The following is a 230,686-nucleotide window of genomic DNA, read 5'->3' as shown; positions in this document are numbered from 1 at the left end:
TGCAGGCAAGGAAAGCCGTAAAGGCCAGTCCGGTGGATGCGCTAAAGTATGAGTAGCCCCAAAAAAAAAAACGCCCCCTGCATATCACAGAGGGCGCATCATCTAACCAAAGTATATTATTTGATATCTTTTTTGATTGCTTTCGCAGAATCCAAATGCATTTTTAACACTGGAAGAGTCTTCGCTGCATAAGCTTTGAAAGACTCATCGGTAGAATTCCTAGCTGCTTTTTCAAACTCTTTGATATCCGCCTGATGATCATCCACCATCATACCGATATAATGTTTATCAAATTCGGCACCGCCCAGTTTTTTCATCTCATCAATATGTTGCTGGATATCTTGCGGTAATTTTGCCGGAATCATAATGTTTTTTGTAGTCGCCAAAGCCTTCAGCTCATCATTCGCTTTGGTATGATCCTTAACTAGCATTGCACCAAACTGCTTGATACGTGGATTTTGTCCTTTTTGCTGCGCCATATAACCCAGCTCAACTTCCATCGTACCACCAGCAGCCGCTTTGAGGGCAAAAGCCGTAACGTTATTACCTGCAGTATCTGCCGGGTTGCTCAGTGAAGTATCAGACATGGTTGTCGGCATACTGTCCGTCGCTGTAGTATTGGTATCAGTTTCAGCAGATTTATTTTCACTGCTGCAAGAATACAATGCGAGGATAAGTGCCGCTCCGGCAAGAGTTAGATTGATCTTGTTCATCTTTTTAAATTTTGTTGTTCATAGGTTACCAGGGGTTTGTCGCCCTTAGCTTTGTGTTGTAACAAGCTATAACATAATTTGTTTCGATTTACAAGGACTAAGCCCTTACAGCCGCTTCAGGTAATCCGTTGGAGACATCCCGAACTGCTTCACAAAATTCCTTCCGAACTGCGTTTGTGAACGGTATCCTACCATCTCTGCAACCTCATAGATCTTCAGCAAACCTTCGTTCAGCAATTCCGCCCCGCGTTTGAGTCGCGCGATATTAATCAGCTCATGGGGACTCATATCGGATATCGATTTGATCTTGCGGTACAAAGTCGGCCTGCTCATGTTCAGCTGCTCTGCCAGGGTATCCACATCCAGGTCCGGGTTATCAAGATTTAAATGAATCGTATCCTGCAGTTTGCCGAGGAAAAGCTCATCCGCTTTGGTATATCCGATACTTTTGATATGTATCAAAGGAGAGTCTGCAAAGTATGCTTTGATCTTATTTCTGTTTTTAATCAGCGAAGCGATCTGCACCTGCAGAAATTCCGGTGAAAAAGGTTTCTCCACATAGACATCGGCACCCAGTTCCAGCCCCCTGATCTTGGATTGCAGCGTATCCTTTGCGGTGAGCAGCACCACCGGGATGTGACTAAATTCAATACCCGATTTGATACGTTCACACAACTCGTAGCCATCCATACCCGGCATCATCAGGTCGCTCACCACCAGCTGTACGATCTCACGGCTCAGGATTTCCAGTGCTTCCGTACCATTCCTGGCTGTCAGCACCACATACTTTTCCTGCAGGTCGTCCGCAATGAAGTCAAGAATTTCCTCACTATCATCCACCAATAACACCACCGGGCGCTGCTCTTCGAGCTGACTTTCTGTTATGGCTACATCTATATTTTTCTCCATTTTCCGTCGAGATTAAATTCTACCTGCTGATGCACCGGAAGCGTCAGCGTAAATATGTTCAGGGTACTATCCTCATGATCCAGTCGCAATTGACCGTTATGCAACTCTGCCAGCGAGCGCGAGATGGAAAGACCTATTCCTGTTCCTGGTTTCATGTCCGTTTCCTTCATTCTGTAAAAGGGTTCAAAAATTTTATCTGCCAGTTCGGGTACAATATGTTTACCATCACTGATCACCTGTACGCGAAACATATCTTCATCGGAAGCTGCCGAAAGCACCACATTGAGAACCTTTCTTCCGTATTTTAAGCCATTGTCGATCAGGTTGCTGAGGATTTTATGTAAAGCCTCTCTGTCGATATAAGCATATAGCGGTTCTGCTGGTACAGTAAGCCCAATTGTGATTTCCTTCCGCTCTGCAGCTTCCTGAAAATCAAGGATAATTTCCGAGACCATCTCAGAAATATTCGCCCGTACAAAGCTGAGGGAGAAGCCACTCGTTTCCGTTTTCCTGAAGTCCAGCAGCTGGTTGGTCAGGTTAAACAGGCGGTCGGTACTCCGCTCCATGAGCTTCAGGTTTTTCTCAATTGCCGGGATAGACTCCGACTGTTTCACCAGTTTTTCCATTGGCCCTTTGATCAGCGTCAGGGGAGTCCTGATCTCATGGGCTACATTTGTGAAGAACTCAATTTTTGCATGATAGATTTCCTTCTCCTTTTCATTTTCGAAGACCTCCATCCGTCGCTGGTTCTTCTTCTCAATCTTTCTGTGGTAACGTTTCAAAAGATAATATCCGGCACAGCCGATCAACGTCGCATATAAAAGGCAGGCCAGCGGACTTTGCCAATAGGGAGGCAGCACCCGGATCAGGATCTTCACATTTTTGCTGCTCCAGTTATCACTGCCATTGATCAGTGCCTTGGCCTGAAAGATATAATCTCCTGCCGCCAGTTTAGTAAAGTATACTTTTCTGTTTCGCTTGAGGTATTCCCAGTCCTTATACAAACCTTTCATTTTATAAGCATATTCTGTCATTTCCGGTGAGAAATAACTGATCGCCGCGAAGTCGATACTAAAGGACGACTGACTATTGTCCAAAATGATCGTATCTGTAAAAAGGGTAGAGCGCGTCAGGAGCGAAAGGTTCTCCTTTTGGTGGTGCTGGTTATTGTCGATCTGGAATGCCGTCATATATACCGGCGCAGCATTGGCCATCGTATATAACTGTGCCGGCTGAAAGCTGATGAGCCCTTTGACACTGCCGAAATACATCCTGCCGTCGCTGTCTTTAAAAGAAGAATGATAGTTAAACTGATCAGTGAGGAGTCCGTTGGCCCGGGAATAAGTCTTGATGGCCTCAGTCTGCGGGTTGAAACGTATCAGTCCGCGGCTGCTGCTGATCCATAGCTGCTGATGGGCGTCTTCTTCGATCCTGAAGAGGATATTGCTGGGCAACCCGTTTTTGCTGGTATAATGCCGCAGTCGCTTCTGCTTCGCCTCGTATTTGCAGAGACCACCACCATCGGTCGTCATCCATATGTTGTGTCGACTATCTTCAAATATCGAAGTAATGGTGTTGTGGTTGATCCCGTCATTGCTCCTGAAGTTCTTCATTCCCGGTCTGTCCAGCCGGAAAGTATAGACCCCCTCGTTGATGGTACCTGCCCAGATCAGGCCCTTGCTATCCTCCATTATACAGTTATAAAACATGAAAGGCATGCCCGGAACAGGCTCGAAATCGTCTTTGTCGCGGTTATAAACAAATATCCCCCGCACGGTAGCCAGCAGGATATCGCCCGACCTGGTTTTGCGGAAGCAGATTGTAAAGTTGGAGCGCAGCGCATTGCCATCGCCACCGGTATAGTGTTTAATGATCTTGCCGCTCCGGATGTCCATGATATCTATGCCATGTTCAAATGTGGCAATCCAGAGTTTGTTGCCATCCACCAGTAAGCCGTGGATATTGGAATAGGCGATACTTTGAGGACCTCCGTCGGGTCTGTAATGGCGGAACAAACCCGTTTCAGGATCAAACTTATTGAGACCTGCATCTTCGGTTCCGATCCAGATATTGCCATCGTTGTCCTTGCAGATCTCGCGGACATCGCTGCCACTGATGGAATTTGTACCTGTCTGCGGTACATATTTGCTGAAAATGGCATTATGGGCAGAGTAATAATTGATCCCGCCAAAAAACGTTCCGGCCCACATGCCACCTTCTTTGTCGCGCGTAACAGAGTACACCGCATTGTCTGAGAGGGAGTAAACATTGCCGCCTTCTTTTTCCAGATGACTCACCTTACCGGTTGAATCGTTATAGATATAAATGCCCGATTCGGTTCCAATCCAGAAGTCACTGCTGCCGGCACGTTCGATATCGCGAACAAAAATCGGAGTTTTATCCTTGTTTAAGCTGACCAGGTTGCGCAGCACACGTGTCTCGGGGTTATACAATTTGATGCCCTCATTGGTGGTGCCAATGAGCAGTTCTCCGTTTCCGGTCTCCGCAATTTTTGAAATACAGCGATCGTTGTTGCTGCCGCGGCGGATGATAGTGTGCGACTCAAAGCGCTCTGTGGCGGGATTGTACTTTTCTATCGTTCCCTCCAGCGTGGTTAGCCAGACAGAGCCGTCTTTGAGACTGCTGACACTCCTGATACTGAAATTCAGTTTGTTCTGATACGAATAAAACCTTTTAGCTTTTTGATCAAAGCGATACAGCGTGAAGCTTGAAATCATCCAGATGTTGCCTTGCTGATCACTGCAGAAATCATCAATGCCGATGTGAGCGGTAGGTGGCAGGAGCAGAAAGTCTTCATGAACGGGGTCGTAGCGGTAAAGACCGGTGCCGGTGCCTACCCAGAGCTGCTGCTGCTGGTCGTTCAGCAACTTATGGATCTGGTCGCTCCGCAAGCTTTTCGGGTTTGCGGGATCATGGCGGTAGGTTTTGAAGGAATAGCCATCAAAGCGGTTGAGGCCATCCTTGGTGCCAAACCACATAAAACCCCGGCTATCCTGGATGCTGGCGTACACAGTATTATGTGACAGCCCATTCTCCACCTGATAGTGTTTAAAGTAATATGGCTGTGCGAAAGCAACTTTTGCCACGAACAGGAAAATCAGGAATGTCAGGTTCTTCAATTTGGTTAGTTGCTTTAACCAAATATACAATTTTCTATCAAATCGAGACAAACCGGCGAAATATTGATACGATATGTAAATATGAGCGAGGTCGAAATCCTTCATATTTGAATAATCCAAATATAAATATATGAAAAGACGTTTACCCGCCAGCAACAGGGGTAGAGGCTTCATCCGGCAATCGCTGAAAGTCTTTATGTCCTGTCTCTTCATGCTCCTGTTATCAATAGATAACCATGCACAGGAGAAGAATACGATTACCGGTACAGTGTCTGACGAAAAAGGAGGTCCTCTTCCTGGCGTCAGCGTAAAGGTTAAAAACAGCGCCGCAGGTGCTACCACCGATGCCAGTGGTAAGTTTAGCCTCAATGTGCCTTCAAAAAATGTGATCCTCCAGTTTATCTACGTAGGTTTCATCGGTCAGGATGTGGCCCTGAATGGCCGCAGTAGTGTCTCCGTACAGCTGAAGGAAGGAAATGAGAACCTGCAGGAAGTAGTTGTAACAGGCTACGGATCGCAGAAAAAGGAATCTATCACGGGTTCCATTGCTTCAGTGACCAGTAAAGATATTGGTCGCGTGCATGGTGGTGCTACAGTAAGTACCGCACTCGCGGGAAAAATCCCGGGCGTAACCTTCAAGATGGCGGATGGTCGTCCCGGAGCAACGGCAAACATCCAGATCCGTAATATGGGAAGTCCGTTGTACGTGATTGATGGTATCCAGCAGGATGCCGGGCAGTTTAACAACCTTTCATCAAATGATATCGAAAGTATCAGTGTGCTGAAAGATGCCTCTGCCGCAATCTATGGTGTACGTGCTGCGAATGGTGTTGTGGTAGTGACAACCAAAAAAGGTAACAAGGGGGAGAGTGTGATCAATGTAGATGCGTACCTGGGTTATCAAAACTGGACGCGCTTTCCGAAAGTGCTCAATAATTCCTATGATTATATGTTGTACAAAGCCGATGCTGAAATCAATGGCAATGGTAGCACGAGTATTACCGCTGCAGAGCTGGAAAAGTACAAAGCAGGTACTGAGCGTGGTTATCAGAGTTTCGACTGGCGCGAGTATGTGCTGAAAGCAAATAATAACGCACCACAGAATAACGTGAATGTGAACTTTACGGGTGGTAGTGATAAAATGACGTATTATGTTTCTGCGACTAATCTGTATCAAAACTCAGTACTGGGTAAGGAATATGAATTTAAGAGAAGTAATATCCAGTCGAACATCAATGCGCAGGTAGCGAACGGACTTAAAGTAGGTCTGAACATCAACGGACGTATCGAGAGTCGCGAAAACCCAGGTGTTCCCGGAACGGATGATTATTTCCTCGCGCGTTATGCGGTATTGAGGAACACGCCGCTGGAAAGACCTTATGCAAATGATAATCCGCAGTACCTGAATGATATCGGCCACAGTGAGTCGAACTATGCCTTTCTGAACAAAAGATTATCAGGAGTTTACCGTAGCGACTGGCGTGTGATACAAACTAATTTCAACGCGGAGTACCAGATTCCTGGTGTAAAAGGGCTGACGGCACGCGCGGTATATTCATATTATTATGCCGACTATGTTTTGAATAACAACGAGTATACTTATAATACTTTCACTTATCGACCGGCTTCTGATACTTATGATATCACAGGTGGTAGTAATAACCCTTACCGTGAGCGTGAACAGCGCAAGGAGTTTAGCACAACACAACAGGCGCAGCTGAATTATAACAATACTTTTGGCAAACATAACCTGGCAGCAACCCTGGTTGCAGAGCGCATAGAGCTGATCCACCAGCGCAACTATGTACATGGATCGCCAATCTCGAACAACCTGCCGCTGATCTATTTCCCTACGCTTGATACATATAATGATACTGATGATACAGAACGCCGTATCGGTTATATAGGAAGGATTAATTATAACTTTAATAGCAAATATTATCTGGAAGTTTCTGCCAGAAGGGATGCCTCTTATCTTTTCGATCCGGCAAACCGTGTGGGATACTTTCCCAGTGTATCCGCCGGATGGCGTATCACAGAAGAGGGATGGATGAAAAACCTGCTTGGCGATTCCAAGATCCTGGATGAATTTAAGCTGAGGGCATCCTACGGTGTACTCGGGGATGACAGGAGGATCGATGATGCTACACAGCCGATTGTTCCGGCCTATGCTTACCTGCCGGGATATAACTATAACCAGGGAACGGCAATTCTGGACGGAAATCCGGTGATTGTTTCCCGCGATAAAGGGATCCCGATCAACAGGATCTCCTGGCTGAAGAGTAAAACTTTTGACGTAGGGGCAGACTTCAGTCTCTTCAATGGTAAACTTTCAGGTACCGCAGATTACTTCTACAGAAAACGTACGGGGCTGCTGGGCATCAGATCGGATATCATCGTGCCTATAGAGATTGGGTATAAACTGCCGGAGGAGAATGTGAACTCGGATGCGCAGTACGGACAGGAGATCGCGTTGAACTACAACAGTAAGATCGGCCAGGTGGGTTTCAGTGTGGGAGGTAATATCTCATATACACGTTCTAAAAACCTGGATTCGTACAACCCGCTGTTCTTTAACTCCTGGGACCAGTACCGTTTTTCTACGGTAAACAGGTTCTCGCGGATCGACTGGGGTTATGAGGTGATAGGGCAATTTACTTCGCAGGAGCAAATCAACAACTACACGATTAATAATGATGGCAAGGGTAACCGATCGCAGATTCCGGGCGACCTGATGTACAAGGATCAGAATGGTGACGGCAAGATCGATCAGTATGACGAGCGACCAGTGGGTTTTGGTATGGGGGCACAGCCGAATATCAACTTCGGGTTTAACATTGCGCTGAACTACAAGGCTTTCGACTTCCATGCGGATTTCTCGGGTGGTGCTGGATATACGTATAACCAGAACTGGGAGGGCAGATGGGCTTTCCAGAATGGAGGAAACCTGAATGAGATTTTCCTGGACAGGTGGCACCGTGCAGATCCGCTGGATATCAACAGTGCCTGGATTCCTGGAAAATACCCTGCAAACAGGTTTAATCCGGGAACGGGACACAGCAATTACTCGCTGAACGGTCAGGGTAACTCTGATTACTGGCTGCACAATGTGAAGTACCTGCGTGCAAGGACGATCGAACTGGGCTACTCACTGCCGGAATCGTTGCTGAGCAAGGTGAAGGTTCGTAAGCTGCGTGTATTTGCAAATGCGTACAACTTGTTCTCAATTGATAACATGAATCAGTATAACCTGGATCCTGAGGTCAATGATGATAACGGACTGCAGTTCCCGCAGAGTAAAATCGTGAATTTCGGTCTCAACCTAACTTTTTAACATGAATCACATGAATAAGATATATATACTTTCGCTTGTAGCTGTCCTGCTGATGACGGGCGCCTGCAAAAAAGACAGCGACTTTTTAGATGTTCCGCCAAAGCAGGTGATACCGGAAGAAACAGCATTCTCAGACCCTGCACTGGTACTGTCGGTCCTGGGGGATCTGTATAACCGCCAGCGCGACTTCTCTACCCTTGACGGACAGCCTGAAGAGTTGCCTTACATTGTGGGTGACCAGCCCGGATGGCGCAGCTTTGCGGATTTCAGTGAGGCTTTTCCTTCAGAAAATGGGAGTAACTTCCTGGTGCAACGTACGGGATGGGATTTTTTGGAATGGGGAATATGGAACTACGCATATATCCGCGACCTGAACCTGTTTATCCAGCGTGCTACTGCAGCAACAAAACTGCAGGAAGCGGATAAAACGAGGTTTATTGCGGAAGCGCGTTTCCTGCGTGCGAACTTCTACTTCGAGATGGTGAAAAGGATGGGTGGGGTGCCGCTGATCACGGAACCGCTGACGTACGATTACAGTGGGGTGGTGACGAACCTGCAGACGCCGCGTGCTAAAGAATCTGAAGTTTATGATTTTGTGATCAGTGAAGCTGAAGCGATCAAAACAAAACTGCCAACGGATGCGAGCCAGAAATCGCGCGCCACAAAAGCTGCTGCGCTGGCTATGGAATCGCGTGCAGCGCTATATGCAGGGTCGATTGCTAAATATGGTGCCACTACGCCGCAGGTGTCAACCCCGGGAAATGAAGTGGGTATCCCATCGGCCATGGCTACGGCTTACTATACAAAATCGCTCACTGCCGCTGAAGAAATTATCAATGGTAGTGCCGGGGCTTATCAATTGTATAAAGTGTTGCCCGACTTATCGGATAATTTCGCGGCTATATTTTTAGATAAGAGTAGTGTAAACCAGGAATCGATATGGATTGAAGATTTTAAAGTGAACAGTGGTAAGGTACATGGCTTTACGGTAAACAATCAGCCGTTCTCCAGCTCAGATGAAGGACTTGATGCAGGTCGCTTGAATCCATCGCTGAACATTGTAGAGGCTTTTGAGAAACTGGACAATACATATGCACCTATAGCAACGAAAGATGCCAATGGCGATCCGATGTATTACACCAATCAGCTGGATGCTTTTGCGGGCAGGGATGCTCGTCTTGCAGGAACGGTATTGTTGCCAAACGCGACTTTCAAAGGTAAAAACGTGGATATCTGGGCAGGCTACCAGCTTGCTGATGGCAGTATCCTGACGAGTGATGATGCCGGCAGGCTGAAACCGCTGCCGGGAACAAACGTAAATATACAGGTGGTTGGTAAGGACGGAACGGTTAACGGGCAGGAGTTCAGATCACAAAGTGGCTTTTATATCCGCAAATATTTAGACCCGCAGGTTGGGTCGGGTCGCCGCGGACGCCAGAGTGATGTGGCTTTTATCCGTTACCGTTACTCCGAAGTACTGCTGAACGCTGCTGAAGCTGCTTTTGAGCTGGGCAGAACGAGTGTTGCTGATGGGTACATCAACCAGGTACGTGCTCGTGCCGGCTTGACTACTCCTTTATCTGGTGTGACATTCGACAGGATCGTTCATGAGAGAAGGGTAGAGCTGGTTTTCGAAGGTCATACTTTATTTGATATGAAAAGATGGCGACTGGCACACCGTGTATGGGATGGTGGTTCTATGTCGGTAAATGAGCTGGTGTCAAATATTGGTTCCTCAACAAAAAGGAATACGCAGCCTTATGCATTGTGGTCGTACAAATATTATAACCCTGCAAGTCCGAATAATGGGAAATGGATCTTTAAGGAGGTGCTGCCGTCGGCCGTAACGGGTGCGAACAGGTTCCAGTTTGGTAATTACTATTCATTGATTACTAATGATATCTTATCAGCGAATCCTAAAATTGTTAAACAACCAAACCAATAAGTATCAGATTATGCAATTCAAATATCAACATATCATATTGCTGCTGGCGGTAGTTCTGGGGACTGCCTCCTGCAAAAAAGACAATTACGAAGCTCCATCATCGACGCTGAAGGGGAGGATCATGTACAATGGAGAGGAGATCGGCCTGGAATATAACCAGGTTCCGATTGAGTTGTACCAGCCGGGTTTTGGGAAGGTGGGGGCAATTACGGCTCCGCTGGCACAGGACGGGACATATTCTTCGCTGCTGTTTGATGGCGATTATAAAATGATCATCCCTGCGAGTCAGGGTCCCTTCCAGTGGCGGGAGACTACACCAGGTGTGAGGGATACGCTTGCGGTGAAAATGAGTGGCAACCAGACGCTGGACCTGCAGGCGACGCCTTATTTTTTGATCAGGGCCGCGACCTACCGGGTGAATAGTGGTGCGATTACGGCGACGTTCCGTGCCGATCAGATTATCACGGGTACTTCAGCGAAAACAATAGAAAGAATCAACTTGTATATCAATAAGACGCAATTTGTATCGGGTGCTGATAACATCTCAAATGCAGAGATTGCGGGCACTGCGATTCTAAATCCTGCGGCGATTACGCTTACGGCTACGGTTCCAACGATTTCTCCGGCACAGAATTATGTTTTTGTACGGGTAGGGTTGAAGATCAGTGGTGTCGAGGATATGATATTCTCGCCTTTGCAAAAGATAACGACTAACTAATCATTTGATAACGCTCTCATCATTTGATAACAATTAATTATATATAGATGAACCCGACATGATAGCAATCAATCTTAACATCTCTTTTCAAGATTGATTGCAATCATCAAAGGCTCCATCTAACAGCTGAAAACAATTAAATAACTATAGATGAAACGACTATTCCTATCACTTAGCCTGGCTGCTCTTTTACTCGATGTCACAGCCCAGGAGCGTAAAGCACCCGCTTATCCTTTACTCACCCATGATCCGTATTTTAGCGTATGGTCTTTCAGCGACAAAGTAAACAGCGCCCCAACGAAACACTGGACGGGCTCTAACCAGTCATTGTCTGGCCTCCTCAAAGTTGACGGCAAGGTATACCGCTTTCTCGGCGGTCAGGAGGAAAACTTCCTCACGGTACTTCCAGCCTCTGATGAAAAGGCCTATACCGTGAAATACAGCGAAGCTACGCCGGCTTCGGGCTGGGAAAAAGAAGGTTTTGCTGACGCCGCCTGGAAAACTGGCACCGCACCATTTGGCGATGGACAGGCAACTACACAGTGGAAAACTAAGGACCTGTGGGTTCGCAGAACTTTCAACCTGACAAAAACTGACTTCAATAACCTGAAGCTGAAGATCATGCATGATGATGACGTGGAGGTTTATCTGAATGGTAAGAGTATTTACAGCTGTGAATGTTTCAATGGTAAATTTATCAATGTGTCGGTAGACAATAAGCTGCTGAAAAAAGGTCAGAACACGCTGGCCATTCATGTGCGTAACAATACGGGCGGTCAGTGGCTGGATGCTGGTCTGATCTATGAAAAACCTGTTGTGGCGATGCAGAATGTGTTAGTTGCAAAACAGAAAGATGTGAAGATCAGTGCTACACAGACGACTTACAGTTTTGACTGTGGCAATGTAGATCTGGATCTGAACTTCTTGTCGCCATTGTTAATGGATGATCTGGATTTACTTGCTCGTCCGGTTTCTTACGTGACTTTCAAGCTGAAAGCGAAAGATGGCAAAAGCCATAAGGCTGAAGTTTTCTTTGGTGCATCAACAGACCTGGCGGTAAATACTTCTGCACAGGAAGTAGCAGCAAAAGCTTCCAAAAGTAACGGATTGTCGATCCTGCAGGCCGGTACTACGGCACAGCCGATGCTGAAGAAATCTGGTGATGATGTGAAGATCGACTGGGGTTATGTGTATGTGGCTGCGCCGGATAATCTGGGAGCGCGTCAATATATCACTGGTGCTGAAAACGCACAGCAGGGTTTTGTAACTGGTATTGCAGGTGCCCTGGCTGCAGGTCGCGCAGGCCTGAGTTCAGCAAAAGCCAAAGCGGCAACATCAGCTGCTGCAAAAAATACAGGTGCACGCACGACTAAGGACTTGCAGGATGCTGTTTTTACTGCGGCTGCCGCTGGAAAAGCATCACAAACTGGAAAAAAACTGGTGCTATCTACAATTATCCCTGTGACCTTAAACGGAGATGCAGTTGCTGAAAAAACCTTGTTGATTGGATATGATGATTTATATTCGATTCAATATTTTGGACAAAATCTGCGTCCTTGGTGGAACAATAAAGGCGATCAGACTATTGAAGGCCAACTGAAACTTGCTGACGATCAATTTACTTCAGTACTCGCAAAAGCTACTGCATTTGACGAATCTTATCACGCAGCAAACCTCAAAGCTGGCGGTGAGCATTACGCAGAACTTTCAGATTTATCTTATCGTCAGGCTATTGCCGCACACAAACTGCTGAAATCACCTGATGGGGAAATCCTGTTTATGTCGAAAGAAAACTTTAGTAATGGTTCAATCAATACGGTTGACATCACTTATCCTTCGGCTCCGATGTTCCTGGTTTATAATCCGGACCTGCTGAAGGGGATGATGAACGGTATCTTCTATTACAGTGAAAGTGGTAAATGGAAAAAACCTTTTGCTGCACACGATCTTGGTACGTATCCTCTGGCGAACGGACAAACGTATGGCGAAGATATGCCGGTAGAGGAAGCTGGAAACATGGTGATCCTTGCGGCAGCAATCGCGAAAGCGGAGGGGAATGCCGACTACGCAAAGAAACACTGGGCAACTCTCACTACCTGGGCGGAGTACCTGAGCAAAGAGGGTCTGGATCCTGCCAATCAGCTATGTACTGATGATTTTGCGGGTCACCTTGCGAGGAATGCGAATTTATCTGTAAAGGCGATCGTTGCGCTTGGCGGTTATGGTATGCTGGCGGAAAAGCTGGGGCATCAGGATATCGCGACGAAGTATAAAGCGATGTCTAAAGAGATGGCGCAAAAATGGATGGGCCTGGCAGATGCTGGTGATCATTATGCGCTGACTTTTGATAACAAAAATACCTGGAGCCAGAAGTATAACCTGGTATGGGATAAGGTGCTTCAGCTGGGTATTTTCCCTAAAGAAGTATATAAAAAGGAGATCGATTTTTATCTGAAAAAACAGAATAAATATGGATTGCCATTGGATAGCCGTAAAACGTATACGAAATCAGACTGGATTATGTGGACAGCAACGCTGGCGGATAACGAAGCTGATTTCCAAAAGTTTATCGATCCTATCTACAAGTATGCTTTAGAAACTCCTACGCGTGTTCCGCTGAGCGACTGGCATGAGACTACCGATGGAAAGCAGGTAGGTTTCCAGGCGAGAAGTGTTGTGGCAGGTTACGCGATTAAGTTGCTGGATACCAAACTGAATTCTAAATAAGGCCTGGCCCTGCATAATACCTATACAATTTACTACCTATCATTACCTTTCTGATTACGTTTGTGCCTTGTGCACAAACGTTTTTTTGGTTTTAGGCGTAGGTTAGATAAAAGATACAGCCTCCTAAATCTTGCTTCCTTTGCTCAACAAAAAGGCCCTGCTTATTACGAGCAGGGCCTTTTTGATTTAGCCTTTAACATCGGCCAGTGAAGCACCGAAGTTGATGTGAAGTACATTTCCATTAGGTGTGACCAGTGCGGGTACAGATTGGATTCCCGCATTTTCTGCTTCTGCAATGCGGCTTCTGTCTTCACCAATATTTACGACTTCTACATTGGTTTCACCGATCAGGCTGATGATGTCTTGTTCTGCGCTTACACATACCGGACAACCGGCGTGATAGAAAATTGATTTTGCCATGTTTGTAAATTTTAATTGTTATACAAACATAGTGAGTGGCCTGACAGCTATCCTGATCCAGTTTCAAGGTTTATCAATGCAAACTGGAGGAGATGTTCAGCTTTGTGACACATCAGTTTAATTTAGATCCTGTTTCCTTTGATCAAAATCTCTTTCCCTTTTTCGAAGCTGTTCGACTGACGAATGGTAACGCCTTTATCATCAAATACACAAATGAAATTCTCTGTATGCGGACTTTCAATATACCTCAAACTAAGCTGCAGGCTATGATCATCTTTCCAGGTGTAGCTACCGGTCACTTTAGCGGGGTAAAGCATGCTGCGGTTTTCCCTAGCCCGTGCCGTCAGTGAAGGTCCGGGTTTGTTTGTGGAACCTGCAAGCCAAACGCCTGCACCGAAGTTAAGATCATAGTTTGCTGTATCACTTTTCATAATGACCTGATAAGTTCCGTTATCATTTGATTTGAATGTTATTGCATTGAGCTTCATATCATTTGCCTGCAATTGATATGTTCCATTATGCTGAGGGCTTTCTGCTGTTTTGGATTTTTCCAGGGGGGCCAGAGATAGTGCAGTAAGCTCTTTCTTCAGCTCTGCATAGTTAGTTGTGTCGCCAGAGGAAGCTTTTTGGCTCATCGCCGGTAGCAGGTGTTTCCATACGAGATTGATTTCTTCCTGCATGTTTCCTGATTCGGCAGTGATGGCCAATGCTGCATCCTGATCTGGCATGACAATCATATACTGACCGAAAGCACCATCCCCACGGTAAGCATTGTAACGGCATCGCCACATCTGATACCCATATCCTTGTTCCCAATCGCTGGAATCTCTCTTCGCTTTTGGCAGTTCTGGGTGCTGAATGATTTTTGCAGTGCTGGCCTTTTTAACCCAGCTTTTTGGAAGGATCTGCTTACCGTTCCATTTGCCTTTTTGCAAAAATAGCTGGGCAAACTTGGCCATATCTTCGGTTTTTAAACGTAGTCCCCAGCCGCCCGTATTGATTCCTTTCAGATCTGTTTCCCAGTCCATTCCTGTAATTCCCAGTGGCTCAAACAGTCTTGGTTTCAGATATTGCAGTACAGATTCTCCGGTAACTTTCTGAACAATTGCTGAAAGCATGTATGTTCCGATGGAATTATATAAGAACTTTGTGCCCGGTTCATGAACGATCGGTGCTGCGAGAAAGCTTTTTACCCAGTTGGTATCTGCTGCTGCATAACTTGGCTCGGGATCCTGCCCGTCGGACATCATCAGGGCATCTTCCACGGTCAGTTTTGCGAGGTTAGCACTCACCGTTGGCGGAAGCTGGTCGGGGAAGAAGCTGATTACTTTATCACTGAGCTTGAGTTTACCTTCATTCACAGCGAATCCTACAGCAGTTGCGGTGAAGGTTTTACTGCAGGAGTACAGGGAGTGCCGCAGGTCTGGAGCGTAGGGACTGGCCCAGCCTTCGGCTACAACTTTCCCATGGCGCAGCAACATGAAGCTATGGAGTTCTGTTTTGCTGGTGCGGGTAGCTCTTACGAAGTCGAGTATCCCTTTGGAACTGACGCCTTCGGCTTCCGGATTGCTTCTTGGAAGATCCTGAGCTTCGGTATTTAGTGTAAGAATAAGTGCTACAAACGCAGTTGAAATGCTACGCAATGCTGGTATCATATGATGATTTGGTTAGAGTATTTCTAATTCAATTTAGCAAAAAAAGTAATATCAAATTAGAAAATCTGACCGCATCACTATTAAGATTTTTTCAGTCAAGTACATTTAGGATCTGCTCTGCAAGCCAGGCCGGATCTTCCAAAGGAATCAGATGTCCGCTCGTTGGGTGCTTAGAAATGATCATATCTTTTGATAAGTTGGGTAAAGTATCATTTGATGTCATAGCAGTGGTAATGGCAGGATCTTTTTCTGCGAGCAGCAGATGGATGGGGATCTTTAAATCTTTAGTTTGATCAGCAATCGAATGTTTTGTCCCTTCATCAATCCACCATTTTCTGGCACCCGGATCTACTTGCTGGGGTGTCGCAACAGCAACTGACCATTTTTCAGCATCAAGCCTGATGCAGACGGCTTTCCTTACTGCTTCTTCAGCACCTGCCAGATCGGGATCTTTCTTCATTTCTTTCTGATCCTCCGCCGGTATCCGTTCTACGCTGGGCGGCGAGGGTGCAACGAGAATCAGTTGTTCAATTCGGTTTTCAGCATCATCCACCGTGCATTGCAGGGCAATCTTTCCACCCATGGAATGCCCGATAATCACACAGTTCCCGATCTGAGCTTCGCGGAACTTTTTGAAAACGTAATCTGCGTATGCTTTGAGTGAAGGATTTGGAAGTCCTGATAATCCTCCAAATCCCGGAAGGTTCAGCGCCAGGCAGTTATACTCACTCTCCAACTCCCTGATGATCCAATTCCAGCTTGATGCTGCTCCTCCAAAATAATGCAGGAAAACGAGTGTAGGTCTAGATTGGCGGGTATCTACCTGGCGCTGTTCCATATTAAAATGCGGATTCTACTGCGCCACCATCCACCCGGTAATTGCTGCCATTGACAAAACTTGCGAGGTCTGAAGACAGAAACGCAATCACATTGGCTACTTCCTCTGGTTTACCACGTCTGCCCACTGCGAGGTTCGGACGTTTATTTTTCAGGAACCACTCGATTGCTTGTTCGCGGCTTTCACCACGTTCTTCTGCGAGCTCATCCATCATGGCATCAGTCATAGGTGTAGCGATAAATGCTGGCGAGACAGTGTTAAACAGCAATCCATCTTTGGAGTAAGATCTGGACAGACATTTGGAAAGATTGATAATACCCGCTTTACAAGCATTATAAGGCGATTCTTCTTCATACGGCTGATAAGCATTTTCAGAAGAAATCAGTACGACACGTCCCCAGCCGTTTTCCTGTAATTGAGGGATGAACGCACGGCATAAGCGAACCGCACCCAAGAGATCGATATTGATAGTTTCCTGCCAGTCGTCATCTGTGAGGGTAAGGAAATCTCCTGCGGCACCCCGTGCTCCTGCACAGTTGATCACAATATGTACGGGGCCGTGCTTATCTTTTGTCTGCTGAGCAAAATCAACAACACTATCATTTGATGAAAGATCTACGACAGCTGTTGTAACTTCTGCCTCGGGTACAGTACGTCTGACTTCCTGTTCTGCTTTTTCCAGTTCTTCTTTTTTCACGTCGGCCAGCACAATTTTTGCACCTGCCTGCGCCAGTAATTTAGCGGTCTCGAGACCTATACCTGAATCGCCACCTGTGATGACGGCTACTTTTCCTTTGATATTTAAATCCATCTGTTTTTCATTTTATAGGTAAGATTAGGGTGCAGGTGATTTACCTGCGGTTTTTATGGTTTGATGTTTCTGTAACACCCATTTGATATGTTTGTTCTATGCTTTGATCATACACTTAAACCTTTTATCTCTATCTCAGTAGGGGGATTTTTTTATCTTTACCTTAAAGAGCAATGCATGTATAACCTTAACCAAATGAAAAAACCTTTTTTGAACCTCCTGATCTTTTGCCTGTTTCCATTTGCTATTTTCGCGCAGCGTAACCCCGGAGCTGTCATCGCTGGTGATTTTGCAGATCCATCGGTAATCAAAGTTGATGATACTTATTTCGCGGTAGGTACATCTTCGGAGTGGGCTCCTCATTTCCCTGTATTCAAATCCCCGGATCTTAAAAACTGGCAGCAGACGGGTTATGTATTTGATAAGGCCCCTGAATGGACATCAGGCTCTTTCTGGGCACCGGAATATTATAAAATAAAAGATACTTATTACCTCTATTATACGGCCCGCCGCAAATCTGATAACACTTCTTACATCGGCGTTGCCACTTCAAAGTATCCGGACAGGGGTTTTGTGGATCATGGTACACTCATCACCTTTGGTAAAGAGGCAATTGATGCGTTTATCTTTGACGATGGGGGTCAGTTGTATATCAGCTTTAAAGCATATGGCCTGGATAACCGCCCTATAGAATTGTTATCAAGTAAGTTATCTGCAGACGGGCTTCATCTGGAGGGCGAGCTTACTTCGATCTTAAAGGATGATCAAAAGATAGGCATGGAAGGACAGAGTATTCTGAAGAAGAATGGGTACTACTATCTTTTTTATTCAGCTGGTAACTGCTGTGGTATCGACTGCAGTTATAATGTAAGGGTAGCGCGTTCAAAAAGTATCAATGGCCCCTATGAAAAGTATAGTGGCAACCCGATTTTAACTGAAAATGATCAGTGGAAGTGTATGGGGCATGGTACTTTTGTGAAGGGAACTGATGGTCGTGAGTTTTACCTCCATCACGCCTACAACAAAAAAAGCACCATCCTGACTGGCAGGGAAGCGCTGATATCGGAACTGGTCTGGTCGGGACCAGATGGCTGGCCGGCATTTAAAGCTCAGGAAATTGTTGGTGGCAAGGCGCAGGATATTCATGATAACTTCAAAACAGCAGAGCTGGGTAAATACTGGCAATGGGATTTCCGAAACTCGACACCGCTGATTAAACAGCAAAACGGGGGGCTGAGCTTGTCCGGCACTGTGAAATCAGGAAATGAAACGGGCATTGTGCTTACTACCAGACCAGTGTCAAATCACTTTGTGGCTGAAACTACTGTCCTCAATCATAATGCAGCGCTGAAAGGCCTGGCTTTTTATGGGGATGCAAATGCGGCTCTGGGTGTAGGCGTTCAGGATGGCCAGGTTGTACTATGGCAGGTGCAGGGAAAGGGTTTTTCTCCGTTGTCCAAGGCTCCAATTTCAAAATCACAACCTGTAGAATTGCGCTTGTCGCTGGATGCCGAAGGTTCCTGTCAATTTTACTACCGACAAGGGAAAGCTGAATGGAAACAGTTGACTGCAGCTGCCGGAACCAAAGCGGATAAACTGATGCAGTGGGACAGGTCGCCGAGGGTAGGTTTACATTTCAAAGGTGCTCAATCATTGAATGCTCAGTTTGCTGGGTTTAGTATGGTCAATTAACAGATATTGAAGCATCATCTGTTGTTTCAAGGATGACACTGAGCTTGCAATCAAATTGATCAACCATTTGTTATCAATGCATATTTATCAAATCAAAGACAATTATGCACGCAGCAATTTACGATCAACCCGGAAAACCCGAAGTTTTATACTATACTGAAGTTCCTGATCCCGTTCCGGGAGAGGGTGAAATCTTAATCAAAGTGGAAGCCATCAGCATTGAAGGTGGTGATATTGGCGGTCGCCGTTCTTCGCCCCCGGCATTTGCTGGTCAGGTAGGCGGTTACGCTTCATCAGGAGAAGTTATCGAACTGGGGCCAGGTGTGACCTCATTTAAAGTTGGGGATAAAGTATCAGTATTTTCATGGAAAGGATCTCACGCTTCCTTGCGCGTAGTTCCGGCATCACAATCATGGCTGGTTCCTGAAGGTATGGATATGAAACTGGCAACAGCAGCGCTGATCGGTACTGGAACTGCAGCACAGGCATTATTTCAGGGAGATCTGAAAGCTGGCGAAACTGTACTGGTATTGGGTGCAGCAGGCGGAGTGGGTGTACCTACATTGCAGCTGGCTTCAAAAATCGGAGCAAGAGTATTAGGAACTGGTAGTAGTGCCGCAACATTGGAAGAACTTCGTAATTACGGTTTGTCTGATCCAATTGTATTAAATGATACTCCTATTGCAGAGCAAGTAAAATCATTATTGAATGGCGGAGGGGTCGATGTATTGATCGATACCGTAGGACTGGCAAATCTGCAGGAAGTACTTCCGGCTGTGAAAGATGGCGGTAGGGTAGTGATCCTTGGTGCTTTTGAATCTTCACAAGCGACTTTGAGCACGATGTATATCCTCGCGCACCGCCTGGTTATCCATGGATGTCTATTAGGACAAGCCCTGGTTGATGACGGAGTATACGAACGTATGGATACTGCTTTGGGCCAGGCTGCAACAGGGGAGTTAAAAGTACCTATTGACAAAGTGTTTCCCTTATCCGAGGCCGCTGCTGCACATGCACGGGCTGAAGAGCGGGGCAGGATTGGCCGTGTGATTATGGTTCCTTAATCTATTCAAATCTTGTCGCTCGAAATTCTCTGTTTCATTCATTTCTGATTCTCTTGTTATAATTATATGGAAGCTATTGTATTAAAAGATTTTGGTGGTACGGAGAATTTCGAGCTTCAGACTGCGCTTAAAATTAATGAGCCGGGACAGCAGCAGGTCTTGGTGAAAATTTATGCCAGTGGCTTTAATCCCATAGATTATCAAATGAGAAAAGGCGGGCCGGAACGTGCCAGGTTACACTCCAGAATTCTTGGCAGGGAGTTGTCAGGTATCGTTGAGAAGACCGGAACCGGTGTTACGAACTTTAAGATTGGCGATGAGGTTTTTGCTGCCTCCGGAAGTATGGGATCAAACGGTACTTATGCCCAATACATATTGGTGCCTGAAAGCATTCTTGCGGTCAAACCGGACCGCCTTAGTTTTCATGAAGCGGCGGCTATTCCTGTTGCCTACCTAACTGCGCTGCAGGTTTACGACAGGCTGCAGATCAATAAAACTGAAAGTATACTGATCGCCGGTGGTGCAGGTGGTGTGGGTCTGGCACTCATCAAATTACTGATTGCCGCAGGTCATGCCCGTCTGATTGCAACCGCGGGAAGCCCTGAAAGTCATGATATCCTTATTGATAGTGGGCTGCTTCCACAACAAATAGTTAATTATAAGCAGGATGATCTTATTGATAAATTACGGACTGCTAATGCTGGAGAAGATTTTGACTACTGCGTTGATCTTGTAGGAGCAGCGATCTCAGAAGTTGGTGCTGAGGCCTTAAAACTTAATGGAACTTTTGCCGATGTGACTGCTTTGAGTACTGAAAAGGCGAGGTCTTCACTTTTTAATAAGGGTGCGACTGTGATTAATATTTCGAATTATGCCTATTCATTATATCACCAATATGACTGGTATGGTAAAAACCTGAAACGGATAGCAAATATGATTGATGTTGGGGTAATCAAGGCTCCGCCTGTTCGGGTTTTCAAAGGTCTGAGTATTGAATCCGTGACGGAGGCTCACCGTATATTGGAAGAAAATGGTACGCTCGGCCACAAGTTAGTGATGAGCGTTATTGATAAATTATAGCTATTCTATTCCAGGCCAGGTATCCGCTGAGTTTTAGTCAGATGCCCGGGATCCGAGGATCCTCTGAGTTTTCTGATCGCTTTCTCCACCAAAAAATTGATCTATTACTTTCTGGAAGACTGGATCGGCATTTGGCACCGCGGCAAATAAGGTCATGCTTGAACGCAGTTTCATGTCGTCAGGATTGCCAAATATTTCAGAAGCAGTACGGTTTTCGTGCTGGAGTAAAGCCTGCGAGATCTTGATCAGTCTGGGGCCAAGCACAGGATGACCATGATATGCTGTAGCTTCTTTCAAATCTTTGATTTCGTAATGCTTCGCAGCTTCAGAAAAGCCGAGTCCCTGGATTTGCGGAAAGATATACCACATCCAGTGCGATCGCTTTTTTCCATAACTGATTTCAGCTAATGCTGTTTCGTAATCTCTTTCCTGTGCGGAAATATATCTGTTGAGGTTGTGTGGATCTGTTGAGTTCATTGAATTACCTTTTTCAGAACTAAACAACGATTGGGATACGATTTGGTTTTACAAGGTTGATCGGTTTAATCACTCTTATTTTTTGAACCGCTGCATTTTTTACTGCAATAACGAACTTCGTCCCAGTTTTTCTCCCATTTCTTGCGCCAGGTAAAAGGCCGGTTGCAAACCGGGCAAATTTTTGAAGGAAGGTTTTGTTTTTTGACGTCTTTCATTATTACGTTTTGTCATTCACAATATACTCGAAAAATCATTATAATGACGCTAAAGAGTATTGTCTGGAACGGATTACTCGCATGCTCAATATTTACGCTCTATGCTATAGGTAGTAAAATTGGAGTTTGCTAAGTGGGATTTGTTGTAAATGTCTAGTATCAGGCCGGCCATTTTTTCTCTTTCCTAGGAAGGAAGAATCCTTTTATGCAGTTAGAATTACGTATACAAATCTGTATATGACTTTTCTCGAATATCCCTGCACCAGTATATATAGGGCCGCCCTCAGTAAATACACCACGTACCGAATCGTAAACTTTGTAGTTACTATATCCGCTCGCAGCAATTTCATAATCATATTGGCTATGAATTTTAGCGTGCATATATTCTAATACTGTACAGTCTAATTCTCTCAATAACATGTCTTGGTAAGTATCTGTTTTTAGATCACGATTTTTAGGAAGACTAAAGCCCAATTTTCCATAATCTTCTTCGAGAGATTTATGATAGGATTTTACAAGGCCAATCGATTCTTGATCAGTCAGATCACAACAGTTTCCCAGGTGTAAAATAGCACCAATGACTGCAGGATAATTTAGTGATCCACGCTTTTTCTTATCATAAGCCCACTGTAATGCGCGGTCATGATTATTTTCCCAAAAATAGATACCATGACCAAGCCAATCATGACTTTCTTTACTAGATTTATAAGTGTCAGGATGATTTAGTAGCGTCTCGCAAACACTCTTATCACACCCATGAAAACCTAGGATGAAATTAGGCCTCTCTTGATACATTTTGTTTTTTTGCAAATGCAGCAAGTGCAGGGTAGTGCTTTGTGAACTCACCATTCTTCTTGAGAATCCCTGCCCTTACGAGGCGCTCCAGCGCTTCCTCTTTGGTACAAGGAGTTTTCCTTGTTTTCTCAGCTAGTTCCATCAATAGCTTTATATCTTTCTTTGTCATGAATCAATTACCTCCTAAAGCAAATTTAGAAACAATTAATTTAAATGTCAATAAAATATGTTTTGTCATAAGTAAAGTGGTATCCCTTTCAGATTAGATCATCTTAACATCCATGTGCTTCAACAGATCATTCTCTACGACATAAATATGCTTCACTATTCCGTCAAAAAGTACATTACCTTCCAGATCTTTTACCAGCTGAGCTACTTCAACTTCGATCTTGCCATTTGGTAGTTCCTTAATAGCAACCGGCTGAACGATCGGATTGATTTCAGTCCATTGTCTGCTCCAGTATTCGCGTACGGCTTCATGCCCAACTACGTATCCTCCTTCAAATGCTTTGGGCCAGTGTACATCAGGATGCATCAAAGTAAGTGCAGCATCAATGTTTCTGCTGTTAAATGCTGAATATGCGGCTTGTATTAAGATTTCGTGTTTTGAATGTGATGTAGAATCTGCCATGTGCTAATTTTAAATGTTAACCTGAGCAAGATGTAAGATTTATCGGTTATTAGCAAATCATATGAATAATTTGATGTATGCCAAAGACCTTCTCAAAATCGAAAGTCACTAATGTGCCGGCAAACAAACGAAAGCCGATTGACCAGTAAAATAAATTTAGTCAATCGACTTCGTAGTTGTACAATTACCTTTATTTGATCAGCCCATTCATTTTAGCAAACGGATCGCGATTTGGATCGTCATTCCATACATATTCAGCTCCGTTAGCTATTCTAACAGCAGTTTCTTTACCAAACATCTTTGCTATGAGCCCAAGCGCCATATCAATACCCGCAGATACTCCTGATGATGTAAAGAATTTTCCATCTTCTACCCATCTTGCTTCTGGTACCCAGGTTACCTTATCACTCTGGCTGGTTGCCCAGGTATATGCACGTTTGTTAGTAGTAGCTTTATGTCCATCCAGTAGCCCTGTTTTTGCAAGAACGGCTGAACCTGTACAGATGGTGGCAACATGAGGTGCAGATTCTGCGAGAACAGCAAAAGCTTTTAGAAAAGCCTCATTTTTTACTTCACGGCGAGTGCCACCACCACCTGGAATCATCAAGATGTCTATTTTCGGAGCATTTGAAAAGGTATAATCTAATTTCAACACTGGTCCTGCGCTACTTTTAGCCGATTCTCCTTTTTCACCTATTATGATAATAGATACTTTGTCTCTTAAGGAACCAAATACATCCAATGGCCCGAAAACATCCAACAACTGGAATCCGTCGAAAACTACCATTCCTAGGATCAGTTTTCCCTCAGCTAATATATTAGATTTCACATCTAGCGAAGTCTCCGCAAAAGATATTATTGGATATAACGATGCGGCTCCCAGCAACGTCGCGGTTTTTAAGAAAGATCTTCTATTATTTGTTATTTCTTTAGTGCTCATTGTTTTTGAATTATATAAATGTCATTTAAAATTTGTTGCATAGCAAAGTCCATCCTTCAGCATTTTGCTAAGAAGAGTGGGAATCGGAATACTAAATATTAAATGATAGCACTGGGCGGATGAAAAATCTCATTTAGATAGGAGGATACAAGAATGAAGTCATTGAGAGGGTGATCCTGCACCTGATCTGTGATATGAGGAGTATTTAAAGAGCTGGAAATCACTAGTACCGCCTCATATTGAGGTGCCTTATACATTTCCTTCGCTTCTTTCTCTTCAGCCTCTCTGATTTTTTTTACTAAAACACATCTGCCTTTACATTGCATCCAGGGGCGCGTACGATTTTCGCATAGTTTTTCAGCAATGTATTTCTTATTCATCTCAAAACCAGTACGAACCAGAATCATTGAAAAGCTGGAACACATGATTGAGAAAATAAGGAAAAAGCAGGTTAACCGTCTTAGCATGAACACTAAATATCAATTTACATCCAAAAGTAGTTGATTTTTTCCCTAATCAGATCGTCCAGTTAATTAAAATCTACAGGTACCAGTTGAATAAGGACTGTAGTGTTCAATAAGACTTCTTCATGATGTCAAATCAAGAATTATGCTGGACTACCAACTTATCTTTACCTGGTACCTCAAATGCTTTTTCATGCAGAATACTTTTGTCGGGTCAATAAAAATGACTGTGATAAGGAACTAATAATTGTAGTCGACTAACAAGATTTAATACCTATCAAACATTTTCAAATACCATCATTATGACAAAAAGATTAATCATTAAAGACCTCATTCCAGAACTCTATCAAACCATGTTACAATTATCAGAATTTGTGGCAGAGTCCGGAATAAATAAATTACATCAGGAACTTATCAAAATTCGGGCTTCTCAAATTAACGGTTGTGCATTCTGCATGAGTAAACACACGGTGGAAGCTTTAAAATATGGTGAAGATCCTAAAAGACTATACATATTAAGTGCCTGGAAAGAGGCTACAGATTATTTCAGTGCCGAGGAGCAGGTAATTTTAAAGCTGACGGAAGAAATCACACTGATCGCAGATTATGGCCTGAGCAACCGAACATATGATGAGGCGGTTAGACTATTCGGGGAGGAAATGACAGCTAAATTAATAGTTGCAATAGTCAATATCAACGCGTTGAACCGTTTCAGTGTATCTCAGCGATTACACCCATTAACTTAAATTTTAAAAAAGATAACATGAAAAAGGTATTAATCATCAATGCAAGTGCTCGTAACGAGCGGTCAGTAAGCCGGTATATGACTAATGTATTTGTTGAAATCTGGGAGCAAAGAAACCCCGGTGATACAATTATTTATCGCGAGGTTGGACAGGATAATATTCCTCATGTTACTGAGAATTGGATAAAAGGCGCTTTTACACCTGCAGAGTTGAGGACTGATGATGATCGTGAGGCGCTGAAAGTAAGCGACCAGTTGGTTGCCGAACTGAAGGAGGTGGACGTCATTGTTGTAGGAACACCGATGTATAACTGGTCTGTGCCAAGCGTGCTGAAAGCTTACATAGACCAAATTATACGGGTCAATGAAACTGTTTTGGTTAGCAAGGATGACCTAAAAAATCCATACACCGGACTGTTAAAGGACAAAAATGTATTCCTGTTAATGGTCCGTGGAAATATGGGTTATGATCCGGGGGATTTTTACGAGCACATGGATTTCCAGACTGAATATCTGAAAACTGTATTTAATATTTTGGGAATAGATGATGTTAAACATGTTTCGCTAAACGGCTCGGCCTTAGGACATGATTTCCTGATACAAGCAAAAGAAAAGGTTGAACAGCTTTTGAGTTAAGATATGACTACGATATTCAGCCAGCTTCAAGAAGAAGAGTATAAGTCTTGGATGGGTTTAAATCTGAATCATTAAAAAGCCAGGATATATCTCCTGGCTTTTTTTATATCTAAAGAAGGAGCATCTTATTAACCTCCAAGTTCACCAAGTATCCGCTTAGTGATGGCTACGTGCTCTTTAAACACGGCAAGAGATAAGGTAGCCAGATGCCTGCCCTGATTTTCTGCAGCTCCGGCCAACTTGCCCTTGCTAATATAACTGGCAGCAAGATCGCGCAGGAATTCATGGTTTTCCAGCTGTGCGGCAATATATGCTTTATCAAATTCCGGTCCTGCCGGTGTATTCTTAATTTTTGCAAGCGTAGCTTTTGCTTTTGCATCCATCGGTGGAACGGGAGTACCCAAGTCTTTTAAGACACCTGTCACTGCGATTGCCTCTGCAAGTTCGAAGCCGGCAAATTCTTTCGTGTTTTTATTGCTTGCCTTGGAGGCTGCAATCTGACTTGTCACCAGGGAAAGTTCAGCGGGGCCGATAACACCCATTCTAAAGGCTTTTTCATTTGCTGCGGTTGGCTCACCGTTATATTCAGTTTCCGCAGCTTGTGCTTCGGAAAGACTCATTAGTGATGCTGCAAGAGAAAATCCTGTTCCTAAAGCAAGGGTTCCGGTAATCGACTTTTTTACAAAGTCTCTGCGGCCTGATTGTTCGTTTTCCATAGTATGGTTGTTTTAATGGTGTAACACGCAGTATATGTACTTGTTTTGAGCGATTTCAACTACCACACTTCAAATAGCTCTTATTCAGAAAATGAACGTATAAAATGTTCAAAATCAATCCGAAGGACCCTTTCTTAAAGCACTCCCTTACTCAACGATAGTCAATAACTTTTCTTTGCCATATTCCTCAATCCATTGGTTGAGAGATAGTCTTGAAGGATGCAGATCTCGGAATTCGTTCACATCGATTTTTGGATATCCGTGTATGTGCAATGCCTCCATAAATAATCCCAGCAATTCATTCTGCTGTTTGATTGCCTCAACAGGAATCTCTATAGGTGTGATCTCAACACCAAGTGCTTTAGAGAAAGCTGCTGCCAAATCTGCTGAAGTAAGAAGTTCACCTGCAATATTCAACACTTTTCCATTGTAAGCTTCTGGTTGTTGAAAAGCAAGTCTGGCAAATACGCCAATATCCTCAACAGAGATGAAAGGCAATTGCATGTCTGCGGGAAGCGGATTGTAAATTAGCTTTTGATCTAAACCATAGTTTGGCAAATAGAAATTTTCATAAAATACTGCAGGCTTTAAAATGGTATACTTTATCCCTGAGTGTATCAGGTATGATTCAATGGTATGTTTGAATAATGGCCTGAAAGATTCTTGCAGCTCTGATCCCATAACCGAAGAATATACAATTTGCTGAACGTTGGCTTGCTTAGCACAGTCTATGATCAGCTTACCTGTCAGCCATTCTGCTTCATCCGTTTTCTGAGTAGGTGCCCATTGAGGAGGCAAAACCAAGAATATACCATAAATGTCATCCATTGCATTTACAATATCAATTTCATTTTCCAAACTTCCTTCGAAGATTTCGGCACCAAGTGACTGTAGCTGCTTTGCCTTCGCTGATTGATGATCTCTGGTAAAAGCTTTTACCTTGAATCCATTATCCAACAGTTGTTTTACTGCAGCTGAACCCTGCTGTCCGGTTGCACCGAATACTAATATTTTCTTGTCCATTTTTATATTTTTAACAAATCTATAGGTTAGTAATTATACATTTGTTATGGATTACCTTTAGGAAAGTGAGTATCTATGGCACAAGAAAATTGTCTTCAGGACATTGAATTATATAAAAAAAGATCGCTCTCATTGAAGGATGCGCTGGAATTGTTAAGCGGAAAATGGAAGCTGGTGGTCCTTCTGCATCTTTATCATCATGGTACTAGCAGATTTAAGGATCTTCAAGAGGGATGTGTTAGTATTAGCCCAAAAGTGCTATCTAAAGAATTGCAGAACCTGGAGATTAATCAATTAATTACCCGGACTGTAAACAACACGAAACCTGTAACAGTTTCTTATGCAATTACAGAACATGCTTTGGAAATTGAACCAGTAATAATGGCTCTTGTAGAGTTTGGTATGAAACATCGAGTGAAAATTACAGCTGCATAATAAGAAGCTGATTTCAAAGCTTTTAAATTTCTATGAGCCGATTAAGGTGTTTATTCGGCTCAAAAAGTGAGCATATTTGAGCCGAATAAACACCTTAATCGGCTCAATATGTATAATTGGTAAATACCACCGTGGCATCGCCAATGGTCTGCAAACGTAAGAACCAGTAACAATACCAAAGGTAAAAAGGTCTATTGCGAGGAGATCAATCCTTATTCTGTCTGGAGAAAGAAAAATTGTATGTTAAGCGTAGACCAATAATAGTTGTATGTCCTTTTGCGTCAACTTTAATGATATCTCCATGAAGATCTATATCTATAAAATGACGTTTGGAAGCTAAAAGTTGATATCCCACAGCAAGAGAAGGTCCAACACCAGTATATAAATCACGTCCGATATAGGCTATCCCACCTGCCATCAGGTGAAATCTATCTGCTGGATAATACTTGCCTGAAATACCAAAATATCCAGAATATGGTCCTTCTAAGCCAATGGCTGGTATCACAGAAATTTTATTTAAAAGTTTTATTTCACCCTGCAATCTACCACCAAAGCCAGTTGGATTATTATAGGAGCCTCTTTTAGAAGAATTCAGGGCAGGACCGATTCCTAAAGCATTTTTAGCCTGGCCTTTAACTGTATTTGTGAAAAAAAGAATGCAATAAAAGAGGAGCGGAAATAATACTTTAGACATTTCTTTATTTTTTCGACTTGGAGCCCTAACATGAGATTCAGTATAATTAACATATACTGAATCTCTATAAACATATTTGATAAATGTAAATATATTAATTGTACTATCAGCTGTTTCCTACGGCTTATTCGATCAGGAAATTATAAAGTTAGATTTAATAATAAGGATTTGCTTGACTAGGCCATTTACCGCGCAGCGTATCTTGCTTCTTAACTTCTGTAGTTGTACCGGTTCCTGTTGCTATAAATCTGTCTGCACTGCTCATAGTTGTATCTGCAGCTTTACTTTCTCCAGGGTGTGTATCTCCAGCTTCTGCTGTATTTTCTCCACTTAAGCTGCCCGTGCCAGTACCAGGTCCGGTACCTGTACGAGTTTCCCCGTGTGCATTTGCGCTTTCGCTGGTTGCAGAGTCGTTGTGAGAATTCGCATCACTGGATTGTTCGGAAGAACATGCGATAGCGAAAATGCCAATAAATACAGGGAGGATAATTGGTTTCAATTTCATAGTATGTAGTTTATATTGTGTTCATAAAAAACGAGAGCATATGACCCAGATCTTAGTTTATAACTAATTTATCATCAAATTGTTCCTGTTTTTTTTATGACGCTAGTATTCCTATCTGCGATGTGGCCAATTCATTGTAACATGCTGATTCATGTATTCCCTTCCTGACCTGAGATTTTAACACGCCAATAGTCAGCACCAAAAATATGTTCAGATAGATTCCGTTTGATTTTCTTAATTTTGCCGAATGCCTGAAAAGATAATAAGATCAGTCTCTGATTTCAATTCCGAACTAAAGCTCAAAGGATTTAACGTATTTCGTATACATGAGGATGAAGCTGCAACACGCACCTATAGCAGGAAGGACTTCTACAAAATATGTCTCACTACAGGAAGTAGCGCCATACATTATGCGGATCGGAGCTTTGATGCTGAGGGTACTGTCTTGTTTTTTGGGAATCCTCATGTGCCATATTCATGGGAAACCTTATCAAGTACCTACGTTGGATATACCTGCCTGTTCTCAGAGGAATTTTTTAAGGTATCTGATCGGGGTGACATGTTGCAACAATCACCCTTCTTCAGAATTGGAGGTACACCCATTTTAAAAATCACTGAGGATCAGCGCATCTTTCTGAATTCTCTTTTCGAAAAATTGATAGAAGAGCAAAAGAGTGAATATCCATTTAAGGATGATCTCATTAGAAATTATATCAATCTGATCTTGCATGAAGCCATGAAACTTCAACCTTCAGAAAATTTCGATCAGCAAAAAAATGCTGCTTCAAGAATTGGCGCTGTATTCCTTGAACTGCTTGAAAGACAATTTCCTGTAGAGAGTCCAGATAAACCTTTAAGCTTGAAAACCCCGCAGGACTACGCGCAAAACATGTCCATACATGTCAATTATTTGAATCGTATGGTTAAAGAAGCTACAGGAAAACCAACAAGCCATCATATTGCGGAGCGAGTCATAGCAGAAGCTAAGGCACTTCTACAACATACCGACTGGAACATAGCAGACATAGCCTATTCCCTCGGCTTTGAATACCCCAGCTACTTCAACAACTACTTTAAAAGAATGACAGGTACCAATCCAAAGGCCCTTCGTTCTATCGAAGTTTGAAACTCTTAAGCATTGGTTTGATTTTCATAAACTGCAAAAGGTCGGGTAACCGACCTTTGTTGCATGAAGGATATTTTCGAAAGACTGCGGTCTGCTGAACTTGTCGAGCTCAGTGATCCAGAGTTCGCCAAAGTCAATGAATTGGTTGAACGTACACTCCGTCTAACCCCCGAGCTGAATACTGCAACAACTATTGAAGCAGTTCGTGAGAAGTTAGGGGATATCATCGGTACACCTGTAGACGAGACTACTACCATTTTTGCCCCTTTTCATACCAATCTCGGCCGTTTTATCACACTGGGTAAACACGTCTTTATCAATCATGCATGTTCTTTTCTTGATATGGGCGGAATCACTCTGGAAGATCATGTCTTACTCGGTCCCAGAGTAAATCTGGTTACCGAAAATCATCCGCTCAACCCGGCCACACGCCGCGGGATGCTCTGTAAACCTATTTTAATCAAGCGGAATGCCTGGATAGGTGCTGGTGCAACAATTTTGCCGGGAGTAACAGTTGGTGAAAATTCTGTAGTTGCAGCAGGTGCTGTGGTTAGTAAAGATGTTCCAGACAATACCGTGGTGGGCGGAGTTCCGGCCAAATTCATCAAGAATATTTAACAATAAATAGATTATTAAAATAAGAAATATAATGGCTAAACATGAAGAAGTACGGGAAGGTAAACTTTTCCCAATTGGAGATAAAAATGATGCATTTGCGCAGTATTTTATTGGACAAAGTTATTTGAAAACACTTGTTGCAGATCCCGCCATCAATGTGGGCGTTGGAAAAGTTACTTTCGAACCAGGCTGCCGTAATAAGTGGCACATCCACCGCGGGGGTTATCAAATATTATTAGTAACCGGCGGTGAAGGTTGGTACCAGGAAGAGGGAAAACCTGCTCAATTTCTGAAGACCGGCGACGTAATTGTAACGCATGACGGCGTAAAACACTGGCATGGAGCCACAAATGATAGTTGGTTCGAGCATATTGCCATAACGGCTGGCAAACCAGAGTGGTTAGAACCAGTTAGTGATGACCAATATCCAAAGATTTAATTGTATAAATTAATATAGCTTATTGGCTGACCGAAAGCCTGGTGCTCCCTGACAGTCTAGTCCTAGTATTGTTTTAAAACCATACTAGGACTGGACAATTATCTTTTTTAAAATAACTATGACAAAATCTCTCATTATTTTTTTAGTTGTACTGTTAGTATAATTGCTAATGCTATTTTTCTATGGACTAAAGTAGCGGGCATGAATTTATATTTAATAAGAATGAGATACTTGTGATTAAAAGAGGTCAGAACAAACAACGGATTGTCGTTCTGACCATAAATAAGATTATTCAATATTTAGTATCCAACACCTCTAACGCCACCTGAAGCCCTGATTGATTCACCCGTTATCCAATGCGCATCATCTGAAGCAAGGAAGACAGCAAGAGGGGCTATATCTTCTGGTTCACCAAACCTACCAAGCGGTGTTCCTGCAATTAATTTATCACCAAGGTCGCCATCAAAATTTCCTGCTGTAGCTGGAGTATTTGTATGTCCAGGAAGTATTGAATTAACCCGTATTTTATTAGGACCAAGCTCTCTTGCCAATGCGAGTGTGATCGTGTCAACCGCTCCTTTAGTAGCAGAGTAAACGCTTGACGCAAGGTATGGATCGGTACTAAGGATAGAACTGATATTGATGATACTGCCGCCTTTCTTGTCCATGTGCTTAAGAGCCTGCTGTGCTGCCAACATATAGCCTAAAACATTCAAATTAAATTGTTTGTGGAAGGCCTCTTCCGTTAAGTCTCCAATCATCTCAAATATTGCAAGTCCGGCATTATTGACAAGGATATCAATTGAACCAAACTCTGTTTTTGCTGTATCAAACAATCGTCTGACATCTGCAGATTTGCTCATGTCAGCCTGAACAGCCAACGCTTTACCGCCCTTTGATTGTATTTCGCTGACCACCTGATCAGCATCATTTTTACCTGAAGCGTAATTGATTACGACAGTAGCTCCCGATAAGCCTAGCGCTTTTGCGATGCCTGCACCAATACCTTTCGAGGCTCCAGTTACTATCGCTACTTTATTTTTGAGTTTTGTATCCATTTTAATTTTATTGATGAATAATTTATGAGGCAAAACTAAATTAAAGTAACTTTACTTTTGATATGGGTTTCCTTGAGTAAAGCGGGTATCCTTTAAAGATATGTTAAGAATGGAAAAAGTAAAATCGTTAGCTGAAGAAAAAGGGGATTGCTCCCGGATACTTTTTGCGATACAGGATGCTCTGGATATGATAAGTGGTAAATGGAAGATCAAAGTGATCAGCGTTCTGCTTTATGGCAAAAAAAACTTCAGCGACTTACAAAGACAGATTGATGGTCTTGGGGCCAAAATGCTTTCTAAAGAGCTACAGGATCTGGAGGTCAATGGAATCATTACACGTACGGTCAACACCACAAAACCTATTACCGTGAGTTATGAGCTAACAATATATGGCCACACGCTTGAGCCAATTATCAGGGCACTTGCTGATTGGGGAACTGAACACAGGCACAAGATCACAGGGCGCTGATCGCATTCGGTGTATATGCTACCTCTATCACCTGTCCGTCTGGATCATAGAAATCGATGGTGTAGTAATCTTTTGAATACGGCATTGTTAGTGGACCGCGAATAATTCTTGTCCCTGCAGTCACTAGCACATCATTTACCTGATCAACCTCCTTTTTTTTCATGGCTTGAAAGCAAAGATGCCTCATCCCAAGAGATTTTGTTTTCTCAATTCCTTTCATCTCCATGAAATAAATCACTATAGTGCCGTTTGAAAATGAAACGTTACTGATCTGTTTCCAGCCAATGAAAGTAAGGAAACTATTGTAAAATGTTATACTTGTTTCCAGATCTGAAACCCAAAATTCGATGTGATTTATGCCGTATTGTAATTTATTCATGATTGCTGGGCTTTTGTTATCATTTTGCTTCTTGCCTCTAGTATTGCTGGCTGGCTATCTGCCGCCCACTTCTTTAACATATTGATAGAAGGCAGCAAACTTTCTCCTAAAACTGTTAGTGAATATTCTACCCTGGGAGGCACCTGTGGGTAAACTTTTCTATCAATAAGCCCATCGGTTTCTAAACTTTTTAATGTTACCGTCAGCATCTTTTGCGATATGCTCGCTATTTTGTGGTCCAGCTCGCTGTAACGCAAAGTTCCTTCACTCAAAATATCTACGATCATCAAAGACCATTTATCACCTACACGGTCCAGCAAATTGCGTATACCGCAATCTGCCATATCAAAGTCCTTTTTAATTTCTTTTCTAATCATATCTTATTGATAATCAACATTACAAACATCCAAGTTCGTGACGGATTTTTGAGTACGTTCTTGTCCGGAGGTCGTCTGCGAAATACATTTGACTATCCAAAAGTAGGTTTAAACAATTTAAGATCACTGATAAAGAAAAAATATTAAGGTCAATTCTCGAAGAGACAGTGAAAGATAGTACCTCGACATATAAATTTTAAACTTCGCTTTTGGTGCACAGAAAATTTGAAAATAATCGAATAAAAAAATGGATTTAAGAATTAAAGGAAAAAGAGCATTGATTACCGGATCTAGTTCGGGCTTGGGAGAGGCAATCGCCATTATGTTAGCGGCCGAAGGTGCTGAAGTTATTGTACACGGTCGTGATAAAGAGCGAACTAAAGCAGTTATGGATAAGATCAATCAGACGGGTGGTACAGCGTTTTATGGGATAGGTGATCTCACTACCGAAGAAGGAGCTGATAGGGTGGCAGCGGCAGCGCTTGCAGATGGACAAGTAGATATATTGATTAATAATGCCGGGATTTATCATGGACAACAGTGGATGGATGTAACATCTGCAGAATGGCTTGAAACTTACAATACGAATGTCGTATCAGGCATAAGGATGGTTCAACGTCTATTGCCTCAAATGCGCGGGCTTGGCTGGGGAAGGATTGTACAGATTGGTGGAATTACTGCTATTCAGCCGATGGCCATTCAGCCGGATTATAATGCTTCGATGGCAGCAAGACATAACTTAACGGTATCATTGGCGAGGGACCTTAAAGGGTCGGAAATTACCTCAAATACCGTAGCACCAGGAGCTATGATGGTAGAATCTGTGAAAAATCTGATTCTGGAAATGGCAGCGCAAAATAATTGGGGTGATCTATGGGATGAAATCGAAAAAAATGCAGCTGCCCAGTTCATACAAAATGATACAGGAAGGTTCGGTAAGCCAGAAGAAGTAGCAGGGGCTGTAGCTTACCTCATGAGCACATTCGCTGATAACATTACTGGATCAATGATTCGGGTAGATGGCGGTCAAACATTTTCTGTTTAGATTCATATCATAGTTTGATTAACAGTGTACATTCATTTACGGTAAACTTTGTCAAGTTTACTTCTCAAAAGGAGGGAATTTTCTCTCCTTTTAATCTCAACCTGCTATAAATAAATTACTGATTATTTAATTCGCCTTAAAGCATTTAAATTCGCTGAAAAAACATATTGATGAAAACAATTGGTATCATTGGCGGCTTAAGCCCAGAGTCTACCGTCGTGTATTACAAGGGGCTAAATGACGGTATAAGAGAAAGAACAGGCCGTCAACATCAAGCTAAAATAACCATTAATTCAGTTGATGGAGGCGAGATCTGGAAATTTCGTCAACAGAATGACTGGAATGCGCAGGGTAAGATCGTTGCTGAAGCAGCACTTTCCTTAGAAAAAGCAGGTGCTGATTTCATCCTGTTAGCCGGAAACACAATGCACAGGGTTTCGGATGCTATCGAATCAGTCATTAATCTTCCTTTCCTGCATCTGATAGATGTTACTGCGAAAAGGATAAAGGCAGAGGGGATAACAATAGTTGGCTTAACCGGCACCAGTGTGACTATGACCGATAAGTTTTACATTGAGAGGTTGGCTAAATTTGGTATTACTACCATTATTCCGAATCCAGAGGACGTTGAAAGTATGGATCGGATAATCTATAATGAACTTATTTGGGGAATTATATCGCCCGAATCTAGAATAATATTTACTGATATTATCAGGCGGCTTACTGACTCAGGTGCGGAAGGAGTTATATTAGGCTGCACGGAACTCACACTGTTTATGCCATTAAATTACGATACAAAAATCTTTGATACAACTCAAATTCATATTGAAGAAGCATTAAATTTAGCGATTACTTAGATAGACTATGTCATCAATAAATGATATCACATGGCGATCACTATCTATATTCTAAATCGGTTTGATCCATCAGCAGTTTAAACTATCTTTGCCGCCATGTACAAGAATTGTATCATTTGGATCTTTCTATTCTCTGTCATCTCAAGCAATTTTTCAGGATTGTTTGTTTATGCAGGGTATGAAATGAACCGTGATTACATTACTTCAACTTTCTGTGTTAATAAGGCAAAGCCCTGGATGAACTGTAATGGTAAATGTTACCTTATGCGAAAGGTCAGGGAGGCAGAAAAGAATGAAAATAATCAGGCAGCTAAACTAGCGCTTTCATCATTGTCTGTTACATTCTGTCAAAAGGCTTCAGTTATTTTGTTCAGTGATAGTCAGACTTTAATTGACTCTGAGACTGGTTATATGCCGTACAGCTATTCCTACACCAGTCAGTACATTACGCAGATATTCCGACCGCCAAAATCGGAGGCTTAAATAAGAATCGAGCCAAGGCTCTATATCATCAATTATTTTTCATCGAATACTTATAGTTATCAAGCTTTCCAAGGCATGTAGCTAACCTGTGTGGCTATTTTTGTGTGCCCGCAGATTATTCGATATACGACAATATATCCAGCGTTTATATTTTTTAAGCAGTCATGTACAAATATATTATTGCTGCATTCCTCCTGAGCCTCACTATAGGTTCTCATGCGCAGCAGCAAAAAGACCAAAGAAAAGATACTTCAGCAAATAATTTAAATGAAGTACAAGTTAGTTCGAGATATTACCGCCACTATAAGCCCAGTCACTCTTCAAATACATTAAAATTAAACACGCCACTATTGGCACTTCCACAAAACATACAGGTCATTGATAAAAGTGTAATTCTTGATCAGCAATCTATCAATGTCACAGAAGGCGTTACGCGCAATGTAAGCGGGGCCTTGAGGAATAATAGCGCCGATTTCTACGGCCCCTTAATCTTTATGCGGGGCGCCGCAATTAACACCTTAAGAAACGGTATCGATTTATCCATGATCTACTATGGACCCATGCCAGAAGATGCCGCAATTATTGACAGGATGGAGTTTATTAAAGGGCCAGCAGGTTTTATGAATGCTATTGGCGATCCTGCAGGTTCTTTTAATATCGTGACAAAAAGCCCAACAGGTACCAACAACAATACCCTCAGTTTGACTACAGGAAGTTTTAACCTGTATCGCCTGACGGGTGACTTCGACGGTAATCTTGATAGGAATAAGAAATGGCAGTACCGCCTGAATGTAGTGGGACAAAAAGCTAAATCCTTTCAGAAGTTTGCTTTTAATGATAAGCTACTGATTAATCCTGTACTGAGATACAATATCAACTCTCATTCCTCCATTACTGCAGAGTATATTTATCAAAAACAGGAATTTTTGCAGTACCTGCTTACAGTTTTTACGCCAAACGGATTCGGAACACTTCCCCGAGATTTTAGCATTGCTGATCCTGGTAAGGACCCCATAAAGGCAAGCGAGAATAATGGCTTTGTAACGTATAACAATGTGCTTAATGATAACTGGCAGTTCACAGCCAGGGCCACCTTCGCTCAAAGTCGTTTGGACGGAAATTACTTTTTTGTATCCGCTTACAATCAGGCCAACCCGTCGCTATTACAGCGCAGGGTAACTTATGAGAAATTTAAAACTGGAGTATATGCGTTCCAGGCTTACCTGAACGGTCAATTTAATACAGGTTTCGTTGCTCATAAGTTAGTAACGGGGATAGATGCAAACAGGAAAAAACTATTAGCATATTCTGGTTATAATGACAAAACGGCTAATCAAACATTGTATCCCCTTGATGTAAATAACCCTATCTTTAATATTGATTTCGATGACAACAGGAAGGTAGGGGACTTGGAAAGCATTGCTACAAATAAACAAGCCGTAGCATATTATGCGGGATATGTGCAAGATGAGCTAAGCATGTTTCACAATAAATTGCGGCTTACGCTTGCCGCAAGATTTACATCGTCTGAAAGCAGTATTAAAAAGCCAACGCAAACTAGTGTATCAGATGCTGTCTTCACTCCAAGAGCAGGATTGAGTTATTCTATCTTAAAGGATTTCTCTATCTATGGTTTGTATGATCAGACGTTTACGCCGCAGAGCGGTATCAGCGTTGATGGCGGTGTTTTTGATCCCCTAAAGGGTAAAAACATTGAGGCTGGTTTAAAGAAGGATTGGGCTGAAGGCAAGTGGAATACAACGCTCTCCCTGTATCATATTACCCGCGATAATATCATTGTGACAGATCCTCAAACCAATCTGCAATCACAAATCGGACAAACAAAATCCAAAGGAATTGAATTTGATGCAAAAGGAGAAATCGTAAAGGGACTGAATGTTATCATCAATTATGCATATACGGATTCTTATATCAGCAAAGATGCCAATCCAATATATATTGGCCGGACTTCTCCTTATCGCGTAAAACACATCCAGAACACATGGGTAAATTACCGCTTACCTTTTCAAGCTTTAAGAGGTGTGACGGTCTCTGGTGGTTATCAGTTTCAGGCAGGTAGATCAGGCAGATATTACCAGGATTCGAACGTGGTTATAGGCAACATTTTTCGGGTAGATGCAGGTTTAGGATGGTCTAATCAAAGGTTTTCTGTAAATGGGATAGTAAACAATGTTTTCAACCGTCTTAATTATGGCAGTGCCTGGACACGACCAACCGGATTGTTTGCGTATGTTCCTTTTCCCCCAACAGAAGCAAGGCTGACTTTGGGATATTCATTCTGACGTAATTAAATATGGTGGGGACGGTTTTACAGCAACAGATTGATTTAACTGCTCATAACCGCTCCACCGTTCATATCAATCACTTGTCCTGTCATGGCAGCCTGACTAAGCAAATAAGCAACAAGTCCGGCAATTTCTTCAGGTCTGCTCATTCTCCTGAGCGGAACGCTTTGCATAGCGATGTCATAAAATTCTTCTTTTGTGATTCCTATGCCATCGGCTATTCCCTGCATACCGGTTTGCGATAGTTCTGTATCAACCCAGCCCGGACAAATAGCATTCACTAAAATTTTTTCCTGAGCATATTGCACAGCCCATGAGCGCATCAGACCTAATAACCCTGCCTTAGAAGCACAATATGCTGAATAATTAGCCACTCCTAGGCGGGCCAAAACAGAGGAAGTTATTAAGATATGACGATCACCCTCCGCAGATCGAAGGTTCGGCAAAAAAGTATTTACAAAATTATAAGTGCCAGTAAGATTGGTTGCGATAATATCTCCCCAACGATCAGTTTTGCCCCACTGGTTCTCACCGCCAATGCCGGCATTGGCTATCAGGCCATGAATTGAAATATCCTTTAATTGTAATGAAGCATTTTCCAGACTTTCTTGATCACGTATATCAGCTGTGATGGCCAAACAGCGATCTTTCGGTAATTGCATTAGTGTTTGATTCAGTCTGAGCTCGTCTCGGCCCAAAAGGATGCAGTTGTGTCCATTTTTTACTAATTCAAGAGTTATAGCCTGGCCGATTCCGCTACCAGCACCACTAATCAAATATGTTTTACTCATGTGTCAAACATACGATGTAACTACTCATTTTCCGCTAGCTATGATTATTTCTTTTAATATTGTTATACCGAATGGCGTTTATCACTTCCTCGTATAGGCTGCACTCATCCGCTAAAAGTCTGCACTTTTCCATTCGTGTAATGGTCGTATATTGTTCGTATATTGGTTTGTATTAACTGTATGATATACTCTTGTTGGGAGCATGTTGGAAAGAGGTTGGCAGGACCTAAGTCTAACCAACCCCTTTCCAATATGCTTCCAACAAGCTCTCAACCTTGAGGAAATACTGAGCAATACACGAACAATACATAATCTGTATACATATTATAGCAGAAGATATTTATTCGGAGCTTGCTCGCAGTATAATTTAATTATGATCAAGGGTATTCCAGAAAACTGGTTAACCTGCAACACAGAATAATATTAATGTATTTTCTCTATTGTTTAATTAAATCTTTATAGTTACATTTGTGGTATTAAAATAAATGTATTATGAGTAATTGTTAAACAACATATTAATTTTACAACATCTCAAAATATTTGAGGTGCTCTATTTAAGAACCTCGTCCGCGCGAATGTGGAAATTTAAGCAGACACGAGTGATAAGTAGAGCGCCGGATTTCTATATTTACAAAATATAGGTCCGGGGCAGCTTATTGTAGTGTCTGAATAGTTTACTATTCCCCGATTTCCACCGGGTCGCGCGGACTACAAGAACTGTTGCCGGACCTATTTTTTTATGATCCTCATTTCATTTCTTGTACAATGGTTCTATTGAAAACTTAAATCAATAGCATCCAGATGAAAAAGAAATTCAGTACCGCCAATAGTGACCGCTTAGCATCTTTTAAAAGTCAAGTCTTCCTTGTTCCACTTTCCTCTGCGTTTCTTAATGCAAAACCTCCTGATTGATCTTTTCTGACCAGATTTACTGGCGTTCGCCGGTTAGTCATTAATCATTTCCTGCTTTCTTAACCTTCAAATCTTTATGATGAAATTAACGATGAAACTACTCGTTGTGGCCGCGCTTTGTCTTTTTTCTAAAGCGCATGCACAGCAAAAACAACTTAAAGTAGGGCAGTGGATGCCTAATATGGTCCTGCATAATGTCCATAACTACTCGTCCAACACGTACGACCTGGGCGAAATGAATTTCAAGATGACTATCATTCAGCTCTTATCTGTCAGGAAGCCTTCTTGTTTGAGTAATTACGCTCAGTTGGAGGAGCTACAGTGTACATACAAGCGAGATGTACAGTTCCTAAGAATTACATCAGAAACTAAAGCTGAAGTGCTGTCATTTCTGCTACGTCATCCAGCTACCGGACCATCCTGCATACCACTTGTCACTGATGAAAAGCTGTTTAGCAAAGTTTTAGTTAAGGGACAATGTCAATACATCTGGATCGATATGCAAGGTAAGATCATTGCCTTTACAAATGCTGCAGCAGTTACTGAAGAAAATATCAACAGGGCTTTATACAACCAGCCAATCATACTATCCACAATGCAAGCAATTAATCAAAAATCAACCATAAACTAAAATCAAAATGACAACCATCAAAGAAATCCCCGCATTAGAATTAGACACTATTTACCGCATCATGCTGAAAAGAATTGGTAAAGGTTACACAGCTGAGCAGCTATCTTTCCTGATTGGCGCTCCCGAGGGTTACATACAGGAGATCGAAACACTGCAAAGACCGTTTTATACTCCACAAGATCTTGAGAGAATTACAATCTCCCTGGAAGAAAGTAACCCAGAAAGCTTATTCCCACGTACGGAAAACGAAACTATTTACAAGATCATTGTGAGCAGCAGTTTTGAGCAGGGTAAGTTTGTGCATGCTTATTACCGTGTCTATGACGACGATCAACAGGAAGAACTTTTCAGGCTATATGAAGAAGGCTCACCTGAATTTGATGACATGATGAAAAGCGAAGAGACCTTGGATTTGGTAGGTGATACGATCGATGTAATGATCCGCACAGGATATTTCTATGAACCCAAATCCCCCTACGAGATCTTTAAAATAATCAACAACCTGCGGCCCGAGCCGATCAATTCTTACTTTATCCAGTTTGCACTGGAGAGATTCCAGTCTGATGGCAATGGTAAACTACGAATAGTTGGCTCATCTAAAGAAACTTATTGTTATGAGCAGTGTTAAAAGACCAGTCCGTATTCCTCAGGATCTGAGGGATACGGTCACTGCTTTGCAGATAAATCTTACAGGATTGGTGCAGCGCTACATTGACAGCTTTCGTTTTTACCCTTACTTCAGCACGCGTACTGAGCAGGAAAAATTGGTTATACTCTCCAGGATCAGACATGGGTTTGTTGAGTTTCAGCGTGGGGGTAATATTTATTTTGATCCTGTGCTTACGGAAATCAATCAGCGATATGGTAAGCTTCTGATTGAACTGAGCAACAATAAAAAGTTGACGGCAAAAGCGCATGATGATAAAAGCGCATTATTGATAGCAAACTGGGAGAAAGAGGTACGGCCTCTTATCAATTATCCTGAAAAACTGACGCTTAGCGAAGGGGGGAGGATTCGCCTACATTTCAATTTTGTGCTCTGCCATATAAATTCTAACCATAACCTCAGAAGACTGCTTTATCTGAACATGCAACGTATTTCTTTGGCTTATCTCTATGCCTACGATTATCCTGGTAATCCTTTTAATAATGATGTGGTGAAGGATTTTTTTGTGGCTATGAGAAAGGATAGCGATGTTTTGCTGCCCAGAACAGCTGCTCAGGCAGCAGTGATTGAAGAATATCAGAAGAAGATTGGTGATCTGTATAGAGAGCTTGCTCCTGTAAAGAATTACGCTAAGCGGTTAAAGGCTTTTAAAATGTTGGTTAGAGAATGGGCTGGGAAGGTGGAAGGAGTAGATCAGAAATGTGAGTTATATCCTAATAATAATGATATGGACTGGTTTGATGGCTTAGATAAAAATCAACAGAATGATGTCACTGAGGGTCTCAATGATCTTGATAGCGGACATTTCTTTAGTCACGAGGAGGCGAAAAAAAGTTGGTTTTAGTTTTTCAATTACATTAGTTTCGTTTCTATTCTTGGTAACAATTCTTTTTTATAATTACCTCTTGCGCACAAAACGACCATGTCAATAACGATTAATTTTGATGATATTTATGAGCCGGCAAGCCTCAGTGATGATTTTTCTCAGATGAGTTTTAATGCACCACAATTTGATGGTTCAGACTTAGAACTGTTGGTTACAATAACACAGCATCATGACGAACAGCTTCTTGGAGTTTACAATCTAGCCTTCGGCCCTAAAGACGAAAACGGCGAGCCTGATGATCAGATACGTTTGAAACATCAGAACATTGATAAAGTGTTTTCTACAATCATTCTTAATGCATTAAGTTTTTTACAGCTTAATCCTGAACTAAAGATCGGTATTGATGGGTCAGATGATCTTCGCGCCCGACTTTACCACGGAATGTTCAAATCAAACCGGGAATATCTGCAAGAATCCGTTCTTGCAATAGGGGTAGATTGGTACGTCCGCATTTTCAGAGATTATACGTATGAGCAAGATGAAATAGGTAATTTTATTGCCAGGCCTCGTCCGGAGCCATTTAATTATGAACGGGAGAACCGAGATCTCTATCGTTATTACATGTTACGTTTAAAATGATTGGAATTGTTTTTGCAGATAATTTTAAATATATTTGAATATGAATCAACGACTTCAGCAAAAAATCGAACAATACAAACAAGTAGCTTCCAGTAAAGCCGTTGTGGTTCGTAGTGTCGCCGATATGCATTCCCGCAGATCGGACAGCCTTGGTTCCGTGATAAGGTCTAAAAAAGATGCAGATGTTTTTATGTCTGAATTGGAGAGTATTATTAAAAGAAATAAATAAGCTCAAGTATACGACCAGAATCGTTCTAGGATTCCCGACTTTTTGCGTCAAAAATTCGTTAAGTATAACTTTCTAAATCGACATACTTTTCTAGCGAGATTAGTCACACCACCAAAAAATACAGGCTTCAACTTGGTGTTTTTTTTTATTCAGATAAGGGTTGGTTAGTATGTATTATATTTTACTCATTTGCTAAAACGTAGAAAGGTATGTATATGATAACGATTTGACACCATCAAACAAACGTGGTTGCTTATGTGCTCCTTTGTATTTTTAAGCTCTGTAACAATTTGATCGGTGGTGTAAAATCTTTCAAGTTTTGAGATGTCATTGTAAAAAGATTCTGAAGTCGTTGCATACAAAGCCCTTGGGATGATAATATCTTTATCCTTTTTAAGGTCAAGCTTACTATAATCCATATCCCAAAACAAGTGTTTAGGGAAGATGTCTGCTATATTTTCTGTATGATTCACTTAGACAAATATACAATATCTACCACAATAACAATAAGGGATTAGCTCGTTACAATCCCTGATCCCTCAAAGGGGGTAGGCTTCAAACCTAGTCCACATTTCCTATTTATCTTTGTTTACTATTTACACATTTCATTATGTTTAACACTCGGGAAATTGCTTATCTTATTTGGGGATCGCTACTATTGATAGTTCTTTTATTTTCCGGCAAGAACCGGTCATCCTTATTTGATCTGTTAAAAGCATTCTTTTACAAGCAGTTCCTGTATGCCTATCTTATCGCTTTCAGCTATATTTCACTTTGTGTCTGGATATTATATAAAGTCAGGATTTGGGATGCTTTACTGGTTAAGGACACAGTAATGTGGTTTTTATTTGTCGCTTTGCCATTAATGTATAACGCTGCAAAAATTAACAGCTTTCAAAAGTTCGTAAAGCAGGTAGTAAAACCTCTGATAGCGTTTTCGATCATATTTGAGTATATATTCGACCTATATACATTTGACTGGTGGATTGAAATTTTGATGGTGCCGGTTGCGGTTTTTATTGGCGGGATGCTTGCATTCAGTGATAAGAAACCAGAACATCGAAACGTGCATAAACTAATGAACGGCATATTCATTTTATTCGGGCTGCTATCTCTAACCGTCGTTGTCTTTCATCTTTTCTATCATTATTCGGACTATCTTAATAGGTTGACGCTAATGCAGTTTGTTATGCCGCTTTCCTTGTCATTGCTTTTTCTTCCAGTTTTGTATGGTATTGCCATGTACACGCATTACGAAACAGCCTTTGAGGTTATGAAAAGACAGTTTAAACTGCCAGGTGTTTACAATTATGCGATGTTGCAGGCATTAGTTCGCTTTAACGGTGACATCGACGGCATGGAGCGTTTGAAAAGAATGGTTTTTACCAAGAACCTACAAACCCGTGAAGAAATCGATCAGGCGATAAGTTTGGTTAAAACCCTGAAAGATGCAGAGCAAAACCCGCATACTGTCAACGAGGGGCTTGGCTGGTCTCCTTATCACGTAAAGGATTTGTTGGTTGCGAAGGGCATTGAAACGCCCGACTACCGAAATACCATTGATGAAGAATTTTGTGCGATTTCATTTCCTTTTAAGTTGACTGACGATGCTATATTTTCGGATACTATCACTTATATGGTGCTTGGTGAACAATTAATTGCAACTGAACTTCATATCGGACTGAAAGTTTTCAACGGAACTATCGATAATGCAGCATCCCTAATGCAACTACTAGAATGTTCGGAATTAGTCCACCAAGGCGTATTTGGCGATCCTTTACCGGATAAAATCAAAATTGCAATAGTTAAGGCAAAGTATGCCCTCAGTGAAAATGACCTTGGTAAACTATCTGTCAAAAAAGAGTTTTGGACAAACCAAACAAAAGGTTATAGTGTAGATTTTAAGATTACCCACATCAGGCATCGTTTGTAGCGGCTATCAAGATTAAGAGGATTAAGCGTTTAACCGCGCAAAAATCATCGTTTCCAATTGCATCAGTTCAGCCAGTTGTTTTTCCAGGCTATCAGTCATTGATTTAAGTATTGCTTTCGAGGGATTCACGCCCAATACGTTCGACAGCAGTTCATCGGATAGGTTTTTATCGTAGGTTTCTTTCATCAACCTGATATAAGTGTTGAAAGTAATTCCCTGGAATATTTCATTCTCGCCAACTCCCTGAGTTTTTACCATTGCGATCAACTGGTTTCTGACTTTGATGGATGTAGATTGTGTCGCTTTAAACTGAACCAAAAAATGCTCTAGTTCTTCCTTCGGTTTATCAAGATATGTTTTCTGATAGGTAAACCATGCAATCAGCAAACCGAGTACGCCAATAGTGATTTCAATCATAATAATATTTACCGTTTGCCAATTCCAATACCTAAAAATAAGAAGTATTACTTACATTCATATAGGATATTAAAATATGGATAGCATCATCGACCATACTAAACTTATTGATTCAAGAAATAAGGATCTTTTTGAGAAAGTACAGTCAAAATTTGAACTGAATTTTGAACCCTCCTACAATGGTGAACATTCTGTCTACACCATAGGAAATTCGATTACCTTCTTTATACCCGTAGGTATTTATTCAGCAGATGCCTTTACTCATGAATTGTTGCATGCCTATATCGATTATCATGAGGCATACATTGGTGGCAATTTTAAGAACACAATGTGGCAGAGCAATATTTTGAAGCAACTATTTGATCTTCCTTTAGCAGAACATATCACCAACAGTATTGCACATACATTGATGCTGCCCATATACCTTGAAAGGGGCTTTGAGAGAAGTATGTTTCTACTAGATTATTATGAATTTAAAACGGAATCTGGTTTCATCGGCCAGATTGCACGATATTATAAACAAGGTGCCGTATATAATCTTTCGGCAATAAGAAACTTCATCGGTAATTTTTTTGCGTTCAAATGTGATCCTAACCCGACGTTTATTTACGACATAGAATTGCAGCAGCTCAAAAAATCGATCCTCAATTGTACCAGATACTACAAAACTATTTCCTGAGATGGGCCGATTATGATTTTACTGAAGATCCGTTAAGTGAGTATCGGGAAATCAATTCGGACTTTTATGCCGCCTTAAAGCCTTGGATGAGTGGCAAAAGATTTAGTTAATGAATCGAAATTAGCTTTTTGAGAAAGTCAAGTGAAAGAATTAAGACTAGTCTTTTCTGGTGTGGCAGGAGTAATCCCTTCATCAAACATAAACGATTTAAGGCTTGCAGAGGTAATAAGTAGGTTTTTGTCAGCCATTTCTCCATACGCCTTGTAAACCTTCATCTCCATCGCTTTTAAAGCAGAATTGATACTGCGTACTTCATCGCTGTAAATCGTTGCCATCTGACTTTGGTTGTTCCAATCTAAAGCATAAATAAAACGTTTAGAGGAAAATCTAGGATGAGCTCGCTACACTCCCTGATCCCTTGAGGGGGAGGCTTCAAACAAAATGCTGTCGCTGCGCTCCTGGCATTTTTTGTTCTCTCGCAAGCCTTTCGCTGAAGGGCGCAGAACTTGCTATATAACAAAAAATGCCACCCGAAAAGGGTAGCATTTTTGTTTGGCGGAGAGTGGGGGATTCGAACCCGCGGACCCTTTGACAAGTCAACAGTTTTCAAGACTGCCGCAATCGACCACTCTGCCAACTCTCCGCGACAAAAGTACAAATACCACTTGATTCTGCAAATTATGATGCAGATATTTTAACATAAAATTGATAACACCTTAACGCTGAGATAGAAAAACTTTTATTTTCCCAATTTATTGCCCTCTGAAGGCGGTTTTTTGAACATATTGAAGGGCTGTTTGATGATTTTTATGCTCCGTTTTGAAAGGTCAACACTCGCATTCAGCTCAAAACCCAGCAAAAGTATAAGAGAATTTAGATACAACCAGATCATCACCACGATTAAAGTACCGATAGAACCGTAAACTTTATTGTACGATCCAAAGTGGTTGATGTAAAAAGAGAAACCCCAGATCGTAAGAAATGCCAGGATTGTTGCAAGCCATGAACCCGCACTAAAAAACTTCCACTTCTTCGTGTTCGCGGGACCGTAGCGGTATAGAATGGAGATCGTCACAAAATACAGAATCCCCAGTAAGGCCCATCTCGACACTTCGATCAGGAACACGATAAAATTACCATTGATATGCAGCCCCCTGTTGATGTAGTTTAATAAGATTTCACCAACCGTCATTGCTGCAATCGTCACAATCAGTGAAAACGCAATTACGCAGGTCAGGATTAACGCAATAAAACGCTGTTTAAGCCAGCTTCGCGTTTCGCGGGTAAGAGATGACTTGTTGAAGGCCCTCATGAGGTTATGCAAGCCGTTAGTGGCAAAGAACACGGCCAGGATGATACCGAAGGAGAGTAACTTTCCGTTCTGGATCTTAATGATTTCGTTTAGCGTAGTCTCAAAGGCCTTAAAAGCCTGCTTTGGAAGAATCAGCTGCAGCAAAACCATCAGCTGGTCCTGGAAACCGATACGCTTGGGGATATAGGGGATCAGGGTGAATAGAAAGATGATCCCCGGGAAGATCGCCAGCATAAAGTTATACGCCAGCGACGATGCCTTGTTCACCAGCGACTCTTTACCAATCTCCTTAAAGAAAAAGACGGCAATGGTGTAGAGTGGGAGCGGACTAAACCCTGGAAGTACACACTCCTTAGTCCATTCAATAAATGAAGCGTAAGGCTTTAACCGTAAGAGGTACCAGTGTATCCAATTCATTCATTAAAATTAAGCAAAATAGAAAAAAGCTTATTTATAGATATTCCTTTTGTTTAACGCTGCACGGTATTTATTGGCATTGATCTCATGTTCTGCTTTGGTAACCGCAAAAGCGTGGTAGCCCGAGAAATCCTCTTTAGCACACATGTAGATATAGTTATTATGATCATAATTTAAAACGGCATCTATCGCGTTGATGCTCGGCATCATGATCGGGCCCGGAGGCAATCCAGCATATTTATAAGTATTGTATTTAGACTCTACTCGCAGCAAAGCATTGGTCACACGTTTCACTGTGAAATCATTGTTTGCAAAGATCACTGTTGGATCTGCCTGCAATAAAATTCCTTTGTTTAAGCGGTTGAGGTACAATCCTGCAATGATCGGCATCTCTTTGTCGTACAGGGCCTCAGCATCCACGATAGAAGCCAACACGGTTACCTGTTGCGTACTCAGCTTCAGCGCTGCTGCTTTATCTTTGCGGTCTGTAGTCCAGAATTTATCATATTCCTTTTGCATCCTCTCAAAAAATTCAATTGGTGATGTATTCCAGTACATTTCATACGTGTTCGGAATAAACATAGTGTAACTGTTATCCTTGGTAAAACCGTATTTCTCTACCAGGGCTGCAGAATCCAATACTTTAATAAAAGCTGTAGAATCTGACTCCAGGTTTTTTGCCAGATATCCTGCAAAATCTTCTTTCCTGCGGATATTATGGAACTTTAGCTTTACAGCATCCTGATTACCCGCTTTGATCTTATTGATCAGCGCACGGTTGGTCATTTTCTTATCCAGTTTATACCGTCCCGGTTTAAGGCGTGATGCCAGCTCCATCTTCGCGGCAGCCTGACTGAAGGTACCTACATCGGAAAGGATATTTTTGCTTTTAATCTCTGCATATACATCATCTATAGTAGCACCTGTTTTGATATACAGATAAGCTTCTTTGCCTGTCACATTCGGTTTGAAATAGATAGAAAACTGCTGGTATCCGTAATAGCCTACACCAATACCAAGTATCAGAACGGCAGCAGCAATAATAATAAGGGTGTTACTTTTTACTTTTTTAGGTTCAGTAGTCATAAAAGATCTTAAATCTAATTCGAAGGCTTATTGTTTGATAAGGTGATATTTACAGGTGTGCCTAATTTCACTTTGGTTAAGGTATCTGACAATACCGGGCTTTGTGACACAATTACAGCGTTCGCCGTATCGGTGATGTTTCCTTCATACGTAACTACGCCCAGCTTCAGGTTTGATCCTCTCAGTGAGAAAGCGGCCTCATCACGGGTAAATCCGATCAGTGTAGGGATCTCAACATCCTCATTTCCACGTCCGTCGCCCAGCAACATATCAATTTTTGATCCCTTAGGAATAATATCTCCCGGCTTGATCGCCTGTCCTCCAAATGAAACTTCCAGTACAACATCTCTGCTCACATCTGCCTTATACACAGTATCACCAACTTTTAAGCCAAAACTGCCGATGACAGACTGTGCTTCTATAAATGATTTAAACTGGATATCCGGGAATTTCACATTAGGTGCCTGCGCCGTATTGATGGTCAGGTATATCGTTCTGTTGTCTTTTACAAAGGTATTCGCTTCCGGATCCTGGTCGATCACCGTTCCTGGCGGCATATCCATAATATATACAGAATCTACTTCATAGCGAAGCCCCAGGTCTTCCAGTTTGGTAACCGCCTGATTAAAGTTTAATCCCTTCACGGCAGGTACGTTTAGTCCCTGTCCATGTTTGGTATAATAGCGCAAACTGAAGAAAGCCACCAGCAGGAGCACTACTACGGTTGTTATTGCTGCAATGAGGTTATTTCTGAAAGATTTGGTTTGTAAATAGGAGATGAATTTTGCCATTTATTTTATATGGGTGCCTTATATCGGGTCAAATTTAGACTAAAATTATATTTTATCGGAATTTAAATGAGATCAGAATAAACTATTTTAATATTTTTGGGCACATGTCCTATAGTTGAATTAATTCGTTAAGCAGATATACGACTGCCTAAATATAGAAAAAACGATGAAGAAAATAATTGCATTGCTGACCGGAGGCACCACAGGAGAGTGGGTGATATCTGTAAAAAGCGCCGCTACCATTGCCCATAACCTTGATCCTGATAAGTTTGAGGTCTACAAAATTATGGTTACACAGCAGGGCTGGTTTTATGAGCCTGCGGATTCCGTAAAAATTGAGGTAGACAGGAACGATTTTTCCCTGACCATCAAAGGACGTAAGGTTACTTTCGACGGTGTATTTATCGCTATCCATGGCGCACCTGGCGAGGATGGAAAGCTGCAGGGTTACCTGGATATGCTGAATATCCCATATACCTCATGTGATGCGCTGACCTCTGCAATTACCATGAATAAAGGATATACCAAAGCAGTGGTACAGGATCTTCCGGGTTTGCATGTAGCGAAATCTGTGCAGATCTTTAGTAATGTACCTTACGACCTGAATGAGATCAAGCAAACGCTGCGTCTGCCATATTTTGTGAAGCCCAACAACGGTGGAAGCAGCATTGGTATGAGTAAGGTTAAAAATCAGTATGATCTGCAGTCAGCCATAGATAAGGCTTTTAAAGAAGATACGCAGATCCTGATCGAGGAATTTATTGAAGGCCGTGAGTTTACCGTTGGTGTGGTTAAGCTGGATGGAAAAGTTACGGTACTGCCGGCAACAGAGGTTGAAACAGCAAAGGAGTTTTTTGATTTTGAAGCGAAGTATACTCCTGGTGTGGCGACGGAAACTACTCCGGCAGTTTTACGTCCTGAAACGCGGACTAGAGTGGAGCAGGTTGCTGCTTCAGTTTATCAGCGGCTGAACTGCAGGGGAGTGGTGAGGATGGATTTTATCCTGCTGGGTGATGAAGGTGATTTTTATTTTATTGAGATCAATACGATTCCGGGACAAACGGCTACAAGTTTTATCCCACAGCAGATTGCTGCATTTGGACTTAAGTTGAACGATTTCTATACAAAGGTGATCAAAGAGACAATCGGCTAATCATAAATGGCCTGATAAAAAAAATAGCGGCAACCCTGAAAAGATTGCCGCTATTTTTTTTGGCTATAAATTTCTTAAAACCTGAAGCCTACGTTAAGACCGCCTCTTACGCCAGCCCATGGTCCTTTGATTCTGATATTGGCACCATTGGCATCAACAGTACTGCTTGCCTTGATCAGAGGCAGGTCGTCGATCAGGTCGTCAATTTCCTGTTTAATAACTTGCTGTTCCAGTGCATTGGAATTTCTCTGTGCATACAGATCCCCTTTGGCAGAGCCGTAGTTAGGACCGATAATCCACCAGTCGAGATAAATCAGTTTGCTCAGCTGAAACTGTGCGCCAAGTTTTAAGCCGGCAGTATAAGTATTGATATCTCCTTTAAAAAACATCGTTTCTGTACGGTTCAGCTGGGGGATGTCAAACTGGAATGGTCCTTCCCCACTGTACTTTGCATAGCTTACATAAGGTGCAAGGTAAAACCCATGAAACACGCCCTTTTTGCCGAGATAAAACTTTACTTCTGGAGTGATCGCAAAGTTGGAGGTTTTAAAGTTGTCGATTGTTCTTTCCGTTTGCAGATCATCTACAGCATCATTGATCGTTCCTTTAAAGGGAATGCTCGACTTAGGCATGTTTCTGTAACCGAGTGCTACCGCGATGTTGTTGCTTACAGCCCGTTCGTACTGAAAAGAATAACTTTTGGTGATGAGGGCTGCCACGTTCCATTTGACAATGTTCTTTGGTTCGTCAGACAAGTTGTCTGAATCAGATGTTTGTGCGTACAATTGCTGACTGCAGAAAGTTAGACTTGCTGCTGCCAGAACGAGGAGGTTTTTAGTAAAGATTTTTGTCATAATGAAGCTTGTTTGTAATGCTAAAAGGTATTGCGCTTTTTTTTCACGAATTGAGTACTTTTGAGGATGTTAAGTAGTTATCTGTTAGCACATCAATTCAAAACGCTGTCGTACAAAAAAGGTGCCGTTGTTTATGAACCTGGGCAAAATCCACGTTATGTTTATTTTATCAAATCAGGCGAAATCCGGATGGTGACAGTAAACAAAGAAGGAAAGGAATTTTTGCAGGGGATTTTTAAAGCTAAACAGTACTTTGGAGAACCTGCACTGCTGCTGCAGCGGCCATACCTGGCTTACACGATCGCATCAGCGGATACAGAGCTGATTTTGGTAGATCACGCGCAGTTTCTTCAGATTTTAGAGGAGGACAGGGCCTTTAGTATGAACCTGATCGAGACGCTGAGCAACAGGCTGTTTTATAAATCGATGATGCTGGAAGAACTCGGCAACGAGCAGGCGGAACACAGGTTAAAGACGCTGGTCAACTATCTGGGTCGTGATCTGGAGAAAGGGGCAGAACTGGGGGTAACACGGCAGGCTCTGGCAGACATGAGTGGTCTGCGGGTAGAGACGGTGATCAGAACAATCAAAAAGATGTCGGCGGCAGGAGAGGTTAATCTGAGCAGGGGTAAACTCATTAAATAATAGCATTTATGACCTAGATCATAAATTTCGTGCTTTTAAAAAGCTTACCTTTGAAGCATAAACATTACCCATATGGAACCGATCACCAAACTCCAGGCCGTTATACATTGCAAGTGTCCAAGATGCCGCCAGGGGGATATTTTTTCTGGTAAAATGTACGCGCTTTCGCTTAAAGGACAGATTACCAATGAATATTGCCCGCATTGCAACCTCCGCTTTGAAAGGGAGCCGGGATTTTTCTATGTATCCATGTTTGTGAGTTACGCAATGAATGTTGCAGAAATGATCAGCGCCAGTGTAGCTGCCTATGTATTGGGGCTGCCGCTGGAATACGACAGCCTTTGGTATTATGTAGGTATCTTATTACTGACAGTATTTCTTTGCTCTCCATTCAACTACCGCTATTCAAGGGTAATTCTTTTACATTGGTTAACGCCCGGACTGGGATATATTCCGGGTAGCGGAGATGAAAAGGTAAATAAAATGAAAACCGCCTAAGTGTACCTTATATACTATAGGTAGCAATCATCTCATCAGTAACGCTGGTTCCTCTGCCTGTCACGGTATTGATCATGACATAGTCGAACCAGCCATCAGCAGCGATTTTCTTTGTCGCAGCATTCTCAATCTCAAATTGTACACGGCAACCCTTATCGTTTATGGTGAGTATACCCGTGCGGATCTTGATGACGTTACCCATTTTAAGAGGCCTCTTAAAATCTACATAGGCTGTGCGTACCACCCAGCCATAGCCGTTTTCAAGGAAATGCTCCATGGGCATATGGTAGAATTTTTCCATCTGCTCATAGCGGGCAGCAAGTACATAATCGAAGTATTTACTGTTGTGTACATGGTTAAACATGTCGATATCATCAGGTCTTACGGTAAGTTCGGTTTCAAAAATGCTGTACTTTGTCTGTTCCATAGCGCAAAAATAGGGCTTAAGGCTTGTTTAAGGAAATCTCAATCAACATCTGTATGTATTTTTTAAATCATTTGGGATATTTGCTAATCATTAAAACTTACACTATCTTTGCGCTCAATTAATTAATCCATATACACTTTAGTATAATTCAAGCAATGTATTTAAGTAAAGAAGTAAAAGCCGACATTTTCAAAAAACACGGCGAAGTAGAAACTAACACAGGTTCAGCAGAAGGTCAGGTAGCGTTATTCACTTACCGTATCGCACACTTAACTGAACACTTAAAGAAAAATCGTAAAGATTTCTCTACTCAGTTATCTCTTCAAAAATTAGTAGGTAAACGCCGTGGTATCCTGGCTTACCTTTATCACAAAGATATCAACCGCTACCGTGCAATTATCAAAGCTTTAGGGCTGAGAGATATCATCAAACCTATCGGTACGAGAGATAGCAAATAAGCGTATTAATGTCAAGAAAAGCCATTCTTCAGGATGGCTTTTTTAATTGAAAAGTAAAAAAACGTATATATAAATCAGGTGTGGAGAAAGAGGAAAACACACCGCAACAAATTGTAAATGAATGTAATAAAAAAATCGTTCGACCTGGGAGATGGTAGGATCATTGAAATCGAAACAGGTAAACTAGCTAAACAGGCTGATGGTTCTGTAGTTGTAAGAATGGGTGATACCATGCTTTTGGCAACTGTAGTATCTACAGTAGGTGCAAAATCTGGTGTTGACTTTTTACCATTATCTGTAGATTACCAGGAGAAATATGCTGCCGCAGGCCGTATTCCAGGTGGTTTCCTGCGTCGTGAAGCAAGATTATCAGACTATGAGGTGTTAATCTCACGTTTGGTTGACCGTGCTTTGCGTCCGATGTTCCCTGAAGACTATCACTCTGATACTCAAGTGATGATCACTCTGATCTCATCTGATAAAAATATTATGCCGGATTCACTGGCAGGTCTTGCAGCTTCTGCTGCGATTGCTGTTTCTGATATCCCTTTCAACGGACCAATCTCTGAAGTACGTGTAGCTAAAATTGATGGCCAGCTGGTAATCAATCCTTATGTGAGCGACTTAGAGCGTGCTACAATGGAATTCCTTGTGGCTGGTACTGAGCGTGACATCGTAATGGTGGAAGGTGAAGCTGATGAGATCTCTGAAGAAGAAATGGTTGAAGCTATCGAATTTGCACACAAAGCGATTATCATCCAGGTTCAGGCACAGAAAGAACTGGCTGAAGCGGTAGGTAAAACTGTTAAACGTGTATATTCACATGAAGACAGCAACCCTGAGCTGAAAGAACAAGTTTATGCAGCTACTTATGATAAAGTATATGCTGTAGCAAAAAGCCAGACTGGTAAAGCTGAGCGTGGCGATAAATTTGGAGAGATCCTGATGGACTTCATCGCAACTTTAGGTGAAGATATCGATGACGTAACAGGCTTCCTGTCAAAAAAATATTTCCATGATGTACAATATGATGCTATCCGTAACCTGGTATTAGACGAAGGTATGCGTTTAGACGGTCGTGATGTACGTACAGTACGACCAATCTGGTCTGAAGTTAGTTACCTTCCTTCTGCTCACGGTTCTGCAGTATTTACACGTGGAGAAACTCAATCTTTAACAACTGTTACTTTAGGTTCTAAAGATGATGAGCAAATGATTGATGGTGCTTTCATCAATGGATACAACAAATTCCTTTTACACTATAACTTCCCTGGTTTCTCTACTGGTGAGGTTCGCCCGAACAGGGGAGCAGGCCGTCGCGAGATTGGTCATGGTAACCTGGCAATGCGTTCACTGAGAAAAGTTTTACCAGGACTGGAAGAAAACCCATACACGATCCGTATCGTTTCTGATATCCTGGAATCAAACGGTTCTTCTTCAATGGCTACTGTTTGTGCGGGTACGCTTGCACTGATGGATGCCGGTATCAAAATCAAAGCTCCGGTATCGGGTATTGCAATGGGATTGATCACTGATGAGAAAACTGGAAAATATGCAATCCTTACAGATATCCTTGGTGATGAAGATCACTTGGGTGATATGGACTTCAAGGTTACTGGTACTGAAAAAGGTATCGTAGCTTGTCAGATGGACTTAAAAATCAATGGTTTGAAATGGGAAGTATTAACTGCTGCCCTTAAACAAGCTAACGAAGCTCGTTTACACATCTTAAACGAGATGAAGAAAACGATTGCTGCTCCACGTGAAGATTACAAAGACCACGCTCCGCGTATCGTTTCTCTGAGCATTGACAAAGAATTTATTGGTGCTGTAATTGGCCCAGGCGGTAAAATCATCCAGGAGATGCAACGCGAAACTGGTGCTTCTATCTCTATCGAAGAGGTTGGTAACAAAGGTATCGTTGAGATCTTCGCTGATAACAAAGCTGCAATTGATGCTGCTGTAAAACGTATCAACGCAATTGCTGCTAAACCGGATATAGGTGCAACTTACGATGGTAAAGTGAAATCAATCATGCCGTTTGGTGCATTTGTTGAAATCATGCCAGGTAAAGACGGACTGCTGCACATCTCTGAGATTGCATGGGAACGTTTGGAAACTATGGATGGCGTACTCAAAGAAGGCGACAAAATCCAGGTTAAACTACTAGATATCGATAAGCAAGGAAAAATGAAGCTTTCAAGAAAAGCTTTACTGCCACGCCCCGCTAAACCGGAAGGCACGCAGGACAACAAACCTGCTTAATGAATTGTCATAAACCCCGCATTTTGCGGGGTTTTTTGTTTTAAAATAGGTTATTTTTTTATATTTACTTCATGAAACACCTGGTTGCCCCTTCAGTTCTTTCTGCTGATTTTGCCAATTTACAACGCGATGTGGAAATGATTAATAACAGTGAAGCCGACTGGTTTCATGTGGATATTATGGATGGCGTTTTCGTACCGAATATCTCCTTCGGTTTTCCGGTAATGGAAGCGATTGCAAAGCATGCAAAGAAACCGCTGGATGTACACCTGATGATCGTTAACCCTGATCAGTATATCGAACGCTTTGCCAAAGCCGGTGCTGCAATGATTACTGTACACTATGAGGCTTGTCCGCATTTGCACAGAACAGTGCAATCTATTCACGAAGCCGGGGCAAAGGCTTGTGTAGCTCTCAATCCGCATACACCCGTAGAGTTACTGACCGACATCCTCTCAGATCTGGATATGGTACTGGTGATGTCTGTAAACCCTGGTTTCGGTGGTCAGCAGTTTATTCCGAATACGCTGGATAAAATCCGCAGGCTCCGGAGTCTGGCAAATGTGCTTAAACCTGATCTGCTCATCGAAGTGGACGGAGGAGTAGGCATACACAATACGCCTGATCTGGTACATGCCGGTGCTAATGTGCTGGTTGCCGGGAATGCTATTTTCGGAGCCCCATCACCACAGGATATGATTTCCTCCATGAAGCATCTGCCTTCAGCTCAAAGCAATACTATATAAGCTCTATGCTTTCAGTAGTTAATTTCAAAAATGCGGCGTTAATTTCGATAAAACAATTACATTTACAATCAATATAAATAGCATATAAAATGAGACATAATTTTGGAGCAGGTCCCTGCATTCTACCCCAGGAAGTATTTAAACAGGCATCACAAGCCGTTTTAGATTTTAAAGACGGGTTATCGATTCTGGAAATCTCCCACCGTACGCCTGAGTTTGAGGCGGTAGTAGCAGAAGCTGTTAAACTAGTGAAAGAGTTGTTAAATGTACCTGAAGGTTACTCTGTGTTGTTTTTACAGGGTGGTGCAAGTCTGCAGTTTGCAATGGTTCCGATGAACCTGCTGAGCGAAGGACAAACTGCAAGTTACCTGGAGACTGGTGTGTGGGCTAATAAGGCTATTAAAGAAGTAAAACACTTCGGTAAAGCCAACGTAGTAGCAACTTCTAAAGAGGCTAACTTTACTTATATCCCTAAGGATTTTTCTATTCCTGAGGACAGTGCTTATTTCCATTTTACATCCAACAATACGATCTACGGAACAGAATTGCTGACTGTACCTGTAACAAAGGTTCCGGTAGTGTGCGATATGTCTTCTGATATCATGAGCAGGGTGATCGACGTATCTCAGTACGACCTGATTTATGCGGGCGCACAAAAAAATATCGGCCCTGCCGGTGCTACTGTTGTGATCATTAAAGATGAGATCTTAGGTAAAACTACCAACAAGATTCCTTCGATGCTGGATTATAAACAACATATCGATGGCGGATCAATGTACAATACGCCTCCTGTATTCGCTATTTATGTGGCTATGCTAAACCTGAGATGGTTAAAATCTAAAGGTGGGGTAGCTGAGATTGAAAAAGAAAACATCGCGAAAGCAAAAGCTTTATATACTGAAATTGACAGAAACCCATTCTTCAAAGGTACTTGTGCTGTTGAAGACCGTTCCAGAATGAACGTATGTTTCGTAATGGAAAATCCTGAACTGGAAAAACCATTCCTGAAATTTGCTGAAGAAAATGGAATGGAAGGAATTAAAGGACACAGAAGTGTAGGTGGTTTCAGAGCATCGATCTACAATGCGCTGCCAATTACAAGTGTACATGCATTAGTAGAATTAATGCAGGAATTTGCCGAAAAAAACCAAAAATAAAATTTAATGACTAGGATACTTGCAAACGATGGGATAGACCCTATCGGAAAACGATTATTAGAAGAAGCCGGTTTTATTGTTGATACTGAAACTGTTGCACAGGATAAATTGATTGAAGCACTGCAGAACTACGATGGGATCACCGTAAGAAGTGCAACTAAAGTACGTAAGGATGTGATTGACGCTTGCCCGAACCTGAAACTGATTGGCAGGGGTGGCGTAGGTATGGATAATATCGACGTTGAATATGCGCGTGAAAAAGGTATTGCAGTGGTGAACACTCCTGCAGCATCTTCATTATCTGTAGCTGAACTTGTATTTGCTCACTTGTTTACAGGTGTACGCTTTTTACAGGATGCTAACCGTAAGATGCCGGTAGAAGGTGCTACGGCATTTAATAAATTGAAGAAAGATTACGCTAAAGGTATTGAGCTGAAAGGCAAAACTTTAGGTATCATCGGTTTTGGAAGAATCGGAAGGGCTACAGCTTCTGTAGCTTTAGGCTTGGGAATGAATGTCCTGGCTTATGACCTTTTTCCATTTGAAGGTGCAATTACGCTTAAATTTCAGGGCGACTTAACGCTGGATATCCCGGTGAAAACTGTGGGACTTGACGAGGTGATCAGAAACAGTGATTTCCTGACTTTACATACACCATTTGCAGACCGTCCGATCTTAGGCGCAGCTGAATTTGATCAGGTTAAACCTGGAGTGGGTATCGTAAACTGTTCAAGAGGTGGTACAATTGATGAGCAGGCGCTGATCAATGCATTGGATAGCGGTAAGGTTTCTTTCGCAGGACTTGACGTATTTGACAATGAGCCTACACCTTTACAGGCTATTTTATCGCATCCTAAAATTTCATTAACTCCACACATTGGTGCGGCTACAAATGAAGCTCAGGAACGTATTGGTGAAGAATTAGCTTCACTGATCATTGCACATTTCAATAAGTAAGAATTGAGGTTTAGGGACTTAAGCTATTGAGTCCCTAAACTTTATTGTTTCCGCCTTGTGGCGCTGTAGCTGTAGATTCCCCATCCGGCAATGACCACCACGAGGACGATGATCAGATACAGGTTGGTATCTTTTTTCTCTGTTACCTGCTCAGCCTGAGCCTTGAGTTCATCATTCTGCTGCTGCAATTTTTTGATGGTGAGCATGTACGCCTCAATCCGTTTGTTGCTACTGCTGGCATTGTTTTGCACCTGCTGCACTTCCTGGTCTTTATAATTCATCAGGATCTTAAGCTCCCTGAAAATATTGTTGTCGCTCAAAATAATTCCTCTCAGTATCTCATTGGAATTTCGCAAATCGTTTTTGGTCTGCAAGCCAAAGATGCCGGTTCTGGCATTTAGACTGAGGTCGTACTGACCAAATTTGGCACTCCTCTCGGCAAGTAAGCTATTGATTTTTAATCGTTGAAACTGGTAGGCTGAAGTATCCGCTGGCAGGGCCATGGCATTAAGGCCTCCGCTGAAAATAAGGAATAGCAATAAAAATCTGATCATTCTATATGTTTAGGATATCCCTGCAAACTTTATGCCTTATCAAAAGGCTGAGTGTAACAAATGAGGGGAGACTACCCGTGAAACTGTATACGGACGATATCGCTGAGGTGCAGGCCCAGTAAACCACTGGCTTTTCCTTTGTTGATGGCGATCTCCAGATGGTTGCTGATGCCAAAGAGGCACAACTTTTCCCCTTCGGGCACTTCATTGTAGTGCCAGCTAAGCTGGGTAATGGTTTCGCTCTTCCTGAAATAAAGGGTGAAATCTCGGTTACGCTGGATTTTGGTAAATAGCTCTTTAGTGATGTTGGTAATGACGTTGCAGAATGTATCGATATAGATTACGCTTCCCCTAATCATATCTTTCTCGATCACGGGGTTTAACAGTGTCCTTTCTTCAACTCCGTCTGTATGAAGCCCGATATCTTTCAGCTTTCCGCCTTTGGCCAGGTGTATGGCTGCCTTTACAAAAATATCTACGAGAGGGAAGTGCAGATATTTCAGGTCCTGCATAATGTTGAGCTCCACAATCTCGTCGGGCTGCCCCTCAAAAAGCAGGGAAAAAATGCCGTTGTCTGCACCCACAAAATAATGGTCGCGGAATTTGACTCCGACATATTTGGTGTTCTCGCTGAACACAGAATCTATACCTATCAGGTGCACAGTACCTTTAGGAAAATAGTGATAAACGTTCTTTAAAACGAAGGCTGCATACGAGATATTGAACGACGGTACTTCATGGGTGATATCAACGATAGTAGCTGTAGGCAAGATCGTCAGGATACTGCCTTTGAGGGCAGCCTGATAAAAATCTTTGGAACCTAAATCTGTCGTTAAAGTGATAATGGCCATTAAATATTGAATATTTATTCTTATTCTTGCGTATGCGGTAACTCGCCTGCAAATATTCAAATTTAAATCAAAATATACACCCCTATCCAAAAAACAATATTTTGAACGAACACAAACTAACGTTAGACACAGTAGATCCGGCACAATTCTGGGGTTCAAACAATGAGCACTATGAGTTGATCAAACGCGCATTTCCGAAGCTTAAAATTGTTGCCAGGGGCAACGAAGTGAAGGTGCTGGGCGATGAAGAGGAACAAAAATTATTTGATAAGAAGTTCGGCAAGTTAGTTGGTCATCTTGAACAGTATGGTTCGTTGAATACGAATGAGATAGAATCTATTCTGGCTGTAAAACACCTTGCTGAAAGTGATGATGCTGCTGCACCTGCCAAAGTGAATGGCGGAGGTGGTGAGGTGATTGTGTTTGGCAACAATGGTCTGATGATCAAAGCGCGCACAGCCAACCAGCGTCGCATGGTAGACAGCATGGTAAAGAATGATGTCTTGTTTGCCATCGGCCCTGCCGGTACAGGTAAAACTTACACTGCTGTGGCACTCGCTGTCCGTGCACTAAAAAATAAAGAGATCAAAAGGATCATCCTGACGAGACCAGCGGTTGAAGCAGGGGAGAACCTGGGCTTCCTGCCGGGAGATCTCAAAGAAAAGGTGGATCCATACCTGCGCCCCTTATATGACGCGCTGGATGACATGATCCCGGCCGAGAAACTAAAACTATATCTGGAGAACAGGACTATCGAGATCGCTCCACTGGCATTTATGCGTGGAAGGACGCTCGACAATTGTTTCGTGATCCTGGATGAGGCGCAGAACTCAACTGATCTGCAGCTGAAAATGTTCCTGACACGTATGGGGCCTTCGGCTAAATTCATCGTAACAGGGGACGTCACCCAGATCGATTTACCAAAAAAAGGGATGTCGGGCCTCCACAATGCATTACGCATCCTGGATGATATTCCGGGCATCGAGATCATCTACCTGACCGGTGAAGATGTGGTAAGACACAAACTCGTGAAGAGGATTTTGAAAGCCTACGGAGATATCCAGTAGTGCTGATTTGAAGAGTAATTTTTAACAATAATTGATGTGAACCATCAACAACATGAGAGCAATAAAAGAAACCAATTTTAATTTTCCAAAACAGAGCAATTTCTACAAGGGTAAGGTACGTGATGTATATACGATTGATCACCGTCTAATGACGATGGTGGTAACAGACAGGATTTCTGCATTTGATGTGGTACTGCCTGAAGCTATTCCTTTTAAAGGCCAGGTGTTAAACCAGATTGCCGCAAAATTCTTAAAGGCAACAGCCGATATCGTTCCAAACTGGGTGATTGCTGTGCCGGATGAAATGGTAACAATTGGAAGGATCTGTGAGCCTTTTAAAGTGGAAATGGTGATCCGCGGATATCTGGCGGGACATGCCTGGAGAGAATACAGTGCTGGCAAACGCAGTGTTTGCGGCGTAGCGCTACCTGAAGGATTAAAGGAAAACGATCAATTACCGGAGCCGATTATTACGCCAACGACAAAGGCGCATGTGGGTCATGATGAAGATATTTCAAGGGAGGATATTCTTGCCAAGGGTATCGTTTCCATTCAGGACTACGACCGTCTGGAAGAATATACGCAGGCACTCTACAAAAGAGGAACTGAAATGGCTGCAGAACGTGGACTGATCCTGGTAGATACAAAATATGAGTTCGGTAAAGTTGGGGATGAGATTTTCCTGATTGATGAAATCCATACGCCTGATTCTTCACGTTATTTCTATGCTGAAGGTTATGCTGAGCGTCAGGATAACAATGAGCCACAGAAACAACTGTCCAAAGAGTTTGTAAGAAAATGGCTGATAGAAAACGGTTTCCAGGGCAAAGACGGACAAACTGTACCGGAAATGACTCCTGAGATTGTGGATTCTATCTCTGACCGCTATATTGAGCTTTACGAGCAGATTACAGGTGATAAATTCATTAAGAACGAACAGGACAATATCCTGAACAGGGTAGAGCAAAATGTTTTAACGAGTCTTACTGCACTTTTATCAAATTAAATTCTTAATTTGTTTGCATCAAATCGCACTAATATGAAATTTTCAGTCGATAAACACGAAAAGTATGTTGTCCTCAGATTAGATGAAGCCTGTTTAACCACGGAAAATGCACCCAGGTTAAAATCTGAGTTTATCTTATTGAATGCTGAGGGCTACTGTAATATAGTATTGGATCTTTCTGTGGTGTCTTCATGTGATGATTCACAGGATCTGAGCTGTCTGCTGGTAGGAGACAGGTTGTGCAAAAAAGCCAATGGGTTATTTATTGTGACGGGAATTACGAAGTGCATCCGTGCGTTACTGGAGATGTCGTCTATAGATCAGTCGCTGAATATTGTAAATAAACTGGATGAAGCTGAAGATTTGATCTTCATGGAAGAGATTGAGAAGGAATTACTGGGGAGCTTTGATCAGGAGATTTAATGAGATTTGAGGTTACCATTTTAGGGAGTAGTTCCGCTACTCCTGTTTTTAATAGAAATCCAACAGCACAACTTTTAAATTGTAATGAAAAGATCTACCTGATAGATTGCGGCGAAGGTACGCAGCATCAGATGATCCGGTACGGCATGAAGGCCAGCAAAATTGATGCTGCCTTTATCAGCCACCTTCATGGCGACCATTACTTCGGCCTAATCGGCTTGCTTTCTACAATGCACCTGAACGGTCGTATTAAGCCCTTCCAGATCTTTGGACCGGAACCGCTTAAGGAGATCCTGGATCTGCAGTTTAAGTATTCTGACACGATCCTGCGTTACGAGATTGAGTTTATTGTCACTACAGCTGATGTTCCAAAGAAGATCTTTGAAAACCAGGACATGACCGTAGAAACGATTGTGCTGAACCATCGTATTCCTACCACAGGTTTTAAATTCACGGAGAAAAAACGTCAGCGTAAACTGCTTTCTGAAAAACTGGAGGCGGATAACGTACCGGTTGAATATTATCCCTTACTGAAACGGGGATTAAACCTTGAACTGCCAGGGGGGAGGTTGATCCTCAACGAGGACTATACGCGTGATTCTGACGAACCGAAATGTTACTGCTACTGCTCTGATACGCTTGCTGACGGATCATACCTGGAGAGTATTAGAAATTGTACGATGCTTTATCATGAGGCAACCTTTCAGCATGAATTGCTGGACAGGGCCAACCTTACGCATCACACTACTGCCTTACAGGCCGGACAGATTGCGAAAACCGTTGGAGCCACTAAACTGCTGATCGGGCACTTTTCTTCGCGTTACAAAACACTCACGCCTCTTTTAGAAGAAGCCCTTACAGCTTTTGAGCACACTGAGCTTGCTCTTGAGGGAAACACTTACATTATCTAAAAAAAAGCATCATACCTGATGACGACCTAGCGTTCTTTTGCGTAGCAAATTAATGCAGTCGTCAGCAGGTATGATGCTTTTTTTGTGCTAAATCCCCTTTATACACAAATTCTGTAAAAGTTTAATGCATTTGGTGAATCTTATGGGTTCAATCTGGAGGAAATAAAAAGGTATGGCCTCATCTCGACTGCATTAATTTGCTGCGCAAAAGAACGCTAGGTCGGGATGAGGCCATGCCTTTTTATTTGTCTTTGGAACCTCCTCCAAAAACGGAGAAGTGAACGTATCTTTTAGGGTTTTCTTTTAGATCGATGATCAGGTTATCCAGGTTTTTGGAAGCGTTATTCAGGTTATCGTACATTTTAGTGTCGTTAACCAGTAATCCCAATGTTCCTTTACCATCATTTACCTTCGTCACAATACCTTGCAGGTCTGCCACAGCTTTGTTTGCATTGTCGATAGTCTGCTTAAAGTTCGCAGCGGCTACCTGATCGGTAACGGTATTGATATTTGTTAAGATCGCATTGATCTTTTCATTATTGTTTTTCAGGTTTGCAGAGATGGATTCAGCATTAGCTAAAATCGCTGAAATTCTTTTGCCCTCGGTACCAACCAGTCCATCAACCTTTTTAGAAGTACCTTCAAGCGAAGCTAAGGTTGCAGAGATACTGTTAAAGCTTTTATTAACGTTTTTCTGGAAGTCGGGGTTGAGAATGGTATTTACACTGGTAAGGATCGAGTCCATCTTTCCGATGATCAGCTCAGCCTTTTTCTGAACCGGCTCTACAGCTTCCATCAGGCCCTGCGCCACATTAGCATTCAGCGTATCGCCATCAAGTGCAAAATCAGTACCCGTACCCAAAGCCATAACGATAGCCTTGCTACCCAGCAGGTCGGTACCTTCAAGGCGGGCGATACTGTTTTTAGGAATATCATATTTGCCTTTGATCTTCAGCGTAGCTACAATTTCGCCGTTAGGCTGTAAAACCAGCTTATCTACACGGCCAATCTGAAATCCGTTAATCAGTACCGGCTTGGAAACAGCCAGACCATCCACACGGGCGTACCTGGCATATAATACGGTCTCGCTTGAAAAAATGGAATTTCCTTTTAAAAAGTTATATCCGATAATCAATACGGCGATGGAAAAGGCTGCTAATATGCCTACTTTGGTTTCGTTTGCTATTTTCACTTATGCTTGGTTTACTTAATTAACTTCAGTTTCTTTTTTATAGGTCTTCACAGCTTTAAAAATTGCATTCACAATCTCCGATTGTCCGCTGGCAGAATTCATGTATTTCTCTTCAGCAGGATTTGAAATAAACCCTATTTCGGTGAGTACAGAAGGCATGCCACATCTTTGCAGGACTAATATTCCCTGTTCTTTTACGCCTCTGTCCAACCTGTTGTTATCTCTGGTATAATTGTTCTGGATCAGTTTCGCTAATCTAAGGCTTTTGTCTCTGTATACATTCTTAAACAAAGATAATATAATAAATGTTTCGGGGTCTTTGGGATCGTAGCCGTCATAATGCTTTTTATAGTCCTTTTCCAGACTGGCATCGGCATTTTCCCTGATGGCACCATCCTGCTCATGGAGGCGGTGGCTTCCTGCAACAAAGGTTTCTACACCACGCGTCACTTTGTTCTTTACATAGCTGTATTTGGGAACTTTCCTGCCTTTCCGCTTGGTATAACCCGTTACCACTCGTTTATCAGGCATGGAGTTGCAGTGTATAGCGATAAATAAATCAGCCCTGGCGTCGTTTGCCTTTTCGGCTCTCTTATAAAGGGATACATCAATATCCGTTTTACGGGTGTAGAGGATTTTCACTCCTGGCATATCCTCTTCAAACTTACGACCCAGCTTAAGTGCCACCTGAAGGGCAACGTTCTTTTCCAGTGAATAGCTTCCGGCAGCACCAGGTTTATCACCTCCGTGACCTGCATCAATAACAATAGTCTTTACTTTATATCCCTGGGAAAAAACACCTTTTGAGCTAATGAACAATAAAAGTGTGAGCAGGAATACATTTCTTTTTAATACCATTTAAATATTCTGATTTCAATTTGCTGGTATGATACATACAGCATTTTAGCCAGCTTGTTTGCGGACAAAGATAGTATAATTAAATTTTTACTTTCCAATATGTTAAATGTGTTCTGATCTAAAAATATTTCTATCCTACAATCAATTGATTGTCTTATATTTATCTGTCGTTGGCTAAATATATTCAGGCAATTTCTGATTTGCTCCCGGCAATGCTATATTTTTCATTAATTTTGAGCGTTTTGGGATAAACACTGCTACAATTGTTACATTCATTTACGAATTTGAGATTCTTACAGACTGTTATTTTATTGAGTTCATTCGTAATGATGGCTTTGGCCAGTCCATCTGCGTTTGCATCCTCAGCTTTTTCTACAATGCAAGTGATGCAGCAACAGGATACTACAAAAAAAACTGTGCAGCTTTCAGCAGATACCTCAAAAAAAGGAAAAACCGAGATAGACAAAATTGAATATTCTGCAGTTGACTCCACGAAATTCAGTAAGGATAAAAGTATAATTTATCTGTATGGGAAGGCCCGGGTAATCTACCAGTCTTTTGAGCTGGATGCCGACTATATCACGTACGACTCCAAAACCAATACCGTATTTGCCAGCGGACGTAAAGATCCTAAAAGCAATAAATACCTGGGCAAGCCCATCTTTAAGATGGAGCAGCAGGGCTCCTCAGTAGCAGATTCACTCTTCTACAATACAAAATCTGGAAAGGGAAGGGTGTTTAACACTTTTACCGAGCAGGAAGGTGGTTTCTTTTCAGGAGGACAAAGTAAGCGTCAGCCGGATAATGAGATCAATGTGAAGGGCATGACATACAGTACCTGTGATCTGCCACATCCACACTACGGATTATTTATCACCAAAGGGATCGTGACCGACAAACAGATTATCACAGGTCCTGTATATCTCAAAATTGAAGATATTCCTCTGCCATTAGGGCTTCCTTTTGCGTTTTTCCCTAAACCCAACAAGAAAAACAGCGGGGTGATTCTGCCGAGTTTCGGTGATGATGCTACCCGTGGATTTAACTTTCAGAATTTTGGATATTACATGATTTTGAATGATTACTGGGATGCCAAGTTCCTCGGAACATTATATACCAGGGGATCTTACAGTGCTGCAGTGACATCGAGTTATAAGAAGAGATATAAGTATACAGGTAATCTTAAGCTGGAATATGCAAGCAACCGTTATGGAGTAGAGGGAACACCAGAATATGAACCGCGAAAAGATTACAGTATTCAGTGGGTACATACGCAGGATGCCAATGCTAAACCGGGAACTACTTTTAGTGGGAATGTAAACATCAAGACCAGTCAGTATAATCTAAATACTGCTGGAGGAAACTCATATAACTATAATGCAATTGCAGAAAACATCCTGTCATCCGGTATCAGCTATTCCAAAAACTTCTCCAACGGGATTAACTATTCCATCGCAGCAACTCATAGCCAGAATACACAGTCCGCAGATGTAAACATTGTACTCCCTCAGTTTAGTATGAACGTTCCGACTTTTAGTCCTTTTGATTCTAAGGACAGGGTGGGTGATCAGAAATGGTATCAGAAGTTATCTGTTGGTTATAGCGTTACTGCAAGCAACTCTATCTCCACCAAAGACAGCCTACTATTCAGAAGAGAAACCCTGGATAAACTGAGCAACGGTATCCAGCATACAGTGCCGGTATCCATCAATTTCACGGCCCTGAAATATTTTAACTTCACAGCTGGCGCGAGTTACCTCGAAAAATGGCAGTTCCAGACCACAAGGCAGACAGCGATCAAAGGGATTGTTCAAAATGGTATTTTGCAACAATATAGCACGGTACTGGATACTGTGAATGGCTTTAACCGTTCCGGAGAATACACTATCAACACATCTGTTAATACAAAGATTTACAATACTGCACAATTTAAAAACCTGGGGAAACTGAAGGCATTACGCTGGGTGATGACACCTAATGTGGGTGTGAACTACCGTCCGGATTTCTCTGCTCCATCATTCGGTAATTACAAAGATCTGTACTATCAGGATGGAACACCAGTATATGACCCTGTATACAACAGGACCAAGCGTTATTCAATCCACCAGGGAACTACTCTTGGCGGACCAGCTGAGGGTGAAAGCGGAAGTATCAGCTTTGGTATCGACAACACGGTAGAAGCAAAGGTGTTGTCTGCAAAAGATACCACAGGCACGGGTATGAAAAAAATCCCGATTATACAGGGTCTGAGTATCAACGGTTCCTACAACTTCCTGGCGCCTGCTTATAAATTGTCTGATTTGAACTTTAGTGGTCGTTCACAATTCACCGATAAGTTAGGTTTTACCTATGATGGTGTGTTCAGTCCGTACGCTACCAGGGATTCAATTATCAGCACTACTGCAAAGGTCCGTAACAGGATAGATAAATATACCATTCCGGTGTTAACGAGATTTGGTTTCTCATTTGGGTACAGTTTGAATGCTGAGGCCTTTAAAGCCCGCAACCAGGCAATTGACAATGCGACCAACCAGGCTCAGAAAACTGGTATGACACCTGAACAGGCTGCGCAGCTGCAGGAGGTAAGTAGTGATCCCAATGCTTTTGTGGATTTTAAAATTCCATGGAACTTTACATTTTCTTACCGCTTTGACTATAGTAAAGAACGTACGGCATTTAATTCTACGACTACCAATACGCTCAATTTTAACGGAGACTTTAACGTGACCCCAAAGTGGAAGGTGCAGTTTACTTCAGGATACGATTTCAAAACCAATGGTCTTTCGCCTACTTCGTTCTCGATCTACAGGGATATGCACTGCTGGGATATGAGTATACACTGGATTCCGATCGGAACATACAGAAGTTATAACCTGACCATCAAGGTTAAGGCATCAATCTTGCAGGATTTAAAACTGAGCAAGCAACAGGCTTATTATACACGTTTTTAAAGAAATTTATGTTAGCTGAGATCATTACCATAGGCGACGAAATATTGATCGGCCAGATTGTAGATACCAATTCTGCCTGGATGGCCAAAGAGTTAAACGCAATCGGCATCAGGGTAAAACAAATCAGCTCTGTCTCAGATGATGCTGAACATATTATAGAAGCGCTTACGCTGGCGCAAAAAAGGGCAAAGGTGATCATCATCACCGGCGGCCTTGGTCCCACAAAGGATGACATCACAAAAATTACCCTGGCGAAGTTCTTCAACATGGGAATGAGACGTGATGCAGGCGTACTCGAAGATGTAGAGGCGATCTTTAAACGCAATAACCGCCCGATGATTGATCTGAATATCAGACAGGCAGATGTACCTGACGGTTGCACGGTGATCAGGAATAAAAATGGTACAGCACCTGGAATGTGGTTTGAGCAGGGGGAGCATATTATTGTCTCTATGCCAGGAGTTCCTTTTGAAATGATGTACATGATGGGGGATGAAGTACTCCCTAAACTGACGCGTTCATTTTCATTACCTTATATTTATCACAAAACTATTCTGACCGCTAATCTCGGAGAATCTTTCCTCGCGCAGCAGATTGCGGATATCGAAGACAGCTTACCCCCGGCGATCAAACTGGCTTACCTGCCAAAGCTGGGTCAGGTGAGGTTAAGACTCAGTACCAGCGGTCCTGATGAGCAGCAACTGAAGGATGACGTTGAAGTTTATGCACGGCGTATCGTGGAGCGACTGAAGCCTTACGTAGTTGCTGAAGATGATATTGCATTGGAGCAGGCCATTCTGAATATCATGAAAGAAAAGGGTCTGACACTCTCCACTGCGGAAAGCTGCACAGGTGGTTATATTTCACATTTGATTACCAAACATCCGGGATGTTCTGCCGTATTTGCCGGCGGGGCGGTCACATATTCCTATGAGCTGAAGGAATCTTTGCTGGGAGTTTTGCCTGAAACGCTGTACTCTTATGGTGCGGTGAGTGAGCAAACGGTGACAGAGATGGCCAAAGGTGCTATTTTACGATTTAATACGGATTACAGTGTGGCGGTAAGTGGCATAGCCGGACCTGATGGTGGTAAAGAGGATAAACCTGTTGGAACCGTCTGGATAGCAGTTGCTAACCGTGGCAGAGTGGTTGCAAGGGTCTTTAACTTTGGTAATAAAAGAATCCAGAATATTGAACGTTCTGCAAGCTCTGCCTTGTCGATGGTTCTGAATTTACTCAAAGAAGATGTAATTTAGGTCTAAATAGCTTACTTTTGTAGGCAATAGGAAATTCCAAATTTACTGTAAACTAAATGGCACAATACGAATTATTATTACCTAAAATGGGCGAAAGTGTTGCGGAAGCAACTGTCATCAAGTGGTTAAAGCAACCTGGTGACATGATCATTTTAGATGATACATTGTTAGAAATAGCTACAGATAAGGTGGATTCAGAAGTTCCCTCGCCTGTATCAGGGAAATTGATCAGTCAACTTTTTAAGGAAGACGAGGTCGTTTCGGTAGGGGCGGTTATTGCAGTTATTGAAACCGAAGATGAAGGTGTTCAACCTGCCGCTACGGAGAGTGAGCCAGCACCGGCAGAAGCCTATAAGCCTACGGTAACCTTTGCAGATACACAGAATCAGGTAACTCAGGAAGCTTCGGCAACGGAAATAGCTGCAGAGGTAGCGCCGGCCGCAGAAATCCCTGGTCTGAATCAGCTTCAGGAAACAGCTCCTATCACCTCAGAATCAAAACCGTATACAGCTTCGGATCGTTTCTATTCGCCATTGGTGAAAAATATAGCCAGCCAGGAACATATCAGTACTGCTGAACTCGATCAGATCAGCGGCACTGGTGCAGAAGGAAGGTTAACCAAAGATGATTTACTGAATTACATACAGGAGCGTGGAACTGCAAAAACAGTTAACGCAACGGTAACTGCTCCGCCACCTCCAAATTATTCTGCTGGTGCTCAAAAATTGAGTTCGGCACAGCAGCCAGAAACTGCAAACGGAACGCAGGCTTCTGCTCCAAAATCAAGTCCTGTGGCGACAACAAGTATGAGCGGCAGTGATGAGATTATTGAGATGGACCGTATGGGCAAACTCATCTCTGACCATATGGTGATGAGCAAGCAGACTTCTGCCCACGTGACTTCATTTGTAGAAGCCGACGTGACCAATATGGTCATGTGGAGAGAGCGTGTTAAAAAGAATTTTGAAAGCAGAGAGAATGAAAAAATAACCTTTACACCGATATTTATTGAAGCGGTTTCAAAGGCGATTAAAGATTTTCCAATGATTAATGTCTCCGTTCAGGGAAACACCATCATTAAGAAAAAAGATATCAATATTGGTATGGCGGCGGCTTTACCGAGTGGAAATCTTATTGTGCCGGTAATCAAAAATGCCGACCAGCTGAATCTGCTTGGCCTGACCAAAGCGGTAAATGACCTCGCTGTTCGTGCCAGAGGTTCCAAACTGAAGCCCGATGAAACGCAGGGTGGTACTTTTACCCTCACCAACGTCGGTTCTTTTGGCAATGTAATGGGTACGCCAATCATCAATCAACCACAGGTGGCAATACTTGCTGTGGGGACCATTAAAAAGAAGCCTGCAGTATTGGAAACTGAAACCGGGGATGTGATCGCCATCCGTCATATGATGTTCCTGTCGCTTTCCTATGATCACAGGGTAGTGAATGGTGCGCTTGGTGGCACATTTGTAAGAAAAGTAGCTGATTACCTTGAAAACTGGGACGTCAACCGCGAGATCTGATTAAATAGCATAAGTCCGCAAGCCGGTCTTCATCACGTTTACTGCCTGCTCATGAAGAAAGGAATCACCTTTTGTCATGGCCGCCAGTAAACGTTTTTTTTTACGCAAATATTTTTGTGCGTGTTTGCTGTCGTATTTGATGATCCATTCTGCATTATAAATTAAATCAGCGTACTTGACCGTTTGGGCCACAGGGCTGATGGTAAGCAATCGTAAAGACTCCACCTTCTTTCGCAGTTTCTTCTTCATCTTCGGATAGGCAGCTTTGGTAAATACATCAGTCAGTTCTACCACACAGGTACTGATCAGGCTGGCTGAAAACTGGCTATAGCCAAAGCTTAATAATGCGGCGATTAATTCTCTGGCCGTAGTTTCGGTATCTTCCAGGAGATCGTGACACAAGCCAATTTCATAGCCATGTTCAGTGGATTGCTTTGCCATGCTGGCTACGGCGTTGAGATGATTCATGTAAGGTTCCAAAGTACGTTTGATAAATTGTCCCCTGAACTTATCTGCTACCCAGTTTTGTAATTGATCTTCCGACGTAATCATACTTTTGAGTTTTGAGATAAGAAATGAGTCTTTGTAGCATTTAATTGAACAATTCTAACAAATCATGCTCCAAATAATTTACAACTCTTAAAAACTTTTGTTGAACGACTGATCCTGCCCTTTGGACGATTGGGAAAATTTAATTGATCGCCGGGATTTAAATTTATGTCAGTAGAAGATTAACCAATCTCGATACGTCATGATTTCAATCAAAGAAGCAAAATTAATCATACTGGAGCATTCAAGGAAAGTTCCGTTTGAACCCATTCCGCTAGCGATGGCATTAGGATCTACGCTCGCCACAGATGTTTATCAGCATCAGCACCTGACATGTTATACCCGGGGATCGGAGCTTACAGATGATTCTATCGGATTTCTGGCAGCCCTGGGCCTGACTGAGGTGCCGGTTTTCAGGCAGCCTACAGTGGGAATCATTGTAGCGGCGAAAGATCTGCGTCCGCAGGGAAAGGCCGAAGTTTTTGGTAGGGTACTTGAATCAAACTCCTATGCACTTACTGCTGCGCTGAAACAAAACAATATTACGAGAATAAACTTTTACAATGCGCAGGATACCGTAGAAGGAATGACGACAGTCTTGCAGGAAGCCCTGCGCGCCAACGATGTTCTGATATTGACCTGCGGGATGAGCGTTGGCTGTTATGATTTTGTGATCAGAGCGGCAGAGCATGCCGGCATCAGACAGATTTTTAATAAAGTACGGCAGAAACCAGGCAGGCCATTATATTTTGGTGAGACCGACAAGCAGGTTGTATTTGGCCTGCCCGGTAACTACTCAACAGTTTTGGATAACTTTTATGCATACGTGTTGCCCGCCATCAAAAAGCTAAGCAATTTCAAAGCTCTTGTAAAGAAAAACAGACAGTTTTAATATTCACAGGACAGGCTAATTTTAGTTATTCCTGATATCTGTCTGCTCAGATTCGTCATTCACATAGGCGACGATGGTTTCAGGTAAATAGGGCTGGCTGATTTTTATAAAGCCCTTTTCTGCAGGAACGCTGTACTTTTTGTCGAAAGTTCCTGCCAGTGATATATCGCGGACCACATAGGTTTGTTCCATACTGTTACTGTCAAGATATTTGAATGCAAAACAGGTATAGATATTTTTCAAGCCGCTGCATTTTGATTGAATGCGGTAATGGATACTGTCGCCGGGATTGGTACAATAGCTTACATAAATTTTCCCTCCGTTCATTTCTGTCACCAGAACAGGTGCTGTCCACTTTTTCTGAGCTTGTGAGGACAGACATAATGTGAATATAAATATAGGCACGAAGAGGAGAGTGGACACAATTTTATTTACCATGATACGATTTTTTTAATCATGATAAAATTACGCTGAGCGGGGAGCGCAGGCAATCCCCGATAGTGGTGAAAGCTATTTAAAATAAAAAAAGGGAGCATCACATGGATACTCCCCTTAGTTTTTCATAGATAGGTACCCAGCATATACAGGAAACGTGCCAATATTTGACAAAGAGATTTTATTTCTTGTTTTTACACTAATAGGTGTGAGACAGAGGCAGACTGAAATGGAAAACAGCACCCTGGTTGAGCTCACTATCTACCCAGATCTTACCATTGTGCCGATGGATAATCTCGGCGCAGAGGTATAAACCAATACCAAAACCTGATATGTTTTGAGCGCTGGCACTATTCACCCTATAAAACCTGTCGAACAGTCTGGCAGCGTCTCCGGCACTGATACCCATACCTTCGTCCTTCACACTTACCTGTACCCATCCATCCACTTCCTTGCTGGTGATTTCTATCGTCTTACCCTGAGGAGAGTATTTTACAGCGTTTGTCAGGAAATTATTAAGTACCTGACCAATCTTTTCCTGGTCTGCGTGAATCGTGATTTCTTCACCCGGAAAGAATTTAAATTCATGATCGCTGCTGATGAGATCTATTTCCTCGATGGTTTCTTTCAGCAACTGGTTCAATTTGAAATCCTGCTTCTGCAGCAGTATTTTTCCGGATTCCAGCCGCGATACATTCAGAAAACCGTTGATCATGGCAGTCATTTTAGTAATTTGTATATTTCCTTTGCTGATGGCCGTGGTGGTGAAACCGTCTTCATTGTTTCTGTTCTTTACACCCAACAGTTGCATGTATCCTTTTAAGGACGTCAGTGGTGTTTTTAGTTCATGGCTCACCATTGCAATAAAATCATTCTTCCGGATCTCGTCCTGCTTCTGCTCAGTAATTTCAAGGATGACTCCTGAGAAGTGGAACAATTCTCCCTCATGATCCTGATCAAGTTTTCCGATAGCCCGCAACCAGCGGCTTTTCTGATCGTTTAAACCTGTGACTTTAAATTCTACATTGAGGGGGTCTCCCTTATGGACAGTTTTGTCAACGGCCTCAATTACGGCATCTTTGCTTTCGTCATCAATCCTATCCAATATCGCGGCGTAGTTCATCGGCTGATCGGCCTTATATCCGAATAGCTGTTTCATAGTAGCTGAAGGATTAAATTCAGCTTTTTTCAGATCGATAAACCAGGTGCCAATTTGTGCAGACTCAACTGAAAAACGCAGCATTTCTTCTGCACGCTGTAGTTCCTGCCTGCTTCTGATTTGTTCTGTTACTTCAGTAGCTACCTGCAGAATGCCCGTGATAATTCCGTTTTCGAGTAATGGCGTATAGGTGACGTTAAAGAACCCTGTGAGCTCTTTCCCTTCACGCCGGATTTTAACCGGTACTTCAAAGCCATAATAAGGTTTGCCTGTGTGATATACTTCGTAAATGGTGTCAAAAATAGGTTGTCCTGCAATCTCAGGCATGCCGCTCAGTAATGGCATTCCAATAATATCCTTATCACGGTCAATCAGCTGAAGCATATTGGCGTTCACCACATCAAATATAAGAGCATCTCCCCGTAAGACCAGCATGGCAACGGGCGACTGCTCAATCATATTTCTGAAGCGCTGTTCGCTGAGTTCCATTTCAAGGGAGATCAGCTGCAGGTTCTGATAGGTTTCTGTAAGTTCTTCGTTAGTGGTCACCATCTCCTCATTTGCCGCTGCCAGTTCCTCAACGGTTGCGTGGAGCTCTTCATTGAGTGTCTGAAGTTCCTCTTCACTCTCTTCCAGCAGTTTGCGCGCAATGACGCGGTCAGTGATGTCTGCTACGGTGGCCATGACTGAGTCGACCTCATTTGCAGCATTGAAAAGAGGAGCATACTGGAAAGCTACATAGATATTTCTGTGTCCTGCAGCAGAGGCAATGGCAACTTCAATTTCAGGCATTGAGATTGTTTTTCCGGTATCAAAAATCTCTGTAAGCATTTCCGGAAAGGGCTGATCCAGTAATTCGGGAAAAACGTCCAGAATACCTTTTCCCAGCACCTGTTCTTCCGTACGGTTCCATATCTCAAACATCCGGGCATTCGCAATCTCCACGATAAAGTCGCGACCTTTCATGATCGTCATTCCAATAGGTGCAGACATGACCATATCACGCAGGCGCTGTTCATTAAAAGAAGATAGGGCAGCCAGGTGCTGTTGCTTTTCCATTTCTTCGATCGCAGATAAACGCAGTTCCATCTCGTCTATAACGATACTGGCCAGATTGGCGAGAATTGCGCGGTCCTGTGTACTGAATGTCCTCGGCTTTTTATCAACGACACATAACGTACCGATGAGCATTCCATCAGGTGTAGTGATAGGTGCACCGGCATAAAACTGGAGTCCAAATTCTCCGGCAACCAAAGGATTTGCCAGCAGACATGGTTCGATCCTGGCATCTTCAAATACGGTAACTTCGGGATCAAGCACAGCCAGTGAACAGAGACTGATTCCTCGTGGCGTGGTTCTTACTTTACCCATCCCCACATTGGCTTTAAAAAACACTTCTTCAGTATCAACCATTGAAACGAGTGCAATAGGTACAGCAAAGATCTTCGCGGCAAGCTTTGCTACGTGGTCAAACGCATTCTCAGCGGGACTTCCAAGAATCTTATATCGTTTTAGTGCGGCTATTCTTTCATGTTCATTCTCTGGAATGATATTCTTTCCAAAAGTATTGTCCATATTTCTAATTTAATACTGGGTGTGTGATCGCAATTAGGTACTAATATAAACCCATAATTATTAAATCTATAGGTGTTATTCTAAATGTTTTATATTGGTTTAATGTGTTATTTATATTTAACTTTAGCGTCTGTTGTTCAAACACCAGATAAATAATTTTCTAAAATATGAGCTTAAAACTTTTAGTTGTTGAGGATGATGAAGGGATCAGAGAGATGCTAAATGTAGTTTTGCAATATGAAGGTTATGAAGTGATCATAGCACAGGATGGCTCAATCCTAAAAGATCTGGAAACGATTCAGCCTGACCTGATATTCCTTGATGAATGGCTTAGTCATGAAAAGGGGAGCGACCTCTGTAAAATGCTGAAAGCCGATCCCCGTACCTCTACAATTCCTGTTATTCTATTATCTGCGTTGATGTCTGTAGAGCAATTCTCTATTGAGGCAGGTGCAGACGGCTTTATCAGAAAGCCTTTTGATATTGAAGAGTTGAATGAAGTGATTAACAGGTACGCCTGATCAGTCTTATTTAGCGGTTAACTTCGCAACTTTCTCCAGCAGGTCATCCATATCAAATGGCTTTGCCAGAAAATCATCAGCTCCACTTTCCAGTGCCGATTCCATAATCTCACGGCCGGCAGAAATCATCAGCACCGGAATATCCAATGTCTCCGGATCTGCCTTTAAACTGCGGCAGACATCTCTTCCATCGATGCCAGACATCCATATATCCAGCAATACCAGATCCGGTCTTACCTGTATGTCCTGACGGACAGTTGCACCATTTAATGTGTGGCGTACTTCGTAACCTGCCATTTCAAGCATCATTGAAGTTGCATCTACGATTGCTTCATCATCATCTGCGATGAATATTTTTTTCATTTCCATGTTTATTGTTGATTGAGCAGGGGCAGACTAAAGCAGAAGGTAGAGCCTTTTCCTTCAGCGGAGTCAACCCAGATCTTTCCGTTTAAATGTTTAATAATTTCTGCTGATATATAGAGACCAAGGCCTAAACCCGGGAAAGTATGTTCCCTGGAACCACTTACACGGTAGAATTGTTCAAATACCCTGGGCTGCTGGTCTGCCCTGATTCCGATTCCGAAATCCTGTACACTGAGTTGCAACTGATGCTCATTACCGGAGGTAGACAGAATGATATGGTCGCTGTCAGGAGAATATTTAATGGCATTGGTGAGCAGGTTGATGATCACCTGACAGATCCGTTCCTTATCGCCCGTAATTTCGCGGTCGAAGTCCAGTTGTTTATGGATAGCATGATTGAGCGCAGTACGCTGTACTTCTTCGATCACTTCCTCAACCATCTGGTTAAAGCTGAACTTTGTCAATGTGAGCTGAAGGCGTCCTGTATTGATTTTGGTGACCTCCAGCAGGTCGCCAATCAGATTGCTCAGTCTGTTTACCTGATTGTCCATCTTTGCCAGCAGTTCAGCATTCTTTGTGTCACCAGCCCGTCTGAACATCATTTCCATCACCTGAGCATAAGCTTTGATGCTCGTTACCGGTGTCTTTAGTTCATGACTGGCGACGCCCAGAAAGTTATCTTTTTGCTTTTCCAGTTCTTTCTGTTCGGTAATGTCAATGTTTGAACCATACCATTTGATAATATGCTGATTGTCGTCCTTGAGTGCAATGGCACGTACCATCCACCAGCGGTATTCTCCAAATTTATCGAGCAGGCGAAATTCAATCTGGTAGGGGATCCCTGTTTTGAGGCATTCACGCCAGGCGGCCCAGGCGCGCTTTTCATCTTCAGGATGTATGGTATCTGCCCATCCGTTGCCCAGGGCCCTCTTCACTGGTAATGGACTTTTCTCGTACCAGCGTTGATTGATGTAGTCAAGTTGTCCCTGAGGGTCGCTGGTCCACACCACTACAGGTACAGAGTTGGCCAGAAATTCCAGTTCGCGGATGGCGATCTGAAGCTGCGTATTTTTATAATCCAGAGCCTTACCGGCTTTTACTTCAGGCCGGAGGTCGCGCGCAATGCCTGCTATTGCAATGGGCCTGTCTGTAATATCCTCGCGGATGATGAAGAATTGTTTATGAATAGGAATGACTTCTCCTGTTTGCTGATGCGTGAGTTCCAATTTACCTGACCATTTCCCTGTGCGCAGCAGTTGTGGCATGATAATATCCCTGATTGTCTGTACGGAGGTAGCAGAATGATATTGAAATAAATTACTTGACTTCATCCGCTTTTTATCCATGCCAATGAGCTTTAGTCCGGCAGCATTCAGATAAATAGTATTGCCCTCCAGATCACAGTAATTACAGAAATCCTCGCTGATATCAACCATCCTGCCCAGGCGTTGTAATTCAGTTTTAATTTTCATTTCTTCTGTGCGGGCGGAAGACAAATCGGCTTCTGCATCGGCAATTTTCTGACGGGCCAGAACCAGTTCAGTAGTATCAGTCAGGGTTTGTATCATACCTGTCTGGTTACCTGCAGCATCCTTCAGGATATTGATCGTGTGACTGAAGTGGAGCCCCTCAGGAGAACCGGCAATCATAAAGGCGACTGTCTCGTTTTCCTGGTGATAATTGATACCGGAATGAGAGACCTGTTCCAGTTTGGCGGTAAGATTTTGTAAAGATGCAGCCGGAAAGGCTTCCCTTACTGGCAAACCAATAAGGGAAGCGTCTTTGTCCCATAGTTTAAGCATGCCTTGGTTGGCAGCTACAATGGTGATATCTTTTCCTATATAAACTGCGGTAGGTATAGGCGATGCCTCTACCAGCGACTTAAAAAGTTCCTGCTCCGAATTAAAGCTTGTCATAGATATCTTATGGAGCCACTAAGATATAATTTTTGTCAAGGTTTAGAAAATTTCTGGCTTAACATGTTTTTTTTATACTGTCTCTAGTGCCTGTTTAAAATCTTGCAGTATATCCTGCTGATCTTCAATGCCAACCGACAACCTTACCATTGAGTCCGGGATACCCATTTCTGAACGTCTTTCTGCCCCAAGCTCAAAAAATATAGTATGAGCAACAGGAATAGCCAGCGTTCTGGTATCTCCAAGGTTGCTGGATTTAATGACCAGTTTCAATTTATTCAGAAAGGCAAAACAATCAACATCGTCATTCAGTGCGAAACTCATCAGTCCACCATATCCTTTAAACAAACTGGTAGCCAGTTCATGTTGCGGATGACTTTTCAATCCGGGATAGTAAACCTTGCTTACCAGCGGATGTGCTTCCAGGTATTCTGCAAGCGCCAAAGCATTGGAGCTGGCTCTGTCGAGTCTGAGGGCGATAGTTTCTGAACCTACAGAAATCGTATGTGCAGCCTCGGGAGCTATAGTTCCTCCTCCGTCGCGCAATCCTCTCTTTCTGATCTGTGTGATGCCCAGCATTTCCGGACGAATCTGCTGACGCAGTACTTCGGCAATATTCGGGAAGTTCACCCAGTTGTATAAACCTGTATCTGTAACACTACCACCCAGTGCATCGGCATGACCACCAATATATTTGGTGAGGGAGTTGATCACCAGACTTGCTTTTACCGTCACAGGACGGAATATATATGGTGACGTCATGGTATTATCTACCATGTATATAATTTCTTTTTCTTCACAGAAGTCGCCAATAGGCCCCAAAGCTGCCACTTGCGTAGCCGGATTGGCAATAGTCTCTAAAAATACCATCCTGGTATTTTCCTGGTATGCATTCTTTACTTCTTCAACTGAGGTAGCATCCACAAAAGTAATGGACAGGCCCATATCCATATAGGTCTGCATTACGCTGCGTGTATTGCCAAAAAGATATGAACTGGCAATGATGTGGTCTCCTGCTTTGAGCAGGGCAAGAATCGTAGCGGAAATTGCCGCCATCCCCGTAGAGAACGCTACAGTAGCCATTCCATCTTCCATTTGTGTAACTTTATGCTCCAGGGCAGTTACTGTCGGATTTCCCTGGCGGGAGTAGGCATAACCTTTCGCTTTATTCTGGAATACATTCACTAATCCCTGAACATCTTCAAATCCCCAAGTTACAGCAGTGTGTATTGGCTGGTGCAAAGCACCGAACTCTGGTTTTAACAGGCGGTCTGAGTGTAGTATCGTGGTCGTAAATCCTTTTTTATGGTTCATTTCGTTTTATTTTAACATTACGCGCAAACTTGCAGCTTTTATTTCGAATATAAAATGGTAAATCTAGCATTTTTTGTCTTTTCATTTGAAAATTCATCAGTACTTTCGCTTTCCGAACTCAAATTATGAAGCCAAACCTTTTTCTAATGACGCTGTGTAGCGCCATGCTTTCTACAGCTTACGCACAAGTGAAACCTGCAGCAGGAAATTACCAGCCTGCAGGCACTTTTTCTCCGAACTTTTATACCCACAGGGGTGACGAATACAGAACTGCTGAAGGCAGACCCGGACCTAAGTACTGGCAGAACCATGCCGATTACCAGATCAGCGCCACAATTGATACTCTTGCGAACACCCTCACAGCTACTGAGAACATCACCTATACCAACAATAGTCCGAATGTGCTGAGCTCCCTCTGGTTACAGATCGATCAGCAGATCTATAAAAAAGATGCCCGTTCCAAATTTACAGGCGCTGGTTACAGCTTTGAAGAAAGTACGGAAGGCAATCAGTTTAAATCTGTACAGCTGGTGATCAACGGAAAAAAACAGGCGGCAGATTACATCATCACTGATACCAGAATGCAGATCCGCTTGCCTGAAGCACTGGCAGCGGGAGGCGCGAAGATCAATGTACTGATTGAATACGCCTATACCGTCCCCGGCGCTTTTGGAAACCGTACAGATTTTGCCTCTACAAAAAACGGGAAGATCTTTGAAATTGCACAATGGTACCCAAGGATGTGCGTGTATGATGATTCACGTGGCTGGGACACGCTTCCATTTTTAGGCAGCGGCGAATTCTATCTTGAATATGGTGATTTTGATTATAAGATCACCGTTCCATGGGATATGATTGTCGCTGGTTCCGGCGAACTGCAGAATCCTAAGGAAGTACTTACAGCCCAGCAGAACAAGCGGATGGAAGCCGCAAAAAACAGTGACAAGACCATCATGATCAGGACGGCTGAAGAATTGAAGGATCCGGCATCCAGACCTGTTCAGAAAGGAAATCTCACCTGGCATTTCATCATGAAGAACACCCGTGATGTAGCTTTTGGGGCATCTAAAGCCTTTATCTGGGATGCAGCAAGAATAAACCTTCCGGATGGCAAAAAATCCCTGGCAATGTCAGTTTACCCCATAGAAAGTGCGGGCAATGACAGATGGGGCCGCTCTACAGAATACCTGAAAGGATCTATCGAGCACTTTTCTGAAAAGTGGTATCCTTACCCATATCCGGTAGCAGTAAATGAGGCCGGAGTAGCAGGAGGGATGGAGTACCCGGGAATACTTTTCGACGGGATCAATGATAAAGGAAAAGAACTCTTCTGGGTGACGGCACATGAGATTGGACATAACTGGTTTCCGATGATTGTTGGATCCGATGAACGCCGCTATCCATGGATGGATGAAGGCTTTAATACTTTTATAGATGTATATGCCTCTGACGCCTTTAACAAGGGAGAATATGCACCAAAACGAGACAGTGAGTATGCAGAAAACCAGGGAAATCCTGCCGATGAGGTGATTCCCTTTATTACAGACCCCGAGGCACCCGTGATCATGACTGCTGCAGATGCTATACCTGAAAAGTACAGACATGCTTATGCCTATTTTAAACCTGCATTTGGTATGATCCTGTTAAGAGAGCAGATTCTGGGGCCTGAGAGGTTTGACTATGCTTTTAAACAATATATTGCCGACTGGGCATACAAGCATCCCACACCTTACGATTTTTTCCATGCCATGGAGAACGGTGCCGGCGAGGATTTATCCTGGTTCTGGAAAGGTTGGTTTTACAACAACTGGAAGCTGGATCAGTCGGTACTTGGTGTAACGTACAGTGCCAAGAACGACAAGAAATATGTACATGTAAAACTGGCCAACCTGGAAAAGATGGTGATGCCGGTAAAGCTGGTGGTTACGTATACTGACGGATCTGTATACCAACAGGTGCTGCCTGTAGAAACCTGGCTGATCAATAAAACATATGAGCTGAAAATTGCCAGCACTAAAAAAGTGAGATCTGTTGAACTGGATCCCGAGCATAAACTGCCGGACGTAAACCGTAAAAATAACGTCCTTAAGCTCAATTAGTTGAAATGCCTTCTGCCTATCCAAATGGCAGAAGGCATTTTTTTAGATCTGTATAGCCTCTTTTTTCCCGGAAGCGATGCTTCTGTAGATCGCATCAATAATCTTCATATCTTTCAACCCTTCTTCTCCCGGCACGCGCGTCGCTTTTTTGTCGAGTATACACCGTGCAAAATCATCCATCTGCGCTGCCTGCTGGTTGATGTTAGGGATTTTCATCAGTCCCTCAGAAGTTTTCCCATTGATACCGCCATACCCATAGGATGGCGATAGTTCAAACTGCCCCTTTTCGGCTTCCACCTGGAGTGTACTCCAGTTATTACTGTAACTCGATTTTCCTGTACTGACCAGGCCTCCCGGAAACTCCAGCTCCCATTGGATCGTATCATCCACCTCAGCAAAAAGTTCGGGATTTGATTTTTGATTTTCTTTTGCGGTTACGAATAAGGGTTCCAGTCCCGTTGTGTATCTTGAAGCCTGAATTGCATAAATTCCCATATCCATTAACGCACCGCCACCTGAGAGCGCTTTCTTTAAGCGCCATGTGGGTTTATTATTTCCCCAGGTAAAACCATTGGTGGCATCGAGGCTTTTCAGCTTTCCATAAATCTGCTTTTGGCCGAGGCGCATGACCTCGATGTGATGCGGTTCAAAATGCAGTCGGTAGCCAATAGAGAGCATACGGTTTGCCTGTTTGCAGGCGGCGATCATTTCCCGGCATTCGGCGGCATTGAGTGCCATGGGTTTTTCACAGATCACATGTTTACCTGCTTTGGCAGCACGAATGGTAAATTCCTTATGCATGGAAACAGGCAGTACAATGTAGACAATATCTATATCCGAGTTATGGATGATCTGGTCAAAGTTTTCATAGTTATAGATATTTTTTTGAGGTATTTTGTATTGTGCCGACCAGCTGCTGGCTTTTGCAGGTGTACCCGTAACAATGCCTGCGAGGTAACAGTTTTTGGTAGATTGTAAAGCTGGAGCAAGTTGTCCGGAGCTATAACCTCCAAGTCCGACAAGCGCAATGCCCAGTTTGCGGTCGGCCGCAAAAGCAAATGTGTCAATTGCCGGAGCAAGAGTTATCGCACCAAGGCCATAAGAAAATGTGCGGAGAAAGGCTCTTCTGTTATAAGGATTGCTATTTTTCATATAAATGAATTTGCGTTAAAGGGAGATGTATTTGGTCTGAGATGTAACAAACTGAATTTCAGATTGGTTTCAGATAATATGAAATAATGATTAGCTGATAACATAATGATCCGGGTTTAATCCTATTCGTATTAACTAAAAGAGCTGTGGATAATATGTTGATTATTTATTTGATTAGAAATTAGGTTGTCGTAGTTAAATTGTTAAATTTGATTATACCAAATATTTACCGATGTCTACACCTCTGCCAGACCTGGCTAAATTGATCAGCCATATCACTTTGTACAGTAGCGAGAATGCCTACAGACAACTGTTCGGGATATTATATCCTTCACTTTACAGGTTTTGCTATTGTTTACTGAAGTCAAGAGAACTGGCAGAAGAGACGGCAAATGATGTGATGATCACCCTCTGGCGAAACCGCGGCAAACTGACGGAGATACAAAATATCAGGGTGTATACTTTTGTCATTGCCAAAAACTTATCACTAAATCTTTTGAATAAAGGCTCCAGACAGCAATTGCTGTCGCTGGACGATGTGAAGCTGGACATCGTTCTGGACACGCTGAATCCGGAACAATTACTGATCAATGGAGAACTCAGGCAGAAACTGGAGAACGCCACCCAGTCGCTGCCCAACCGCTGTAAACTGGTGTTTAAACTGATTAAGGAAGATGGGCTCAGTTACAGGGAAACGGCGGAGATCCTGAACATATCTGTGAAAACCGTAGATGCCCATCTGGTGATCGCCGTAAAAAAACTGACATCAATTCTCAAAAAAGAGTTTAAGCTGATGTGAACCTCCTCAGGTTTTTGATAAACCTTTCTGTTTAAAGTGTTTTTTTTAAAATAGTTCTAGGGAATTTTCCGGAACATCTTGTCCTATACATAAAACCAATATAAACTTTTATTGCTGCATGTAATGGACACCAATAGAATCATAGAATTATTAGCCCGTAAAATGGCTGGTGAAGCTACGCCCGAGGAACTGGAGCAGTTGCAAGAACTGATTTCAAAGTATCCGGATGGGGTTTACTATGAGGAAATCCTGAAGGAGATCTGGGAGACGGCAGGGGGCAGTTCGGAGGATCTACCCAATGTGGATCAGGCCTGGTTATTACACCAGCTCAAGTATCAGCATGATTTCGACCGGGAAGAGGAAGAGCCTTTTACAGGTTCTAAACGGCGAAGTATCAATTCCATTACTCTTGTTGCAGGTCTTGTGGTGATCATTCTGCTCAGCTTTGCCTGGTGGAATATCAGCAGGAAGGAAGATACCCTTATTCAGATTGCTGCCGGCAAGGGGATACGCAAACAGTTTATGCTGCCTGACAGCACTTTGGTCTGGCTGAATGCCGGGAGCCAGCTCTCTTACAAATCCAATTTCAACCATCACCGCAACCGCAAGGTATATTTGTCAGGCGAAGCTTTTTTCGATGTAAAACACCGTGAGGGCAAGCCCTTTATTGTGCGTACAGAGAAGATCTCTGTGAAAGTGCTCGGAACCGCTTTTAATGTGCAGGCTTATCCCGAAGAGCGGACATCTAAAACTACACTGCTGCGTGGCTCGATCGAAATGTATGTGAACGGGAATGCAGATCAGAAGGTGATTTTAAGTCCTTCAGAGAAATTTGAATTTTCTGAAGATCCCCAGCACCATAGTAAAGGCTTAAGAAGAGCAAAAAAAAACCTGATACTGATCAACCATGTCAGGCCGGTAACCATCGGCCATGCCGAATACATTGAAGAAACATCCTGGAAAGATAACAGGCTGGTATTTAAAAATGAGTCCTTTCATGAGTTGAAACCCAGGATGGAACGCTGGTTTAACATCAAAATTAATATGGAATCCGCTGTCACCAGTTCCTACAGATTTACTGGTGTGTTTACCAAAGAAAATATTACTGAAGCCTTAACGGCGATGCAGTTGATTAAACCATTCACCTTTAAACTTACCGCCCATGACTTGACCATTTACTAAAAAAGGGGAGAATGCGACCAACATTCTTCCCCTTTCAACCTTCAAAAGATAGTTAAAACTATCATTATCAGATTTCTAAACTTTGAAAAGACCAAATCTATGAAAAAAAAGGGATTGTTCAATGCTAGCCTATGCATCCGATTTTCCACAAAAAAGCTATTATTGATGTTAAACTGGATCTTCGCTTTGTCGTTTGTAGGCTGTCTGCAGGTTTCTGCGGCAGGCTATTCTCAATTCAAAAAAGTAAATGTAGAGTTCCGGCAGGTTAAACTCCGTGAGGCATTGACCAGCCTCGAGAGTAAAGGGGCCTTTCGCCTGCTTTATAGTGAGGAGGACCTGCCAGATCATAAGATGATCACACTGGTTAACCGGGAGATACTGGTATCAGATGCGCTTGAATTTCTGCTTAAAGATACTGAGCTGAAATTTCAGGTACTGGAAGATGGCCTTGTAGTCATCCGCCCGAAAACTGCTATGGCTGCCGATGTAGTGGTACGCGGAACCGTTACCGATGCCAAAGGGCAGGGACTACCAGGAGTGAGTGTAAAGGTGAAAAATGCTCCAATGGCCATCAGCACCGATGCCAATGGTAAATTCAGCCTCAAAGTACCTGACAACAGCACACTCGTTTTTTCATTCATGGGCTATGTTACACAGGAGATTCCTGTGAACGGACAGACGGCTATCAATGTGAAACTCGTTGAAAACAGTCAGGCACTCTCGGAAATTGTTGTGGTGGGATATGGAACACAGAAAAAAGCTGTAGTATCCGGAGCAGTTACTGCTGTAAAAGGTACGGAACTGGCAAAAACGCCTACAGCTAACTTATCCAATTCCCTGGCGGGTCGTCTACCAGGTGTAACGGCGATGCAGAGCAGCGGAGAGCCCGGTTATGATGGATCTACCATCCGTATCCGTGGGGTGAACTCTCTGGGAAATAACAATGCACTGATCGTGATTGACGGAGTACCCAACCGTGCCGGGGGACTTGACCGGATTAATCCCAATGATGTGGAGAGCGTTTCAGTGTTAAAAGATGCATCAGCGGCAATCTATGGATCGCGGGCTGCCAATGGGGTCATACTCATCACTACGAAACAGGGGAAATCCGGCAAACCCATGTTATCCTATGAGTTTAGCTATGGGCTGCAGCAGCCAACGAGAACGCCCAAGATGTCGAGCTCTTCACAATATGCGGAGATCCTGAATGAGCTAAAAATCTTTGGGGCCGACTTACCCACTGACCAATGGAACAGCGCCTGGCAAACTTTCAAAAATACCGGTGCTTATACCCGCCCAGACAATGGTAATGTCATCAGCCCGGCCTATCGCCCTGATGAACTGCAGAAACTGCGGGATGGATCTGATCCTTTGCGCTATCCCAATACCGACTGGTTTGGTACGACCCTAAAAACCTGGTCGCCACAACAGCGGCATAATCTGCAGATAAACGGAGGTGCAGAAAATATCAAATACCTGATTTCCATGGGATACCTTGATCAGGATGGATATTATGAGAAATCTGCCACCGGTTACAAACAGTATGATCTGCGTGTAAACCTGGAGACTAACCTGAGCAAGTATGTGACTGCCAGCCTTGGGATTACTGCCCGTGAAGAGGTAAGGAACTACCCGACAGTTGCGGCAGCAGATATCTTCAGGATGCTCATGCGTGGAAAACCGACAGAACCGGAGGTTTGGCCCAATGGATTACCGGGACCGGATATTGAGTATGGATTTAACCCCTACGTGATTACTACTGACCTTACGGGATACAACAGGGACAGGAGAGACTACTTTCAGTCGACCGGTAAAATAGAGATCAGAGTGCCGGGAGTGGATGGCCTGAAGGTTACCGGAACTGCTGCTATCGATAAATTCGCAGGCAGGCAGAAAAACTGGCAAACACCCTGGACTTTATATTACTGGGATAAAAAGTCGTTCGAGGCCGATGGCGTAACACCGGTGCTTACCGGCTCTGTGCGCTCACAGCGTACTGATGCCAGCTTATCTGAGACTGCCGGTGACCAGCTGGCAGTGAACCTGATGGGAATGATCAACTACGACAAAAAGATTGGCGAGCATAACCTGGCCTTAATGGCAGGCGTAACACGGGAAACAGTGGATAATGATGCTTTTGCCGCCTCTCGCAGATATTTTCTTTCTACAGCTCTGCAGGAATTACTTGCAGGAAGTGATAAGGAGCAAACCATCACAAATCCTTCAAATGACACGTATAATCTCTACAAGAGAGCACGCTTAAGTTATTTTGGCAGAGTGGGTTATAACTACAAAGAAAAGTACCTTGCAGAATTTCTGTGGCGGGCTGACGGCTCCTATATTTTCCCGGAGGATAAACGCTTTGGATTCTTCCCGGGTGTATCTGCGGGATGGCGTATCTCTGAAGAGAGCTTCTTCAAAGACAATGTGAAGTTTGTAGATAACCTGAAGATCCGTGCATCATGGGGGCAAATGGGGGCAGAGGCCTATTTTGGAGATGCCCTGGCAGAGTATCAGTACCTGAGCACTATCGGGTTTGGCAACTATGTAACCAACAATCAGCAGACACCAACCCTGCGTGAGAGCCGGGTGCCCAATCTTGCGTTTGGATGGGAGGTTGCAAACAATGCGAACATCGGTTTAGATGCCTCTTTCCTGGGCAGCAAACTGAACCTGGAGTTTGATTATTTTGAAAACAAAAGGACAAAAATCCTCATCAGCCGCGCCAATTCTGTTCCGGGCAGCTCCGGAATAACAGATAAACTGCCGCCGGTAAACCTGGGAAAGGTGAACAATAAGGGTTTTGAGTTTAAACTGGGATACAGTGACAAAGTAGGAGAAATGACCTACAGCGTGAGTGTAAACGGTGGTTATGCCAAAAACAAGATTATTTTCTGGGATGAAACCCCGGGTGCCCCGGAATGGCAGCGCTCTACAGGTATGCCAACCGGTACCGGACTCGTATATAAGTATGCAGGGGTATTTAAGGATCAGGCAGAAATTAATGCTAATACGATTAATTACAGCGCCTTTACAGGAAAGCTTTTGCCGGGAGACATGAAGTTTGAGGATATCAACGGGGATGGACAGATCAATGGTGATGACCAGGTGAGACTGGACAGAACCAACACTCCAACGTTTACCGGTGGCTTTAACCTGAGCCTGCAGTACAAGAACTTCGACTTGTCTGCCCTGATCCAGGTTGCTACAGGTGGTGTACAAAGCGTAGGACTTACAGAATCCGGTGATATCGGGAACTTCCTCGAGTGGTCGTACCGCAACAGGTGGACCATCGACAACCCAAGTAGTGAATATCCGCGGCTCTCTAATCGTGGACAGACGTATTTTACCGATTTGAATATCGCAGGAAACAACACTTACTGGATCCGTAACAATAACTATATCCGGGTGAAGAATGTGGAACTTGGCTATACATTGCCAGTAGATATCTGTAAAAAGATAGGTCTTTCCGCCCTGAGAATCTACGCCAACGGGCTCAACCTGTTTACGTTCGATAAAATCAAGATCTGGGATCCTGAATCTACCAATTCAAGTGCCCAGTACTATCCACAGGCACGTGTGATCAATTCAGGAATTAAAGCAACTTTCTAATGTATAAAGAGATGAACAAGAAATATAACTACCTCTGCCTCATCATTGTCATACTGACTGTGCTGAGTTGTAAAAAGGATTTCCTTGCCGTTACGCCGCCCGATCAGATTGAGTCTGAACTCGTATGGAATGATCCGGCACTCGCTCAGGCTTTTGTAACAGATATTTACAATGGCTTTAGCCTGGGAGGCTTCTCAGAAGAGATGCTGTCTTCAGTTTCAGACGAATCGTTATTTACGCATCCCAACAGGGGGATCGACCTGGTGAATGCGGGTACCATTAATCCCACTACATTGGGCTGGGTAAATGATTCCTGGAGTTACAATCTCATGTATAACAGGATCCGCGCCTGCAATATCACTATTGAAAAACTTTCGGGAACAGAAAACGGGATCAGCAATGAGCAGCTCAGGGATCAGCTATTGGGCGAGGCCTATTTTCTCAGGGCTTATTATTACCAGCAGCTGGTGCGTTTTATGGGCAGCGTACCACTGATTCTAAAAAGTTATGCGCTGGATGATAACTTCTCAGTGAAACGATCAACTTATGAAGAATGTATTACCCAGATCGTGAAAGATTGCGATGAAGCTATTACCAAACTACAGGGCAAGACGCTCCCTTCAGGTCGCACCTCCTCACTGGCTGCAATGGCTCTCAAATCGCGTGTGCTGCTCTATGCAGCGAGTGATCTGCATGATGTACCGACAGCAAAATCGAAGTCGGCGGTGATTTCCGGTTTTGCCAATCCGGAATATCTGGGTTACCTGAGTGGCGACCGTACTGCACGCTGGAGAGCCGCCCTTGATGCATCCAAAGCGGTGATTGATGCCGGATTAGGCTACAAGCTGAACCTGGGTGCCCCGGCATCCGCAGCAGATGGACGTGCAAACTATAAAAGTATTGCGATGGGGGGAGGCAGCAAAGCGCCGGGAGTGGATGCCGCAGCAGCTTCAGAATTGATTCTGGGCAGGTACTTTATTGACCTCAGCGATATGCGTTATGGACGAGCGAACGGGCCTAATGGCTATCACAACTGGGCAGGAAATACGCCGATCGGCCTGCTGGTGGACGACTATGAAATGACTGATGGTTCAGCTTTTAGCTGGACTAATGCAGCACAAAAGGCTGCACCGTATCAGAACCGTGATCCCCGTTTTTACGCGACGATTCTATATGATGGTGCAGGCTGGAAACCGCGTGATAAGGTGTCTGGCAATGTGGATCCGGCCAATCAAATACAAACCGGTGCTTACGACCTGCAGGAAGGCAGCAACGTGATTACTGTTCAGGGGCTGGATACCCGTGGAAGCTCCATTGAAAACTGGAACGGTAGCTGGACAGGTTATTACACGCAGAAATTTATTGATCCGGACCCGAATATTGCTGATGCCAATCAGCCTCAGTTTGTGCCATGGCCATTTTTCAGATATACCGAAGCAGTGCTGAACTACGTGGAGGCGAGTATAGAGCTCAACCAGCTTTCTAATGCCATACTCTGGCTCAACCGTATCCGTTTCAGAGCCGGAATGCCTGCTGTGACTGCCGCTTCTCAGTCGGCCCTAAGGGATGTGTATCGTCATGAAAGACGCATAGAGATGGCCTATGAAGAACAACGTTATCATGACACGCGCCGCTGGATGATTGCACCCGAAACGCTGGGCAGAAAGACTACCTATATCAAAATCACGGGTAAATTTAAACCCGGAAAAACTATGTCGGCACCGTATAAATATGATCCGACGGTATATGATTATACCTATACACCAACTACAGAAACGGCACAGGAAAACCGCAGGTGGGATGATAAGGTTTATTTCCGTCCTTTCAGCCGTGATGAGATCAACAGAAATAAAGAGCTGAAGCAAAATCCCGGATATTAACCGTAACTTTTAGGCATAAATATGAAGATGAAAGAAATATTAACGTTCGCATTGCTGATAAACTCCTTTTTCTGTACTGGACAGCAGAAATTGGAGTCTTATCGGCAGGAAATCAAAGGCACTTCCCTGAGTTTTACGATGCAGGCTGTTCCTGCAGGCGAATTCCAGATGGGCAGTACCAAAGGAAAAGCTGATGAAAAGCCGGTACATCCGGTAAAGCTTGATGCTTTCTGGATGGCGACGTTTGAACTGACATGGGATTTGTATGAGCCTTTTCTGTACAAAGATTTTGAGCTGAGCCATAGTACAGAAAAGATTCCGGCAGAGGTTGATGCAGTAACAAGACCTACAAAACCCTATCTGGATATGACCTTTGGCATGGGCAAAGAAAACCATCCCGCACTGGCGATGACGCATTACAATGCCATTCAGTATTGCAAGTGGTTATATGCCAGAACAGGAGTATTTTATCGTCTTCCAACTGAAGCGGAATGGGAGTATGCCTGCCGTGCCGGATCTACAGATGAATTTGCTTTTGGTGATGCCGCAAAACTGGGCGATTATGCCTGGTATAAGGCAAACAGTGAAGGCAAAACTCATGAAACAGGAAAAAAGAAACCTAACCAATGGGGAATTTTTGATTTGTATGGAAATGTTGCCGAATGGACGTATGATCAATACTCGGCTGAATTTTACGCGCAGTCGAAGGCTGCTGTCCTCAATCCTGTAGCTCCTTCAGAGAAACTATATGCTCATGTGATCCGCGGTGGCAGTTACGATGACGAAGCGAAAGATCTCCGTTCTGCAGCACGTCTGGCATCAGACCCTGCCTGGAAACAGCTGGATCCGCAAATCCCGAAAAGCAACTGGTGGTTCCCTGAAGCACCGTTCATCGGAATGCGTCTGGTAAGGCCGGCAAAGACGCCTGCGAAAGCGGAAATAGATGTCTACTATGACCAGCCGGTCATCCCAGATTATTAACCTTATAAACTCAATGATATGAATACTGAAAATCTTAACGACAAGCGACGTGAATTTATCAAGACCTCTGCCTTACTTGCAGGGGGGATGCTTTTAAACCAATTTGCTTTTGCCGGAGGACATTCCTCTGCCGACGATACGATCAGAATAGCTTTGATTGGCTGTGGTGACCGTGGTACCGGGGCGGCTTTTCAGGCGCTGAGCACTACTGCAAATGTGAAACTTGTGGCCATGGCCGATGCTTTTCAAGACCGTCTTGACGGCAGTTACAAAGCGCTTTCGGAAAAATTTAAAAATAAGGTAGATGTACCAAAAGACCGCCAGTTCACAGGTTTTGACGCTTATCAGAAAGCGATTGCGCTGGCAGATGTGGTACTGCTGACTACACCTCCGGGTTTCAGGCCGATGCATTTTGAGGAAGCTGTGAAACAGGGTAAGCATATTTTTATGGAGAAACCTGTAGCAGTGGATGCGCCAGGGATCAGGAGGGTGCTTGCTGCCGCAGAAATTGCAAAGCAGAAAAAGCTGAATGTGGTGGTGGGACTGCAGCGCCGTTACCAGACAAATTACAGGGAGGCCTTAAAACGTATTGAAGACGGAGCGATCGGGGAAGTCTTTGCCGGACAGGTCTACTGGAACAGTGGTGGTGTATGGGTAAAGAAACGCCAGGCGAGTCAGACGGAAATGGAATACCAGATGCGCAACTGGTACTATTTTAACTGGCTTTGTGGTGACCATATAGTAGAACAGCATGTTCATAACATAGATATTGCCAACTGGGTAAAAGGCTCATACCCTGTATCTGTGCAGGGAACCGGCAGCAGGGCTTGGAGAACTGGAAAAGATTATGGTGAGATCTATGATAACCATTCGGTAGAATTAACTTATGCTGATGGATCTGTGATACACAGCCAGTGCAGGCATTTTGAAGGCACCGCCAACAGGGTGGATGAGAGCTTCCAGGGAACAAAAGGTAAAGTGTTCTTATCGGGTGGCAACCAGGGTGTTTTGTGGGACCATGCAGGTAAGGAACTGTACCGTCATCCTTCCAAAGGAAATGCGAACCCTTACCAGACGGAGCATGATGAACTGTTTGCGGCAATCAGCAAAGGACAGTATAAGTTCTGGGATGCGGAACGCGCTGCCAAGAGTTGTTTTACCGCGATAATTGGCCGCTATGCGACTTATTCCGGACAGACAATTAAGTGGGATGAGGCATTGAAGGCCGACAACAGTCTGATGCCGGATCAGTTGAGCTGGACGGCGCAGCCAAAGTTGTTACCGGATGAAAATGGTTTGTATCCCGTTCCGATGCCAGGGAAAACTAAGGTAATTTAATGTAAATTAGCCTGCACCAGATATTAACAATATGAACAGAACAGACTTTATAAAAAATAGTTTACTGGCTACAGGGACGCTGCTTGCCGGCTCATCGTTAAATGTTATGGCTTCCAATGCCGGCATTAACAGGGAGCCGGCATCTGCACCGGGAAAGACCTTTAACCTCGATTATGCCCCGCATGAAGGGATGTTTGCCAGCCATGCCGGTAAAAGCTTCACAGACCAGATCCAGTTTATGTATGATCAGGGTTTCCGCTCTATAGAGGACAATGGATTTCTGGCAAGACCTCTGGATGAGCAGAACAGGATTGGCAAGCTGCTGGAAAAACTGGCTATGAGAATGGGGGTGTTTGTGGTGGATGGAGGCGACAACTGGAAGACTTCTCTCACAACGGGAAAAAAGGAGTTTAAGGATCATTTTGTAGACACTTGTAAACGTTCGGTTGAAGCGGCAAAACGCTGTAATGCCAAATGGCTGACGGTAGTGCCTGGATTTTATGAACGGAAGCTGCCTTATGGAGTGCAGATGGCTAATGTGATGGATGCGATGCGTGCCGGGGCGGAGGTTTTTGAACCTCATGGACTGATAATGGTACTGGAAACGCTAAGTGATACACCTGACCTATTTCTTCAGCATACACATGAAACCTATAGCCTCTGTAAGGCAGTGAACAGTCCATCCTGCAAGATCCTCTACGACATTTATCATATGCAGCGGACAGAAGGTGACCTGCTGGTGAATATCGACAGATGCTGGGAAGAGATTGCCTATATACAGATTGGGGATAACCCCGGCAGAAAGGAACCTACAACGGGCGAAATTAATTACAGAAATATTTTTAAACACCTGCATCAAAAAGGCTATAAAGGGGTAATGGGAATGGAACATGGCAACTCCCTGAAAGGTAAGGAAGGCGAACTCAGGGTAATCAAAGCATACCGTGAAACTGATGATTTTTTATAGTGGTAATAGGTTTTAGCTGAATAATTTTATAAAAATCTAATTTTAGATTCTATATTAGCATTCTCAGCCCTATATCATTTGAAAACCAAATATCTGGCAGCAATATCTGCCGCTCTCCTAAACTTTAGCGCCTATGCGCAGGATGTTGTTCAATATGTACAGCCTTTAGCAGGCACAGCTGCCAGTACAACTGCGGCTTCTCTCAAACATGGAGGCGGTACAGAACTGAATGCCAATACCATCCCGGCGGTGGGTTTACCTTTTGGTATGACTCAGTTTACGCCACAGACACGTCTGTCGGAAACGAAATGCCAACCGCCATATTTTTATCAGGATAACGTAATCAATGGTTTCAGGGCCACTCACTGGTTGAGTGGCTCCTGCACGCAGGACTATGGGAGTTTTACCGTAATGCCTATCACCGGAAGCCTGAAAACTACGGCAGAGCAATACGGGACCAAGTTCTCGCATCAGGATGAGGTAACAGCCCCACATTATTATAAAGTCAGTTTACCGGCATATCAGCTGAATGCAGAATTTACTTCGACACTGAGGTCTGGTATGATGCAGTTTACTGCCGCTAAGGCCGACAGCATGTATCTGCTGATTATGCCCAACAGTGATCAGGCCAAAGGATATATCAAAGTTGATCTTAAAAAAGGAGAGGTTTGGGGCTACAACCCCGCACACCGCATCTACCAGGGCTGGGGAAAACCTGCAGGATTCAGCGGGTATTTTTATATCAAGGTAGACAAGCCTGCCGGAACCAGCGGAACTTTTAGCGGAGATACAATTTTGTCTGCATCCACAGTTAAAAACCGTAAAGACATTGGCGCCTATCTGGGGTTTAAACTGAGCAAGGGTGAGCAGCTCCGGATAAGGATTGGCACGTCGTTCAGCAGCCTTGAAGGTGCGCGCGCCAACCTGGAGGCTGAAATCAGCAACTGGGACTTTGAAGCACTGGTAGCGAAGAATAAGCAGGTATGGCAAAAAGCACTCGGACAGATCCAGGTGGAGACTCCGGTGTTGAAAGACAAACGTATATTTTACACTTCGCTGTACCATACCATGCAGCATCCACGTCTGTTCAATGATATTGATGGTACTTATCCGCAATTTGCAGGAGATTACCAGCTGAAAAAGATTAACAAAGGCAATTACTATGATGATTTCTCCATGTGGGACATCTACCGTGCCCAGCTACCGCTTTTTGAACTGCTGCAGCCAGGATTAATTAACGACTGTGTGCAATCGATGATCCTGAAGGGAAAACAGGGTGGATGGCTGCCCATATTTCCCTGCTGGAATAGTTACACGGCTGCAATGGTGGGAGATCATGGTACCTCTTTTATCGCTTCAGCATACACCAAGGGTATCCGCGATTATGATGTGAAGGAAGCCTATCGCCTGATGCGTCAAAATGCATTTGATACCCCAGGTATGGAAGACTATGTGAACGGAAAGGGCAGAAGGGCGCTTACTTCTTATCTGAAATACGGTTATATCCCCATGGAAGATAGTGTACCGGAAGCTTTTCATAAGAAGGAACAGGTAAGTCGCACGCTAGAATACGCCTATAACGATTATGCGCTGGCAATGGTGGCAAAAGGCATGGGTAAAACCGCTGATTACCAGACCTTACTGGCACGCAGCAAAAACTACAAAAACGTTTTTGATCCGGAAGTGAATATGATGCGTGGCAGGTATACGGATAAAAGCTGGTATAATCCTTTTAAAGGCAATACCAAGGAACCTTATATAACCGAAGGTACCCCACAGCAATATACTTTTTATGTACCGCAGGATGTTGCTGGTTTGAGTAATCTAATGGGTGGAAAAGCGGAACTGGAGCGAGCTCTGGACCAGCTCTTTGATAAACATGAGTACTGGCATGGCAATGAACCTGGTCACCAGATCCCGTTTATGTATAATTTTACGGCTTCGCCATGGAAAACTCACCTGCGTGTGAAAGAGATCCTGGCAGATGAATACAGCGATGGTCCGGGAGGTTTGAGCGGCAACGATGACGCCGGCCAGATGTCTGCCTGGTATGTATTTGCCTCGCTTGGTTTTTACCCTGTAGATCCGGTATCTAACGATTATACATTCACAGCGCCTTTATTTGACAGGATTACGATCACCTTACCCGGTGGCAGAACGCTCCAGCTGATTACGCGTAAAGAATCTAAAAACTCCGGATATATATCCGGGATGAAATGGAATGGCAAGGAGTACAAGCTAAATTATCTGACTTATGAAAGGCTGATGCAGGGCGGCAGGATTGAGGTGGAACTACAGGACAAGCCGGACAAAAGCTGGGGACATTAGTATTGTGGCTTCAAATTTGTCAGGTTAGCAATTCATACATTTTCAATTATTTATGTTAACAAGAGACGAAATTTTTGGTTATACGCCCGATACAAAATATACTACTTCCGTTGCTTACTTCTCGATGGAGTTCGCTATTGACCAGGCACTGAAAATATATAGTGGAGGTCTTGGTTTCCTTGCAGGATCACATTTCAGAAGCGCCTATGAGCTCAAACAGAATATCCTCGGCATTGGGATGCTCTGGAAATACGGTTATTACGATCAGACCAGAGACAGGGATGGCCTGATGGTGCCATCGTTTGTAGAAAAGGAATATTCCTTTTTGCAGGACACTGGTATCACTTTTAGCGTTCCCATTCACGATACCCCGGTAATGGTGAAAGCATATTTGCTGAAGCCGGAGACCTTTGGATCTGCGCCGCTGTTTTTACTCAGTACGGATCTTCCGGAAAATGATGAAATATCACGTACGATTACGCACCGGCTATATGATCCCAACGAAGCTACCCGGATTGCCCAGAGTATTATCCTGGGTATAGGCGGGGCGATGCTGCTTGATCAGCTGAATATGGAACCGGATGTATATCACATGAATGAAGGACATTCGGTATCTCTTAACTTTTACCTGTATGCGAAATATAAAAACCTGGACGAGATCAGAAAACGTGTAGTATTTACCACTCACACTCCCGAGATGGCAGGAAATGAAGAACATGAATATACTCTGCTCAAAAAGATGTCTTTCTTTTACCATTTGCAGGACCATGAAGTAAAACATATCCTGAACATGGAAGGCGAAATGTTTAGCTATACCCTGGGTGCGCTGAAATTCTCAGGAAAAGCAAACGGTGTTTCCAAATTGCATGGAGAGGTGGCAAGAGAGATGTGGGGTGAGAATGAGGGGATACCAGAAATTACTTCCATCACAAATGCGCAGAACGCGGCCTACTGGAAAGACCAGGAAATTGCACAGGCGATACGCGAAGGCAATGATCAGGTGATTGTACAACGGAAGAAAGAGTTAAAGAAGGAATTATTTAAAGTGGTGGCCGACCAGTGCGGGAAGGTCTTTGACGAGGATGTACTGACTATCGTATGGGCAAGACGTTTTGCAGGATACAAAAGGGCAGATCTGGTGATGTACGACTGGGATCGCTTTTTATCGCTCGTCAGCAACAAGGAACTGCCTGTACAATTTATCTGGGCTGGAAAACCCTATCCTGAAGACACTGGTGCCAACAAACTTTTTAATGATATCATTACACGCGCCAAACCTTTTGCCAATTGTGCTGTGCTCACGGGTTATGAACTTGGGCTTTCAGCGCTGCTGAAAAAAGGTTCTGACCTGTGGTTAAACAATCCTAAAATGTACCGTGAAGCTTCAGGCACCAGCGGAATGACTGCTGCGATGAACGGAAGTATAAATTTATCCCTGCCTGACGGTTGGGTGCCGGAGTTTGCCAGGGACACCAAGAATTGTTTCCTGATCAGCGCAGCGACGGAAAGGGATGACGAGAGGGCCATAGATGTTGCTGAAAACAAAAACCTGATGGATCTGATCAGCAATACTATTTTGCCGATGTATACGCAGGATCAGGCGCAGTGGCTATCCATCCTCAAAAATTCTGCAGCCGATGTGGAGCCTGAGTTTGAATCAGGCAGGATGGCTGCAGAATATTACGAAAAAATGTACACTACACTTTAGGCAAACTATAGCCGTTATGATATTTGGCCAGCAGGTACTGATCGTTGACCTGCTGGTCTGTAAACTGGTGTTTCGAATTGTCCCAGGATAATTTCTGACCGCTGCGGAAAGCCAGATTACCCATCTGTGCTACTGTAGCAACATGCGCAGCAGCCTGGATGGAGCAGTTGAGTTCTTCCTTTTTGCGGGATCTGACCACCTTAAAGAAATTGATCATATGCATGTCCAGCCCATTGTCAGATGATTTCACGAAAGGTTTGCTTACTTTTTGTCCACTTGCCTTTTCCTCGATAACTTCCCAGCCCTGTCTGTTCAGGATGAGGGTGCCGTTGTTGCCAATATAAGCGATTCCATGATTGCGGTTGTACGAACCATTGTCGATTCCCATTGCGGAATCCCAAACCATATTAAATTTATCAAACTCGTACAGGGTGGTCAGCGTATCTGGTGTTTCTTCGTACAGATCAGGATAAGCGAAACGCCCACCGAGTGCAGAAATCGTTTTAGGAACGGGAGAATCCATACCCAATAATCCGTAGTCCAATAAATGTACCCCCCAGTCGGTCATCAGGCCACCAGCATAATCCCAGAACCAGCGGAAGTTAAAGTGATACCTGCTTGCATTGAAAGCTCTTTTGCTGGCAGGGCCAAGCCACATGGCATAATCTACACCTGCAGGAGGCAAGGTGTCTGCAACGACAGGAGCGGGTTTCATCCATCCCTGGTAACACCAGACCTTAACCGTTCTGATATTTCCAAGCTGTCCTGTTTTTACAAAATCTACGGCATCTTTAAAATGCTGCTGGCTGCGCTGCCATTGTCCTGCCTGTACTACTTTATTGTACTTTTCCTGAGCAGCAACCATCGTACTGCATTCAATGATTGAATTGCCTACTGGTTTCTCTACATACACATCTTTGCCGGCCTGTACGGCATGGATCATCATCAGTGCATGCCAATGATCTGGTGTTCCAATGATGACGGCATCAATATCTTTATTATCCAGTAGTGAACGGTAGTCCTTATACTTCTTTACTTTTGCTGCATCTACTTTTAGCGCTGTGAGTTCTGCCATTCTCTCATCAAGGACATTAGCATCACTGTCACACAGGGCAATCAGTTTTACACCTGGTACTTTGAGGGCTGCTTTGAGATCTGACCATCCCATTCCCTTCAGGCCGATCACGCCAATATTAATGGTGTCATTGGCACCAAAAGTTTGCTGATATAGCGCATAAGCGGGATTGTCGAGGGCAGATAAGAGGGCAGTAGTACCCACAGCTTTGGCGGCATAATTAAGGAAATTTCTACGGTTTAACATGTGGTTTGTTTTACGGGTTTATACTTAAAGTAAATTACTAAATATTTTTTTTAACTCATCAAATTAGTCTCAGGAAATTACTATAGATATACCCGGATTAGGGGGTATGCTGCTAAACTGAGTAAGTTAAATTTGTGCTGATCCATTCAGCGCTCTCGATAATTATGGATTTACATGATTTAGAGACGATGAAAACATTCAGAAGAATACGCTCTTTGTTTAAAGCCCTGATAGGGAGAAGAAAACCGCGCCTGGAAAATATTATAGATCCTTTTACTGCAGCTCCATCTGCTGTTCATCCCAGCACCGTTCCACCTGTACATCATTCCCAACCTGTAGTCCCTGAAAGGCCAATAAGTAACGGGTCTGACAGCAGTAATTATCTAGGAGGTTTACTGAACGATTATCATACAACAGCAGATCCGGCCGCCGGGCCAAGTTCAAAACCAGAAGGGACCGCAACTGCCGGGGACGCTAAGCTGTCAAGCCGGTTCTCTTTTGATAGTAATGACGCCCGATCGTCATCCCGCAGTTCAGAAAACAGTAGTTCAAGTGGAGGGGCGGTCAATCTTTCACATTTTCCTGCCGTTCCCACATCGGGACCTCCATCGATACCCCCGATGCCGGGCCCGCCGCCAAGCATACCGCTGCCCCCGATACCTTCAGGAGTACCTGGATTAAAATATGCCGGCCCCAGAAAGGGAAAGGTCACTACGGGCGTGAGTAAAGCTATCAAGCCCATCAAAAAACTGCCGGGTGGACTGCTAAAATTGACTAAACTGAAATTTGACACCAAATTTGATGTATGTTCTGATGTAGTTGAGGGGGATGCCGATTACAAAAGATTCTACATCTTAAATGATGGGGATTATTATCATTGGCTGCTGGAGCGGACTGATCCACAAGACCTGGACAAACCAGAATTTTTGCCCTTAGCTATATCTGGTGATAAAACGCTGAGGCTTACGGCAACATTCAAAGTGGATGAAGGCAAAACTTTATCCGGCAATCCATTGATCAGGATTGAGCCTGCGGAAAATCTGACATTCAAATTTTCTGCCGAGTACGGACAAACTTCGGGAGAATTTGAAATTACTTTTAGGGCCTCAAACACTCCCTATCAGGAACTTGTGGGATATATTGAACACCTGGAGCTCAAATTTGAGTATTTCCTGCCCGAACAGAGTGAATATCAATGGGCAGGGACATCAACAAATGAAGTATATATCACCTGGAAGGAACCACTGGTACTTACACATTTTGAACGGGATCCTGATGATCTTTATTGTAAGGAAAGTATGCTGATTAAATGCTTAAGAACAGGGGGGAAATATTATATACCTGAGAGTATCTTATTTCTGGGATGCAGCAAAGCAGCGGGTCGCGGCAATGCCCTGAATTCCTCTGATCAGAATGAATGGGATATTATCTCCAACATCTTTGCTGCTTTTACCAACCTGATGTTACGAAGGAAGCGTGATCCCTTATCAGCCGGTATTTATCTGGGATACTGGAGAGGCAAATTCCGGGTAGATTCGGTGCCTCCATTCAGAGGTGCACGTGCGCTGCTGCGCTACGGAGAAGGACGCTGCGGGGAATGGGAAGGTTTACTGTCTCACATTATCTACGCACAGGGAATTGATTCAATTAATCCTTTGGCGATAGTGACAGAAATGCAGGCCTCCGCCTATTCTCCCATCAGCTCTGATCCATATTCGAAGACATATAAGGTTTCCGGTACCAGCTTTACAGGGCATGACTGGGATATAAATGTCACAGATGTAAAGAACGAATTGGTTTCTTCAGGGACTGGTACACGCGTATTAAGAGGAAGAAAATATACGTTCCCTGATGCCTTTCTGCCTCCATCCGCGCTGCTTTATGATGAGTTCCGGACCTGCGTATTTTTAGTAAAAAACTGGCGCATCAATGATCCTATGCCACCGCAGCCACTGGACAGCCGTGCGCAGGGCAATGACCGTCCATTGAGCCTGTTTTGGGATCATGTATTTACGGAATTTGAGTACAACGACGGAACGAAAACGTATTTTGACCCTTCGTATGGAATCAGTTCGGATTTTACATTTGACAGTGACAGAGATTTATTGACCGATTACAGCGAAAATGCATTCTCTGGCGTTTTACAGGCAGCACCGGTCAAGGATGGAGCTCATGGATTGTTCGATAATTTACATAGTGACAAGTATATCAATTTGTTTGAAAGAAATGTACATGAGGGACCTGGTGCTCCTCCGGGTTATCAGTACAATACAGTGACAGGTGATCAAATGGTTGACTTTATACTCAGAACCTGACCGGCATGGTACCAAAATTTATTTTATTTTTTTCTATTCTAATCCCCACAAGTCTCATGGCAAATGAAGTTTTATATACAACCACGCTTAATGATACGCTGCGTTTAGAACAGCATTTTATTGAGCAGCCTGGAAAACAGTTGAGCTGGCAGACCATACTTTATAACACCAAAAAAAATGATAGTCTGATCCTTGAAAATATAAGAGATTACCGACCGCCATTTCCCGATGATGCAGCTAAAGATCGCGGGCATTATCTCAAGATTTGTGGCGCAGTTCTATATGATCAAACTATATATGCTATCTATCAGAATTATGGTTATATCAGTTTAAAGTATTACCGGTTTAGTGGTCCCAGAGAATTCAGGAAAAATGAGACACCAATCAACCGGGTGGTGACTACAGGCATATGGGGCCCTCCGAAGGGATTTGCAACATTTAGCAGGGTAAATGATCAGCTATTTTTTTATCTGGGATTAAGCCATATCGTGATGCCGAATCTCTTTAGTTTTGATATGAAAACCGGACAGATCAGCAAGATCATTTTCTCCGACAAGATGAGCCCTGGAGAACTTCATGTGCTTTCTACCAGGGAAAACTTGTTCGAGAAAACTAATCTTACTTCAGAGACTGATTTCATCGCAGATCATTTACGGCCAATGTTGCGGAATAACATTGAGTTTACCAATGTTTTGTCATTCACGTATCTGGGATTTCTGGAGGACACGAAGGAGTTTGCACAGCAGAGGCTACGTTATGTAAGTAAAATATACTTCTTCAGCAGTGTTGATCAAAAATTACAGATCACACGATACTCCTCTTATCATAAAGAATGGCTGATCGCTCCATTTGTTGAAGAACCGCTGATCTTTGATCCTGCTCATACAGGAATTTTAAAATGATAATATTGAAGCCGAAGAGACAGGTGGCGGCGGCGGTGGCAGGCAATAAAAAAAGGGTCTGGAATTTAAAATTCCGGACCCTTTTTTTATATAGGTAGTTAAACTTACATTTTTACAGTAGTGTCTTTTACTACAGTGTCTGTTGCAGCTGAATCAGCAGCAGCAGTATCAACAGTTGTGATTGTAGAATCTACAGTTGTAGTAGTAGAGTCAGTAGAAGAAGTTTCTTTGTTACCACCACAAGCTGCAACTGAAAGAGAGATCGCTAAAGCTAAAAAGCCAAATTTGAATGCGTTTTTCATAATTATTTTTTTTTGATACGTTTTGTTCATAGGTTAATGCCTTAATCCGGAAAAGGTAACCCGTGTTATCACAAATATTTTAAAATATTTTATTTCATTCTTCTAATTGCTAAATCAGTTTACTGCTTTAAAGTGTATTAAACAGGGTATTTGGCGTTTTTTTAGCGTATTTTATCTCAATATATTCGTTGATAAAAAAATTCATCATGCTGGATTTTCAGACCGTGAATTGCGAATCCCATGAAGAAACATTTAATCAGTTATGGCTGTGAAAAGTATGCATTGCAAAGAGAAGTATTCAGAACTGCAGCTGTCTCTTCAGCATTTTTTGATGCAGTGACCATCTTTACACCGGAAGATTTTGATGAAGGATTTGCATCTAGAATGAGAGAAACCCTGAATGTCAGTAAAGGCGGCGGGTTTTGGTTATGGAAACCATACTTTATAAAAAAGGCGCTGGATGGACTGGAAGAAGGGGATGTGCTGGTTTACTGCGGTGCAAATTGTGTGCTGAACTCAAGCGGAAAAAAGCGATTTGACGGATATATTGAACGTTTATTGACCTGTGATACCGGAGCTCTGGCATTTGAACTGCCCCATACAGAATGTGAATATACCAAGCTTGAGGTGTTTCATCATTTCAATTCCTCTGAAGACGTGATCAAATCCAGGCAGCTAATGGCTACTATTGTGATGCTGAGGAAATGTCAGCATAGCTGCATGATGGTGGATGCCTGGTTTGAGACAGCATCTGCTCACCCGTTTTTATTTACAGACGAGCTGAGAACTTTACCGCAGGGCAGAGATTTTATTTCACACCGCAACGATCAAAGTATCTTCAGCGTCATCCGTAAAATGTATGGGGTGGATATTGTTCCAACAAGAGAGTATTTTTTTGACTTTATATGCGAATTCAGTACTTTTCCATTCTGGGCAACCGGCCTGGGTGAGCGCAGGAAATTTTAAAATATTTCCAGAGCCTTCCTGATTTCTGCATAAATCGTATCCAGATCTTCATTGCTGATACAATAGGGTGGCAGGATATAAATCACATTGCCCAGGGGCCTCATCAGAATACCTTTATCCAAAAAGTAGTCATACAGCAGGTTTCGCAATTCAGAAAAATAAGAAGTTCCTGATTCGGTTTTCCATTCTATGGCAATAATTGTCCCGGTCTGACGCACAGATGCAACTCTGGGGTGATCAATGAGCTCTTTTAAGAACAGCTGATGTCTGCTGCTGATACGCCGGATATTCTCCTGTGCTTCATCCTGTAATAAAAGTTCGATACTGGCCAGCGCCGCTGTACAGGCCAGTGGGTTTGCTGTAAACGAATGGCCATGAAAAAGCGTCTTCATCTTATCCTCTGATAGAAACGCCTCATAAATTTCAGTACTGCAGGTAGTAAGGCCAAGCGGCATAGTCCCTCCGGTAAGCCCTTTGGAAAAACACATCACATCCGGCTTGTTCACAAGGTGATCAGCAGCAAAGTTTTTCCCGGTGCGGCCAAATCCCGTGAACACTTCATCCTGAATCATCAGCACACCTTCATCCCTGCAATGTTGGAGCAACTGGTCAAGGTCTTCGGCAGCACACATCAGCATTCCTGCAGAACCTTGTACCAGGGGCTCATAGATAAAGCAGGCCAGATCATCTGCGTGTGACGATATGGTTTCTTTTAGAGAAGCCAGGTTTTGTGCTGCCGGCGTGTCGATAAAGATCACTTCGAAGAGAAAAGAATCAAAAGGAGCAGTCCAGGCGCTTCTTCCGCTCACAGACATGGCGCCAAAAGTGTCACCATGGTAACCGTTGCTGAAGGCAAGGACTTTCTTTCTGGGTTGTCCCTTGTTATACCAGTATTGAAGGCACATTTTTAAGGCCACTTCTACAGCCGTTGATCCGTTATCAGTGTAAAAGACCTTCTTTTGCTGTTTTGGTAGAATTTTAAGCAGCGCCTCTGCCAACTCAATCGCGGGCTCATGTGTGAACCCGGCAAAGATGACCTGATCAAGTTTTTTCAGCTGTTCAGTAACCCGCTGCACGATGTAAGGATGTGAATGTCCATGCAGTGTTACCCACCATGAGGATACTGCATCAATGTAGCGGCGATCGTGTTCATCATATAATGACGCCCCTTCGGCACGTATTACCGGTAAGGGTGGGCGTGCCATAAGTTGTTGTGTGTAAGGATGCCAAATGACTTCAGCATCCCTTTTAGTTAAAGTCATGCCTTAGCTGTGATTTGTGATGATTTTTCCTTTACCATAGGTTTTAATCCCAGCAGGCTGAACATTTTCCTGTCGTCATCCAGTCGCGGGTTTGGTGTAACCAGCAGCTCTTCACTTTCACTCGTAAATATCGAATTTGCCCCAGCCATGAAACACCATGACTGCTCTTCTGTAGTCATCTCTGCACGTCCTGCACTGAGCCTCACCATTGATTGTGGCATCAGAATTCTTGCAGTAGCAATCATTCTCACCATCTCCCATGAGTCTACCTTCGGCAGGTCGGCCAGCGGTGTGCCTTTTACACGCGCCAGGGCATTTACCGGTACTGATTCCGGATGTTTTGGTAAGGTAGACAGGGTGTGCAGCATGTTGATCCGGTCAGCATGTGTTTCCCCGAGACCTATAATACCCCCTGAACATACGGTGATACCTGCTTTACGCACATTGGTGAGTGTATCCAGCCTGTTGTCGAAAGTTCTTGTAGTGATGATCTCTTCATAATGTTCTTTGGAAGTATCCAGATTATGGTTATAGGCATGTAAACCTGCTTCCTGTAAACGCTGGGCCTGACTCTCTGTGAGCATCCCCAGCGTGCAGCATACTTCAAGTCCGAGGTCGTTTACACCTTCTACCATCTGCAGAATGTTTTCGAAGTCACGGTTATCCCGAACTTCGCGCCATGCCGCAGCCATGCAGAAACGGGAAGATCCTGCGTCCTTGGCGCGCTGCGCTATCGCTACCACATCTTCTTTTGACATTAGCGATTTTACGGTGATCCCGGTATGGTAACGCGCCGCCTGTCCACAATAAGAGCAATCCTCAGGACATCCGCCGGTCTTTACGGAAAGCAGCGTGCAAACCTGCACTTCATCCGGCTTATGGTACATCCTGTGAACTGTTGCAGCCTGATATACCAGCTCCAGTAAGGGCTGATGGTAAATGTTTTCTATCTCCTGGACGGTCCAGTCGTTTTTAATGTAATTGTTCATATCAATGGTTTTAATGTATTGTCTATCCAGCTATTTGTATTGGAGAATTTGATACTGATCCTTGATCCAGCCTGGCTAATTCCGGGAGTTGACTCCAACTGCTACCGGCTGGGATATGCTCAAGAATAATTGCTTTTGTGTCCGGATTGAAATTCCCGTTGAGTATCAGATGTCTGATTGGAATCTGTAAAGTAGCCAGCGCATGAAGGCTCAGTAAGGTGTGATTGATGCAGCCCAGATAATCCCTGACAACCAGCACTACCTCTGCTTCAAGCTGAGTGATCAGATCTGACATCAAAAATCCTGAAGCCAGGGGTACAAACAAACCTCCCGCACCCTCGATCAGCAGCTGATGATCTGTTACAGGAAGATGAAACGCATCCCGATTGATCTGAATTCCCTCCAGTCTGGCCGACTGATGTGGCGAGGCCGCAAGGTTCAGTCTGAAGGTTTCAGGATGAATAATGGTACGGCAGTTACTGATTAGTCTCCTGACCTGATCACTATCTGAATGATCAAGATCCCCTGATTGTACAGGTTTCCAGTAATCTGCTTTCAGCTGCTCGCAGAGTACAGCCGAAACTATAGTTTTGCCTACGGATGTACCTATGCCGGTGACAAATAGAGGTTTATTTCGCATAATGTGTGTGGGTCAGTTGATGAAATTGATCACAAAGCGCCAGAATTTCTTCATCGCTATTGTGGAGATGCAGGCAGATGCGTAATCTTTCCTTCCCTGCAGGGACTGTAGGACTGCGTATGGCCCTTACATCGAAGCCCTGTTTTTGCAGCTTAGCAGCAAAGCGCAGGACCCTTGCATTGTCTCCGGGGTATATGCACTGGATGGCTGAAGGGTTGAGACTGCTGATGAGTTTATCCTGGGAGGGCATATGCGCTTTCAGAAGCGAGGACTTATCCCTAAGTCTTAGCTGATCCTCCGGGCGGCTTAAAAGTCGCTCATAAGCGATCTTTATGGCCAACAGCTGACTGAAAGGGGTAGCTGTACTGTAAATAAAAGGACGGGCAAAGTTGATGAGGTAATCTTTTAATAAATTGCTACCCAAAATGATTGCTCCATGTAATCCAAGTGCTTTTCCAAAAGTAACCAGCCTTGCAAATACATGCTGATGAAGTTTGAGCAGGTCGACTAAGCCGGTGCCCCATACGCCAAAGGCATGAGCTTCATCAACGATCAGATGTGCATTCAAATCTCTGCACACAGCAGCGATTTGCAGAAGATCGGCCAGGTCGCCCTCCATTGAATAGACACTTTCAACGGCCACAAAACACTGTCCTGTGCTGAGCCTGATCTTTTTTTCCAGATCTTCGGGATCATTGTGTTTAAATTTTAGTCTTTTTGCCAGACTCAGCCTGGAGCCGTCTATGACTGATGCATGGATCAGTTCATCGTAAATGATCGTATCGTTTTTTTGCGGTACGCTGGAAAACAGGGCGAGGTTGGCTGTATAACCGGAATTGAAGATCAGTCCATTTTCTGCCTGATGTATAATTGCCAGTTCTTTTTCCAGTTGTTCTGCAAAGGCCGTATTCCCGCTGAGCAAGCGTGATCCGGTAGCACCGAGTAATGTCAGAGGATGTTTTTCCAGCTCCGCTGATATACTTTCTTTGAGTTCCGGTGATCTTGCAAAACCTAAATAATCATTTGAGCTAAAATCATATAAAGCGTTTTCATGCTGTAACTTACGTAAGTTTCCGGCAGCAGTACGCTCATTCAATTTGGTGTTTAGTATGTCTGTGAGATTTTCCAACATGTCTCAGGATAGCTGGTGTTCCTCCTGAATCGCTGCCGCGAGGTCATTGATCCAGTTCTGGTAGAGATTCTTCTCCACAGAAATGATGTTGTTTGCATGAAATTCCCAGTCAGCCGAAAAGGTCCTCAGCTGGGCGATCATTTCTTCCAGGTGACCCTGTTCTTCGAGAATGATCGAGCGCACACTCACCTTACTGCTATTTTTGCTGAGTATTTCCTGATAAACAGGATAGATCAGATCTGCACGAACTTCAATAGCATAGGTTACCAGCAGGTATGCCGCAAATTTCAGCCTGGCACCACGCAGATTCATATGCTCCATCAGATAACGACTCGTAGACATATCCAGTTTATTCAGGTAATATTTGCTGCTGTAGGGCGCCAGCAGATACTGCGGTTCATAAGTAGGACATGCTTCAGTATTCAACTTCCCGATTTGTTTTTTCAGATAAAAAGCATGGCGGTGTTCTTCTGCGGCATGTTTTAAGACCATATATGTTGATGTTTCCGGCAGTTCGTTTGCTGAGATCTTACGTGCGCCGATATTTTCCTGCAGCGACAGCGTATTGAGAAAACGAGCATGTATGTAATCATTGCCGACGATATGATTGAGTAGTTCTTCCAGTTCCATAGTGATAATGTTTGACCAAAAGTATTATCTTGCCGGATAGTTTAATGGTACCAGTTTTTAGTTTATGAGTAGTCCGGTTAATATTCCTTTTAAAAGTGTAATCCGCATTGATAAGTCGCTGGACAGACCAGTATACCTGCAGATTGCCCATCAGATGATTAATGCGATTCAGCGGGGGGTACTGCTGGATGGCATACAGCTCCCGGGCACGAGGAGCCTTGCGGATGACCTCGAGGTACACCGCAAGACCATTATTGCGGCTTATTATGAACTGGATGCTCAGGGATGGACAGAGATCAGGCCCAATAAGGGCACCTTTGTACGCAATAAAGTGCCATTGCCGGCAATACAGCCGAAAAGTTATCGGCGTAAAACCGCTGAAGGCGGCCCTGATGACCACGAAAAATTCCTGAACAGCTACCCCTCAAAAACTGGTTACACCTTTAAACAAAGCATTTTACTGGATGTGCTTCCTGTTACTGCGACATCCGGACTTGAATTTAATGACGGGTTGCCTGATATCAGACTGTTACCCCTTGAAAGGCTTTCTAAAGTATATGGAGGAATTCTCAAAAGTAAAACCAACTACCGGCACTTCGGTTATTCGCATGTTGAAGGAAATGAGTTTTTTCGCGAAACTCTGGCTTCTTACCTCAATAATACACGCGGGCTTCATATCAACAAAAACAATATTTTAACGACGCGCGGAATACATATGAGTATCTATATGGCCTCCAGTATACTGATTGAACCAGGAGATCTGGTTATCGTTGGAGATTTAAGCTATTACCTGGCAAACATGTGTTTTCAGCAATGTGGAGGTAAGATCATTTCTGTACCTGTGGACGAGGAGGGTATCTCAGTAGAAGCTATACGTGAGCTTTGTAAAAAGAAATCTATCAGGATGTTATACCTTACACCACATCATCATTATCCTACCACAGTAACGCTGAGTGCCGAGAGGCGTACTGAGTTGCTGCAACTTGCTGCTACCTATGGTTTTATCATTCTGGAGGATGATTACGATTACGATTTTCATTACAACGGGAACTCTGTATTGCCCTTAGCCAGTGCAGATACGAATGGGATGGTTGTATATATTGGTTCATTCTGCAAGTCGCTCGCTCCGGGTTTCCGTTCGGGCTATCTGGTAGCTCCGGAAAATCTGATTGTGGAGATGGCTAAACTACGCCGGCTGGTAGACCGGCAGGGAGATATGCTGATGGAGCAGGCTTTGGCAGAGCTGCTGGAAGAAAGAGAGATTCAGCGGCACCTGAAAAAAGCGCTGAAGATTTATCAGGAGCGAAGGGATGTATTTACAGGCTTATTGCAAAAGCAGCTGGGAGAGGAGTTGAATTTTGTGTCACCGCCAGGTGGCCTGTCGGTTTGGACGCAATGGAATCCACGATTAAATCTCATGAGGATCAGCAAAAAATGTCAGAAGCGAAATCTTTATCTGCCGCAGGAACTCCTCTATCAGAATGAAAGTTTTACAGCGATGCGGCTGGGTTTTGGAAACCTGACTACAGCAGAGCTGGAAGAGGCTGTGCATGTACTTAGCCTTGCTGTAAAAGACAGTTAATCACTACTTATCATTTGATAAAATTATAATTATATCTATTTGTAAATCAACACGCTTTACAGATTTACATAATTTATATATTCATTATCACAGCACATCAATTCCTTTTTCTTCCAAGTCGTCATAAATCATCGCATTGACCGTACTACGGGTGCTTTCGGACATTGAAATGTCCTTACACCAGAAATACACTGTTACATTAATACTTGTTTTTGACGCTGGCGCCATAATGATTCTGGCTTCCTTATTCTGCAAAATATTGTCATTGGATGTAACGGCAGATTTAATGATATCCTCCACATCCTGTCTCAGAAAAGGTTTAGCCAGTGTAAAGGAAATTGTGATCCTCATCTGGTTATTGGTAAGCGTCCAGTTGATGATATTATTAGACAAAATATTTCCATTGGGAATGATGATCTCTGCGCCCTCATCAGTCAGCAAAGTACTGGCACGGATGCCAATTTCCTTGACCCGACCCTTTTTGTCGCTCAGTTCCACCACATCGCCTATGCGCAAGGTTTTATCAAAGATCAAAATGATACCTGATACGAAGTTGCTGACGATATTTTGAAGTCCCAAACCGATACCCACACCAAGGGCTCCAAGTACAACCGTAATCTTATCAATTGGTAGTCCCGATGCAGCCACTGCCAGCAGGAATCCTCCAATGAGCAGGATCAGCCTGGTCACGATCAGCTTTGAACGCTCCCCCTTATTATCATCCAGGGTATCGTCTCCGGTGTCACCAAAAAAGTAGGCTATATATTTCTGCAGGAAGTTTGCCGTCCAGATGATCAGCAGGAACAATAGAATACCTCCAAATGTAAATGCCAGTGTACCTATAGTTCTTTTTTCGGTAAGGACAGTTAACAGGCTATCATATAATTCATTAAAAATATTCAGATTCACCAGGAAAAGGCTCAGCCAGATAAAAAATGCAATAATATTCAGCAGTCCGCGGATGCTCTTCACCACTGGCTCCCAGTCGAAATACTCGGGATAATGCTTGCGTATACGACTGCTCTTGATCTGTAAGAGGAAAGCTTCCGTAATCATCCCAACAAGGATAACCAGTGATACGGCATGCAGAAAAGCGCTGGAGGCAGTCGTATAAAATATCTGTGTGAGTGTAAAGCGGCCGAATAAATTGCAGAGGATCGATAAGAGATTAAAGACAATAAAGATAACGGCGACAGGCAGAAAAATCCTGTACCGACCTGCCTGATTCCTGAGTTTAATAAAGGATAATAAGGCGAACGCTGTAGAAGCCATACTAAAGATGACCAGGTTCCAGCGCTGATAACGTGGTGGCATTCCCAGAAGTCTCAGGACCACAGGAGCAATGAGCAGCACCACAAAGATACACCACTGATAGAAAACCCTCCGCGGTAACCTCTTATAGAGCAGGGTGGTCAGGCTTAATGCCAGTGCCACATGTACCCCTTCGATATACAATGCCGGTGCCAGCAGGTCAAATACTGGCGCCAGGGTTAAAATAAATATGAGTGAAACCTGATAAGGCTTTGGTCTGATAAAAAGAAATTTGAAAGATTCTACAGCATCCAGCCTATCCCTGTTGATCAGGCTTTTGAAGTTAAAGAATACCCAGAAAAAGAAGACCGCACCAAGCAGGATCAATCCTGCGCGGCCGCTTCTGGTATAAACAAAGTAATATCTTGAAATCTCCTGTTCGCTTTTCATAAAGCGTCTGAAGCCCATGCTGCCATTCGCTTTCTGGTTGACCGTCTCCCAGAGGTATCGCCTTTCTTTGCCAAAAGCTTTGATGCCCACAGCTTTGAGCTGGTTATCCGTTGTGTACTGTAATTCTTTAACGTTAATAATATTGGCAGAGGTTCTGGCCTGCAATGTGTTGATCAGATTGGTGTTGCTTTTAATCAGACTGTCCATCTCTACTTTTTTGCCCTTTAATTCGAGCAGTTGAGGTCTGAAGATCCTCCTGAGTGAGTCGACCGTAAAAATCTTGACCAGAACTGTATCCTTTCTGAGCGTCAGTATTCCGGTTTTCACTTCATTCAGCTTCTTTTCGTAATCGTCGAGATCAGCAAGACATTCTACATTGCTGCTTTCCAGCTCATCAAGCAGTGTCTGGTACATCTGCACGTTTTGCAGGTTGAGCGTTCTGTCGTTCTGTGTAAGACGCTCCTTAATTAAAGCGATAGCCGCTTCATCCTGTGTCAGGTATTTGGAGATTGCAGGGGTCTTATAAAAAGATGCAGTAGTAACCTTTACCTTGTTGATCGCTTCGAATACCCGTTGTAAACGGGCGAGGTAATCGCCTCTGGTAAGCAATGTAGAGTCTGCCAGATAAGAGACATCAGCTGATTTGTCTGGAGGATTTTGCCGGGCTTTTGAGCGTTGCGCTACCGCCGAGGAGATGTTGAAACAAACACCGATCACCAGGATCAGCAGAAAATTGCGGAATAAATGGAATATCGGGTGTTTGATCTTCATCTGAACTTTTTCTTAAATGGCTTTCTCGTAAATTCTATGCGTTTTATACGGATCACCTTTGATAGCCTTGATGGCATTATTAACAGGATGGTTATGTTCAAGCGTCCAGCCGGCTTCAGCATAATCATAATCCTTGGCCTTGTAGGTCTTGATAATCTTCGCATATAAAACTGCTTCGATTCCCATATGGCGGTAACCCTCGATCACACCGAGCATGAAAATCCGAATTCCTTTAATTTTTTTCAGACCGAAAAGCAATTTGAATATGCCTGTAGGGAGCAAACGTCCTTTTGGAATTCTCTTCTGGATCTGGTTCACATCCGGAAGTGCAATGGATATTCCTACAAATTTTCCTTCTTTTTCAGCTACAAACACAAAATCGGGATCAGCTATCATTTTCAGATCTTTGGCAATAAAGTCGAACTCCTCGTCAGTAGGAGGAACGAATCCCATATTTTTGTCCCAGGCGCTATTGTATACCTGCTTGAACTTTTCTGCCTCTTCTTTGAATTTCTTCATGTTCAGCTTTCTGATGGTGATTCCACGGGTGTTGATCCTTTCCTCCAGTTTATCAGAAATCCTTACAGAACGGTCATCGTAAGAAGTTTTGTCCCATCTCCAGGAGATCAGGTCTACTTGTTTTTTTAGACCTGTTTTTTCCAGCAGCGCTTCATAATAGGCAAAATTATGTGGTGTAAGTATCACCGGAGGATATTCGAAGCCCTTGATCAGCAGACCTGCGGTATCATTGGTGGTCAGGTTTACCGGTCCCACCAGGTTATTGATCGTACTATCCTGCTGCTTTAACCACTTCTCCGCCGTATCGATGAGCATTTTAGCACTTTCAGCATCATTGATCACATCGAAGAAGCCAAAAAAACCGTCTTTCACATGGTTAAACTCATTGTGGCGGTTATTCAGGATGGCCGCTATACGACCAATGATTTTATCCCCGTCAAACAGTAAAAAGCACTGCAATGATGAATGTTTATGGAAAGGATGTGTGGTCAGCAGATCGCGCTGTGCGATAAAAAGTTCGGGAACATACACAGGATCATTTTTGTACAGATCATGTGGAAAATCAATGAATGCGGCTAATTCTTTTTTTGATTTGACCTCGACTATTGTCTTCATATATTTTTGAGCAAGATTGATAAGCCTTGATAGCGGCTTTTAAATATAGCTTCAAAGATATTCAAATCAGACTTACCTTGTATAGCATATCCCTTAATTTAGTGATATCAAATTGCGTTATGGTATAATTCAGCAATTATTCGCCCCAGGCAGTAAGCATGATATTGCGGGCCCCGCCATAATTCCGGTGTTCACAGAGATAGATGCCCTGCCACATCCCCAGTGCGAGCCTTCCATTGCGGATGGGGATCATCAGCGAGGTATCCAGCAACGAAGCCTTGAGGTGTGCCGGCATATCATCAGAGCCTTCGTCATCATGCAGGTAGTCAGGATCGTTTTCCGGAACGGCTTTATTAAAGAACATCTCGAAGTCGTGCCTCACCGTGGGGTCTGCATTTTCATTGATGCTGAGAGAGGCAGAAGTATGCTGGATAAACACCTGGCATATTCCTGTTCTGATTTCGCTGATCTGCGGAAAGGCATGTACAATCTCTGCGGTGATTAAATGAAAGCCTCTGCGTTTTTCCTGCAGGCGTATCTGTTGCTGGTACATCTTCATTCGGCTAAATTTAGTTATTTTAATCATTTTTTCCAGATATTTGAAATCTATGAACTTTGAAAATACGCTATCCTTTGCAAAGGAAATGGATGCCAGTGATCCCCTGCATCCGCTTCGGAAAGAATTCTTGTTTCCTCAACAGAATGGTAAGCCCTTCATTTACCTCTGTGGTAATTCCCTGGGGCTGCAACCTGTATCAGCACGCGAAGTGATGAGCAAACAGCTTGACAACTGGCAAAACCTTGCAGTGGAAGGCTGGTTTGAGGGGGAAAGTCCATGGATGTATTATCATAAAGAACTGAAAAAGCTGATGGCACCAATTGTTGGGGCCAGAGCGGAAGAGGTATGCCCGATGAATACGCTTACTGTCAATCTCCATTTGCTGATGGTCAGTTTTTACAGACCTGACCAGAAAAGATTTAAGATCATCATGGAAGCAGGAGCCTTTCCATCAGATCAGTATGCCCTGGAAAGCCAGGTACGTTTTCATGGATTCGATCCCGCAGAGGCGATTATAGAGATTGCACCGAGAGCCGGGGAATATACATTGAGAACCGAAGATATCATCAATACCATTGCTGACCATGCAGATGACCTGGCATTGGTACTTTTTGGGGGCATCAATTATTTCACAGGTCAGTGTTTTGACATGGCAGCCATTACCAAAGCTGGACATGAGGCAGGCGCTATCGTAGGCTTTGATCTGGCTCATGCAGCTGGAAATGTCCCCTTGCAACTGCACGACTGGCAGGTAGATTTTGCCTGCTGGTGTACCTATAAATATCAGAACAGCGGTCCGGGAGGCATTGGCGCCATCTTCGTTCATGAAAATCATTTTACTGATAACAGTATGAACCGCTTTGCGGGATGGTGGGGCTACCAGGAATCAATACGTTTTAAAATGGAAAAGGGCTTTATAGCCGAACCAGGTGCCGATGGATGGCAGGTCAGCTGTACCCAGGTGATGCCCATGGCTTTGTACCACGCCTCATTGCTCATTTTTGAGAAAGCCGGATATATGGACCCACTGCGTCAGAAAAGCCTTAAGTTAACCGCTTACCTGAGGTTTGTGATTGAACAGGTAAATTCTGCTTTGGGTTTTCAGCAATATCAGATCATCACTCCAGCGGAGGATGAGCAGCATGGGGCACAGCTGTCTGTAATTGCTAAAGGAGACGCAAAGGGAATATTCAATCAATTGGTGGCAAACAATTTGCTGGGTGATTGGAGGGAGCCAAATGTAATCCGTTTTGGACCGGCACCACTGTACAACTCTTTTGAAGATATTTACCATACCGGCAAGCTGCTGTTGCAGGTCTGCCAAGAAGAAGCACTATGATCAAATACAACTCCAAGGCCTGGTTTACCTTTATCTTCCATATTCATAAAGCCGATACTTTCAGAAAACTATGGCCAATGATGCTTGGTGTAGGAGCCTTTTCAGGGTTGATCGCATTCCTGGAGCTGCATTTCTTTAAACTTTCTGAAAGCAATGCCGTCAGCAACATCAATATGATGCACAGTGTACTGGGTTTCGTTATCTCTTTGCTGCTCGTGTTCCGTACCAATACTGCCTATGACAGGTGGTGGGAAGCCAGGCGCCTGCTGGGGGAGCTCACAAATGTGAGCCGCAATCTCGCCATTAAAATCAAGTCGCTCAAACTGAACAGAGAAGACCACGAGTTTTTTAACTACGGCATCCCCAAATATGCTTTTGCCTTAAAGGAACATCTGAGGGAAAAACAATACTTTGGAAAAAACAGTTTTCTGATTGAGGTTGACGGAGGCAAACATATTCCGAACCAGATTGCCGGAAGTCTGACCGCAAGAATCTATGACCTTGTCGCTGCCGGAAAGCTGTCAGGGGAGCAACAGATTATTCTGAGTGCCGATCTGAGCCGCTTTACAGATATCTGCGGTGGTTGCGAAAGGATCAAAAAGACACCGATTCCTTTCTCATACAGTACTTTCATCAAGAAGTTTCTCTTCGTATATGTCATCACACTTCCTTTTGGATGGGTATTTAGCCTGGGCTTTTTTGTAGTGCCCATTGTTCCTTTTATCCTCTATGTATTAGCGAGTTTGGAGCTTATAGCTGAAGAGATTGAAGATCCATTTGGAAATGATGCAAACGACCTGCCGGTAGATGATATCTGCAACAATATCGAAAAACATATCGCAGAAATTCTGGGCTAAGATGGTGAAGATTGCCTATGATCCAATATACGCCCATCCACTGCCCGAAGGGCACCGCTTTCCCATGCTCAAATATGAGCTGATACCAGCACAGCTGCTCCACGAAGGAGTCATCATCCAGGATAACCTCTTTTCGCCGGAACTGCTGGACGAGGAGGAAGTTCTTCGTTCGCATGATGCAGGATATTGGCAACAGCTCAAAAATCTGACACTGCCGCCGCGGGAGCAGCGCAGGATTGGCTTTCCACTCAATGCACAGTTGCTGGAACGGGAGCTCCGTATTGCCCGGGGCACAATAGATGGCGCCTTGCATGCCGGAAAGCATGCCATCGCCTTTAACGTAGCTGGCGGTACGCATCACGCAGGTTCTGACTGGGGTGAAGGTTTTTGTATCCTCAACGATCAGGCTATTGCGGCCAATTATCTGATAGCTAATAAAATATACGAGCGTATATTAATTATCGATTTAGATGTTCATCAGGGAAATGGAACAGCTGAAATGCTTCAAAATGAATCCCGCATCTTCACTTTTTCGATGCATGGCGAGAAGAACTTTCCTTTCCGCAAGGAAGTGTCTGACCTGGATATCGGCTTGGAGGACGGGTTGGAGGACGAAGCTTATCTTTCCATCCTCGCAGAGACCTTACCTCAACTGTATGCCCGGCAGCAACCGCAATTTGTTTTTTATTTGTCGGGTGTAGACGTGCTGGCTACTGATAAACTGGGGAAACTTGCTTTAACAAAAGCCGGTTGCCGGGAGCGGGACAGAATGGTATTCCAGTTTTGCAGGGATCACCAGCTGCCGGTGCAGGTAAGTATGGGCGGGGGCTATTCTCCGGAAATCAGGGACATTGTTGATGCGCACTGCCATACTTTTAAGATCGGAATAGACCTGCTTGGGGATTAATTTCCTGTTACTAGTTTTGCACATCTGTTCCGTTTCCAGATAATTTTTATGAGATTTATCGGTTCCAATAGAATGATTGCTGATGAAGATTGTAATTGCAGAAAAACCATCCGTTGCCCGCGAGCTTGCTAAAGTTTTTGGTGCAACGGGAAAGAAAGACGGATACATTGAAGGTAAAGGATATTCATTTACCTGGGCATTCGGACATCTGCTGCAACTGGCACCTCCACAGGAGTATGGTTTTATTGGCTGGAGAAGACAACACCTGCCAATGCTGCCCGCAAAGTTCAAACTGGCGATCAGAAAGATCAAAACCAAAGATGGCTTTGTGGAAGACCCCGGCGTAAGAAAGCAGCTGGATATCATTAAAAGGCTGTTTGATGAATCTACTGAGATCATTGTTGCCACGGATGCCGGGAGGGAAGGCGAACTCATTTTCCGCTATATCTATTACTTTCTGAAATGTAAGAAGCCCTTCAAAAGACTATGGATATCTTCTCAAACTGATGAAGCCATCAAAGAAGGGTTCCGGAATCTGAAACCGGGTACTGATTATGATACGCTGTTCAACTCCGCACATTGCAGGTCAGAGTCAGACTGGCTGGTCGGGATGAATGCCACTCAGGCCCTGAGTATTTCTGCGGGATCACGCTCCGTGTTATCTCTTGGGAGGGTACAAACACCTACACTGGCGATGATCTGTTCAAGATATCTTGAGATCAAGAATTTTGTGCCGCAGTTATACTATCAACTGGGCATACAACTGGATAAGGCCGGACAACTGTTTAAAGCAGTGTCTGTAGCCAATTTTAACGTTAAGGAGGAAGCACAGGCTTTATTTGATAAAATTGAAGATGTACCATCAGGATTTCCCAACGGTGGTAAAATACTTGATGTAGAGGCCAAACCGAGAAAGGAACCACCACCCTTATTGCACGATCTGAGTAGTTTGCAACAAGAGGCGAACAAAAGAAAGGGCTATACTGCCGACCAAACTCTGGGGCTGCTGCAGAATCTTTATGAAAGCAAACTGGTTTCCTATCCGCGTACCGGAAGCAGGTATATCGGTGATGATGTATTTGCCGGAGTACCACAGCTGATCGCGCAACTGGCATCGCACCCGGATTTTGGGAAGGCAGCCGATTTCCTGCAGACTGTTCCATTGAACAAGAGGAGTGTAAATGCAAAGAAAGTAACGGATCACCATGCCATATTGCCCACAGGGGTGACCCCACAGGGTTTAAGTTCTGACAGACAGGCCATCTATGACATGGTGGTTGCACGTATGCTGGAAGCTTTTCATCAGGAATGTGTGAAAGAGGTAACAAAGATCACCATTGAATCTGGTTCAGTTTTTATTGCCAATGGTACTGTTATCCGCTCTGCGGGCTGGCGTTCGGTTTTAAACGATAAGGATGAAGAGAAAAAAGATGAGGACAACCCTTCACTGCCCAAGGTAAAAAAAGGAGAGGAGCTTCCGATCGTGGAAAAGGTATTCCTGGAGAAACAAACTAAACCGAAAGCATTGTACAATGAAGCATCCTTGTTAAAAGCGCTGGAGACTTCAGGTAAAGAGATTGAAGATGAAGAGTTGCGTTATGCAATGAAGGACAGTGGACTGGGTACTCCTGCAACGCGTGCCTCGATCATCGAAACCCTGATCACGAGAGAATATATACAAAGGGAAAAAAGAAACCTGGTTCCTACACACAAGGGACTGGCGGTATATGATGTAGTTAAAGATCAGAAGATTGCACAGGCAGAGCTGACAGGTTCATGGGAAAAGCGTCTTGAAGAAATCCGCTCGGGTGCATCGGTCACAGATTTCAAAGCAGAGATCTCTGAATATACACGCTCCATTACCAATGAGCTGCTGGCTGCAGGAGCAGGGCTTGCGGCGCGGCTGGAACCAAAAAAAGAGGAAACAGCCGCTGTGTAAGTTTCATTTAATGTTGCTTTACTTTTTCCAGCAGCAGGTTGAGGAGAGCTTCCGATATTTTGCCTGGCTTACCATCTCCAACAGGTCTTCCGTCTATCTGAATTACTGGCATAATATGTTTAGTAGTACTGGTGATAAAGGCTTCTGTGGCATGATCCAGATCCTGCAGGTTGAAATCAAGTTCAATAATCTTATAGTTGTGATTTTCTAAGGTCAGGAGGTTCTTGCGGATGACTCCCGGAAGAACATCGCTCTTTGCGGTGATGATTTCCTGTTGTTCATTTACCATAAAGAAGTTGGCCCTTGGAACTTCCTTTACCTGTCCATTGTGGTGGTAAAGTACATCGTCGGCACCGTTTTCCCTGATAAAAGGTTGCAGCCAGATGGCCATTGAATAATCTATAGTTTTCATTCCGGACAACTGGCGCTGATAATCATACAGTATTACCTTAATACCTGTGTTGTTAAAGCTAAGATTCATCAGGAATGGTTGCTGAGTAATGATCAGGTTATGTGCCTCAGGAAGCTGGAAACCATCCGGAGAATATCCTCCGGTGAGCGTAAGCCTGATACCGGAATCCGGCAGATCATTCTTTTCCATCAGTTCAGCTATGATGGCTTTTAATTGTGCCGGCGTATAAGTTATATGCAGATGCATCTTGCGGGCTGAATTGTAAAATCTGTCCAGGTGGTCGTCCAGGAAGATCGGTTTGCCGCCAATAGTTTTAAAGAAGTCGAATATCCCATATCCACGCTGTATAGCGAGGTCTGTGATCAGCACGGATGCCTTATCCGTGGCTATAAAAGTATCATTGATGTAAACGTATTTTGCTGCCATTAACCATTAGGTTTAAGATTTGCAATAATAAAAAAAATCTGTGTGCTCTGTATATGCCAATACTTATATTAGCTGCGTATGGCACTATTTAACTTTAGTAACGTTTAGTATGTATATCTGTTTGGCCCTCATCTTATTTTCGGCACTAATTATTATCCTGATACTCAACATTCCCGCTTTTGGGCGACTACCCAGCGGTGCAAGGCTTGAAAAGATCAAACTTTTGCCTGTTTATCATGACGGAGCAATTAAAAATTTTGTTGATACCCCGGATCTCCCTGCGGGGGTGACTTATTGGGATGTACTAAAGGCAATGATTCAGGGAAATCCTAACAAAAGGCCACCAGCACCCTTACCTTTTGTACAGCCCGAAATTGGTTCTGTTGAAGGTACTAAAGTCACCTGGTTTGGCCACTCTTCATATCTGCTGCAGATTGATAAACTCAAGATACTGGTTGACCCTGTGTTCAGCAAGAGCACATCCCCATTTTCATTTATTGGAAACAGGAGTTATGACGGAACGGATTTTATCCATGCGGAGGATTTTGATCATGTAGATATTGTACTGATTACGCATGACCATTATGATCACCTGGATATGGATAGCATCATCAAACTAAAGGATAGGACCGGATATTTTATAACCTCACTGGGAGTAGGTGCACACCTGGAAAGGTGGGGAGTGGCGCCGGAGAATATTACTGAACTGTGCTGGTCTGAATCTACAAGTTTGTTAGGTTTAACATTTACAGCTGCTCCTGCGCGGCACTTCAGCGGCAGGAAGTTTAAACGGGGACAAACGCTCTGGTCCAGTTTTGTGATTCAAACACCAGTTTACAAGCTTTTTCTTGGCGGAGATTCGGGATATGAAGATCACTTCAAAAAGATTGGAGAAGAATACGGCCCCTTTGATCTGGCTATTTTGGAATGCGGACAGTACAATGCCTTCTGGCCCTATATACATATGTTTCCTGAGCAGGTGGTACTGGCTGCTAAAGATTTGAAGGCACAGCTTCTGCTGCCTGTACACTGGGCTAAGTTTTCTCTGGCCCTGCATAACTGGGACGACTCTATCCGCAGGGTGGTGAAAAGCGCTGAAGAACAACACCAGCATATTACAACCCCCTTACTTGGTGAAACGATACTTTTGGGAGCAAAATATCCTTCAAGCAAATGGTGGTTAAATGTTGCTGCCGCTAAACAATAGTTTTAAGCTGCTGTTATATCTAAAAAATATAATTTATGAAAACGGATCAGATAGAAATATTTCAAACCATCAGGGCGGCATTGCAGCCTTATGCTACATTGGGTTTCACAAACAGAACCAACAGCGAAGAAAAATACGATCTTTGGTCTGAAAAAAATCTTGAAATTGACGGAGAACAGCGTACGGAAACTTTTTTTGTATCAGTAGATATCAAAGAAGGTCATGTATCCCTGGAGCTTCTGCCCGAGCATCTGCCTCAGCACGAACGCGAAACGGTCATCAGGGAGCTGGACGACCTGACACTGAATCTCATTGAAGACCGGGTGGCAGCAGCTTACAAAATTTTTAAAGAACAGGAGTGGGTATAACAATTGCCGGCTGGCAGCATAATTTACTGGAAAACTTATTGAAAAAGGGCATTGCCGCAGATGTTTCTGCTGAAGGCAATGCCCTTTTGTTAAAATTTATGGATGCCAGGCAGCTGGTATTAAATCTGATATCCTCCGCGGATCATATGCCTGTAGAGGATATGCTCAATCTGCAGTTGGCCTATCGTGCAAATGGTGTTTTGCTGGTGCAACTCTGGGAAGATATCTGGATCACCAGGCCCATGCAGGTCTTGAGCAGAATAAATTCGATACTTGGAAAAAACTGCACCGTTCATGGTCGTAAAACTAAAGTGGTGGCCCTGAGTCAGCCCGAAGCGGATTCATTTTTTGATTGTTATCATCTACAGGCCTCTGCAAGTTCACGATATAAATATGGCCTTACTCTTGATAATGAGGTAGTGGCCATGGCTTCCTTTAGTGCCAAAAGAAATATGACCCGAAGGGAGAAAGCGGGTTATACCTCCGTGGAACTGATCCGTTTTGCTACCAAAGATGGGATTACTGTTCAGGGAGGGCTCAGTAAACTGATCAAACACCTTATTAAAACTATTGCGCCGGATGATGTGATGACCTACGCAGATATGGACTGGTCGTACGGACAAGGATATACCCGGCTGGGCTTTGAACTGGTGTCTGCATCAGCTCCTGCTGAGATATGGCTCAACACAGAAAACATGACGCGTGTTTTCCCGCATCGTTTGCCACCGGAAATCAGATCTGCTATCAGCGGGATGAGCTCCGCAGAAGCTGATGTTTATCTGGCGGCGAAACATTACCTTCGTGTTTACAATACAGGTAATCTAAAATATATCCTCAAAACCTAATGAATCCTCTATTAATCATTCTTGGCGCTACAGCATCCGGTAAAACCAGGCTGGCTGTGTCTGTAGCTGCTGCTTTGAACGGGGAAATTATCAGTGCCGACAGCCGGCAGGTGTTCCGGGGAATGGACATTGGTACAGGGAAAGATCTGAAAGAGTATCATCTGAACGGCAAGGATATTCCTTACCACCTGATCGATATCAGAGATGCCGGAGATCAGTATAATGTCAACGCTTTCAAAGATGACTTCTATGAGGTTTATGAAAGGATTACTACTGCGAATAAGATTCCTGTTCTCTGCGGAGGTACAGGGATGTATATGCATAGTATCCTGCAAAATCATCAGTATACGGCGGTCCCCGTCAACGCAGCACTCAGGGAACAATTGCCGGCACATGATATTGAGGAACTGAGACGAACCCTATCCGGATATCCCGGAGAACTAACTGTCCAGGCTGATCTGTCATCTGCAAAGCGGTTGGTGAGGGCCATAGAAATTGCCGATTACCTGCAGCATCATACCTTATCTGAAGAGCTTCGTCCTGAGATCGCCCCCCTGATTATCGGGCTTACAGGTGATGTGGAGTCGCGGCGATCAAGGATTATGAAAAGGTTGAATGAGCGTTTTGAAGAGGGGCTGATCGATGAAGTGCAGGGTTTATTAACGCAGGGAGTAAGTGCGGAAAGGCTAGTTTTCTATGGAATGGAATATAAATTCGTGACTTTATATCTGCAAAATGAGCTTAGTCTGTCCGATCTGAAGGAGAAACTATACATTGCTATCCGTCAGTTTGCCAAAAGACAGATGACGTTTTTCAGGAAGATGGAAAAAGACGGTGTCGTGATAAACTGGTTGAATACAGACATGAAACCTGAATTGTTGCAGCAAAATGTTCTGAAGCAATTTAGGGAAAAATATTCGTTGTAATTTACTGTTTGACAGCGAAATCACGATTTTTCGTCGTTTTCTTCCGCCGCCAATGACCGGTCAAATTTCTTGTTGTTTGATATTTTGTAAAAAAATCTCTCGTTAAAGCCGCGGGACGTGTTTGATCAGGAGATTAATAATCTTTTGACGCTATTGGCATGTTGTTTGTAATTGTGGCCATAACAGAGTGAATCTGGAACATATAACAACTTATACAACATGAAAAAATCTACTAAACTTTTTGCTTCAGCAGTAGCTGCAGTAGCAATCTTTTTCTCGACAAATGTAAATGCACAAAAAATAGGTATTGGCGCTAACGTAGGTATCCCAACAGATGATGCATACAGTTTCGCAGCAGGGCTGGACGTTCGTCTGCAATTTGATGTGACCAAACAACTTTCTGTTCCTGTAGCCACAGGTTATACAAACTTCTTCGCCAAAGACAGAACTGTTAATTTTGGCGCTGGAAATGTAGACCTTCCTGACTATGGCTATATTCCTGTGAAAACAGGTCTGAAGTATTTCCTTGATCCATCAGGCTCAGGTGTATATGCGATGGGTGAGGTAGGTGCTGCATTCGGAGTGACCGATCATGCTAAAACTACGTTCCTTTATGCGCCAACGCTGGGTTATTCATGGAGCAATGGTCTTGACTTGGGTATCAAGTATGAAAACGCAGGTAAAGGTGATGCATTACGCCTGATTGACGACAAAAACCGTACAGGCCAGATCGCTTTGCGTATCGCTTATGGTTTTAAATTGTAATAAATTACAGGCCTCCATTTAAGGAGGAATAGTGAGAGCAGCCCTGATCGATATCAGGGCTGCTTTTTTATTAACAGGAGGAATCATCTTTATCAATTGCAATATTTTCAAAAAGCACGTCATTAATACTGTGCTTTTTTACTTATTTAGAATTAAAATAGTATTTTGACCAAAAAAAGAAATTAATGAAATCATATATAGGAATAGCACTTTTACTGGCTTTAGGAGCTTGTTCAAACGCTCCCAAAGAAGAGGCTGCCGCTACAGATACTACGGTTGTAAGGAATGCTGCTGTTGGAGATTCGGATTTGCAACTTACCGATCCCAAACTGCAGGATATCTATAATGGATATATCAAGCTGAAAAACATGCTGGTAGGGAGTGAAGCTGCAGGAGCACACCAAAGTGCTGCCGAGTTGTCAAAATCTCTTTCTGCCTATTCTGGCTGTGAGAACACTGCCCTCATTGCAGATAAAATTGCTGCTACTGAAGATCTCAAAGTACAGCGTAAGGAATTTACCGCGCTGAGCTCAGATGTTATTGCACTATTTAAACACGCTGAACTAAAAAAAGGTACCATCTATGTACAGCATTGCCCGATGGCAAACAATGGGGATGGGGGCGATTGGCTGGCTTCAGAAAAGAAGATCAACAATCCATATTATGGCGATGAAATGCTGGAATGCGGCGGAGTAGTTGAAGAAATTAAACCTAAAATATAAGATTAATTTTTTAGGAGTGATGATCAGCACTTAACAATAATTTAACAGCATTGTTATGATTGTTAGTAGGCGATTGTCAGCAGAATAGTTATTTTTGTTATTTATAAATTAGAAGATATATGTCAGATATTGCAGAAATTAAGATTGATGGAAAAGTATATGAATTTCCCATTGTAACTGGTACTGAAGGAGAAAAGTCAATTGATATTTCAAAATTACGAGATTTAACAGGTCATATTACCCTGGATTTCGGGTATAAGAATACAGGATCTACGAAAAGTGCAATTACCTTTTTAGATGGTGAAAAAGGCATTTTAAAATACAGAGGTTACCCTATTGAGGAACTTGCTGAAAAATCAACCTTTCTTGAAGTTGCTTATCTGCTGATATACGGCGATCTTCCTAAATCAGATGAACTGGAAAATTTCCAGGCTCAGATTACAAAGCACACGCTGATCCATGAGGATATGAAGAAATTCCTGGATGGTTATCCTTCAAAATCTCATCCAATGGCACAGCTGGCATCGCTGGTTTGCTCACTTTCAACTTTCTATCCTGAATCTCTGGATGCAAACTCATCAACGGAAACTATGAACCGTGAGATGATTAAACTGCTGGCAAAATTCCCTACGATTGTTTCTTTTATCTATAAAAAATCATTGGGTCATCCACTGATTTATCCAAAGAACAAATACGACTATGTAAGTAACTATCTGAACATGACTTTTGGTCAGCGTACAGAAGAGATTGAGATTGATCCGGTTGTAGTAAAAGCAATGAATACATTGCTGATCCTGCATGCTGACCATGAGCAGAACTGTTCTGCATCTACAGTAAGAATGGTAGGTTCTTCAGACTGTAATATTTATGCTTCTGTGTCTGCAGGTATTGCCGCACTGTGGGGCCCGCTGCATGGTGGTGCCAACCAGGCCGTAATTGAAATGCTGGAACGCATTAAGGAAGATGGTGGTGATACTGAAAAATGGATCAACAAGGCAAAAGATAAAAATGACCCTTTCCGTATGATGGGCTTTGGTCACCGCGTATACAAAAACTTTGACCCGCGTGCCAAGATCATCAAGAAAGCCTGCGATGATATCCTGGAGAAATTAGGTATCAATGATCCTGTTCTGGAAATTGCTAAAAAGCTGGAAGAGGCTGCACTAAGTGATCCTTATTTTGTAGAGCGCAAACTGTATCCGAACGTGGATTTCTACTCCGGAATTATTTACAGAGCTTTAGGTTTCCCTACGGATATGTTTACCGTGCTGTTTGCACTTGGACGTTTACCAGGATGGATTGCACAATGGAAAGAAATGCACGAAAACAAAGAACCAATCGGTCGTCCGCGTCAGATCTATGTTGGCCATACCAACAGGACTTTTGTAGAAGCTGAAAAAAGATAATCTCACAGCCTTAAGGCTTGTTTAAAAAAGGCGTCGTTTTTCGATGCCTTTTTTTATTATCGGACTATTGCCACGCTGCTTCATCAATATTTTAGTAATTTAGGCCAAACAACGCAACACAGATGGATTTTTTGCATACTATTTTGGGAGATGATATACAAGCCGGTCTCCTTATCATTCTGAATCTGATAGTGATAGAGAGCCTTTTGTCTGTAGACAACGCGGCTGTTCTCGCTACCATGGTGATGGATTTACCAAAACATCAGCGGGAGAAGGCCTTGAAATATGGTATTATCGGCGCTTATGTTTTCCGGGGTATCTGTCTATTTCTTGCAGCATGGCTCGTAAAAATCTGGTGGTTAAAGCCTTTGGGTGGTTTTTATTTGCTGTACCTTGCATTTGATTACTTCAGAAAGAAAAATTCCAAAGGTAATGTTGAAGAGGAAGAGATAGACAAAAGCCAAAGCTGGATCTATAAATCGACCGTAGGATTACTGGGTAATTTCTGGGCTACTGTCGCGCTGGTAGAGGTAATGGACCTGGCATTTTCTATTGATAACGTATTTGCAGCAGTGGCTTTCACCGATCACATTTGGTTGATCTATATTGGGGTCTTTATCGGAATACTCGCCATGCGTTTTGTCGCTCAGGGATTTGTGAAGCTCATGGAGAAATTTACTTTTCTTGAAACTGCAGCTTTTATTGTAATAGCCGTACTGGGTTTAAAGCTCAGTTCTTCTGTACTTACCCATTTCTATCCTGAGTCGCCGGTATCTAAAGCTTTAGAGGGCGAAAGAACAGATCTGGTTGTTTCCATCTTTACCGTGGTCATTTTTGTGCTACCGGTTCTGAGTTCATTGTTGTTCAATTTCCCCAAAAAGCATACTACCGATCATCACGATACCCTATAACATCAGCGCTTTGAGATAAGCTTTACCATGATCTCCCCAGTTCTTCATGACATCTTTCATGATCAGCGCAAAGCCCTTAATGTCGGTGGGCTTACCTTTTGACGGGGGGACAACAATAGAAGCTTCCACTGGTTTGTCCGTTACTGATTTTGCAAACCAACTCACGTTATCATGGGGTAAAGCAAGGCCCAGGATCATTCCCGGAAGCCCACCAAAAGATTCAGGCCCTCCGGATACTGGTATCTGGTCAGTATAAAATGCGACAACATAAATAGAATCCATGACTATGGCATTCGCCCTTCTGCACGTGTAGCCTGCAACTTCACGTGTTTCGCTGGTGATTTTCCAATTGATATTCCTGATACTGTCTTTGATCAAAAAAGTATCTTCGAAAACTGATTTCCTGGTCGTTTGCATATGTGTAGTCAAATCAGCATAGATGGTATTGATTTGGTTAACATCCGGGCCTTGCGTAAGGTAGGAACTACCAGGAGCAGGGTCATCCTCAGGTTTAAACAGCGTTTTGTCTTTACTGAAGTACATCGTGCTTTTCAAAACTTTGAACTGCGGATTTGCTTTTTTATACTGCTCGATCATTCGTGATGACCAGTCTTCATCCGACTTGCCAAATCTTTTTTGAAGAACGGCATACATATTGGTATTACGCTCAAACTGAATGACGCCTTGTTCAGGAAACCTGGCATTTTGCGCAGTTCCCAGATAACTTATACCCTGCACGAGCAGTACGATTATAAACACTGTTTTCTTCATGTCTTTATTTTTTTGTTGCAGATCCACCCATTTTGTTAAAATCCCATGCTATCGATCCCATAAAATACCTTTTGATAGTCGTGTAATTACTTTGCGTGATCATATTTCCCGAGGCTGTTCTGCTAAACCCTACATTCTGGTTAAGCAGGTCATTTACAGAAAGTGATAACTTTAATCCATCAGATTTCAGGAATTTTTTGCTGAAGCTCGCATTCCAGATAAAACGATGGAAGTCGGTATTGAAGGATTGTGTTTTTGCTCTGTACTCGTATTCTCCGGTAGTATTGATCTCGAATTTCAAAGGAAACACCAAACCTATATTGCCATACCCTCTGAATCCCCATCCATTATCATTAATATTTTTTTGCAAAGAAGACTCATTCGTTGTGTAAGTTGGACCGAAATAGAAAAACCCTTCATGTTTCTTCTCCTTATATTTGGAAACAGTGAGCTGTGCAGAATATAAAACCGACTGCAGTTTATTCAATTCATCATTAACATAATTATAGGATATATTTCTACTCACATTAGCATTGATACCTACGTAGGTATCAATTGGCTTGATCTTTTGTCCGGTAGAAAGATAAAAATTGAAGGAATTTGAATTTTTGCCGGAGAGATTGACAGAACGAAAAGTGCTTCTGCCAGCAGAATCAGTGCTTACATTGCTCACGATAGGATTATCAGTAATGGTGTAATTTGCATAAGCATAAACACTTGTACCACTGATAACTTTGTAAGAGTTATAATTACCCTGAATTGAATGTCTGAAAGCAGGTTTTAAATCCGGGTTACCTACAGTAATATTGAGCGGATCATTATTTACCCTTACCGGCTGAATCTGGTCCAGCGTCGGTTGAACATTACTTCCGTTATAGTTGAAACTCAGCGATCCCTGACTGGATATTTTGTACACATATCTCATTTGTGGTGACCAGTTCACAAAATCTCTTTTAAACAAAGAATTATAAAACAAGTCCTTTTGTCTGAAGTTTACGCTCGCCACTTTAGTTCCGAAATCAAATGTATTTTTTGCTTTTTTAAAGTTAAATATGGCACCACCCTGATTGGATATCTGCTGAAAATCATAATTGTTACTAAAAAGGGAATCCAGTGTATTGTACTGCCCGTTTCCTGAAGCGTTAAAAGATCTTCGGTCAGCGGTACTGTTATTCAGGCCGAAACCATAATTAAGTACAATTGTCAGATATTTAGCCAGAGGTTCCGTGTAGGCAACATTAGCATGCAGTGCGGAGGTTTTTACAATGCTGGTTTTGTACTGGTCCGTCAGCGAATCACTTTCCAGGATTCCTTCAATATTATAAAATTCATTGGTAGCTTTCAGAAAACCTTTACCTTCCGTCTGTGTGACAGATTCTCTGAGATCTACAGATATGGTCCGGCGTGGTTTACTTAACTTTTTTGTTAACAGAGCCCTGGCGTTAAAGACCTTGTTGCGTACATCATTTGTAATATTTCTTTCAGTTTCATTAAGGCGTATTCCATTGCCACGAATGCTGCTGGTCGCAAAATCACTTCTGACTTCACTGTTTTTGAGCAATCCATCTGCCGAGATTTTGAGGGTAGTGGTAGTATCCAGATTTATAGTGTAAGTACCGTCCAGCTTTTGACGAAACATATAATTATCAAAATGTTCATTAGTGCCCGATATAATTGTTCCGGTGGGAAGGTTGTTCTGATTCTGAGTATTGTTATCACCCTCAACATTGAGCGAACCAATTTTATAGTTAGCATTGATGCTCTGCTTATCGTTGTTCCATTTAGCATCGTAATGTGTTCCACCTGTCCTGGCTACCGGGATTCCCTGATTATTATACTGTCCATTATAAGATGATAACTGATCACTGCCATCATCACTGATATAGATTCCACCGTCATCACCATATTCAACATTGTCAGAGGACCCAAATTTGCTGTTATCCTGCCAGCCCAAACCAATTTTGCCGGTATTTGCTAAAGTACCATAGGCAGAAAACTTCTTTTTACCCTTAAAAGCATTAAACATGCCTTGTGCCTGATAAAAGTCATCAGTTCCAGCTCCTGCATCGAGTTTACCAAAATATCCGTTTTTCTTATCTTCTTTCAGTTTCAGATTGATGGTTTTACTCGTTTTACCGTCATCCACACCCGTAAATGCCGCCTGATCACTTTTTTTGTCGAACAGCTGCACCTTATCAACCATGTCACTCCTGATGTTTTTTGTCACGAGTGTAGGGTCATCTCCAAAGAACTCCTCACCATCCACCAATACTTTGCTGACGGTTTGGCCCTGTGCGGTAATCTTACCATCTTTATCCACCTGTATACCTGGGAGCTGTTTGAGTAGATCTTCAACCTTAGAATTAGGTTGTATGGCATAGGCGGCGGCGTCAAATTCTGTGGTATCGCCTTTGATCTTTATCGCCGCGGCTTTTCCTTTGATAATTACATCTGCCAGCAATTTTGCTTTGAGTATGAGTTTGATGTTCCCAAAGTCTGCACTGCTTTTTGTACTGTCCAATCTGAACTCTTCTACATAATCTGCAAAACCAGGATAGGTAACCAGCAGGAACATTTTGCCCGGAGGAAGTGAGGATATCAAAAATCTTCCTGTTTCATCTGCCCGGGTATATTTAACAAGAGTAGAATCTTTACTCCTCAACACACTGATAGATGTATTCATTAATTTTTTGCCGGAAGCAGTATCCAGAACAACACCTTTAACGGTGTATTTACTTTGTGCAAATGCGTGATAACTTAGGAAAGTGAGCAGGAGCAGAGAGAGACATTTTCGTTTCATACATTGGCGTTGGTATGCCTAATATATTACTAAAAAAGCCAATGTAAAAATATTATACTCTTAAAAAATGTTAAATTATTTTAGTTCATTATAATTTAACATTGAATACATAGTTTTTTGAAGACAGTTTAAATTATATTCAGCTTTTAAGTCATCATCATGATAACGATCTGTCTGATAATCTCCTCTGAGATATAAAATGTGAGCGTGTACATGAACATGACAGTTATCGTTTTACGAATAGTCACATTCCGTGAACGCTGATAAAACAATTTCAGACCGGAATAGAGATACCAGACTATGCCTGCAAATACAATCAGTTCAATGGCTTCGCTCATAAATGAACCGAGGCCAAAGATATATTTCTCGATAGGTTGAGTGACAATTGATACGATGAAATAGGCAGTCATACCATGAATAGTAAACACCAGGTGGTCTATATAATAAATCCGGTTTTTTCTGAAGTTAATCATGATAAATAAAGCCAGCAAAGGCATCAGGAGGAAATACTGTTTAGGCTGGTATTTCTTTACTTCTTCTTCAATGTCTACCTTGTGCTCTGAAGAATCAGCATGTTCTCCCTTTTTCAGCTTTTTGGTTCTCTTGTCATATTTCAGTTTCTGCGCTTTCTTTTCCAACCAGGAGTCGCGTTCATCAGCCGGCAATTTCTGCTGCCGTGCGAGATAGGCAGAATAACTGGTATCCTGGTTCTCGGAAATTAAATCCTTGTAATCATCAATTTGATTTTGTAGCCCTTCATTGGGCTTTGCCTTCATCACCTTCTCAAGACTGTCGATATAGCGGACCTGTGATTCCCTATTCAGTGCATTGAACTGGCTGTCGGTATCCAGGCTTAATCTGATAGAATTTCCCAGACCTGGTGCAATTGAATTCAGTTGAGCTTTGCTTTTTCTTACCGCAACTGTGGCACTGTCTTTTTGTGCGCTTGTAAGCTCAGTTTTTACTTTCTTTTCTTTGAGCGAATGTGGAACAACAATAAAATAAACAATAGATACAAAGATGTACAGACTGACAGGGTGGATATATCTTGCTCTTTTCCCTGCAAGGTAATCCAATGTAATTTGTCCCGGTTTGCTCAGCAGAGGAACCAGCGTATGAAAAAACTTGGAATCAAAATGAAAATAATGACCAATACTATGGCCGATAAAATGCCAGAAAGGTTCTTTTAATTCCAAATTGGGTTGCCCGCAATGCGTACAGTAATGTTCTTCAACATGATGTCCGCAATTGAGACAGTTTTTTTCCTTACGATAGTGTCCTGACATATAAATAATAGAAAATATCCACTGAAAGATATTAATATTCTATGAAAATAACTAGATTTTTAGTCTTTACATTAAAATTCCTGCAATTGATGCGGAAAGATAGGATGCAAGCGTTCCACACATGAGTGCTTTAAGCCCTAATTTGGCCAGATCTGCACGGCGCTCCGGTGCGAGTTCACCAATTCCTCCGATTTGCATACCCACACTACTAAAATTGGCAAAACCACATATCGCAATGCTGATGATGAGAATACCCTTCTCGGTTACGATAGGAACTGCTTTTGTCGTAAGGTTTTTGAAGGCCAGGAATTCATTTACTGTCAGTTTTTGCCCAAGCAGGGTAGCCGCATTGTTTACATCCTGTTCAGGTATACCCATCGACCAGGCGAAGGGATAAAACAATTTACCAAAAATCCAGTCGAGCGACAGATTGAAATTTGGATTAAACAGGTGCCCGATATGTATGAAAATATAATCCACCAGCGCGATCAGTGCAATAAAACCGATCAGCATGGCAATCACATTCATTGCAATTTTAAAGCCTTCACCGGCGCCATGTGAAATGGCATCGATCAGGTTGGTATATTCACTTTTCACTTCCAGTTTAACCTTACCCATGGTCTGTGAAACCTCAGTTTCAGGAAAAACTATCTTGGCAATAATCAGTGCACCGGGTGCTGCCATCAAACTTGCCATAATTAACTTAGGAGCGAGGTTCATTCCCGCCTGTGCACCCATATTTACGTATACAATTAGGATACCGCCGGCAATACAAGCCAAACTTCCACTCATCGAGGCCAGCAACTCACTTTTGGTCATTCCTTTAAGATAAGGTTTGATCATTACCTGTGCTTCAACCTGTCCCACAAATGCACTGGCTACGTTGCTCAATGCCTCGGCACCGCTGACACGCATAATGAAGTTCATTCCGCGGGCAATCACTGCAACAATTTTTTGCATGATTCCAAAGTGATAAAATATAGCGACAAGCACACATACCAGGATAATGGTGGCGGTTACGTTGAAGGCGAATACAAATCCATCCGGCGCAGAATAGGGATGAGGCTGACCATCATAACCGATCACTGCCACACCACCGTAAACGAAATTTACACCTACTTTAGCGAACTCTTCAATTTTCTGCATTCCCTTGCCCAGAAATTCAAAGAAGTGCTGTACAGGACTAACTCTGAGGATCAGCACTGCGATCAGAACCTGGAGTGTAAGGCCACTGGCAACCAGCCTGTAATTTATCTTTTTTCTGTTATTAGAAAACAGATATGCGAGGCCCAATATAAAAAGGATACCAATGATTCCGTGAAAACGCTCCATAAAAATTGATCAAATAAGATTTGTTAGGTATAATAGTAAATAAAGATGTGTATAATCCTGTAGATTAATGCTATTGAGATGAATTTCTTTTGTTCAGTTCATCCCTGATCCGTGCAGCTTTCTCATAAGCCTCATCTGTAATGGCTTCCTGCAGTTTCTGGTTAAGTTCTTCTATGCTGAGGTTGGTGTAACCTGTTCCGGGAATAGACGTATCAATATCTTCCTGTCCCTGTTCTTTACTCAGGTTGTCCATGTTTTCGAGAAATACGAAATCATTGCCTTCGATAACGATGCCTGCCGATGACAGGATAAATTCATATGTATAAATTGAAGAATTGAAGCGGACAGCCAATGCGATGGCATCAGATGTACGTGCATCAATTTCCTGTGTTTTCTCTCCGTCAGTACAAATCAGCTTTGCGAAAAATACACCATCTACAAGGTTGTAAATCAGTATTTCTTTAATTTCTATATTATACGTTTGAGCAAATGTTTTGAAGAGGTCATGGGTAAGTGGCCTGCTGGGAGTCATTTTTTCAATCTCTATCGCAATTGCCTGTGCTTCAAACGCACCGATAATGATCGGTAAACGTCTTCTGCCATTCACTTCTCCAAGTACCAGTGCGTAGGCTCCGGATTGGGTCTGGCTGTAAGATAAGCCAACAATATCTAGTTTTACTTTTTTCATATATTAGAATACCTGGCGGAGATGGAGTCTCCGCCGGATATTATTAAGCCTGATGTGCTTTTAATGCTTCAATTAATTTTGGAACTACCTCAAAGGCGTCACCGACAATTCCGTAATCGGCAACTTTGAAAAATGGAGCCTCAGGGTCTTTGTTGATCACTACGATCACTTTTGATGAGCTCACCCCAGCCAAATGCTGAATAGCTCCCGATATCCCGATAGCGATGTATAAATTCGGACTGATGGCAATACCAGTTTGTCCTACGTGTTCTGCATGAGGTCTCCAGTCGGCATCTGACACTGGTTTTGAACAAGCTGTAGCTGCTCCTAAGAGTCCGGCAAGTTCCTCGATCATACCCCAGTTTTCTGGTCCTTTTAATCCGCGTCCGGCAGATACTACCAGTTCTGCATCCGGCAGAGAAACTTTATCTGTTGCCCTGACAATTTCTTTTACAATAGCAGTAAGATCGCCGGCTTGAACAGCAGGAGAGAAGGCCTCAACTACAGGAGTTGCGGGAGATTCCTTAACGCCAAAAGCATTTGGATTTAGAGCAATAACTTTAACAGCAGAAGTAAGTTCTGTTACGGCAAAAGCTTTTCCTGAAAATGCAGTTTTCTTTACCAGGAATTTACCACCATCAGTTTTCGGCAGCTCGATAGCGCCATCAACTAATCCTGCTTTAAGTTTTACAGCCACACGTGGAGCAAGGCCCTTTCCTGAAAAAGAGTTTGACAATACAATAATGTCAGCACCTTCCTTTTGTGCTGCTTCTGCAACCACAGCAGCATAAGCCTGGTTGACAAATTTTTTCAACTCTGTAGTGGTAACGCTCAGGATTTTTTCTGCGCCATATTTACCCAATTCCTGAAGTTCAGTCTCTGAAACTTCTCCTATAGATAAAGCACTGAGTGTTGTTCCTGTTTGGGCGGCGATAGCTTTAGCATATGAAACTGCTTCAAATACTGATTTTTTAAACTTGCCATCTACTTGTTCTACATATACTAAAACTGACATAATTTCTTTCTAAATTTATATGGTTCCGGCCGCGCTGATCATCAGCATAATTGACAGATAAACTGGTTCCTGCGGCTTTTACTGCTGTTTAATTCAATTGGGTTATTAATAGTTTAGATTACTTTCGCTTCGGTATGCAATAATCCTATCAGGCTTGTGGCCTCATCAGCAGGGATCAATTTTACTGCACCGCGCGGGGCTGGAGTTTCGAAAGAAACTACTTTTGCCACTTCTTCAATATCTTTAGCCTCCACAACAGTTAAAGGCTTTGTCCTTGCAGACATAATGCCTCTCATATTCGGAATTTTTGGTTCAGCAACACCTTCAGCACAACTTGCGACAAATTTTCCAGTAACTGTTACTATTTCCTTACCACCTTCAATTTCACGTTCGATGGTAGCTGTAGTACCATCATAGTCTAATTTTTTAATGATAGAGATGGAAGGAATTTCCAGGAACTCACCAATCATCGCTGCTACCTGGTTACCATTATAATCAATAGACTCGCGTCCTGTAAGGATGATATCAAAATCTGCAGTTTTAACATATTCTGCAATCTGATAAGCTGTGAAATAAGCATCACGAGGTACTGCATTGATTCTTACAGCATCGTCAGCACCGATAGCCAAAGCTTTTCTGATGGTTGGGTCAGTAGCGGCTTCGCCCACATTTAAAACAGTTACAGTACCCTTGCCGCCTTCACTTAATTCTATAGCTCTGGATAAGGCAATTTCATCATACGGGTTTACAATATATTGTACCCCTGCAGTATTGAATTGTGTATTATCGCTGGTAAAAGTTATTTTTGTGGTGGTGTCCGGGACGTTACTGATACAAACTAATATTTTCATAATTTATATATTGATTTTTAAAGGTCTGATTTCTAATGAGCAAGCTGTTTTCAGGTTTTGATTTGCTGATTTTATCCTTAAGTTCGGCAATTTATATACAGCTTCTTCAAAATGTCTTTTTGCAAATCTAATTAAAAAAGCAGGGATTTAAAATGCAAAGTACCCGATTAAACAAGTTATTGGCGTTTTTAACCACAGAACCTAACGACCCATTTATCTTATATGCGCTGGCGACAGAGTATAACTCACTTAATGATACCGAACAGGCTTATCATTATTATCTGAAACTTGTTGATGAACATCCTGCTTATGTAGGAACTTATTATCATTTAGGTAAGCTATATCAGAAACATGGTGAAACCGACAAAGCGATAGCTATCTACGAGCAGGGAATGGAGAGGGCAAGGGAAAAAGGCGACGGACATGCTTTCGCTGAATTGCAGGGTGCATATAATACGGCAGCAGGTCTTGATTATGAAGACGACTAACCCCTAGCAATGGCACACCGGCAATTATTATTTATCAGAAATGTATTTCTGTTTACTTTCACAGCATTTGGAGGCGCACAGGCGCATATTTCATTGCTGCTGAAGTATTTTGTAAAGGACGTAAAATTTATCTCCGAAGAGGAACTGCTGGAATTGAATGCGCTTGCACAGGTTCTTCCGGGGCCAGCCTCTACACAGACCCTTGTGGGAATTGCACATAAGGTGGGGGGACTTAAACTGGCGCTGATCTCTTTTCTGATCTGGATTATTCCTTCAGCCGCCATTATGACCTTCGCAGGTATCAGTTATGCTCAACTCGATCAGAAGGAAAAATTTATCGAAATCCTGAAGTATATTCAACCCATAGCGCTGGGAATTGTGGCTTTTGGGGCCTACAATCTCTCACGGAAAGTTCTCATTTCACAATCGGCAGTATTTCTGGCAATTGCAGCGGTTATTGTGACGCTGGTGTTGCGTAATGCATACGTATTTCCTCTGGCAATTCTTGTCGGCGGAATGATTTCATCGGCGCTGGAGACGCCTAAAGAAGAAACAGAGATCAGGACCAAATTATTTGCCAATATCAATCCCAAGAAACTGGCCTATTACCTAGGTGTCCTTCTGGTAATGGCAATGCTTGGTGCGATCATCAACAGAACCTCACCATTCAGTTTGCCTATCAGGCTGTTTGAGAACTTCTATCGCAACGGCATACTTATTTTTGGTGGAGGGCAGGTGCTGGTACCGCTGATGTTTACAGAGTTTGTACAGATGAAACATTACCTGAGTTCGAGCGGATTTTTATCGGGCTTTGCCCTGCAGCAGGCTTTACCGGGGCCAACTTTTTCTTTTACCAGTTACCTGGGTACGCTGAGCATGAAGAACTTTGGTTACGGGATCTTTGGACAGGTATTGGGAGGTATCATTGGTGTGATCGGGATTAATCTGCCGGGATTGATCCTTGTGTTGTTTATAGTGCCTTTCTGGGAAGACCTGAAAAAGATCACGCGTATTAAACACTCCTTGTCTGGCATTAGTGCAGTCAGCGTTGGTTTCATCATCGCAGCCTTTATCCTGCTCGCAAAACCGATAGGGTTTGATGTCCTTCAAATCAGCCTGATCATTGTCACCTTCCTTATTCTCAACTTCACAAAGATCAGTCCGCCACTTATCGTTCTTGCCGGTATTTTGTTAGGTTATTTTATTTAACCTAACAAAATTTCAGCTTCAATATTAAAACGGCGCGTCATCATCATTGAAATCATCCATACGGGAAGGCTTAATGATGACATTTCCTGATGGTTTATCAAAATCCGCGGAAGGCATCATCCCTGCACTCGGGCTGTCCATAGAAAACGAATTTGGCGGCATGAAATCTTCTTCCAGATCAGCAAACTTTACGTACTTACCAATAAACCTCAGTGGTACAATACCCGTTTCACCGTTCCTGTGCTTCGCAATGATTACTTCACCAACACCGGCCTGTGATCTTCCCTGTTCATCTTCAGTGATACCATAGTACTCAGGACGGTACAGGAAGAGCACCATGTCTGCATCCTGCTCGATGGAACCAGATTCCCTCAAATCCGAGAGGAGTGGTCGTTTACCATTCACACCTGGTCTCGATTCTACGGCACGGCTCAACTGCGAGAGTGCAAGTACTGGTATGTTCAACTCCTTGGCCACAGATTTTAAGGCTCTGGAGATACTACCGATCTCCTGTTCACGGTTACCACCTCCGCTCTGACCTTCACCTTTACCATGCATCAGCTGCAGGTAATCGATGATGATCATCTGTATGTCGTATTGTGATTTTAATCTTCGGCATTTCGCTCTGAACTCAAAGATATTCAGGGCTGGAGTATCATCTATCAGCAAAGGGGCCTCAGTGAGCGTACCGATCTTACTGTGGAGCTGCTGCCATTCCCATTCTGCGAGATTACCCTTCCTGATCTTCTCCTGTTCGATTTCCGTTTCTCCTGAAATCAGACGATTGACTAACTGCACAGAGGACATCTCCAGCGAGAAAACGACAACTGGTCGCTTAAACTCTACGGAAGCATTTCTGGCGCAGGTAAGTACAAAGGCCGTTTTTCCCATCGCCGGACGTGCAGCGATGATCACCAGATCTGATGGTTGCCATCCACCTGTGATCCTGTCCAGAGCCGTAAATCCTGAAGGTACTCCCGTCAGACCATCAGATTTTGTTCTGAGTTCTTCAAGTGTAGCAAGAGATTGTTTAATGATCTCATCCATTTTCTGGGTGTCACGACGCAGGTTATTTTGCGCGATATCAAACAGTCCCTTTTCTGCGGTATCCAGCAGGTCAAAAATATCAGTGGTATCCTCATAGGCATTCTGAATGATTTCTGAAGAGATCCTGATGAGCTCACGCTGAATATATTTCTGAGAGATAATCCTTGCGTGGTATTCAATGTTGGCCGCTGAAGCTACCCGGTTAGTGAGGTTAGTCACATAATAGGCGCCACCTACCATTTCTAGTGTTCCCAGCGTCCGTAGCTCTGAGGTCACCGTTAAAATATCTACTGGTTTTGATTTCTGGAAAAGTAGGGCAATCGCTTCAAAGATTTTCTTGTGGGCTTCATCGTAGAAAACATCGGGTTTAAGGATATCAATTACAGTTGAGAGGGCATCCTTCTCCAGCATCAGTGCACCGAGCACCGCCTGTTCCAAATCCAGCGCCTGAGGCGGTATTTTACCCTGGCCCATGGTTGGGATTGCCAGTCTGCTTTTTTTTGAAGATGTGAAATTTTGTCTCTCCTGACCTTGTGATCCGTTATCGATATTCATATATGCAAAAATATACAAAATTACAGTCCTGATAAGAATTGTTTTTACACATTCTTACAGCTCGCTTTATCCTTTTTTTGGAGCGTATTTCAGGACGAAAAATTTGCCAACAGTTTCCTGTGGAGAACAGGCCGGAGGCTTTCAGCTGAAAATGGATGCCTCAGTTCCCATTATTTCAGCTATTTTTGCAGGTAAAATAAAATAAATGGAAAACTTTAGAAGGTCTCCCAGACCTAAAGAAAATAATGAGTTTGTATTTGGTATCCGTGCTGTTATAGAAGCAATTAAAGCAGGTAAAGATATCGAATCTTTATATATGCAGAGGGGCCTCAGCGGAGAGATTATTCCAGAACTAAAAGGCTTACTGAGAGATACAGATATCCCGGTTCACAATGTCCCGGTTGAAAAGCTAAACAGGATGACACAGAAAAATCACCAGGGTGTGATCGCTGTGATTTCCTCAATAACCTTCCAGAAAATTGAAGATATTATCCCACAGATTTATGAAAAAGGGGAAGTGCCATTGATCCTGATACTGGATGGAATTACCGATGTCAGAAACATGGGCGCTATTGCAAGAACTGCTGCCTGCACCGGTGTACATGCAATTGTTGTTCCGGCTAAAAACTCTGCTCAGATTAATGCAGATGCGATAAAAACATCTGCGGGTGCCTTATTTACGATTCCGGTTTGCCGTCATCAGAACCTGCATAAAACTGCACTTTACCTGCAGGAATGTGGTTTACAGATTGTAGCCTGTACAGAGAAAACAAATGATCTGATTTATGCACCGGATTATACAGCGCCTACGGCAATTGTAATGGGGGCTGAAGATGAAGGGATTTCAAATGATATTATGCGCATGGCCAATCACCTGGCCAAAATTCCGATGTTCGGAGAGATTGGCTCGCTCAATGTTTCCGTTTCTACGGGAGTAATTCTTTATGAAGCGATAAGGCAGCGTACTGCTTAGTAGAATTAGCTGATGTGCAGGTGCTGGTTCCAGCTCACACATCAGCTATTTTATCAGATAAATTTGACGCCAAAGTTGGATTTTACATCAGCTACAATCTGTTTTACACTTTGTTCTTCAGTCCTTGGGCAGATCAGCAATGTATTGTTTGATTCAACTACGATATAATCATGTAAGCCCTGCAGGATCACCAGTTTATCCTCCGGTACATTCACCATGCAATTAGATGAATTAAACATCATCACCTGCTCTGAAGGCATCACAGCATTGCCTACATAATCCTTTTCTGCCATATCATATACAGAAGCCCAGGTTCCGAGATCAGACCATCCGAAATCAGTAGGCAGCACATAAACATTGTCTGCTTTTTCCATGATTGCCAGATCAATCGATATATTGGTGCACTGCGTGTAGGCATTGGCAATAAAATCTTTTTCTTCTGCTGAATTATAAGCAGAGGCACCCAGATGGAAGATATCATACATTTCCGGCAGGTGAGTACTGAAAGCATCGCTGATGGCATTTACCGACCAGACAAAAATACCGGCGTTCCAAAGAAAATCACCGCTCTGTACAAATGATTTGGCCAGCTCGAGGTTCGGCTTTTCCGTAAATAGCTTAACCTTGTGTATACGGTCATCGCCAGAAAGCGTATTATCCATGTACTGGATATAACCATAGCCTGTATCCGGGCGACTTGGCTTGATCCCAAGCGTGATGAGGCAGTCGTTTTCCCTGGCTGCAATCAAAGCTTCTTCGATAGAAGCTACAAAAGTATCCAGATGAGCGATTGTGTGGTCAGAAGGTGCAACGATAATGGTTGCATTTGGGTTAATCTCTGCAATTTTCATCGAACCATAGGCGATACATGGAGCGGTATTGCGCATGATAGGTTCTGCGAGAATCTGATTTTCTGAAAGCTCAGGCAGTTGTTTTTTTAAGATATCCGTGTAGATCTCATTCGTGACAACAAATATATTTTCCGCGGGACAAATTTTCAGAAATCTGTCGTACGTACTTTGAATCAGTGTTTTTCCAACACCAAAGAAATCGATGAACTGTTTTGGGTGTTCTATTCTGCTTACTGGCCAGAACCGGCTTCCAACTCCGCCGGCCATGATCAATACAAAATTATCTTTGTTCATAATGTGGTTAGACATAATTATATTAAACCCTCGTGTAAAAGGTCGTGCAAATGTACAATACCAAAGTAATTTTCAGCATCAGTAACTAATAATTGGGTAATATTATATTCGCGGATGAGTTCAAAAGCGGTAACGGCTAAGGTATCTTTGTCTATCGTTTTTGGATTGCTGTTCATAATGTCACTGGCTGTGAGATCATCAAGATTTGAGTATTTTTCCAGCATTCTTCTGATATCGCCGTCAGTAATGATACCTTTCACCTGATGATTTGCATCAATAACAACTACGGCACCCAAACGGTTTTTGCTAATTGCAATTATCACATCCTTAACTGAAGCATCTGCCAAAACACTTGGTTTAGCATTACGTTCTGCGAGTTCTGATACCTTTAGATAGAGTTTTTTTCCAAGCGAGCCACCCGGATGAAACCGGGCAAAATCATCAGCATTGAAATCCCGGGCAGTGAGCAGGCTTACGGCAAGGGCGTCACCCATTGCAAGCTGGGCCGTTGTACTGGTGGTAGGAGCAAGGTTATTAGGGCATGCTTCCTTTTCGATGGATGTATTAAGAATCATATCGGCCTGTTTTGCCAGTTCAGATTCCAACTGCCCGACCATGCCGATCAGCAGATTTCCGGCCTGTTTGAGCAGGGGTGTGAGGACCTTAATTTCTGGGGTATTTCCACTCTTGGATATACAAATAATGATGTCATTTTCCTGTATCATTCCGAGGTCTCCATGGACTGCATCCGAGGCATGCATATAGATGGAAGGAGTACCTGTAGAGTTAAAAGTAGCTACAATTTTTTGCGCTATGATAGCGCTTTTGCCAATTCCTGTGACAATTACACGGCCTTTTCCCGCAATAATACGCTCCACAATGGCCACAAATTCATCATTTACGTGCTGGACGAGCCCCAGAATTGCCTGAGCTTCCGCCTGTAAAGTGTTGATCCCCGCCTCAATAATCGATTTTTTACTTTTCAAAGAGAAATTATTAGTATATTGATGCTTTAATTGACGCAAAATTATGTTATTTTGAATCAAAAATAGCACTGAATATTTTATACACAAAATGGACGTGAAAAAGTCGTTGTTTGACAACTTACAAACCTTCTTTGGTTTCGACAACTTTAAAGGCGATCAGGAATCAATTATTACTAATGTTCTTGAGCGCAAAAACACCTTCGTGATTATGCCCACAGGTGGTGGTAAATCCATCTGTTATCAATTACCGGCACTCATGTCTGAGGGTACTGCCATCGTGATATCACCGCTGATTGCGCTGATGAAAAATCAGGTGGACCAGCTCAGGGCATTTGGGGGCAGTGACAGCATCGCACATTTTCTCAATTCTTCTTTGAACAAATCTGAAATTACGCAGGTAAAAAATGACCTTCTTAGTGGACAGACCAAGTTATTATATGTAGCACCTGAATCCCTATCCAAAGCGGATAATATAGAATTTCTAAAGCTCATTACTATTTCTTTTGTTGCGGTTGATGAAGCCCATTGTATTTCGGAATGGGGACATGATTTTCGTCCGGAATACCGGCGGATCAGACAGGTGATCAGCGGCCTTGGCCCTGATATTCCAATTATTGCATTAACAGCCACTGCCACACCTAAAGTTCAGCAGGACATTATCAAGAATCTGCAGATGAGTGATGCGACATTATTCAAATCCTCATTTAACAGACCCAATCTCTTTTATGAGATCCGCCCTAAACGGGATGTACTCAAAGAAATTATCAGGTATATCAAATACAATACGGGCAAGTCCGGTATCATTTACTGCCTGAGCAGGAAGAAAGTTGAAGAGGTAGCGGAGGCATTGAATCTGAATGGCATCAAGGCACTGCCATATCATGCGGGTCTTGAACCGAAGGTCAGAGCAGAAACCCAGGATAAATTCTTAATGGAAGACGCCGAAGTGATCGTTGCCACCATTGCCTTTGGGATGGGGATCGATAAACCGGATGTACGTTTTGTAATACACCATGACATCCCTAAAAGTATGGAAGGTTACTATCAGGAGACTGGAAGGGCCGGACGTGATGGGGGTGAAGGAGTATGTATCGCATTTTATGCCCAGAAAGATGTAGATAAACTCGCTAAATTCATGAAGGATAAACCTGTGGCCGAACGTGAGATCGGTACGCAGATCCTGAAAGAAGTGATTGATTACGCTGAATCCGGTGTTTGCCGCAGAAAGCAGATCCTGCACTACTTTGGTGAAAACTTCAATGAAGCCGGCTGTAACTGCATGTGCGACAATTGCAAGAAACCCAAGCAATTGTTTGAGGCCGAAGAGCATCTGAAAACGTTGCTGCTCATGATCAGGGATATCGGGGAGAAATTTGATGATGCGCATATCCTGAATGTGCTGATGGGATCAGAAACTGCACAGACTATTGCCTACGAGCATAGCAAACTGCCGGAATTCGGACTGGGTAAAGTAGAAGGTGAAAACCTTTGGAAATCCCTGGTAAGACAGGCAGTGCTGAATAATTTCCTCTCCAAGGATATCGATAATTATGGATTACTGCGCCTGACTAACTCAGGATCAGATTTTATAGCCAATCCTTACGCCCTCAAATTCATCATGAATGAGCCTATTGACAGTGCTTCTGATGATGATGAAGACGACGTGAAACATGGCAGCGGAACTTTAGATACACAATTACTGCAGTTACTTAAGGATCTTCGCAAGAAGATTGCGAAACAGAAAAATGTTCCTCCTTTTGTAGTTTTTCAGGACCCTTCACTTGAAGAGATGTGTACACACTATCCAATTACCATGGAAGAGCTGAAACAGATCTCCGGTGTTGGAAATGGTAAAGCGCTGAAGTTTGGTACTCCTTTCCTGGAGCTGATCAAAAAGTATGTTGCGGATAATGATGTTGAAAGGCCTATCGACCTGATCATCAAAACGCAGGCTAATAAGTCGCAGCTGAAAGTTTCCATCATACAGAATGTTGACAGACAAATTGGTCTGGAAGATATTGCTAAGTCTAAAGGCATCACCTACTTTGAGATTCTTAAAGAAATTGAGGCCATTGTCAATTCCGGAACAAAGCTGAACCTGAACTATTTTGTGGATGAAATCATGGATGATGACCGTCAGGATGAAGTATTTGATTACTTCCGTTCTGCAGAGAATGACTCTATTGATGAAGCACTCAAAGATTTGGGTGAAACGGATTATACCCGTGAGGAGATACAATTAATGCGTATCAAGTTCATGTCTGAACTTGGAAATTAAAACTGAGAATGATCAATTTCGAATTAGAAAAACTAAAATATACCACATCCGGAAATTTCTTTTTAATGGCTGGTCCCTGTGCAATAGAAGGGGAAGAGATTGCCTTGAGAATTGCGGAGAAACTCGTTACCATTACTGACAAACTTGAAATTCCTTTTATTTTCAAAGGCTCCTATCGCAAGGCAAACCGTTCAAAAGGGAACAGCTTTACGGGTATCGGCGATGAAAAAGCCTTAAAAATCCTTGAAAAAGTAGGGCAGACCTTCGGAGTGCCGACAGTGACAGATATCCACGAAAGTGAGGAGGCTGCAATGGCCGCGGCTTATGTGGACGTGTTACAGATTCCTGCATTTTTATGTCGCCAGACAGACCTGCTGATTGCTGCTGCAAAAACGGGTAAGGTGGTGAATGTAAAAAAAGGACAGTTTCTTTCTGCCGGTTCCATGAAGTTTGCGGTAGAAAAAATCCAGGATTCAGGAAACAACAAGGTTATTCTGACCGACAGGGGAAATACCTTTGGATACCAGGACCTGATTGTTGATTACCGGGGATTACCTGAAATGCAGGGCTTTGGTGTGCCAGTTGTCATGGATGTTACACATTCACTGCAGCAACCCAATCAAAGCTCCGGAGTTACTGGTGGTAAACCGCAGTTGATAGAGACCATTGCTAAAGCTGCAATTGCAGTTGGCGCTGACGGCTTATTTATTGAAACCCATCCAGATCCTGCAAATGCAAAATCCGATGGCGCAAATATGCTTCAGATAGATTTGCTTGAAGATCTGATGGTCAAGCTCATCAGGATCAGACAGGCTGTAATCTAATCCCATTAAACTTTTGTAATCTGGAAGGACGTCCTTCTGTTCTTCTGGCGGCCTTCTGCAGTGTCGTTTTTAGCGATCGGCACTGTAGAACCAAATCCTTTAAAGCTCAGCCGCTCCGCTGCAATTTGATGAGTGATCAGATAATCATACACTGCTTTTGCCCGTTGCAGGGAAAGCTTCTGATTGTCAGCAGCAACGCCTACATTGTCGGTATGCCCCTGTATTTCAATACTGATGCTGGTATTGGCCTGCATCAGCTCCAGCAAACTGGAAAGCTCCGTGACTGAGGCTGGCAACAATTCATATTTATTCGTGTCAAAAAAGATATTCCTGAGTACCACGTTACCCCCGGTTTTTAGTTTTTCCAGGTAGATTTCCACTACATAAGGTTTCCCGGTTGATGCTGTCGTCAATTCAAAATTATCAGAATAAAATAGATATCCATCGGCGATTGCATTGAACGCATAGGTGCTGCCCAGCGGCATTACTGCCAAAAATTCTCCATTGACTTTAGAAGTATAATCAGTGAACTTGGTTTCCTTAGTTTTTAAGTTAACCACCTGCACCTTTGCCTCCAGGAAGTTTTTCGTTTCTTTATCCCTTACAATACCTTTAACGTAGGTGATGGGAAGGGGTTTGGCTGCTTTGGGCAGATCAAAACTGTAGATATCCATATCACCGAAACCTTCCTTAAGAACAGAGGAAAACATACCCTTGTTACCATCGGCACTGACCATCAGCCCGGTTTCTTCACTGAAGGTATTGATAGGGTAGCCAATGTTTACAGGTTTTCCCCAGCTACCGTTGTCCTGCATACGGGAGAAATAAATATCCATATTACCCAGACCAGGCCATCCATTTGAAGAGAAATATAAAGTCTTACCATCAGGATGAATAAAAGGAGTCATCTCGTCGAAAACCGTATTGATTTCAGGTCCGAGATTTACAGGTTTGCTCCATTCACCCTCCGAATTCAGCATCGTCTTCCAGAGATCATAGCCGCCCAATCCGCCGGGACGGTTACTCACAAAGTATAAGGTATTACCGTCCGGACTTACTGCAGGCTGAGAATCCCAGGCTGATGAATTTACCGCTGCACCAAGATTGAAAGGTTTATCCCAGTCATTCCCATTTTTATGGCTCAGGTACAGATCACAGCTGCCAAAGCCATCTTCACGGTTACAACCCGTAAAGAACAGATACATCCCATCAGGTGAGATCGATTGTGCGCCTTCATTCTGTGGAGTATTGATCTGATTGCTCAAAGGAACAGCTGCAGACCATTTTTTTTCAGCGCCCAGGTGCGAGATGTAGAAATCTTCATTACCATCTACCGTGCGGCTGAAGATTAAACTTGATCCATCAGCCGTCAGTGCCGGGAAATATTCACGATCTTTTGTGTTTACAGCAGCGCCAAGGTTTAGCGGTTGATATTTTTCAGGGCTTTTTATTGCAATAACAGAGAAATCACAATCTTTAATGTACTTATCAGTCTTCAGGAGCAGTTCCCGATCTTTTCCCTTATACGTCTCTTTAAAAATTCTGAAGTGTTTGCCCGCATTCTCATAGTCGCCACTCTTGAGCTCAACATCAGCAAGGGAATAATAAACTCTTGCATCCGCAGTACTGATCCCGACCGCTTTTAAATAACTCGACCTGGCTTTTTCAAAATCTTTCTTCAGCCGGTATACATCTCCCAGCTGTACAAAGGCCAGCTGAAAAGCCGGATCTGCAGCTGCTGCTTCCTGCAGCGACTTGATAGCAGCATCATAATCTCTGTTTTGCAGAGACCTTTGTGCATATTCAAAATTCTGCTGTGCTTTTCTGACCACAGACTCCTGTGCAACAACAGACAAGGATGCAACAAGCAGGCTGCAGCAGGTCAGCATTCTCAGATAGATTGACAGTATTCGATTCATTTGATAAGCATTCTTTAAAGATAAACTTAGCAAAAAAAAAGCAGCAAGAAGGTATTTAAGGAATATTCAGGTACTTATGCGTCTGCAGTGAAATTTCCCATTTAGGGTTTGCCATTACATAATCAATGATAAGCGGTGTCATCTCCTTAGACTTTGACCATTCTGGTTGCAGATATAATTTACAGCTCGGGGATACCGTTTCTGCATACTTTTCTGCCCATTCAAAGTCACTTTTGTTAAACACAATGACCTTTAACTCATTGGCGAAAGGAGTGATATCCGGTCGTGGAGCTTTAAACTTTTTTGGAGAAAGACAGATCCAGTCCCAGTCGCCAGACAGCGGGTAGGCACCAGACGTTTCAATAAAAGTCAGGATATTTCTTTCGTGAAGCTTTTTCGTGAGATAATCCATATTATAGATCAATGGCTCACCACCAGTAATCACTACAGCTTTACCAGGGAAGGTATCTGCTTTTTCAGCGATAGCATCAGCAGCCGTTAAAGGATGAAGTTCCGCGTCCCAGCTTTCCTTCACATCGCACCAATGGCAACCCACGTCACATCCTCCTAAACGGATAAAGTAGGCAGCTTTGCCTGTATTAAAACCTTCACCCTGTATAGTGTAAAACTCTTCCATCAAAGGAAGCAATGTGCCGTCAGCGGGAATATTGTGTGCCATATTAATTTCGCGAAGTTAAAGAAAATATATACGGGAAAAGCGAATATCTGTATATTAGGCTTGTTTAATGACTAATCTGTGAACATTATCCCTGATGGCCGATCTGCATTGGTATAAAATTGAAGAAGAAATTCCGGAAGGTGATTTTATCCGCCAGGTTGTAGTTGCCGGAAAAAAGCTCTGCCTGCTCAGGCATGATGGAATAATTCATCTGGTACAAAATACCTGTCCGCATGCCGGCGGGATTCTGAGCGGTGGCTGGTGTAAGGAAGGCATGCTGATCTGCCCGATCCATAGGTATAGTTATCACCTGGAGAATGGCAGGGGCGCAGCGGGACAGGGAGATTATATCAATATCTATCCTGTCCGCGTAGAGAATGATGGGGTCTATGCAGGCTTTCGAAAAAGCCTGTTCAGCAGATTCTTTGGTTAATCCTTACTGATAAATTTCTTTCTTTGCAGATGCCAGTGTGTTTTTCAATAATCCCACAATCGTCATCAGGCCAACTCCACCCGGAACAGGAGTAATCCATGATGCAAGGGGAGCTACGTTCTCGAAATCCACATCACCATACAATTTATATCCTGATTTTGTAGTCTCAGAGCTCTCCCTGTTGATACCTACGTCAATAATGATCGCACCTGGTTTCACCATATCTGCAGTTACAAAGTTTTTCTTTCCTATTGCAGCTACCACAATATCTCCCTGTAGCACCATCTCTTTGAGATTGGCTGTTCTGCTGTGGGTAAGCGTTACAGTACAGTTTCCGGGATTAGCGTTACGCGCCATCAGGATACTCATTGGGCTGCCCACAATATTACTGCGGCCAACAACTACACAATGTTTTCCGGTGGTATCAATCCCATAAGCCTGCAGCATCAGCAAAATCCCATAAGGTGTTGCCGGAATAAAACATGGCAGGTTACGCATCATACGACCCAGGTTTACCGGATGAAAACCATCCACGTCCTTACGGTAATCAATAGCTTCAGTAATTTTCTCGGGATCGATATGTTTTGGAAGAGGCAACTGTACAATCATCCCGTCAACCCCTGCATCAGCATTGATTTCCAGAACTTTTTTTATCAGTTCTTCTTCAGTAACATCGTTATCATATCTAACCAGGGAAGATTCAAAACCCACTTTTTCGCAGTTCTTCATCTTGCTGGCAACATACGTTTCACTTCCACCATCATTTCCTACCAGAATAGCCAGTAAATGCGGTTTTCTGCCTGTCTGCTGATAAAATTCTGCAGCCTCTGCAGCAATCTCCAATTTAATCTTTTCTGATGCGAATTTTCCGTCCAGTAATTGCATGTGAGCTCCTATATAATATTGCTTTCGATTAATCTAATTTCAGTACCGCCATAAACGCAGTTTGCGGGATCTCCACATTTCCTACCTGGCGCATACGTTTTTTACCTTTTTTCTGTTTCTCCAACAGCTTACGCTTACGGGAAATATCACCACCATAACATTTGGCAGTAACATCCTTACGCAATGCTTTCACGGTTTCGCGGGCAATGATTTTAGCACCTATTGAAGCCTGAACAATAATCTCAAACTGCTGACGCGGAATCAGTTCCCTCAATTTCTCACAGATTCTTTTTCCGAAATCATAAGAATTACTGCGGTGAATCAGCGATGACAATGCATCAACAGGTTCTGAGTTCAGCAATATATCTAATCTAACGAGGTCAGATTTGCGGTAACCGATCTGGTGGTAGTCGAATGAGGCATATCCTTTAGAGATCGTTTTAAGGCGGTCATAAAAGTCAAATACAATCTCTCCCATAGGGATTTCAAATACCAGTTCAACGCGGTCTGATGTCAGGTAAGACTGGTTCACGATGATTCCTCGTTTCTGAATACACAATGACATCACCGGACCTACAAATTCAGATTTCGTGATAATGTTGGCTTTAATATAAGGTTCTTCCACATATTCCATCTTACTTGGATCAGGAAGATCGGAAGGGTTATTGACAATGATCAATTCACCTTTTGTAGTCATGGCCTGATAGGATACGTTGGGCACCGTAGTGATCACCGTCATATCAAATTCACGCTCTAAACGTTCCTGGATGATCTCCATATGCAACATGCCCAGGAAACCACATCGGAATCCAAAGCCCAACGCCGCAGATGATTCAGGCTCAAAAACGATTGAAGCATCGTTCAGCTGCAGCTTATGCATCGCTTCCCTCAGTTCCTCAAACTCGTCCGTATCTACCGGATAGATCCCTGCGAAAACCATGGGTTTTACTTCCTCGAAACCTTTAATCGGTTCCAGACTAGGGCGGTCTTTATGGGTGATAGTATCACCAACCTTAACTTCACGTGCCTCTTTGATTCCTGAGATAATATAACCTACATCACCGGTTTTAATCACGTCTTTTGGTGACTGCTTCAGCTTCAGTGTACCAACCTCCTCAGCGATATATTCTTTGCCTGTAGCAACAAATTTAACTTTATCTTTTTTACGGATCTCTCCGTTCAATACTTTAAAATAAGCCACGATACCGCGGAAAGAATCAAATACAGAGTCAAAAATCAACGCCTGCAATTCACCTTCGGGATTTCCAATAGGTGCAGGAACGCGTTCTACAATTGCACGGAGCACATCGTGAACACCCAATCCGGTTTTTCCGGAAGCAGGAATGATATCTTCTCTCTTACATCCGATCAGGTCAATGATCTGGTCTTTCACCTCCTCTGGCATAGCTCCGGGAAGGTCCATTTTATTCAGGATAGGGATAATTTCCAGGTCGTGCTCCAGGGCAAGGTAAAGATTTGAAATCGTTTGTGCCTGGATACCCTGCGAAGCATCTACAATTAGTAAAGCGCCCTCGCAGGCGGCGATGGAACGGGAAACCTCGTAAGAGAAATCCACGTGTCCGGGGGTATCGATCAGGTTGAGGATATAAGTCTCACCTTCGAAGAGATACTCCATCTGGATGGCGTGACTTTTAATGGTAATACCTCTCTCACGTTCCAGATCCATATCATCCAGCAGCTGAGCCTGAGACTCGCGCTGAGTGATTGTGTTTGTATATTCTAATAAACGGTCGGCCAGAGTGCTCTTCCCGTGATCAATATGTGCAATTATGCAGAAATTACGTATGTGCTTCATCAGTGCCGCAAATATAGAATATTCGCTTGACTATTCCGCACTGTTTGCCAGTTCCAATAATTTTTTGACCAATCCGGCATTTGTCAGCGTTGTGCTGTATTCATCCGCATCTGCGCCCATATTCAACGCATCATTCCGGTACGTCATATCACTGCTCACAACAAGCCTTGCCGAGGCGTGAAATTCTTTAGCTCCGGTGATGCTGATAATCTCTGCGAGATTATTGATATTCACACCTGCTCCGGGCATGATACTGATGCGTCCATCTGCCTGTTCAATCAGTTTTGAAAGTACAGCAGCCCCCTCCAATGCAGAAGATTTTCCGCCGGACGTGAGTATCCTCACAGCCCCAAGAGCAATGATATCTTCCAATGCCTCCTCCAGGTTATCTGTCATATCAAAAGCCCGGTGAAAAGTCACTTTCATGGGACTTGCCAGTTCAAATAACTCTGCACAGCGGATTTTATCCACCTTTCCATCACTGGTGAGGATTCCCGTGCTGATTCCCTCACAACCGAGCGATTTACAGAGACGCACATCTTCCTTCATGAGCTCAAATTCCAGCGCAGAGTAAAGGAAGTCTCCGCCACGCGGCCTGATAATCGGGTACACTTCGATATCAAGCATCTTTTTGGACATGACAATCTCCGAGTAACTCGGTGTAGTGCCACCCTCGGTAAGGCTGGCACATAGTTCGACGCGTTTTGCACCACCCAACTGAGCCTCTATGGCAGAGGTAACAGAGTTGGCGCAAACTTCCATTTCAATCATAAGCTGTATTTAATAATAACTTTTTCCGGGAATCAGTAAACTTTGGTTTTCTTCATTACAAACGGCATAGCTGAAACCCTGCTGAATGGCATAGGCTCCGTATTGTCCTTTCTTGTTCAGTGCCAGAAAACCTACCTGTATCTCCTTTGCTTTTGCGGGTTTCTTTTTGATGATACGCATCACAGCCTCTTTACAGGCTTCTTCAGGAGGATAACCCTGACGCATCAGCTCCACTACAAGGAAACTGCCTACATTCCTGATTACTTCTTCGCCTACTCCTGTTGAAGTAGCGCCGCCAACTTCATTATCAATGTATAGTCCCGCACCAATAATCGGGCTGTCGCCCACACGGCCATGTAACTTGTAGGCCATACCACTGGTTGTACAGGCACCGGATAAATTACCTTTCGCGTCCAGCGCCAGCATACCAATTGTATCATGGTTGTATTGATTACCCGGCAGGCGGGTAGGAGACGCCTTATCGTATAATTTATTCTCTATGTTCATTACCGGCGCATATTTGGCCGTTTTTAACCATTCCTTCCAGGCTTTTTCACTTTCCGGCGTCAAAAGGTTGGTCTTTTTAAATCCATTTTCCAGTGCAAACTGCAAGGCACCATCGCCAACGAGCATCACGTGTGGCGTCTTTTCCATCACCATTCTGGCCACGGAAATGGCGTGTTCAATATGTTCCAGACCTGCTACCGAACCGCAGTTACCTTCAAAATCCATGATGCACGCATCTAAAGTCACCTTTCCATCGCGGTCAGGCAGTCCGCCACGTCCAACCGACTGATTTTTCAGATCCGACTCCGGCACCTGCACACCTTTTTCTACCGCATCAAGGGCAGGTCCACCCGCAGAAAGTACCTTCCAGGCAGCCTGATTTGCGGCGATACCGAAATCCCAGGTAGAAATGACCAATGGTTTTGTTTCAGCAGTATGTAACGGAGCGGGGATAATATTGGCGATACCACTTTTGCCGATTGCCAGCAAAGAAGCAGAGATCGCAGATGATTTAATAAATTTTCTACGGTCGAACATAAAAGGTTAATTGTTTCTGGTATTTTGTGTTATTGGTTGAGAGTAAAGTTGTCCGCATCCTTTAAAAAGGGAAAGCTCTGCCTGATTTTGACCATCTCTTCGTAATTGATACTAAAGGTATACAGATCTTCATCTTCAGGCTTATAATATACAGTATTTCCATAGGCGTCGATACACATGGAATGACCACTATGATAAATTTCATTGCCATCGTGTCCAACACGGTTTACAGCAATGACATAACTTTGGTTTTCAATTGCCCTGGCCGGAATCAGTGCCTTCCAGTGCGCAATCCGTTTGTCGGGCCAGCTGGCGATGATCAGCAGGATATCATAAGCCGCATCGTGATTGCGCAGATAAACGGGGAATCTGAGGTCATAACATATTGCCAGCCTGATTTTCCAGCCTTTCAGATCTACAATCACCTCGTCCTGTCCCGCAGTATAGGTCTGGTCTTCTTCGCCCATTCCAAACAGATGCCGTTTATCGTACTGCTGGTATTCTCCTGAAGGCAACATCCAGATCATCCTGTTATAAAAATGTCCGTCTTCCTGAATGATCAGACTGCCGGTTACCACACATTCATATCTTTTTGCCGCCTGGGCCATCCAGCTCATCGTCTTGCCGTCCATCTCTTCTGCCAGTTCCAGTGCATTCATACTGAAACCTGTATTGAACATCTCTGGAAGTACGATCAGATCTGTTTTTTCCTTAACGCCCATTGATAAGCGCAGGGATATATTCTGCAGATTCTTGTCAACATTTTCCCAAAATAAATAAGCCTGAAAAATGGTGACTTTAAGATTATTGATATTGAGAGAATTTAAACTTTCCATATAATAAATAGGTAAGAGAGGTGTAAATTATACTTTCATTAACCTTTCAACGGATTTTTCTAAGGTATCTTGCTTCTTCGCAAAACAAAAACGCAACACATGATGGTCTGTATTTCGCATATAAAATGCAGAAACAGGTATCGATGCCACCCCGAAATCTGTGATCAGTCGCATCGCGATGTCAGTATCTGCTTCATCACTGAAATGATCATAGGTTACGCACTGAAAATAGGAGCCTTTACAAGGTAACAATTTAAATTTGGTCTCAGCAAGCAAGCTGCGAAACAGATCGCGTTTTTGCTGGAAAAAATCGGCCAGACCCAGGTAGACAGAAGGGTCCTGCAGGTAATTGGCGATGCCCACCTGCATCGGAGTGTTTACGCTGAACACGTTGAACTGATGAATTTTCCGGAACTCTTTCATGAGATTTTCAGGTGCCAGACAGTAACCCGTTTTCCAACCAGTGGCATGCAGTAATTTCCCAAACGATGCAGCTATAAATGTACGTTCTTTCAGTTCAGGATACATCGCCAGGGAATGGTGTTTTTCCCCGTCATAAATCAGATGCTCGTAAACTTCATCGCTCATGATCAGTACGTCATTATTTTTTACAAGTTTGATGAGTGCTCTGATGTCCTCGTCCTTCAGCGTTGTTCCGGTAGGGTTATGGGGGCTGTTCAGGATCAGCATCTTTGTACTGGAAGTAAAGAGCTTTTTCACCATTTCCCAATCTATGCTGTAATCTGGAGGAGCCATTTCATAAGATTTCACCAATCCTCCGAGCGACTTGATAATCGGTGCATAAGCATCATATGCCGGTTCGAAAATGATTACTTCATCGCCTGGCTGAATGCAGGCCGTTAAAGCAGTAAAGATCGCTTGTGTACCACCCGCGGTAATCGTGACCTCTGTATCCGGATTGTAATCTGAGCCATACTGAGCATTTACTTTATCTGCGATGAGTGTTCTTAAAGAGGAAATACCAGCCATAGGAGCATATTGATTGTATCCGCTTTTCATCGCTTCTGCAACCAGACTGATCAGTTTGGGATCGCAATCGTAATCAGGAAAGCCCTGAGAAAGATTAATGGCATTATGTTCTGCTGCTAACTGAGACATTACAGAAAAAATACTGGTAGATGTACCCGGGAGTTTCGAATAAGTAGCTATCATGTAAATACGAAATTATAAAAAAACGTACCGGAATATGCGATTTATTTAATAATTTCATGAACTATGACTTTTAAAACAAAGGAGAGCAGGCTGCTGCTCGTGTTAGCAACTTTCTTCGTAGCCAACGCTATTCTTTCTGAATTTATTGGGGTTAAGATCTTTAGTGTTGAAGGTACCTTGGGTATCAAACATTTTGACATCAACTTACTGGGGGTTCCCAATCTTTCTTTTAACATGTCAGCCGGTGTACTCACATGGCCCATCATCTTCATCATGACGGATATCATCAATGAATATTTTGGTGTAAAACAAGTTCGATTCCTGTCTGTACTCACCTCCATATTGATTGCATTCGCTTTTGTGGTACTTTGGGGTGCTACAAACCTGCCGGCTTCAGATTTCTGGGTGCATCAGAATATTAACGGAGAGGACCTGAATATGAACAATGCATTCTCAGGAATATTTGGGCAGGGAATGTGGATCATCGTAGGCTCTATCGTTGCCTTTCTCGTAGGGCAGATTGCTGATGTGCTGATCTTTCACCGTATCAAGAAGATCACAGGGGAGCGGGCGCTCTGGCTGCGTTCTACAGGATCAACGCTGGTGTCTCAATTGATTGATAGTTTTGTAGTCATATTTATTGCGTTCTATCTCAATCCCCAATATCACTGGAGCTGGCAAATGGTTGCCGCCATCGGACTGGTTAATTATACCTACAAATTTCTGGTGGCCATTCTAATGACTCCATTACTTTACGTGGCACACGCGATCATTGACAGTTACCTTGGAAAGGACCTTGCGGGAAAACTGGTGAAGATGGCAGGCCGAGAATAATTTTAAAACATTGCAGACTAATGGGTTGTTATCAGCTATATTAGAACTTCAATTATGAAAAGCCTGACTTTTTGTTTCGACCACCCGGTAGCTGTAAAAGTTTTTTTTAGCTGTTTATCTGACCCGGATCTTAAACATCACATCCAATTTTTGCGCAGTAATGAAGACGGTTCACTTGTGATTCCGATCGTGGATATCCCGGATGGTTCCTGGAAAGTAGTTCTGGAATGGAATTATGATGGAAGAGATTTCTGCATGGAAAGGACCTTTGAGGTACTCCCGGGTGCTATTATGAGTTAATAAAAAACGCGTCCCAGGATAAAATTCAAAATAATCGAATTTTTTACTGATTCCTTACAATCCATAGTAAATAAGAGGTATGATTTTTGTACCTTTGAGGAAAACTTTTAGACATTAATGAAGATATTTATTACAGGCCTTCCTTTAGAAGTAGGGGAAGATGAATTAACAGCCGTGTTCGGCGATTTCGGTCAGGTAAAATCACTTAGAATTATCAAAGATCGTGAAACTGGTCAGAGTCGTGGTTTTGGTTTCGTAGAGATGCCAGTAGACGAAGAGGCTAAAGAAGCGATTAAGAGAATGAACGGTGGTGATTACAACGGAAACCGGATCAAAGTTGCCGAAGCACAGGAAAAACCAGGTACTGGTGGCGGAAACGCTGGCGGTGGCGGTTTTAAACGCAACAACAACAACAGGGAAAGAAGCTACTAATCAGCTTTTCCTTTAGATTGATTTTCTATCATCACATAGAGAACAAGGAATGATTTAATAAAAAATTCCTTGTTCTTATCTTTTTCTGGTGATGTCATTGTATTATAGCTAAGTTTTTATGCTGAAAAAATATCCGGTATTTAAACTGGCTTATGCACTGGTTTTCATTCTTGTCCTTGCAGCAGAATACTGGCACTGGTCAAGATTGAATTTTGCAGTTAAGCCATGTATATCCCTGGTTCTGCTTGTCTTTCTCTGTTTATCAACAAAACTCAAAGGACGTTTTCATCAAAGATTATTTACGGGACTGGTGTTTGCCCTTACAGGAGATACTTTACTGATGCTAATGGATTATAATCCATCGTGGTTTCTTTATGGACTGGCAGCTTTCCTTATCTGTCATATTTTTTATATCAGTGCTTTCTACCTGGATTTTCTTTCTGCAAAAGAACTGGATAAAAAAGGAGCGAGGATCGCAATTGCTGTCTGCGCCGTAGCTTTTACCGGCTTTTATATTTACCTGCGACCACATTTGCCCATATTGAAACTACCGGTATTGATTTTCGTGTTTACAGGTGCTTTAATGGTGATGATGGCTGTATTCAGAAACCAGCGTGTAAATAGACTCAGTTTTAACCTTATACTGGCGGGAGTGATCTTTTTTATCCTGACTGATGCGCTGATGGCGCAGTTACATTTCGTAATGCCTTTTGCACATGCAGATATGCTGATCAGTGCAACCTATATGATTGCACAAGGACTGATCATTACAGGAGGGGTAGAGCGAAAACTTATTCACACTCAAACCCCTTTATAAATTATTTGATCATTACCCCGGGTTTGTTCACCAGGGGAATACGAATCAGGTTTTCGTCAACAATACTTTCCGGCAAAAAGATAAACTTCTTATCGTAAATGACACCGTTGATGTAATAGCTCAACCAATACTCATTGGTTAAACCAAAAACTTCTGTATCAATTGCCTCTACGCCTTTGAAAGAATTCGCCGGGATATCTCCAAGAAAATGACGCAGAACAGAGGTCTTAACCATTCTGCCATCCTTTTCACCGTAACCTTTGGAACTGATCAGAACATTGTCGATCTGAACTTCTTTCAGATTTACCAGATATACCGTCCAGTTCTTAATTTCCGGTGTTTCATTCATCAGGACCACTGCCATGGCCATGTCTTCAACAATATTTTCAGGCAGATCCTTCTTCATAGTTTATTTCTTTTTCGCAACAGCCTTCTTTTTAGCAGGAGCTTTTTTAGCTACCGCTTTCGTACCTGCAGCTTTGGCTTTGGTGCCGGCAGCAGCTTTCTTTTTTGCTTTTGGCTCAAAGGCATTTGGCACCTGTTCTACAATTAATTTTTTCACTTCGTCCAGAGAAAGTACAGTCAGTTCTTCTGGTGTATATTTCTCATTGGTAACCGGGTTTCTGCCTAATTTAAGCATGTCTTTACCAAAACGAATAAAAGCTCCCCATCTTCCGTTTTCAATAGCTATTTTATCTTCCGGCCATTGCTGTATGAAGCGGTTAGATTCCTTTTCAACTTTTTTAGCAATCAGTTCCCTGATATCATTGTCTGAAAGGTTATCAAAATTATAAGCTTTAGGTACGTTGATAAACAAATTGTTCCATTTGATAAAAGGTCCGAATCTGCCTGTACCTTTAGTCACCGGCAATCCATCGTAATGGGCTACAGGAGCATCAGCTGTTATTTTTTCATTGATGATTATTTCTGCACGTGCCTGGTCTACCGTAAGTGGATCTTCATTCTTGGGAATGGAGATATAAGTTTCACCCCATTTCACATAGGGACCAAAGCGTCCTACACCAACAGAAACTTCCTGATCTTTATAGTTGTCGAGGTGAAAAGGCAATCTGAATTGTTCCAGGGCGTCTTCGAGAGTTACTGTGGCTACAGACTGAGATTTCATCAGACTGGCATATTTTGGTTTTTCTTCGTCGTCAACCTGCCCGATTTGTACCAATGGTCCAAACTTTCCTACTTTGGCATATACATTTCTGCCACTTGCAGGATCTACGCCCAGCAGCCTCTCACCATTTGCCCTCTCAGCGGTTTCTGTTGTTACTTCAACTTCTTTATGGAAAGGAGTATAGAATGCGTGTAACATCTTTGTCCAGTCCTGCAAACCCTGGGCAATTTCGTCAAACTCTTTCTCTACGCTGGCGGTAAAGTTAAAGTCAACAATACCTTTAAAGTGCTCTACAAGGAAATCATTTACAACTTCGCCAATATCAGTAGGGAATAACTTGGCTTTTTCAGCTCCGGTAATTTCTGTCTTAACCGTCTTGGTTACTTTGCCATCCTCCAGTACAATCGAACCGAAAGAACGGTTTCTTCCGTCTCTGTCTTCTTTTACGACATAACCACGGTTCTGAATCGTGGATATTGTTGGTGCATAAGTAGAGGGGCGGCCGATTCCGAGCTCCTCCAGTTTCTTCACCAGACTGGCTTCTGTATATCTTGCCGGCGGACGTGAGAAACGTTCCGTAGCGTTCATTGCTTTAAGCAGGAGTTCCTGTCCCCGGCTCAGGGGAGGAAGAATATTTTCATTGTCGCTGTCTTCAGCTTCTTCATCGTCACTGGATTCCAGGTAGACCTTGAGAAAACCGTCAAACTTCATTACTTCACCTTCAGCTACGAGGTGTTCTGCTCTCGAGCTTACAGCAATATGTGCAGTAGTTTTTTCAAAGAGGGCCTCGCTCATCTGCGATGCGATGGCACGTTTCCAGATCAGCTCATACAGGCGCTGCTCGGAATTATCGCCGGTAACGGTATGCTGATTAAAGTAGGTAGGTCTGATGGCCTCATGCGCTTCCTGAGCACCTGCGGATTTAGTTTTATATGTTCTTGGCTGATGATACTTCTCACCATACGCAGAATTGATCTCGTTTGCTGCAGCTGTAAGGGCCGTCTCAGATAAGTTTACTGAATCTGTCCTCATGTAAGTGATCTTTCCACTTTCGTACAGGCGTTGTGCTACCTGCATGGTCCTGGATACGGGAAAGCCCAGTTTCCTGGATGCTTCCTGCTGCAGGGTAGAGGTAGTAAATGGAGCTGCAGGATTACGCTTCGCCGGTTTTGTTTCCAGGCTGCTGATCTTAAAACTGGCATTGATACAATCGTTAAGGAATTTCTCTGCGTCAGCTTCCTTTTCGAAGCGTTGTGGTAATTCTGCTTTGACGATTTCTTTTCCTTTACCAGTACTGAAGCGGGCAGTAATTTTGAAAGCCGCTGCTGCGTTGAATTTGTTTACCTCGCGCTCCCTGTCTACAATGAGTCGCACAGCTACTGACTGTACACGACCTGCAGAAAGCGATGGTTTAACCTTTTTCCATAAGACAGGTGAAAGTTCAAAACCCACCAGACGATCCAATACTCGTCTTGCCTGTTGGGCATTCACCAGGTTATAATCGATAGTTCTCGGAGATTCAATCGCCTTTAATATTGCCGGCTTTGTGATCTCGTGAAATACGATGCGTTTTGTTTTATTCTCTTTTAATCCCAGCGTCTCGTAAAGGTGCCACGAAATCGCTTCACCCTCACGGTCCTCATCGGATGCCAGCCATACCATTTCGGCATCCTTGGCTAGTTTTTTAAGTTCAGCTACGACTTGCTTTTTATCAGCAGGCACCTCATAGGTTTGGGCAAAGTCATTTCCGGTATCGATCCCCATATCGCCCTTAACCAGGTCACGAATGTGACCGTAGCTGGATTTAACGAGAAAATCTTTACCTAAATACCCTTCTATTGTTTTTGCTTTCGCCGGTGATTCAACTATTAATAAATTTTTGGCCATTCAGAACGTTTTTCTGCAAATAAAACTATAATTAAGCCTATAATCCAAATTCTATCGAGAATAAATGTGAAATAGGGTCATTTGGCCTTTTTAAAATATTTGCATATCAAGCAAAACTGAAGGCTCTATTTGCAATAATATTGGTGCTGAAATCATAAGTTTACTGTATAATTATATATGTATATATTTTTTGTACATATCTTCGTTTTAACAATAAAATTCAAAGACCATGAACCTATTAATTATCCTCTTCAGTTTATTATTTTCGCCTGTGGCGCCACCTGCCAGCATTTATGACTACAGCTTCAAAACTATTGACGGCAAAGAAGTTAAGTTATCAAAATTTAAGGGCAAAAAAATTCTAATTGTCAATACCGCTTCAAAATGTGGGTACACGCCACAGTATGAGGACCTGGAAAAGTTGCATAAGCAATACGGTAATGATGTTGTATTGATTGGCTTCCCTGCGGGCAACTTTGGCGGTCAGGAATTGGCGACCAACACAGAGATTCAGGATTTCTGTAAAAAGAATTTTGGGGTTACTTTTTTATTAAGTGAGAAAGTAAGTGTGAAAGGAAATGACATTAATCCGATTTTCAAATATCTGACTACTGCAGCAAATCCTGACTTCACAGGTGACATCAACTGGAACTTTGAGAAGTTCCTGATCAATGAGAAGGGACAGCTGGTACACCGCTTCCGTTCAAAGGTAGTCCCGATGAGCACTGAGATTACCAAAAACCTTTAGCAAAAAAAAATCCCATTCGAGAATGGGATTTTTTTTTGCTTATATCTTATTAGATTAGGAACCCTCCACCCAGGAGATCATTTCCTTCATAGAATACGGCAGACTGTCCGGGTGCGATTGCCGATACATTGTGATCAAACACCACACGCATTTTATCTTTCTCCTGTACAATTGTACTCAGCATTCCCGCATCTTTATATCTGATCTTAGTAATTACATTATCCATAGGCTCTGTAATACTATCATATTTAATCAGGTTCAGATTCCTCACCATTGCTTCACCTCTTTCCAGTTCCTCGGCTCTTCCCAGCATAACAGTATTACTTTCCGGAAGTATCTGCGTCACAAACATCGGTTCACCAAAAGCAATTCCGAGGCCCTTACGCTGTCCGATGGTATAAAACGGATAACCTTTATGTTGTCCTACAACCATACCGTCGCTGGTAATGAAGTTACCACCGGCAACACGTTCTTCCAGATTTTCAACTTTATGTTTCAGGAAAGAACGGTAATCATTTTCAGGCACAAAGCAGATCTCATAGCTTTCACTTTTTTTAGCCAGCTCTTCCTGCCCCATATCCAGCGCCATCTGTCTGATTTCTGATTTTGCAAAGGAGCCCAGCGGAAACTGTGTACGTGCAAGGTTTTCCTGCGAAACACCCCAGAGTACATAAGATTGATCCTTGTTTTCATCCAAACCTTTGGAGATCACATGCCTTCCATTGGTATGCTGTCTGATATTGGCATAATGGCCTGTCGCGATAAATTCGCAATCCAGTTTATTCGCACGTTTCAGCAATGCTTCCCATTTGATATGGGTATTACAAAGCACACATGGATTTGGTGTACGTCCTGCGAGATATTCATCTACGAAATTATCAATAACATAATCTCCAAACTCATCTCTGATATCTAATATATAATGCGGAAAACCATAATTTACGGCCAAAGTACGGGCATCATTGATACTATCCAGGCTGCAGCAGCCCGTTTCCTTACTGTTGCTGCCCGATGTAGCATAGTCCCAGGTCTTCATCGTCAATCCGATTACTTCGTACCCCTGTTCATGCAGCATTACTGCCGCCACTGAACTGTCAACACCGCCACTCATGGCAACCAGAATTCTACCCCTTTTACTCATTGTAATTTTATAAGCTGCAAAAATACTGATTTTTTGAAACAATATGTTTTTGGGCCGTCAGATACTTGTAAAAAGGCAGGTTTGTGTAACGACTAAATGATATTAGGTGCAGGTTTAAGTATTTTAAACTTAATGTAATATATTAGGGGCTTAAAAAAATATACAAAGCGTAGTATAAATGAAGAGAAAATTAATTTGCAGTTTGTTATTTATTCCATTTTTTGCTGTTGCACAGCAGGACCTGGCGAAATATGTGAAACCTATTATTGGAACACAAAAGATGGGACATACTTATCCGGGTGCAACAGTTCCCTTTGGATCAGTACAACTTAGTCCGGATACCGATACGCTTTCATATGAACTGAACGGAAAGTACAATGGCGATATTTATAAATATTGCGCCGGATACAAGTACGAGGACAAAACAATTGTGGGTTTTAGCCACACACATTTTAGCGGAACCGGACACTCAGACCTGGGCGATTTCCTGATTATGCCCACACAGGGTGCACTGCAGTTGAACCCCGGCACAGCAACAGATCCTAAAGCGGGATTCAGATCTGCATTTTCACACCAGAATGAAACTGCTGAAGCAGGGTACTACAAAGTGAAGCTGGATGATGATCAGATCACTGCGGAACTGACCGCATCAAACAGGGTAGGAATGCATCAGTATACTTTCAAAAAGTCGGATCAGTCGCACATCATCCTCGATCTGATGTCTGGCATTTACAACTACCCGGATAAAAACGTATGGACTTATGTTCGTGTTGTCAATGACAGTCTCATCACAGGATACCGCCAGACCAACGGCTGGGCAAGAACGCGTACCGTATATTTTGCGATGTCATTCTCCAAAGCTTTTAAGGCATATGGTGCCAAAAACTACGATCGCAAGCAGGCATATCGTGGTTTCTGGGGCAAGTTCGACCAAAGCAAAAACTTCCCAGAACTCGCTGCAAAACAACTGAGAATGTATTTCGATTTCAATACTACAGAGCAGGAAAAGATTAAGATCAAATTTGCCATCTCACCTGTGAGCCAGGAGAATGCACTGGAAAACATGCAGGCAGAGATCCCGGGATGGGATTTTGAGCAGGTACGGAAGCAGGCCAGGGGAGAGTGGAACAAGGAACTGAACAAAATTGCAGTAAACACCTCTGAGGATGATAAAGTGAATTTTTATACTGCGATGTATCATGCCTTTATCAATCCAACTACCTATAATGATGTGAACGGCGAGTATAAAGGGCTGGATCAGGGTGTACACAAAGCAGAGGGTTTTACCAATTACACCACTTTTTCTCTTTGGGACACTTACAGAACTTTGCATCCGTTTTTCAATATCATCCAGCCTAAGCGCAATAACGACATGGTAAAATCAATGATGGCACACTATGACCAGAGTGCATTAAAGATGTTACCTGTCTGGTCAAACTCTGCCAATGACAACTGGTGCATGAGTGGTTATCACAGTGTTTCTGTCCTTACAGACGCTATTATTAAAGGTGTGTATACAGGTGATCCGGAGGCAGCACTGCAGGCATGTATTGCTTCATCCAATAAAAGAGATTATGACGGTATAGGATATTATATTGATAAGGGATTCATCCCGGCAGAAAAAAGCGGCACATCTATTTCCAATACTTTAGAGTATGCTTATGACGACTGGTGTATTGCACAGCTGGCGAAAAAGTTAAATAAACAAGATATTTATCAGGAGTACCTCAAACGTTCAGGAAACTGGGTGAACAACTTTGATCCCTCGACAGGTTTTATGCGCGCTAAACTTGCGGACGGAACTTTTCAGCAAAAGTTTGATACCATGAGTACTCACGGACAGGGTTTTATTGAAGGTAACTCCTGGAACTACAGCTTTTTTGTACCACAGGATCCAAACTCACTGATCGAGAAAATGGGTGGTAAAAAGAAATTTGCCAGCAGACTCGATACTTTGTTTACCATGCATCTGCCTGATGAGTTTTTCGCAGAAACTGAAGACATTACCCGCGAAGGTATCATCGGTGGATATGTACACGGAAACGAGCCGGCTCACCATGTAGCGTACCTGTACAATTGGGCGGGTCAACCGGCTAAAACACAATCACGCGTACGTATGATCCTGAAGATGCAGTATAAGAATGCACCTGACGGATTGGGTGGTAATGACGACTGCGGACAAATGAGTGCCTGGTATATTTTCTCTTCGCTGGGATTTTATCCTGTAGCTCCCGGATCTGATGAATATTCACTGGGAAGTCCGGCAGTGAAGTCAGCAAAAGTAACCCTGGAGAACGGAAAGACTTTCACCGTAGATGCAATCAACCAGAGTGATAAAAATGTGTACGTACAGAAGGTATTGCTGAATGGGGTACCTGTAACAAACCATACCATCAAACATGCTGACGTGATCAATGGTGGAAAGCTTACTTTTTATATGAGCAGCAAACCTGCCAGATAATATTCAGCTACGGATAAAATAATTCTGTTGAAAAACAGCCTGTTGAGGGATTAAGAGCATTTTATTTATACAATGATTTGCATTTAAAATTTTAATTTCTACCTTTGCAGTCCTTCAAAAAGGGTATTGATTCCGTAGCTCAGCTGGTAGAGCATTACACTTTTAATGTAGTGGTCCTGGGTTCGAATCCCAGCGGGATCACCAGATTCAGAGTCAAAACGTTTAAACCCCTGCAAATCACAATTTGCAGGGGTTTTTTCTTAGTTTTACAAAAAAACAAACATATGTCCTTTTCCTCCCTGGGTTTATCCGATGTTTTATTACAAGCATTGGCAGACCAGCATTTCAGTACCCCTACAACTATTCAGACTGCCGCCATACCAGCGATTTTAAAGAAAAATGATGTCCTGGGCATTGCAAAAACCGGAACAGGAAAAACCGCTAGTTATGTATTGCCTGTTCTGATGAACCTGCAGCAGGAATTGAGGGTAAACAACCGCCATGCAGATGTTTTGGTCCTGGTACCGACACGGGAATTGGCGGAGCAGGTAAAAGGCGTATTTCAGGTTTTCGCGCGTGCGCTACCGGAGAGATTGAAGACCCTTGCTGTATATGGAGGAGTATCAATAAATCCCCAAATGATGGCGATGCAGGGAGTAAATATACTAATCGCCACGCCGGGGAGATTGTTAGAGCTGGTGGCTTCCAATGCCGTAGATCTGTCGGCAATTAAAACCCTGGTGCTTGATGAAGCTGATAAGTTGCTGAACCTCGGATTTATAGAAGAACTTGATCAGATCATGTCTTTATTGCCTTCAAAACGCCAGAATCTCCTTTTTTCTGCAACACTCAGCAATGATCTCAGAAATATGGAGCAAATACTGCTTCATGATCCTGTCGTAATTGAAGCTGAGGAAGAAAAGACAGATCTGGATTTGATCAATCAGACCGCTTACATTGTTTCAGATGCAGAAAAAGGCCCTTTTCTGCGCTATCTCATCAAACATCATGAGATGAAACAGGTATTGATATTTGCTTCGTCGGTAGCTACTGCAGATGCCATTGAGAACAAACTTCGCAAGAACAAATTTAATGCAACAGCCATTCACAGCAAGAAGAGCCAGGGGGCAAGAACTGACACCTTGCATCACTTTAAGTCTGGCAGCCTGAGAATCCTTGTAGCCACAGATTTAATGGGCAGAGGTATTGACATCCCTGACCTTCCTTTTGTAATCAATTACGAACTGCCACGTTCTCCGAAGGATTATGTTCACCGTATCGGAAGAACCGGACGTGCACAAAATGCAGGAGACGCGATTTCACTGGTCAGCCAAAGTGAATTACATCATTTTGAAGTTATCCAAAAGAAAATGGGTAAAAGTGTGAATATAATTGACGGAAAAAGTATCAAATATTAACTTTATCCTGAACCAAACAAAATCAGGATATGACCAGCAACAAAGGAATATTGCCCGCGCAGGCTGAAGAACTGCTCAGCACTTTACAGGCACGCTTTGAAAAGAACATGAACCGGCACGAAGGTCTGGAATGGGCCGCAGTGCAAGACAGTTTGAAGGCCAGTCCTGACAAGCTATTCTCTCTTCATCAGATGGAAGCTACCGGAGGTGAACCCGACGTATTGAGCCTGGACAATCATGCCGGAGCGTATACTTTCTATGATTTCGCTGCCGAGAGTCCTGCGGGTCGCAGAAGTATTTGTTACGATAGGGCAGGACTGGAGTCAAGAAAAGAAAACCGCCCTGAAAACAATGCTGTGGACATGGCAGATGCAATGGGTATAGAACTATTGTCGGAGGAGCAGTACAGAACTCTCCAGCAGTTTGGAAAGTTTGACACTAAGACTTCAAGCTGGATTAAAGCGCCAGCTGATATCAGAAAACTAGGAGGGGGACTCTTTGCTGAATTTCGTTACGGTAAAGTATTCGTTTATCACAACGGCGCACAATCATACTACGCTGCCCGGGGTTTCCGCGGTATACTAGCAGTACAGGTCCGACAGTAGTCCGACTTTAGTCCGACATTTTGTCTAAAATGTCGGACTATACTCGCATATACAATTGTGTAACCATTGAGGCATGCAGGGAGAACTCAGCACAAGCAATAGTTAAATGCTGTCGTTAACTTAGCGACCACTCAGGTCTCTCAAAATGGCAGGTATAACCTCCCGGATTTTTCTGTAAATAATCCTGATGTTCCTGCTCAGCATTCCAGAAGTCTGTCGCCGGTACTACTTCTGTAACAATTTTCCCTGGCCACTTGCCAGAAGCTTCCATCTCAGCAATTAAAGCATTTGCAGTTTCCTGCTGTTTCTCATCCAGGAAAAAAATTGCAGATCTGTAAGATGTACCAATATCGTTTCCCTGTCTGTTTTTTGTTGTTGGGTCGTGGATCAGGAAAAAATATTCAAGCAATCCACGATAGGATAAAATTTCAGGATCAAATGTAATCTCAATACCTTCGGCATGGCTTCCGTGGTTGCGGTATGTTGCATTGGGAACATCACCACCAGTGTATCCAACTACTGTGGATAATACGCCAGGTTGATGACGGAATAATTCTTCTACACCCCAAAAACAACCACCGGCTAAAATCGCTTTTTCAGTACTCATATCTTTCGTTTTTTTATGGTGTAAAGATACGTGTTTTATACTTCTTTTTGAACTTTAGGTGCTTCCGTCCCTTCTTGTCCCTCTTTAAATTCCTTCATTCCTTTTCCCAGTCCTCTCATCAGTTCAGGTATTTTTTTACCACCAAATAAGAGGAGTACAGCTACAACTACGATGATCATTTCGGGGCCTCCTAACAGGGCGGCAATGGTTGTGTTTATCATGTTTTTCAGGTTTATAAATAGTTTACGAAATTCACTTACGCATTAAACAGCAGATTGGTTCTCAGGAATTGTTATAACTTTGGGATGGCCATAAAATTTGGCATTCAGTTATGCAGTATTTGTACGAAGATCAATATAAAGGTAAAAAACGGACATTACAGATCTTTTCTCCAACTGATGGAGACAGCTACCGGGTATTTTGTGAAGCCAGCTTTCTCGGTTCAATTACCCCTGTAATCAATGAAGATAAGTCAGTTACCTGGAAGACGGAATACAATATAATTAAACCTGTTGCCCGCCAGATCGGGCAGTATATTGAATCCTTCGGAAAGTATAGCTCCACTGAAATAGAGGCCTGATTTTTGAGCTACAAATGCTATGACTCCCTATGAAGATCAGGCATATATGCAATTACAGTTTTGGCAGTTAAAGATGCTGAAACCACCTACACTGACCGACAGGGTTTCTAAACGTGTGCAGGACAAAATCAATACGGTCATCCCTGAAAAGGTTCATCAGGTAATTACCTCTACCATCGAAAATATGATCAGGGCTGTATTATTTGGTGCAAAATATACTACCGCCAACTCTCCTGAAGATACCGCCTCATTACAACTAAGGGAATCATTGGTAAAAAAACAAATCAGCTTTTATCAAAAAACAGCCAGTATCGAAGGTGCGGTTACTGGTGCAGGAGGCATATTACTCGGGCTGGCAGATTTCCCGCTTCTGCTGAGTCTAAAGATCAAACTGCTATTCGATATCGCCTCACTCTATGGATATGAGGTGAAAGATTACAGAGAAAGATTATACCTCTTATACCTTTTTCAACTTGCTTTTTCAAGTCAGCAACATCGTAATGAGGTATACCAGACCATTTCCGGATGGCAGGGCTATAGCCGGTCCCTGCCTGAACATGTCGAGGAATTTGACTGGAGAAAATTTCAGCAGGAATACAGAGACTATATTGATCTTGCTAAATTGGCGCAACTGTTACCATTCATCGGGGCAGCCGTTGGAGCAATTGCTAACTATAAACTGATTGCACAGCTGGGCGAGACAGCGATGAATGGTTACAGAATGCGCAAATTAAGTCAGTTGACGATCAGATAACCCATAATTTCACTTATCCTATAGGTGCACCAGCGGGCATAAGTACTACCGGAGCGGGCTGAAACTTATCAGGATTCTTCTCAAACTGTGATATCTGTTGTAATCCGAACAGATAATCGCCTTTGAGCTCCATATCCGTAGCGGCAGCCTCAGCATTGATCATCCATTTTTTCAGGGAATTTACTTCTGCCATTGCCTGCGACCTCACATGATCAGGTGCATTCGCTGCCAGTGCCAGCAGCTTTTTCAACATGGTCATTTTCACCATCTTTTGTAACTGGCCTTTGTAACCAGAAAGAGGATTCGCTTTCCAGGTCTGGGCCGTTAATCTGTCGATCACCGCAAGCAGTCCCGGTTGGGCAGCATCTCTGGAATGATATTCCACTAACCTGGCTGCGCGCTCGGCATCCAGCAAACACGACAGCGTAACACCAGCGATGGATTCCGCTGCTCCAACAGGGTCGAAGGTGACGCCTGTATACCCCTGAAAGTTTTCCTTTGTACGGGAATACCCTTCGGGGTAAGGTGCCAGCTGACGGATCAGTTTTTCCGGCAGCGCCAGTGCCTCAGGGGTAATTGTACTCATCAGCGCATCAAAAGCCTTCCATTGATCTTTAGGGGCAATCAGCCTGGTGGGTATCTGACCGTCGCCGCGCAAGGCATACCTGAAATCCAATCCGCCTAAAACGTGCGCCGCAGCATCGATCTGATAGCGGTGCAACAGGTATACGGGAACGAGCACTTCTTCCATTGTGGCCATCGGACTGCCTACAGGAATAGCTTTTTCAGAGAAATCAGCGAGCACCTTTTTCCGTACAGTCATGAGACGGAGAAGCTCCGCAGAAGGATCATCGCCATTGTCCCATTGCGCAGTCTGCGGATGTACTGTCAGGTCAAACATAAATACCTGATTTTCTTTCAGGGATTCCTGCATGATCTTCTCCAGGCCAGCCTTTTCATCTGCACCTTCGGGAAATTGAGTGTAGGCCCAGATGACGGCACGTTTGTCCCAGCTGCCGATATTTTTCGCATAGGCATCAGAGATGTCTACCTGTCCGTTGGGTTTGAGAGTGACCCTGGGGAATGGATAATCAGTTACTGAAGCCCTGTCGTTTACACTGGCCAGGTGGTTATGGTAAAAGCCCAGCGTGTGTGCAATCTCGTGTGCAGAAAGCTGCCTGATCCTTGCCAAAGCCATATCCACAGCAAGCTGGTTTGCATTTTTATCATCACCATAGATTTGTTTCAGCCCCTGAAAGATGAGGAAATCCTGGCGGTCGCGCATGGAGCCGAGGGAAACCTCACCCTTGATAATTTCACCTGTGCGTGGATCAAAGATCCCAACACCATTAGAGTAGCCCCGGGTAGGGCGGTGCACCCAGTTGACCACACTGTAACGTATATCCATTGGGTCGGCACCCTCCGGCATTTCTTTTACCTGAAACGCGTTCTTGAAGCCCGCAGCTTCAAAGGCCTGGTTCCACCAGGATCCGCCTTCCATCAAGGCCTTTTTAACATCCTCCGGAGCACCTCTGTCCACATAGTAAACAATCGGCTTAACTACCTCACTAAAAGCTTCGTCAGGATTTTTCTTTTCCAGTCGCCAGCGCCTTACAAACTTCTTCACTAAAGGTTGGTCAAGCGGCGTAGCAAAGTCAAAGTAATCCATAGAATTAAAGCCGGAGCGGGGATCATAAACTCTTGGTTTATACTTATTATCCGGTAGTTCTATAAAGGACTGATGTGTCCTGATCGTAACTGATGAAGGGTCAGGTGCGGCCTGAGCAGTGCCCGGTCCACCGCTGAAATAACTCCGTTCAGCTGCACCGCTACCGCTGAAGGTCAGCATAGCTTCAAATTCAGTGTTCTTGGGAAAGTTCTTGGTGTTGGCCATATACAACGAAGACCTTGATTCATCGATGCGGTATGCCGCTCCCGGAGCCCTGTTTGCAGCGGCAAAGAAAGAAGAGGGACTTTTTCCAATTCTGTCGGCAACTTTGTGACTATCCCGCATCAGAAATGCCGTGATGTCAATCAGCACTTTATCACCTTCAATCACCAGTGGAACAAATCCCCATATGATGGACTGAGGAAAAGATTCTTCCACCAGTTTTGTTTCATAGGGATTTTTACTGATTGCGCGGTAATCATAGTTGGGCAAAGTCAGCATGACTTTGTTTTCAATACGGATAAATTTAGCAATGCGGTATCCACCGATATTTCCCCTGTCGCCAGCGCCACCACCACCTGCAGGTAATGTATTTACATAGAGAAACTCCTGATCCAGCTTATCCACTTCAAGTAATATTCGTGAAGTTTTTGCATCGTAATAGAATTAAAATAACCATCATACTTTTTCAAACCCTGAGTGGCTGATGATATTGATGATGCAGGAAGGTTACTTTGATTTTTAATTTGTGAGATGGCAGGAGAGCCCAAAAGCAGCCATCCCGCCAGAAAAGCGAGCGATAATTTCATTTTCAGCGTTATAGTTTAGGTTGTTTCGTAAATATAACCACCAAAAACTTTAAAAAAATCAAATTATCGCTACTCAATGTAACTTTAATGAATAAATCAGAGAAAGTCTCCCCTGTGAGGACTAAAAACATCCACCAAAACCCCGGATTCACTGCAAACCACACCGTGTACAGCTCCAGGTGGGACATAAAACCCGTCACCTTGCTGCAAAACTTTCTCCTCACCGGCAATTGTCGCCTGGAAAACGCCACTTTCTACATAACTGATCTGAGTATGTGGGTGCTGATGCAGGACGCCTACAGCACCTTTCTCGAATTTAACTTTCACCATCATGATGCGGTCATCATAACCATATACCTGACGCTGGATTCCTTCACCCAGATCCTGCCATTCTGTTTCTGAGGCAATCTGAAATATTTTACTTTGTAACATAGATAATTTAATTTGCTGACCTGATCATATGTACATGTTCAATGCCATCCTCGTCATAAAAATCATTTTCACTGATAAAGCCGAAGGACTCGTAAAAAGCCTTGAGGTAAACCTGGGCGCCAATCCTGATCGGCTTGTTTCCATATAGCCGGATACAGTTTTCTATAGAAAGCTTGAGCAACTGTTTGCCAAAACCCTTTCCTCGCGCGGCCTGACTGCTCACTACTCTTCCTATTGAAGGCTGTTCAAAAGTAAGCCCTGCCGGAACAAGTCTCGCATAGGCCATCAATTCTTTATTGTGATATAACATCAGGTGCTGACATCCCTGATCTATATTATCCATATCCAGGAAAATACATTTCTGCTCTACTACAAAGATCTCACTTCTCAATTTCAATATTGCATAAAGCTCCTTAGGTGTAAGCGAGTCAAAAGGCTTACATAATTCTGTAAATTCCATTATTCAGTTTAACTGGTTTATAATTTTAAAGATAGTTTAATTATCATACTGATAGAAATGGAGCCAGGCAGGTGAATTGCTCTGATTGGCGCAAATTACTCAAAAGTGTAATTTAATAATTGATCTTCTCATTTTGATTAAACCAACTGCTCAATGACAATAATATTGTGTATTTTTCGTATAAGAAGTGTTTAATTTGTAATAGCCAGAAAAAGAATTGAAAAAATATAATTACATTATAGCAGTATTAATTATTTGTTGTCTAGGTACTTACGCGCAATCTATTCCAGTGAAAAAAGAAGAAGCAAAAGACATTATCCTCGAAATGCATCGAAAAAAGATCGATTCCTTAGATGAGACACTCATTAAAGTGCTTGGTGAAAGAGAGAGAATCGTAAAAGAAATAGGTTTTTACAAAGCCAAAAATAATATACCTCCATTGCAGGCATCGCGCTTCCAGCAGATTCTTGATAAAGCGATCAGGGCCGGAAAAGAGGAAGGGCTGTCCGAAGAGTTTATTACAGAATTTCTCCATGCCCTACATAGGGAAAGCCTTAGGATAGAGGAAAAAGTGATTCAGAAATAAATAAGATTTCGCTGGTTCATCGGCTCAGGAACAAAATTATCCTGCATTTTATTTTGTTTTTATTTAACTAAATAAATTAGTATTTTTGTATAGTACTGATCTTATAACATAAGCAAATGTCATACCCGGCTATTACAATCGCAAACGAACTGATCAAACTTTCATTGTCGGAAGAAATCCCGGTTACGCCAATGAAACTGCAAAAGATGATTTATCTGGCGAACGGTATTTCCTACAAACGGAAAGGAGAGAAGCTGATCAATGAGCGTTTTGAGGCCTGGGATTACGGCCCCGTGATCGAAAGTGTTTACCACGAGTTTAAGGAATACCGTGGCGATAATATCCCCCAGCCCAAAAACGTACCGGTGCTGGTAGGTGGTAAAAGCCTCGTCAATTCCTCAGCAATCAATGTAAATGATGAAGATCTTGCAATTATCAGAGAAGCCTGGGATAATGCTAAAAACCTCGATGGTCTCACCCTTTCCAAATGGTCCCACAATGTAAATTCACCCTGGGACAAAGCCTTTCATGCGCAGCCCAGATCTGTTTATATTTCTGATGATGAAATCAAGCGTTATTTTGAAAACTTTATCAAAGAATAATGAGTATCCACGATACAATTGTTGTTGACACCAATAATTCTTCAAAGGAAGTAGAAGTCAGGGCCGAAGATGAACTGAGGGCCGAAGATCTCAGGTCCCAGCGTCTTCAGAATGACATCATTGAGCAGGACAAGAACGAGAGAAAGGACTACGCTACTGTACTGTTCACGGTTACCATCATGTGGTTATTCCTGGTACTTGGGATATTTATTGCTGTTGGAAAGGGCTCACTGGTATATTCTGACAGTGTCATCATCACTCTGCTAACTACCACAACTGCAAATGTTCTGGGGCTTGTGGCAATCGTCGCCAACTATCTTTTTAAAAAGTAGCATTATTCTTTTCCTTTCTTAAATATTCCTAGATTTGTTTTTGTGAAGGCAATTATTCTGGTGCTCAACTGCTATATCCTGTTTCTATCCCTGCTTGGCTGTAAGGATAAGGAAGAGTTTGCTATGGCTCCATCCTCAACTGCCAGCATCAGTCTGCACAGCCCCGGGACCCTTGAGCAGGAAGACGACTGTCCGCCTTTTTGTACATGCGCCTGCTGTGGTGTCAACAAAACTGTTCCATCCTTTGTGTTACAAACACAACCCGTAAATAGCGTAATTCCACAACGATTCTCACTTTATCACATCTCATTCCCAAAAGAGATCAGCCTTTCCATCTGGCAGCCGCCGAAACTATCCCTGTCTTAATCAGCTCTACAAATTCTTATTTATTTCAATGATTCACCTCTGGCGATTTGCCATGAGGTTCATCTTATATTATCAATTTCATGTTTGATCAGATTATTAGTTTCTCTATCAAGAACAAAATAACTATCGGATTAATGACTTTGGCCCTAGTGCTGGCCGGGGTCTATGCTGTGTATCACCTTCCGGTGGATGCGCAACCCGATATTACCAATAACCAGGTGCAGATTATTTCCCAGGCAGCCAGCCTGGGCGCACAGGAAGTGGAACAATTTATCACTGCACCGATTGAACTGGCGATGGCCAATATCCCGGATATCCTGGAAAAAAGATCGATATCCCGTTCGGGCATTTCAGTGATTACCCTCGTGTTTAAAGACAATACAGACATTTACTGGGCAAGGCAGCAGGTAAATGAGCAGCTGCGCGAAGCTGAAAGCAGCATTCCCAGGGGATTTACCAGGCCGGTGCTGGCGCCTATTACTACCGGACTGGGAGAAATATATCAGTATGTGCTGCATACGAAGCCAGGTTACAAGGATAAATATACAGCTACAGACCTCAGGACCCTGCAGGATTGGCTGGTACGAACTCAGCTTGCGGGTACACCTGGCGTAGCAGAAGTGAGTGGCTGGGGCGGCGACGTTAAACAGTACGAGGTTGCGCTCGACAATGACAAGCTGAATGCCATGGGGCTCACCATTCCTGAAGTATTTGAGGCACTGGAAAAGAACAACGAAAACACCGGTGGCTCTTATATCGAACAGCAGAGCAAGGCCTATTTCATCAGAGGATTAGGGCAGATTCAAAACCTGGAGGATATCCGAAAAACTGTAGTAAAAAGTACCGGGGGCAGACCTGTACTGATCAGGGATATTGCCATTGTACAAGCAGGAAGTGCCACGCGGTATGGCGCTGTAACCAGAAATGGCGAGGGCGAAGTGGTTGCAGGAGTGACGCTGATGCTGAAGGGTGAAAATTTCAATCAGGTCATCAGAAATGTAAAGGAACGAATTGTCCAGATCCAGAAATCCCTGCCTGAAGGAGTGGTCATAGAGCCCTTTATCGACCGGACTGAACTGGTGGGCCGTGCAATTTCGACGGTGAAGAGGAACCTCCTTGAGGGGGCGCTCATTGTAGTATTGATCCTTGTGCTTTTGCTGGGGAATCTCCGCGCGGGACTGGTTGTGGCATCAGTAATCCCACTGGCGATGCTCTTCGCCTTTGCCATGATGAAGCTGTTTAACGTCTCAGGAAACCTGATGAGCCTCGGGGCTATAGACTTTGGTCTCATCGTAGATGGAGCAGTCATCATCGTTGAAGCAATCGTCTTCCGTCTTACCGAAAACAGGCTTTTTACGAACAAAGCGGAACTGAGCCAACAGGAAATGGACCAGGAGGTTTATGTTGCCGCCAGGCAGATCCGAAGCAGTGCCGCATTTGGAGAAATCATCATCCTCATCGTATACCTGCCCTTATTTGCCCTGGTGGGGATTGAAGGAAAGATGTTCAGGCCGATGGCAGGGACCGTGGCCTTTGCCATATTGGGTGCCTTTATCCTGTCACTAACCTGGGTTCCGATGGCCAGCAGCTTGTTCCTGAGCAGGAAGACTGTACATCAATTGAACTGGTCTGACCGTTTTATCCGCTTTGCACAAAAATATTATCAATTGATATTAATCAGGGTACTGAGAATAAAGGTAGCAATCATTACAGTTACACTGATCCTCTTTGCAGCGAGCATCTGGGCATTTGCGCGGATGGGAGGTGAGTTTATCCCTACGCTTGAAGAAGGAGATCTGACCGTGGAGATCTCCATGATGCAGGGCAGCTCATTATCCGAGGTGGTAAAAACCTTTGGCAAGGCAGAGCAAATTCTGAAGAGCCGCTTTCCGGAGCTGAAGCAGGTAGTTACCCGCATCGGCAGCTCTGAAATACCTACTGATCCTATGCCTATGGAGCGGGGCGATATGATGCTGGCGATGAAAGCCAGGGATGAATGGACTTCCGCTGATAGCCGCGAAGAGATCATGGAAAAAATGGAGCAGGCACTGTCGGTTATACCGGGCATCAATGTGGAAATTACCCAGCCTATGCAAATGCGTTTCAATGAACTGATGACTGGCATCAGGCAGGATGTAGCAGTTAAGATCTATGGTGACGACCTGGAGGTGCTTTCTGCAGAAGCTGAGCAGGTTGCTGCCATAGTTGCTCCGGTGAAGGGCGTAACAGAACCTTTTGTAGAAAAAGTGAGCGGTCTGCCCCAGATTACAGTGAATTATAACCGCGATAAAATGGCCCAATACGGATTAAATATCAGCGACATCAATATGATCCTCCGCACTGCCTTTGCGGGTAATGTGGCGGGTGTAGTCTTCGAAGGCGAGAAGAGGTTTGATATGGTTGTGCGCCTGCAGCGGGATCTCAGGGAAAATATCTCCAATGTGAAGAACCTGCTCGTCCCTCTGCCTACAGGTAACAAAGTTCCGCTCAGCCAGGTCGCGGATATTGCTTTTCAGGACTCCCCGGCACAGGTATCCAGAGAGGATGGCAAAAGACGTATTTTCGTAGGCTTTAATGTAAAAGGACGCGATGTAGAAAGTACTGTAAAGGAAATCAGTGCCCTGCTCGAAAAGAAAGTGAAATTGCCCTCCGGATATTACCTCAGTTACGGCGGGCAGTTCCGCAACCTGCAGGAAGCCAAGCAGCGCCTGCTGATCGCTGTTCCCGCGGCACTCATACTGATCCTGATCCTGCTGTATCTTACTTTCCGCTCAGTCAAACAGACGGTGCTGATCTTTACGGCAGTGCCTCTTGCAGCAATGGGTGGCATAGCTGCATTGCTGCTCAGAGATATGCCTTTCAGCATTTCGGCGGGCGTAGGTTTTATCGCTTTATTTGGCGTAGCTGTGCTCAACGGCATGGTTTTGATCGGGCATTTTAACCAGCTGGAGCAGGAAGGGATGCATGATATCTATCAGCGGGTATTGCAGGGAACGCAGGACAGGCTAAGACCGGTACTGATGACAGCTTCGGTAGCTTCACTGGGTTTTCTGCCGATGGCTCTCTCCTCAAGTGCGGGTGCAGAAGTTCAGCGTCCGCTGGCCACAGTGGTCATTGGCGGGCTGATCACGGCGACTTTCCTGACGCTTTTCATATTGCCATGCCTCTATCTCCTTTTTAACAAAGTAAAAACGCTCAGAGGAGTACCCAGCCTGGTAGTGATCTTTTGTTTCATAGGCTGCCTCGCGCCCTCAAATGCTGCTGCGCAACAGCCAAAGAGCTTGACTATTGACAGTGCCATTGCCATCGCGTTGCGAAACAACCTGCAGTTAAAGGCTGCAGATCTCTCGGTTGCTCATGCAGCAAAGATGCAGGGAACAGCTTTTGATTTACCAAAAACTGAAGTGATGCTCACACAAGACCCTACCAGTGGCGGTAATATGGATAATGCACTTGGATTAACCCAGAATATCGCCTGGCCGGGATTGTATAAAAACCAGAAAAAACTTCTGGAGCAACAGCTGATACTGGCCCGGCGCTCCGGCAATCTGAGTCGTGCAGAAGTTACCCGCAACATCAGGAGTGTGTATTATGCCGGACTTATCAATCGCGAAATCTGGAAAGTTCTACATTACCTGGACAGTATTTACGCCGGCTTTGTGAAAAGGGCAGAGCTCAGGTTTAAAACCGGTGAAACTTCGCGGCTGGAGCTGATCAGCGCGCAGAATAAATATCAGGAAATCCAGACCCTGAAAGCTGCAGCAGAGGTCGATTTTAACAGTAACCTGCTCTACCTGCAGCAACTGATGAATACAACCGAAAAACCGGAAATCGCACATCAGCCCATATTAATGCCAATGCGGATAGAACCGGATAGCCTTGATATCAGTCGGAACCCACAATTAAACCAGGAACAACAACATATAGATCTTGCCAAAGCAAAAGTTAAGGTAGAACGCTCCAAAGCGCTGCCAGACCTCACTATAGCTTATCATCAGCAAATTGTAGTTTCCGGCTTTAATCCCGCAAATATCAACCGCGCTTATCACCCGGGTACACGAATCGCCGGTCTGCAGCTGGGGCTGGCAGTACCGGTTTTCAGTAAAGCCTACCGTGCCAGAATACAAGCAGAGCAGTTATCCGGAAAAATTGCGGAAAGCAACTACGCGCTGGCAAAGTCCAACATCAAAATGCAGTATGAACTGGAGTTGCAGCAATATACAAAGTTCAGGAAGGCTGTAAGTTATTATACATCGGGTGGACTGGCACGGGCAGATGAACAGATCAGGATTACACAGGTTTCCTTTCATCTCGGTGAAATCGGATATATCGAATATATTCAGAATATAGCAGGGGCAATACAGGTGAAATTAACCTATCTCGAAACCCTCAGCCAGCTCAATCAATCCGCAATTCAATTACAATTTATCAAAGGAGAATAAACATGACAGCTAAATTATATATACAGTTGGCACTGTGCGTGATCATATCAGCAACAATGCTTTCCTGCAGTACTAAACCAGTTGAAGAGACAGAAGAAAAATCACCTGAAACCGCGGTTAAGGCAAAACAAATGGAGCTCAGCAGCGAACAGATGGCGGCAGTGGGCATCGAGACAGGTCCTGTAGAACGCAAAAACCTCAATACTATCGTTAAAGCCAGCGGGCAACTAGCTGTTCCGCCCCAAAATAAAGCTGATGTCAGCGTTCTTTCAGGAGGTTTACTGCAAAACATTACCGTCATCGAAGGACAGCAGGTCAGGAAAGGACAAGTACTTGCAATGATCGAGAACCAGGAGCTGATCCGGATACAGCAGGACTACCTTGCAGCGAAGAATAGCTTCAGTTATGTGCAGGCAGAATATGACAGGCAAAAGCAATTGAAAGAAGCCGGTGCCGGCACAGGAAAATCCTATCAGCAATCAGAAGCCACCTACCAGGCTGAACGTGGCAGGATCAGCGCTTATGAAAGTCAGCTGAAACAACTGGGGGTACAGCTGGCATCCATAAAAAATGGACAGATCATTTCAGGATTTCCGCTCAAGTCACCAATCAGCGGAACAGTGGGGCAAATCACGGCAAACATTGGCGCTTATGTACAGCCGGGGACATCCATCATGGAAGTGGTAGACAATTCTAAAATCCATTGCGACCTCATTGTTTTTGAGAAAGACCTCATGAAAGTTAAAGCAGGGCAGAGGGTTGATTTACAGCTGACCAATCAGGATAATCAACAGATTGCAGGTACGATCAGCGGTATCAATAAATCATTTGAAAATGAAAGCAAGGGAGTCATCGTTCACGCTGTGATCAATAATACCGCAAAACAAAACCTGATTCCCGGGATGTATGTAACCGCACTGATCAGCGTTGGTCATGAATTGCTAAATGCAGTACCGGCAGATGCTGTCATACGCGCTGAAGGAAGAGAGTATATATTTCTGGTTACCGGCAAAAGTAAGAAAGGAACCACCTTTCAAAAAGTTGAAGTAAAGACCGGGGTATCTGAGTTAGGTTATACTGCCATTAAAGCCCTGAGCCCATTAGCGGAGCATGCGCAAATAGCAAACAAGGGGGCCTTTTACCTGCAGTCTAAATTTACGGGGAATACTGCTGAAGAATGATGAATCAGACCTGGAAAACAGGGCGTGCCTGCCATTTAACCATAGCAGCGGATAAGTGTGCTGATTCCAGGCGCAGCTGCCGGTTTACTCCAAACCCGTTTTTAAGATAAAAGTTCAGTGGGGATGGATAGGCATCCCCATTGATCTTCAGATACCGGTCGTGGTCTACCACCCATCCTGTAAGGGCATTTTCATCCGCCTTCAGGATATCCAGCAACATGGTGCCAACGCCTTGTTTATGAATTTTGCTGTCCAGTATAATCGCAAACCAGGTTTCAGCATCACGTGAAAATTTAAATGCCCAGCCCAGGATTTCAGCATCCCTGACACATAAAAAGTGCATCGCACCAGGTAAAGTAGCAAGGTAGGAGTTCAAATCCGTCAGGTTACGGTAGTTTAACTGGTCGGGATATTCGTTATTCCAGAGCTTCATAATTGCTTTTTTCTGGATATTTGTTAATTCACTGGTATGAATAACTCTCATTGATATAGCCAATTACACGTTGCGGATCAAGCTTCTAACACTTTTCCGGGATTTAATCCGTTTATATTTATTAATTATGCAATATATCTATCTTTTACAGATATGAAGGATATTTTATATGTTTACAAAAACAAATTATTGATGAAAATTTTAAGACCCCACGTATTATTAGCCATTATAGGTCTAATGACGATCTCGCTTCAAGCGTGTAAAACAAAAAAAATAGCTGCCAAACCAGCTCCTCCAGTTACTAAACCGGTTGAAGAACCAGCAAAACCAGAACCTGCACCGGTTGAAAAGAAAGAAGAACCAGCACCGGCGCCGGCAAAACCAAATTATGCTTTTGATAACATCCAGTTTGAATTCAATTCTGGCGTGTTAAAAACTGCTTCTTTCGCGGTGCTTGACCAGGTAGCTACTGAAATGAAAAAAGACGAATCAGTTAAATTTATCCTGAACGGCCACTCATCTGCTGAAGGAACTGCTGAGCACAACATGTCACTTTCAGTTGACAGAGCAAATTCAGTAAAATCATATCTGGTAAATGCAGGTATTCCTGCCGCCAACATGAGCATTAAAGGTTTTGGTGCAACACAACCAATGACTTCTAATGATACTGAAGAAGGTAAAGTACTTAACCGTCGTGTAGAGATCAGAAAAGTAAACTAGTTTTACAGACAAAAACATAAAGGCCGGGTATTCATTTCAGAATGAATACCCGGCTTTGTTATATACGGGGGTTTTATTTTTATGAAAGTTTTGTTTACTACACTTAAAATTCTCCGGGAAAAACAGTATATTAAATGGAATGCTTTACATTTAGAACGGCAAACAAAAGCGCTATGTTGAAAAGACTGATCCTACTTACTTTTATTAGCCTTCTTGGGCTATCCGCATTTGCCCAGCCAGTTCGTGTAGCTGTCGCTGCCAATGCACAATTTGTGCTCAAAAAACTGGCAGCAGATTTTCAAAAAAAAACAGGCATTGCTGTAGAAGTGATCAGTGGTGCATCGGGCAAGCTTGCGGTGCAGATAAAAAATGGAGCCCCGTATGATATTTTTTTATCAGCCGATACGGAGTTTCCCCAGAATCTGTACACTGAAGGATTCACCTTAAGCAAGCCACAGATTTATGCAATGGGCAGCCTGATTGTCTGTTCTTCAACAGGTGCTGATGTAAAAAACTGGAAATCCAGGATCACTGGCAAAGATGCTGGTAAGGTTGCTATCGCAAACCCTAAAACTGCACCATATGGAAAAGCTGCAGAAGAAGCCCTCAACTATTACAAAATCTATCAGCCGGTATCACAAAAGCTCGTGGTAGCAGAAAGCATCAGTCAGGTAAACACCTATGTTCTCCAGAGGGTGGTGGGGCTTGGTTTTACCACGCAATCCCTGGTTTATGAACTCCCCGCATCTCAGCGTTTTTCCTGGCAGAAAGTTGACCCAAAATCATATAGCCCGATTGAACAGGGGGCGGTTCTGTTGAAATATGCGAAGAACAAGAATTATGTGAATAATAAAAAGTTTTATGATTATCTTTTCTCTGCTGCTGCAAACGCTATCTTCAGACAATTTGGCTATACCACAGCATAACATAGAATGGTAATGGAATGGACTCCCATATGGCTCAGCCTTAAACTTGCTGCCATCACCACAATGATACTGATGCTGATTGGTATTCCACTGGCATATTGGTTATCCAGGCGCAGTTCCTGGTTAAAAGTAGTCATTGAAGCTATTCTGACCATGCCGCTGGTACTACCGCCATCCGTACTGGGATTTTACCTGCTGCTCAGTTTTAGTCCCAATAGTTTTTTTGGGCGCTGGCTGCTCGAATATTTCAACCTCAGCCTGGTATTTTCTTTCGAGGGTCTCGTTGTCGCTTCCGTCATTTACAGTCTTCCTTTCATGGTGAGCCCTGTAAAATCTGCACTGGCACACTTGCCGGCATCACTTGCTGAAGCATCCTATACAATGGGCAAATCCAAACTGCATACCTTCTACCGTGTGCAGCTGCCGAATATCAAATCGTCTTTGTGGACAGCAATTGTGCTCACTTTTGCACATACCCTTGGTGAGTTTGGAGTGGTACTGATGATCGGCGGGCGACTCGAGGGAAGCACAAAAGTAGCTTCTATAGCTATCTATGATGCAGTAGATAACAACCAGTACCATGAAGCTAATATGTATTCACTCATTTTATTCGCTATCACCTTTGTGATTGTGATCCTGGTCTTTGTGTTCAACAAAAATGCGATGAGGGGGCCTTTGGAATGATCAGTATCAACATACAAAAAAATATCAAAACCTATAAAGGACGATACAGACTTACTGTCGCGGATAGTTTTCCTGCAGGTTCCGTTACCAAAGTATATGGTCCTTCAGGAATAGGGAAAACTACATTCCTTCGCATCATCGCCGGTCTGAGTACTCCGGAGCAGGGAAAGATCGTGGTACATGGACAGACCTGGCTTGATACCGCAGCGGGGATAAATATGTCTCCTCAGGAGAGAAAAGCAGGTTTTGTGTTTCAGGATTATGCCCTCTTCCCAAATATGACTGTCCGGGAGCACCTGCAATATGCCAGTACGGATGAACTGCTGATCAGCAGGTTGCTGACAATGGGCAGAATGGAAAGTTTTGACAGCCACAAACCCCAGCATTTGTCGGGCGGACAGCAACAGCGGCTCGCGATTTTACGTGCATTGGCACAACGGCCGAAGCTCCTGCTGATGGACGAAGCATTCTCGGCTCTGGACGACGAGCTGCGCGAAGATCTGATAACAGATCTGAAAATTATTTTAAAAGAATTTGAAACGACTACGATTATTGTGAGCCATCATGCGCAGGAAACTCTCGGCTTTGCCGACCGCAGTTTAAAGATTGATTAGATTAATTTTTACACCATGATCATTTATAAAACAGACGAAGAAGTAGATTTGATGCACATCAGTGCCATGCTGGTGAGCGATACTATTGCAGAACTCGCTCATGAAATCAGACCAGGTATCACTACGTTGAGCCTGGATAAGCTGGCAAATGAATTCATCAGGGACAATGGTGCCATCCCGTCTTTCCTCAACTATGAAGGTTATCCTTTTCACATCTGCACATCGATCAACGATGTCATCGCCCATGGCCGGCCAAGTGAGCGGGTTTTACGCGAAGGCGATATCTTATCAATTGATACCGGTGTGATCAAAAACGAATTCCATGGCAACCATGCCTATACCTTCATTATCGGTGAAACCAGTCAGGAAATTCTCACGTTGGTGAGGACTGTCAAAGACTCACTCACTCTGGGAATTAAGGAAGCGATTACCGGTCAGAACCTTGGCGAAATCAGCAGTGCCATACAGCATTACAACGAAAGACGTGGTTATGGCATCAGCAGGGAACTGGGCGGGCATGCTATAGGCCGTTCCATGGATGAGCTTCCTCCAATGCCAAATTTTGGCAGGAGAGTGGACGGAATAGAGATGCGAAGCAACCTGGTGCTCGCCATTGAGCCTATGGTAAATCTGGGAACTGCAGCGATCATCGAGGATGAAGATGGCTCTTTCAGAACAGCAGACGGAATGGTCGCGGTACATTTCTCCCATAACGTATGTACTAAGCCTGTTGCGGCATTGGTGTTGTCAGACTATCATGGTATTGAAGAGGCTGAAAAATATAACCCGCATTTAAATACATCGTACGACGAGTAATACGACACTAATCTGGCAGCAATTGTGCCGGGCTTTGCTACTTTTGCAGCAATGAAAGCCTCAGAAAAGAATTTTCACCAGGATGGTGCCCCCCTGAAATCAGGTACGATTATATTAATGGCTATTGCAGCAGGAATTACTGTTGCCAATATCTACTACAATCAGCCAATTTTAAAAGAAATGGCCATGTCACTCCATGCTACAGATGCAGAAATCGGGAGAGTTTCCATGTTTGCACAAATGGGATATGGACTGGGCATGTTTTTTCTGATCCCTATGGGGGATATGGTCAACCGCAAAAAGCTCATCCTGCTGCTGATGCTTGCCCTGGCAGTGGTGCTGATCCTGATGGTACTCTCCAAAGGCGTCCTGTTTGTATGGATACTCAGTTTACTGATTGGTATCTGTTCTGCCCCTGCGCAGATTATACTTCCGATGGCAGCCAGTCTGGATAAGGTCAACCGTGGTAAAACCGTCGGAATTGTCTTCAGTGGTATCCTGGTCGGCATTCTGGGTTCGAGGGTGATCAGCGGGTTTATTACCGACTGGTTCGGATGGCGGGCAGTGTATGGTATTTCCGCAGCAATGGTTCTCGGCATTACTGTTTTACTCAAGCTCTACCTTCCGGACGTAAAACATAAATTTACAGGCAATTATATCGCATTGCTTAAATCTACACTGCAATTGGTGGGAGAGCCCAGAATATTGCGTGAATCGGCCATTCTTGGCGCCTTTACCTTTGGTATCTTCTGTTCCTTCTGGACTACCGTTACCTTTTATCTCAGTGGCCCCGCGTTTAACTTCCATGCCGATACCATTGGGTTATTCGGACTGGTAGCCATTGGTGGCGCGCTGGTAGCACCATACTTTGGGAAACTTGCCGATAAAGGAAATACCCGCAAATCCCTGATGATGACCGTCGGCATGGTGATATGCAGCCTTATCCTGCTCAAAGTTTTTCCCCTTTCGGTGATCGTCATGATCATCGCCATCTTCGTGCTGGATATTGGTGTGCAGGCCACACAGATTACCAATTTTGCCAGAATCTATTCGCTCGATGAAAACTCACACAGCCGCCTGAATACCATTTACATGACTACCTATTTTATCGGTGGGGGAATAGGCACATTTTTTGGGCTGCTCTGCTGGAAACATGGTGGTTGGGATTTATCCACCTGGCAGATGCTTACCTGGTCTTTCATTGCACTGGTAATTGTCTTCTTTTCCAAAAAGTAAGTACCTTCATTAAAAAGCGGGCAGCAGCACATGAAAATATCACCCAAATATAACCCGGTTCCTTTCATCAGGGAAAACTATAAGATTATATTCAGCTATGTTTTCACGCTGTTTTTTATCGGCCTCGGCATTTGGTTTATACAGCATGAACGTGCGGAACTTCAGGAAGTAAAACACCTTGTAGTTACCTCCCGCTGGGACTGGATTTCTATAGGTGTCTTACTGAGCATCGTATACGTGTTTATCCACGGAGAGATGTATCGCGCTTCATTTGCAGCTGTAGGTAGCAAAGTAGGACTGCTGGATGCCACCATGCTTTACCTGAAGAGGAACTTTATCAGTGTCTTTCTGCCTGCAGGTGGTGTTTCCTCGCTGGCCTTCTTCAGCGGTGATATCGAGAAAAAAGGCGTCACCAGGTCGCAGGTGAATTTTGCCTCCTCTATATACGGTTTTGTAGGTATACTTTCTGTAGTGGCCATTGCCATTCCGGTATTTATCTATGCCATTTGTGAAGGCAGTATTGGTGCCGGAGAATGGTATGGGCTGATCGCGGTATTTCTCCTGATAGGCGGTGTGTATCTGCTATACAGGTCGGTCGCAAAACAAAACAGTGTATATCGCCTGATCATCAGATATGTACCTGTAGTTGAGGTCTGGCTTGGAGAATTTACCAGTAACCAGATTGAACGCCGGAGCTTTATCAGGACATTTTTATGGAGCATGCTGATCGAGGTTTTCGGTATTGTTCACATCTATATTGCGATGCTGGCGCTCAACATTGAGCCTTCTTTTCTCATTGCTACAGTAAGTTATGTGGTTGGGGTAGTATTTCTGATCATTTCTCCGTTTTTGCGTGGTCTTGGTGCAGTGGAAGCTTCCATGACATTTATGCTGATCAGGATGGGATATGATGATGCCCAGGCCGTATCGGTCACTTTTCTTTACCGCTTCATGGAGTTCTGGATCCCGCTGCTGCTTGGAGCATTAAGTTTCCTGGTTAAGATCAATAAGTTACTGATGCGCATTGTACCAGCATTGCTCATCCTGGTTCTCGGCATCGTGAATATTGTGTCTGTGCTTACACCGGCTATCCATGAGCGGCTGGTTTTTCTGAAAGACTTCCTGCCGGTCTCCGCCATTGCTGCTTCCAACTACTTTGTACTGGTAGCAGGGCTGTTTTTGCTGGTTACCGCAGCATTCATGCTTAAAGGGCTCAGGATGGCCTGGTATTTTGCGCTGGGACTATGTTTACTCTCTCTCGTAGGTAACCTGACCAAAGCGATCGATTATGAGGAGGCCAGTTTCTCGGTGATCGTTATCATCGGTCTGATTGCTTCCCGCAAGGAGTACTACGTAAAACACAATTCCAGATTACGCTATCTGGGTATCCAAACGACCTTGCTGAGTGTTGCAGCGGTAGTTTTATATGGCACGATAGGTTTCTACTTCCTGGATGCCAGACATTTTAATGTCGATTTTAGCTTCATACAGTCGGTAAAATATACACTTGAAAACTTTGTACTTATTGAGAGCGAAGACCTGATTGCACAGGATGCTTTTGCGCAGGGTTTCCTGTATTCTATTAATTTCAGTGGATTTGTGTCGCTGGCCTTTCTGGTCTATACCCTCATCCGTCCTTATATTCTGAAAGATACTACCGATGAAGAGGAGTTCAGCTGGGCAAGAAACCAACTCGATCTGTATGGCAACTCGGCAATGGACTACTTTAAAACCTACCACGACAAACTCATCTATCGTTCGGAGGAATTTGAAGGCTTTATCTCATACCGGATATCCGGGAATTTCGCCGTTGTACTGGAAGCACCTGTCACTGCTGAAGAAAACATCAAACATTTTATCCATTCCTTTGATAAATACTGTTTTGAAAGCGGCGTAAAAAGTTTTTACTACCGGGTGGCCGAAGAAACGTTACCACATTTTACAGCCTGTGGTAAAAAGAGCATTTATCTTGGACAGGAGGGGGTGGTAGACCTGACGACCTTTACATTGGATGGCGGCAACAGGAAGTCTATCCGCAATGCCTTAAAAAAGGTGGCAGAGAAGGGTTTTCAGAGCAAAATTTATACAGCACCTGTAAAAGACGGGCTGCTGCAGAAGATCAAATCTGTTTCTGATGAATGGCTGGAAGATACCGGAAGAAAAGAAATCGTGTTCTCGCAGGGGATGTTCGACTGGGATGAACTAAAAAACCAGACGATTATTACGGTGGAAAATGCAGAAGAGAAAATTGTGGCATTTCTGAATGTCATACCTGACTACGCAGCGGGCGAAGGTACCTACGACCTGATCAGGAAAACCAGCGATGCACCCAATGGAGTGATTGATTTTATCCTGGTTGAGCTGTTCAAATATCTCAAAGATACCGGCTGTTCTTCCGTAAACATTGGTTTTGCACCTTTATCGGGATTGGATGATCCCAAGAATCTGACAGAACGTTCCATGAAATTCGCTTATGAAAAGATCAGATCTTTTTCTCATTACAAAGGTCTGAGAGATGCAAAGGATAAATTCTCACCTCTGTGGCATAATAAATACCTGGTTTATGATCAGGATTACGATCTGATACAGGTTCCTGCGGTACTATCTAAGGTGATTAAACCCTAGAAATCTTTTATTGGAAACAAATCTTGCGTGTTCTTGCATTTTTTTATTCAAAGTACGCAAGAATTGTCATTTATAAATCCATATATTTAAGATATCAAGGATTTTTTCACCATGAACAACCAAATCTCAAAACTGGCGGATATTTCTGGGGCTTCAACCCGCATTATTGCCGGTTTAATGTCGGGCACCTCGCTGGATGGTCTGGATATCGCGCTCTGTCAGTTCAGCGGCTCAGGATTCGAAACCCAGGTTAAAGTATTACACTTCGTCACCTTTCCCTACAGGCAGGAGTTTAAAGAACAATTAAAGTCGGTCTCCTTCAAGGCTCAGGTCAGCCTGCAGGAGGTAACGCTGCTCAATGCCGTCATCGGAACCTATTCCGCAGAGTTGATCCTGGAAGCGCTGAAGTTATGGGATTTCCCGGTCGATGGTGTCGACCTCATTGCGAGTCACGGACAAACGATTTTTCACGCTCCCTTTTCCCTGCATCAGCAACTTGCTTATCCAGACGCCACCCTGCAGATTGGTGATGGCGACCATATTGCAGTAAAAACGGGTATCATCACCCTCAGTGATTTCAGACAGAAACATATAGCCGCCGGAGGTGAAGGAGCTCCACTGGCAGTCTATGGGGATTATCTTTTATTGTCAAGTGTGGAAGAAAACCGGATACTGCTCAACATCGGTGGTATCTCAAACTTCACCTATTTACCGGCAGGGAGGCATGCTGATCTTGTTTTTTCTACCGATGTAGGTCCGGGGAATACCATGATGGACCAGTTTGTACAGTTACATTACCCGGGCAAATATTATGATGAGGATGCTGCTATTGCAAAAAAAGGAAAAGTGAATGATGCACTGGTAGCTGCGCTGCTGAACAATGAGTTTTTTGATGACCCCTTCCCGAGAACCACAGGGCCGGAGTTGTTCAATATGACTTATCTGCAGGCGGCTCAGAAAGCTTCTTCACAACAGGGGCTGCCGCCAGAAGATATTCTGGCATCGCTCTGCGAGTTTACTGCACGCAGCATCGTTGCCGCCATCAGCAGTTCTATTGGCGACCGGCCATTTGAGATTTACCTGAGCGGGGGTGGCATGCACAATCCACTGCTCACAGAAAAACTGTCGGCAGGTTTGGGAATAAAGCTGAAAAACACTGCCGATCTCGGGATTGACCCTGATGCTAAGGAAGCCGTACTTTTTGCCCTGCTTGCCAATGAATGCCTGGCTGGAGGAGATACTAACTTTGGATCCCGGCAGGGGATACCAAGTGTGACCATGGGAAAAATAAGCCTGCCATAAACCAACCTAACCAAAACCTTAATTATGAAAAAAACTCTACTCAACCGACCCTATCAGCTGTGTATAGCGCTGGTATTTTTGTTACTCTGTAATGCTGGTCGCGCGGATGCCCAGACACAGAATTACACCATCAGGGGTGTGATCACCGATGCCAGAAGTAACGAACCCATTCCGGGCGCGACCGTCAGAATTACAAACACCAGTGCTGGTGCTGTAGCAGGCAAAAACGGAGCCTATGAAATCAGTACTGCATTAAAACCTGGCAAGTACCAGCTTACATTTAGCTTTCTGGGTTATACACCAGTTTTGAGAGATGTAGTATTGGGCAGCAGCCCGGCCCTGACGCTTGATATAAAAATCGCCGAAGATTTACTGCGCTTAAATGAGGTGATTGTAACCGGTACATCCGTTGCCACCAGTCGCAAGACCCTGGGAAACGCCATTTCTACGGTCAGCTCGGGTGATATTGCCAGCAGTGCGGCCACATCGATCGACCAGGCACTGGCCGGAAAGATCTCCGGTGCACAGATTACGCAGAACTCTGGTAACCCTGCCGGCGGTATCAGCGTGAGGCTTCGCGGTACAAGTACTGTGGCAGGTTCAGGCGATCCGCTATATATCGTGGATGGGGTAATAGTAAACAATAACTCATCTGAGCTGCTGGATCTGGGAGGCTATTCGCAGAACCGTATGGTTGACATCAACCCAAATGATATCGACCGGATGGAGATCATCAAGGGTGCTGCAGCTGCCGCGATTTACGGATCAAGGGCAAGTAATGGGGTAGTGCAGATTTTTACCAAGAAAGGTAAAGCCGGTAAAACACAGTTTAATTTCTCTTCGCAATTAAAGATCAGCCAGTTGCGCAAAAAGCTGGAAATCAACGAATATCCTTTCCGGTTTAACAATACTACAGTAACTGATCAGTCGCAAACACCCGTAACGCGTTACGACTATCAGGATGATATCTTCCGCACCGGAATAGGTACAGAAAACAATATGTCTGTTTCCGGCGGAACTGAAAACACACAGTATTATGTGAGTGGAAACTTCCTCGGCAATCAGGGAATTATCGACCGCACCAACTTCAAAAGGGCAGGCGTACGCGCCAAAATAGACCAGAAGCTCAACAACTGGCTAAAGATGTCAATCGGAACTAACTACGTGCTCAGTACCAGTAAAGAGGTTCCTAATGGAGGTATCAATGAAGCCTATGGTGCATTAACCGGTTTCATCTTCGCTAACAACTATATCAATCCCAACCCTGTAAACGGAGTTTATCCTGCCCTGGCCACTGCTGTAGCGAGAACAAACCCTCTAGAGGCGATCAACAGGTTTGATTTTCAGCAACGTACAAGCCGTTTTATTGGCGACTTCCAGTTAATGGCCAATCCGATAAAAGGTTTGAACATCAACTATGTACTGGGTTATGATAATGCCACGCAAATTGGTACAGGATATATCCCGGTAGTAAATACTACACCAAGTTATAACGCAGGTTATTCAAGAAGGGCAGACCAAACTACTTTCCTGGTAAATAACGACCTCAATGTTTCGTATCAAACCAAGATCAACGACTGGCTGGAATCAACCTCTGGTATTGGTGGTACGGCACAAAGTCAGAAGATCTACCAGACCGGCATCACGGCGACCCTGCTTGGCCCCATCGGACAAACCATCAACAACGGGGTTTCCATCGCTTCAGAAAACCGCAGTGACATCAACATCATGGGTGCTTTTGTACAGCAGACTTTTGGCATCCTGAACAAATTTTATATCACTGGTGCGGCACGTTACGATGAATCATCGGTTTTTGGCGAAAAGTTCAGAGGTCAGTTTTATCCAAAAGTGAGTGGAAGTTATGTAGTATCCAATGAAAAATTCTGGACAGATTCTAAAATCTCCAATGTAATTTCCAGCTTCAAGATCCGCTCTTCATATGGACAGGCAGGGAATTTAACCGCCATAGGGGCATATGACAGAACGACTTCATACATTCCGGTAAACGTTTCCGGACAGCCTTCGGTAACCTCACCAGCCTTATTGGGAAACCCTGATATCAAACCAGAACGGCAGACGGAGTTCGAGATCGGTACGGATATGAGTTTCTTTAAAGACAGACTGAGTTTTGAGTTCAGTTATTACAAAAAAGACGTTAAAGACCTGATTTTACTGGCCAGTCTGGCGCCTTCACAGGGTTACCTGAGCCAGTATATGAATATTGGTACCATGACGAACAAAGGTATCGAACTGATGGTAAGAGCCGTTCCTGTGCTGAAAGACAATTTCAGATGGAATATCTCAGCCACCTACTCAAGAAACCGTAACCAGGTGAACAACATCCCGGGAGGAGAGCTCCTGTTTGCCGGTGGATTCAGCCAGGTTGCAGCTGTCAATGGTCAGCCGCTGGGCACCTTCTATTCCACGTATTTTGCACGCAATCCGGATGGTTCTTTACTGCTGACGCCGGGTGGATTGCCTCAAACGGAAAAAGTGGGCAAGGATGCCAACGGGCAGCCAATTGGTGCCACCCGCAGAAAGGTGATTGGGGATCCGAATCCGGACTGGATTGGCTCCCTGATCAATGAGATCAGCATCGGCAAACACTGGTCGTTCCGCACTCAGTTTGATGCTTCTATTGGGGGTGATGTATTCAACTTCACCAAACGTGTGGGCGACCGCGACTTATACGGAGGACTCAAAGGTTATGAACCGGAACTCAGAGGTGAAGTGCCTAAAGGAACTTCTGCGGCGCTGTTCGGCATCTTTGAAAACTGGATTGAAGACGGCTCTTTTGTAATACTCAGAGAGGCTTCAGTAAGCTATGAGTTTAAACCCTCTTTCTTAAAATCGGGCAATATGAGGTTTAGCCTGTCGGGACGTAACCTGTTATCATTTGATAGTTATAGCGGATTTGATCCCGAGGTCAATGCTGCCGGTCAAAGCTCTGCAGTACGCGGTTTCGACTTTGTGGAGGTGCCGATCCCGAGAACTATCGTAGCAGGTTTTAACATTACTTTTTAAGAACACTCAATCCAAACATCATGAACAAGATATATAATCCTATAAAAATCACCCTGTTGTCAGCACTGCTGCTATTTGCAGGAAGCTGTAAAATGGAGACGGTGAACCTGAATGCGCCCGAAGAAGGGGATGTGCTCAGTACCCGCGAGGGGATCATTGGCCTCAGTGTCGGACTCAGACAATTTCAGTCGACCAGCGGTATTAATGCAGCATATTTTTATCCCGCAGTAACCACCAGGGAAGTACAGGGGGTAGCAACATTTACCAACGTGCTCGAGCTGGAAGCCGGCGGAACAGCACTGCCTACCGTCAATGGCAATATCCTGACTCTATGGTCTAATATGCAGCGACTCATGACGATGAGTCAGAATGTGATCGACAATGCACCAAAGGTGACCACACTAACAGGCGGACTGCTATCGGGAATCATCGCCAATGCAGAATTGTTTAAAGCCATATCACTGGGTACGCTGGCTTCTTCTTTTGAACAGGCAAATATCAATACCAGTAAAACTGATAAGGTGACCTTTATACCCAGGGCACAAGTGCTTGCAGAAGCCGTACGTTTACTGGATGACGCTATCGCAAGACTCAATACCACGCCCACAACAGCTGAGTTTACGACGCTGGTTGCCGGTACATCCTTTGACCTGAAAAGCGTTTTATATTACTACAGCGCCAGGTATAACCTCATGGCCGGAAATTATTCCGCTGCCCTGGTAAGTGCAAACCTGGTGGATCAGACCAAAGCCAGCTCTTATCAGTACAATGCACAGAGTGTAAATCCTATCTGGAACAATATCAATATCCTCAGGTATTATACGCCAAGGGCAGGGTTCGGGCTTCCGGCAGGATTGTTTGAAGCGAATGACCAGCGCCTCAATTTCTATGTGGCAACTACAACCACGGTGGTAAACGGGGTAACCACTACCACAAGGACACTCACCGGATTCGGGCTCACTCAAACGGCTCCTGTCCCGGTATTTCTGCCGGATGATGTAAAGCTGATCAAGGCAGAAGCGATCCTCAGGGGCGGGGGCGCTCTGACAGACGCCCTGACGCAAATCAATCTGGTTAGAACGCAGACCTCAGGTGATGCTTTTGGCGTTAATGCCGGATTACCAGCCTATTCAGGCGCAATCACACAGGCAGAACTGCTCACAGAGGTATACCGCCAGCGCTGTGCAGAGCTTTTCCTTACCGGACAACGATGGGAAGATTCGCGCCGTTTTGGCCGTCCGTTCTCAGTGACGAATTTTACAGAACGCAACAGAAACTTCTATCCTTATCCCGATCAGGAAAGACTGAACAACCCGAATACCCCGGCAGACCCGGCCATTTAACATACAAACTATGATTTATAAAAAAATAGCCTGCTTAATTTTACTGACATTATCCGGCAGTACAGTAACCCTGATGGCACAAGACAGCCATCAGGGTAACCTGATTAAGCTGCAGAACGAGCGCGAGGCCATAAAGAATACGGAAATTAATAATAACAGCAAAGGCGGTATACCCATCCTGGCTATGGAAGGACTGACGGCTGCGAGTATTAACTTTGGTTCTGCCAATTCAAGCGTTTTTAACGCAATGCTGAACAGGTATATGAAAGTAGACTCAGTGGGGACTTATCCTGCTTCGGATCTCAATGGTTTACAGCATTTGAATGACGACCTCAAGCTGTACAACACGGTAATCTTCCAATTGTCGGATGCCAGCGTGTACGACGAAAAGTTATACCGTTTCCTGCAGGAGATGGAATCTGCAAAAACCGTGATCATTGCAGTCTCCGGAAAAACAGACAGGAAAGCTTTTTTTAAAGGATTGAAGTCCCCGGTATTATGGTGTAAGGAAACTACTCCGGTAAGCGCCTCGGTACTTGCACAATTGATTTTTGGAGGGATCAGTCTCGATAAAACACCCATTCGCTTAAAATATACCGTTCCGGAAGATGCAGGCATTAACCGCGCAAACCTGGATAGCATCGCCCTGGTGATGAAAGAGGCGATTGCTGCAACTGCCGCACCAGGAGGTGTAGTGATGGTGCTCAAGGATGGAAAGGTCATTTACGATCAGGCATTTGGCAAACACACTTACACTGGCAACCGTAAAACGCTGACAAGTGATATCTTTGATATGGCTTCGCTTACCAAAACTTCCGCCACCACGCTTGAGGTGATGAGGCTCGTGGAAGAGGGAAAACTGGGACTGGACAGTGCCATCAGTAAATACATTGCCAGAACCAGGAATATGCCGGATAAAAAGGAGATCATGGTGAAAGAGGTGATGCTGCACCAGGCAGGATTCACACCTTTTATCACATTTTATACGCAGCTGAAACCCGGCGATATGAGCACGGTAAAATCTGATCAGTACCCAACTGAAGTGGCAGACAACTATTTTATCCGTGCCAACTATTACAGGGATGTGATGTGGCCACAGATGCTGGCAGATAAGGCGCTGACGAGAGGTAAATTTATCTACAGTGACCTGAGCATGTATTACATGAAAGAGATTGTGGAGAAGGTATCCGCGTCACCATTGAATGTGTATACGGATCAGAATTTCTACAAACCTCTGGGTATGCAGACTGCAGGTTTTCTTCCGCGGGATCATTTTCCAAAAGACAGAATTGTACCAACCACAGAAAATGACAGCTGGTTCAGAGACATGCTGGTACAGGGTTTTGTAGACGATCCCGGAGCAGCAATGGCTGGCGGTGTAAGTGGCCATGCGGGATTCTTTGGCTCTGCCAATGATATGGCGATCTTATACCAGATGTTACTGAACGGAGGAAGCTATGGCGGGCAGCAGTATTTTAAACCCGAAACTGTCGCTGAATTTACCTCGGGACAGTCGAAGGTGAGCCGCAGGGGTTATGGATTCGACCGCACAGATCCTGATCGCAGTAAGGGCTATCCTTCGTTCCTGGCTTCATCAAAGGTTTTTGGCCATACCGGATACACCGGAACCTGCGTCTGGGTGGACCCAACATGTAACCTGGTATATATCTTTTTATCCAACCGGGTATACCCTGATGCCAAAAGAAATGCCCTGCTTACACTGAATATCAGGAGCAGGATACAGGACATCATTTACAGGGCCATTAAAAAAGGAAATCCTTAGATCAGGGTCACGGCCTTGGCATAGGCGCTCAACTGCGGATGTTTGGGTTCCAGATCTGTGATCACGTAATTGATCGCATTGAGATTACAGACCTTCATTTTATGTATAGAATTGATTTTTTCGGCAATGCTCATGACTGCTGTTTTTTCGGCACAATTGATCATTGCCTTTTTAATCTGGATCACTTCCCAGTCGGAGTCTGTGATGCCATCCTGCAGGGAAAGCCCGTTGGTTCCCATAAAGCAAAGATCAGCTTTGATATCTGACAGCTGATTGATGACCTGCGCACCTACACAGATCTGTGAGTTCTTGGCAAGTTGTCCGCCGATCAGATGCACATCCAGGTTCGAATGTTCCGTAAGCTCCAGCGCCAGCAGGGGGCTGACAGTAAACAGCGTACAGCTCAGGTTTTCCGGAACCATTCTGGCCATCTCAATCATGGTGGTACCGCCACCCGTTAAAATGACCATCCCGTTCTGAATCAGTTTCAGGGCCTTTCTGGCAATCTCTTTTTTCGCATCACGGGCATACACGTCATTTTGCTGAAAGGGATAATGAAAGGACTTGGAAATGGCACCTCCATATACCTTGAGTATCTTACCCGCCTCGGCCATTTCATTGAGATCACGCCTGATCGTATCTTCAGAAACATCCAGCTGACTGCTCAGATCAGCCGAGAGCACCTTATTATGAATGTTGATTTGCTTGATAATGTAGGCTTGTCGTTCGTCTTTTAACATTCAGATATTAATTATAGTGTCAAAGATGGATATTTTTACCCTGACGTTTTAAAACAATCTTTACTTTTAACTGTCCTTAATAGAACGATCAGATCCGATTAGAAGTTGCGAATAAATCTTGAATTATGCAAAAAAGAATAGTGATCATTGGCGGTGGTTTTGCCGGAATCAACCTTGCCCTTGAACTCGGAAAAAACACCTATTACCAGGTAACTCTTGTAGATAAAAATAATTACAATTTCTTCCCGCCGCTGATCTACCAGGTGGCAACGGCTTACCTTGAGCCCTCCAGCATCAGTTATCCCATACGCAAACTTTTCAGGAGCAAGGACAACCTTCATTTCAGGCTGGGCGAATTGGTAAAGGTAGTACCGGAATCCAAACAGGTAGTGCTGAGCAATGGTGATCTGGACTATGACATGCTGGTGTTTGCCACAGGCGCTGAAACCAATTATTTCGGAATGGAAAACGTGAAGAAACATGCCATTCCAATGAAGACGCTGAGTGACGCCATACAGATGCGCAACCGTCTGCTCACACATTTCGAAGAAGCCACAATCTCTAAAGATCCGGATGAAGTGAGAAAAACACTCAATATTGTGATCGCAGGTGGTGGACCAACAGGAGTGGAGATCTCCGGGATGTTTGCCGAGATGCGCTACCGTATCATGCACAAAGACTACCCTGAACTCAAAAATACCGGTGCAGAGATTTATCTCGTTGATGGAGGGGCCGCTTTACTGAAGCCCATGAGCAAAAAATCACAGCAGCATACGCTGGAACAGCTGACTGCCCTGGGTGTAAAAGTTATCCTGAACAGTCACGTGAGCGATTTTGTAGATGACGAGGTGATATTTTCGGATGGTACAAAAATACCTACAAAAAACCTGATCTGGGCTGCCGGGGTGAGTGCCATGCAGTTTGAGGGCATACCTATTACCAGCTACGGACGCGGGAAAAGGCTGATGGTGAATGCTTATCACCAAATCGAAGGACTTACAGATATTTACGCAATTGGAGATACATGTTATTTAACGGGCGATCCGGCCTATCCCGAAGGGCATCCGCAGGTGGCACAGGTAGCGATACAGCAGGGTAAAAACCTGGCAGCTAACTTCAAAAGACTCGCGGAAAAGAAAGACCAGCGAGGCTTTGTCTATAGTGACAGGGGAAGTATGGCGATCATCGGCAGAAACCAGGCTGTAGTAGATTTACCTAAACCAAAGATTCACCTCAAAGGCTTTATTGCCTGGTGTGCATGGCTGTTTATACATCTGTTATCACTTATTTCGTACCGGAACAGGATCAATACTTTTTATCACTGGACAGTGGCCTATTTTTCAAGAGACCAGAGTCTCAGGATGATCATCAGACCGGTTGATCTGCCAAGTACTGATGCAGAACCGCTTGAAGAATTGAACACATCTCCACAGGATTTACATAAATTATAGATAGTTTTGTGGCCAAATCAACGACAATGATCAGCCATAAAGAACTTTTTCTGCTTAACAATGCCCAAACTTCAACTAGTCCGAATATGCTGGAAGTGGAGCGCGCCGAAGGATTATACCTGTACGACCGCAGCGGGAAAAGTTATATGGATCTGGTATCTGGTTTTGCCGTTAGCAATATCGGCCACAGACATCCAAAGGTAATTGAGGCGATTACTGCACAATTGGAAAAGTATCTGCATCTTACTGTCTACGGCGAGTTTGTGCAGTCGCCCATGGTTTTATTTGCACAGAAACTGATCAGTGTTCTCCCAGAACAGCTCAACAACGTATATTTTGTCAATTCCGGTGCTGAAGCTACTGAAGGTGCACTGAAACTTGCAAAACGATATACCGGCAGATCGGGAATTATCTCTTGTCGTCATGCCTACCATGGCAGTACCCATGGTGCCTTGAGTGTGATGGGTAATGAAGATTTTAAACAAAAATACCGCCCGCTGCTACCAGATGTGAGTTTTATTACTTTCGGAAAGGAAGAAGATCTGGAACTGATTACTACTGATACTGCCTGTGTCATTATGGAAACCGTACAAGGGGAGGCAGGTATCAGGATCGCGTCTTTGGAATACATGACCAAACTCAGGGCTAAATGTACCGCCACAGGTACATTGCTGATCCTCGATGAAATACAGGCTGCATTTGGCCGTACGGGCAAGTTGTTTGCCTTTGAGCATTACCACATCGTTCCTGATATACTCCTGCTGGCCAAAGCTTTGGGTGGGGGTATGCCAATTGGTGCTTTCATTGCCAACAGAGAGGTGATGGGGGTATTAAAAGAAAATCCTATACTCGGGCATATCACTACGTTTGGCGGTCATCCCGTATCCAGCGTCTCTGGCCTGGCGAGTCTGAATGTTATTCTTGAGGAAGATTTGGTTAAAGACGTCGCCGCCAAGGGAGCCCTCTTCAAATCATTACTGGTGCATCCGCTGATCAGGGAAGTGAGGGGGATAGGGCTGATGATGTGTATTCAACTGGATACTTTTGAACAGGTAGAACGCGTAAGTAAGCTGTGTGCGGCTGAGGGAATAGTGATAGATTGGTTCCTGCATTGCGAGACTGCATTACGAATAGCGCCGCCATTGATCATCTCAGAAGAAGAAATCAAAATAGCCTGTGCTGTCATCCTGAAAGCATTGGATTCGTTATAAATCATGATCAGCGGCTTATGAAGCCAGCTGAAAATATACTTTATCAATTAAATCTCCGATGTTGAATGGTTTTGGCAAGAAGTCATTTGGCCCAAAATCCTGATGCTGTGCATTTTCTGCATCTTGCTGACCGGAAATCAGGATGATGGGTATATGTTTAAGATCACTGTTCTCTTTAATGGTCCTGCAGATCTCCCTGCCGTCAACACCGTCAAGGATCACATCCATTAATATCAGGTCTGGTTTTTCTCTGCTGATTACGCTGATCGCGTCCTTACCGCTTGAAAACGTCATTAGATCCCAGTCTACAAAATCAAGTACAGATTCAAGTGCTGTTAAAATCTCCTGATCATCATCAAAAATTACAATTTTCTTGTTCATTCTATTTGCTTTTTTATTTGCAGATTTTTATACTAATACTGTGCCAATACCTATATTTAGCCGCTGAAACATCAGCTATTTAAATGCAGGAAATCCGCTGGATACTTATCTTAGAAATTGTTTATACGATTGCAATTGTCCTGACCTGCCTGCGCATTATCTATGATACCCGCTCTACTACCAAAACACTAGCCTATTTATTACTTACAGTGTTCCTGCCTGTACTGGGCATTATCATCTACTTTAGTGTTGGCACCAACTACCGCAAGCGTAAACTGTACAGTAAAAAGATCATCAAAGATGAGCAGATGCAGCTGAGGGTACGTGAACAAATCTACCTCGAATCAAAGAAAATCTGGGATTCTGTCCCTGATGAAATACTTAAATATCAGAAGCTTGCACAGCTGCTGCTCAACGATGGCATGAGCTTTCTTACCGGCAACAATAAAGTTGAACTGCTGCTGAACGGAGAGCAGAAATTTCCTGAAGTACTGCGCGCGATGCAACAGGCGAGATCGCACATCCATATCGAATACTATATTTTTGAAGATGACGAAATCGGCAATGCCATTAAGGATGTACTCATGGAGAAAGCCAGGGCAGGTGTTAAAGTACGCCTGATTTATGACGACTTTGGCAGCCGCAGTATCAGAAAAAAGGTAATCCCGGAACTGATTGCCGCAGGAGTAGAGGCACATCCTTTTTACAGGGTGCACTTTATCGCGCTGGCCAACAGACTCAATTACAGAAATCACCGCAAGATCATTGTCATTGATGGCTGTATCGGCTTTACCGGAGGAATCAATGTCAGCGACAGGTATATCAACAGAGGTGATGATAAGCAGATATTCTGGAGAGATACGCATGTAAAAATCACCGGCACTGGTGCTTTTTATCTGCAGTACCTGTTTATATGCGACTGGAACTTTTGTGCAGATCAGCCTCTTGCGCCGCAAACACACTTTTTTCATGAATTGAAAGACTACGCCGGGGATGCCGTTGTCCAGATTGCGGCAAGCGGACCGGATTCTGACAACCCCACGATTCTGTTCTCCCTGATTCAGGCGATAGGAATGGCCGAAGAGGAAATACTGATTACCACGCCATATTTTATTCCCGGTGAAAGCCTGCTGGATGCATTGGTTGTGGCAGCATTGAGTGGTGTGAAAGTAGTCCTTCTGATGCCCGACCGGTCTGATTCCAGAATGGTAGCCGCCGCCGGACGTTCCTATTACTCGGAATTATTAAGTGCAGGAGTGGAGATCTATCAATATGAAAAGGGTTTTATACATTCCAAGACGATGGTTTCAGACCAGCAACTGTCGGTGATTGGCACCGCTAATATGGATAACCGTAGCTTTGAACTGAACTTTGAAGTAAATGCAGTGATCTATGACAATGCCACGGCCGAAGAAATGACGAGGATATTTTACCAGGATTTGAAAGAGTCGAAAAAGATTGATGCGGCCGACTGGGAAAAGAGGCCTTTATACAAACAGCTGCCCGAGAAATTAGCAAGGCTTTTATCACCTTTGCTTTAAAGATGAAATATCAGCAGCATTGAAGATACAACACTGCTGATAACCAAAACATTATTTAAATTGGTACTTATTTTTGAGATATTGCTCCACTTCATCTGCTGAAGTAGATCCTGAATTTTTGACTGCCAGTTGCAGCAGCTCCGGGGTAACACCAAACTTTTTGGACCAATATTCTACATCATAGTATTCCTGTAAATTGATCCATCTTTTGTCTGTCAATCTCATTTCATCTCTCTCGTAATAGGTGTTTCTGAGCATAATCAATAAAAATTAAATGGTTTTAGTGAATATCTTATAACAATACTTATGCCTAAATGTACCGGATAGTTTTCCGATATACCATTCCTAATATATTATTTTTATGTTAAAATAAAAAATGATGTTAGGGGTCCAAACAACACAAAATTAACATAGTATTTACATCATAAATATTAGATTTGGGGTGATGATACAAAAAAAATTACCCTTGCTCTTCACGGCTGCGCTGCTGCTCACACAAACAGTTTTTTCACAGGCAAAAAAGGAACCGGGTGCTGCTACCGAACCAGTGAGACTCATCCGTGGACCATACCTGCAGGTAGCCAGCAGTACAGGAATACAGATCCGCTGGAGAACTGATGTTTCTGCACGCAGCAAGGTGCGTTATGGTACCAGTCCCGGTAAACTGGACCAGTCCGCAGAAGATATTAAACTCCTTACCGAACACAAGATCAACCTGAGTGGCTTAAAGCCGCTTACCAAATACTATTATAGTATTGGTGGCTTAAAAGATACACTGCAGGGCGATGAGAATAATACATTTACTACCCTGCCTGAAGCAGGAAAATCTGGTCATTACCGTATTGCTGCATTGGGCGACTGTGGGGATAACTCGATCAACCAGCGCCATGTTAAGGCGGAACTCCTCAAATATCTGGGACCCAATGATCTGAATGCATGGATACTGCTGGGAGATAATGCCTACCAGGATGGTACAGACTCGGAGTTTCAGAGCAAGTTCTTTAATATCTATAAGAACGACCTGCTTAAGAAATACCCTGTATTTCCGGCACCGGGAAACCATGATTACCATGATACGGACCTGAGTGCCAAACATGCGCAGGAAACACATGAAACTGCTTATTATCAGAATTTCTCTATGCCAACCGAAGGAGAGTCTGGCGGTGTACCTTCACATACACAGGCTTTTTATTCATTTGACATCGGCAACATCCACTTTTTGTCGCTGGATTCGTACGGCAAAGAAGAAAACGCTTACCGTCTGTATGATACAATTGGTCCGCAGGTACAGTGGATCAAAAAAGATCTGGCAGCGAATAAAAATAAAGGCTGGGTAATTGCTTTCTGGCACCATCCTCCGTATACGATGGGCTCACACAATTCTGATAAGGAAGAAGAACTGGTTAAGATCAGGGAAAACTTTATCGGGATCATTGAACGGGCCGGGGTAGATGTCGTATTGAATGGTCATAGCCATGGTTATGAACGCAGCAGGCTGATGATGGGACATTATGGTATGGAGGAGACGTTCGATCCCAAAAAGTATAACCTGAGTTCTTCATCAGGCAGAAATGATGGCAGCAAGGATTCCAAACCCTATACTAAAACTATAAAGAAAGATAAGGGTACTGTATATGTGCTGAGTGGCTCTGCCGGTAAGCTTGGTGGAAAGCAGGCTTCATATCCGCACAATGCAATGTATTTTTCGGATGCTGATCATGGTGGTTCATGTATTCTGGATGTTCAGGATAACAAGCTTGAGCTGAAATGGATCTGCGCAGACGGAGTAATCCGCGACCAGTTCACGATGATGAAGGAGCTGAACAAAAATGTTTCGAAATCGAACTAAAATATTTATTTGCAGCGCATTATGGCTAACATGCCTGTGTATTGTTCTGGGTTTAAAGACAGGGGAGAGCAGTATCGGCATCACAAATGCGATCCAGGCATTCAAGGTAAATAATGCTGCCTTCGCCAGTTCTGCCATTGAATTAAAAGAGGCCGTTTCACTATTGTCAGCAAAAGATACTGCTGCTGTACTAAAGGCGCGCAGCACCCTGAAAAAATGCAGGCTTAACTACAAGCGCATTGAATTTTTCATGGATTATTTCTTTGAAAGTTCATCGCTGATTTATAACAGGCCCGCAAAGGTAGAGGTTGACGAGCCCTACATGGAATACCAGGAGCCTTCAGGTTTTCAGGTCATGGAGGCGATGCTGTTTGATGACTATCCCTTTTTACATCAAAAAGAATTGATAGAACAGGCAGGATTGCTTTCTTCTTCTGCGGCGGATCTGGATGCTTTACTTTATGGCTTTGAAGGCACCGACGGGCAGCTTTTGGAAAGTGTACGCCTGGAACTGATTAAGGTGATTACCCTAAGCATCACTGGTTATGATGCCCCGGAGCTCAAAAGTGGAATAGAAGAGTCATGGCAGTCGGTCGGCGCCATTCAGCGGGTCCTGCAACCTTACATGGAACAGGGGCATGCTTCCACACAACTTTCAAAAACTCTGAATCAGACACTGGCCTATCTCAAAGAGCATCCAGATTTTGATACTTTCAACAGGGCAGAGTTTTTAACTGGTTTTGCCTTGCCACTACAGGAGGAGCTCGGTCAATTTATCACTGACCTGAACCTTTCCGTCAATCAGAAGAGTAATTTGAATTATGCGGCAAAAAACATTTTCAGTAAAGACGCTATTCCCGCGTCGGCCTTTGCGAACATCAGCAAGACACAGTCTTTGAAAGGAGCTTTGGGCAAAAAACTGTTTTTCGAAAATGCGCTCTCGGGCAATCTTAAAAGAAATTGCAGCAGTTGTCACCGCACAGATCAATATTTCAGCGACGGACTAAAAACGAGTCTGGCCTTTGATGGTAAAAATTTTGTACAGCGCAATGCTCCAGGCTTATTATATGCCGGCTTTCAATATGCACAATTCTGGGACGGAAGGGTAAAAAACCTGCAGGAACAAATCAAAACTGTGATTGCCAATCCTCTGGAGATGAACGGAAATCACGAGGTTGTGTTCGCAAACCTTCGAAAAAACAGCCAGTACAAAGTGGCTTTCCTGAAAGCTTTTCCAGAATCAGCAGATGAACCTGTAAACATGGATCACCTTGCAGATGCGCTCGCTGCCTATCTCATGGAACTTGCCCCGCTGAACTCTGCATTCGACCAGTACCTGGCGGGCAACAAAAACGCGATGAACGCTCAGCAGCTGAAAGGTTTTAATTTGTTTATGGGCAAAGCACAATGTGGGAGCTGCCATTTTGCGCCTTTGTTTAATGGCCTGATCCCGCCGCTGTACAAACGTACCGAGTATGAAGTTTTAGGTACGCCTGCCAATGATGATTTTGAACATCTGCTCAGCGATAAGGATACAGGGAGGTATGGTTTCTTCCCCATTGAATATTATCAGGCTGCGTTTAAAACACCTACAGTCAGAAATGCGGCGATGACTGCGCCCTATATGCATAACGGCGTCTTCAAAGATCTGAATAAGGTGGTTGAATTTTATAACCAGGGCGGGGGAGCCGGACTACATCTTGATCAGCCACAGCAAACACTTTCTGCAAAACCCTTACATTTGTTGCCAGAGGAAGTTACACAAATTGTAGCCTTTATGGAATCGCTGACAGATTCACTGAATTTGGTGATACCATCAGCTAAGTAGTATGAATAATTTTATAAGCAAAAAATACTACTTAAAATGTTAAATAAAATTAGTTTAAAATCAATGCTGTCAGTAGCAATTTTGCTAATGACAATTTTTGCAGAAAGTGGATACGCCCAAAAAAAGCCAGCGATAAAGCAAGTGCAGGCAAAAAGTATCAGCAGCCTCAGGTATATCAATACCTTCGTTGTTCCGCATAAGCTGCAGTTCAGGGGCACCACAGTGGGGGGCTTGTCAGGTATCGACTATGATCCCTCTACCAAAAACTATTACCTGATTTGTGATGACAGGTCCAGCATTAATCCAGCACGCTTTTACACAGCCAGGATTCAGCTTTCCGCAAAGGGAATCTCTCAGGTAGAGATTACAAATATTGATACCTTGTTGCAAAAAGACGGCAAAACTTATCCGGCACTGGCCAGACATGCGACCAAAACCACTGATCCCGAAGCTATACGTTATAATGGAATCACGAAGAAGTTAACCTGGACAAGCGAAGGAGAGCGGATCATTATTGAAACCGATACCATTCTGATTGATCCCACGATCAATGTAGTCTCCAGAAATGGCAGCTTTGCTGATGAGTATAAAATCCCTGAAAATATGAAAATGCAGGTGATAGAAAGCGGACCAAGACAAAATGGTGTGCTGGAAGGGCTAACGTTTGCAGATGATTTTAAAAACCTGTACATCAGTATGGAAGAACCTTTATTTCAGGATGGCCCAAGACCGGCCCTGCAAAGGAATAAAGCTTTCACCAGGATCTATCAATTTGATACCAGGACGAAGAGGAATACAGCTCAGTATGCTTATGAACTGGAACCTGTAGCACTTCCACCGACTACTGAAGGGCAGGAGATCAACAACGGCATTTCAGATATACTCTGGCTCAGCCCTGGTCAGTTTATGCTGACCGAACGATCTTTCTCAGGCGGGCCCGGCACCAACATCAAAGTTTTTCTGGCCAGTACAAAAGGAGCCGATAATATTATTAATATGCCTTCTTTGATTAAAACTCCGGCAGCTCATCCAATGGAAAAGAAACTGCTGCTCAACATGGATGACCTCGGAATTTTTATTGATAACGTCGAGGGAGCCACCCTGGGACCTAAACTTGCCAACGGGCATCAGTCAGTGATCTTTGCTGTGGATGACAACTTTGCCGCACATGAACAAAATCAGTTTTTACTGTTTGAAGTTATTCCTTAAATATAAGACAGCCCTACAGGTCCTGATCAAAAAGCTCCAGCTGGTCAGGATCCGTAATTTTTGAGGAGGGAGGCAGGTTTCCGAAATTACTGAGAGAAATCCCCAGCAATCTCACTTTACTATTTTCCAGATCAGCGCGGATCAGCAGATCTTTTGCTGCCGCAATAATGGAGAAATAGTCACCTATAGGATTCAGGAAAGACTGGTTTCTGGTAATCTGGGTGAAATCATGGAACTTCACCTTCAGCGTAATGGTCTTACCTTTCAGGCGGTTCTTCTCCAGTCTTGACGTTACCTTTTCGGCGATCTGTTCCAGTTCAGTAAACATTTCCTCCTGCGTGGAGAGGTCTTGCTCAAAGGTATCTTCGGCGCCGAGCGACTTCGTTTCCCTGTGTGGCTGTACAGGTCTTTCATCAATACCACGCACAATTTTAAAATAAAACTTGCCGGTCTTCCCAAAACGCATCACCAGATCCTGCTCAGAAAGTAATTTCAGGTCGGCCCCGGTATGCAGCCCCATCTTTTTCATCCGGTCGGCCGTAACTTTTCCAACACCGAAGAACTTCTCCACAGGCAGTTTTTCCATGAACCGCTCGATCTTGGAGGGGCCGATAAAGGTGAGCCCATCAGGTTTATTCATGTCTGAAGCGATCTTAGCAATAAACTTACTGCTCGATACGCCCGCCGAAGCGGTCAGGTTCAGTTCATCCCTGATGGCATCTTTGATCTGTTTGGCAATCTCCAGAGCAGAACCGATCTGAAGTTTATCCTCAGTTACATCCAGATAAGCTTCATCGAGAGAAAGCGGCTCAATGAGATCAGTATAACGGCTGAAGATCTCACGGATATGCACCGAAACATGTTTGTAGGCATCAAACCTTGGTCGCACAAAGATGGCCTGCGGACAAAGCTGTATAGCCCGGCGTGCCGACATGGCAGAATGTATGCCGAACTTCCTGGCTTCATAGCTCGCTGTAGCCACCACACCACGTCCGTCCGGGGAACCGCCAACAACAATAGGCTTTCCCCTGTACTGCGGAAAATCACGCTGCTCCACTGCAGCATAAAATGCATCCATATCGATATGAATGATTTTGCGTTGTGGAGCTGTGGGGTTTTCTGCTATTGTCATGCTGGAATTGTATCTGCAAATCTCCTGATTAAACCCGGTTTTTTTATCAAATTCTATACCTATCTTTGATGTTCACTTGTTTTTGGAGACATATGCCAGAAAAACAAATTTTTCAAACTTCCGGGAAAAGTCGCTGGGTGACTTTTCAATGGGTAACCAGGCTGCTGATTATTACTTTCATTGTAGCGACAGCCTGTGTGGCATATACACTGATCTCCAATCACTATCCGGCTTTACCGGTGATCAATACGGCAACGACGCTCAGCCCTAAACAAATTGAGCAGATCCGAAAATCTACCACCTACAAGGATTTTAAAATCTCCAAGAAAAAACTGCTGGAGATCAGACAGGACCAGCAGGCGCATCATGCCAGGCATCCCAACAACAAAGCCAGGATCAACGCCGGATTTTATGTAAACTGGGACCCACAGTCGCTCACCGACCTGCAGGACCATATCAAACAGCTGGATATGGTGGTCACGGAATCTTTCTTTATCAAAAATGGGGCAGACACCTTAATCGATCAGGTGGATGAAGATGCGTTGAAGGTGATCCGGAAAAACAAAAAGACAGCCATCGCGATGGTTTCCAATTTTAGTGGCGACAACTTCGACGGTGATGCGATCCATAAGCTGCTCCATGATAATGACCTGCAGAACAGGTTTATCAGTAACCTGATCAGATCCTTAAAAAGTTACAGTTTCCAGGGAGTCAATATTGATTTTGAGGAGATCAAAGAAAAATCCGATGAACCACTGGCAGCTTTTCAGAAAAACCTCTATGAAAAACTTCATGCAGCGCAGCTGATTGTCTCACAGGATATCTCTCCTGATAATGAGGATTATAACCTGAAGGCTCTAGAGAAATACAACGACTATATCTTTGTCATGGCCTACGACCAGCACAGCGAGAGTAGCAATGCAGGGGATATATCCCATCAGGAATGGGTAGAAGAGCAGCTGGATAAAATCTGCAAAACAATATCTTCTGATAAGGTCATCCTCGCGCTTGCCTGTTACGGATACGACTGGCCGGATGGGGATGTGGGCACAACGATCACCTATCAGCAGGCCATTGCAACGGCAAACAGATACAAAGGAAAAGTTAAGTATAACACTGTTTCTGCCAATCTCAACTTTTCCTATAAAGATGAATCTTCGGTAAATCACCAGGTATATTTTACAGATGCAGCTACAAACTTTAACCTGATCCGTAAGGCAGACGACTGGGGTGTTGCGGGTGTGGCGCTATGGCGAATGGGTGCGGAAGACCCAAGGGTATGGACATTCATTTCCAAAAACCTGAGTATCGATTCAGTGAGAAAAACGGGTGTCGACCTGAAAAGGCTTACACACATCGGGCTGAACGACAGGGTGGATTATTCCGGGGAAGGAGAAATACTGGATCTCGTATCTACTCCCAAAGCCGGAGAGATCAAGGTTAAGCTGGATACCAGCAGCTTTGAAATTGCAGATCAGGACTACGTAGTGCTGCCTACAAAATATAGCATCAGACGTTATGGACATGCGGAGAAAACGATAGTACTTACTTTTGACGACGGACCGGATCCGGTATATACGCCACAGATCCTGGATATCCTGCAGGAAGAAAAAGTCCCGGGGACATTTTTTGTCGTGGGAATCATGGCAGAACAACATATGGGCTTGCTGATGAATGAGTATAATCTCGGTCATGAGATCGGCAACCATACCTTCTTCCATCCGGACATGTCAAAGATGGGAGTAGAGCGGGTCAACTTTGAACTCAATGCCACCAGGAAAATCATAGAGTCTGTTACAGGTCACAGTACGATCCTGTTCAGACCTCCCTACAATGCCGATGCAGAACCTACCACCTCTGCGGAGATTCTGCCTGTAATGCAAAGCAGGAACGAAAACTATATCAATATCGGAGAATCCATAGATCCTGAAGACTGGCAGCCTGGAATTACTGCTGATCAGATCTTCAATGCCGTAGTCAAGCAGCAACACCTGGGCAATATCCTGCTGCTGCATGATGCTGGCGGAAACCGTCAGGCTACTGTGGAGGCCTTGCCAAGAATCATCAAATACTTCAAATCCAATGGATACCGCTTTGCGACGGTTGGTCAGCTGATCGGAAAAAAACGGAACGAACTGATGCCAGCCGTTCAGGTAGACAGTAATGACTTTATCAATACTGGTGATAATTTTTTCCTTCGTGCCTTCTCTTACGGCACACTGGCGCTCAACTTTATCTTTATCATTGCCATCATCCTGGCCATGCTCAGGAGTATATTTATTGCTATCCTGGCCATCAAACACAAAAGTTCGTCCAAACAGGAGGAGCGCTTCCTGCTGAAAGATCCGGAAATGAAGGTCAGCATTATTATACCGGCATATAATGAAGAAGTGACCGTTGTGCAGACCCTGAAGAGTTTACTCAAAACCACTTATAAAAACACGGAGTTTATTTTTGTTGATGACGGTTCAAAAGACCGTACTGTGGCGCTGGTACAGGAACACTTTGGACAGCTGGAGAACATCAAAATTTTCAGTAAACCTAACGGGGGCAAGGCTTCTGCCTTAAACTTTGGTATTGGCCATGCCAGCGCTGATTTTGTGATCTGTATTGATGCCGATACGCAGTTAAAAACCGATGCCATTACAGAGCTGATGCGTTATTTCTATAACGAAGAAACTGCGGCAGTAGCAGGAACGGTAAAGGTTGGGAACAAAACCAATCTGATCACCAACTGGCAGTCCATAGAATACATTACGGCCCAGAATATGGATCGCCGGGCCTTCGACCTGCTCAATACGATCACCGTTGTTCCCGGTGCAATTGGTGCCTTCAGGAAAAAGGTCATCCTTGAGGTAGGAGGTTTCACCACAGATACGCTTGCGGAAGACTGCGATCTCACGATGCGGATCCTCAGGGCAGGTTATGCCGTAAGAAACTGCGACCGTGCCATTGCCTTTACGGAAGCGCCGGAGACAGTAAATATGTTGCTGAAACAACGTTTCAGATGGAGCTTTGGGGTGATGCAGAGTTTCTGGAAAAACAGAAAAACGTTGTTCAGCAAAAAATACGGCTACTTTGGAATGGTGGGCATGCCCAATATCCTGATCTATCAGATTATCCTTCCACTGTTTTCGCCATTGGCAGATTTCTTTATGCTGCTGTCGATTATCACAGGTCTGTTCTCCCTTTCATCTGTCAACTCCCTGAGCCTGGCAGGTCTGGGTAGTTTATTGAGTCTCCATAATGGTTTCGGACAGGTTTTCTTTTATTATTGTATCTTCATCCTCGTAGATTTGCTTTTTGCAGGCATCGCATTCCGGATGGAGAAAGAATCGTTCAGAAAACTACTCTATATTGTCCCACAGCGGTTTTACTGGAGACAGCTGATGTACCTGGTACTGTTCAGGTCGATCCGCAAAGCATTAAAAGGAGAACTGGAAGGCTGGGGAACGCTCAAGCGTACCGGGAATGTAAAAGAACAAGGAATTTAAATTATATAACACATATCAAATGAGCATTACAAAAGAAACCTATCCGGATTTTAAAGAATTTTATACGAAAGCAGTTGAGCCCCTGAAAGAAGCGAACGTTTCATATATCCGCCTGGACGGGAAATTAAAAGGAGATACAAGAGTAATATTCGCTTACTTCATGTACCAGGATAAAAAATGGAAGGTAAATGCCGATACGCATATCGATCGCCTGAAGATCGCCTTTGATGAGTTTGCAAAAGGAAACGATCCCTTTGTGATCAAAACGGTAAGAGATGCAGCCGCAGAATACCTGGCAATTAAAGGACAGCCGGTAAGAAATGCCAAGTTATCAATCTTCGCAGTTTAACTATCATAATTTGAAGAAGGCGTATTGATTACGCCTTCTTCTTCAGTTCTATGACGGTAATCTCCGGCCAGATGCCAATCCTTCCAGAGAAGCCAATAAAACCAAATCCCCGGTTGATATTGATGACGCTGTCATTTTCTGTTTTTATGCCCGCCCAGTGTTTATACCTGTATTTCACCGGACTCCATTTGATACCGAAAGCCTCCAGTCCAAACTGCATCCCATGTGTATGTCCTGCAAGGGTTAACTGAATCTTGGGCACAAAATTCTTTACCTGCGCCTCCCAGTGTGTAGGATCATGAGACAACAGGATCTTGAACTCATCTGCAGTAGTGCCGGCCATCGCCTTCCTGAGATCTCCGCGTTCGCCAAAGCCGATGCCCCAGTTCTCTACCCCGGCAAGTACAATATGTTCGTTATTCTTATTTAAATGCACATGTTCATCCAGCAGCAGCCTGAAGCCCAGTTCCTGATGATAAGTTTTTAACTGCGCGAGGTTTTTGCCCTTCTCGTCGCCCGCAGTGTCCCATTTGATATAGTCGCCATAATCATGGTTACCCAAAACCGAAAACTGACCATAAGGTGCTTTGATTTGCGAAAAATAACTGAGCCATGGTTTGATCTCTTCAGCTTTATTGTTCACCAGGTCGCCCGTAAAGACAAAGAGATCCGCCTTTTGTGCATTGATCAGGCTGATACCCCTTTGTATAGCTTTCGGATTATTTAAACTGCCGGCATGGACATCAGATATCTGTACCAGCTTAAATCCATCAAAACTGTCAGGAAGGTTATCAAAATATAATGTATGCCGGATCACCTTATAATTATATTTTCCAAATATCATCCCATAGACAAACAGGAAGATGGTGAGCAGCATCAGCAGGAAACAGGCTTCCACCCAGTAAATATTTCTTGGCACTCCTGCGATCAGGTCATAAGTGTCTCCCAACAGCAACATCGCTGCCATCAGGATTTCCGCTACAACCAGCGTGAGCGCGATGTGGAAGGCAATCTTCATGAACCAGTCCAGCCCATGCGTCGCGAGCCTGCTAAAGCCATACATCACCGCACCGGCAATGGCAGCAATAGCCGTCCAGAAAACGGGAGTGATATAAGGATTGGAACTAAGAGTCAGTACTCCTGAGAGTACATAACAATTGAGCAGGAAAATGATAAAAAGTATAATTGCTATCGGCAGCAGTCGTTTCATAGGATGAAGATAGTTACATCAAAACCTACATTAACAAATATTTGTTTTTAATACATAATATTGACAACTGCTGCCGGTTGAACAAGCTACTTTGTGCAATATGCTCAAATGAAAAAAGCACGCAGAACCTTGATAGACATTCTGATACGGGTTTTGATCGTTCCTACAGGAATATTCAGCGCAGTTGATACTTCCAACTGAGTATATCCCTGAAAATAAACCATATCCAGAATCAGCTTCTGCTCCGGTGTCAGCACCTCGATCAATTGTTTTAGTCCGATAAATTCAGGATGAAAAGAAATCTGGTACCGCTCATTGATTTCAACGGTAAAATCTGACAAATCATCGTTTTTATGACTGTTGATCTCACCGCGGCTGCGAAGATGATCAATTGCTGTATTTCTTGCCAGTCTGGACATCCAGGTGAACAAACGCCCCCGGGATGCATCATACTGACCTATTGAGTTCCAGATTTTGATAAAAGATTCCTGGAGCACATCCTGTGCTACCTCTTCCTGTTTCACTACTTTGGAAACGATCCCCATCAGGGAGGAAGAGTAGGAGGAATACAATAAATCAAGGGCTTTAGTGTCACGCGCCACAAGAGAAGCAACTAGCTCTGTTTCAGGATCATTATAAGTGTTATTATAATGTTGATGTCTTTTAAGGGTAGGTAAAAGTGCTAACATGATAACATATTTAGGTCTGTCACCAATGCGTCAAAATTCAAGCCTAAGCATTCTGATACTCCCTTAAGCTCTACGAATACCACGTATAAACGAAAAACATACACTCAGATCGGAAAATTATGATTTCGTCTGTATGTTTTTTTATTCAGACAGTAAAAATTGATTCTAACTATTGAGCAAAAGCTTTTTAGTACGCCCCTGAAACCTGAAAAATAGCAATACTGATGCCGTCAGAAGACCAAAAGTAAGGCCGTACCAGATGCCATTCACCCCAAGTCCCAACCTGATTCCCAGGAAATAACCCAAAGGAATACCTATTATCCAATAAGCAATAAAAGTAATAATTGTAGGGTAGTTTACATCGCCAATTCCACGCAGTACCCCTAACCCTACAACCTGAGTTCCATCAAAGAGCTGGAAGAAACCTGCAATAATAAGAAGGTTTGAGGCAATACTGATTACCGCCTGATCATTTGTATAGATATATGGCAATACATCACTTGCCAGTACAAAACCGAGGGCGGTAATGATCATAAATACAAGTATTACATGGTAGCTTGCAAGGGCCGATTTCCTCAGGTCAGCATAATTGTTCCTGCCTAAATTGTTACCTGTTTTAATCGTAGCTGCAGAAGCTATACCGCTTGAAATCATATAAGTAATAGCGGCGAGATTGATCGCCACCTGGTGCGCTGCCTGTTCTACTGCGCCAATAGTGCCAGTAAGTATAGCTGCACCACTGAAAGCACTGATTTCAAATGCGTACTGCAGCGATACAGGAGCACCGATTTTTAAGATCTTCAGGCTTCGCACTTTATCAAAAAAACCAAATCTAAACCCTTTCAGGTACGTTTTAAAGTTCTCCGAGTGAAAAACGTACCAGGACATCACCGCACACATCAACACCCTGTCCAGCAGTGTACTGATTCCAACGCCTTTTACCCCCATAGGAGCAATACCGAACAATCCCTTAACCAGGATTACCCCAACAATGATATTGATCACATTACCCCATATAGAGATATACATGGCCTGTTTGGTAAAGCCGAGACCTTCAGTAAACTGTTTAAAAGTCTGGAAGATCATCAGCGGAATAATCGAGATACCCAGGTATTGCAGATAAGGTTTTGCGTAAGCCACTACATCGGGCGACTGACCGATATGATCGATAATGAGCAGGGTTCCAAAGTTCACAAAAACATACAGAACTATTCCCATTACGATATTGAGCAGCAAACTATTTGACAATAGCTTTCCGCATTCCTCATGCTGGTTGCTGCCATTTTCACGCGCAATAAGAGGAGTGAGGCCATAGGAAATTCCCAATCCTAACACCAGGACCAGCATAAAGATGCTGTTTACCAGCGATACTGCCGCCAATTGTACTGTTCCGGCAAAATGCCCAACGATCACACTGTCGGCCAGATGAACAAGCGTATGCCCAAGCTGAGAGACGACGATAGGAAGGGCCAGCCTTAAATTATCCTGATAATAAGGTTTGTATTTCTGAAAAAAAGCGTGCAACATGATTTAGGTAATGAACGCTCAAAGTTAACCTATTTCGCCTCAATCATGGTGAAATATTCTTCTTTCTCCGAAGTATGCGGCTGAATAAGGTCTGCAAGAATAAAGCTCACCAGAATTTTCTGTGCCTGTTTATGTGAGCTTCTGGTCAGTTTACTAAATTGTTTTAAGGTGATACGACCTTGCTCGCCAAGGAATTCCAGCAGTTTCTTCTCCTGATCCGAATAGGCGATGAGCTGACCTTCCTGCGTATGTTCATTCTTCAGTACATCTACAATGATCTTACTCGCCAGAATACTTTTATCCTTTACGCGGAAATACACCCACCATTTTTTATTTTCATCCAGCGCGTAATGCGGTTTGGTATCGCTTTCCGCAATCTTGGCCACCAGCACGAGTTTACTGTCTACATAAACCTCTTCGAATTCCGGTTCAATTGCTGGTTTGCAGAACTGGTGTGCAGACTTCAGAATCATATATTTTTCTTCCTCTTCGGATTTTACCCCTCTGATATTACCATCATCAGCAACGCCGATCAGCAGCTGACCGCCCCGGTTGTTCGCAAATGCAACCAGGCTTTTTGCAATTTTCTCATTATTTGTAATCGTCTTTTTAAAATCCAGTGTAGTTCCCTCGCCTTGTAAGATTAGTTTCCTGATGTTCATTTTTCTGGGTTTAAGCAGGCATTATTAATAAGCTATCGGACCATTTTCTCCGCTATGCAGGTTTCTTATATATACTTCATTCATTACAGTAGCACAAACCAGGCCATGCCCGTCTGTAACTTCAATCGGATAGGCTTTCACAAATTTACCATTTTCGTTTAGCGTTGTGATCGCATCCTTCAACATTTCATCAGTGATGGTGATGGTAAAATGCAGGTTCGCGCGTCCCGGCTTCAGGTATTGTATCGTCGCGCTCTTGAGCCATACCCTTACCTTGAAACCCTCGCGCTGCAGCAACTGATCAAACAGGATTGCAAAAAAAGGATCCGTAGCGGCGAAAATCGTACCTCCGAAGATGGAGCCGTTATAATTCCTGTTTAATATACTGCGGTTGATTTTGATATCTGCACCTCTGAACCCTTTATGAAACTTCTTTATCCAAATGCGCTGAAAAAAAAGTGGAGGATAGAAGCGCAGGGCCCATTTTAAAGTTTTTTCTGATACGATCATGGCGTTTAAATATCAGAAAGATAATCCGGATTTTCATCACAACAGGCTCCATGTCATAAAAAAGTTTAAACAATAACTGCCAGGGATTGTTGCTTAACTATAACAAATAGAATAGATTATGAAAAGAACGATTCTAAGTCTTGCTTTCGCAGGTTCCATGTTACTGGCCGCTTCAGCATGCAACTCAACAAAAAATGTGTCAGGATCGTCTGACAGTACAGAAATAGATTCTACATCGATAACTCCCGCGGTTACAGATACGGCAGTTAAAGATACTGCTAAAACCACACCTCCGGATACTACAAAAACACCATAAATACTTTCTCGTATTACAATTACAAAAGGCTGTCTGCGGATGGCCTTTCTTGTTGAAGTGTAAAATTGAAACACATATATCTGCATCCATCCGCCAATAAATGATATAAAACTTAACTTTGGTTACATTTATTCCGTAATCATGTTAAAAGATCAAGTAGTAGAAGCGTACCAGAAAATACAGGATGATATTTGTCAGGCTTTGTCCCTTGCTGATGGCAAAGGCAGGTTTGAAGAAGAAATTTGGACAAGAGAAGGCGGGGGTGGCGGACGCACACGGATCTTTCAGAACGGTAATGTCATTGAAAAGGGTGGAGTAAACTTTTCTGCCGTTTATGGTAAATTGCCGGAAGCGGTAAAGAAAGCTTTCAAAGTGGAAAACGATGAGTTTTTTGCCACAGGAGTTTCCATCGTCATCCATCCATCAAATCCTTTTGTACCCATTATTCATATGAACATCCGTTATTTTGAAATGGATGAACAGACGCGCTGGTTTGGTGGAGGAATTGACCTTACACCACATTATGTGATTGATACCGATGCCCGGTTCTTTCACCATCTGTTAAAGCAGACCTGTGATGAGTTTGATGCCTCATTTTATCCAAAATTCAAGAAACAGGCTGACGATTATTTTTTCATCAAACACAGGGAAGAAACCCGTGGCATAGGCGGAATTTTTTACGACAGGCTGAAACCTGAAAACACGGGGCTCGACTGGGAGCAGCTGTTTAACTTCTCACTGGGAGTGGGCAATACCTTCATATCTATATATACAGAGCTGATCGACAGAAACCGTGATACTGAATTTACAGCCGAAGAGCAGGAGTGGCAGTACCTCAGAAGAAGCCGCTACGTAGAATTTAACCTGGTATACGATTCAGGAACAAAATTCGGGCTGGAAACCAATGGCAGGATAGAATCTATTCTAATGAGCTTACCACCAACAGTTAAATGGGCGTATAACCACAAACCCGCAGAAAGCAGTCCAGAGGCTGAAACTCTCAGCAAGTTGATAAAAGGTATAGACTGGGCTTAATTTTTTTCCACAATACGCTTAAACAGCAATATTTTCTTAAATTCGCAAGGTTATACATTACCTTATTCAAATCGTTTTTATACGAACATTAATTTTTTATGGCAGAAGATTTAGAAAATCAGGAAAACGACAAAGTTATAAAGATAGATATAGACGAGCAGATGAAGTCTGCTTACATCGATTATTCGATGTCTGTAATCGTATCGAGGGCGTTACCTGATGTACGCGATGGATTAAAACCAGTGCACCGTCGTGTACTTTACGGGATGCTTGATCTCGGTTTGGCAAATAACAGACCTTTCAAGAAATCAGCCCGTATCGTCGGAGAAGTACTGGGTAAGTACCACCCGCACGGTGATTCATCAGTATATATGACCATGGTCAGGATGGCTCAGGAATGGAGTTTACGTTACCTGATGGTAGATGGTCAGGGTAACTTTGGCTCTATCGACGGTGACTCTCCGGCAGCAATGCGTTATACCGAAGCAAGATTCCAGAAGATTGCCGAAGATATGCTTGCCGATATCAATAAAGATACGGTAGATTTCCAGCTGAACTTTGACGACTCCCTGCAGGAGCCAACAGTATTACCTTCCAAGGTTCCAAACTTACTGATCAACGGTGCTTCCGGTATTGCTGTAGGTATGGCAACAAATATGCCACCGCACAATATCACTGAAGTAATCAATGCAACAATTGCATATATTGAAAATAATGAGATCACTATTCCTGAACTGATGAAGTTCGTTAAAGGACCGGATTTTCCTACCGGTGCGATAATCTACGGATATAATGGTGTTCAGGAGGCTTTTGAAACCGGTAGAGGACGTATCGTGATGCGCGCCAAAGCGGAAATCGAAACTGTGAAAGACAGGGAGGTGATTATCGTTACCGAAATCCCTTACCAGGTGAACAAGGCGATGATGATTGAGCGTACTGCTGAACTCATCGGAGAGAAGAAAATCGAAGGTATTTCAAACATCAAGGATGAATCCAATAAGGATGGTATCCGTATCGTTTATGAAATTAAACGTGATGCAAATTCTTCTATCGTACTGAATAACCTGTTCAAACAAACTGCGCTGCAAACTTCATTCAGTGTAAACAACATTGCACTGGTAAATGGCAGACCGCAATTGTTGAACCTCAAAGATCTGATCAGACATTTTGTTGACCACAGACATGATGTAATTGTACGCCGTACCAAATTTGAGTTAAATGAAGCTCAGAAACGTGCACATATCCTGGAAGGTTTACTGATTGCTTTAGACCACCTTGACGAAGTAATTAAATTAATCAGGGGATCAGGTACACCTGAGGAAGCAAGAGTTGGTTTGATGGAGCAGTTCGGACTGAGCGATATTCAGGCAAGAGCGATTCTTGACATGACCTTGCGTCGTTTAACAGGACTGGAAAGGGATAAGATCAAAGACGAGTACAACGAGTTAATGAAAACTATCGATTACCTGAACTCTATCTTAGCCGATGAAGGCCTGAGAATGCAGATCATCAAAGATGAACTGACAGAAATGATGGAAAAATACGGTGATGAACGCAGAACTCAGATCGTACACTCCGCAGAAGATATGAGCATGGAAGACTTCATCGAAGATGAAGAAGTGGTAATTACCATTTCCCATGAAGGTTATATCAAACGTACACCTGCTACGGAATACCGTACACAGGCAAGGGGCGGAAAAGGCTCTAAAGGTAGTGATTCAAGAAATGAAGATTTTATTGAGCACCTGCTGATTGCCAGCAACCACAACTATATGTTGTTCTTTACCGAGACAGGACGTTGTTTCTGGCTGAGGGTTTACGAGATCCCTGAAGGATCCCGTTTGAGCAAAGGAAGAGCAATCCAGAATATCATCAATATTCCGAAGGAAGAAAAAATCAAGGCTTATATCAAAGTTAAGAACCTGAAAGATCAGGAATACCTGGAGAATAACTACATTATCATGTGTACCAAAAAAGGAACGATTAAGAAAACTTCACTGGAAGCTTATTCGAGACCTAGGGTAAATGGTATCAATGCAATCAACATCAATGAAGGTGATCAGTTACTGGAAGCAAGTTTAACCAGCGGATCAAGTGAAATTGTGATGGCATTACGTTCAGGCCGTGCGATCAGGTTTAATGAAAGCACTGTTCGTCCGATGGGTAGAACCGCAACAGGTGTAAGAGGTGTTACCTTGGCGCATGATAAAGATGAAGTAGTGGGTATGATCGCAGTAGATGATCCGACTGCTACAGTGATGGTGGTATCTGAAAAAGGTTACGGAAAACGTACTGATATCGAAGATTACCGTGTGACTAACCGTGGTGGTAAAGGGGTCAAAACCATTACGATCACAGAAAAAACAGGTGATCTGATTGCGATTAAGAGCGTTACAGATAATGATGACCTGATGATCATCAACAAGTCTGGTATCGTGATCCGTATCGTATTGAGCCACCTGAGGGTAATCGGCAGAGCTACCCAGGGTGTACGTCTGATCAATTTAAAAGGTAACGATGCAATTGCTTCCGTAGCCAAAATTGAACATGAGGACGATCCTGAAGAAGAAGTTTCTGAAGATGTACTGATCACTGGTGCAACTGATGCACTTCCTGAAGAAGGAGAAGCAGCCCTTGGCGAAGAAGCTGAAGCAGAGGAGGAAGAAGAAGAAGGAGAGGATGATGCTACAGAAGATGACGACGCTGCTGAAGAAGAAAATTAAAGTTAATTAGTGAATACAAAACCCGTAAAACCTGCAGGAGACCGAGAAAATCAAAACAATTCTCAGCTCAGGCAGGTTTTATAATTAATTAAAAAACCAACCCATATGAAAAAAGTACTTTTAAGTATGTTATTTATAGGTGCTGCCACCTATGTTGCGAATGCTCAAAAGAGTGAAGTTTCAAAAGCTAAAAATGCCTGGGCATTAGCAAAATTTGCTACTGCAAACACACCACTTGATGCTACCCTGAAATCTCTTGGAGAAGGCTTAAAGAATACTGACAACGCTATCGCCAATGAAAAATCTAAAGAAATGCCTGAAGCATGGTCTTACAGAGCATTGTTCGCTTCAAGAATCTCTTTTGTAGATTCACTGAATGTTGAAAATGCAGTGGCAAATGGAAAAATTGCTGAAGAAGCGATTACCAAAGCTAAAGCTTTAGATACAAAAGGAGGGGAGAAGGAAAACATTCTTGAGGCAGAGACTACACTGGCAAACGCCCTTAGAAACAGAGCTATCTTCGCTTACAATAAAAAGGACTTCAAAAATGCATTAGTATATTTCAACGAGGTTACTGCTAAAAATCCTCAGGATACATCTACGTTTGTAAACGCTGGTGTAACTGCGAAACAAATTGAAGACTATCCTCAGATGATCACCAACTTCAATAAAGCGATTGATTTAGGGTACAAGGACAGCGAAGCTTTATACAGCGAAGTGATTTCAACTACTTTTGAAAAAGTAAAAGATACAGTAGCTGGTACTGCCTTATTGGAAAAAGCAGCTGCTAAATATCCTGAAAACCCATATTTCGTGGGTATGCAGACAGATTTATTTATCAAACAGGGTAATATCGCCAAATCTCAGGAGATGTTAGGTAAACTGATTGCTAAAGATCCTAAAAATGCTGCTTACCAGTATGCAATGGGTGATACCTATTACAAACAAGCTTTAGATCTGCAGGGAAAAAGAAATGCAATCGACGCTAAAAAGAAAAAAGAGTTTGATGCGATCACAGCTAAAATGACTGGTTTTATCGACCAGGCTTTACCATACTACAAAAAAGCGTATGAGCTTGATCCAACGAAAATGGTTTCAGCTTTAGAGAACCTGAAAATCATTTACGCGTTCAAAAATGACACGCCAAACTACGAAGCAACTAAGAAATTGTTAGATGCTGCTAAAAAATAATCAAAATCGGTGATTTTAAAAGAGGGATAAATTTTATCCCTCTTTTTTTTTGTATAAATTTGTCGTTAAGCCATAAAGCATATGATTGATAAAAAACTTGTTATTTCTGCCGCATTTTTCATGATAGTTAGTTCTCAGCAAATGTTTGCGCAAAAGACGCAATTGCTGATTGCCAGAAACAGTGTTGGAAAACTGCAGGCAGCCATTGCAAATAAAAAAGATCAGCAGGCTAAAATGGCAATTCTGAATGAAGGTATCAAAGCCAGCGAACTTACGGCTGCTGATTCTAAAACAAAAAAATATCTCGAAACCTGGGCAATCAAGTCTTACCTGAGTTCATATATCGCACTGCTTGATTCTGACCGTAACAACTCAAATAAATATTACGATCTCACGATCAAAGCAATTGACACTGCAAAGAGATTTGAAAACTTCGAGGATAATTCCGGATTAATTGCAGCAGCTACTTATAACGTCAATATCAAGAAACAGCAAAAAGGAAATGTAGCCTATGCAGAAAAGGACTTTGCTGCAGCTTATACTTTTCTGAAAGAGGTCAGCGATTTCTTTCCTAAAGATACCATCCTGGCTATCAATGCGGCACTGAGTGCTGAAGGCAGTAAAAATGAAAATGCTGCTTTTGATTATTTTAAAAGAGCCAAAGATAACGGGGTGAGAAATCCTGTGGTTTTCCAGCGACTGGCTAATATTTATAAGAACAGACAGGATAATGAGCGGGCAATCAAAACGCTGGAAGAAGGATTGAGCCTCAACCAGTATAATACATTGCTTAACAATGATTACATCAATTTGCTGCTGGATAACGAGAAATATACTGAGGCCAGACAAGTACTGGAAGGAACTTTGAAAGTTGAAACCAGAAGTAAACTTTTGTATTATCTCTATGGATACCTGCACCAGAAAAATGCCAACATGGGCACTGCAGAACTGGCTTACAATAAATCATTGGCCATTGATAAAAATTACTTCGATGCTTTGTATCAATTAGGATTGGTTTACATCAATCTTGGTAATGACGCATTGGTGCCGGAGCGCAGAGATATTCCTAAATATTCTTCACTGATCAATCGTGCTGAAGTAATTCTGGTACAGGCGCATGATGTCAAACCTAAAGACAAAGCGACGATCAACCTGCTGATAGAAATCTATACCCGCAAAAACAGATTTGACAGGGTTCAGGAATTGAAAGCCCAGTTAGACGAATTTTAATCCATTAATTTTCAAGCTGTTCATACCTCTGAGAAGAGGTGTATAAAATCGTACTTAACATAATATTAATTATGATATTAATATTATCATACGCCGATGGAGAGTATTTGGTATTGATTTGCTAATTTTACTGCTCTTTAAAACTAAATATGGCCTCTCAGAAAAAATCAGCAATCGGGTTTATCTTTATCACATTATTAATTGATTTTACCGGTTTCGGAATTATTATTCCTGTATTGCCCAGACTAATTGAAGAACTCACCGGTAGTGGTATCAGTACGGCAGCGGTATACGGCGGCTGGCTCACCATTTCTTACTCCGCGATGCAGTTTGTCGGTGCACCAGTACTTGGTGGTCTGAGCGACAGATTTGGACGCAGGCCAATTTTACTGGCATCATTACTTGGGCTCGGACTGGACTATGTATTTCTGGCCTTTGCGCCAACAATCGCCTGGTTGTTTGTAGGCCGTATCATCGCAGGGATTACCGGTGCAAGTTTTACCACTGCAATGGCTTACATTGCCGACGTCAGCGAGCCCGAAAAACGTGCCCAGAACTTTGGAATGGTTGGTGCCGCATTTGGCATTGGCTTTATCGTGGGTCCTGTGGTTGGTGGTTTATTCAGTCATTTTGGTTTGAGGATTCCATTCCTGATTTCTGCAGGATTAGCGCTGATCAACTGGCTCTACGGATATTTTGTCCTTCCAGAATCGCTCGCTAAGGAAAACAGACGGGCGTTCGACTGGAAACGGGCAAATCCTCTTGGGGCACTGTTACACATCAAAAAATACCCTGCACTGGCGGGATTGCTGGTGGCCTTGTTTCTGCTATATATCGCGAGTCATTCCGTACAATCAAGCTGGACCTACTATACGATGGAAAAATTCAACTGGAATGAAGCGATGGTTGGTTATTCGTTGGGTTTTGTGGGCGTTTTAGTAGGAATTGTACAGGGTGGCCTTATCCGGATCATCATTCCAAAAGTTGGCCAGGTGAAAGCCGTATTTTACGGTCTGGTTCTTTATATTGTAGGTTTTGTACTGTTCGCTTTTGCCAATAAGAGCTGGATGATGTTTGCCTTTACACTTCCATATTGTCTTGCGGGGATCTTTGGTCCGGCTATGCAGGGACTGCTTTCAAACGATGTACCTTCAAATGAACAAGGTGAACTACAGGGTGTTACTGCCGGATTAATGAGTTTATCCGCGATCATTGGTCCGCTGATCATGACCAACCTTTTTGCGTACTTTACCAGTAATAGAAGTTCGGTATATTTTCCGGGTGCGCCCTTTATTCTATCTGCAGTACTCACCATCGTCGGACTGATTATTTGCTCCAGGTCTTTAAAGAAATACCATTCCTGAAATTGATTGAACATTTTTTAAAATTCGGTCAGATTATTGATCAGAATTTTGACAGATCACAACAGTAACCAACCCAATAGCATATTTTGAGCATCGCCAGTAATGAGTAACCGTCAGATCCGAACTATACAAGATTTTTTGTTGAGCACCTATTTCGCTGACGGACTACGGATCACAATCGGGGTGCTCTTCCCCTCTCTGATCCTCGCTCAGTTTGGAATGTTAAAATTTGGGATGACACTTTCCCTTGGCGCTTTATGTGTGAGCGTTGTAGATACGCCCGGTCCAAGTGTACACCGCAGAAATGCCATGCTGGTAACCTCAGCACTGATCACACTGATCTCTGTGATTGTCGGCCTCACCAATAAAAATCCCTACTTCATAGCGGTGCTGCTGGTTACCTGCAGCTTTATATTCTCTATGTTTTTTCTCTACGGCACACGTGCAGCTTCCATTGGTACCGCCGTATTGCTGATCATGGTATTAAGTATTGATGATGTCAGGCCCTGGAAAGATGTCCTGATCTATTCCGGATTGGTTTTCCTGGGCAGTATCTGGTATTCTTTCCTGAGCTTCTTCTTTTATCAGCTCAGGCCATACCGGGTGGTTCAACAGGCACTGAGTGAATCCATACATGAGCTCAGTGGTTTTTTAAGGGCTAAAGCTAAGTTTTATCATGAGAATACCGACTACGATGCCAATTATGCAGAACTGCTGCAGCATCAGGTTCAGGTACATGAGAAACAGGATGCTGTACGCGAACTGCTTTTTAAAACACGCGAAATCGTCAAAGAATCTACTCCGGAAGGCCGCTTTTTACTGCTGGTTTTTGTAGATACTGTCGACTTGTATGAACAGGTCATGTCTACGTATTACGATTATCAGCATCTCCATGAGCAATTTGATGCATCGGGTATCCTGGTGCATTATGAAAAAGTGATCAACAGGATCGCTACAGAGCTGGATGAAATCGCCTTTTCCCTGAAAACAGGAGGAACCCCTCTCCCGCCATCTGTTCTGATCGACCAGGTGCAAAGGCTTAAAGAAGCCATTCTGAGTCTCGAAAAGGAGAATACTGATGGTAAATACAATACACTCGGAATCATTGCACTCAAAAATATTGAAGTGAATATTGAGAACATCCTCAGCAGGGTGAAAACGATCAACAGTTATTTCAATAAGAGTGAGAAAAAGAATCTGAAGAAACGTGAAATTGAGACTGAGCGTTTTGTGAGCAGACAGCCTATCGATATCAAGTTATTCAATGATAACCTCACTTTTAGTTCCGCAACCTTCAGGCATTCCTTAAGGGTAGCCATCGCGATGATCATCGGTTTTATCGTCGCCAGAATGCTGGATTCGTCCCATAGCTACTGGATCTTGTTAACCATCCTGGTGATCTCCAAACCCGGCTTCAGTCTCACCAAGCAACGAAACTACGAACGTCTTTTTGGAACCATCATCGGTGCTTTCATAGGCATGGGCATACTGTTGTATATCAACGATAAAAATACCCTGTTTTTTATCCTGTTATTCTGTATGATCGGGGCTTACAGTTTTCAGCGGAAAAACTATGTGGTCAGCGTGTTATTCATGACACCCTATATCCTGGTGCTGTTTGATTTTCTCGGTATGGGTAGTCTCTCCATCGCCAAAGAGAGGATTTATGATACCCTGATCGGTTCAGGAATAGCATTACTGAGCAGTTATACTTTGTTTCCTAACTGGGAACACCAGAACGTCAAGGAAGCCATGCTCAATACCCTGCGTGCAAACATGGCTTATTTCCAGGAAGTGACGCTGCTGTATTTTGCTACAGAACAAAACCTGACGAATTATAAGCTGGCACGGAAAGAAGTATATGTAACCTCAGCGAACTTATCATCAATCTTCCAGAGGATGTTTTCTGAGCCCAAGAGCAAGCAGAAGCTGATGAAAGAAATGCACCAGTTTACAGCGCTGAATCACCTCCTGTCTTCTTATATCGCCACGCTTTCCCTATACAATAAGGAACACGCATTTTTCTTTTCAACACCTGATGAGCTAAAGCCGATAGCCAACAATACCCTCTATCTGTTAAACCTTTCCGCAGAGTTCCTTATTACCCCCAAAGAAGAACAGAGTAATGTTCCACTGATCAAAAGTGTAAATGATGATAAAAAGCTGCTGAACAACAATGAAGCGCTGGTGATCGAACAGTTCGACCTCATCCAGAAAGTAGCGTATGATATTTACAAACTGAGCGAAAAGATCAAACTATAAGCCCTCCCCTTACAGCAATAACTTGCTGGCGAGCCCAAGTAGTAGCATAAATCCGAAAACGTCTGTAAAGGTGGTGATAATGATCGATGAAGCGATTGCCGGGTCTATCCCTACCCTTTTCAGGATCAGTGGTATCCCCGCTCCAGTCACGCCTGCAATCAGCAGGTTTCCGGTCATGGCAAGGAAGATCACGACACCCAGTAAAGGATTAGCGTCAAAACACAGCGCAAAAACGAATACGATCAGACCTGTAACAGCACCATTGATCAATCCTACGGTAAATTCTTTGAGGACAGTTCGGTAAGCCTGATTATCCGTGAGATCGTACAGTGAGATCCTGCGCACAGTAACCGCAAGTGCCTGAGTGGCTGCATTACCACCCATACCGGCAATAATGGTCATGTATGCCGACAGCACTGCTATCTTTGCAATTGTGGGTTCAAAATAACGCACCACTGCTGATGCCAGGAAGGCTGTTCCCAAGTTGATGATCAGCCAGGGCAGCCTTGATTTCACCGCTTCCTGCCAATTACCGCTCAGTTCCTCTTCTTCGGATACCCCGGATATCTTCAGAATGTCCTCGGTGTTTTCTGCCTCGAGTACGTCGATCACGTCATCAAATGTAACCTTGCCCAGCAACTTCATCTGATGATCCAGTACCGGGATACTGGTAATATTATACTGGGAAATTAATCCGGCAACTTCCTCCTGATCCGTATCAGGGCTCACCCAGGCCACATCAGACTTGACCAACTCGGTAATCTGCACATTTCCCTTCGCCTTGATGATATCTTTCAGCGATACTATTCCCTGGAAAACATTGTTATCATCTACCACAAAAATGGTGTAAAACTCCTCGATCTCTTCGCTCTGGCGAATGATCTCGTCTATGGCATCTTTTTTTGTAAGTTTTAAATGGATACTGATGAACTCCGTATTCATGAGTCCACCCGCCGTATCCTCGTCGTAGCTCAGCAGGTTACGGATATGCGAAGCATCATCTTCACTCAGATCGCTGAGGATCTCCTTCTGCTCATGCTCTTCCATCTGGGAGATAATGTCCGTGGCATCATCATAGTCCAGCTCTTCAACGATTTCCGTACGTTTATCCGGGTGTAGCTGCAGCAAAAGCTCTTCGGGATGCGTTTCTTCGTGCATCTCGGAAAGGATTTCCGAAGCCGTTTCTACGGGCAGCAGGTTAATGATACGCTGGCGGTCATCCTGCGTCAGACTCTCAAACAAAATCGCGATTTCGGACGCGTGATATTCATCCAAAATTACAGCCAGCTGGCTATCGCTTCCGGTTAGTGCAGATTTTAACTTGGTTACATCTGTGCGGTTGAGTTCATAGGATTGCATGCAGCGCTAAGATAAGGATATTTTCTCTTTTAAGTCCCCTGGCTTTTACTTAAACCAGCCACGTCGCCAAAAATAGATCACTTGTACCACGGCAATAAGTCCCATAACAACCATCGTGTACAGGTAGCCATGAGGCTCATACAATTCGGGCATATTCAGCGGCATCAGTTTACCCGTCACCGGATCCCGGTCGGCAAAGTTCATCCCGTATATCCCGGCGATAAAGGTCAGTGGAATAAAAATAGATGAGATGATCGTCAGTACCTTCATGATTTCATTCATCCGGTTACTGATCAGGGATAAGTACATATCTATATTACTGGCAGAAATCTCTTTGAGTGACTCCACGATATCGATGATCTGTATACAATGATCATACGCATCCCTCACATACAGTTTGGTCTGATCGGTAATCAGCGGACTGTCGCTACGCAGGATATCGTTGAGTTTATCCCGCTCCGGCCATGTTACCCTCCTCATACTGATCAGGTTTCTTTTAATCAGCTGAGTATCATACATGATAGATTTGTCAGGTTTCTCCAGTAAGCGGTCTTCGATCTGATCCAGCTCTTCAGTCCATGTACCCAGGATCTCGAAATAGGTATCCACGATGATATCCATGATGGCATACATGATATAACTGCTTCCGGCCAGCCGGATATTGCCTTTACCTGCTTCCAGGCGCTGTCTAACAGGTCCGAGGCAGTCGGCATAACTCTCTTTAAAAGTAAACAGCGCATTGTCGGTCAGGATAAATGAAAGCTGGTCATTTTCAAGACAATTGTTTTCATCCATCATCAGCATTCTGCTCACAGCAAACACATAACCGTCATACTCGTCCAACTTTGGGCGCTGGTAAGTGACAGTAATATCTTCCAGTACCAGCTTGTTGATGTGCAGATCACGGCCAAGAATTTCAAACATCTCTGCATTATCGAATCCCTTGATATCTATCCAAAAGGTATAATTCTTATCTTCCAGAATCTTTGCAATATCATTCAGGTTTTCCAGTTTCCTGCTTTTATAACTTTTGTCATTAAACTGGTATAAGGTAATCCTGGGTTTGAGTGCATTCTCATCGATATACACCAGTCCCGGACTGGTACCCGCCTTACGCACGTTATAGTTTTGTTTCTTCTTTTGTGATCTGCTTCTTTTATTCATAAACTAGAGATAGTTTTTAGCCTGCGGGCCCTGGTTGAATAACAAATCCACTATGCTCATGTTTGGTAAAAATCCAGCCCGGTCTTCAAAAACCTGATGGTATGGTTTCACTGGTAAAACCAGCTCCGGAGTCTTAAAATGAAGTTTAGTACGGTAATCGAGTTCCGCCGGCAGCTCCTTGATATACTCAGTCGTAAACTCAATTTCAGGAGTCTTTTTTAACTGCTTAAAGATCCATTGCAGTATTTCTAAATTGTAATCAAACAGGAAATCAAATTTTTTCTGGTAGAAAGGTGCCAGTTCATCCTCATAATATTCAAAGTAAGGAGAATTGCGGTAGCAGCTTTCAAGGCTCAGCCAGTGCAGGCGCTGCCATTTAAAATCATAACTGATCTTAACATCTTTAACTTTGGTATGGTATTTAGAACCCTTAATTACTGGCAAAAACAGATCCAGAGGGCCATTTGGCGAGTATATCCGCGTTCTGTTGCGGTAAGTTTGTTTGGGGAAATGCTCCTCCCTTTCAATCAGAAACTGATCCTCCACTGCATTGATTGCAGAGAAATAACTGACCGGGGGAAGATAAAAAAGTGGAAATATAGCAGAATTGTGCATTGGTTAATTTATGTTTGCATTTTCAATACAGGCAAAATAATGATAAAAAAAGGCTATCTCCTAGTGTTAAATGTTTTTATATGTCTTAAACCAGTGTATAAATCCTAATGTTAGAACCAAGTGTAGCCGTTGTTATCCTGAACTGGAATGGTAAAGATCTGTTGTCCCGCTTCCTGCCGGGCATCCTGCAATCCGATTACAGCCGGCTGGAAGTGATCGTTGGCGACAACGCCTCTACTGATGATTCTGTAAATTTTGTCCGGGAACATTTCCCTGCGGTACGCATCGTACAGAACGATCACAATTACGGTTTTGCAGAGGGTTACAACAGAGTGATGGCTCATGTAGAAGCCGATTATTATATCCTGCTCAATTCCGACGTTGAAGTTCCGCAAAACTGGATCAGACCCATCATACAGGCGATGGAAGCCGATCCTCAGATTGCTGCTGCACAACCAAAAATCAAGTGGTACAGCGATAAATCAAAGTTTGAATACGCGGGTGCTGCCGGTGGTTTTATGGACAGGGATGGCTTTTCGTTTTGCAGGGGAAGATTGTTTGACCAGATTGAAACTGACCATGGTCAGTATAACGATCAGCGGGAAGTATTCTGGGCCAGTGGCGCTGCATTTTTTATCAAACATCAGCAATGGATTGAAAGTGGTGGTCTGGATCCTGATCTGTTTGCCCACATGGAAGAGATTGATCTGTGCTGGCGGCTGAAAAACCTGGGTTATAAGGTGATTTATTGCCCCGAGGCTGAGGTGTACCACATTGGTGGTGGAACGCTGGCCGCAAACAGCCCTTTTAAGGTGTTCCTCAACTTCAGGAACAACCTCATTATCATGCAGAAAAACCTGCCCTTTGGCGAAGCCGTATGGGGGATTTTCTTCAGGATGTGTATGGACTTCATTGCACTCATCCAGTTTCTGATGAAAGGAGAATACAAATTTGCAGGCGCCGTGAATAAAGCGCATTATCAGTTTGTGAAAAGCATGCGCCGTACAGCTTCAAAGAGAGGACACCAGCAAATCCCCTACACCAAACTTACCGGAGTATATCACTCCAGTATCGTATGGCAGTTTTTTATCAGGGGCATCAGAAAGTTTAGCCAGCTAACAGATTTTCGATAGCCAGACGGTATCCGTCCATTCCAAATCCCGTCAGTACACCCTTGCAGTTTCTGCCACTCAATGAGGTATGCCTGAATTCTTCACGTGCGTAGATATTTGAGATATGAACTTCAATTACCGGGGTTTTGATCCCTGCAATTGCATCTGCGATCGCGACAGAAGTATGTGTATATGCGCCCATGTTGATGACAATACCATCATAGGAAAAGCCCACTTCATGCAGCTTGTTAATGAGCTCACCTTCTACATTACTCTGGTAATATTCCAGTTCGGCAGTGCCGGCATAACGTGTTGTCAATTCGGTATAATAATCCTCGAAACTCTGGTTGCCATAGATTCCGGGTTCTCTTTTGCCCAGGAGATTTAAGTTTGGTCCGTTAATAATTTGTATCTTCATCCACCCAAACTTAATCTTTAAAAACAACATTTAAAATTTTCTGTGAATAAATACCCTCATCATCTGTCGTTCAAAAACTTTCTGAAACTGGAAAGAGGATTGTCGGGAAACTCTGTAGAGGCCTACCTCAATGATGTGGACAAGCTGGCTCAATATTATGAAGTACAACGTAAGGACTTCGTAATTAAAGATATAAAGGACAGTGATTTATACGGATTTGTAACCTGGCTGAATGAGCTGGGTATGTTGCCAAATACGCAGGCAAGGGTAATTTCAGGACTAAAGTCTTTTTTTGGTTTTCTGATGCTCGAAGGACTGATTGATGTAGATCCTTCTGAACAGCTGGAAGCCCCAAAGCTGAACAGAAAGTTGCCTGATGTACTGAATGTTGTAGAGATCAATGAACTGATTGCTGCCATTGATGCTTCCAAATCAGAAGGCATGCGCAGCAAAGCTATCGTCGAAGTTTTGTATGGGTGTGGACTTAGAGTAACGGAACTGATTACCTTGCGGATCTCAGACCTCAATGCGGCACAGGGATATATCAAAGTGACCGGTAAAGGCAACAAAGAGCGTATAGTGCCCATTGGGGAGACTGCCCTTAAATTTATTGACATTTATCTTCATGAGATTCGCGCCCAGCAG

The 230,686-nt window shown here is 43.4% G+C and carries 210 protein-coding genes and 2 tRNA genes (2 of these 212 only partly in view); 119 read left to right on the top strand and 93 right to left on the bottom strand.

Going from position 1 to position 230,686, the window contains the following annotated elements; translation table 11 throughout:
• Positions 1 to 56: the 3' portion of an ABC transporter permease gene (locus OQY15_RS01340; protein ID WP_265786802.1), read on the top strand. 2,320 nt of this gene lie to the left of the window's left edge; only the last 56 of its 2,376 coding nucleotides appear in the window; its start codon lies off the left edge, out of view; it ends in the stop codon at positions 54 to 56.
• 60 nt (positions 57 to 116) lie between these two features.
• Here OQY15_RS01340 and OQY15_RS01335 read toward each other — a convergent pair whose 3' ends face one another.
• The 3 genes from OQY15_RS01335 to OQY15_RS01325 form a co-directional block, all read right to left on the bottom strand.
• Positions 117 to 713, bottom strand: a complete 597-nt coding sequence (locus OQY15_RS01335; protein ID WP_265786800.1) for a DUF4142 domain-containing protein — start codon at positions 711 to 713, stop codon at positions 117 to 119.
• A gap of 105 nt (positions 714 to 818) precedes the next feature.
• Entirely contained in the window at positions 819 to 1,622 is an 804-nt protein-coding gene (locus OQY15_RS01330; RefSeq protein ID WP_265786798.1) for a response regulator, read from the bottom strand.
• Positions 1,607 to 4,762, bottom strand: coding sequence for a sensor histidine kinase (locus OQY15_RS01325; RefSeq protein WP_265786791.1), 3,156 nt, complete (start codon positions 4,760 to 4,762; stop codon positions 1,607 to 1,609). Before OQY15_RS01325 ends, OQY15_RS01330 begins: the two co-directional genes overlap by 16 nt.
• A gap of 130 nt (positions 4,763 to 4,892) precedes the next feature.
• On the opposite strand from OQY15_RS01325, the gene OQY15_RS01320 reads away from it, so the two are divergent.
• The 4 genes from OQY15_RS01320 to OQY15_RS01305 all read left to right on the top strand — a co-directional run bounded on the left by OQY15_RS01320 (position 4,893) and on the right by OQY15_RS01305 (position 13,486).
• Positions 4,893 to 8,096, top strand: coding sequence for a TonB-dependent receptor (locus OQY15_RS01320; protein WP_265786789.1), 3,204 nt, complete (start codon positions 4,893 to 4,895; stop codon positions 8,094 to 8,096).
• 10 nt (positions 8,097 to 8,106) lie between these two features.
• On the top strand, positions 8,107 to 10,041 hold the full coding sequence (locus tag OQY15_RS01315; RefSeq protein WP_265786787.1) for a RagB/SusD family nutrient uptake outer membrane protein: 1,935 nt from the start codon (positions 8,107 to 8,109) through the stop codon (positions 10,039 to 10,041).
• 10 nt (positions 10,042 to 10,051) lie between these two features.
• On the top strand, positions 10,052 to 10,759 hold the full coding sequence (locus OQY15_RS01310; RefSeq protein ID WP_265786785.1) for a DUF3823 domain-containing protein: 708 nt from the start codon (positions 10,052 to 10,054) through the stop codon (positions 10,757 to 10,759).
• A 150-nt stretch (positions 10,760 to 10,909) separates the two neighbouring features.
• Positions 10,910 to 13,486: a DUF4965 domain-containing protein gene (locus OQY15_RS01305; protein ID WP_265786783.1), complete on the top strand. Its 2,577-nt coding sequence runs from the start codon at positions 10,910 to 10,912 to the stop codon at positions 13,484 to 13,486.
• A gap of 186 nt (positions 13,487 to 13,672) precedes the next feature.
• On the opposite strand, the gene OQY15_RS01300 is transcribed toward OQY15_RS01305, so the two are convergent.
• From OQY15_RS01300 to OQY15_RS01285, 4 genes are all read right to left on the bottom strand, one after another.
• The gene (locus OQY15_RS01300) at positions 13,673 to 13,906 is read right to left on the bottom strand and encodes a thioredoxin family protein (RefSeq protein WP_265786781.1); all 234 of its coding nucleotides are present in this window, start codon (positions 13,904 to 13,906) and stop codon (positions 13,673 to 13,675) included.
• Between the two features lie 122 nt (positions 13,907 to 14,028).
• Positions 14,029 to 15,561 (bottom strand): serine hydrolase, encoded by a 1,533-nt coding sequence (locus OQY15_RS01295; protein ID WP_265786779.1) that lies wholly within the window; start codon positions 15,559 to 15,561, stop codon positions 14,029 to 14,031.
• A gap of 91 nt (positions 15,562 to 15,652) precedes the next feature.
• A complete protein-coding gene (locus tag OQY15_RS01290) occupies positions 15,653 to 16,399 on the bottom strand; it encodes an alpha/beta hydrolase (RefSeq protein ID WP_265786777.1) in 747 nt (248 codons plus the stop codon).
• Position 16,400: 1 nt separating this feature from the next.
• Complete coding sequence (locus OQY15_RS01285; RefSeq protein ID WP_265786775.1) at positions 16,401 to 17,210, bottom strand: SDR family oxidoreductase; 810 nt, start codon at positions 17,208 to 17,210, stop codon at positions 16,401 to 16,403.
• Positions 17,211 to 17,405: 195 nt separating this feature from the next.
• On the opposite strand from OQY15_RS01285, the gene OQY15_RS01280 reads away from it, so the two are divergent.
• The 3 genes from OQY15_RS01280 (at position 17,406) to OQY15_RS01270 (ending at position 21,046) form a co-directional block, all read left to right on the top strand.
• Complete coding sequence (locus OQY15_RS01280; protein WP_265786773.1) at positions 17,406 to 18,902, top strand: family 43 glycosylhydrolase; 1,497 nt, start codon at positions 17,406 to 17,408, stop codon at positions 18,900 to 18,902.
• 104 nt (positions 18,903 to 19,006) lie between these two features.
• Complete coding sequence (locus tag OQY15_RS01275; RefSeq protein WP_265786768.1) at positions 19,007 to 19,966, top strand: zinc-binding dehydrogenase; 960 nt, start codon at positions 19,007 to 19,009, stop codon at positions 19,964 to 19,966.
• A 66-nt stretch (positions 19,967 to 20,032) separates the two neighbouring features.
• Positions 20,033 to 21,046, top strand: a complete 1,014-nt coding sequence (locus tag OQY15_RS01270) for an NADP-dependent oxidoreductase (RefSeq protein ID WP_265786766.1) — start codon at positions 20,033 to 20,035, stop codon at positions 21,044 to 21,046.
• A 33-nt stretch (positions 21,047 to 21,079) separates the two neighbouring features.
• On the opposite strand, the gene OQY15_RS01265 is transcribed toward OQY15_RS01270, so the two are convergent.
• From OQY15_RS01265 to OQY15_RS01235, 7 genes are all read right to left on the bottom strand, one after another.
• Positions 21,080 to 21,523, bottom strand: a complete 444-nt coding sequence (locus tag OQY15_RS01265) for a DUF1810 domain-containing protein (protein WP_265786764.1) — start codon at positions 21,521 to 21,523, stop codon at positions 21,080 to 21,082.
• A 65-nt stretch (positions 21,524 to 21,588) separates the two neighbouring features.
• Positions 21,589 to 21,738, bottom strand: coding sequence for a DUF2256 domain-containing protein (locus OQY15_RS22385; protein WP_265786762.1), 150 nt, complete (start codon positions 21,736 to 21,738; stop codon positions 21,589 to 21,591).
• Between the two features lie 159 nt (positions 21,739 to 21,897).
• The gene (locus tag OQY15_RS01255) at positions 21,898 to 22,533 is read right to left on the bottom strand and encodes a hypothetical protein (RefSeq protein ID WP_265786759.1); all 636 of its coding nucleotides are present in this window, start codon (positions 22,531 to 22,533) and stop codon (positions 21,898 to 21,900) included.
• Complete coding sequence (locus tag OQY15_RS01250; RefSeq protein WP_265786757.1) at positions 22,514 to 22,675, bottom strand: hypothetical protein; 162 nt, start codon at positions 22,673 to 22,675, stop codon at positions 22,514 to 22,516. Before OQY15_RS01250 ends, OQY15_RS01255 begins: the two co-directional genes overlap by 20 nt.
• A gap of 120 nt (positions 22,676 to 22,795) precedes the next feature.
• Complete coding sequence (locus OQY15_RS01245; protein ID WP_265786756.1) at positions 22,796 to 23,164, bottom strand: nuclear transport factor 2 family protein; 369 nt, start codon at positions 23,162 to 23,164, stop codon at positions 22,796 to 22,798.
• Between the two features lie 190 nt (positions 23,165 to 23,354).
• Positions 23,355 to 24,104, bottom strand: coding sequence for a DJ-1/PfpI family protein (locus OQY15_RS01240; RefSeq protein WP_265786754.1), 750 nt, complete (start codon positions 24,102 to 24,104; stop codon positions 23,355 to 23,357).
• 98 nt (positions 24,105 to 24,202) lie between these two features.
• Positions 24,203 to 24,484 (bottom strand): hypothetical protein, encoded by a 282-nt coding sequence (locus OQY15_RS01235; protein ID WP_265786752.1) that lies wholly within the window; start codon positions 24,482 to 24,484, stop codon positions 24,203 to 24,205.
• 386 nt (positions 24,485 to 24,870) lie between these two features.
• Between OQY15_RS01235 and OQY15_RS01230 the strand changes: the two genes are divergently transcribed.
• Together OQY15_RS01230 and OQY15_RS01225 are read left to right on the top strand one after the other, a co-directional pair.
• Positions 24,871 to 25,314 (top strand): carboxymuconolactone decarboxylase family protein, encoded by a 444-nt coding sequence (locus OQY15_RS01230; RefSeq protein ID WP_265786750.1) that lies wholly within the window; start codon positions 24,871 to 24,873, stop codon positions 25,312 to 25,314.
• A 17-nt stretch (positions 25,315 to 25,331) separates the two neighbouring features.
• Positions 25,332 to 25,949 (top strand): NAD(P)H-dependent oxidoreductase, encoded by a 618-nt coding sequence (locus OQY15_RS01225; protein ID WP_265786748.1) that lies wholly within the window; start codon positions 25,332 to 25,334, stop codon positions 25,947 to 25,949.
• A gap of 128 nt (positions 25,950 to 26,077) precedes the next feature.
• Here OQY15_RS01225 and OQY15_RS01220 read toward each other — a convergent pair whose 3' ends face one another.
• Positions 26,078 to 26,665, bottom strand: coding sequence for a DUF4142 domain-containing protein (locus OQY15_RS01220; RefSeq protein WP_265786746.1), 588 nt, complete (start codon positions 26,663 to 26,665; stop codon positions 26,078 to 26,080).
• A gap of 147 nt (positions 26,666 to 26,812) precedes the next feature.
• Complete coding sequence (locus OQY15_RS01215; protein WP_265786744.1) at positions 26,813 to 27,688, bottom strand: NmrA/HSCARG family protein; 876 nt, start codon at positions 27,686 to 27,688, stop codon at positions 26,813 to 26,815.
• A 75-nt stretch (positions 27,689 to 27,763) separates the two neighbouring features.
• Between OQY15_RS01215 and OQY15_RS01210 the strand changes: the two genes are divergently transcribed.
• Positions 27,764 to 28,123 carry a helix-turn-helix domain-containing protein gene (locus tag OQY15_RS01210; RefSeq protein WP_265786742.1) on the top strand — a complete coding sequence of 120 codons (360 nt, stop codon included), beginning with the start codon at positions 27,764 to 27,766 and terminating at the stop codon, positions 28,121 to 28,123.
• A gap of 205 nt (positions 28,124 to 28,328) precedes the next feature.
• On the opposite strand, the gene OQY15_RS01205 is transcribed toward OQY15_RS01210, so the two are convergent.
• Positions 28,329 to 28,817, bottom strand: coding sequence for a hypothetical protein (locus OQY15_RS01205; RefSeq protein WP_265786740.1), 489 nt, complete (start codon positions 28,815 to 28,817; stop codon positions 28,329 to 28,331).
• Between the two features lie 154 nt (positions 28,818 to 28,971).
• Positions 28,972 to 29,322: a hypothetical protein gene (locus tag OQY15_RS01200; protein WP_265786738.1), complete on the bottom strand. Its 351-nt coding sequence runs from the start codon at positions 29,320 to 29,322 to the stop codon at positions 28,972 to 28,974.
• A 247-nt stretch (positions 29,323 to 29,569) separates the two neighbouring features.
• Here OQY15_RS01200 and OQY15_RS01195 point away from each other — a divergent pair, with 247 nt between their 5' ends.
• The 3 genes from OQY15_RS01195 to OQY15_RS01185 all read left to right on the top strand — a co-directional run bounded on the left by OQY15_RS01195 (position 29,570) and on the right by OQY15_RS01185 (position 31,505).
• Complete coding sequence (locus OQY15_RS01195; protein WP_265786736.1) at positions 29,570 to 30,448, top strand: response regulator transcription factor; 879 nt, start codon at positions 29,570 to 29,572, stop codon at positions 30,446 to 30,448.
• A 63-nt stretch (positions 30,449 to 30,511) separates the two neighbouring features.
• Complete coding sequence (locus tag OQY15_RS01190) at positions 30,512 to 31,066, top strand: sugar O-acetyltransferase (protein ID WP_265786734.1); 555 nt, start codon at positions 30,512 to 30,514, stop codon at positions 31,064 to 31,066.
• Positions 31,067 to 31,097: 31 nt separating this feature from the next.
• On the top strand, positions 31,098 to 31,505 hold the full coding sequence (locus OQY15_RS01185; RefSeq protein ID WP_265786732.1) for a cupin domain-containing protein: 408 nt from the start codon (positions 31,098 to 31,100) through the stop codon (positions 31,503 to 31,505).
• Positions 31,506 to 31,804: 299 nt separating this feature from the next.
• Here the strand turns inward: OQY15_RS01185 and OQY15_RS01180 are convergent, their stop codons facing one another.
• Positions 31,805 to 32,563 (bottom strand): glucose 1-dehydrogenase, encoded by a 759-nt coding sequence (locus OQY15_RS01180; RefSeq protein WP_265786730.1) that lies wholly within the window; start codon positions 32,561 to 32,563, stop codon positions 31,805 to 31,807.
• A gap of 109 nt (positions 32,564 to 32,672) precedes the next feature.
• On the opposite strand from OQY15_RS01180, the gene OQY15_RS01175 reads away from it, so the two are divergent.
• Positions 32,673 to 33,032, top strand: coding sequence for a helix-turn-helix domain-containing protein (locus OQY15_RS01175; protein ID WP_265786727.1), 360 nt, complete (start codon positions 32,673 to 32,675; stop codon positions 33,030 to 33,032).
• On the opposite strand, the gene OQY15_RS01170 is transcribed toward OQY15_RS01175, so the two are convergent.
• Both OQY15_RS01170 and OQY15_RS01165 read right to left on the bottom strand, forming a co-directional pair.
• The gene (locus tag OQY15_RS01170) at positions 33,019 to 33,411 is read right to left on the bottom strand and encodes a VOC family protein (RefSeq protein ID WP_265786725.1); all 393 of its coding nucleotides are present in this window, start codon (positions 33,409 to 33,411) and stop codon (positions 33,019 to 33,021) included. The two genes, OQY15_RS01175 and OQY15_RS01170, sit on opposite strands and share 14 nt — an antisense overlap.
• A complete protein-coding gene (locus OQY15_RS01165) occupies positions 33,408 to 33,788 on the bottom strand; it encodes a helix-turn-helix domain-containing protein (RefSeq protein ID WP_265786723.1) in 381 nt (126 codons plus the stop codon). The genes OQY15_RS01170 and OQY15_RS01165 overlap by 4 nt, the downstream gene beginning before the upstream one ends.
• A 247-nt stretch (positions 33,789 to 34,035) precedes the next feature.
• Between OQY15_RS01165 and OQY15_RS01160 the strand changes: the two genes are divergently transcribed.
• The 3 genes from OQY15_RS01160 (at position 34,036) to OQY15_RS01150 (ending at position 38,476) form a co-directional block, all read left to right on the top strand.
• Positions 34,036 to 34,833, top strand: a complete 798-nt coding sequence (locus tag OQY15_RS01160; protein ID WP_265786721.1) for an SDR family NAD(P)-dependent oxidoreductase — start codon at positions 34,036 to 34,038, stop codon at positions 34,831 to 34,833.
• 170 nt (positions 34,834 to 35,003) lie between these two features.
• A complete protein-coding gene (locus tag OQY15_RS01155; RefSeq protein WP_265786719.1) occupies positions 35,004 to 35,690 on the top strand; it encodes an amino acid racemase in 687 nt (228 codons plus the stop codon).
• Between the two features lie 647 nt (positions 35,691 to 36,337).
• Entirely contained in the window at positions 36,338 to 38,476 is a 2,139-nt protein-coding gene (locus tag OQY15_RS01150; RefSeq protein WP_265786717.1) for a TonB-dependent receptor, read from the top strand.
• Positions 38,477 to 38,520: 44 nt separating this feature from the next.
• Here OQY15_RS01150 and OQY15_RS01145 read toward each other — a convergent pair whose 3' ends face one another.
• Positions 38,521 to 39,270: an SDR family NAD(P)-dependent oxidoreductase gene (locus OQY15_RS01145; protein WP_265786715.1), complete on the bottom strand. Its 750-nt coding sequence runs from the start codon at positions 39,268 to 39,270 to the stop codon at positions 38,521 to 38,523.
• 988 nt (positions 39,271 to 40,258) lie between these two features.
• Here OQY15_RS01145 and OQY15_RS01140 point away from each other — a divergent pair.
• From OQY15_RS01140 to OQY15_RS01115, 6 genes are all read left to right on the top strand, one after another.
• Positions 40,259 to 40,813 (top strand): hypothetical protein, encoded by a 555-nt coding sequence (locus tag OQY15_RS01140; RefSeq protein WP_265786712.1) that lies wholly within the window; start codon positions 40,259 to 40,261, stop codon positions 40,811 to 40,813.
• Between the two features lie 7 nt (positions 40,814 to 40,820).
• Positions 40,821 to 41,441, top strand: coding sequence for a hypothetical protein (locus OQY15_RS01135; protein WP_265786710.1), 621 nt, complete (start codon positions 40,821 to 40,823; stop codon positions 41,439 to 41,441).
• Positions 41,428 to 42,324: a hypothetical protein gene (locus OQY15_RS01130; protein WP_265786708.1), complete on the top strand. Its 897-nt coding sequence runs from the start codon at positions 41,428 to 41,430 to the stop codon at positions 42,322 to 42,324. Before OQY15_RS01135 ends, OQY15_RS01130 begins: the two co-directional genes overlap by 14 nt.
• Positions 42,325 to 42,402: 78 nt before the next feature.
• The gene (locus OQY15_RS01125) at positions 42,403 to 42,945 is read left to right on the top strand and encodes a hypothetical protein (protein ID WP_265786705.1); all 543 of its coding nucleotides are present in this window, start codon (positions 42,403 to 42,405) and stop codon (positions 42,943 to 42,945) included.
• A gap of 40 nt (positions 42,946 to 42,985) precedes the next feature.
• On the top strand, positions 42,986 to 43,174 hold the full coding sequence (locus OQY15_RS01120; protein ID WP_265786703.1) for a hypothetical protein: 189 nt from the start codon (positions 42,986 to 42,988) through the stop codon (positions 43,172 to 43,174).
• Between the two features lie 610 nt (positions 43,175 to 43,784).
• Positions 43,785 to 45,107, top strand: coding sequence for a hypothetical protein (locus OQY15_RS01115; RefSeq protein ID WP_265786701.1), 1,323 nt, complete (start codon positions 43,785 to 43,787; stop codon positions 45,105 to 45,107).
• Between the two features lie 21 nt (positions 45,108 to 45,128).
• Here the strand turns inward: OQY15_RS01115 and OQY15_RS01110 are convergent, their stop codons facing one another.
• Positions 45,129 to 45,524 (bottom strand): hypothetical protein, encoded by a 396-nt coding sequence (locus tag OQY15_RS01110; protein WP_265786699.1) that lies wholly within the window; start codon positions 45,522 to 45,524, stop codon positions 45,129 to 45,131.
• 76 nt (positions 45,525 to 45,600) lie between these two features.
• Between OQY15_RS01110 and OQY15_RS01105 the strand changes: the two genes are divergently transcribed.
• The gene (locus OQY15_RS01105; protein WP_265786697.1) at positions 45,601 to 46,203 is read left to right on the top strand and encodes a hypothetical protein; all 603 of its coding nucleotides are present in this window, start codon (positions 45,601 to 45,603) and stop codon (positions 46,201 to 46,203) included.
• Positions 46,204 to 46,340: 137 nt separating this feature from the next.
• Here the strand turns inward: OQY15_RS01105 and OQY15_RS01100 are convergent, their stop codons facing one another.
• The 5 genes from OQY15_RS01100 to OQY15_RS01080 form a co-directional block, all read right to left on the bottom strand.
• Positions 46,341 to 46,538 (bottom strand): hypothetical protein, encoded by a 198-nt coding sequence (locus OQY15_RS01100; RefSeq protein WP_265786695.1) that lies wholly within the window; start codon positions 46,536 to 46,538, stop codon positions 46,341 to 46,343.
• A 218-nt stretch (positions 46,539 to 46,756) separates the two neighbouring features.
• Positions 46,757 to 46,846, bottom strand: a tRNA-Ser gene (locus tag OQY15_RS01095).
• Positions 46,847 to 46,942: 96 nt separating this feature from the next.
• Entirely contained in the window at positions 46,943 to 47,932 is a 990-nt protein-coding gene (locus OQY15_RS01090) for a YihY/virulence factor BrkB family protein (protein WP_265786693.1), read from the bottom strand.
• 30 nt (positions 47,933 to 47,962) lie between these two features.
• Complete coding sequence (gene mltG / locus OQY15_RS01085) at positions 47,963 to 49,018, bottom strand: endolytic transglycosylase MltG (RefSeq protein WP_265786691.1); 1,056 nt, start codon at positions 49,016 to 49,018, stop codon at positions 47,963 to 47,965.
• Positions 49,019 to 49,032: 14 nt separating this feature from the next.
• Complete coding sequence (locus OQY15_RS01080; RefSeq protein ID WP_265786689.1) at positions 49,033 to 49,809, bottom strand: PASTA domain-containing protein; 777 nt, start codon at positions 49,807 to 49,809, stop codon at positions 49,033 to 49,035.
• A 166-nt stretch (positions 49,810 to 49,975) separates the two neighbouring features.
• Between OQY15_RS01080 and OQY15_RS01075 the strand changes: the two genes are divergently transcribed.
• Positions 49,976 to 50,962: a D-alanine--D-alanine ligase gene (locus OQY15_RS01075; protein WP_265786687.1), complete on the top strand. Its 987-nt coding sequence runs from the start codon at positions 49,976 to 49,978 to the stop codon at positions 50,960 to 50,962.
• Positions 50,963 to 51,036: 74 nt separating this feature from the next.
• On the opposite strand, the gene OQY15_RS01070 is transcribed toward OQY15_RS01075, so the two are convergent.
• Entirely contained in the window at positions 51,037 to 51,816 is a 780-nt protein-coding gene (locus OQY15_RS01070; RefSeq protein ID WP_265786685.1) for a DUF3575 domain-containing protein, read from the bottom strand.
• 66 nt (positions 51,817 to 51,882) lie between these two features.
• Here OQY15_RS01070 and OQY15_RS01065 point away from each other — a divergent pair, with 66 nt between their 5' ends.
• The gene (locus tag OQY15_RS01065) at positions 51,883 to 52,461 is read left to right on the top strand and encodes a Crp/Fnr family transcriptional regulator (protein WP_265786683.1); all 579 of its coding nucleotides are present in this window, start codon (positions 51,883 to 51,885) and stop codon (positions 52,459 to 52,461) included.
• Positions 52,462 to 52,533: 72 nt separating this feature from the next.
• Positions 52,534 to 52,959 (top strand): DUF983 domain-containing protein, encoded by a 426-nt coding sequence (locus tag OQY15_RS01060; protein WP_265786681.1) that lies wholly within the window; start codon positions 52,534 to 52,536, stop codon positions 52,957 to 52,959.
• Positions 52,960 to 52,966: 7 nt separating this feature from the next.
• Here the strand turns inward: OQY15_RS01060 and OQY15_RS01055 are convergent, their stop codons facing one another.
• Positions 52,967 to 53,386, bottom strand: a complete 420-nt coding sequence (locus OQY15_RS01055; RefSeq protein WP_265786679.1) for an acyl-CoA thioesterase — start codon at positions 53,384 to 53,386, stop codon at positions 52,967 to 52,969.
• A gap of 155 nt (positions 53,387 to 53,541) precedes the next feature.
• On the opposite strand from OQY15_RS01055, the gene rpsO reads away from it, so the two are divergent.
• From rpsO to OQY15_RS01030, 5 genes are all read left to right on the top strand, one after another.
• Entirely contained in the window at positions 53,542 to 53,844 is a 303-nt protein-coding gene (gene rpsO / locus OQY15_RS01050) for a 30S ribosomal protein S15 (RefSeq protein WP_265786677.1), read from the top strand.
• 117 nt (positions 53,845 to 53,961) lie between these two features.
• The gene (gene pnp, locus OQY15_RS01045) at positions 53,962 to 56,109 is read left to right on the top strand and encodes a polyribonucleotide nucleotidyltransferase (RefSeq protein WP_265786674.1); all 2,148 of its coding nucleotides are present in this window, start codon (positions 53,962 to 53,964) and stop codon (positions 56,107 to 56,109) included.
• A 71-nt stretch (positions 56,110 to 56,180) separates the two neighbouring features.
• A complete protein-coding gene (gene rpe, locus OQY15_RS01040) occupies positions 56,181 to 56,855 on the top strand; it encodes a ribulose-phosphate 3-epimerase (protein WP_265786672.1) in 675 nt (224 codons plus the stop codon).
• Between the two features lie 89 nt (positions 56,856 to 56,944).
• Complete coding sequence (serC, locus tag OQY15_RS01035) at positions 56,945 to 58,012, top strand: 3-phosphoserine/phosphohydroxythreonine transaminase (protein WP_265786670.1); 1,068 nt, start codon at positions 56,945 to 56,947, stop codon at positions 58,010 to 58,012.
• Between the two features lie 6 nt (positions 58,013 to 58,018).
• Positions 58,019 to 58,969, top strand: a complete 951-nt coding sequence (locus tag OQY15_RS01030) for a D-2-hydroxyacid dehydrogenase (RefSeq protein WP_265786668.1) — start codon at positions 58,019 to 58,021, stop codon at positions 58,967 to 58,969.
• A gap of 41 nt (positions 58,970 to 59,010) precedes the next feature.
• Here OQY15_RS01030 and OQY15_RS01025 read toward each other — a convergent pair whose 3' ends face one another.
• Entirely contained in the window at positions 59,011 to 59,523 is a 513-nt protein-coding gene (locus OQY15_RS01025) for a hypothetical protein (RefSeq protein ID WP_265786662.1), read from the bottom strand.
• Positions 59,524 to 59,594: 71 nt separating this feature from the next.
• The gene (locus OQY15_RS01020; RefSeq protein ID WP_265786660.1) at positions 59,595 to 60,374 is read right to left on the bottom strand and encodes an SAM-dependent chlorinase/fluorinase; all 780 of its coding nucleotides are present in this window, start codon (positions 60,372 to 60,374) and stop codon (positions 59,595 to 59,597) included.
• Positions 60,375 to 60,475: 101 nt separating this feature from the next.
• On the opposite strand from OQY15_RS01020, the gene OQY15_RS01015 reads away from it, so the two are divergent.
• Genes OQY15_RS01015 through OQY15_RS01000 form a run of 4 tightly spaced genes read left to right on the top strand, consistent with a single transcriptional unit; the run spans position 60,476 to position 63,781 of the window.
• The gene (locus tag OQY15_RS01015) at positions 60,476 to 61,441 is read left to right on the top strand and encodes a PhoH family protein (protein ID WP_265786658.1); all 966 of its coding nucleotides are present in this window, start codon (positions 60,476 to 60,478) and stop codon (positions 61,439 to 61,441) included.
• 52 nt (positions 61,442 to 61,493) lie between these two features.
• Positions 61,494 to 62,447 (top strand): phosphoribosylaminoimidazolesuccinocarboxamide synthase, encoded by a 954-nt coding sequence (locus OQY15_RS01010; RefSeq protein ID WP_265786656.1) that lies wholly within the window; start codon positions 61,494 to 61,496, stop codon positions 62,445 to 62,447.
• Positions 62,448 to 62,480: 33 nt separating this feature from the next.
• Positions 62,481 to 62,870 carry an STAS domain-containing protein gene (locus OQY15_RS01005; RefSeq protein WP_265786654.1) on the top strand — a complete coding sequence of 130 codons (390 nt, stop codon included), beginning with the start codon at positions 62,481 to 62,483 and terminating at the stop codon, positions 62,868 to 62,870.
• Positions 62,870 to 63,781, top strand: a complete 912-nt coding sequence (locus tag OQY15_RS01000) for a ribonuclease Z (protein WP_265786652.1) — start codon at positions 62,870 to 62,872, stop codon at positions 63,779 to 63,781. Before OQY15_RS01005 ends, OQY15_RS01000 begins: the two co-directional genes overlap by 1 nt.
• Before the next feature lie 241 nt (positions 63,782 to 64,022).
• Here the strand turns inward: OQY15_RS01000 and OQY15_RS00995 are convergent, their stop codons facing one another.
• Positions 64,023 to 64,973, bottom strand: a complete 951-nt coding sequence (locus OQY15_RS00995; protein ID WP_265786649.1) for an MlaD family protein — start codon at positions 64,971 to 64,973, stop codon at positions 64,023 to 64,025.
• 15 nt (positions 64,974 to 64,988) lie between these two features.
• Positions 64,989 to 65,831, bottom strand: coding sequence for an N-acetylmuramoyl-L-alanine amidase (locus tag OQY15_RS00990; protein ID WP_265786647.1), 843 nt, complete (start codon positions 65,829 to 65,831; stop codon positions 64,989 to 64,991).
• A 311-nt stretch (positions 65,832 to 66,142) separates the two neighbouring features.
• Between OQY15_RS00990 and OQY15_RS00985 the strand changes: the two genes are divergently transcribed.
• The 3 genes from OQY15_RS00985 to OQY15_RS00975 are packed head-to-tail and all read left to right on the top strand — an operon-like array spanning position 66,143 to position 71,561.
• A complete protein-coding gene (locus OQY15_RS00985; RefSeq protein ID WP_265786645.1) occupies positions 66,143 to 68,782 on the top strand; it encodes a putative LPS assembly protein LptD in 2,640 nt (879 codons plus the stop codon).
• Positions 68,783 to 68,790: 8 nt separating this feature from the next.
• The gene (locus OQY15_RS00980; RefSeq protein WP_265786643.1) at positions 68,791 to 70,038 is read left to right on the top strand and encodes a competence/damage-inducible protein A; all 1,248 of its coding nucleotides are present in this window, start codon (positions 68,791 to 68,793) and stop codon (positions 70,036 to 70,038) included.
• A gap of 56 nt (positions 70,039 to 70,094) precedes the next feature.
• Positions 70,095 to 71,561 carry a dihydrolipoamide acetyltransferase family protein gene (locus OQY15_RS00975; protein WP_265786641.1) on the top strand — a complete coding sequence of 489 codons (1,467 nt, stop codon included), beginning with the start codon at positions 70,095 to 70,097 and terminating at the stop codon, positions 71,559 to 71,561.
• Here the strand turns inward: OQY15_RS00975 and OQY15_RS00970 are convergent, their stop codons facing one another.
• Positions 71,562 to 72,113, bottom strand: coding sequence for a hypothetical protein (locus OQY15_RS00970; RefSeq protein WP_265786639.1), 552 nt, complete (start codon positions 72,111 to 72,113; stop codon positions 71,562 to 71,564). It abuts the gene before it with no gap.
• 199 nt (positions 72,114 to 72,312) lie between these two features.
• Here OQY15_RS00970 and OQY15_RS00965 point away from each other — a divergent pair, with 199 nt between their 5' ends.
• Positions 72,313 to 73,002 (top strand): molybdopterin-binding protein, encoded by a 690-nt coding sequence (locus tag OQY15_RS00965; protein ID WP_265786637.1) that lies wholly within the window; start codon positions 72,313 to 72,315, stop codon positions 73,000 to 73,002.
• Between the two features lie 21 nt (positions 73,003 to 73,023).
• Here the strand turns inward: OQY15_RS00965 and OQY15_RS00960 are convergent, their stop codons facing one another.
• Together OQY15_RS00960 and OQY15_RS00955 are read right to left on the bottom strand one after the other, a co-directional pair.
• Positions 73,024 to 73,440, bottom strand: coding sequence for a hypothetical protein (locus OQY15_RS00960; RefSeq protein WP_265786635.1), 417 nt, complete (start codon positions 73,438 to 73,440; stop codon positions 73,024 to 73,026).
• A 196-nt stretch (positions 73,441 to 73,636) separates the two neighbouring features.
• Positions 73,637 to 76,171: an ATP-binding protein gene (locus OQY15_RS00955; RefSeq protein ID WP_265786633.1), complete on the bottom strand. Its 2,535-nt coding sequence runs from the start codon at positions 76,169 to 76,171 to the stop codon at positions 73,637 to 73,639.
• 167 nt (positions 76,172 to 76,338) lie between these two features.
• Between OQY15_RS00955 and OQY15_RS00950 the strand changes: the two genes are divergently transcribed.
• Positions 76,339 to 76,692, top strand: coding sequence for a response regulator (locus OQY15_RS00950; RefSeq protein WP_265786629.1), 354 nt, complete (start codon positions 76,339 to 76,341; stop codon positions 76,690 to 76,692).
• A 6-nt stretch (positions 76,693 to 76,698) separates the two neighbouring features.
• Here OQY15_RS00950 and OQY15_RS00945 read toward each other — a convergent pair whose 3' ends face one another.
• The 3 genes from OQY15_RS00945 to OQY15_RS00935 all read right to left on the bottom strand — a co-directional run bounded on the left by OQY15_RS00945 (position 76,699) and on the right by OQY15_RS00935 (position 80,288).
• Positions 76,699 to 77,055 (bottom strand): response regulator, encoded by a 357-nt coding sequence (locus OQY15_RS00945; protein ID WP_265786624.1) that lies wholly within the window; start codon positions 77,053 to 77,055, stop codon positions 76,699 to 76,701.
• Positions 77,056 to 77,063: 8 nt separating this feature from the next.
• Positions 77,064 to 78,974: an ATP-binding protein gene (locus OQY15_RS00940; RefSeq protein ID WP_265786622.1), complete on the bottom strand. Its 1,911-nt coding sequence runs from the start codon at positions 78,972 to 78,974 to the stop codon at positions 77,064 to 77,066.
• Between the two features lie 72 nt (positions 78,975 to 79,046).
• Positions 79,047 to 80,288 carry a cystathionine gamma-synthase family protein gene (locus OQY15_RS00935; RefSeq protein ID WP_265786620.1) on the bottom strand — a complete coding sequence of 414 codons (1,242 nt, stop codon included), beginning with the start codon at positions 80,286 to 80,288 and terminating at the stop codon, positions 79,047 to 79,049.
• Positions 80,289 to 80,434: 146 nt separating this feature from the next.
• Here OQY15_RS00935 and OQY15_RS00930 point away from each other — a divergent pair, with 146 nt between their 5' ends.
• Positions 80,435 to 82,387, top strand: a complete 1,953-nt coding sequence (locus tag OQY15_RS00930) for a M1 family metallopeptidase (protein ID WP_265786618.1) — start codon at positions 80,435 to 80,437, stop codon at positions 82,385 to 82,387.
• Positions 82,388 to 82,429: 42 nt separating this feature from the next.
• Here OQY15_RS00930 and OQY15_RS00925 read toward each other — a convergent pair whose 3' ends face one another.
• Positions 82,430 to 83,539: a Gfo/Idh/MocA family oxidoreductase gene (locus OQY15_RS00925; RefSeq protein WP_265786616.1), complete on the bottom strand. Its 1,110-nt coding sequence runs from the start codon at positions 83,537 to 83,539 to the stop codon at positions 82,430 to 82,432.
• Positions 83,540 to 83,771: 232 nt separating this feature from the next.
• On the opposite strand from OQY15_RS00925, the gene OQY15_RS00920 reads away from it, so the two are divergent.
• The 9 genes from OQY15_RS00920 to glgP all read left to right on the top strand — a co-directional run bounded on the left by OQY15_RS00920 (position 83,772) and on the right by glgP (position 98,334).
• The gene (locus OQY15_RS00920) at positions 83,772 to 84,338 is read left to right on the top strand and encodes a sigma-70 family RNA polymerase sigma factor (protein ID WP_265786614.1); all 567 of its coding nucleotides are present in this window, start codon (positions 83,772 to 83,774) and stop codon (positions 84,336 to 84,338) included.
• 123 nt (positions 84,339 to 84,461) lie between these two features.
• On the top strand, positions 84,462 to 85,520 hold the full coding sequence (locus OQY15_RS00915; RefSeq protein WP_265786612.1) for a FecR domain-containing protein: 1,059 nt from the start codon (positions 84,462 to 84,464) through the stop codon (positions 85,518 to 85,520).
• Positions 85,521 to 85,685: 165 nt separating this feature from the next.
• Positions 85,686 to 89,132, top strand: coding sequence for a TonB-dependent receptor (locus tag OQY15_RS00910; RefSeq protein ID WP_265786611.1), 3,447 nt, complete (start codon positions 85,686 to 85,688; stop codon positions 89,130 to 89,132).
• A gap of 11 nt (positions 89,133 to 89,143) precedes the next feature.
• Positions 89,144 to 91,012: a RagB/SusD family nutrient uptake outer membrane protein gene (locus OQY15_RS00905; protein ID WP_265786609.1), complete on the top strand. Its 1,869-nt coding sequence runs from the start codon at positions 89,144 to 89,146 to the stop codon at positions 91,010 to 91,012.
• Positions 91,013 to 91,039: 27 nt separating this feature from the next.
• The gene (locus OQY15_RS00900) at positions 91,040 to 91,993 is read left to right on the top strand and encodes an SUMF1/EgtB/PvdO family nonheme iron enzyme (RefSeq protein ID WP_265786607.1); all 954 of its coding nucleotides are present in this window, start codon (positions 91,040 to 91,042) and stop codon (positions 91,991 to 91,993) included.
• An 18-nt stretch (positions 91,994 to 92,011) separates the two neighbouring features.
• Entirely contained in the window at positions 92,012 to 93,331 is a 1,320-nt protein-coding gene (locus tag OQY15_RS00895) for a Gfo/Idh/MocA family oxidoreductase (protein WP_265786605.1), read from the top strand.
• A gap of 31 nt (positions 93,332 to 93,362) precedes the next feature.
• Positions 93,363 to 94,298 carry a TIM barrel protein gene (locus tag OQY15_RS00890; protein WP_265786603.1) on the top strand — a complete coding sequence of 312 codons (936 nt, stop codon included), beginning with the start codon at positions 93,363 to 93,365 and terminating at the stop codon, positions 94,296 to 94,298.
• 78 nt (positions 94,299 to 94,376) lie between these two features.
• Positions 94,377 to 96,626 carry a GH92 family glycosyl hydrolase gene (locus OQY15_RS00885; protein ID WP_265786601.1) on the top strand — a complete coding sequence of 750 codons (2,250 nt, stop codon included), beginning with the start codon at positions 94,377 to 94,379 and terminating at the stop codon, positions 96,624 to 96,626.
• A 52-nt stretch (positions 96,627 to 96,678) separates the two neighbouring features.
• Complete coding sequence (glgP, locus tag OQY15_RS00880) at positions 96,679 to 98,334, top strand: alpha-glucan family phosphorylase (RefSeq protein ID WP_265786599.1); 1,656 nt, start codon at positions 96,679 to 96,681, stop codon at positions 98,332 to 98,334.
• Here glgP and OQY15_RS00875 read toward each other — a convergent pair.
• Positions 98,324 to 99,655, bottom strand: a complete 1,332-nt coding sequence (locus OQY15_RS00875) for a Gfo/Idh/MocA family oxidoreductase (protein ID WP_265786597.1) — start codon at positions 99,653 to 99,655, stop codon at positions 98,324 to 98,326. The genes glgP and OQY15_RS00875 overlap by 11 nt on opposite strands.
• A 188-nt stretch (positions 99,656 to 99,843) precedes the next feature.
• On the opposite strand from OQY15_RS00875, the gene OQY15_RS00870 reads away from it, so the two are divergent.
• Together OQY15_RS00870 and OQY15_RS00865 are read left to right on the top strand one after the other, a co-directional pair.
• Positions 99,844 to 101,970 carry a hypothetical protein gene (locus OQY15_RS00870; protein ID WP_265786595.1) on the top strand — a complete coding sequence of 709 codons (2,127 nt, stop codon included), beginning with the start codon at positions 99,844 to 99,846 and terminating at the stop codon, positions 101,968 to 101,970.
• 56 nt (positions 101,971 to 102,026) lie between these two features.
• The gene (locus OQY15_RS00865) at positions 102,027 to 102,872 is read left to right on the top strand and encodes a hypothetical protein (RefSeq protein WP_265786593.1); all 846 of its coding nucleotides are present in this window, start codon (positions 102,027 to 102,029) and stop codon (positions 102,870 to 102,872) included.
• 104 nt (positions 102,873 to 102,976) lie between these two features.
• Here the strand turns inward: OQY15_RS00865 and OQY15_RS00860 are convergent, their stop codons facing one another.
• The gene (locus OQY15_RS00860) at positions 102,977 to 103,204 is read right to left on the bottom strand and encodes a hypothetical protein (protein WP_322973269.1); all 228 of its coding nucleotides are present in this window, start codon (positions 103,202 to 103,204) and stop codon (positions 102,977 to 102,979) included.
• 210 nt (positions 103,205 to 103,414) lie between these two features.
• Here OQY15_RS00860 and OQY15_RS00855 point away from each other — a divergent pair, with 210 nt between their 5' ends.
• Positions 103,415 to 104,140, top strand: a complete 726-nt coding sequence (locus OQY15_RS00855) for a hypothetical protein (protein ID WP_265786591.1) — start codon at positions 103,415 to 103,417, stop codon at positions 104,138 to 104,140.
• On the opposite strand, the gene bioA is transcribed toward OQY15_RS00855, so the two are convergent.
• The 5 genes from bioA to OQY15_RS00830 are packed head-to-tail and all read right to left on the bottom strand — an operon-like array spanning position 104,137 to position 108,793.
• Positions 104,137 to 105,402 (bottom strand): adenosylmethionine--8-amino-7-oxononanoate transaminase, encoded by a 1,266-nt coding sequence (gene bioA, locus OQY15_RS00850; RefSeq protein ID WP_265786589.1) that lies wholly within the window; start codon positions 105,400 to 105,402, stop codon positions 104,137 to 104,139. The genes OQY15_RS00855 and bioA overlap by 4 nt on opposite strands.
• The gene (gene bioB, locus OQY15_RS00845) at positions 105,399 to 106,391 is read right to left on the bottom strand and encodes a biotin synthase BioB (RefSeq protein ID WP_265786587.1); all 993 of its coding nucleotides are present in this window, start codon (positions 106,389 to 106,391) and stop codon (positions 105,399 to 105,401) included. Before bioB ends, bioA begins: the two co-directional genes overlap by 4 nt.
• A 22-nt stretch (positions 106,392 to 106,413) precedes the next feature.
• The gene (gene bioD / locus OQY15_RS00840) at positions 106,414 to 107,031 is read right to left on the bottom strand and encodes a dethiobiotin synthase (RefSeq protein WP_265786584.1); all 618 of its coding nucleotides are present in this window, start codon (positions 107,029 to 107,031) and stop codon (positions 106,414 to 106,416) included.
• Positions 107,021 to 108,163 (bottom strand): 8-amino-7-oxononanoate synthase, encoded by a 1,143-nt coding sequence (locus OQY15_RS00835; RefSeq protein ID WP_265786582.1) that lies wholly within the window; start codon positions 108,161 to 108,163, stop codon positions 107,021 to 107,023. The genes bioD and OQY15_RS00835 overlap by 11 nt, the downstream gene beginning before the upstream one ends.
• A gap of 3 nt (positions 108,164 to 108,166) precedes the next feature.
• Complete coding sequence (locus OQY15_RS00830; RefSeq protein WP_265786580.1) at positions 108,167 to 108,793, bottom strand: hypothetical protein; 627 nt, start codon at positions 108,791 to 108,793, stop codon at positions 108,167 to 108,169.
• A gap of 64 nt (positions 108,794 to 108,857) precedes the next feature.
• Here OQY15_RS00830 and OQY15_RS00825 point away from each other — a divergent pair, with 64 nt between their 5' ends.
• The gene (locus OQY15_RS00825) at positions 108,858 to 110,375 is read left to right on the top strand and encodes a PLP-dependent aminotransferase family protein (RefSeq protein ID WP_265786578.1); all 1,518 of its coding nucleotides are present in this window, start codon (positions 108,858 to 108,860) and stop codon (positions 110,373 to 110,375) included.
• Positions 110,376 to 110,462: 87 nt separating this feature from the next.
• Here OQY15_RS00825 and OQY15_RS00820 read toward each other — a convergent pair whose 3' ends face one another.
• The 3 genes from OQY15_RS00820 to OQY15_RS00810 form a co-directional block, all read right to left on the bottom strand.
• On the bottom strand, positions 110,463 to 112,847 hold the full coding sequence (locus OQY15_RS00820; RefSeq protein WP_265786576.1) for a mechanosensitive ion channel domain-containing protein: 2,385 nt from the start codon (positions 112,845 to 112,847) through the stop codon (positions 110,463 to 110,465).
• Positions 112,848 to 112,859: 12 nt separating this feature from the next.
• Positions 112,860 to 113,981 carry a hypothetical protein gene (locus OQY15_RS00815; RefSeq protein WP_265786574.1) on the bottom strand — a complete coding sequence of 374 codons (1,122 nt, stop codon included), beginning with the start codon at positions 113,979 to 113,981 and terminating at the stop codon, positions 112,860 to 112,862.
• A 136-nt stretch (positions 113,982 to 114,117) separates the two neighbouring features.
• Complete coding sequence (locus OQY15_RS00810) at positions 114,118 to 114,540, bottom strand: secondary thiamine-phosphate synthase enzyme YjbQ (RefSeq protein ID WP_265786572.1); 423 nt, start codon at positions 114,538 to 114,540, stop codon at positions 114,118 to 114,120.
• 49 nt (positions 114,541 to 114,589) lie between these two features.
• Here OQY15_RS00810 and kynU point away from each other — a divergent pair, with 49 nt between their 5' ends.
• From kynU to OQY15_RS00790, 4 genes are all read left to right on the top strand, one after another.
• On the top strand, positions 114,590 to 115,879 hold the full coding sequence (gene kynU / locus OQY15_RS00805) for a kynureninase (RefSeq protein ID WP_265786570.1): 1,290 nt from the start codon (positions 114,590 to 114,592) through the stop codon (positions 115,877 to 115,879).
• Positions 115,876 to 116,736, top strand: a complete 861-nt coding sequence (locus OQY15_RS00800) for a bestrophin family ion channel (protein WP_265786568.1) — start codon at positions 115,876 to 115,878, stop codon at positions 116,734 to 116,736. The genes kynU and OQY15_RS00800 overlap by 4 nt, the downstream gene beginning before the upstream one ends.
• 1 nt (position 116,737) lies before the next feature.
• Positions 116,738 to 117,643, top strand: coding sequence for a histone deacetylase (locus tag OQY15_RS00795; RefSeq protein WP_265786566.1), 906 nt, complete (start codon positions 116,738 to 116,740; stop codon positions 117,641 to 117,643).
• Positions 117,644 to 117,725: 82 nt separating this feature from the next.
• On the top strand, positions 117,726 to 119,582 hold the full coding sequence (locus OQY15_RS00790) for a DNA topoisomerase (protein ID WP_265786564.1): 1,857 nt from the start codon (positions 117,726 to 117,728) through the stop codon (positions 119,580 to 119,582).
• Between the two features lie 7 nt (positions 119,583 to 119,589).
• Here OQY15_RS00790 and OQY15_RS00785 read toward each other — a convergent pair whose 3' ends face one another.
• Positions 119,590 to 120,420 (bottom strand): aminotransferase class IV, encoded by an 831-nt coding sequence (locus tag OQY15_RS00785; RefSeq protein WP_265786561.1) that lies wholly within the window; start codon positions 120,418 to 120,420, stop codon positions 119,590 to 119,592.
• Positions 120,421 to 120,529: 109 nt separating this feature from the next.
• On the opposite strand from OQY15_RS00785, the gene OQY15_RS00780 reads away from it, so the two are divergent.
• The 8 genes from OQY15_RS00780 (at position 120,530) to OQY15_RS00745 (ending at position 127,570) form a co-directional block, all read left to right on the top strand.
• Entirely contained in the window at positions 120,530 to 121,627 is a 1,098-nt protein-coding gene (locus OQY15_RS00780; RefSeq protein ID WP_265786559.1) for an MBL fold metallo-hydrolase, read from the top strand.
• A 35-nt stretch (positions 121,628 to 121,662) separates the two neighbouring features.
• Positions 121,663 to 121,995: a hypothetical protein gene (locus OQY15_RS00775; protein WP_265786557.1), complete on the top strand. Its 333-nt coding sequence runs from the start codon at positions 121,663 to 121,665 to the stop codon at positions 121,993 to 121,995.
• The gene (locus OQY15_RS00770; protein ID WP_265786555.1) at positions 121,986 to 122,840 is read left to right on the top strand and encodes a hypothetical protein; all 855 of its coding nucleotides are present in this window, start codon (positions 121,986 to 121,988) and stop codon (positions 122,838 to 122,840) included. Before OQY15_RS00775 ends, OQY15_RS00770 begins: the two co-directional genes overlap by 10 nt.
• Positions 122,840 to 123,766: a tRNA (adenosine(37)-N6)-dimethylallyltransferase MiaA gene (miaA, locus tag OQY15_RS00765; RefSeq protein ID WP_265786553.1), complete on the top strand. Its 927-nt coding sequence runs from the start codon at positions 122,840 to 122,842 to the stop codon at positions 123,764 to 123,766. The genes OQY15_RS00770 and miaA overlap by 1 nt, the downstream gene beginning before the upstream one ends.
• 219 nt (positions 123,767 to 123,985) lie before the next feature.
• Complete coding sequence (locus tag OQY15_RS00760) at positions 123,986 to 124,531, top strand: hypothetical protein (RefSeq protein WP_265786551.1); 546 nt, start codon at positions 123,986 to 123,988, stop codon at positions 124,529 to 124,531.
• Positions 124,532 to 124,716: 185 nt separating this feature from the next.
• Entirely contained in the window at positions 124,717 to 125,253 is a 537-nt protein-coding gene (locus tag OQY15_RS00755; RefSeq protein ID WP_265786549.1) for a DUF3347 domain-containing protein, read from the top strand.
• 119 nt (positions 125,254 to 125,372) lie between these two features.
• The gene (locus tag OQY15_RS00750; protein ID WP_265786547.1) at positions 125,373 to 126,659 is read left to right on the top strand and encodes a citrate synthase; all 1,287 of its coding nucleotides are present in this window, start codon (positions 125,373 to 125,375) and stop codon (positions 126,657 to 126,659) included.
• A gap of 122 nt (positions 126,660 to 126,781) precedes the next feature.
• On the top strand, positions 126,782 to 127,570 hold the full coding sequence (locus OQY15_RS00745; RefSeq protein WP_265786545.1) for a TerC family protein: 789 nt from the start codon (positions 126,782 to 126,784) through the stop codon (positions 127,568 to 127,570).
• On the opposite strand, the gene OQY15_RS00740 is transcribed toward OQY15_RS00745, so the two are convergent.
• The 7 genes from OQY15_RS00740 to OQY15_RS00710 all read right to left on the bottom strand — a co-directional run bounded on the left by OQY15_RS00740 (position 127,565) and on the right by OQY15_RS00710 (position 136,313).
• Entirely contained in the window at positions 127,565 to 128,341 is a 777-nt protein-coding gene (locus OQY15_RS00740) for a GLPGLI family protein (RefSeq protein ID WP_265786543.1), read from the bottom strand. The two genes, OQY15_RS00745 and OQY15_RS00740, sit on opposite strands and share 6 nt — an antisense overlap.
• Positions 128,342 to 128,345: 4 nt before the next feature.
• Positions 128,346 to 131,141, bottom strand: a complete 2,796-nt coding sequence (locus tag OQY15_RS00735) for a TonB-dependent receptor (protein WP_265786541.1) — start codon at positions 131,139 to 131,141, stop codon at positions 128,346 to 128,348.
• Positions 131,142 to 131,287: 146 nt separating this feature from the next.
• Entirely contained in the window at positions 131,288 to 132,427 is a 1,140-nt protein-coding gene (locus OQY15_RS00730) for a DUF3667 domain-containing protein (RefSeq protein WP_265786539.1), read from the bottom strand.
• Between the two features lie 66 nt (positions 132,428 to 132,493).
• Positions 132,494 to 133,759 carry a nucleoside transporter C-terminal domain-containing protein gene (locus tag OQY15_RS00725; RefSeq protein WP_265786537.1) on the bottom strand — a complete coding sequence of 422 codons (1,266 nt, stop codon included), beginning with the start codon at positions 133,757 to 133,759 and terminating at the stop codon, positions 132,494 to 132,496.
• Positions 133,760 to 133,829: 70 nt separating this feature from the next.
• The gene (locus OQY15_RS00720) at positions 133,830 to 134,447 is read right to left on the bottom strand and encodes a bifunctional nuclease family protein (protein WP_265786535.1); all 618 of its coding nucleotides are present in this window, start codon (positions 134,445 to 134,447) and stop codon (positions 133,830 to 133,832) included.
• Positions 134,448 to 134,490: 43 nt separating this feature from the next.
• Entirely contained in the window at positions 134,491 to 135,462 is a 972-nt protein-coding gene (locus OQY15_RS00715; RefSeq protein ID WP_265786533.1) for an electron transfer flavoprotein subunit alpha/FixB family protein, read from the bottom strand.
• A 113-nt stretch (positions 135,463 to 135,575) separates the two neighbouring features.
• Positions 135,576 to 136,313, bottom strand: coding sequence for an electron transfer flavoprotein subunit beta/FixA family protein (locus OQY15_RS00710; protein ID WP_265786531.1), 738 nt, complete (start codon positions 136,311 to 136,313; stop codon positions 135,576 to 135,578).
• A gap of 152 nt (positions 136,314 to 136,465) precedes the next feature.
• Here OQY15_RS00710 and OQY15_RS00705 point away from each other — a divergent pair, with 152 nt between their 5' ends.
• A complete protein-coding gene (locus OQY15_RS00705; protein ID WP_265786529.1) occupies positions 136,466 to 136,801 on the top strand; it encodes a tetratricopeptide repeat protein in 336 nt (111 codons plus the stop codon).
• A gap of 9 nt (positions 136,802 to 136,810) precedes the next feature.
• Positions 136,811 to 138,010: a chromate efflux transporter gene (gene chrA / locus OQY15_RS00700; protein ID WP_265786527.1), complete on the top strand. Its 1,200-nt coding sequence runs from the start codon at positions 136,811 to 136,813 to the stop codon at positions 138,008 to 138,010.
• Between the two features lie 24 nt (positions 138,011 to 138,034).
• On the opposite strand, the gene dnaB is transcribed toward chrA, so the two are convergent.
• Entirely contained in the window at positions 138,035 to 139,612 is a 1,578-nt protein-coding gene (dnaB, locus tag OQY15_RS00695) for a replicative DNA helicase (protein ID WP_265786525.1), read from the bottom strand.
• 205 nt (positions 139,613 to 139,817) lie between these two features.
• Between dnaB and rlmB the strand changes: the two genes are divergently transcribed.
• Positions 139,818 to 140,585: a 23S rRNA (guanosine(2251)-2'-O)-methyltransferase RlmB gene (gene rlmB / locus OQY15_RS00690; protein WP_265786522.1), complete on the top strand. Its 768-nt coding sequence runs from the start codon at positions 139,818 to 139,820 to the stop codon at positions 140,583 to 140,585.
• A gap of 53 nt (positions 140,586 to 140,638) precedes the next feature.
• Here the strand turns inward: rlmB and OQY15_RS00685 are convergent, their stop codons facing one another.
• Together OQY15_RS00685 and OQY15_RS00680 are read right to left on the bottom strand one after the other, a co-directional pair.
• Positions 140,639 to 141,730, bottom strand: a complete 1,092-nt coding sequence (locus OQY15_RS00685) for a mannose-1-phosphate guanylyltransferase (protein ID WP_265786520.1) — start codon at positions 141,728 to 141,730, stop codon at positions 140,639 to 140,641.
• 17 nt (positions 141,731 to 141,747) lie between these two features.
• Positions 141,748 to 142,716 (bottom strand): KpsF/GutQ family sugar-phosphate isomerase, encoded by a 969-nt coding sequence (locus OQY15_RS00680; RefSeq protein ID WP_265786518.1) that lies wholly within the window; start codon positions 142,714 to 142,716, stop codon positions 141,748 to 141,750.
• An 88-nt stretch (positions 142,717 to 142,804) separates the two neighbouring features.
• On the opposite strand from OQY15_RS00680, the gene recQ reads away from it, so the two are divergent.
• Positions 142,805 to 144,994 carry a DNA helicase RecQ gene (gene recQ / locus OQY15_RS00675; protein ID WP_265786516.1) on the top strand — a complete coding sequence of 730 codons (2,190 nt, stop codon included), beginning with the start codon at positions 142,805 to 142,807 and terminating at the stop codon, positions 144,992 to 144,994.
• Positions 144,995 to 145,002: 8 nt separating this feature from the next.
• Positions 145,003 to 145,818 (top strand): 3-deoxy-8-phosphooctulonate synthase, encoded by an 816-nt coding sequence (kdsA, locus tag OQY15_RS00670; RefSeq protein WP_265786514.1) that lies wholly within the window; start codon positions 145,003 to 145,005, stop codon positions 145,816 to 145,818.
• A gap of 5 nt (positions 145,819 to 145,823) precedes the next feature.
• Here kdsA and OQY15_RS00665 read toward each other — a convergent pair whose 3' ends face one another.
• Both OQY15_RS00665 and OQY15_RS00660 read right to left on the bottom strand, forming a co-directional pair.
• The gene (locus OQY15_RS00665) at positions 145,824 to 147,737 is read right to left on the bottom strand and encodes an OmpA family protein (protein ID WP_265786512.1); all 1,914 of its coding nucleotides are present in this window, start codon (positions 147,735 to 147,737) and stop codon (positions 145,824 to 145,826) included.
• Positions 147,738 to 147,792: 55 nt separating this feature from the next.
• Positions 147,793 to 148,416, bottom strand: coding sequence for a 7-carboxy-7-deazaguanine synthase QueE (locus OQY15_RS00660; RefSeq protein ID WP_265786510.1), 624 nt, complete (start codon positions 148,414 to 148,416; stop codon positions 147,793 to 147,795).
• A gap of 94 nt (positions 148,417 to 148,510) precedes the next feature.
• Between OQY15_RS00660 and OQY15_RS00655 the strand changes: the two genes are divergently transcribed.
• The gene (locus OQY15_RS00655) at positions 148,511 to 148,849 is read left to right on the top strand and encodes a Rieske 2Fe-2S domain-containing protein (protein WP_265786503.1); all 339 of its coding nucleotides are present in this window, start codon (positions 148,511 to 148,513) and stop codon (positions 148,847 to 148,849) included.
• 3 nt (positions 148,850 to 148,852) lie between these two features.
• Here OQY15_RS00655 and OQY15_RS00650 read toward each other — a convergent pair whose 3' ends face one another.
• From OQY15_RS00650 to OQY15_RS00625, 6 genes are read right to left on the bottom strand one after another with little or no spacing between them, the layout of a single operon-like run.
• Positions 148,853 to 149,734: a tetrahydrofolate dehydrogenase/cyclohydrolase catalytic domain-containing protein gene (locus OQY15_RS00650; RefSeq protein ID WP_265786501.1), complete on the bottom strand. Its 882-nt coding sequence runs from the start codon at positions 149,732 to 149,734 to the stop codon at positions 148,853 to 148,855.
• A gap of 28 nt (positions 149,735 to 149,762) precedes the next feature.
• Positions 149,763 to 151,550 carry a translation elongation factor 4 gene (lepA, locus tag OQY15_RS00645; protein WP_265786499.1) on the bottom strand — a complete coding sequence of 596 codons (1,788 nt, stop codon included), beginning with the start codon at positions 151,548 to 151,550 and terminating at the stop codon, positions 149,763 to 149,765.
• 30 nt (positions 151,551 to 151,580) lie between these two features.
• Complete coding sequence (locus tag OQY15_RS00640; protein WP_265786497.1) at positions 151,581 to 152,321, bottom strand: copper homeostasis protein CutC; 741 nt, start codon at positions 152,319 to 152,321, stop codon at positions 151,581 to 151,583.
• 9 nt (positions 152,322 to 152,330) lie between these two features.
• Entirely contained in the window at positions 152,331 to 153,365 is a 1,035-nt protein-coding gene (locus OQY15_RS00635) for a N(4)-(beta-N-acetylglucosaminyl)-L-asparaginase (protein WP_265786495.1), read from the bottom strand.
• A 29-nt stretch (positions 153,366 to 153,394) separates the two neighbouring features.
• Entirely contained in the window at positions 153,395 to 154,201 is an 807-nt protein-coding gene (locus tag OQY15_RS00630; protein ID WP_265786493.1) for a nitrilase family protein, read from the bottom strand.
• 27 nt (positions 154,202 to 154,228) lie between these two features.
• Positions 154,229 to 155,374, bottom strand: coding sequence for a methionine aminotransferase (locus OQY15_RS00625; protein WP_265786491.1), 1,146 nt, complete (start codon positions 155,372 to 155,374; stop codon positions 154,229 to 154,231).
• Between the two features lie 63 nt (positions 155,375 to 155,437).
• On the opposite strand from OQY15_RS00625, the gene OQY15_RS00620 reads away from it, so the two are divergent.
• From OQY15_RS00620 to OQY15_RS00605, 4 genes are all read left to right on the top strand, one after another.
• Positions 155,438 to 156,208, top strand: a complete 771-nt coding sequence (locus OQY15_RS00620) for a queuosine precursor transporter (RefSeq protein ID WP_265786489.1) — start codon at positions 155,438 to 155,440, stop codon at positions 156,206 to 156,208.
• Between the two features lie 54 nt (positions 156,209 to 156,262).
• On the top strand, positions 156,263 to 156,508 hold the full coding sequence (locus OQY15_RS00615; RefSeq protein WP_265786487.1) for a hypothetical protein: 246 nt from the start codon (positions 156,263 to 156,265) through the stop codon (positions 156,506 to 156,508).
• A gap of 117 nt (positions 156,509 to 156,625) precedes the next feature.
• Positions 156,626 to 156,940: an RNA-binding protein gene (locus OQY15_RS00610; protein ID WP_090559919.1), complete on the top strand. Its 315-nt coding sequence runs from the start codon at positions 156,626 to 156,628 to the stop codon at positions 156,938 to 156,940.
• Positions 156,941 to 157,058: 118 nt separating this feature from the next.
• The gene (locus OQY15_RS00605) at positions 157,059 to 157,757 is read left to right on the top strand and encodes a lysoplasmalogenase (protein WP_265786482.1); all 699 of its coding nucleotides are present in this window, start codon (positions 157,059 to 157,061) and stop codon (positions 157,755 to 157,757) included.
• Between the two features lies 1 nt (position 157,758).
• Here the strand turns inward: OQY15_RS00605 and OQY15_RS00600 are convergent, their stop codons facing one another.
• Together OQY15_RS00600 and topA are read right to left on the bottom strand one after the other, a co-directional pair.
• Positions 157,759 to 158,163, bottom strand: a complete 405-nt coding sequence (locus tag OQY15_RS00600; RefSeq protein WP_265786480.1) for a hypothetical protein — start codon at positions 158,161 to 158,163, stop codon at positions 157,759 to 157,761.
• Positions 158,164 to 158,166: 3 nt separating this feature from the next.
• Complete coding sequence (gene topA / locus OQY15_RS00595; protein WP_265786478.1) at positions 158,167 to 160,770, bottom strand: type I DNA topoisomerase; 2,604 nt, start codon at positions 160,768 to 160,770, stop codon at positions 158,167 to 158,169.
• A 229-nt stretch (positions 160,771 to 160,999) separates the two neighbouring features.
• On the opposite strand from topA, the gene OQY15_RS00590 reads away from it, so the two are divergent.
• Entirely contained in the window at positions 161,000 to 161,518 is a 519-nt protein-coding gene (locus OQY15_RS00590; RefSeq protein WP_265786476.1) for a glutathione peroxidase, read from the top strand.
• Between the two features lie 49 nt (positions 161,519 to 161,567).
• On the opposite strand, the gene mnmA is transcribed toward OQY15_RS00590, so the two are convergent.
• A complete protein-coding gene (mnmA, locus tag OQY15_RS00585; RefSeq protein WP_265786474.1) occupies positions 161,568 to 162,659 on the bottom strand; it encodes a tRNA 2-thiouridine(34) synthase MnmA in 1,092 nt (363 codons plus the stop codon).
• 178 nt (positions 162,660 to 162,837) lie between these two features.
• Here mnmA and OQY15_RS00580 point away from each other — a divergent pair, with 178 nt between their 5' ends.
• The 4 genes from OQY15_RS00580 (at position 162,838) to OQY15_RS00565 (ending at position 167,143) form a co-directional block, all read left to right on the top strand.
• Positions 162,838 to 165,120 (top strand): GH92 family glycosyl hydrolase, encoded by a 2,283-nt coding sequence (locus tag OQY15_RS00580; RefSeq protein ID WP_265786472.1) that lies wholly within the window; start codon positions 162,838 to 162,840, stop codon positions 165,118 to 165,120.
• Positions 165,121 to 165,248: 128 nt separating this feature from the next.
• Positions 165,249 to 165,324 (top strand) — tRNA-Lys (locus OQY15_RS00575).
• 80 nt (positions 165,325 to 165,404) lie between these two features.
• Positions 165,405 to 166,538: a DEAD/DEAH box helicase gene (locus OQY15_RS00570; RefSeq protein ID WP_265786470.1), complete on the top strand. Its 1,134-nt coding sequence runs from the start codon at positions 165,405 to 165,407 to the stop codon at positions 166,536 to 166,538.
• A gap of 29 nt (positions 166,539 to 166,567) precedes the next feature.
• Positions 166,568 to 167,143 carry a DUF4256 domain-containing protein gene (locus tag OQY15_RS00565; RefSeq protein WP_265786468.1) on the top strand — a complete coding sequence of 192 codons (576 nt, stop codon included), beginning with the start codon at positions 166,568 to 166,570 and terminating at the stop codon, positions 167,141 to 167,143.
• A gap of 115 nt (positions 167,144 to 167,258) precedes the next feature.
• On the opposite strand, the gene msrA is transcribed toward OQY15_RS00565, so the two are convergent.
• On the bottom strand, positions 167,259 to 167,750 hold the full coding sequence (gene msrA / locus OQY15_RS00560; protein ID WP_265786466.1) for a peptide-methionine (S)-S-oxide reductase MsrA: 492 nt from the start codon (positions 167,748 to 167,750) through the stop codon (positions 167,259 to 167,261).
• Between the two features lie 35 nt (positions 167,751 to 167,785).
• Positions 167,786 to 167,971, bottom strand: coding sequence for a twin-arginine translocase TatA/TatE family subunit (locus OQY15_RS00555; RefSeq protein ID WP_265786464.1), 186 nt, complete (start codon positions 167,969 to 167,971; stop codon positions 167,786 to 167,788).
• A 110-nt stretch (positions 167,972 to 168,081) separates the two neighbouring features.
• Here OQY15_RS00555 and OQY15_RS00550 point away from each other — a divergent pair, with 110 nt between their 5' ends.
• Together OQY15_RS00550 and OQY15_RS00545 are read left to right on the top strand one after the other, a co-directional pair.
• Positions 168,082 to 168,330 carry a hypothetical protein gene (locus OQY15_RS00550; protein ID WP_265786462.1) on the top strand — a complete coding sequence of 83 codons (249 nt, stop codon included), beginning with the start codon at positions 168,082 to 168,084 and terminating at the stop codon, positions 168,328 to 168,330.
• Between the two features lie 46 nt (positions 168,331 to 168,376).
• Entirely contained in the window at positions 168,377 to 169,084 is a 708-nt protein-coding gene (locus tag OQY15_RS00545) for an EcsC family protein (RefSeq protein WP_265786460.1), read from the top strand.
• Positions 169,085 to 169,097: 13 nt separating this feature from the next.
• On the opposite strand, the gene OQY15_RS00540 is transcribed toward OQY15_RS00545, so the two are convergent.
• The 4 genes from OQY15_RS00540 to OQY15_RS00525 all read right to left on the bottom strand — a co-directional run bounded on the left by OQY15_RS00540 (position 169,098) and on the right by OQY15_RS00525 (position 172,454).
• Complete coding sequence (locus OQY15_RS00540; RefSeq protein ID WP_265786458.1) at positions 169,098 to 171,380, bottom strand: zinc-dependent metalloprotease; 2,283 nt, start codon at positions 171,378 to 171,380, stop codon at positions 169,098 to 169,100.
• Positions 171,347 to 171,562, bottom strand: coding sequence for a hypothetical protein (locus tag OQY15_RS00535; RefSeq protein WP_265786456.1), 216 nt, complete (start codon positions 171,560 to 171,562; stop codon positions 171,347 to 171,349). The genes OQY15_RS00540 and OQY15_RS00535 overlap by 34 nt, the downstream gene beginning before the upstream one ends.
• 96 nt (positions 171,563 to 171,658) lie before the next feature.
• A complete protein-coding gene (locus OQY15_RS00530; protein WP_265786449.1) occupies positions 171,659 to 171,994 on the bottom strand; it encodes a cupin domain-containing protein in 336 nt (111 codons plus the stop codon).
• A 7-nt stretch (positions 171,995 to 172,001) separates the two neighbouring features.
• A complete protein-coding gene (locus tag OQY15_RS00525) occupies positions 172,002 to 172,454 on the bottom strand; it encodes a GNAT family N-acetyltransferase (protein ID WP_265786447.1) in 453 nt (150 codons plus the stop codon).
• Positions 172,455 to 172,743: 289 nt separating this feature from the next.
• On the opposite strand from OQY15_RS00525, the gene OQY15_RS00520 reads away from it, so the two are divergent.
• The 6 genes from OQY15_RS00520 to OQY15_RS00495 all read left to right on the top strand — a co-directional run bounded on the left by OQY15_RS00520 (position 172,744) and on the right by OQY15_RS00495 (position 179,963).
• Complete coding sequence (locus tag OQY15_RS00520) at positions 172,744 to 173,040, top strand: chorismate mutase (RefSeq protein WP_265786445.1); 297 nt, start codon at positions 172,744 to 172,746, stop codon at positions 173,038 to 173,040.
• Between the two features lie 116 nt (positions 173,041 to 173,156).
• Positions 173,157 to 173,642, top strand: coding sequence for a type II toxin-antitoxin system antitoxin SocA domain-containing protein (locus OQY15_RS00515; protein ID WP_265786443.1), 486 nt, complete (start codon positions 173,157 to 173,159; stop codon positions 173,640 to 173,642).
• Positions 173,642 to 173,974 (top strand): hypothetical protein, encoded by a 333-nt coding sequence (locus OQY15_RS00510; RefSeq protein WP_265786441.1) that lies wholly within the window; start codon positions 173,642 to 173,644, stop codon positions 173,972 to 173,974. The genes OQY15_RS00515 and OQY15_RS00510 overlap by 1 nt, the downstream gene beginning before the upstream one ends.
• 42 nt (positions 173,975 to 174,016) lie before the next feature.
• Positions 174,017 to 174,340, top strand: a complete 324-nt coding sequence (locus OQY15_RS00505) for a DUF6660 family protein (protein ID WP_265786439.1) — start codon at positions 174,017 to 174,019, stop codon at positions 174,338 to 174,340.
• Between the two features lie 80 nt (positions 174,341 to 174,420).
• Positions 174,421 to 178,782, top strand: coding sequence for a CusA/CzcA family heavy metal efflux RND transporter (locus tag OQY15_RS00500; protein ID WP_265786437.1), 4,362 nt, complete (start codon positions 174,421 to 174,423; stop codon positions 178,780 to 178,782).
• A 2-nt stretch (positions 178,783 to 178,784) separates the two neighbouring features.
• Positions 178,785 to 179,963 (top strand): efflux RND transporter periplasmic adaptor subunit, encoded by a 1,179-nt coding sequence (locus tag OQY15_RS00495; protein WP_265786435.1) that lies wholly within the window; start codon positions 178,785 to 178,787, stop codon positions 179,961 to 179,963.
• A 4-nt stretch (positions 179,964 to 179,967) separates the two neighbouring features.
• On the opposite strand, the gene OQY15_RS00490 is transcribed toward OQY15_RS00495, so the two are convergent.
• Entirely contained in the window at positions 179,968 to 180,447 is a 480-nt protein-coding gene (locus OQY15_RS00490; RefSeq protein ID WP_265786433.1) for a GNAT family N-acetyltransferase, read from the bottom strand.
• A 141-nt stretch (positions 180,448 to 180,588) separates the two neighbouring features.
• Here OQY15_RS00490 and OQY15_RS00485 point away from each other — a divergent pair, with 141 nt between their 5' ends.
• The 11 genes from OQY15_RS00485 to OQY15_RS00435 all read left to right on the top strand — a co-directional run bounded on the left by OQY15_RS00485 (position 180,589) and on the right by OQY15_RS00435 (position 195,469).
• Positions 180,589 to 181,116 carry an OmpA family protein gene (locus OQY15_RS00485; RefSeq protein WP_265786431.1) on the top strand — a complete coding sequence of 176 codons (528 nt, stop codon included), beginning with the start codon at positions 180,589 to 180,591 and terminating at the stop codon, positions 181,114 to 181,116.
• 173 nt (positions 181,117 to 181,289) lie between these two features.
• Positions 181,290 to 182,042 (top strand): molybdate ABC transporter substrate-binding protein, encoded by a 753-nt coding sequence (gene modA / locus OQY15_RS00480; RefSeq protein WP_265786429.1) that lies wholly within the window; start codon positions 181,290 to 181,292, stop codon positions 182,040 to 182,042.
• A 12-nt stretch (positions 182,043 to 182,054) separates the two neighbouring features.
• Positions 182,055 to 182,726 carry a molybdate ABC transporter permease subunit gene (modB, locus tag OQY15_RS00475; RefSeq protein WP_265786427.1) on the top strand — a complete coding sequence of 224 codons (672 nt, stop codon included), beginning with the start codon at positions 182,055 to 182,057 and terminating at the stop codon, positions 182,724 to 182,726.
• Positions 182,723 to 183,340: an ATP-binding cassette domain-containing protein gene (locus OQY15_RS00470; RefSeq protein WP_265786425.1), complete on the top strand. Its 618-nt coding sequence runs from the start codon at positions 182,723 to 182,725 to the stop codon at positions 183,338 to 183,340. Before modB ends, OQY15_RS00470 begins: the two co-directional genes overlap by 4 nt.
• Before the next feature lie 15 nt (positions 183,341 to 183,355).
• Complete coding sequence (map, locus tag OQY15_RS00465) at positions 183,356 to 184,156, top strand: type I methionyl aminopeptidase (RefSeq protein WP_265786423.1); 801 nt, start codon at positions 183,356 to 183,358, stop codon at positions 184,154 to 184,156.
• Between the two features lie 51 nt (positions 184,157 to 184,207).
• Positions 184,208 to 185,392: an MFS transporter gene (locus OQY15_RS00460; RefSeq protein WP_265786421.1), complete on the top strand. Its 1,185-nt coding sequence runs from the start codon at positions 184,208 to 184,210 to the stop codon at positions 185,390 to 185,392.
• Positions 185,393 to 185,422: 30 nt separating this feature from the next.
• Positions 185,423 to 188,017 carry a phosphatidylglycerol lysyltransferase domain-containing protein gene (locus OQY15_RS00455; protein ID WP_265786418.1) on the top strand — a complete coding sequence of 865 codons (2,595 nt, stop codon included), beginning with the start codon at positions 185,423 to 185,425 and terminating at the stop codon, positions 188,015 to 188,017.
• Between the two features lie 111 nt (positions 188,018 to 188,128).
• On the top strand, positions 188,129 to 189,319 hold the full coding sequence (locus OQY15_RS00450) for an anhydro-N-acetylmuramic acid kinase (RefSeq protein ID WP_265786416.1): 1,191 nt from the start codon (positions 188,129 to 188,131) through the stop codon (positions 189,317 to 189,319).
• A 24-nt stretch (positions 189,320 to 189,343) separates the two neighbouring features.
• Positions 189,344 to 192,343, top strand: coding sequence for a SusC/RagA family TonB-linked outer membrane protein (locus OQY15_RS00445; protein ID WP_265786414.1), 3,000 nt, complete (start codon positions 189,344 to 189,346; stop codon positions 192,341 to 192,343).
• Between the two features lie 20 nt (positions 192,344 to 192,363).
• Complete coding sequence (locus OQY15_RS00440) at positions 192,364 to 193,686, top strand: RagB/SusD family nutrient uptake outer membrane protein (RefSeq protein ID WP_265786412.1); 1,323 nt, start codon at positions 192,364 to 192,366, stop codon at positions 193,684 to 193,686.
• 10 nt (positions 193,687 to 193,696) lie between these two features.
• Positions 193,697 to 195,469, top strand: coding sequence for a serine hydrolase (locus OQY15_RS00435; protein ID WP_265786410.1), 1,773 nt, complete (start codon positions 193,697 to 193,699; stop codon positions 195,467 to 195,469).
• Here OQY15_RS00435 and OQY15_RS00430 read toward each other — a convergent pair.
• Positions 195,466 to 196,209 carry a DeoR/GlpR family DNA-binding transcription regulator gene (locus OQY15_RS00430; RefSeq protein WP_265786404.1) on the bottom strand — a complete coding sequence of 248 codons (744 nt, stop codon included), beginning with the start codon at positions 196,207 to 196,209 and terminating at the stop codon, positions 195,466 to 195,468. The two genes, OQY15_RS00435 and OQY15_RS00430, sit on opposite strands and share 4 nt — an antisense overlap.
• 125 nt (positions 196,210 to 196,334) lie before the next feature.
• Between OQY15_RS00430 and OQY15_RS00425 the strand changes: the two genes are divergently transcribed.
• Positions 196,335 to 197,660: an NAD(P)/FAD-dependent oxidoreductase gene (locus OQY15_RS00425; protein WP_265786402.1), complete on the top strand. Its 1,326-nt coding sequence runs from the start codon at positions 196,335 to 196,337 to the stop codon at positions 197,658 to 197,660.
• A 26-nt stretch (positions 197,661 to 197,686) separates the two neighbouring features.
• Positions 197,687 to 198,871, top strand: a complete 1,185-nt coding sequence (locus OQY15_RS00420; protein ID WP_265786400.1) for an aspartate aminotransferase family protein — start codon at positions 197,687 to 197,689, stop codon at positions 198,869 to 198,871.
• 15 nt (positions 198,872 to 198,886) lie between these two features.
• Here the strand turns inward: OQY15_RS00420 and OQY15_RS00415 are convergent, their stop codons facing one another.
• A complete protein-coding gene (locus tag OQY15_RS00415) occupies positions 198,887 to 199,252 on the bottom strand; it encodes a response regulator (protein ID WP_265786398.1) in 366 nt (121 codons plus the stop codon).
• An 83-nt stretch (positions 199,253 to 199,335) separates the two neighbouring features.
• On the opposite strand from OQY15_RS00415, the gene cls reads away from it, so the two are divergent.
• Positions 199,336 to 200,793, top strand: a complete 1,458-nt coding sequence (gene cls / locus OQY15_RS00410) for a cardiolipin synthase (RefSeq protein WP_265786391.1) — start codon at positions 199,336 to 199,338, stop codon at positions 200,791 to 200,793.
• Between the two features lie 51 nt (positions 200,794 to 200,844).
• Here cls and OQY15_RS00405 read toward each other — a convergent pair whose 3' ends face one another.
• Positions 200,845 to 201,051 (bottom strand): DUF3606 domain-containing protein, encoded by a 207-nt coding sequence (locus OQY15_RS00405; RefSeq protein WP_265786389.1) that lies wholly within the window; start codon positions 201,049 to 201,051, stop codon positions 200,845 to 200,847.
• A gap of 187 nt (positions 201,052 to 201,238) precedes the next feature.
• Between OQY15_RS00405 and OQY15_RS00400 the strand changes: the two genes are divergently transcribed.
• The 3 genes from OQY15_RS00400 to OQY15_RS00390 all read left to right on the top strand — a co-directional run bounded on the left by OQY15_RS00400 (position 201,239) and on the right by OQY15_RS00390 (position 205,679).
• The gene (locus OQY15_RS00400) at positions 201,239 to 202,642 is read left to right on the top strand and encodes a metallophosphoesterase family protein (RefSeq protein WP_265786388.1); all 1,404 of its coding nucleotides are present in this window, start codon (positions 201,239 to 201,241) and stop codon (positions 202,640 to 202,642) included.
• Complete coding sequence (locus OQY15_RS00395; protein ID WP_265786386.1) at positions 202,623 to 204,470, top strand: cytochrome c peroxidase; 1,848 nt, start codon at positions 202,623 to 202,625, stop codon at positions 204,468 to 204,470. The genes OQY15_RS00400 and OQY15_RS00395 overlap by 20 nt, the downstream gene beginning before the upstream one ends.
• 87 nt (positions 204,471 to 204,557) lie before the next feature.
• Positions 204,558 to 205,679: an esterase-like activity of phytase family protein gene (locus OQY15_RS00390; protein WP_265786384.1), complete on the top strand. Its 1,122-nt coding sequence runs from the start codon at positions 204,558 to 204,560 to the stop codon at positions 205,677 to 205,679.
• Between the two features lie 13 nt (positions 205,680 to 205,692).
• Here OQY15_RS00390 and dinB read toward each other — a convergent pair whose 3' ends face one another.
• Positions 205,693 to 206,811 (bottom strand): DNA polymerase IV, encoded by a 1,119-nt coding sequence (gene dinB / locus OQY15_RS00385; RefSeq protein ID WP_265786382.1) that lies wholly within the window; start codon positions 206,809 to 206,811, stop codon positions 205,693 to 205,695.
• A 92-nt stretch (positions 206,812 to 206,903) separates the two neighbouring features.
• Between dinB and OQY15_RS00380 the strand changes: the two genes are divergently transcribed.
• Both OQY15_RS00380 and OQY15_RS00375 read left to right on the top strand, forming a co-directional pair.
• Positions 206,904 to 210,305 (top strand): glycosyltransferase, encoded by a 3,402-nt coding sequence (locus OQY15_RS00380; protein WP_265786380.1) that lies wholly within the window; start codon positions 206,904 to 206,906, stop codon positions 210,303 to 210,305.
• Positions 210,306 to 210,324: 19 nt separating this feature from the next.
• Entirely contained in the window at positions 210,325 to 210,654 is a 330-nt protein-coding gene (locus OQY15_RS00375; protein WP_265786378.1) for a hypothetical protein, read from the top strand.
• Between the two features lie 28 nt (positions 210,655 to 210,682).
• Here OQY15_RS00375 and OQY15_RS00370 read toward each other — a convergent pair whose 3' ends face one another.
• The 5 genes from OQY15_RS00370 to OQY15_RS00350 form a co-directional block, all read right to left on the bottom strand.
• Positions 210,683 to 211,864 (bottom strand): metallophosphoesterase, encoded by a 1,182-nt coding sequence (locus OQY15_RS00370; RefSeq protein WP_265786376.1) that lies wholly within the window; start codon positions 211,862 to 211,864, stop codon positions 210,683 to 210,685.
• 104 nt (positions 211,865 to 211,968) lie between these two features.
• The gene (locus tag OQY15_RS00365; protein ID WP_265786374.1) at positions 211,969 to 212,553 is read right to left on the bottom strand and encodes an RNA polymerase sigma factor; all 585 of its coding nucleotides are present in this window, start codon (positions 212,551 to 212,553) and stop codon (positions 211,969 to 211,971) included.
• 165 nt (positions 212,554 to 212,718) lie between these two features.
• Entirely contained in the window at positions 212,719 to 214,080 is a 1,362-nt protein-coding gene (locus tag OQY15_RS00360; RefSeq protein WP_265786372.1) for an MATE family efflux transporter, read from the bottom strand.
• A 29-nt stretch (positions 214,081 to 214,109) separates the two neighbouring features.
• Positions 214,110 to 214,742: an ATP-binding protein gene (locus OQY15_RS00355; protein ID WP_265786370.1), complete on the bottom strand. Its 633-nt coding sequence runs from the start codon at positions 214,740 to 214,742 to the stop codon at positions 214,110 to 214,112.
• A 24-nt stretch (positions 214,743 to 214,766) separates the two neighbouring features.
• Positions 214,767 to 215,252 (bottom strand): DUF4442 domain-containing protein, encoded by a 486-nt coding sequence (locus tag OQY15_RS00350; protein WP_265786368.1) that lies wholly within the window; start codon positions 215,250 to 215,252, stop codon positions 214,767 to 214,769.
• Between the two features lie 118 nt (positions 215,253 to 215,370).
• On the opposite strand from OQY15_RS00350, the gene OQY15_RS00345 reads away from it, so the two are divergent.
• The 7 genes from OQY15_RS00345 to OQY15_RS00315 all read left to right on the top strand — a co-directional run bounded on the left by OQY15_RS00345 (position 215,371) and on the right by OQY15_RS00315 (position 225,373).
• A complete protein-coding gene (locus OQY15_RS00345) occupies positions 215,371 to 215,568 on the top strand; it encodes a coproporphyrinogen III oxidase (RefSeq protein WP_265786366.1) in 198 nt (65 codons plus the stop codon).
• A gap of 138 nt (positions 215,569 to 215,706) precedes the next feature.
• Complete coding sequence (gene hemF / locus OQY15_RS00340; RefSeq protein WP_265788344.1) at positions 215,707 to 216,603, top strand: oxygen-dependent coproporphyrinogen oxidase; 897 nt, start codon at positions 215,707 to 215,709, stop codon at positions 216,601 to 216,603.
• A 98-nt stretch (positions 216,604 to 216,701) separates the two neighbouring features.
• A complete protein-coding gene (gene gyrA / locus OQY15_RS00335) occupies positions 216,702 to 219,326 on the top strand; it encodes a DNA gyrase subunit A (protein WP_265786364.1) in 2,625 nt (874 codons plus the stop codon).
• A gap of 105 nt (positions 219,327 to 219,431) precedes the next feature.
• A complete protein-coding gene (locus OQY15_RS00330; RefSeq protein WP_265786362.1) occupies positions 219,432 to 220,517 on the top strand; it encodes a tetratricopeptide repeat protein in 1,086 nt (361 codons plus the stop codon).
• Positions 220,518 to 220,637: 120 nt separating this feature from the next.
• Positions 220,638 to 221,747 carry a hypothetical protein gene (locus OQY15_RS00325; RefSeq protein WP_265786360.1) on the top strand — a complete coding sequence of 370 codons (1,110 nt, stop codon included), beginning with the start codon at positions 220,638 to 220,640 and terminating at the stop codon, positions 221,745 to 221,747.
• Between the two features lie 149 nt (positions 221,748 to 221,896).
• Positions 221,897 to 223,111, top strand: a complete 1,215-nt coding sequence (locus tag OQY15_RS00320; RefSeq protein ID WP_265786358.1) for a TCR/Tet family MFS transporter — start codon at positions 221,897 to 221,899, stop codon at positions 223,109 to 223,111.
• Between the two features lie 141 nt (positions 223,112 to 223,252).
• Positions 223,253 to 225,373 carry an FUSC family membrane protein gene (locus OQY15_RS00315; RefSeq protein ID WP_265786356.1) on the top strand — a complete coding sequence of 707 codons (2,121 nt, stop codon included), beginning with the start codon at positions 223,253 to 223,255 and terminating at the stop codon, positions 225,371 to 225,373.
• A 9-nt stretch (positions 225,374 to 225,382) separates the two neighbouring features.
• Here the strand turns inward: OQY15_RS00315 and mgtE are convergent, their stop codons facing one another.
• The 3 genes from mgtE to OQY15_RS00300 are packed head-to-tail and all read right to left on the bottom strand — an operon-like array spanning position 225,383 to position 228,511.
• Positions 225,383 to 226,732, bottom strand: coding sequence for a magnesium transporter (gene mgtE / locus OQY15_RS00310; protein ID WP_265786354.1), 1,350 nt, complete (start codon positions 226,730 to 226,732; stop codon positions 225,383 to 225,385).
• A gap of 45 nt (positions 226,733 to 226,777) precedes the next feature.
• Positions 226,778 to 227,896, bottom strand: a complete 1,119-nt coding sequence (gene corA / locus OQY15_RS00305) for a magnesium/cobalt transporter CorA (RefSeq protein WP_265786352.1) — start codon at positions 227,894 to 227,896, stop codon at positions 226,778 to 226,780.
• A 3-nt stretch (positions 227,897 to 227,899) separates the two neighbouring features.
• On the bottom strand, positions 227,900 to 228,511 hold the full coding sequence (locus OQY15_RS00300) for a WbqC family protein (protein WP_265786350.1): 612 nt from the start codon (positions 228,509 to 228,511) through the stop codon (positions 227,900 to 227,902).
• A 107-nt stretch (positions 228,512 to 228,618) separates the two neighbouring features.
• Here OQY15_RS00300 and OQY15_RS00295 point away from each other — a divergent pair, with 107 nt between their 5' ends.
• Complete coding sequence (locus tag OQY15_RS00295) at positions 228,619 to 229,644, top strand: glycosyltransferase family 2 protein (protein ID WP_265786349.1); 1,026 nt, start codon at positions 228,619 to 228,621, stop codon at positions 229,642 to 229,644.
• On the opposite strand, the gene aroQ is transcribed toward OQY15_RS00295, so the two are convergent.
• Complete coding sequence (gene aroQ / locus OQY15_RS00290) at positions 229,619 to 230,041, bottom strand: type II 3-dehydroquinate dehydratase (RefSeq protein WP_265786348.1); 423 nt, start codon at positions 230,039 to 230,041, stop codon at positions 229,619 to 229,621. The genes OQY15_RS00295 and aroQ overlap by 26 nt on opposite strands.
• Positions 230,042 to 230,083: 42 nt before the next feature.
• Between aroQ and xerD the strand changes: the two genes are divergently transcribed.
• Positions 230,084 to 230,686, top strand: partial view of a site-specific tyrosine recombinase XerD gene (gene xerD / locus OQY15_RS00285; RefSeq protein WP_265786347.1) — the 5' portion only. It continues 297 nt past the right edge of the window; only the first 603 of its 900 coding nucleotides appear in the window; the start codon lies at positions 230,084 to 230,086; its stop codon lies off the right edge, out of view.

The organism is Pedobacter sp. MC2016-15 (genome assembly GCF_026239695.1).
GTDB lineage: Bacteria > Bacteroidota > Bacteroidia > Sphingobacteriales > Sphingobacteriaceae > Pedobacter.
The sequence above is the reverse complement of the archived record's forward strand: the minus strand, read 5'-3'. Positions and strand labels throughout refer to the sequence as shown.

Coding starts and splice junctions, on each gene's coding strand:
- OQY15_RS01335 (WP_265786800.1), bottom strand. CDS start 713: ATGAACAAGATCAATCTAACTCTTGCCGGAGCGGCACTTATCCTCGCA.
- OQY15_RS01330 (WP_265786798.1), bottom strand. CDS start 1,622: ATGGAGAAAAATATAGATGTAGCCATAACAGAAAGTCAGCTCGAAGAG.
- OQY15_RS01320 (WP_265786789.1), top strand. CDS start 4,893: ATGAAAAGACGTTTACCCGCCAGCAACAGGGGTAGAGGCTTCATCCGG.
- OQY15_RS01315 (WP_265786787.1), top strand. CDS start 8,107: ATGAATAAGATATATATACTTTCGCTTGTAGCTGTCCTGCTGATGACG.
- OQY15_RS01310 (WP_265786785.1), top strand. CDS start 10,052: ATGCAATTCAAATATCAACATATCATATTGCTGCTGGCGGTAGTTCTG.
- OQY15_RS01305 (WP_265786783.1), top strand. CDS start 10,910: ATGAAACGACTATTCCTATCACTTAGCCTGGCTGCTCTTTTACTCGAT.
- OQY15_RS01300 (WP_265786781.1), bottom strand. CDS start 13,906: ATGGCAAAATCAATTTTCTATCACGCCGGTTGTCCGGTATGTGTAAGC.
- OQY15_RS01295 (WP_265786779.1), bottom strand. CDS start 15,561: ATGATACCAGCATTGCGTAGCATTTCAACTGCGTTTGTAGCACTTATT.
- OQY15_RS01290 (WP_265786777.1), bottom strand. CDS start 16,399: ATGGAACAGCGCCAGGTAGATACCCGCCAATCTAGACCTACACTCGTT.
- OQY15_RS01285 (WP_265786775.1), bottom strand. CDS start 17,210: ATGGATTTAAATATCAAAGGAAAAGTAGCCGTCATCACAGGTGGCGAT.
- OQY15_RS01280 (WP_265786773.1), top strand. CDS start 17,406: ATGAAAAAACCTTTTTTGAACCTCCTGATCTTTTGCCTGTTTCCATTT.
- OQY15_RS01275 (WP_265786768.1), top strand. CDS start 19,007: ATGCACGCAGCAATTTACGATCAACCCGGAAAACCCGAAGTTTTATAC.
- OQY15_RS01270 (WP_265786766.1), top strand. CDS start 20,033: ATGGAAGCTATTGTATTAAAAGATTTTGGTGGTACGGAGAATTTCGAG.
- OQY15_RS01265 (WP_265786764.1), bottom strand. CDS start 21,523: ATGAACTCAACAGATCCACACAACCTCAACAGATATATTTCCGCACAG.
- OQY15_RS22385 (WP_265786762.1), bottom strand. CDS start 21,738: ATGAAAGACGTCAAAAAACAAAACCTTCCTTCAAAAATTTGCCCGGTT.
- OQY15_RS01255 (WP_265786759.1), bottom strand. CDS start 22,533: ATGTATCAAGAGAGGCCTAATTTCATCCTAGGTTTTCATGGGTGTGAT.
- OQY15_RS01250 (WP_265786757.1), bottom strand. CDS start 22,675: ATGGAACTAGCTGAGAAAACAAGGAAAACTCCTTGTACCAAAGAGGAA.
- OQY15_RS01245 (WP_265786756.1), bottom strand. CDS start 23,164: ATGGCAGATTCTACATCACATTCAAAACACGAAATCTTAATACAAGCC.
- OQY15_RS01240 (WP_265786754.1), bottom strand. CDS start 24,104: ATGAGCACTAAAGAAATAACAAATAATAGAAGATCTTTCTTAAAAACC.
- OQY15_RS01235 (WP_265786752.1), bottom strand. CDS start 24,484: ATGAATAAGAAATACATTGCTGAAAAACTATGCGAAAATCGTACGCGC.
- OQY15_RS01230 (WP_265786750.1), top strand. CDS start 24,871: ATGACAAAAAGATTAATCATTAAAGACCTCATTCCAGAACTCTATCAA.
- OQY15_RS01225 (WP_265786748.1), top strand. CDS start 25,332: ATGAAAAAGGTATTAATCATCAATGCAAGTGCTCGTAACGAGCGGTCA.
- OQY15_RS01220 (WP_265786746.1), bottom strand. CDS start 26,665: ATGGAAAACGAACAATCAGGCCGCAGAGACTTTGTAAAAAAGTCGATT.
- OQY15_RS01215 (WP_265786744.1), bottom strand. CDS start 27,688: ATGGACAAGAAAATATTAGTATTCGGTGCAACCGGACAGCAGGGTTCA.
- OQY15_RS01210 (WP_265786742.1), top strand. CDS start 27,764: ATGGCACAAGAAAATTGTCTTCAGGACATTGAATTATATAAAAAAAGA.
- OQY15_RS01205 (WP_265786740.1), bottom strand. CDS start 28,817: ATGTCTAAAGTATTATTTCCGCTCCTCTTTTATTGCATTCTTTTTTTC.
- OQY15_RS01200 (WP_265786738.1), bottom strand. CDS start 29,322: ATGAAATTGAAACCAATTATCCTCCCTGTATTTATTGGCATTTTCGCT.
- OQY15_RS01195 (WP_265786736.1), top strand. CDS start 29,570: ATGCCTGAAAAGATAATAAGATCAGTCTCTGATTTCAATTCCGAACTA.
- OQY15_RS01190 (WP_265786734.1), top strand. CDS start 30,512: ATGAAGGATATTTTCGAAAGACTGCGGTCTGCTGAACTTGTCGAGCTC.
- OQY15_RS01185 (WP_265786732.1), top strand. CDS start 31,098: ATGGCTAAACATGAAGAAGTACGGGAAGGTAAACTTTTCCCAATTGGA.
- OQY15_RS01180 (WP_265786730.1), bottom strand. CDS start 32,563: ATGGATACAAAACTCAAAAATAAAGTAGCGATAGTAACTGGAGCCTCG.
- OQY15_RS01175 (WP_265786727.1), top strand. CDS start 32,673: ATGGAAAAAGTAAAATCGTTAGCTGAAGAAAAAGGGGATTGCTCCCGG.
- OQY15_RS01170 (WP_265786725.1), bottom strand. CDS start 33,411: ATGAATAAATTACAATACGGCATAAATCACATCGAATTTTGGGTTTCA.
- OQY15_RS01165 (WP_265786723.1), bottom strand. CDS start 33,788: ATGATTAGAAAAGAAATTAAAAAGGACTTTGATATGGCAGATTGCGGT.
- OQY15_RS01160 (WP_265786721.1), top strand. CDS start 34,036: ATGGATTTAAGAATTAAAGGAAAAAGAGCATTGATTACCGGATCTAGT.
- OQY15_RS01155 (WP_265786719.1), top strand. CDS start 35,004: ATGAAAACAATTGGTATCATTGGCGGCTTAAGCCCAGAGTCTACCGTC.
- OQY15_RS01150 (WP_265786717.1), top strand. CDS start 36,338: ATGTACAAATATATTATTGCTGCATTCCTCCTGAGCCTCACTATAGGT.
- OQY15_RS01145 (WP_265786715.1), bottom strand. CDS start 39,270: ATGAGTAAAACATATTTGATTAGTGGTGCTGGTAGCGGAATCGGCCAG.
- OQY15_RS01140 (WP_265786712.1), top strand. CDS start 40,259: ATGATGAAATTAACGATGAAACTACTCGTTGTGGCCGCGCTTTGTCTT.
- OQY15_RS01135 (WP_265786710.1), top strand. CDS start 40,821: ATGACAACCATCAAAGAAATCCCCGCATTAGAATTAGACACTATTTAC.
- OQY15_RS01130 (WP_265786708.1), top strand. CDS start 41,428: ATGAGCAGTGTTAAAAGACCAGTCCGTATTCCTCAGGATCTGAGGGAT.
- OQY15_RS01125 (WP_265786705.1), top strand. CDS start 42,403: ATGTCAATAACGATTAATTTTGATGATATTTATGAGCCGGCAAGCCTC.
- OQY15_RS01120 (WP_265786703.1), top strand. CDS start 42,986: ATGAATCAACGACTTCAGCAAAAAATCGAACAATACAAACAAGTAGCT.
- OQY15_RS01115 (WP_265786701.1), top strand. CDS start 43,785: ATGTTTAACACTCGGGAAATTGCTTATCTTATTTGGGGATCGCTACTA.
- OQY15_RS01110 (WP_265786699.1), bottom strand. CDS start 45,524: ATGATTGAAATCACTATTGGCGTACTCGGTTTGCTGATTGCATGGTTT.
- OQY15_RS01105 (WP_265786697.1), top strand. CDS start 45,601: ATGGATAGCATCATCGACCATACTAAACTTATTGATTCAAGAAATAAG.
- OQY15_RS01100 (WP_265786695.1), bottom strand. CDS start 46,538: ATGGCAACGATTTACAGCGATGAAGTACGCAGTATCAATTCTGCTTTA.
- OQY15_RS01090 (WP_265786693.1), bottom strand. CDS start 47,932: ATGAATTGGATACACTGGTACCTCTTACGGTTAAAGCCTTACGCTTCA.
- mltG (WP_265786691.1), bottom strand. CDS start 49,018: ATGACTACTGAACCTAAAAAAGTAAAAAGTAACACCCTTATTATTATT.
- OQY15_RS01080 (WP_265786689.1), bottom strand. CDS start 49,809: ATGGCAAAATTCATCTCCTATTTACAAACCAAATCTTTCAGAAATAAC.
- OQY15_RS01075 (WP_265786687.1), top strand. CDS start 49,976: ATGAAGAAAATAATTGCATTGCTGACCGGAGGCACCACAGGAGAGTGG.
- OQY15_RS01070 (WP_265786685.1), bottom strand. CDS start 51,816: ATGACAAAAATCTTTACTAAAAACCTCCTCGTTCTGGCAGCAGCAAGT.
- OQY15_RS01065 (WP_265786683.1), top strand. CDS start 51,883: ATGTTAAGTAGTTATCTGTTAGCACATCAATTCAAAACGCTGTCGTAC.
- OQY15_RS01060 (WP_265786681.1), top strand. CDS start 52,534: ATGGAACCGATCACCAAACTCCAGGCCGTTATACATTGCAAGTGTCCA.
- OQY15_RS01055 (WP_265786679.1), bottom strand. CDS start 53,386: ATGGAACAGACAAAGTACAGCATTTTTGAAACCGAACTTACCGTAAGA.
- rpsO (WP_265786677.1), top strand. CDS start 53,542: ATGTATTTAAGTAAAGAAGTAAAAGCCGACATTTTCAAAAAACACGGC.
- pnp (WP_265786674.1), top strand. CDS start 53,962: ATGAATGTAATAAAAAAATCGTTCGACCTGGGAGATGGTAGGATCATT.
- rpe (WP_265786672.1), top strand. CDS start 56,181: ATGAAACACCTGGTTGCCCCTTCAGTTCTTTCTGCTGATTTTGCCAAT.
- serC (WP_265786670.1), top strand. CDS start 56,945: ATGAGACATAATTTTGGAGCAGGTCCCTGCATTCTACCCCAGGAAGTA.
- OQY15_RS01030 (WP_265786668.1), top strand. CDS start 58,019: ATGACTAGGATACTTGCAAACGATGGGATAGACCCTATCGGAAAACGA.
- OQY15_RS01025 (WP_265786662.1), bottom strand. CDS start 59,523: ATGATCAGATTTTTATTGCTATTCCTTATTTTCAGCGGAGGCCTTAAT.
- OQY15_RS01020 (WP_265786660.1), bottom strand. CDS start 60,374: ATGGCCATTATCACTTTAACGACAGATTTAGGTTCCAAAGATTTTTAT.
- OQY15_RS01010 (WP_265786656.1), top strand. CDS start 61,494: ATGAGAGCAATAAAAGAAACCAATTTTAATTTTCCAAAACAGAGCAAT.
- OQY15_RS01005 (WP_265786654.1), top strand. CDS start 62,481: ATGAAATTTTCAGTCGATAAACACGAAAAGTATGTTGTCCTCAGATTA.
- OQY15_RS01000 (WP_265786652.1), top strand. CDS start 62,870: ATGAGATTTGAGGTTACCATTTTAGGGAGTAGTTCCGCTACTCCTGTT.
- OQY15_RS00990 (WP_265786647.1), bottom strand. CDS start 65,831: ATGGTATTAAAAAGAAATGTATTCCTGCTCACACTTTTATTGTTCATT.
- OQY15_RS00980 (WP_265786643.1), top strand. CDS start 68,791: ATGTTAGCTGAGATCATTACCATAGGCGACGAAATATTGATCGGCCAG.
- OQY15_RS00975 (WP_265786641.1), top strand. CDS start 70,095: ATGGCACAATACGAATTATTATTACCTAAAATGGGCGAAAGTGTTGCG.
- OQY15_RS00970 (WP_265786639.1), bottom strand. CDS start 72,113: ATGATTACGTCGGAAGATCAATTACAAAACTGGGTAGCAGATAAGTTC.
- OQY15_RS00965 (WP_265786637.1), top strand. CDS start 72,313: ATGATTTCAATCAAAGAAGCAAAATTAATCATACTGGAGCATTCAAGG.
- OQY15_RS00960 (WP_265786635.1), bottom strand. CDS start 73,440: ATGGTAAATAAAATTGTGTCCACTCTCCTCTTCGTGCCTATATTTATA.
- OQY15_RS00955 (WP_265786633.1), bottom strand. CDS start 76,171: ATGGACAATACTTTTGGAAAGAATATCATTCCAGAGAATGAACATGAA.
- OQY15_RS00950 (WP_265786629.1), top strand. CDS start 76,339: ATGAGCTTAAAACTTTTAGTTGTTGAGGATGATGAAGGGATCAGAGAG.
- OQY15_RS00945 (WP_265786624.1), bottom strand. CDS start 77,055: ATGAAAAAAATATTCATCGCAGATGATGATGAAGCAATCGTAGATGCA.
- OQY15_RS00940 (WP_265786622.1), bottom strand. CDS start 78,974: ATGACAAGCTTTAATTCGGAGCAGGAACTTTTTAAGTCGCTGGTAGAG.
- OQY15_RS00935 (WP_265786620.1), bottom strand. CDS start 80,288: ATGAACCATAAAAAAGGATTTACGACCACGATACTACACTCAGACCGC.
- OQY15_RS00930 (WP_265786618.1), top strand. CDS start 80,435: ATGACGCTGTGTAGCGCCATGCTTTCTACAGCTTACGCACAAGTGAAA.
- OQY15_RS00925 (WP_265786616.1), bottom strand. CDS start 83,539: ATGAAAAATAGCAATCCTTATAACAGAAGAGCCTTTCTCCGCACATTT.
- OQY15_RS00920 (WP_265786614.1), top strand. CDS start 83,772: ATGTCTACACCTCTGCCAGACCTGGCTAAATTGATCAGCCATATCACT.
- OQY15_RS00915 (WP_265786612.1), top strand. CDS start 84,462: ATGGACACCAATAGAATCATAGAATTATTAGCCCGTAAAATGGCTGGT.
- OQY15_RS00910 (WP_265786611.1), top strand. CDS start 85,686: ATGTTAAACTGGATCTTCGCTTTGTCGTTTGTAGGCTGTCTGCAGGTT.
- OQY15_RS00905 (WP_265786609.1), top strand. CDS start 89,144: ATGAACAAGAAATATAACTACCTCTGCCTCATCATTGTCATACTGACT.
- OQY15_RS00900 (WP_265786607.1), top strand. CDS start 91,040: ATGAAAGAAATATTAACGTTCGCATTGCTGATAAACTCCTTTTTCTGT.
- OQY15_RS00895 (WP_265786605.1), top strand. CDS start 92,012: ATGAATACTGAAAATCTTAACGACAAGCGACGTGAATTTATCAAGACC.
- OQY15_RS00890 (WP_265786603.1), top strand. CDS start 93,363: ATGAACAGAACAGACTTTATAAAAAATAGTTTACTGGCTACAGGGACG.
- glgP (WP_265786599.1), top strand. CDS start 96,679: ATGTTAACAAGAGACGAAATTTTTGGTTATACGCCCGATACAAAATAT.
- OQY15_RS00875 (WP_265786597.1), bottom strand. CDS start 99,655: ATGTTAAACCGTAGAAATTTCCTTAATTATGCCGCCAAAGCTGTGGGT.
- OQY15_RS00870 (WP_265786595.1), top strand. CDS start 99,844: ATGAAAACATTCAGAAGAATACGCTCTTTGTTTAAAGCCCTGATAGGG.
- OQY15_RS00865 (WP_265786593.1), top strand. CDS start 102,027: ATGGCAAATGAAGTTTTATATACAACCACGCTTAATGATACGCTGCGT.
- OQY15_RS00860 (WP_322973269.1), bottom strand. CDS start 103,204: ATGAACAAAACGTATCAAAAAAAAATAATTATGAAAAACGCATTCAAA.
- OQY15_RS00855 (WP_265786591.1), top strand. CDS start 103,415: ATGAAGAAACATTTAATCAGTTATGGCTGTGAAAAGTATGCATTGCAA.
- bioA (WP_265786589.1), bottom strand. CDS start 105,402: ATGACTTTAACTAAAAGGGATGCTGAAGTCATTTGGCATCCTTACACA.
- bioB (WP_265786587.1), bottom strand. CDS start 106,391: ATGAACAATTACATTAAAAACGACTGGACCGTCCAGGAGATAGAAAAC.
- bioD (WP_265786584.1), bottom strand. CDS start 107,031: ATGCGAAATAAACCTCTATTTGTCACCGGCATAGGTACATCCGTAGGC.
- OQY15_RS00835 (WP_265786582.1), bottom strand. CDS start 108,163: ATGTTGGAAAATCTCACAGACATACTAAACACCAAATTGAATGAGCGT.
- OQY15_RS00830 (WP_265786580.1), bottom strand. CDS start 108,793: ATGGAACTGGAAGAACTACTCAATCATATCGTCGGCAATGATTACATA.
- OQY15_RS00825 (WP_265786578.1), top strand. CDS start 108,858: ATGAGTAGTCCGGTTAATATTCCTTTTAAAAGTGTAATCCGCATTGAT.
- OQY15_RS00820 (WP_265786576.1), bottom strand. CDS start 112,847: ATGAAGATCAAACACCCGATATTCCATTTATTCCGCAATTTTCTGCTG.
- OQY15_RS00815 (WP_265786574.1), bottom strand. CDS start 113,981: ATGAAGACAATAGTCGAGGTCAAATCAAAAAAAGAATTAGCCGCATTC.
- OQY15_RS00810 (WP_265786572.1), bottom strand. CDS start 114,540: ATGAAGATGTACCAGCAACAGATACGCCTGCAGGAAAAACGCAGAGGC.
- kynU (WP_265786570.1), top strand. CDS start 114,590: ATGAACTTTGAAAATACGCTATCCTTTGCAAAGGAAATGGATGCCAGT.
- OQY15_RS00800 (WP_265786568.1), top strand. CDS start 115,876: ATGATCAAATACAACTCCAAGGCCTGGTTTACCTTTATCTTCCATATT.
- OQY15_RS00795 (WP_265786566.1), top strand. CDS start 116,738: ATGGTGAAGATTGCCTATGATCCAATATACGCCCATCCACTGCCCGAA.
- OQY15_RS00790 (WP_265786564.1), top strand. CDS start 117,726: ATGAAGATTGTAATTGCAGAAAAACCATCCGTTGCCCGCGAGCTTGCT.
- OQY15_RS00785 (WP_265786561.1), bottom strand. CDS start 120,420: ATGGCAGCAAAATACGTTTACATCAATGATACTTTTATAGCCACGGAT.
- OQY15_RS00780 (WP_265786559.1), top strand. CDS start 120,530: ATGTATATCTGTTTGGCCCTCATCTTATTTTCGGCACTAATTATTATC.
- OQY15_RS00775 (WP_265786557.1), top strand. CDS start 121,663: ATGAAAACGGATCAGATAGAAATATTTCAAACCATCAGGGCGGCATTG.
- miaA (WP_265786553.1), top strand. CDS start 122,840: ATGAATCCTCTATTAATCATTCTTGGCGCTACAGCATCCGGTAAAACC.
- OQY15_RS00760 (WP_265786551.1), top strand. CDS start 123,986: ATGAAAAAATCTACTAAACTTTTTGCTTCAGCAGTAGCTGCAGTAGCA.
- OQY15_RS00755 (WP_265786549.1), top strand. CDS start 124,717: ATGAAATCATATATAGGAATAGCACTTTTACTGGCTTTAGGAGCTTGT.
- OQY15_RS00750 (WP_265786547.1), top strand. CDS start 125,373: ATGTCAGATATTGCAGAAATTAAGATTGATGGAAAAGTATATGAATTT.
- OQY15_RS00745 (WP_265786545.1), top strand. CDS start 126,782: ATGGATTTTTTGCATACTATTTTGGGAGATGATATACAAGCCGGTCTC.
- OQY15_RS00740 (WP_265786543.1), bottom strand. CDS start 128,341: ATGAAGAAAACAGTGTTTATAATCGTACTGCTCGTGCAGGGTATAAGT.
- OQY15_RS00735 (WP_265786541.1), bottom strand. CDS start 131,141: ATGAAACGAAAATGTCTCTCTCTGCTCCTGCTCACTTTCCTAAGTTAT.
- OQY15_RS00730 (WP_265786539.1), bottom strand. CDS start 132,427: ATGTCAGGACACTATCGTAAGGAAAAAAACTGTCTCAATTGCGGACAT.
- OQY15_RS00725 (WP_265786537.1), bottom strand. CDS start 133,759: ATGGAGCGTTTTCACGGAATCATTGGTATCCTTTTTATATTGGGCCTC.
- OQY15_RS00720 (WP_265786535.1), bottom strand. CDS start 134,447: ATGAAAAAAGTAAAACTAGATATTGTTGGCTTATCTTACAGCCAGACC.
- OQY15_RS00715 (WP_265786533.1), bottom strand. CDS start 135,462: ATGTCAGTTTTAGTATATGTAGAACAAGTAGATGGCAAGTTTAAAAAA.
- OQY15_RS00710 (WP_265786531.1), bottom strand. CDS start 136,313: ATGAAAATATTAGTTTGTATCAGTAACGTCCCGGACACCACCACAAAA.
- OQY15_RS00705 (WP_265786529.1), top strand. CDS start 136,466: ATGCAAAGTACCCGATTAAACAAGTTATTGGCGTTTTTAACCACAGAA.
- chrA (WP_265786527.1), top strand. CDS start 136,811: ATGGCACACCGGCAATTATTATTTATCAGAAATGTATTTCTGTTTACT.
- dnaB (WP_265786525.1), bottom strand. CDS start 139,612: ATGAATATCGATAACGGATCACAAGGTCAGGAGAGACAAAATTTCACA.
- rlmB (WP_265786522.1), top strand. CDS start 139,818: ATGGAAAACTTTAGAAGGTCTCCCAGACCTAAAGAAAATAATGAGTTT.
- OQY15_RS00685 (WP_265786520.1), bottom strand. CDS start 141,730: ATGAACAAAGATAATTTTGTATTGATCATGGCCGGCGGAGTTGGAAGC.
- recQ (WP_265786516.1), top strand. CDS start 142,805: ATGGACGTGAAAAAGTCGTTGTTTGACAACTTACAAACCTTCTTTGGT.
- kdsA (WP_265786514.1), top strand. CDS start 145,003: ATGATCAATTTCGAATTAGAAAAACTAAAATATACCACATCCGGAAAT.
- OQY15_RS00665 (WP_265786512.1), bottom strand. CDS start 147,737: ATGAATCGAATACTGTCAATCTATCTGAGAATGCTGACCTGCTGCAGC.
- OQY15_RS00660 (WP_265786510.1), bottom strand. CDS start 148,416: ATGGCACACAATATTCCCGCTGACGGCACATTGCTTCCTTTGATGGAA.
- OQY15_RS00655 (WP_265786503.1), top strand. CDS start 148,511: ATGGCCGATCTGCATTGGTATAAAATTGAAGAAGAAATTCCGGAAGGT.
- OQY15_RS00650 (WP_265786501.1), bottom strand. CDS start 149,734: ATGCAATTACTGGACGGAAAATTCGCATCAGAAAAGATTAAATTGGAG.
- lepA (WP_265786499.1), bottom strand. CDS start 151,550: ATGAAGCACATACGTAATTTCTGCATAATTGCACATATTGATCACGGG.
- OQY15_RS00640 (WP_265786497.1), bottom strand. CDS start 152,321: ATGATTGAAATGGAAGTTTGCGCCAACTCTGTTACCTCTGCCATAGAG.
- OQY15_RS00635 (WP_265786495.1), bottom strand. CDS start 153,365: ATGTTCGACCGTAGAAAATTTATTAAATCATCTGCGATCTCTGCTTCT.
- OQY15_RS00630 (WP_265786493.1), bottom strand. CDS start 154,201: ATGGAAAGTTTAAATTCTCTCAATATCAATAATCTTAAAGTCACCATT.
- OQY15_RS00625 (WP_265786491.1), bottom strand. CDS start 155,374: ATGATAGCTACTTATTCGAAACTCCCGGGTACATCTACCAGTATTTTT.
- OQY15_RS00620 (WP_265786489.1), top strand. CDS start 155,438: ATGACTTTTAAAACAAAGGAGAGCAGGCTGCTGCTCGTGTTAGCAACT.
- OQY15_RS00615 (WP_265786487.1), top strand. CDS start 156,263: ATGAAAAGCCTGACTTTTTGTTTCGACCACCCGGTAGCTGTAAAAGTT.
- OQY15_RS00610 (WP_090559919.1), top strand. CDS start 156,626: ATGAAGATATTTATTACAGGCCTTCCTTTAGAAGTAGGGGAAGATGAA.
- OQY15_RS00605 (WP_265786482.1), top strand. CDS start 157,059: ATGCTGAAAAAATATCCGGTATTTAAACTGGCTTATGCACTGGTTTTC.
- OQY15_RS00600 (WP_265786480.1), bottom strand. CDS start 158,163: ATGAAGAAGGATCTGCCTGAAAATATTGTTGAAGACATGGCCATGGCA.
- topA (WP_265786478.1), bottom strand. CDS start 160,770: ATGGCCAAAAATTTATTAATAGTTGAATCACCGGCGAAAGCAAAAACA.
- OQY15_RS00590 (WP_265786476.1), top strand. CDS start 161,000: ATGAACCTATTAATTATCCTCTTCAGTTTATTATTTTCGCCTGTGGCG.
- mnmA (WP_265786474.1), bottom strand. CDS start 162,659: ATGAGTAAAAGGGGTAGAATTCTGGTTGCCATGAGTGGCGGTGTTGAC.
- OQY15_RS00580 (WP_265786472.1), top strand. CDS start 162,838: ATGAAGAGAAAATTAATTTGCAGTTTGTTATTTATTCCATTTTTTGCT.
- OQY15_RS00570 (WP_265786470.1), top strand. CDS start 165,405: ATGTCCTTTTCCTCCCTGGGTTTATCCGATGTTTTATTACAAGCATTG.
- OQY15_RS00565 (WP_265786468.1), top strand. CDS start 166,568: ATGACCAGCAACAAAGGAATATTGCCCGCGCAGGCTGAAGAACTGCTC.
- msrA (WP_265786466.1), bottom strand. CDS start 167,750: ATGAGTACTGAAAAAGCGATTTTAGCCGGTGGTTGTTTTTGGGGTGTA.
- OQY15_RS00555 (WP_265786464.1), bottom strand. CDS start 167,971: ATGATAAACACAACCATTGCCGCCCTGTTAGGAGGCCCCGAAATGATC.
- OQY15_RS00550 (WP_265786462.1), top strand. CDS start 168,082: ATGCAGTATTTGTACGAAGATCAATATAAAGGTAAAAAACGGACATTA.
- OQY15_RS00545 (WP_265786460.1), top strand. CDS start 168,377: ATGCAATTACAGTTTTGGCAGTTAAAGATGCTGAAACCACCTACACTG.
- OQY15_RS00535 (WP_265786456.1), bottom strand. CDS start 171,562: ATGAAATTATCGCTCGCTTTTCTGGCGGGATGGCTGCTTTTGGGCTCT.
- OQY15_RS00530 (WP_265786449.1), bottom strand. CDS start 171,994: ATGTTACAAAGTAAAATATTTCAGATTGCCTCAGAAACAGAATGGCAG.
- OQY15_RS00525 (WP_265786447.1), bottom strand. CDS start 172,454: ATGGAATTTACAGAATTATGTAAGCCTTTTGACTCGCTTACACCTAAG.
- OQY15_RS00515 (WP_265786443.1), top strand. CDS start 173,157: ATGTCATACCCGGCTATTACAATCGCAAACGAACTGATCAAACTTTCA.
- OQY15_RS00510 (WP_265786441.1), top strand. CDS start 173,642: ATGAGTATCCACGATACAATTGTTGTTGACACCAATAATTCTTCAAAG.
- OQY15_RS00500 (WP_265786437.1), top strand. CDS start 174,421: ATGTTTGATCAGATTATTAGTTTCTCTATCAAGAACAAAATAACTATC.
- OQY15_RS00495 (WP_265786435.1), top strand. CDS start 178,785: ATGACAGCTAAATTATATATACAGTTGGCACTGTGCGTGATCATATCA.
- OQY15_RS00490 (WP_265786433.1), bottom strand. CDS start 180,447: ATGAGAGTTATTCATACCAGTGAATTAACAAATATCCAGAAAAAAGCA.
- OQY15_RS00485 (WP_265786431.1), top strand. CDS start 180,589: ATGAAAATTTTAAGACCCCACGTATTATTAGCCATTATAGGTCTAATG.
- modA (WP_265786429.1), top strand. CDS start 181,290: ATGTTGAAAAGACTGATCCTACTTACTTTTATTAGCCTTCTTGGGCTA.
- modB (WP_265786427.1), top strand. CDS start 182,055: ATGGAATGGACTCCCATATGGCTCAGCCTTAAACTTGCTGCCATCACC.
- OQY15_RS00470 (WP_265786425.1), top strand. CDS start 182,723: ATGATCAGTATCAACATACAAAAAAATATCAAAACCTATAAAGGACGA.
- map (WP_265786423.1), top strand. CDS start 183,356: ATGATCATTTATAAAACAGACGAAGAAGTAGATTTGATGCACATCAGT.
- OQY15_RS00460 (WP_265786421.1), top strand. CDS start 184,208: ATGAAAGCCTCAGAAAAGAATTTTCACCAGGATGGTGCCCCCCTGAAA.
- OQY15_RS00455 (WP_265786418.1), top strand. CDS start 185,423: ATGAAAATATCACCCAAATATAACCCGGTTCCTTTCATCAGGGAAAAC.
- OQY15_RS00450 (WP_265786416.1), top strand. CDS start 188,129: ATGAACAACCAAATCTCAAAACTGGCGGATATTTCTGGGGCTTCAACC.
- OQY15_RS00445 (WP_265786414.1), top strand. CDS start 189,344: ATGAAAAAAACTCTACTCAACCGACCCTATCAGCTGTGTATAGCGCTG.
- OQY15_RS00440 (WP_265786412.1), top strand. CDS start 192,364: ATGAACAAGATATATAATCCTATAAAAATCACCCTGTTGTCAGCACTG.
- OQY15_RS00435 (WP_265786410.1), top strand. CDS start 193,697: ATGATTTATAAAAAAATAGCCTGCTTAATTTTACTGACATTATCCGGC.
- OQY15_RS00430 (WP_265786404.1), bottom strand. CDS start 196,209: ATGTTAAAAGACGAACGACAAGCCTACATTATCAAGCAAATCAACATT.
- OQY15_RS00425 (WP_265786402.1), top strand. CDS start 196,335: ATGCAAAAAAGAATAGTGATCATTGGCGGTGGTTTTGCCGGAATCAAC.
- OQY15_RS00420 (WP_265786400.1), top strand. CDS start 197,687: ATGATCAGCCATAAAGAACTTTTTCTGCTTAACAATGCCCAAACTTCA.
- OQY15_RS00415 (WP_265786398.1), bottom strand. CDS start 199,252: ATGAACAAGAAAATTGTAATTTTTGATGATGATCAGGAGATTTTAACA.
- cls (WP_265786391.1), top strand. CDS start 199,336: ATGCAGGAAATCCGCTGGATACTTATCTTAGAAATTGTTTATACGATT.
- OQY15_RS00405 (WP_265786389.1), bottom strand. CDS start 201,051: ATGCTCAGAAACACCTATTACGAGAGAGATGAAATGAGATTGACAGAC.
- OQY15_RS00400 (WP_265786388.1), top strand. CDS start 201,239: ATGATACAAAAAAAATTACCCTTGCTCTTCACGGCTGCGCTGCTGCTC.
- OQY15_RS00395 (WP_265786386.1), top strand. CDS start 202,623: ATGTTTCGAAATCGAACTAAAATATTTATTTGCAGCGCATTATGGCTA.
- OQY15_RS00390 (WP_265786384.1), top strand. CDS start 204,558: ATGACAATTTTTGCAGAAAGTGGATACGCCCAAAAAAAGCCAGCGATA.
- dinB (WP_265786382.1), bottom strand. CDS start 206,811: ATGACAATAGCAGAAAACCCCACAGCTCCACAACGCAAAATCATTCAT.
- OQY15_RS00380 (WP_265786380.1), top strand. CDS start 206,904: ATGCCAGAAAAACAAATTTTTCAAACTTCCGGGAAAAGTCGCTGGGTG.
- OQY15_RS00375 (WP_265786378.1), top strand. CDS start 210,325: ATGAGCATTACAAAAGAAACCTATCCGGATTTTAAAGAATTTTATACG.
- OQY15_RS00370 (WP_265786376.1), bottom strand. CDS start 211,864: ATGAAACGACTGCTGCCGATAGCAATTATACTTTTTATCATTTTCCTG.
- OQY15_RS00365 (WP_265786374.1), bottom strand. CDS start 212,553: ATGTTAGCACTTTTACCTACCCTTAAAAGACATCAACATTATAATAAC.
- OQY15_RS00360 (WP_265786372.1), bottom strand. CDS start 214,080: ATGTTGCACGCTTTTTTTCAGAAATACAAACCTTATTATCAGGATAAT.
- OQY15_RS00355 (WP_265786370.1), bottom strand. CDS start 214,742: ATGAACATCAGGAAACTAATCTTACAAGGCGAGGGAACTACACTGGAT.
- OQY15_RS00350 (WP_265786368.1), bottom strand. CDS start 215,252: ATGATCGTATCAGAAAAAACTTTAAAATGGGCCCTGCGCTTCTATCCT.
- OQY15_RS00345 (WP_265786366.1), top strand. CDS start 215,371: ATGAAAAGAACGATTCTAAGTCTTGCTTTCGCAGGTTCCATGTTACTG.
- gyrA (WP_265786364.1), top strand. CDS start 216,702: ATGGCAGAAGATTTAGAAAATCAGGAAAACGACAAAGTTATAAAGATA.
- OQY15_RS00330 (WP_265786362.1), top strand. CDS start 219,432: ATGAAAAAAGTACTTTTAAGTATGTTATTTATAGGTGCTGCCACCTAT.
- OQY15_RS00325 (WP_265786360.1), top strand. CDS start 220,638: ATGATAGTTAGTTCTCAGCAAATGTTTGCGCAAAAGACGCAATTGCTG.
- OQY15_RS00320 (WP_265786358.1), top strand. CDS start 221,897: ATGGCCTCTCAGAAAAAATCAGCAATCGGGTTTATCTTTATCACATTA.
- mgtE (WP_265786354.1), bottom strand. CDS start 226,732: ATGCAATCCTATGAACTCAACCGCACAGATGTAACCAAGTTAAAATCT.
- corA (WP_265786352.1), bottom strand. CDS start 227,896: ATGAATAAAAGAAGCAGATCACAAAAGAAGAAACAAAACTATAACGTG.
- OQY15_RS00300 (WP_265786350.1), bottom strand. CDS start 228,511: ATGCACAATTCTGCTATATTTCCACTTTTTTATCTTCCCCCGGTCAGT.
- OQY15_RS00295 (WP_265786349.1), top strand. CDS start 228,619: ATGTTAGAACCAAGTGTAGCCGTTGTTATCCTGAACTGGAATGGTAAA.
- aroQ (WP_265786348.1), bottom strand. CDS start 230,041: ATGAAGATACAAATTATTAACGGACCAAACTTAAATCTCCTGGGCAAA.